The sequence below is a fragment of the Streptomyces sp. NPDC029526 genome, assembly GCF_040637405.1.
Classification (GTDB): domain Bacteria; phylum Actinomycetota; class Actinomycetes; order Streptomycetales; family Streptomycetaceae; genus Streptomyces.
In genome coordinates, this window is sequence record NZ_JBEZWE010000007.1 from 57,672 (window position 1) to 274,929 (window position 217,258).

The 217,258-nt window shown below is 72.5% G+C and carries 176 protein-coding genes, 8 pseudogenes and 1 riboswitch (1 of these 185 running past the window's edge); of the genes and pseudogenes, 118 read left to right on the forward strand and 66 right to left on the reverse strand.

The genetic code is table 11. The annotated features are described in order from the left end of the window. Both AB0F01_RS17955 and hflX read left to right on the forward strand, forming a co-directional pair. A protein-coding gene (locus AB0F01_RS17955) for a M1 family metallopeptidase (protein WP_362096170.1) crosses the window boundary here: on the forward strand, positions 1 to 188 show its 3' portion. Its footprint begins 1,339 nt before the window's first position; 188 of the gene's 1,527 nt are visible here — the last part of the coding sequence; the start codon falls outside the window, past its left edge; the stop codon is at positions 186 to 188. 226 nt (positions 189 to 414) lie between these two features. Continuing rightward, positions 415 to 1,908 (forward strand): GTPase HflX, encoded by a 1,494-nt coding sequence (hflX, locus tag AB0F01_RS17960; protein WP_362096172.1) that lies wholly within the window; start codon positions 415 to 417, stop codon positions 1,906 to 1,908. Positions 1,909 to 2,022: 114 nt separating this feature from the next. Here the strand turns inward: hflX and AB0F01_RS17965 are convergent, their stop codons facing one another. Together AB0F01_RS17965 and AB0F01_RS17970 are read right to left on the reverse strand one after the other, a co-directional pair. Continuing rightward, the gene (locus tag AB0F01_RS17965) at positions 2,023 to 3,369 is read right to left on the reverse strand and encodes a hypothetical protein (protein WP_362096175.1); all 1,347 of its coding nucleotides are present in this window, start codon (positions 3,367 to 3,369) and stop codon (positions 2,023 to 2,025) included. A 312-nt stretch (positions 3,370 to 3,681) separates the two neighbouring features. Beyond that, positions 3,682 to 4,902: a hypothetical protein gene (locus AB0F01_RS17970; protein ID WP_362096178.1), complete on the reverse strand. Its 1,221-nt coding sequence runs from the start codon at positions 4,900 to 4,902 to the stop codon at positions 3,682 to 3,684. Positions 4,903 to 5,330: 428 nt separating this feature from the next. Between AB0F01_RS17970 and AB0F01_RS17975 the strand changes: the two genes are divergently transcribed. Next, a complete protein-coding gene (locus AB0F01_RS17975) occupies positions 5,331 to 7,400 on the forward strand; it encodes an ATP-dependent DNA helicase (RefSeq protein WP_362096181.1) in 2,070 nt (689 codons plus the stop codon). A 400-nt stretch (positions 7,401 to 7,800) separates the two neighbouring features. Here AB0F01_RS17975 and lexA read toward each other — a convergent pair whose 3' ends face one another. After that, on the reverse strand, positions 7,801 to 8,580 hold the full coding sequence (lexA, locus tag AB0F01_RS17980) for a transcriptional repressor LexA (RefSeq protein WP_362096184.1): 780 nt from the start codon (positions 8,578 to 8,580) through the stop codon (positions 7,801 to 7,803). A 679-nt stretch (positions 8,581 to 9,259) separates the two neighbouring features. Here lexA and nrdR point away from each other — a divergent pair. Both nrdR and AB0F01_RS17990 read left to right on the forward strand, forming a co-directional pair. Further along, on the forward strand, positions 9,260 to 9,835 hold the full coding sequence (gene nrdR / locus AB0F01_RS17985) for a transcriptional regulator NrdR (RefSeq protein ID WP_362096186.1): 576 nt from the start codon (positions 9,260 to 9,262) through the stop codon (positions 9,833 to 9,835). Between the two features lie 168 nt (positions 9,836 to 10,003). After that, on the forward strand, positions 10,004 to 12,904 hold the full coding sequence (locus AB0F01_RS17990; protein WP_362096188.1) for a vitamin B12-dependent ribonucleotide reductase: 2,901 nt from the start codon (positions 10,004 to 10,006) through the stop codon (positions 12,902 to 12,904). 199 nt (positions 12,905 to 13,103) lie between these two features. On the opposite strand, the gene AB0F01_RS17995 is transcribed toward AB0F01_RS17990, so the two are convergent. Continuing rightward, complete coding sequence (locus tag AB0F01_RS17995; protein WP_362096191.1) at positions 13,104 to 13,634, reverse strand: TerD family protein; 531 nt, start codon at positions 13,632 to 13,634, stop codon at positions 13,104 to 13,106. Positions 13,635 to 13,800: 166 nt separating this feature from the next. Here AB0F01_RS17995 and AB0F01_RS18000 point away from each other — a divergent pair, with 166 nt between their 5' ends. From AB0F01_RS18000 to AB0F01_RS18015, 4 genes and pseudogenes are all read left to right on the forward strand, one after another. Next, positions 13,801 to 14,406 carry a YdbC family protein gene (locus AB0F01_RS18000; RefSeq protein ID WP_362096194.1) on the forward strand — a complete coding sequence of 202 codons (606 nt, stop codon included), beginning with the start codon at positions 13,801 to 13,803 and terminating at the stop codon, positions 14,404 to 14,406. Between the two features lie 119 nt (positions 14,407 to 14,525). Next, the gene (locus AB0F01_RS18005; protein WP_362096197.1) at positions 14,526 to 15,158 is read left to right on the forward strand and encodes a histidine phosphatase family protein; all 633 of its coding nucleotides are present in this window, start codon (positions 14,526 to 14,528) and stop codon (positions 15,156 to 15,158) included. A gap of 223 nt (positions 15,159 to 15,381) precedes the next feature. Continuing rightward, positions 15,382 to 15,585, forward strand: a pseudogene (locus tag AB0F01_RS18010) (hypothetical protein); the annotation flags it as partial. Positions 15,586 to 15,613: 28 nt separating this feature from the next. After that, a complete protein-coding gene (locus AB0F01_RS18015; RefSeq protein WP_362096200.1) occupies positions 15,614 to 15,910 on the forward strand; it encodes a hypothetical protein in 297 nt (98 codons plus the stop codon). A gap of 67 nt (positions 15,911 to 15,977) precedes the next feature. On the opposite strand, the gene AB0F01_RS18020 is transcribed toward AB0F01_RS18015, so the two are convergent. The 10 genes and pseudogenes from AB0F01_RS18020 to AB0F01_RS18065 form a co-directional block, all read right to left on the reverse strand. Further along, positions 15,978 to 16,160 (reverse strand): hypothetical protein, encoded by a 183-nt coding sequence (locus AB0F01_RS18020; RefSeq protein ID WP_362096203.1) that lies wholly within the window; start codon positions 16,158 to 16,160, stop codon positions 15,978 to 15,980. 239 nt (positions 16,161 to 16,399) lie between these two features. Next, on the reverse strand, positions 16,400 to 16,624 hold the full coding sequence (locus tag AB0F01_RS18025) for a hypothetical protein (RefSeq protein WP_362096205.1): 225 nt from the start codon (positions 16,622 to 16,624) through the stop codon (positions 16,400 to 16,402). A 140-nt stretch (positions 16,625 to 16,764) separates the two neighbouring features. After that, entirely contained in the window at positions 16,765 to 16,968 is a 204-nt protein-coding gene (locus AB0F01_RS18030; protein ID WP_362096208.1) for a hypothetical protein, read from the reverse strand. A 255-nt stretch (positions 16,969 to 17,223) separates the two neighbouring features. Next, positions 17,224 to 17,750: pseudogene (locus tag AB0F01_RS18035) on the reverse strand (transposase). Next, the gene (locus AB0F01_RS18040; RefSeq protein WP_362096210.1) at positions 17,747 to 18,286 is read right to left on the reverse strand and encodes a winged helix-turn-helix domain-containing protein; all 540 of its coding nucleotides are present in this window, start codon (positions 18,284 to 18,286) and stop codon (positions 17,747 to 17,749) included. Before AB0F01_RS18040 ends, AB0F01_RS18035 begins: the two are co-directional and overlap by 4 nt. 61 nt (positions 18,287 to 18,347) lie before the next feature. After that, positions 18,348 to 18,866, reverse strand: a complete 519-nt coding sequence (locus AB0F01_RS18045) for a hypothetical protein (RefSeq protein WP_362096213.1) — start codon at positions 18,864 to 18,866, stop codon at positions 18,348 to 18,350. Positions 18,867 to 18,895: 29 nt separating this feature from the next. Then, positions 18,896 to 19,555 carry a hypothetical protein gene (locus tag AB0F01_RS18050; RefSeq protein ID WP_362096216.1) on the reverse strand — a complete coding sequence of 220 codons (660 nt, stop codon included), beginning with the start codon at positions 19,553 to 19,555 and terminating at the stop codon, positions 18,896 to 18,898. A gap of 65 nt (positions 19,556 to 19,620) precedes the next feature. Continuing rightward, positions 19,621 to 19,776, reverse strand: coding sequence for a hypothetical protein (locus AB0F01_RS18055; protein ID WP_362096219.1), 156 nt, complete (start codon positions 19,774 to 19,776; stop codon positions 19,621 to 19,623). A 399-nt stretch (positions 19,777 to 20,175) separates the two neighbouring features. Then, positions 20,176 to 20,892, reverse strand: coding sequence for a hypothetical protein (locus AB0F01_RS18060; RefSeq protein ID WP_362096221.1), 717 nt, complete (start codon positions 20,890 to 20,892; stop codon positions 20,176 to 20,178). A 95-nt stretch (positions 20,893 to 20,987) separates the two neighbouring features. Continuing rightward, positions 20,988 to 21,125 carry a hypothetical protein gene (locus AB0F01_RS18065; RefSeq protein WP_362096223.1) on the reverse strand — a complete coding sequence of 46 codons (138 nt, stop codon included), beginning with the start codon at positions 21,123 to 21,125 and terminating at the stop codon, positions 20,988 to 20,990. Between the two features lie 107 nt (positions 21,126 to 21,232). Between AB0F01_RS18065 and AB0F01_RS18070 the strand changes: the two genes are divergently transcribed. Continuing rightward, positions 21,233 to 21,505: a hypothetical protein gene (locus AB0F01_RS18070; protein WP_362096225.1), complete on the forward strand. Its 273-nt coding sequence runs from the start codon at positions 21,233 to 21,235 to the stop codon at positions 21,503 to 21,505. Further along, positions 21,502 to 22,437 (forward strand): ADP-ribosylglycohydrolase family protein, encoded by a 936-nt coding sequence (locus AB0F01_RS18075; RefSeq protein ID WP_362096228.1) that lies wholly within the window; start codon positions 21,502 to 21,504, stop codon positions 22,435 to 22,437. The genes AB0F01_RS18070 and AB0F01_RS18075 overlap by 4 nt, the downstream gene beginning before the upstream one ends. 603 nt (positions 22,438 to 23,040) lie before the next feature. Here the strand turns inward: AB0F01_RS18075 and AB0F01_RS18080 are convergent. Then, on the reverse strand, positions 23,041 to 24,588 hold the full coding sequence (locus AB0F01_RS18080; protein WP_362096231.1) for an MFS transporter: 1,548 nt from the start codon (positions 24,586 to 24,588) through the stop codon (positions 23,041 to 23,043). Positions 24,589 to 24,796: 208 nt separating this feature from the next. On the opposite strand from AB0F01_RS18080, the gene AB0F01_RS18085 reads away from it, so the two are divergent. The 3 genes from AB0F01_RS18085 to AB0F01_RS18095 all read left to right on the forward strand — a co-directional run bounded on the left by AB0F01_RS18085 (position 24,797) and on the right by AB0F01_RS18095 (position 26,904). Beyond that, the gene (locus AB0F01_RS18085; protein WP_362096233.1) at positions 24,797 to 25,423 is read left to right on the forward strand and encodes a TetR/AcrR family transcriptional regulator; all 627 of its coding nucleotides are present in this window, start codon (positions 24,797 to 24,799) and stop codon (positions 25,421 to 25,423) included. Positions 25,424 to 25,504: 81 nt separating this feature from the next. Next, the gene (locus tag AB0F01_RS18090; protein ID WP_362096236.1) at positions 25,505 to 26,206 is read left to right on the forward strand and encodes a ribonuclease HII; all 702 of its coding nucleotides are present in this window, start codon (positions 25,505 to 25,507) and stop codon (positions 26,204 to 26,206) included. Between the two features lie 68 nt (positions 26,207 to 26,274). Further along, entirely contained in the window at positions 26,275 to 26,904 is a 630-nt protein-coding gene (locus AB0F01_RS18095; protein ID WP_362096239.1) for a hypothetical protein, read from the forward strand. A gap of 258 nt (positions 26,905 to 27,162) precedes the next feature. On the opposite strand, the gene AB0F01_RS18100 is transcribed toward AB0F01_RS18095, so the two are convergent. Next, positions 27,163 to 27,777, reverse strand: a complete 615-nt coding sequence (locus tag AB0F01_RS18100; RefSeq protein WP_362096241.1) for a hypothetical protein — start codon at positions 27,775 to 27,777, stop codon at positions 27,163 to 27,165. A gap of 475 nt (positions 27,778 to 28,252) precedes the next feature. On the opposite strand from AB0F01_RS18100, the gene AB0F01_RS18105 reads away from it, so the two are divergent. Then, positions 28,253 to 30,412, forward strand: a complete 2,160-nt coding sequence (locus AB0F01_RS18105) for a RecQ family ATP-dependent DNA helicase (protein WP_362096244.1) — start codon at positions 28,253 to 28,255, stop codon at positions 30,410 to 30,412. Positions 30,413 to 30,451: 39 nt separating this feature from the next. On the opposite strand, the gene AB0F01_RS18110 is transcribed toward AB0F01_RS18105, so the two are convergent. Beyond that, entirely contained in the window at positions 30,452 to 30,703 is a 252-nt protein-coding gene (locus AB0F01_RS18110) for a hypothetical protein (RefSeq protein WP_362096247.1), read from the reverse strand. A 1,100-nt stretch (positions 30,704 to 31,803) separates the two neighbouring features. Between AB0F01_RS18110 and AB0F01_RS18115 the strand changes: the two genes are divergently transcribed. The 7 genes from AB0F01_RS18115 (at position 31,804) to AB0F01_RS18145 (ending at position 44,363) form a co-directional block, all read left to right on the forward strand. Further along, positions 31,804 to 33,663 carry a DUF4192 domain-containing protein gene (locus AB0F01_RS18115; RefSeq protein WP_362096249.1) on the forward strand — a complete coding sequence of 620 codons (1,860 nt, stop codon included), beginning with the start codon at positions 31,804 to 31,806 and terminating at the stop codon, positions 33,661 to 33,663. Positions 33,664 to 34,584: 921 nt separating this feature from the next. Then, positions 34,585 to 36,819, forward strand: coding sequence for a glycogen debranching N-terminal domain-containing protein (locus tag AB0F01_RS18120; RefSeq protein ID WP_362096252.1), 2,235 nt, complete (start codon positions 34,585 to 34,587; stop codon positions 36,817 to 36,819). 131 nt (positions 36,820 to 36,950) lie between these two features. Further along, complete coding sequence (locus AB0F01_RS18125; RefSeq protein ID WP_362096255.1) at positions 36,951 to 37,709, forward strand: NUDIX hydrolase; 759 nt, start codon at positions 36,951 to 36,953, stop codon at positions 37,707 to 37,709. A gap of 126 nt (positions 37,710 to 37,835) precedes the next feature. Next, positions 37,836 to 40,223, forward strand: a complete 2,388-nt coding sequence (locus AB0F01_RS18130; RefSeq protein ID WP_362096258.1) for an ATP-binding cassette domain-containing protein — start codon at positions 37,836 to 37,838, stop codon at positions 40,221 to 40,223. 163 nt (positions 40,224 to 40,386) lie between these two features. Then, positions 40,387 to 41,274: a FadR/GntR family transcriptional regulator gene (locus AB0F01_RS18135; protein WP_362096261.1), complete on the forward strand. Its 888-nt coding sequence runs from the start codon at positions 40,387 to 40,389 to the stop codon at positions 41,272 to 41,274. A gap of 581 nt (positions 41,275 to 41,855) precedes the next feature. Further along, positions 41,856 to 43,388 (forward strand): RNA polymerase sigma factor, encoded by a 1,533-nt coding sequence (locus tag AB0F01_RS18140; protein WP_362096264.1) that lies wholly within the window; start codon positions 41,856 to 41,858, stop codon positions 43,386 to 43,388. Positions 43,389 to 43,535: 147 nt separating this feature from the next. After that, positions 43,536 to 44,363 carry a serine protease gene (locus tag AB0F01_RS18145; protein ID WP_362096267.1) on the forward strand — a complete coding sequence of 276 codons (828 nt, stop codon included), beginning with the start codon at positions 43,536 to 43,538 and terminating at the stop codon, positions 44,361 to 44,363. Between the two features lie 701 nt (positions 44,364 to 45,064). Here AB0F01_RS18145 and AB0F01_RS18150 read toward each other — a convergent pair. Beyond that, positions 45,065 to 45,295 carry a hypothetical protein gene (locus AB0F01_RS18150; protein WP_164336075.1) on the reverse strand — a complete coding sequence of 77 codons (231 nt, stop codon included), beginning with the start codon at positions 45,293 to 45,295 and terminating at the stop codon, positions 45,065 to 45,067. A 439-nt stretch (positions 45,296 to 45,734) separates the two neighbouring features. Here AB0F01_RS18150 and AB0F01_RS18155 point away from each other — a divergent pair, with 439 nt between their 5' ends. The 3 genes from AB0F01_RS18155 to AB0F01_RS18165 all read left to right on the forward strand — a co-directional run bounded on the left by AB0F01_RS18155 (position 45,735) and on the right by AB0F01_RS18165 (position 50,706). Further along, complete coding sequence (locus AB0F01_RS18155; RefSeq protein WP_362096270.1) at positions 45,735 to 47,858, forward strand: DNA topoisomerase IV subunit B; 2,124 nt, start codon at positions 45,735 to 45,737, stop codon at positions 47,856 to 47,858. 707 nt (positions 47,859 to 48,565) lie between these two features. Next, positions 48,566 to 49,114 (forward strand): DUF485 domain-containing protein, encoded by a 549-nt coding sequence (locus tag AB0F01_RS18160; RefSeq protein ID WP_362096273.1) that lies wholly within the window; start codon positions 48,566 to 48,568, stop codon positions 49,112 to 49,114. Beyond that, complete coding sequence (locus tag AB0F01_RS18165) at positions 49,111 to 50,706, forward strand: cation acetate symporter (RefSeq protein ID WP_362096276.1); 1,596 nt, start codon at positions 49,111 to 49,113, stop codon at positions 50,704 to 50,706. The genes AB0F01_RS18160 and AB0F01_RS18165 overlap by 4 nt, the downstream gene beginning before the upstream one ends. A gap of 433 nt (positions 50,707 to 51,139) precedes the next feature. Here AB0F01_RS18165 and AB0F01_RS18170 read toward each other — a convergent pair whose 3' ends face one another. From AB0F01_RS18170 to AB0F01_RS18180, 3 genes are all read right to left on the reverse strand, one after another. Continuing rightward, positions 51,140 to 51,820 (reverse strand): response regulator, encoded by a 681-nt coding sequence (locus AB0F01_RS18170; protein ID WP_362096279.1) that lies wholly within the window; start codon positions 51,818 to 51,820, stop codon positions 51,140 to 51,142. Then, on the reverse strand, positions 51,817 to 53,490 hold the full coding sequence (locus AB0F01_RS18175; RefSeq protein ID WP_362096282.1) for a sensor histidine kinase: 1,674 nt from the start codon (positions 53,488 to 53,490) through the stop codon (positions 51,817 to 51,819). Before AB0F01_RS18175 ends, AB0F01_RS18170 begins: the two co-directional genes overlap by 4 nt. Before the next feature lie 615 nt (positions 53,491 to 54,105). Further along, positions 54,106 to 55,044 (reverse strand): sucrase ferredoxin, encoded by a 939-nt coding sequence (locus AB0F01_RS18180; protein WP_362096285.1) that lies wholly within the window; start codon positions 55,042 to 55,044, stop codon positions 54,106 to 54,108. Positions 55,045 to 55,503: 459 nt separating this feature from the next. On the opposite strand from AB0F01_RS18180, the gene AB0F01_RS18185 reads away from it, so the two are divergent. Beyond that, positions 55,504 to 56,697 carry a CobW family GTP-binding protein gene (locus AB0F01_RS18185; RefSeq protein WP_362096288.1) on the forward strand — a complete coding sequence of 398 codons (1,194 nt, stop codon included), beginning with the start codon at positions 55,504 to 55,506 and terminating at the stop codon, positions 56,695 to 56,697. Between the two features lie 388 nt (positions 56,698 to 57,085). Here AB0F01_RS18185 and AB0F01_RS18190 read toward each other — a convergent pair whose 3' ends face one another. After that, a complete protein-coding gene (locus AB0F01_RS18190) occupies positions 57,086 to 59,542 on the reverse strand; it encodes a DNA topoisomerase IV subunit A (protein WP_362096290.1) in 2,457 nt (818 codons plus the stop codon). Positions 59,543 to 60,178: 636 nt separating this feature from the next. Here AB0F01_RS18190 and AB0F01_RS18195 point away from each other — a divergent pair. The 4 genes from AB0F01_RS18195 to AB0F01_RS18210 all read left to right on the forward strand — a co-directional run bounded on the left by AB0F01_RS18195 (position 60,179) and on the right by AB0F01_RS18210 (position 64,989). Further along, on the forward strand, positions 60,179 to 61,552 hold the full coding sequence (locus AB0F01_RS18195) for a pitrilysin family protein (RefSeq protein WP_362096293.1): 1,374 nt from the start codon (positions 60,179 to 60,181) through the stop codon (positions 61,550 to 61,552). Further along, positions 61,549 to 62,937, forward strand: coding sequence for a pitrilysin family protein (locus AB0F01_RS18200; protein ID WP_362096296.1), 1,389 nt, complete (start codon positions 61,549 to 61,551; stop codon positions 62,935 to 62,937). Before AB0F01_RS18195 ends, AB0F01_RS18200 begins: the two co-directional genes overlap by 4 nt. Before the next feature lie 201 nt (positions 62,938 to 63,138). Beyond that, positions 63,139 to 63,301, forward strand: a riboswitch (cyclic di-AMP (ydaO/yuaA leader). A 12-nt stretch (positions 63,302 to 63,313) separates the two neighbouring features. After that, the gene (locus AB0F01_RS18205; protein WP_362096299.1) at positions 63,314 to 64,087 is read left to right on the forward strand and encodes a M23 family metallopeptidase; all 774 of its coding nucleotides are present in this window, start codon (positions 63,314 to 63,316) and stop codon (positions 64,085 to 64,087) included. Between the two features lie 206 nt (positions 64,088 to 64,293). After that, complete coding sequence (locus AB0F01_RS18210) at positions 64,294 to 64,989, forward strand: GntR family transcriptional regulator (protein WP_362096302.1); 696 nt, start codon at positions 64,294 to 64,296, stop codon at positions 64,987 to 64,989. A 405-nt stretch (positions 64,990 to 65,394) separates the two neighbouring features. On the opposite strand, the gene AB0F01_RS18215 is transcribed toward AB0F01_RS18210, so the two are convergent. After that, positions 65,395 to 65,676, reverse strand: a complete 282-nt coding sequence (locus AB0F01_RS18215) for an HPr family phosphocarrier protein (protein WP_362096304.1) — start codon at positions 65,674 to 65,676, stop codon at positions 65,395 to 65,397. Between the two features lie 177 nt (positions 65,677 to 65,853). On the opposite strand from AB0F01_RS18215, the gene AB0F01_RS18220 reads away from it, so the two are divergent. From AB0F01_RS18220 to AB0F01_RS18235, 4 genes are all read left to right on the forward strand, one after another. Continuing rightward, positions 65,854 to 68,715, forward strand: coding sequence for a GNAT family N-acetyltransferase (locus AB0F01_RS18220; RefSeq protein WP_362096307.1), 2,862 nt, complete (start codon positions 65,854 to 65,856; stop codon positions 68,713 to 68,715). A gap of 178 nt (positions 68,716 to 68,893) precedes the next feature. Beyond that, on the forward strand, positions 68,894 to 69,481 hold the full coding sequence (locus AB0F01_RS18225) for a DUF5998 family protein (protein WP_362096310.1): 588 nt from the start codon (positions 68,894 to 68,896) through the stop codon (positions 69,479 to 69,481). After that, complete coding sequence (locus AB0F01_RS18230) at positions 69,481 to 70,704, forward strand: nucleotide pyrophosphatase/phosphodiesterase family protein (RefSeq protein ID WP_362096313.1); 1,224 nt, start codon at positions 69,481 to 69,483, stop codon at positions 70,702 to 70,704. Before AB0F01_RS18225 ends, AB0F01_RS18230 begins: the two co-directional genes overlap by 1 nt. 77 nt (positions 70,705 to 70,781) lie before the next feature. Beyond that, positions 70,782 to 71,432 (forward strand): thymidine kinase, encoded by a 651-nt coding sequence (locus AB0F01_RS18235; RefSeq protein ID WP_362096316.1) that lies wholly within the window; start codon positions 70,782 to 70,784, stop codon positions 71,430 to 71,432. 180 nt (positions 71,433 to 71,612) lie between these two features. Here AB0F01_RS18235 and AB0F01_RS18240 read toward each other — a convergent pair whose 3' ends face one another. From AB0F01_RS18240 to AB0F01_RS18250, 3 genes are all read right to left on the reverse strand, one after another. Next, a complete protein-coding gene (locus AB0F01_RS18240; RefSeq protein ID WP_362096319.1) occupies positions 71,613 to 72,479 on the reverse strand; it encodes a PhzF family phenazine biosynthesis isomerase in 867 nt (288 codons plus the stop codon). A gap of 183 nt (positions 72,480 to 72,662) precedes the next feature. Next, complete coding sequence (locus AB0F01_RS18245) at positions 72,663 to 74,798, reverse strand: SDR family NAD(P)-dependent oxidoreductase (RefSeq protein WP_362096321.1); 2,136 nt, start codon at positions 74,796 to 74,798, stop codon at positions 72,663 to 72,665. A 21-nt stretch (positions 74,799 to 74,819) separates the two neighbouring features. Further along, entirely contained in the window at positions 74,820 to 75,569 is a 750-nt protein-coding gene (locus AB0F01_RS18250) for a TetR/AcrR family transcriptional regulator (RefSeq protein ID WP_362096324.1), read from the reverse strand. Between the two features lie 56 nt (positions 75,570 to 75,625). Here AB0F01_RS18250 and AB0F01_RS18255 point away from each other — a divergent pair, with 56 nt between their 5' ends. Then, positions 75,626 to 77,080, forward strand: coding sequence for an MFS transporter (locus tag AB0F01_RS18255; protein ID WP_362096327.1), 1,455 nt, complete (start codon positions 75,626 to 75,628; stop codon positions 77,078 to 77,080). 63 nt (positions 77,081 to 77,143) lie between these two features. Here the strand turns inward: AB0F01_RS18255 and AB0F01_RS18260 are convergent, their stop codons facing one another. Continuing rightward, on the reverse strand, positions 77,144 to 77,944 hold the full coding sequence (locus AB0F01_RS18260) for a VOC family protein (protein WP_362096330.1): 801 nt from the start codon (positions 77,942 to 77,944) through the stop codon (positions 77,144 to 77,146). A gap of 322 nt (positions 77,945 to 78,266) precedes the next feature. Between AB0F01_RS18260 and AB0F01_RS18265 the strand changes: the two genes are divergently transcribed. Next, on the forward strand, positions 78,267 to 79,118 hold the full coding sequence (locus AB0F01_RS18265) for a sulfurtransferase (RefSeq protein WP_362096332.1): 852 nt from the start codon (positions 78,267 to 78,269) through the stop codon (positions 79,116 to 79,118). A 119-nt stretch (positions 79,119 to 79,237) separates the two neighbouring features. Here AB0F01_RS18265 and sepH read toward each other — a convergent pair whose 3' ends face one another. The 3 genes from sepH to AB0F01_RS18280 form a co-directional block, all read right to left on the reverse strand. Next, on the reverse strand, positions 79,238 to 80,287 hold the full coding sequence (gene sepH, locus AB0F01_RS18270) for a septation protein SepH (RefSeq protein ID WP_362096335.1): 1,050 nt from the start codon (positions 80,285 to 80,287) through the stop codon (positions 79,238 to 79,240). Positions 80,288 to 80,761: 474 nt separating this feature from the next. Further along, positions 80,762 to 82,081: a D-arabinono-1,4-lactone oxidase gene (locus tag AB0F01_RS18275; RefSeq protein ID WP_362096338.1), complete on the reverse strand. Its 1,320-nt coding sequence runs from the start codon at positions 82,079 to 82,081 to the stop codon at positions 80,762 to 80,764. Beyond that, positions 82,041 to 83,279, reverse strand: coding sequence for an MFS transporter (locus AB0F01_RS18280; RefSeq protein ID WP_362096341.1), 1,239 nt, complete (start codon positions 83,277 to 83,279; stop codon positions 82,041 to 82,043). The genes AB0F01_RS18275 and AB0F01_RS18280 overlap by 41 nt, the downstream gene beginning before the upstream one ends. A gap of 149 nt (positions 83,280 to 83,428) precedes the next feature. On the opposite strand from AB0F01_RS18280, the gene AB0F01_RS18285 reads away from it, so the two are divergent. Next, positions 83,429 to 84,556, forward strand: a complete 1,128-nt coding sequence (locus AB0F01_RS18285; protein ID WP_362096344.1) for a ferrochelatase — start codon at positions 83,429 to 83,431, stop codon at positions 84,554 to 84,556. A gap of 8 nt (positions 84,557 to 84,564) precedes the next feature. Continuing rightward, on the forward strand, positions 84,565 to 85,380 hold the full coding sequence (locus tag AB0F01_RS18290) for an inositol monophosphatase family protein (protein ID WP_362096347.1): 816 nt from the start codon (positions 84,565 to 84,567) through the stop codon (positions 85,378 to 85,380). Between the two features lie 117 nt (positions 85,381 to 85,497). Here the strand turns inward: AB0F01_RS18290 and AB0F01_RS18295 are convergent, their stop codons facing one another. Then, entirely contained in the window at positions 85,498 to 85,671 is a 174-nt protein-coding gene (locus tag AB0F01_RS18295) for a hypothetical protein (protein ID WP_362096349.1), read from the reverse strand. A gap of 436 nt (positions 85,672 to 86,107) precedes the next feature. On the opposite strand from AB0F01_RS18295, the gene AB0F01_RS18300 reads away from it, so the two are divergent. From AB0F01_RS18300 to AB0F01_RS18315, 4 genes are all read left to right on the forward strand, one after another. Continuing rightward, positions 86,108 to 86,761 (forward strand): response regulator transcription factor, encoded by a 654-nt coding sequence (locus tag AB0F01_RS18300; RefSeq protein WP_010353034.1) that lies wholly within the window; start codon positions 86,108 to 86,110, stop codon positions 86,759 to 86,761. Positions 86,762 to 86,765: 4 nt separating this feature from the next. Next, positions 86,766 to 88,013, forward strand: a complete 1,248-nt coding sequence (locus tag AB0F01_RS18305; protein ID WP_362096351.1) for a HAMP domain-containing sensor histidine kinase — start codon at positions 86,766 to 86,768, stop codon at positions 88,011 to 88,013. 391 nt (positions 88,014 to 88,404) lie between these two features. Continuing rightward, on the forward strand, positions 88,405 to 88,701 hold the full coding sequence (locus tag AB0F01_RS18310) for a DUF4193 domain-containing protein (RefSeq protein WP_003993510.1): 297 nt from the start codon (positions 88,405 to 88,407) through the stop codon (positions 88,699 to 88,701). A gap of 13 nt (positions 88,702 to 88,714) precedes the next feature. Further along, positions 88,715 to 89,716, forward strand: coding sequence for a hypothetical protein (locus AB0F01_RS18315; RefSeq protein ID WP_362096354.1), 1,002 nt, complete (start codon positions 88,715 to 88,717; stop codon positions 89,714 to 89,716). 287 nt (positions 89,717 to 90,003) lie between these two features. On the opposite strand, the gene AB0F01_RS18320 is transcribed toward AB0F01_RS18315, so the two are convergent. Continuing rightward, positions 90,004 to 90,468 carry a DUF3093 domain-containing protein gene (locus AB0F01_RS18320; protein ID WP_362096357.1) on the reverse strand — a complete coding sequence of 155 codons (465 nt, stop codon included), beginning with the start codon at positions 90,466 to 90,468 and terminating at the stop codon, positions 90,004 to 90,006. 57 nt (positions 90,469 to 90,525) lie between these two features. On the opposite strand from AB0F01_RS18320, the gene AB0F01_RS18325 reads away from it, so the two are divergent. The 8 genes from AB0F01_RS18325 (at position 90,526) to AB0F01_RS18360 (ending at position 98,312) form a co-directional block, all read left to right on the forward strand. Next, the gene (locus tag AB0F01_RS18325; protein WP_362096360.1) at positions 90,526 to 91,110 is read left to right on the forward strand and encodes a PaaI family thioesterase; all 585 of its coding nucleotides are present in this window, start codon (positions 90,526 to 90,528) and stop codon (positions 91,108 to 91,110) included. Then, positions 91,107 to 91,667 (forward strand): dUTP diphosphatase, encoded by a 561-nt coding sequence (gene dut, locus AB0F01_RS18330; RefSeq protein ID WP_362096362.1) that lies wholly within the window; start codon positions 91,107 to 91,109, stop codon positions 91,665 to 91,667. Before AB0F01_RS18325 ends, dut begins: the two co-directional genes overlap by 4 nt. A 1-nt stretch (position 91,668) precedes the next feature. Then, entirely contained in the window at positions 91,669 to 92,427 is a 759-nt protein-coding gene (locus AB0F01_RS18335; RefSeq protein ID WP_362096365.1) for a DUF3710 domain-containing protein, read from the forward strand. A 147-nt stretch (positions 92,428 to 92,574) separates the two neighbouring features. Continuing rightward, complete coding sequence (locus AB0F01_RS18340) at positions 92,575 to 93,297, forward strand: ABC transporter ATP-binding protein (RefSeq protein ID WP_362096368.1); 723 nt, start codon at positions 92,575 to 92,577, stop codon at positions 93,295 to 93,297. Positions 93,298 to 93,634: 337 nt separating this feature from the next. After that, entirely contained in the window at positions 93,635 to 96,199 is a 2,565-nt protein-coding gene (locus AB0F01_RS18345; RefSeq protein WP_362096371.1) for a sensor histidine kinase KdpD, read from the forward strand. After that, positions 96,196 to 96,876 (forward strand): response regulator, encoded by a 681-nt coding sequence (locus tag AB0F01_RS18350; protein WP_362096374.1) that lies wholly within the window; start codon positions 96,196 to 96,198, stop codon positions 96,874 to 96,876. The genes AB0F01_RS18345 and AB0F01_RS18350 overlap by 4 nt, the downstream gene beginning before the upstream one ends. 227 nt (positions 96,877 to 97,103) lie before the next feature. Beyond that, a complete protein-coding gene (locus AB0F01_RS18355) occupies positions 97,104 to 97,502 on the forward strand; it encodes an OB-fold nucleic acid binding domain-containing protein (RefSeq protein WP_362096377.1) in 399 nt (132 codons plus the stop codon). A gap of 3 nt (positions 97,503 to 97,505) precedes the next feature. Beyond that, a complete protein-coding gene (locus tag AB0F01_RS18360) occupies positions 97,506 to 98,312 on the forward strand; it encodes a DUF3159 domain-containing protein (RefSeq protein WP_362096380.1) in 807 nt (268 codons plus the stop codon). A 326-nt stretch (positions 98,313 to 98,638) separates the two neighbouring features. Here the strand turns inward: AB0F01_RS18360 and AB0F01_RS18365 are convergent, their stop codons facing one another. Together AB0F01_RS18365 and AB0F01_RS18370 are read right to left on the reverse strand one after the other, a co-directional pair. After that, positions 98,639 to 99,316 (reverse strand): TrkA family potassium uptake protein, encoded by a 678-nt coding sequence (locus tag AB0F01_RS18365; RefSeq protein WP_362096383.1) that lies wholly within the window; start codon positions 99,314 to 99,316, stop codon positions 98,639 to 98,641. After that, entirely contained in the window at positions 99,316 to 99,987 is a 672-nt protein-coding gene (locus AB0F01_RS18370) for a TrkA family potassium uptake protein (protein WP_362096386.1), read from the reverse strand. The genes AB0F01_RS18365 and AB0F01_RS18370 overlap by 1 nt, the downstream gene beginning before the upstream one ends. 804 nt (positions 99,988 to 100,791) lie before the next feature. On the opposite strand from AB0F01_RS18370, the gene AB0F01_RS18375 reads away from it, so the two are divergent. From AB0F01_RS18375 to AB0F01_RS18410, 8 genes are all read left to right on the forward strand, one after another. Further along, positions 100,792 to 101,703 (forward strand): adenosine kinase, encoded by a 912-nt coding sequence (locus AB0F01_RS18375; protein WP_362096645.1) that lies wholly within the window; start codon positions 100,792 to 100,794, stop codon positions 101,701 to 101,703. A gap of 476 nt (positions 101,704 to 102,179) precedes the next feature. Continuing rightward, positions 102,180 to 104,225 carry an APC family permease gene (locus tag AB0F01_RS18380; RefSeq protein WP_362096389.1) on the forward strand — a complete coding sequence of 682 codons (2,046 nt, stop codon included), beginning with the start codon at positions 102,180 to 102,182 and terminating at the stop codon, positions 104,223 to 104,225. A gap of 68 nt (positions 104,226 to 104,293) precedes the next feature. Then, positions 104,294 to 105,622, forward strand: coding sequence for a class I SAM-dependent RNA methyltransferase (locus tag AB0F01_RS18385; RefSeq protein ID WP_362096391.1), 1,329 nt, complete (start codon positions 104,294 to 104,296; stop codon positions 105,620 to 105,622). Positions 105,623 to 106,308: 686 nt separating this feature from the next. Continuing rightward, positions 106,309 to 106,749 (forward strand): hypothetical protein, encoded by a 441-nt coding sequence (locus tag AB0F01_RS18390; RefSeq protein WP_362096394.1) that lies wholly within the window; start codon positions 106,309 to 106,311, stop codon positions 106,747 to 106,749. Further along, a complete protein-coding gene (locus AB0F01_RS18395; protein ID WP_362096397.1) occupies positions 106,739 to 107,404 on the forward strand; it encodes a hypothetical protein in 666 nt (221 codons plus the stop codon). The genes AB0F01_RS18390 and AB0F01_RS18395 overlap by 11 nt, the downstream gene beginning before the upstream one ends. Before the next feature lie 2 nt (positions 107,405 to 107,406). Then, positions 107,407 to 112,131: a putative T7SS-secreted protein gene (locus AB0F01_RS18400; RefSeq protein WP_362096400.1), complete on the forward strand. Its 4,725-nt coding sequence runs from the start codon at positions 107,407 to 107,409 to the stop codon at positions 112,129 to 112,131. A 50-nt stretch (positions 112,132 to 112,181) separates the two neighbouring features. After that, the gene (locus AB0F01_RS18405; protein ID WP_362096403.1) at positions 112,182 to 112,469 is read left to right on the forward strand and encodes a hypothetical protein; all 288 of its coding nucleotides are present in this window, start codon (positions 112,182 to 112,184) and stop codon (positions 112,467 to 112,469) included. A gap of 111 nt (positions 112,470 to 112,580) precedes the next feature. Then, complete coding sequence (locus tag AB0F01_RS18410) at positions 112,581 to 113,387, forward strand: hypothetical protein (protein WP_362096405.1); 807 nt, start codon at positions 112,581 to 112,583, stop codon at positions 113,385 to 113,387. On the opposite strand, the pseudogene AB0F01_RS18415 reads toward AB0F01_RS18410, so the two are convergent. Then, positions 113,342 to 113,917, reverse strand: a pseudogene (locus tag AB0F01_RS18415) (transposase); the annotation flags it as partial. The gene AB0F01_RS18410 and the pseudogene AB0F01_RS18415 overlap by 46 nt on opposite strands. Positions 113,918 to 113,985: 68 nt before the next feature. On the opposite strand from AB0F01_RS18415, the gene AB0F01_RS18420 reads away from it, so the two are divergent. The 3 genes from AB0F01_RS18420 to AB0F01_RS18430 are packed head-to-tail and all read left to right on the forward strand — an operon-like array spanning position 113,986 to position 115,294. After that, entirely contained in the window at positions 113,986 to 114,207 is a 222-nt protein-coding gene (locus tag AB0F01_RS18420) for a hypothetical protein (protein WP_362096408.1), read from the forward strand. Positions 114,208 to 114,210: 3 nt separating this feature from the next. Further along, the gene (locus AB0F01_RS18425; RefSeq protein ID WP_362096411.1) at positions 114,211 to 114,822 is read left to right on the forward strand and encodes an RHS repeat-associated core domain-containing protein; all 612 of its coding nucleotides are present in this window, start codon (positions 114,211 to 114,213) and stop codon (positions 114,820 to 114,822) included. Further along, positions 114,788 to 115,294: a hypothetical protein gene (locus tag AB0F01_RS18430; RefSeq protein WP_362096414.1), complete on the forward strand. Its 507-nt coding sequence runs from the start codon at positions 114,788 to 114,790 to the stop codon at positions 115,292 to 115,294. Before AB0F01_RS18425 ends, AB0F01_RS18430 begins: the two co-directional genes overlap by 35 nt. A 24-nt stretch (positions 115,295 to 115,318) precedes the next feature. Here the strand turns inward: AB0F01_RS18430 and AB0F01_RS18435 are convergent. Next, positions 115,319 to 115,479 (reverse strand): annotated as a pseudogene (locus AB0F01_RS18435) (IS5/IS1182 family transposase); the annotation flags it as partial. Between the two features lie 47 nt (positions 115,480 to 115,526). On the opposite strand from AB0F01_RS18435, the gene AB0F01_RS18440 reads away from it, so the two are divergent. The 3 genes and pseudogenes from AB0F01_RS18440 to AB0F01_RS18450 all read left to right on the forward strand — a co-directional run. Continuing rightward, a complete protein-coding gene (locus AB0F01_RS18440) occupies positions 115,527 to 116,303 on the forward strand; it encodes a hypothetical protein (protein ID WP_362096416.1) in 777 nt (258 codons plus the stop codon). A 51-nt stretch (positions 116,304 to 116,354) separates the two neighbouring features. Then, positions 116,355 to 116,768, forward strand: a complete 414-nt coding sequence (locus tag AB0F01_RS18445) for a hypothetical protein (RefSeq protein ID WP_362096419.1) — start codon at positions 116,355 to 116,357, stop codon at positions 116,766 to 116,768. Between the two features lie 288 nt (positions 116,769 to 117,056). After that, a pseudogene (locus tag AB0F01_RS18450) lies at positions 117,057 to 117,420 on the forward strand (LuxR C-terminal-related transcriptional regulator); the annotation flags it as partial. Positions 117,421 to 117,597: 177 nt separating this feature from the next. Here the strand turns inward: AB0F01_RS18450 and AB0F01_RS18455 are convergent. The 5 genes and pseudogenes from AB0F01_RS18455 to AB0F01_RS18475 form a co-directional block, all read right to left on the reverse strand. Beyond that, positions 117,598 to 117,723 (reverse strand): annotated as a pseudogene (locus AB0F01_RS18455) (hypothetical protein); the annotation flags it as partial. Next, the gene (locus tag AB0F01_RS18460; RefSeq protein ID WP_362096422.1) at positions 117,720 to 118,433 is read right to left on the reverse strand and encodes a class I SAM-dependent methyltransferase; all 714 of its coding nucleotides are present in this window, start codon (positions 118,431 to 118,433) and stop codon (positions 117,720 to 117,722) included. The pseudogene AB0F01_RS18455 and the gene AB0F01_RS18460, both read right to left, overlap by 4 nt. Before the next feature lie 558 nt (positions 118,434 to 118,991). Then, on the reverse strand, positions 118,992 to 120,464 hold the full coding sequence (locus tag AB0F01_RS18465) for an NUDIX domain-containing protein (RefSeq protein WP_362096425.1): 1,473 nt from the start codon (positions 120,462 to 120,464) through the stop codon (positions 118,992 to 118,994). A gap of 117 nt (positions 120,465 to 120,581) precedes the next feature. Continuing rightward, positions 120,582 to 122,519 (reverse strand): ABC transporter ATP-binding protein, encoded by a 1,938-nt coding sequence (locus AB0F01_RS18470; RefSeq protein WP_362096428.1) that lies wholly within the window; start codon positions 122,517 to 122,519, stop codon positions 120,582 to 120,584. A gap of 102 nt (positions 122,520 to 122,621) precedes the next feature. Then, positions 122,622 to 123,251, reverse strand: a complete 630-nt coding sequence (locus AB0F01_RS18475; protein WP_215212347.1) for a class I SAM-dependent methyltransferase — start codon at positions 123,249 to 123,251, stop codon at positions 122,622 to 122,624. Between the two features lie 36 nt (positions 123,252 to 123,287). Here AB0F01_RS18475 and AB0F01_RS18480 point away from each other — a divergent pair. From AB0F01_RS18480 to AB0F01_RS18520, 9 genes and pseudogenes are all read left to right on the forward strand, one after another. Further along, positions 123,288 to 124,199: pseudogene (locus AB0F01_RS18480) on the forward strand (IS5 family transposase). A gap of 1,111 nt (positions 124,200 to 125,310) precedes the next feature. Beyond that, the gene (locus tag AB0F01_RS18485) at positions 125,311 to 126,336 is read left to right on the forward strand and encodes a TOMM precursor leader peptide-binding protein (RefSeq protein WP_362096431.1); all 1,026 of its coding nucleotides are present in this window, start codon (positions 125,311 to 125,313) and stop codon (positions 126,334 to 126,336) included. A gap of 9 nt (positions 126,337 to 126,345) precedes the next feature. After that, a complete protein-coding gene (locus AB0F01_RS18490) occupies positions 126,346 to 127,173 on the forward strand; it encodes a hypothetical protein (RefSeq protein ID WP_362096433.1) in 828 nt (275 codons plus the stop codon). Further along, entirely contained in the window at positions 127,170 to 128,117 is a 948-nt protein-coding gene (locus AB0F01_RS18495) for a SagB/ThcOx family dehydrogenase (protein WP_362096436.1), read from the forward strand. The genes AB0F01_RS18490 and AB0F01_RS18495 overlap by 4 nt, the downstream gene beginning before the upstream one ends. Before the next feature lie 4 nt (positions 128,118 to 128,121). Then, positions 128,122 to 128,916, forward strand: a complete 795-nt coding sequence (locus tag AB0F01_RS18500) for a CPBP family intramembrane glutamic endopeptidase (protein ID WP_362096439.1) — start codon at positions 128,122 to 128,124, stop codon at positions 128,914 to 128,916. Continuing rightward, the gene (locus AB0F01_RS18505) at positions 128,864 to 130,177 is read left to right on the forward strand and encodes a hypothetical protein (RefSeq protein ID WP_362096442.1); all 1,314 of its coding nucleotides are present in this window, start codon (positions 128,864 to 128,866) and stop codon (positions 130,175 to 130,177) included. The genes AB0F01_RS18500 and AB0F01_RS18505 overlap by 53 nt, the downstream gene beginning before the upstream one ends. Further along, positions 130,174 to 131,247 (forward strand): ABC transporter ATP-binding protein, encoded by a 1,074-nt coding sequence (locus AB0F01_RS18510; protein WP_362096445.1) that lies wholly within the window; start codon positions 130,174 to 130,176, stop codon positions 131,245 to 131,247. The genes AB0F01_RS18505 and AB0F01_RS18510 overlap by 4 nt, the downstream gene beginning before the upstream one ends. After that, on the forward strand, positions 131,240 to 132,025 hold the full coding sequence (locus AB0F01_RS18515) for an ABC transporter permease (RefSeq protein ID WP_362096448.1): 786 nt from the start codon (positions 131,240 to 131,242) through the stop codon (positions 132,023 to 132,025). Before AB0F01_RS18510 ends, AB0F01_RS18515 begins: the two co-directional genes overlap by 8 nt. After that, the gene (locus AB0F01_RS18520) at positions 132,022 to 133,479 is read left to right on the forward strand and encodes a YcaO-like family protein (RefSeq protein WP_362096451.1); all 1,458 of its coding nucleotides are present in this window, start codon (positions 132,022 to 132,024) and stop codon (positions 133,477 to 133,479) included. The genes AB0F01_RS18515 and AB0F01_RS18520 overlap by 4 nt, the downstream gene beginning before the upstream one ends. On the opposite strand, the gene AB0F01_RS18525 is transcribed toward AB0F01_RS18520, so the two are convergent. Both AB0F01_RS18525 and AB0F01_RS18530 read right to left on the reverse strand, forming a co-directional pair. Further along, positions 133,470 to 134,192 (reverse strand): helix-turn-helix transcriptional regulator, encoded by a 723-nt coding sequence (locus AB0F01_RS18525; protein ID WP_362096454.1) that lies wholly within the window; start codon positions 134,190 to 134,192, stop codon positions 133,470 to 133,472. The two genes, AB0F01_RS18520 and AB0F01_RS18525, sit on opposite strands and share 10 nt — an antisense overlap. 630 nt (positions 134,193 to 134,822) lie before the next feature. Then, positions 134,823 to 135,953, reverse strand: a complete 1,131-nt coding sequence (locus tag AB0F01_RS18530) for a hypothetical protein (RefSeq protein WP_362096457.1) — start codon at positions 135,951 to 135,953, stop codon at positions 134,823 to 134,825. Between the two features lie 423 nt (positions 135,954 to 136,376). Here AB0F01_RS18530 and AB0F01_RS18535 point away from each other — a divergent pair, with 423 nt between their 5' ends. The 4 genes from AB0F01_RS18535 to AB0F01_RS18550 all read left to right on the forward strand — a co-directional run bounded on the left by AB0F01_RS18535 (position 136,377) and on the right by AB0F01_RS18550 (position 142,495). Continuing rightward, a complete protein-coding gene (locus AB0F01_RS18535; RefSeq protein ID WP_362096460.1) occupies positions 136,377 to 138,572 on the forward strand; it encodes an MMPL family transporter in 2,196 nt (731 codons plus the stop codon). A 33-nt stretch (positions 138,573 to 138,605) separates the two neighbouring features. Then, on the forward strand, positions 138,606 to 140,114 hold the full coding sequence (locus tag AB0F01_RS18540; RefSeq protein ID WP_362096463.1) for a streptophobe family protein: 1,509 nt from the start codon (positions 138,606 to 138,608) through the stop codon (positions 140,112 to 140,114). An 81-nt stretch (positions 140,115 to 140,195) separates the two neighbouring features. Further along, entirely contained in the window at positions 140,196 to 140,936 is a 741-nt protein-coding gene (locus AB0F01_RS18545) for a response regulator transcription factor (protein ID WP_362096465.1), read from the forward strand. Positions 140,937 to 140,974: 38 nt separating this feature from the next. Beyond that, positions 140,975 to 142,495: a HAMP domain-containing sensor histidine kinase gene (locus tag AB0F01_RS18550; RefSeq protein ID WP_362096467.1), complete on the forward strand. Its 1,521-nt coding sequence runs from the start codon at positions 140,975 to 140,977 to the stop codon at positions 142,493 to 142,495. Between the two features lie 352 nt (positions 142,496 to 142,847). Here the strand turns inward: AB0F01_RS18550 and AB0F01_RS18555 are convergent, their stop codons facing one another. The 4 genes from AB0F01_RS18555 to AB0F01_RS18570 form a co-directional block, all read right to left on the reverse strand. Next, a complete protein-coding gene (locus tag AB0F01_RS18555; RefSeq protein WP_362096470.1) occupies positions 142,848 to 143,909 on the reverse strand; it encodes a porin PorA family protein in 1,062 nt (353 codons plus the stop codon). 23 nt (positions 143,910 to 143,932) lie between these two features. After that, on the reverse strand, positions 143,933 to 144,409 hold the full coding sequence (locus AB0F01_RS18560) for a (2Fe-2S)-binding protein (protein WP_362096473.1): 477 nt from the start codon (positions 144,407 to 144,409) through the stop codon (positions 143,933 to 143,935). Positions 144,410 to 144,426: 17 nt separating this feature from the next. Further along, complete coding sequence (locus AB0F01_RS18565) at positions 144,427 to 146,661, reverse strand: molybdopterin cofactor-binding domain-containing protein (RefSeq protein ID WP_362096475.1); 2,235 nt, start codon at positions 146,659 to 146,661, stop codon at positions 144,427 to 144,429. A gap of 957 nt (positions 146,662 to 147,618) precedes the next feature. Further along, the gene (locus AB0F01_RS18570) at positions 147,619 to 148,842 is read right to left on the reverse strand and encodes an oxygenase MpaB family protein (protein ID WP_362096478.1); all 1,224 of its coding nucleotides are present in this window, start codon (positions 148,840 to 148,842) and stop codon (positions 147,619 to 147,621) included. 693 nt (positions 148,843 to 149,535) lie between these two features. Between AB0F01_RS18570 and AB0F01_RS18575 the strand changes: the two genes are divergently transcribed. After that, the gene (locus tag AB0F01_RS18575; RefSeq protein ID WP_362096480.1) at positions 149,536 to 151,065 is read left to right on the forward strand and encodes an AMP-binding protein; all 1,530 of its coding nucleotides are present in this window, start codon (positions 149,536 to 149,538) and stop codon (positions 151,063 to 151,065) included. 419 nt (positions 151,066 to 151,484) lie between these two features. Further along, positions 151,485 to 153,638 (forward strand): MMPL family transporter, encoded by a 2,154-nt coding sequence (locus AB0F01_RS18580; RefSeq protein ID WP_362096483.1) that lies wholly within the window; start codon positions 151,485 to 151,487, stop codon positions 153,636 to 153,638. A gap of 267 nt (positions 153,639 to 153,905) precedes the next feature. Here the strand turns inward: AB0F01_RS18580 and AB0F01_RS18585 are convergent. Next, positions 153,906 to 155,355, reverse strand: a pseudogene (locus AB0F01_RS18585) (HAMP domain-containing sensor histidine kinase). After that, the gene (locus AB0F01_RS18590; protein ID WP_362096486.1) at positions 155,352 to 156,044 is read right to left on the reverse strand and encodes a response regulator transcription factor; all 693 of its coding nucleotides are present in this window, start codon (positions 156,042 to 156,044) and stop codon (positions 155,352 to 155,354) included. The pseudogene AB0F01_RS18585 and the gene AB0F01_RS18590 overlap by 4 nt, the downstream one beginning before the upstream one ends. Before the next feature lie 400 nt (positions 156,045 to 156,444). Between AB0F01_RS18590 and AB0F01_RS18595 the strand changes: the two genes are divergently transcribed. The 5 genes from AB0F01_RS18595 (at position 156,445) to AB0F01_RS18615 (ending at position 162,362) form a co-directional block, all read left to right on the forward strand. Next, positions 156,445 to 157,173, forward strand: coding sequence for an alpha/beta fold hydrolase (locus AB0F01_RS18595; protein WP_362096489.1), 729 nt, complete (start codon positions 156,445 to 156,447; stop codon positions 157,171 to 157,173). Between the two features lie 500 nt (positions 157,174 to 157,673). Then, entirely contained in the window at positions 157,674 to 158,411 is a 738-nt protein-coding gene (locus tag AB0F01_RS18600; RefSeq protein WP_362096492.1) for a glycoside hydrolase family 11 protein, read from the forward strand. 445 nt (positions 158,412 to 158,856) lie between these two features. Next, on the forward strand, positions 158,857 to 159,270 hold the full coding sequence (locus AB0F01_RS18605) for a hypothetical protein (protein WP_362096495.1): 414 nt from the start codon (positions 158,857 to 158,859) through the stop codon (positions 159,268 to 159,270). 16 nt (positions 159,271 to 159,286) lie between these two features. Further along, positions 159,287 to 161,629 carry a hypothetical protein gene (locus AB0F01_RS18610; RefSeq protein WP_362096498.1) on the forward strand — a complete coding sequence of 781 codons (2,343 nt, stop codon included), beginning with the start codon at positions 159,287 to 159,289 and terminating at the stop codon, positions 161,627 to 161,629. A gap of 13 nt (positions 161,630 to 161,642) precedes the next feature. Further along, the gene (locus AB0F01_RS18615; protein WP_362096501.1) at positions 161,643 to 162,362 is read left to right on the forward strand and encodes a hypothetical protein; all 720 of its coding nucleotides are present in this window, start codon (positions 161,643 to 161,645) and stop codon (positions 162,360 to 162,362) included. A gap of 169 nt (positions 162,363 to 162,531) precedes the next feature. On the opposite strand, the gene AB0F01_RS18620 is transcribed toward AB0F01_RS18615, so the two are convergent. Then, positions 162,532 to 163,221: a DUF4232 domain-containing protein gene (locus AB0F01_RS18620; protein WP_362096504.1), complete on the reverse strand. Its 690-nt coding sequence runs from the start codon at positions 163,219 to 163,221 to the stop codon at positions 162,532 to 162,534. Between the two features lie 269 nt (positions 163,222 to 163,490). Beyond that, positions 163,491 to 163,838, reverse strand: a complete 348-nt coding sequence (locus AB0F01_RS18625; RefSeq protein ID WP_362096506.1) for a DUF3253 domain-containing protein — start codon at positions 163,836 to 163,838, stop codon at positions 163,491 to 163,493. Positions 163,839 to 164,135: 297 nt separating this feature from the next. Between AB0F01_RS18625 and AB0F01_RS18630 the strand changes: the two genes are divergently transcribed. From AB0F01_RS18630 to AB0F01_RS18640, 3 genes are all read left to right on the forward strand, one after another. Then, positions 164,136 to 165,272 (forward strand): spore photoproduct lyase family protein, encoded by a 1,137-nt coding sequence (locus AB0F01_RS18630; RefSeq protein WP_362096648.1) that lies wholly within the window; start codon positions 164,136 to 164,138, stop codon positions 165,270 to 165,272. A 136-nt stretch (positions 165,273 to 165,408) separates the two neighbouring features. Beyond that, positions 165,409 to 165,882: a MarR family transcriptional regulator gene (locus AB0F01_RS18635; protein WP_362096508.1), complete on the forward strand. Its 474-nt coding sequence runs from the start codon at positions 165,409 to 165,411 to the stop codon at positions 165,880 to 165,882. A gap of 464 nt (positions 165,883 to 166,346) precedes the next feature. Next, on the forward strand, positions 166,347 to 167,978 hold the full coding sequence (locus tag AB0F01_RS18640; protein ID WP_362096510.1) for an MFS transporter: 1,632 nt from the start codon (positions 166,347 to 166,349) through the stop codon (positions 167,976 to 167,978). Positions 167,979 to 168,208: 230 nt separating this feature from the next. Here AB0F01_RS18640 and AB0F01_RS18645 read toward each other — a convergent pair whose 3' ends face one another. Beyond that, on the reverse strand, positions 168,209 to 168,850 hold the full coding sequence (locus tag AB0F01_RS18645) for an NAD(P)-binding domain-containing protein (protein ID WP_362096512.1): 642 nt from the start codon (positions 168,848 to 168,850) through the stop codon (positions 168,209 to 168,211). Positions 168,851 to 169,000: 150 nt separating this feature from the next. Between AB0F01_RS18645 and AB0F01_RS18650 the strand changes: the two genes are divergently transcribed. The 3 genes from AB0F01_RS18650 (at position 169,001) to AB0F01_RS18660 (ending at position 170,482) form a co-directional block, all read left to right on the forward strand. Continuing rightward, a complete protein-coding gene (locus AB0F01_RS18650; protein WP_362096515.1) occupies positions 169,001 to 169,567 on the forward strand; it encodes a GNAT family N-acetyltransferase in 567 nt (188 codons plus the stop codon). 191 nt (positions 169,568 to 169,758) lie between these two features. Further along, positions 169,759 to 170,172, forward strand: coding sequence for a hypothetical protein (locus tag AB0F01_RS18655; protein WP_362096518.1), 414 nt, complete (start codon positions 169,759 to 169,761; stop codon positions 170,170 to 170,172). Between the two features lie 37 nt (positions 170,173 to 170,209). Next, positions 170,210 to 170,482: a transcriptional regulator gene (locus AB0F01_RS18660; RefSeq protein WP_362096520.1), complete on the forward strand. Its 273-nt coding sequence runs from the start codon at positions 170,210 to 170,212 to the stop codon at positions 170,480 to 170,482. 152 nt (positions 170,483 to 170,634) lie between these two features. Here the strand turns inward: AB0F01_RS18660 and AB0F01_RS18665 are convergent, their stop codons facing one another. Beyond that, on the reverse strand, positions 170,635 to 170,832 hold the full coding sequence (locus AB0F01_RS18665; RefSeq protein ID WP_362096521.1) for a DUF397 domain-containing protein: 198 nt from the start codon (positions 170,830 to 170,832) through the stop codon (positions 170,635 to 170,637). Continuing rightward, positions 170,829 to 171,662: a helix-turn-helix transcriptional regulator gene (locus AB0F01_RS18670; protein WP_362096651.1), complete on the reverse strand. Its 834-nt coding sequence runs from the start codon at positions 171,660 to 171,662 to the stop codon at positions 170,829 to 170,831. Before AB0F01_RS18670 ends, AB0F01_RS18665 begins: the two co-directional genes overlap by 4 nt. Positions 171,663 to 171,929: 267 nt before the next feature. On the opposite strand from AB0F01_RS18670, the gene AB0F01_RS18675 reads away from it, so the two are divergent. From AB0F01_RS18675 to AB0F01_RS18685, 3 genes are read left to right on the forward strand one after another with little or no spacing between them, the layout of a single operon-like run. Then, the gene (locus AB0F01_RS18675; protein ID WP_362096654.1) at positions 171,930 to 172,364 is read left to right on the forward strand and encodes an ATP-binding protein; all 435 of its coding nucleotides are present in this window, start codon (positions 171,930 to 171,932) and stop codon (positions 172,362 to 172,364) included. 29 nt (positions 172,365 to 172,393) lie between these two features. Further along, complete coding sequence (locus AB0F01_RS18680) at positions 172,394 to 173,182, forward strand: HEAT repeat domain-containing protein (RefSeq protein ID WP_362096524.1); 789 nt, start codon at positions 172,394 to 172,396, stop codon at positions 173,180 to 173,182. Beyond that, on the forward strand, positions 173,169 to 174,197 hold the full coding sequence (locus tag AB0F01_RS18685; protein WP_362096527.1) for a MerR family transcriptional regulator: 1,029 nt from the start codon (positions 173,169 to 173,171) through the stop codon (positions 174,195 to 174,197). The genes AB0F01_RS18680 and AB0F01_RS18685 overlap by 14 nt, the downstream gene beginning before the upstream one ends. A gap of 67 nt (positions 174,198 to 174,264) precedes the next feature. Here AB0F01_RS18685 and AB0F01_RS18690 read toward each other — a convergent pair whose 3' ends face one another. Continuing rightward, entirely contained in the window at positions 174,265 to 175,482 is a 1,218-nt protein-coding gene (locus tag AB0F01_RS18690) for a helix-turn-helix domain-containing protein (protein ID WP_362096530.1), read from the reverse strand. A 187-nt stretch (positions 175,483 to 175,669) separates the two neighbouring features. Between AB0F01_RS18690 and AB0F01_RS18695 the strand changes: the two genes are divergently transcribed. Continuing rightward, on the forward strand, positions 175,670 to 177,157 hold the full coding sequence (locus tag AB0F01_RS18695; RefSeq protein ID WP_362096532.1) for an AMP-binding protein: 1,488 nt from the start codon (positions 175,670 to 175,672) through the stop codon (positions 177,155 to 177,157). A 353-nt stretch (positions 177,158 to 177,510) separates the two neighbouring features. Next, positions 177,511 to 178,023, forward strand: a complete 513-nt coding sequence (locus AB0F01_RS18700; RefSeq protein WP_362096535.1) for an N-acetyltransferase — start codon at positions 177,511 to 177,513, stop codon at positions 178,021 to 178,023. A 180-nt stretch (positions 178,024 to 178,203) separates the two neighbouring features. Here the strand turns inward: AB0F01_RS18700 and AB0F01_RS18705 are convergent, their stop codons facing one another. Then, positions 178,204 to 179,853: an MFS transporter gene (locus AB0F01_RS18705; protein ID WP_362096538.1), complete on the reverse strand. Its 1,650-nt coding sequence runs from the start codon at positions 179,851 to 179,853 to the stop codon at positions 178,204 to 178,206. A gap of 321 nt (positions 179,854 to 180,174) precedes the next feature. On the opposite strand from AB0F01_RS18705, the gene AB0F01_RS18710 reads away from it, so the two are divergent. Next, positions 180,175 to 180,783 carry a helix-turn-helix domain-containing protein gene (locus AB0F01_RS18710; RefSeq protein WP_362096541.1) on the forward strand — a complete coding sequence of 203 codons (609 nt, stop codon included), beginning with the start codon at positions 180,175 to 180,177 and terminating at the stop codon, positions 180,781 to 180,783. 378 nt (positions 180,784 to 181,161) lie between these two features. Here the strand turns inward: AB0F01_RS18710 and AB0F01_RS18715 are convergent, their stop codons facing one another. Genes AB0F01_RS18715 through AB0F01_RS18730 form a run of 4 tightly spaced genes read right to left on the reverse strand, consistent with a single transcriptional unit; the run spans position 181,162 to position 184,848 of the window. Further along, positions 181,162 to 182,331, reverse strand: a complete 1,170-nt coding sequence (locus AB0F01_RS18715) for a LysR substrate-binding domain-containing protein (protein ID WP_362096544.1) — start codon at positions 182,329 to 182,331, stop codon at positions 181,162 to 181,164. A gap of 11 nt (positions 182,332 to 182,342) precedes the next feature. Continuing rightward, positions 182,343 to 183,494: an FAD-dependent oxidoreductase gene (locus tag AB0F01_RS18720; RefSeq protein WP_362096547.1), complete on the reverse strand. Its 1,152-nt coding sequence runs from the start codon at positions 183,492 to 183,494 to the stop codon at positions 182,343 to 182,345. Continuing rightward, positions 183,491 to 183,679 (reverse strand): ferredoxin, encoded by a 189-nt coding sequence (locus AB0F01_RS18725; RefSeq protein ID WP_362096549.1) that lies wholly within the window; start codon positions 183,677 to 183,679, stop codon positions 183,491 to 183,493. Before AB0F01_RS18725 ends, AB0F01_RS18720 begins: the two co-directional genes overlap by 4 nt. Further along, positions 183,676 to 184,848 (reverse strand): cytochrome P450, encoded by a 1,173-nt coding sequence (locus AB0F01_RS18730; protein WP_362096552.1) that lies wholly within the window; start codon positions 184,846 to 184,848, stop codon positions 183,676 to 183,678. The genes AB0F01_RS18725 and AB0F01_RS18730 overlap by 4 nt, the downstream gene beginning before the upstream one ends. A gap of 216 nt (positions 184,849 to 185,064) precedes the next feature. Between AB0F01_RS18730 and AB0F01_RS18735 the strand changes: the two genes are divergently transcribed. The 6 genes from AB0F01_RS18735 to AB0F01_RS18760 are packed head-to-tail and all read left to right on the forward strand — an operon-like array spanning position 185,065 to position 191,842. Further along, positions 185,065 to 186,048: a phosphotriesterase gene (locus AB0F01_RS18735; protein ID WP_362096555.1), complete on the forward strand. Its 984-nt coding sequence runs from the start codon at positions 185,065 to 185,067 to the stop codon at positions 186,046 to 186,048. Positions 186,049 to 186,102: 54 nt separating this feature from the next. Continuing rightward, positions 186,103 to 187,059, forward strand: coding sequence for a phosphotriesterase (locus AB0F01_RS18740; RefSeq protein WP_362096558.1), 957 nt, complete (start codon positions 186,103 to 186,105; stop codon positions 187,057 to 187,059). Positions 187,060 to 187,070: 11 nt separating this feature from the next. Beyond that, positions 187,071 to 188,186 carry an NAD(P)/FAD-dependent oxidoreductase gene (locus AB0F01_RS18745; RefSeq protein ID WP_362096561.1) on the forward strand — a complete coding sequence of 372 codons (1,116 nt, stop codon included), beginning with the start codon at positions 187,071 to 187,073 and terminating at the stop codon, positions 188,184 to 188,186. A 3-nt stretch (positions 188,187 to 188,189) separates the two neighbouring features. Continuing rightward, a complete protein-coding gene (locus tag AB0F01_RS18750; protein ID WP_362096564.1) occupies positions 188,190 to 189,113 on the forward strand; it encodes an alpha/beta hydrolase in 924 nt (307 codons plus the stop codon). Positions 189,114 to 189,146: 33 nt separating this feature from the next. Next, positions 189,147 to 190,088: an MBL fold metallo-hydrolase gene (locus AB0F01_RS18755; protein WP_362096567.1), complete on the forward strand. Its 942-nt coding sequence runs from the start codon at positions 189,147 to 189,149 to the stop codon at positions 190,086 to 190,088. A gap of 17 nt (positions 190,089 to 190,105) precedes the next feature. Next, on the forward strand, positions 190,106 to 191,842 hold the full coding sequence (locus AB0F01_RS18760) for a CocE/NonD family hydrolase (RefSeq protein WP_362096570.1): 1,737 nt from the start codon (positions 190,106 to 190,108) through the stop codon (positions 191,840 to 191,842). A 199-nt stretch (positions 191,843 to 192,041) separates the two neighbouring features. Here AB0F01_RS18760 and AB0F01_RS18765 read toward each other — a convergent pair whose 3' ends face one another. Then, positions 192,042 to 192,818 (reverse strand): IclR family transcriptional regulator, encoded by a 777-nt coding sequence (locus AB0F01_RS18765; RefSeq protein WP_362096573.1) that lies wholly within the window; start codon positions 192,816 to 192,818, stop codon positions 192,042 to 192,044. Between the two features lie 127 nt (positions 192,819 to 192,945). Here AB0F01_RS18765 and AB0F01_RS18770 point away from each other — a divergent pair, with 127 nt between their 5' ends. Genes AB0F01_RS18770 through AB0F01_RS18785 form a run of 4 tightly spaced genes read left to right on the forward strand, consistent with a single transcriptional unit; the run spans position 192,946 to position 197,018 of the window. Next, positions 192,946 to 194,115 carry a cupin domain-containing protein gene (locus tag AB0F01_RS18770; RefSeq protein ID WP_362096576.1) on the forward strand — a complete coding sequence of 390 codons (1,170 nt, stop codon included), beginning with the start codon at positions 192,946 to 192,948 and terminating at the stop codon, positions 194,113 to 194,115. Beyond that, positions 194,112 to 194,960: a fumarylacetoacetate hydrolase family protein gene (locus tag AB0F01_RS18775; RefSeq protein WP_362096579.1), complete on the forward strand. Its 849-nt coding sequence runs from the start codon at positions 194,112 to 194,114 to the stop codon at positions 194,958 to 194,960. Before AB0F01_RS18770 ends, AB0F01_RS18775 begins: the two co-directional genes overlap by 4 nt. Further along, complete coding sequence (locus tag AB0F01_RS18780; RefSeq protein ID WP_362096582.1) at positions 194,960 to 195,670, forward strand: maleylpyruvate isomerase family mycothiol-dependent enzyme; 711 nt, start codon at positions 194,960 to 194,962, stop codon at positions 195,668 to 195,670. The genes AB0F01_RS18775 and AB0F01_RS18780 overlap by 1 nt, the downstream gene beginning before the upstream one ends. Before the next feature lie 31 nt (positions 195,671 to 195,701). Further along, entirely contained in the window at positions 195,702 to 197,018 is a 1,317-nt protein-coding gene (locus AB0F01_RS18785) for an FAD-dependent oxidoreductase (RefSeq protein ID WP_362096585.1), read from the forward strand. A gap of 80 nt (positions 197,019 to 197,098) precedes the next feature. Here the strand turns inward: AB0F01_RS18785 and AB0F01_RS18790 are convergent, their stop codons facing one another. Further along, positions 197,099 to 198,016, reverse strand: a complete 918-nt coding sequence (locus AB0F01_RS18790) for a kinase (RefSeq protein WP_362096588.1) — start codon at positions 198,014 to 198,016, stop codon at positions 197,099 to 197,101. A gap of 200 nt (positions 198,017 to 198,216) precedes the next feature. On the opposite strand from AB0F01_RS18790, the gene AB0F01_RS18795 reads away from it, so the two are divergent. The 9 genes from AB0F01_RS18795 to AB0F01_RS18835 all read left to right on the forward strand — a co-directional run bounded on the left by AB0F01_RS18795 (position 198,217) and on the right by AB0F01_RS18835 (position 207,274). Further along, positions 198,217 to 199,242, forward strand: a complete 1,026-nt coding sequence (locus tag AB0F01_RS18795) for a pyridoxal-phosphate dependent enzyme (protein ID WP_362096591.1) — start codon at positions 198,217 to 198,219, stop codon at positions 199,240 to 199,242. A 1-nt stretch (position 199,243) separates the two neighbouring features. Then, positions 199,244 to 200,095, forward strand: a complete 852-nt coding sequence (locus tag AB0F01_RS18800) for a DUF364 domain-containing protein (RefSeq protein WP_362096594.1) — start codon at positions 199,244 to 199,246, stop codon at positions 200,093 to 200,095. Beyond that, positions 200,092 to 201,390, forward strand: a complete 1,299-nt coding sequence (locus AB0F01_RS18805; protein ID WP_362096597.1) for an MFS transporter — start codon at positions 200,092 to 200,094, stop codon at positions 201,388 to 201,390. The genes AB0F01_RS18800 and AB0F01_RS18805 overlap by 4 nt, the downstream gene beginning before the upstream one ends. Beyond that, positions 201,387 to 202,439 carry an iron ABC transporter permease gene (locus AB0F01_RS18810; RefSeq protein WP_362096600.1) on the forward strand — a complete coding sequence of 351 codons (1,053 nt, stop codon included), beginning with the start codon at positions 201,387 to 201,389 and terminating at the stop codon, positions 202,437 to 202,439. Before AB0F01_RS18805 ends, AB0F01_RS18810 begins: the two co-directional genes overlap by 4 nt. Position 202,440: 1 nt before the next feature. After that, positions 202,441 to 203,301 carry an ABC transporter ATP-binding protein gene (locus AB0F01_RS18815; protein ID WP_362096603.1) on the forward strand — a complete coding sequence of 287 codons (861 nt, stop codon included), beginning with the start codon at positions 202,441 to 202,443 and terminating at the stop codon, positions 203,299 to 203,301. Between the two features lie 15 nt (positions 203,302 to 203,316). Next, a complete protein-coding gene (locus AB0F01_RS18820) occupies positions 203,317 to 204,333 on the forward strand; it encodes an ABC transporter substrate-binding protein (protein WP_362096606.1) in 1,017 nt (338 codons plus the stop codon). A gap of 128 nt (positions 204,334 to 204,461) precedes the next feature. Further along, positions 204,462 to 205,235: a hypothetical protein gene (locus AB0F01_RS18825; protein ID WP_362096609.1), complete on the forward strand. Its 774-nt coding sequence runs from the start codon at positions 204,462 to 204,464 to the stop codon at positions 205,233 to 205,235. 328 nt (positions 205,236 to 205,563) lie between these two features. Then, complete coding sequence (locus tag AB0F01_RS18830; RefSeq protein ID WP_362096612.1) at positions 205,564 to 206,172, forward strand: sigma-70 family RNA polymerase sigma factor; 609 nt, start codon at positions 205,564 to 205,566, stop codon at positions 206,170 to 206,172. Between the two features lie 112 nt (positions 206,173 to 206,284). Next, on the forward strand, positions 206,285 to 207,274 hold the full coding sequence (locus tag AB0F01_RS18835) for an alpha/beta hydrolase fold domain-containing protein (protein WP_362096615.1): 990 nt from the start codon (positions 206,285 to 206,287) through the stop codon (positions 207,272 to 207,274). Positions 207,275 to 207,772: 498 nt separating this feature from the next. Here AB0F01_RS18835 and AB0F01_RS18840 read toward each other — a convergent pair whose 3' ends face one another. From AB0F01_RS18840 to AB0F01_RS18855, 4 genes are all read right to left on the reverse strand, one after another. Next, a complete protein-coding gene (locus tag AB0F01_RS18840; RefSeq protein WP_362096657.1) occupies positions 207,773 to 208,756 on the reverse strand; it encodes an ABC transporter ATP-binding protein in 984 nt (327 codons plus the stop codon). Positions 208,757 to 208,806: 50 nt separating this feature from the next. Continuing rightward, positions 208,807 to 210,783, reverse strand: a complete 1,977-nt coding sequence (locus AB0F01_RS18845; protein ID WP_362096618.1) for a dipeptide/oligopeptide/nickel ABC transporter permease/ATP-binding protein — start codon at positions 210,781 to 210,783, stop codon at positions 208,807 to 208,809. Continuing rightward, positions 210,783 to 211,733 (reverse strand): ABC transporter permease, encoded by a 951-nt coding sequence (locus tag AB0F01_RS18850; protein ID WP_362096621.1) that lies wholly within the window; start codon positions 211,731 to 211,733, stop codon positions 210,783 to 210,785. Before AB0F01_RS18850 ends, AB0F01_RS18845 begins: the two co-directional genes overlap by 1 nt. An 82-nt stretch (positions 211,734 to 211,815) precedes the next feature. Continuing rightward, complete coding sequence (locus AB0F01_RS18855) at positions 211,816 to 213,369, reverse strand: ABC transporter substrate-binding protein (protein WP_362096660.1); 1,554 nt, start codon at positions 213,367 to 213,369, stop codon at positions 211,816 to 211,818. Positions 213,370 to 213,606: 237 nt separating this feature from the next. Here AB0F01_RS18855 and AB0F01_RS18860 point away from each other — a divergent pair, with 237 nt between their 5' ends. The 3 genes from AB0F01_RS18860 (at position 213,607) to AB0F01_RS18870 (ending at position 217,155) form a co-directional block, all read left to right on the forward strand. Further along, the gene (locus AB0F01_RS18860) at positions 213,607 to 214,326 is read left to right on the forward strand and encodes a FadR/GntR family transcriptional regulator (RefSeq protein ID WP_362096663.1); all 720 of its coding nucleotides are present in this window, start codon (positions 213,607 to 213,609) and stop codon (positions 214,324 to 214,326) included. A gap of 311 nt (positions 214,327 to 214,637) precedes the next feature. Then, complete coding sequence (locus tag AB0F01_RS18865; RefSeq protein WP_362096624.1) at positions 214,638 to 215,660, forward strand: alpha/beta fold hydrolase; 1,023 nt, start codon at positions 214,638 to 214,640, stop codon at positions 215,658 to 215,660. A gap of 25 nt (positions 215,661 to 215,685) precedes the next feature. Next, positions 215,686 to 217,155 carry an exo-alpha-sialidase gene (locus AB0F01_RS18870; protein WP_362096627.1) on the forward strand — a complete coding sequence of 490 codons (1,470 nt, stop codon included), beginning with the start codon at positions 215,686 to 215,688 and terminating at the stop codon, positions 217,153 to 217,155. Positions 217,156 to 217,258: the final 103 nt, after the last annotated feature.

The window sequence follows — 217,258 nt, forward strand, 5'->3', positions numbered from 1 at the left end:
GGGTCGCACGCCACCGGGACGGCAACGCCACCACGGCCGACTTCGTCCGGCTCGCCTCCGAGACCGCCGGACGCGACCTCACCGCGTTCCTGCACCCCTGGCTCTACGGCGAGAGGACGCCGCCGATGCCCGGCCACGCCGACTGGAGGTCCGGGACGCGGGCCGCCGCGGGAGCCGGGGCGCACTGACCGTGCCGGAAGCGGGCGATAACACGGTGACGAGACGGGCCGTGCCGTGCGACCATCATCGGGTCGGCACGGCAGGGCACACCGGGAATCCCACGGGGTACTCGTGCGTTGTGGACAGTGACGGAAGTGTTTTCCGTGCACCCGTCTCCGCAACCGGGGGCACCCGCAGGACCGGTCCGGTCACCGGGCGTCGCCGCAGACGGTTTCCCATCTACGTAAGGATCCAATGACCTCCTCTTCTTCCCCTTCCCAGGACACCAAGCGCCGCACGCAGAGCCACCCCGAGGGTCTTCGGGCCGATGCCCTGATGGAAGAGGACGTCGCCTGGAGCTTCGAGATCGACGGAGAGCGGGACGGCGACCAGTTCGACCGCACCGAGCGCGCGGCCCTGCGTCGCGTCGTCGGCCTGTCCACCGAACTCGAGGACGTCACCGAGGTCGAGTACCGGCAGCTCCGCCTGGAGCGGGTGGTCCTCGTCGGCGTCTGGACGACCGGTACCGCGCGGGAGGCGGAGAACTCCCTGGCGGAACTCGCCGCCCTCGCCGAGACGGCCGGGGCCCTCGTGCTCGACGGTGTGATCCAGCGCCGCGACAAGCCCGACGCGTCCACCTACATCGGCTCCGGCAAGGCCGAGCAGCTGCGGGACATCGTGCTGGAGACGGGCGCGGACACCGTCATCTGCGACGGTGAGCTCAGCCCCGGACAGCTCATCCACCTCGAGGACGTCGTCAAGGTCAAGGTCATCGACCGCACGGCGCTGATCCTCGACATCTTCGCCCAGCACGCCAAGTCCCGTGAGGGCAAGGCGCAGGTCTCGCTCGCGCAGATGCAGTACATGCTGCCGCGCCTGCGCGGCTGGGGTCAGTCGCTGTCCCGGCAGATGGGCGGCGGCAAGGGCGGCGGCCTCGCCACCCGCGGTCCCGGTGAGACCAAGATCGAGACCGACCGGCGCCGCATCCGCGAAAAGATGGCGAAGATGCGCCGGGAGATCGCGGAGATGAAGACCGGCCGCGAGATCAAGCGTCAGGAACGCCGGCGCAACAAGGTGCCCTCCGTCGCGATCGCGGGCTACACCAACGCCGGCAAGTCCTCGCTGCTCAACCGCCTCACGGGCGCGGGCGTGCTGGTGGAGAACGCCCTGTTCGCCACCCTCGACCCGACCGTGCGCCGGGCCGAGACCCCCAGCGGGCGGCTGTACACGCTGGCGGACACCGTCGGCTTCGTGCGACACCTGCCGCACCACCTGGTCGAGGCGTTCCGCTCCACCATGGAGGAGGTCGGCGACTCCGACCTGATCCTGCACGTGGTGGACGGCTCGCACCCGGCGCCCGAGGAGCAGCTGGCGGCCGTGCGTGAGGTGATCCGGGACGTCGGAGCCACCGACGTGCCCGAGATCGTCGTGATCAACAAGGCGGACGCCGCCGATCCGCTCACCCTCCAGCGACTGCTGCGCATGGAGAAGCGCTCCATCGCGGTCTCGGCCCGCACCGGCCAGGGCATCGAGCAACTGCTGGCCTACATCGACCAGGAGCTGCCCCGCCCGTCGGTGGAGATCGAGGTGCTCGTCCCGTACACCCACGGCCAGCTGGTGGCCCGCGCCCACGACGAGGGCGAGGTGATCTCCGAGGAGCACACCCCGGAGGGCACCCAGCTCAAGTTGCGGGTGCACGAGGAACTCGCCGCCGAACTGGCGCCGTACGTACCGAGCCCGGCCGGCTGACCGGCCGCCCGCACGAAGAGACCCGCCCCTGCTCCGGCAGGGGCGGGTCTTCGCCGTCGGTACCGTCGAGGCCCTTGCGGCTCAGCTCACCGGCCGTCGTGGGATCGGTTCGGCTCACCGGCCGCCGTGGGTCCGGCTCATGTTCTGGTACAGGGCCTCGGCGTCCCGGCCGAGCTGCGGGCCCGCGAGCCAGGTGTGGTCGGCCGGACCGATCGAGGTGTTGGAGACCAGGACCGTCCGGCCGTCGCGGACCCGGAACCATCCGCCGCCCGAGGAGCCGCCGGTCATCGTGCAGCCGATCCGGTACATCGTCGGCAGGTTCGCGGAGAGGGAGAAGCGGCCGGGCGCGTCCAGGCACTTGAACATCCGCAGCCCGTCGTAGGGCGCCGCCGCCGGGTACCCCCACGCGCCCATCCGGCCCGCCTCGGCGGCGGTCGGGGCGGAGAAGTCCACCTCCAGCGCTCCGCCGACGGTCTCCTCCAGGGACGCGCCGCCCCGCTCCGGCTGCACGTGCAGCACCGCGTAGTCGTGCGGCGCCCCGGCACCCCCCGACTCCGAACCGCCCTGGATCCAGCCGTTGGACGTCGACGCCCAGTCGGCCCACCAGTTGCCGTAGGGGGCGATCTCGGCCGGGTCGGCGTCGGTGAGTTCGCCGCCGGACCGGCCGAGGTCGTTGTACGCCGGGACGAAGACGAGGTTTCGGTACCAGCCGCCGCCCGCACCGGCGTGCACGCAGTGCCCGGCCGTCCACACCAGGTTGGACTTCCCGGGACGGTTCACGTCCTTGACGACCGTGCCGGAACAGACGCTCGGGCCGTCGGGGGAGTCGAAGAAGACCTTGCCGACGGGGGCCGCGTGCTCGTGGTACGGAGTCTGCTCGGCCTGGGCCCGGACCGGTGCCGGCTCGGGGTCACTGACCCCCGCGGCCGCCCGCGCGTCCTTCGTCGAGACGGTCTTCTCCGCCTCCTCGGCGGCGCGCATCCGCTCCGGCTTCCACAGGCCCTCGATCACCGGGTTGACGAAGTCCTTGGCCTCGCTGAGCCAGGTGTCCCGGTCCCAGTCCTTCCAGCCGCCGTCCTTCCACCGCTCGACGTCGATGCCGTGTTCCTTCAGCCGGTCGGTGAGGTCGGACGGGAGGGAGGCCTTGCCGTCGGCGTCGTCCGCCGCCCCGGACGCGCCCGACGCGGGCTTGCCGCCCGCCTCGTTCCCGGACGAGCCGCCGCACGCGGTCGCGGTCAGCGCCAGGGCGGCGAGGAGCCCGGTGGCGGCCAGTAGGGTGCGGCGCCGCCCCGGCCGGCGACTCCCGGAACTACGGGTAGCGGACGCGCGGGTGGCGGACGCGCGGGAGAGGGACGAACCAGCGGCGGACGAACCGGCAGCGGACGAACCGGCAGCGGACGAACCGGCAGCGGACGGACAGGACGTCGATGGACGGGATGCGGATGGACGGAATGACCTCATGATGCGTTGACCCCCCCGTTGGAAAACGATGCATGTGCCCTGCCGGGCGGGAACGCCGCCCGGGCCGGCCTCGGTGGAACGGTGCGCCTACGGGCGCGCGCAGCGCGGTGCGCGCCTGCTGCGCGGCCCGGGCCCCGGCGCCCACTACTCCGGGCCGCACTCCCGGGCGCCGCGGGAGCACCGGCTCGTGCCGGGCTTCCGGCGCCCCGGGGTCCTTGCGCCCCGGGGTCCTTGCGCCCCGGGGTCCTTGCGCCCCGGGGTCCTTGCGCCCCGGGCCCGCGTGCGCGTCGGCGCGCGGGCCCGGGAACCGGGTCACTGCCCGGCGAACTTGTCGCTGACCGCGTCGTACACGCCCTTGGCGTCGGCACCCAGCCGCGGACCGGCCAGCCAGCCCGAGGTGACCGGGCCGATGGAGGTGTTGGACACCAGCGCCGGCTTGCCGTCCGAGCCGGTCGCGACCCAGCCGCCACCGGACGAACCGGCGGTCATGCTGCACCCGATGCGGTACATCGTCGGATCCGAGGCGGCGATGGACAGCCGGCCCGGCCGGTCCTCACAGCGGTACAGCGTCTGTCCGTCGTACGGCGGCGCGGCCGGGTAGCCGATCGCCGTCACGCTCTTCATGTCCGGCACCGCGGGGGCGTCGAAGTCCACCGGCAGTGCAGAACCGACCGTCTCCTCCAGCGACTTGCCGTCGCCACCCTTCTCCGGCGTCACGTGGATCACGGCGAAGTCGTGCGCGGCGCCGTCACCGCCGGTGGAACCGCCCTGCTCGATCCACTGGTCCGAGGTCTGTGCCCAGTCGCCCCACCAGACACCGTAGGGAGCGACCTCCTCCTTGGCCGCGCCCTCCAGCTCCTTGGTGGACATGCCCGAGTCGTTGTACGACGGCACGAAGGCGATGTTGCGGTACCAGCCGCCCTTCTTGCCGGCGTGCACGCAGTGGCCCGCGGTCCACACCATGTTGGACTTCCCCGGGTTGGCCGGGTCCTTCACGACGGTCGCCGAGCACACCATGGTGCCCTCGGGGGAGTCGAAGAACACCTTGCCCGCCGTGGGGGCGTTGGAGTGGTACGACGGCTGCACCGCCTCCGCCTGCACCGGCTGCGGGGTCGGGTCGGTGACGCCCTGGTCCCCGTCGATGTCGCTCTCGTCGACGCCCTGGTCCGGCTCCTCCGCGTCCCGCATGCGGTCCGGGTCCCACAGGTCCTCGATGATCGGGTTGATGAACTCGTTGGCCTCGCGCAGCCAGTCGTCCTTGCTCCAGTCCTTCCAGGCGCCGTCCCGCCACTTGTCGATGTCGATCCCGTGTTCCTTCAGCTTGTCCCGGATGTCGTCCGGGATCCGCAGCTTGCCGTCGTCGGCCGCCGCGGTCGCCGACGGCTCCTCACTCGCGTCGGCACCCCCCGAGTCGCAGGCGGTGGCGGTGAGGGCGAGCGCCGAGGCGAGCGCCACGGCGGTCAGGACGGGGGAGGTTCTGCGGCGCGGCCTCCCCCCTGAGCGGACGGTGAACGACGGCCGTGTGGATCGCATGATCTGACTCCCCCTGGTGTGGACGAACGTGGCGCAGTGGCCGTGCCCCCGGCCCCGGACCCGAACGAGTCCTGGCCGAACTCACGGTCCTGGGAACGGCACCACACACTATGCGGTTGCTGTGGGGGACATCCGACGGAACGGCAACGGTTCCGTCACGGCAGGGATCTTGAGGCAACCCCCGTCCTCGCACCGGTGCGCCGAGTGGTGCAGGGAGGGCCGGCTGCCCGCGTCCCGTCCCGTCAGTCCCGTCCCGTCCGTGCCAGGACGGGACGCGGGCAGCCCTCCAGTGACCGCCCCGGTCGGTGGCGACCCCCGGTCGAGGAGGGGCACGGCGCGGGTCCACAAGGCGGTGACCGACCCGGACGTCCCGCCCGGAACGGCGTGATCGCCCGTTTGTCAGTGCCGGGCCGTAGGGTGGTCGCGCTATGACGAAGCCCTCACTCCCCGAACTCCTGCATGCCGCCGTCACCGCTGTCGGCGGCACGGAGCGCCCCGGTCAGGTGACCATGGCCGAATCCGTCGCCGAGGCGATCGACGACGGTTCCCATCTGCTGGTCCAGGCCGGCACCGGCACCGGAAAGTCCCTGGGGTACCTGGTGCCCGCGCTCGCGCACGGCATGGGCACCCCGTCGGCCGAGGGCTGGGGAAGAGTGGTGGTGGCGACGGCCACCCTGGCCCTCCAGCGGCAGCTGGTGGAGCGGGACCTGCCCCGCACGGTGGAGGCACTGCATCCCCTGCTGCGCCGCCGTCCCGAGTTCGCGATGCTGAAGGGCAGGTCGAACTACCTCTGCCTGCACCGGCTCCACGAGGGCATGCCGCAGGACGAGGAGGAGGGGCTCTTCGACCAGTTCGAGGCGGCCGCCCCGACCAGCAGACTGGGCCAGGACCTGCTGCGGCTGCGCGACTGGTCCGAGGAGACGGAGACCGGGGACCGTGACAACCTCACGCCCGGTGTCTCCGACCGGGCCTGGTCCCAGGTGTCGGTGTCGTCCCGGGAGTGCCTGGGCGCCTCGAAGTGCGCCTACGGGGCCGAGTGCTTCGCCGAGATGGCCCGGGAGCGCGCCAAGCTGGCGGAGGTCGTGGTCACCAACCACGCCCTGCTCGCCATCGACGCGATCGAGGGCGCCCCGGTGCTGCCGAAGCACGAGGTGCTGATCGTCGACGAGGCCCACGAACTGGTGTCCCGGGTGACCGGCGTCGCCACCGGCGAGCTCACCCCCGGCCAGGTGAACCGGGCCGTGCGGCGCGCCGCCAAACTGGTCAACGAGAAGGCCGCCGACCAGCTCCAGACCGCCGCCGAGGGCTTCGAGCGGCTGATGGAACTCGCCCTCCCCGGCCGGCTCGAGGAGATCCCCGAGGACCTCGGCTACGCGCTGATGGCGCTGCGCGACGCCTGCCGCACGGTGATCTCCGCGATCGGCGGCACCCGCGACAAGTCCGTCCAGGACGAGGACGCGGTCCGCAAGCAGGCGCTGGCCTCGGTGGAGAGCGTGCACGACGTGGCGGAGCGGATCACCAACGGCTCCGAGTGGGACGTCGTCTGGTACGAGCGCAACGAGTCCCGCGGCGGGAGCGCCTACCGGCCCGGCGGCGCCTCGCTGCGCGTCGCCCCGATGTCCGTCTCCGGGCTGCTGCGCGAGAAGCTCTTCACCGAGCGCTCGGTGATCCTCACCTCCGCCACCCTCAAGCTGGGCGGCGACTTCAACGGGGTGGCGGCCTCCCTGGGCCTCGGGCCCGAGGGCAGTTCCGGCGACGACCTGCCGGAGTGGAAGGGCGTCGACGTCGGCTCGCCGTTCGACTACCCCCGGCAGGGCATCCTGTACGTCGCCCGTCACCTGGCCCGCCCGGCCCGCGACGGGGACCGCGGCGACATGCTGGACGAACTCACCGAGCTGATCCAGGCGGCGGGCGGCCGCACGCTCGGGCTGTTCTCCTCCATGCGGGCCGCTCAGCTCGCCGCGGAGGAGCTCCGCAGCCGCATCCCGGAGTTCCCGATCCTCCTCCAGGGCGAGGAGACGCTCGGCGAACTGATCAAGAACTTCGCTGCCGACCCCGGGACCTGCCTCTTCGGCACCCTGTCGCTGTGGCAGGGCGTCGACGTGCCGGGCCCGAGCTGCCAGCTCGTGGTCATGGACAAGATCCCGTTCCCGCGTCCGGACGACCCGTTGATGAGCGCCCGGCAGAAGGCCGTGGAGGAGGCGGGCGGCAACGGCTTCATGGCGGTGGCGGCGACCCATGCCGCGCTGCTGATGGCCCAGGGGGCGGGCCGGCTCGTCCGGGCCTCGGGCGACCGCGGTGTCGTGGCGGTGCTGGACCAGCGGCTGGCGACGGCACGTTACGGGAGCTATCTGAAGGCGTCCCTGCCCGACTTCTGGTACACCACGGACCCGAACCAGGTCAGGAAGTCGCTCGCCGCGATCGACGCGGCGGCCCGGCGGGCCGAGGCGGAGTCCGGCCGCGAGGGGGAGCCGGGGGCGGGGACGGAGGCGCAGTGATCGCGGGTTAGCCTGTCGCGGCCGCGACAGGCTAACCCGCGATAGGGGGACGCCCGGACACCGGGTCCGTCCGCCTTCGGCGTCCCGGGACGTTCCCTGACGGAGCGCCGACGGCGCGGCATCCGGGCACGACCCTCGACGAGGACCCCGGGCCGCAGGACCCCGGGCCGCAGGACCCCGGGCCGCAGGACCCCGGGCCGCAGGGCTCCGGACCGCAGGGCCTCCGGCCGCGGGGCTCCGGGCGCCGCGACCGGCTTCCGGCCGCGGACGGAGCAGGCCCTCGGACAGAGCAGGGCCCCGGACAGAGCTGGGCCCCGGACAGAGCAGGACCCCGGAACCGGCGCAGGGGTCCCGGGGCCCGGTCGGGGGCGGGGCGGCGGTGACGCGGCCCCACACCGGCTCAGACGCGCCGCAGTACGGCCACCACCTTGCCGAGGATGGTCGCGTCGTCGCCGGGGATCGGCTCGTAGGCCGCGTTGTGGGGGAGCAGCCAGACGTGGCCGTCCTCGCGCTTGAAACGCTTGACCGTGGCCTCGCCGTCGAGCATCGCGGCGACGATGTCGCCGTTCTCCGCCACGGGCTGGCGCCGGACCGTCACCCAGTCGCCGTCGCAGATCGCAGCCTCGATCATGGAGTCGCCGACGACCTTGAGGACGAACAGCTCACCGTCGCCGACGAGCTGGCGCGGGAGGGGGAACACGTCCTCGACCGACTCCTCGGCGAGGATCGGGCCACCGGCGGCGATGCGGCCGACCAGCGGCACGTACGACGCCGCGGGCTTGCCGGTGGTGTCCGTGGGCTGGACGGAGGCGGCCTGGTCGGAGCCGCGCACCTCGTAGGCGCGCGGCCGGTGCGGGTCGCGGCGCAGGAAGCCCTTGCGCTCCAGCGCCATCAGCTGGTGCGCCACGGAGGAGGTGCTGGAGAGTCCGACCGCCTGGCCGATCTCCCGCATCGACGGCGGATAGCCCCGCCGCTGCACGGAGTCCCGGATGACTTCGATCACCCGGCGCTGGCGGTCGGTGAGCCCGGAGCTGTCCGCCCGGATGCCGGGAGGTCGGCCCGGCAGGGAGCGCTTGTGCGTCTCGGGACTCGCGGCTTCGTTCATCACATGCACCGGCTCGGGCCGGCCCTGGGGGCGGTCCTGGGCAGTGATGGTGGCACTGTCTGCGGTGGTGGTCACGTCGGCCCCTCTCGATGGTCTCCCTGCAGCACAACGGTAGTAGCTTTCGAAAGGTTGCGCCAAACACACGTTCGAGTGAAAAATCGCGAATTGTGGCCCGCGAACCGGGGTCGGGGTGTATTGGCTGCCGCGCTGCCGTCCGATGACCGTCGGGGGCCTGTCGGACAAACGGGATCATTGGTGTAATCTCGCGGCCGGTGCGGCGACCCCGTCCGACGGTCCCGTTCCGATGCGGGCCCAGTCTGCCATCCGCTCCCCGGCCGTCCGGGGAGCGGCCCTCTTTCCCGTGGGTCCTGTGTGTCCCGTCGCGCGCCCGGCCCCTCGCGCACGCACCGCCCGCGGGCTGCCCGCGGACCCCTCCCGGTCGCATCGGGCGGACTCGGCGGCACCCCACCGAGGCGATGCCGCCAGGTCCCCGCAGCGGCGCCGCGTCCCCCGGGTGTACGGCGCGCGACAGCGGGCACACGGGTGCTGCCGTGGGGGCGGTAGGCGACGCGCGTGCACGGCGTGTATGTATGAGCCAAATCCCACATCTAGTGGTTGGATTGCTCAGGCAGCCCAGAAGTTGTGGTCCCCCGGGTCTTCCGGGGCTCGGAGATCGCCTATGCTGGTGCTGCTTCGTGGGGCCCGAGTGGCCCGGCGAGGCCATTGAGTCTGCTGTGAGGAGGGTTGGGATTTCATGCACTGCCCCTTCTGCAGGCACCCCGACAGCCGTGTCGTCGACAGCCGTACGACGGACGACGGCACGTCGATCCGCAGGCGCCGCCAGTGCCCCGACTGCTCCCGTCGTTTCACGACCGTGGAGACGTGCTCGCTCATGGTGGTCAAGCGGTCCGGGGTCACCGAACCCTTCAGCCGCACCAAGGTCATCAACGGCGTGCGCAAGGCGTGCCAGGGACGGCCGGTCACCGAGGACGCGCTGGCCCAGCTCGGCCAGCGGGTCGAGGAGGCGGTGCGGGCCACCGGAAGCGCCGAGCTGACCACCCACGACGTGGGGCTGGCCATACTCGGCCCGTTGCAGGAACTCGACCTCGTCGCCTACCTGCGGTTCGCCTCCGTCTACCGGGCCTTCGACTCGCTCGAGGACTTCGAGGCGGCGATCGCGGAGCTCAGGCGGGCGGGGACCCCGGGTGGAGACGGCGGGGACGGGGAGGACGGCGGTGACCGCGAGGGCGCGGTCGCGGGGAGCCGGGAGAACGACAGCGGGTCCGGCGGGACCGGTGAGGTCCACGAACCCGCCCACGCCGCCGGCTGACAGCAGGGCCGGGCCCGGGATCCAGGTCCGGAACGGGCCGGCCGGTCGGCGGCGGGGAGAAGAAGCGGCTGCGGGCGAGGCGAGTCGTGCCCGCAGCACCAGACAGAACACCGTGCCACGGGAACATCGGGGCACTTCAGGGCGTTTTCGCCCGTACAGGGAGGCGGCATGACAGAGACGGCGAGCGGTCCGGCACGGAGTTCCCGCGCCAAGGGCGGCAAGACCGGCAAGGGGCTGCGGGTCGAGCGCGTTCACACCACCCCCGGCGTCCACCCGTACGACGAGGTGGCCTGGGAGCGCCGTGACGTCGTGATGACCAACTGGCGCGACGGCTCGGTGAACTTCGAGCAGCGCGGCGTGGAGTTCCCCGACTTCTGGTCGGTGAACGCGGTCAACATCGTCACCAGCAAGTACTTCCGCGGTGCCGTGGGCACGCCGCAGCGCGAGACCAGCCTGAGGCAGCTGATCGACCGGATCGTGAAGACGTACCGGAAGGCCGGTGAGGACCACAAGTACTTCGCCTCGCCCGCCGACGCCGAGATCTTCGAGCACGAACTGGCGTACGCCCTCCTGCACCAGATCTTCAGCTTCAACAGCCCCGTCTGGTTCAACGTGGGCACCCCGCAGCCCCAGCAGGTGTCCGCCTGCTTCATCCTGTCCGTCGACGACTCCATGGAGTCGATCCTCGACTGGTACAAGGAAGAGGGCATGATCTTCAAGGGCGGCTCCGGCGCCGGCCTGAACCTCTCCCGGATCCGCTCCTCCAAGGAACTGCTGTCCTCCGGCGGCAACGCCTCCGGCCCGGTCTCCTTCATGCGCGGTGCCGACGCCTCCGCCGGCACCATCAAGTCCGGTGGCGCCACCCGCCGCGCGGCCAAGATGGTCGTCCTCGACGTGGACCACCCGGACATCGAGGACTTCATCGAGACCAAGGTCAAGGAGGAGGAGAAGATCCGCGTCCTGCGCGACGCGGGCTTCGACATGGACCTGGGCGGCGACGACATCGCCTCCGTCCAGTACCAGAACGCCAACAACTCGGTCCGCGTGAACGACGAGTTCATGAAGGCGGTCGAGGAGGGCGGCCGGTTCGGCCTGCGCGCCCGGATGACCGGCGAGGTCATCGAGGACGTCGACGCCAAGCACCTCTTCCGCAAGATCGCCGAGGCCGCCTGGGCCTGCGCCGACCCCGGCATCCAGTACGACGACACGATCAACAACTGGCACACCTGCCCCGAGTCCGGCCGGATCACCGCGTCGAACCCGTGCAGCGAGTACATGCACCTGGACAACACGTCCTGCAACCTGGCCTCGCTGAACCTGATGAAGTTCCTCAAGGACGACGGCAAGGGCAACCAGTCCTTCGAGACCGAGCGCTTCCAGAAGGTCGTCGAGCTGGTCATCACCGCGATGGACATCTCGATCTGCTTCGCCGACTTCCCGACCCAGAAGATCGGCGAGAACACCCGCGCCTTCCGCCAGCTCGGCATCGGCTACGCCAACCTCGGCGCCCTGCTGATGGCCACCGGCCACGCGTACGACTCCGACGGCGGCCGCTCCCTCGCCGGGTCCATCACCTCCCTGATGACCGGCACCGCCTACCGCCGCTCCGCGGAACTCGCCGCGGTCGTCGGCCCGTACGACGGCTACGCCCGCAACGCCGACGCCCACAAGCGCGTCATGAAGCAGCACTCCGACGCCAACGGCGCGGCCCTGCGCATGGACGACCTGGACACCCCGGTGTGGGCCGCCGCCACCGAGGCCTGGCAGGACGTGCTGCGCCTCGGCGAGAAGAACGGCTTCCGCAACTCCCAGGCCTCCGTGCTCGCCCCCACCGGCACCATCGGCCTGGCGATGTCCTGCGACACCACCGGTGTCGAGCCGGACCTCGCGCTGGTCAAGTTCAAGAAGCTGGTCGGCGGCGGCTCGATGCAGATCGTCAACGGCACCGTCCCGCAGGCCCTGCGCCGCCTGGGCTACCAGGAGGAGCAGATCGAGGCGATCGTCGCCCACATCGCCGACCACGGCAACGTGATCGACGCCCCCGGCCTCAAGCAGGAGCACTACGAGGTGTTCGACTGCGCCATGGGCGAGCGTGCCATCTCCCCGATGGGCCACGTGCGCATGATGGCCGCGATCCAGCCGTGGATCTCCGGCGCCATCTCCAAGACGGTCAACATGCCGGAGACGGCGACCGTCGAGGAGGTCGAGGAGATCTACTACGAGGCCTGGAAGCTCGGCGTCAAGGCCCTCGCGATCTACCGCGACAACTGCAAGGTCGGCCAGCCGCTCTCCGCCAAGAAGAAGGAGGAGAAGGCCGAGGTCACCGAAAAGGCCGAGGAGACGATCCGCGCCGCGGTCGAGAAGGTCGTCGAGTACCGCCCGGTCCGCAAGCGCCTCCCGAAGGGCCGCCCCGGCATCACCACCTCGTTCACCGTCGGTGGCGCCGAGGGCTACATGACCGCCAACTCCTACCCGGACGACGGTCTCGGCGAGGTCTTCCTGAAGATGTCCAAGCAGGGCTCGACCCTCGCGGGCATGATGGACGCCTTCTCCATCGCCGTCTCCGTGGGCCTCCAGTACGGCGTGCCGCTGGAGACGTACGTCTCGAAGTTCACCAACATGCGCTTCGAGCCGGCCGGCATGACGGACGACCCGGACGTGCGGATGGCGCAGTCGATCGTCGACTACATCTTCCGCCGCCTGGCGCTGGACTTCCTGCCCTTCGAGACCCGCTCCGCCCTCGGCATCCACTCCGCCGAGGAGCGCCAGCGGCACCTGGAGACGGGGTCCTACGAGCAGTCCCTGGACGACGACGAGGTCGACGTCGAGGGTCTGGCCCAGTCGGCCCCGCGCGCCCAGGAGCTGAAGTCGGTGGCCCTGCCGCAGGCCGAGGCCGAGGAGGCGGCCAAGCCGGCGCCCCAGCAGGCCCACACCAGCGCCGAACTGGTGGAGATGCAGCTGGGCATCCAGGCCGACGCCCCGCTGTGCTTCTCCTGCGGTACCAAGATGCAGCGCGCCGGCTCCTGCTACATCTGCGAGGGCTGCGGTTCGACCAGCGGCTGCAGCTGATACCGGGCGCCTTCAGGGCGTGAGGCAGTAGTTCGAGGCGGTGGAGCCGGTTCCGGCTCCACCGCCTTCGTCGCGCTCGGCGCCCGGCCGTCGCGCGGGACGCGAGGTGCGGCACCAGAGAGCGGCACCGGAAACCTGTCGCGGCGGCTGCTCCCGTGACAGGTCTCCGGTCCATGATCAAGAGGCCCCGTGGCCCGTCTCAGGGCCTGCGGGCCGCTCCCATGACGCGGGTGAAGGTCGCCGGGTCCTCATCGAAGCCCCGGATGGCGAAGTCGGCCTCCCAGGGGCCCGTGCCCTCCCGGCGGAACTCCGCCACCACGGCCGCCGTGGCACCGGGCACGCCGGAGAAGTCGCTCTCCGAGAGCACGTCGTACCCCTCGCGGATGCGCAGGCCGGGCCGGCTCACCCCGGCGAAGGTCAGCGGGCTCTGCTGCTGGATGACGACCCCGACGACCACCCGCGCGTACCGCTCGTGCATCCGGTCCAGTTCCACCGTCATGACCTCGTCGAAGCCGAGGCCCAATCCGTCCGTGCTGTCCCGGTTCAGGGTGATGGTGCCGTCGGGCGAGCGGCTGTCGAAGTGCACCACGTAGGCGGGGTCGCCGTACGGATCGCTCACCGGGTAGGGGGCCGCGACGATGTCCAGATCCGTGGCGGGCCGTCCCGCCGGACTGGGGTCCCACTTCAGCGAGATCTCGATCCTGCCGAAGCCCTTGTTGAGATCGTGCACCGCTCTCCCCTTCCCCGGGACCGTGCCGCCCGCCGACCGCTGTGCGCCCCCAACCGCCGGGCGGGCGCGGTGGGTTGTCCATCCTGCCACGCACGGGGACCGGTGCGCCGCCAGGCAGTGCGTCCGAGGGTGACCGGCGCCACGTGCCGGGCCTTACGATGGCGCGGTGCTGGTCAAGTGGATTCGCTGCACCGTGGTGGACCGCCGCGGGTTCGAACGGGGGCAGCGGAAGTGGGCGGGGCTTCTGGGGGAGCCGGGGTTTCGCGGGCAGGGCGGAGGCTGGAGCCGGGGCCGACCGGACGTGGCGCACGTGTTCTCGTTCTGGGAGAGCCGTGCCTTCTACGACTCCTTCATGGCCCGCTCCCACGACCGGCTCGCGACGGCCCAGTCCGGCACGTTCAAGGACGCCCAGGTCAGGCTCTTCGACCACCGTTTCGACGTGAAGACCGGCTTCGAACCGCGCTTCACGGACGCCGATCTGCTGCGGGTGGCGCTGTGCCGTGTCCACGAGGAGCGCGCGGAGCACTACATGCTGATGCAGGAGAAGGTGTGGAACCCGGCCATGGCCGGATCGCCCGGCATGATCCGGGGGATGCTGGGCCAGGCCCCGGGCAACGAGTTCATGGTGCTGTCGATGTGGCGGTCGGCCGCCGAGTACGGCAAGTACCGCACCGAACGGGTGGAGCGGCTGGCCCTGCGGGCGCAGACGGAGGCCGACGTCGCGGCCCTCACCGGTGCTGTCGTGGACATGGAACCGACCTGGACGGTCTGACGCCGCACGCTCCCGGAGCGCGTCCCGGTGTGGCCTGTCGTGCAGGAAGTGTGTGACCTGCGCGGTATGCGGCCCCTTCGGGTGCTCGTCCGGGCGTCACCCGATCTAGGGTTCTGGACATGGCACGACCACGGCGCATCGTCCTTGTCCGGCACGGTGAATCAACGGGCAATGTTGACGACACCGTCTACGAGCGCGAACCCGATCACGCGCTGGCCCTCACCGAGAGGGGCCGGAGGCAGGCGCGGGAGACGGGCAAGCGCTTGCGCGACGTCTTCGGCGGTGAGCGGGTCAGCGTGTACGTCTCCCCGTACCGGCGCACGCACCAGACGCTGAGCGCCTTCGAACTCGACCCCGCGCTGATACGCGTGCGGGAGGAACCGCGACTGCGCGAACAGGACTGGGGCAACTGGCAGAACCATGCCGACGTGCGCCTGCAGAAGGCGTACCGGGACGCCTACGGCCACTTCTACTACCGCTTCGCCCAGGGCGAGTCCGGTGCCGACGTCTACGACCGGGTCGGCGGCTTCCTGGAGAGCCTGTGGCGCAGCTTCGAGGACCCTCACCACCCCCCGAACGTGCTCATCGTGACGCACGGCCTCGCGATGCGGCTGTTCTGCATGCGTTGGTTCCACTGGACGGTGGCGGAGTTCGAGTCGCTGTCGAACCCCAGGAACGCCGAGATGCGCATGCTCGTCCTGGGGGAGAACGGCAAGTACACCCTCGACCGGCCCTTCGAACGTTGGAAGTAGGGCACCCTGTGAGTTTTCGGTGCTTCTACCCGCCTGACCTGCACAAACGGGCCTGCCTGAAGAGCTAGGTCCCAAAGTCGCGGCTCCTCACCGGGCAGGACTGCCAGTAGGACCACGCGAAGAGCCCCGACCGCACGGACGGCCGGGGCTCTTCTCTGCCCTCACGGGGATTGGTGGAGCCGTCGGTCGCGCTGGGCACCCCGCGCGCCTGTCGCCTCCCGCACCGGAAAGCCTGAACGGCGCCAGCGTGATCACGCTCGTCCGCACGGCGGGCCTGCGCCTGCTGCTGCTCGGGGACCTGGAACCCCTGGCCCAGCGGGCTCTGGCGGACGTGCTCAAGGTCGCCCACCACGGTTTCCGATTTGCACGTTCACTTCAGAGTTTTCGGCGTACAGCCCGCGCCCGCCCAGGCGCCAGTCGATACTGATTGCCCACAACATCACCAGGGGGGACCTGTGGCCAAGGAGCCTACGCCGAGGCACCTGACGATCACGATCGACTTCGACCTTCAGACGGAAGGGTCGAAGGTCCAGTACCAGCGTGCCCGAGCCGCCTACGAGGCAGCCGTGGAAGCAGCCATCCGGGAGGCCCGGAAGGTGCTGCCGCCTGACAGCATCAAGGAGATCACCACCGAGATCGACTGGTCTTACCGCTGGACCCGGGAGCGGGATGTCCAGTTCCGTCGCCCCGACCTCGTGGACGACAAGATCGAAGACATCGAGGACGACGACGAGATCGAGGACGAGGACTGAACAGCGAAGAGCCCCGACCGCACGGACGGCCGGGGCTCTTCCCTGCCCTCACGGGACGGGGGAGCCTCTACGGCATGACCCCGCGAGGGAGTGTGGGGGTGGGGAAGTGCTGATCCACGAGGGTGTCGAGCGCGTGGAGGAAGGCGGTGTGGGTCCCGGCGTCCTGAGCGGCCCGGATCACCTCGTCCAGGAACGCGTAGGCCTCCTCGTCCGTGAGGTCACTCAGCCAGGGGAACGCGCTGCTCTGCACGGCAGCTCCTCAGGGGTCTTGTCGGACGTCGCAGGAGGCCGACTCCTGAGCATCGTGAGGGTGCTCAGGCTCGATGAGCAGGCCACCCCAGTCGAAGTCGGGAGGGTTTCACAACAGGGTCACCCCGTGCTCGGGACAGTAGGCCCCGGTCTCGTCCTCCTCCGGTGCCGTGACGCGTTACCCGGAGGGGGCTGCTGGGGAAAGGAAAAGCACCCCCGGAGGGGCGGCTCTGGGACGGCTCAGGAGGCCGCGGAGGGCCTCTGCCTGAGGACGATGCCCTGGATGAAGTCGGAGTAGGCGACCCTGTTGTGGGCCTGGAGCTGTTCTTTCACCCGCCTGCTCTCGCTGAGCTTGGCCTCGACCTCGGAGTGGTGGGCCTTCGCCTGCTGGAGGGACTTCTCGGCGGCCCTCAGCGCGGTCTCCGACTCGGGAGACGGGTGTGTGTTTCGGGGAAAGGCCCACATGATCAGACGCTCCCGGAGACGTGGGACTGGCGAAGCTCCTGGAGGAGCCTGGTCATCGCCTTCCCCTGTTCGGTCGCGACATCCCCGCGCTCCTCGGCCTTCGCGAGCTGCTCCCGGGTGACCTGGTGGGCCGCCCGCTCCTACTCGAACGCCGTGCGCCAGTTGTCCTTCTCGGTGGTGAGGGCGGTCATGGCCCACTTCGGCACGACGATGCCCAGGACCATCAGGAGCGCGAACACGCCGACCATGCCGTACTGGACGAAGGTGCCCAGCAGTTTGCCGATGTCGGGGCCGCCGCTGGCCTCTTCGGCTGCGGCTATGACCCAGATCAGTTCAGGTATCAAGGGGACCTCCTTGCGTGGGTGTGCGCAGGAAGACCCGGCGCGGGTGGGGGTATGCGAAAGCCCCGGCCGGGTGACCGGGGCTTTCGGGGAGTTTTCAGTTCGTGCCCGAGTCGCTCCCGAAGAAGGAGCTGATGGTTGCCGTCTGGAGCTGTTCGTAGGCCTCGTTCGAAGGGCCGAGGATGTCCCGGAGGGCGGCCATCTCGTCAAACCCGCTCAGAGTTACTGAGGTTGAACTCGTGATGTCGTCTTCGGTGATTAGGGGGTGATGGTCAGTCCCGTCTCGGCGAGGCAGCCGTCTATGAGGTGGCTGCGGTACTGGATGTGGCGAGACCGCGCCGGATGCGCTGGGCGAGGTGTTCGGGGGTGCTGAAGGCGACGTTGGAGAGCCAGCCGCGCCGTAGCAGGGACCAGATGCCTTCGACGGGGTTGAGGTCGGGTGCGTAGGGCGGCAGGTAGTAGATGGTCAGCCAGTCCCGGGCTGCCGCCCATTTGCGCAGGTCGGCGGCCTTGTGGACGTTGAGATTGTCCCGGATGAGGACGATCGGGCCGCCGAGCTGCTGGTGTGCTGTGGTCAGCAGGTCGCGGTAGTCGCGCCAGGAGAAGCTCTTGCGTCCGTCGCGCTTGCCGTCGTCGCGGCGGGGCCGGTAGATCAGCCTCGAGCGGTGGCCGGGTTTGTAGCAGGTCAACGCTGCGATGGAGATGCGTCTGCGGGAGTGGCCGCGGACCCGCAGCACCGGGGTGCGGCCACGGGGCGACCAGGTCTTCGCGTGCGGCGGCGTCATGGAGAAGCCGGCTTCGTCCTCGAAGACGAGCCAGGCTCCACGGGCCGCCGCGAGTCTTCCGCGCAGGGCCAGGTCTCCTTCACCCAGCCGGCCACGGCATCGTCGTCGCGTTCCAGGGCCCGGCGGGCGGGGACCTGGCAGGACCAGCCATTGCGCACCAACAGCTTGCGCACGCCCTGGATGGTGTAGGCCAGGTGGAAGCGCCGACCGATCACGGTCTTGATCCGGCGCAGGGTCCAGCGCTGGTCCTCCCAGCCGTGCGCGGCCGGCCCCTTGGCCAGCTCCACCTCCAGCTGGGCGAACTGCTCGCCGCTCAGCCTCGGCAACGACGCCGGGCCCTGCGACCGCAGAGCACGCGGCCCGCCGTCGTCCCACGCCTGCCGCCATCGCTGCACCGATCGGACACTGACGCGCAGGTCCTTGGCGATCGCCGAACTCGCCTCGCCGCGGGCGAACCGCTCGGCCGCCTGAAGCCGTAACCCCTCGCGGAACTGCTGTCGTTCGGCGGTCAGCCCGCCCCCTTGTGGAAACCGCATGCACCGGTGATACCGCAGGCGACTGCCGCCCGTCAGCCCTTACTACACCACGAGTTCAACCTCAGTAGGAAGGGCTGCGGGGTAGGCGCGACGTCTCCGCGTAGCTCTCCCATTTGTCCTCAGGAAATGGCTGTCGCCGCAGGACGGTCCCCATGACAGTCCTGAGGTCCGCACACAGAGTCCAGTACGGAGCGGTCTGCGGCCCGTTTTCATCCTGGCTGAGCCTCACCGGATCACGGAGCATCTCGGACTGGATCCAGGCCAGGAGGTACTGAACCTTCGGGTCCGCAAACCTGAGGGACTGCTGTTCCAATGATCGACTCAGCTCTTCCACTCGGGAGAGCCAGCCCCAGTGCCCGCTGTTATTGGGGTCCACTACAACCTGGCCAAAGTGGTCCTGAAGCTCGTAGCTCAGCCGGATCACCTCGTTGGCAGCCGCTTCGGCTAGGCCGAGCAGATGTACGCGCTCGGCTTCATGGGCGATCTTTCGCTGCTGCCATATGACCGCCCCTGTGGACACGACAGCGCCCACTAGGGCTCCTCCGAGACCGAACAGCCCGGCTACCATCTCTGGTTGCACAGTTCCCTCCTAAGCCGGACTGACGGGCGTCATGACGGGTCCAGCTCCCTGCTGTGCTGGACGCCCAATTCGGCCTTGATTTGGTTGGCCTCCTCGATGTCTTCCGGATCGTCCAGGCCTCGTTCCGCGCCCTCCCGCTCCAGATCTTTGAGCCTGTCGATCAGCCTTTCCCGGCGCAGTCGCTTCAGCTCCTCCTGCGTCACGGCTTCCATGTTCCGCACCGGGGGCGCCTTCTCGTCCCGCACGAAGGTCCCCAACTGCTTCCGGGCCTCGCTAACGAGTAGGTGGGTGACCGCTGCGTGATCGGACCACAGCATTAGGCCGTCCCAGTCCTTGATCAGGCTCATGGCCTTCCTCGCCTGGGTTCGCCGCTGTTCCTGCGACTTCGGCAGGAGGTTAGCCGCTCCCATGGCCCGTATCACCAGGACCGAGCGCTCCCGGTTCCACTCCGCCCTGGCCTCCGGGGTTCCGGCGCCCTGGAAGGACTTGCCCGCCATCATCTCCTTGATGGTCCCGAGGGCTTCGTACGCCGTAGTGGCGGACGCCTTGGCCAAGGTCTCCCGCGATGCCTTGTTGGAGAACCGGCTTTGCATCCACGCTCCCGCGATGCTGGCGATGCCACCCACGAAGGCACCTGCCAGTGCCGCACCGAACTCCATCGACCAGAGCTTGTCCAAGAAGTCGTTCATGCGGGTCATCATGCCGACGGGACCAACCCCATGGGGCTGATCCCGTCAAGTCCTCAGCGGCCGGCTCACCGCTCGCGGAGGTGGTGCCGGAAGAACCACCACAAGGCGACGAGGAAGCCGACGATGCTCCCCAAGATCAGCCATCCACCGATCTCGCCCATCATTGCCTCCCAGGTGCTTGATTCGGCGAGGACCTCGTAGCAGTACCTGTCCACACGCATGCCGGGCCCGGCGTCCGGATTCCGCTGGCAGTACTCATCGTCGTGCCATATGACAGAAGTGATCAGCCCGACGACCAGGGCGGTCGCGGAGATGCACGCCAGGCATCCATGAGGAGTCTGTTGAGAGCCGGGCGAGACGGGGCTGGACGTCGGCTTGCCGTATTTGTGGGGCACCCAGGGCACGGGCTTGATCTCGTGGGTCACGAGTCGGGCGTGCCGAGATGTGATCGGTTCGGATTCTCCTGGGAGTGCCGCACCACACGCCTGACACATCCACCTGGCCCTAGCCACGCTGCTCCTCCTGTTTCGAGTTGCTGTTTCATGATGTCGGCTCCGTCACGAGACGGATGCCGAATCGGGCAAGTGCGCGACGTATTGAGCTGCCGCTCGTCTGAGCCCTCAGGCGGGAGGCAATACCTTCAGCAGCGGCTCCTTGGCCTCAACACGCAGACGAACAGATCTCGCAGTTCCCTCGGAGTTGGGGAGACCCTCGTCAGCCAGGGCCTGACGGATGTGCCGGGTCCCCGGCCTCTTGCCGCCAAGCTGGTCGTAGAGCGCCCTCACCAACTCGTCCGCTCGGGCCCTCTGAGAGCTCTCAGCGGTCTTCTCCGGCTCGGGGCTCTGGTCCATCACTACCTCCGGGCGGGGCGTCAGAGCAGGGCTGACGGCCTTGACGGTGGGCGGCTGAAGGGCGGGAGGCCACTTCGGGCCGGGCTTCCACGGAGCAGCACCGCTTCCGGCGACGTTCACCGTCGGCTGCTCCGTCATGTTCGGAGTGACGATGGTGGCCCCTGTGCTGACGGGGGCCTTCCCGATCTTGGCGAGGGCGTGCACCCTCCAGATCACGATGGGCGCCACCAAGCTGACGGCGGCGAGCAAGCTGACGGAGGCGCTGATGTGGCCCGTACTCAGCAGATGGGCACCTACCTGGCAACCGCCCGTGACGCCCAGCGATGCCGCGATGTCCCGCCCCTGGCCTGCCCGCACGGAGGCCGCCACGTAGGTGTCGACGGCGACCGGGAACAGCGGGGCCACGGCGGGGTGGATGCCGACCAGGAGGGCGAACTGCCACTCGCTGTAGGCCGTCACGGCGATCCCGGCGACCAGGGCGACCAAGAGGAGGGCCCTGTCGGTCCGGCTGACGGGAGCCGGAGACGGGGAAGGCCCCGCACCCTCCAAGGGTGCGGGGCTCCTGCGGAAGTGCACGGGCGTCAGGCCTCCCCAGTCGCGCTGACGGCCTGGTAGGCCCGCTGGACGAGCTGCCGGTAGTCCTGCTCGTCCAAGCGGACCGACGGGCACAGGATGCACTCGGCGGCCCATCCGGAGTGGTCCTCCTTGACGAGCGTCAACGTCCCTCAGCTCGGGCACGGCACCGGCAGCGGCACCCGTCGGGGCTCGGTGCGGGTGATGGCCTTGACGGCCCGACGGTGTGCCCTGGCGGGCTCTGGAGGCTCCCGTGCCGTACACGACCTTGATGAACCACTGGGTCAAGTGGGGGGCGACTGGTGGTCTGGAGGCCGTAATGGAGCGCTTGGTCGGCTTCCCCGGGACGACGCTGCCGGACCCCGACAAGGTGATGTTGCAGGTGCGGTGCACGGTCATTCCGGAGCTGCTGCTGATGGAGCCCTCGACACCGGATGGCAACGGTGCCCTTACCTCCATCGACGGTTCGAACGCTGGCGGGACCCGGAACCGTACGGGATCACCGGCTAAGGTGGCTGCGCCATGACCACTGACTCCTCTCCCGCCGCGCGCCAGGAGCGCGCCCTGACCGGCCTGCGCGGACTGTCGGTGGGGGACGCGCTGGGCTCCCAGTTCTCCATGCCCGTGCACCATGCCCTGCTCCGCAGCCGGACCCTGCCCCCGGCGCCGTGGCGCTGGACCGACGACACCGAGACGGCCTGTTCCGTCGTGGCCGTGCTCGCCGCGCACCGGCGGATCGACCAGGACGCGCTGGCCCGGTCCCTCGCCGAGCGCCATGACGCCGAGCGGGGGTACGGCCGGACGGTGAGCCGGCTGCTGGGCCGGGTCCGCGAGGGCGGGGACTGGCGGAAGCCGGCCGCGGCGCTCTTCAACGGGCAGGGCTCCTGGGGCAACGGCGCCGCGATGCGGATCGCCCCGCTGGGCGCCTGGTACGCGGACGATCCCGAACAGGCCACCCACCAGGCCGAGATCTCCGCCTACCCCACCCATCAGCACCGGGAGGCCGTGGTCGGCGCGATGGCCGTCGCCGCCGCGGCCGCCCTGGTCGCCGGTGCCGACGCGCCGCCCGGGCCGGAGGCCCTGCTGGACGGTGTGATCGGGCTGGTGCCGGCCCGGAGCGCGGTCGGCGCGGGGCTGCGCCGGGCCCGGGACATGCTCGACTACGGCGACGCGGCGACCGTCGCCGCCGTCCTCGGCTGCGGGCGGCGCACCACGGCCCACGACACGGTGCCCTTCGCGCTCTGGTCGGCCGCCCGCTCCCTGAACGACTACGCGGACGCCTTCTGGACGACCGCACAGGCCGGCGGCGACGTGGACACCACGTGCGCCATCGTGGGCGGGGTGGTGGCCGCAGGGGAGGCGGGGGCACCCCCGGCGGAGTGGCTGGACAGGACCGAGGCGCTGCCGGAGTGGCTGAGCGCGACCCTGTCGCAGGGGCCGGCCACCCAGGGATCCTGACCTCCTTTCCGGGAGTCCGGTCACGACTCTCGCCGGTGCCTCTTCCGGTGCCGCCTCTTCCGGGAATCTGACGCTGCGTGTGCGGCGGGAACTCTGTGTGATCGCCATCCGTTGGGAAGTCGACAGCGGCATGAGGCATGAGTCATGCGGCGTGCGGTCGTGTGGGAGCCCGCGCGCCACGCGCCGGAGTGCGGGATCCGGTACGCCACAGGGCGCCGGGCGAGCGAAACGCCGGGCGGGCGAAACGACGGGTGGGAGAGGCGGGGAGCGGGAGAGACGGCGGGCGTCGAGGAGGCGCAGCCGGTGTGACGACGGTGGCCGACCGGGCATGTGCATCGCGGGGGACAGGGGGTGAGCGGCGTGGGCGTGGACGTGGGCGTGCTGCGCCGTATCGCGTGGACGCCGGTCACCGGGATCGCCGTGGCCCGTGCGACCTGGGCGGAGCGACGCGATGCGCCCGGCGGTGCACGCATCCGTCTCCGCCGCCCGTCGCGCGCCGGCCCCGGTGCCCTCACGGGGTCCGTGACGGATGCCGGGGGCCGGCCGGGGAGGGCGCGCGACGGGCAGGCGGCGCGCGGTGGACGGGTGTCCTTCGGGCGGGTGTCAGCCGAGCCCGGGCCCTGCCGTGCCGGACAGCGCCTCCAGGTCGCTCCTGCGGACGCGGATGACGAACCACGCGGTGGCCAGGGCCAGCGTGGCCATCGCCGCGGCGGGGACGAAGGCCTGCGCGATGCCTTCCGTGAGCACCTCGTGTCCCCAGGGCGCCGGAAGCTGCTGCGTCCGGGCGAACTCCGCCTGCTGCTGCGGCGTCCCCTCGGCGAGGAAGCGCGGGATCTGCTGTTGCGCCTCGTCCCGGCTGGCGGAACCGAACACCGTGGTGAGGAGGGCCAGGCCCACCGAGCCGCCCACCTGCTGGGTGGCGTTGAGCAGCCCGGAGGCCGCACCCGCCTCGTGCTGGGCCACACCGGAGACGGCGGTGAGGGTGAGGGTCACGAAGTTCAGGCCCATGCCGAGGCCGAAGACGAGCATCGGCCCCAGGATGCCGGTGGCGTAGGAGCTGTCCGGGGTGATCAGGGTCTGCCACGCCAGCCCGAGCGCCGCCAGAGCCGAACCGATCAGCATGAACGGTTTGGGCCCGAACACGGGCAGGAAGCGCTGCGACACCCCCGCTCCCAGGGCGATCACCACGGTGACCGGCAGGAAGGCCAGCCCCGCCTGGATCGGGCTGTAGCCGAGCACGTTCTGCACGAAGAGGATGATGTAGAAGAACATGCCGAACATCGCCGCGGACAGGCTGAGCATGATCACGTACGTGCCCGAGCGGTTGCGGTCGGCGAACATCCGCAGCGGGGTGATCGGCTCCCTGGCCCGGGACTCGATGAGCGCGAAGGCGGCCAGGAGGACCCCGGCGGCGACGAACGAGCCGATCGTCAGGCCGTCCCGCCAGCCCTCCTCCGCCGCGCGGATGAAGCCGTAGACGAGGGAGGCCATGCCGGCCGTCGAGGTGACGGCGCCCGCGATGTCGAACCGGCCGGTGTGACGTTCGGACTCGTTGATGTACAGCGGCGCGAGCACGGCGATCAGCAGACCGATGGGCACGTTGACGAACAGCACCCACCGCCAGTCGAGCCACTCGGTCAGCATGCCGCCGGCGAGCAGGCCGATGGCACCACCGCCGGCGGAGACGGCCGCGAAGACGCCGAAGGCCCGGTTTCGTGCCGGGCCCTCGGGAAACGTGGTGGTGATGAGCGCCAGCGCGGTGGGCGAGGCGATGGCGCCGCCCGCACCCTGCAGGACGCGGGCGAGCAGCAGCTGCCAGGGCTCCTGGGCGAGGCCGCCGAGCAGCGAGGCGAAGGTGAAGAGCAGGATGCCGGTCATGAAGACGCGGCGCCGGCCGAGGATGTCCCCCGCCCGGCCGCCGAGCAGCAGCAGGCCGCCGAAGGTGAGGGTGTAGGCGCTGACCACCCAGGTCAGGTCGGTGGTGCTGAAGGCGAGTGCGGTCTGGATGTGCGGAAGCGCGATGTTCACAATCGTGACATCGAGTACCACCATCAGTTGGCACAGCGCGATGACGGTGAGCGCGAGGCCGGGGCGTCCGCCCCGGCGGGCCGCTCCCGGCTTCCGGTCCTGGAGCAATGGAGAGGTTGTCACGATGGATCCCCCACAGGTCGTTCAGTGAACGCTTGCGTTCACTGTTGGGCTCAACGGTAGGAGTTCCCCGACAGTGAACGCAAGCGTTCACTGAAGCCTTCGTCGTCCGGCACGTCCCCCGCTGCGCCCGAACGACGCGCCACCATCCCTACGACGCACGCCCCCATCCCCGAAAAACCCGCTCCTTTTGCTCGTTGGAGAGAGTCAGATGGACACTTCGAGCCGGGCCGACGCCCAGGCCCGGACCCCCGCCGCCTCCCGCCGCCGCGGTGCGGTCCTGGAACGCGCGATCCTCGACGCCGCCCTTGATCAGCTCAGCACGGTCGGATGGAACGGCCTGACCATGGAAGGGGTCGCCGCGGGCGCCCAGACCGGCAAGGCCGCCGTCTACCGGCGCTGGCCCTCCAAGGAGGACCTGGTGGCGGACGCCCTGCGGGCCGGACTGCCGCCGTCGGGGCCGGCACCCGACGTCGGCAACGTGCGCGACGACCTGCTGACCCTCTGCGTCCGGACACGCGACGCGATGTTCTCCCGGTCCGGGCTCGCCCTGCGTTCGGTCATTCACGAATGCGACACCACCCAGGCGGACCGCTTCCACGCGGTCATCTTCGAAGGGGTCGTCGAGCCCACCCTCGCCCTGCTGCGCGAGGTGATCGAGCGTGGTGTCGAACGCGGGGAGGTGCGCAGCGACGCGGCCAACGACTACGTGTGTGACGCCATTCCGGCGATGATGATGTACCGCTCGAAGGTGTGCGGGAGTGAATGGACGGACGAGGATCTGACCGACATGGTCGACCAGTTGATGGTTCCCCTGCTGCGGCCGGAGACCCGCTGACCGGCCGTCCCGGCGGCCTGCGGGCCGATGGGGGAGGCGGGGTGTCGCGGCCCGCGGCGGGCGGCGTACGCTAAGGGCGCCATGCCGTACGAACCACCCACCCACACCGTCGAGCGCTCACTCCGCGCCACGACCGGGGCGAAGATCATTGCAGGTGTCGACGAGGTGGGGCGCGGCGCGTGGGCCGGACCGGTCACCGTCTGCGCGGCCGTCACCGGACTGCGCCGACCCCCCGAGGGCCTCACCGACTCCAAACTGCTGACCGTCAAGCGCCGCACCGAACTCGCCGAGACGCTGCGGGCCTGGGTGACGTCGTACGCCCTCGGGCACGCGTCCCCCGAGGAGATCGACGAGATGGGGATGACGGCCGCCCTGCGGCTGGCGGCGGTCCGCGCCCTGGACTCGCTGCCGGTCCGGCCCGACGCGGTGATCCTCGACGGCAAGCACGACTACCTCGGGTCGCCCTGGAAGGTCCGGACGGTCATCAAGGGCGACCAGTCGTGTGTGGCGGTCGCCGCGGCCTCGGTGATCGCCAAGGTGCAGCGCGACAAAATGATGGCCGAACTGGGCCTCGACCATGCAGACTTCGGTTTCGCGGACAACGCCGGGTATCCGTCACCGGTGCACAGGGCCGCACTGGAGGTCCGGGGACCCACTCCGTACCACCGGATGTCGTGGGCGTATCTTGATGCGCTGCCCCAGTGGCGGCACCTCAAGAAGGTCCGCACCTGGGCCGAGGAAAGCGTTCCGGCGATCGACGGTCAGCTCGGCTTCGAGTTCTGACGGTTCCGTTCGCACTCATGTGCCACCCGGCGGCGCGAGCCGTACCAACCTCTGATAAGAAACAGCCCATGCCTCTCATTCCCGAGGAGCCTCAGATTCACGAGAGTGCCCAGGGTCCCCGCGCCACGCCGGCCAGCGGCCGCACCGCGCCGACCCCCCGCCCCGTACCCGGTCCCCGCCCCGCGGCTCCGCCGCGTCCCGGCCGCCCCGGACCGCACCGGTCCGCACCGCCGGCGCAGCGCACGGCGCGTGACGCGACCCCCACGGCCAAGCCGGGCCGTCCCGCCCCGGCCGCAGCCGACTCGCCCACCGCACAGGTCCAGTTGATCCCGGCGTCCGCCGAGGGGGCGCTCGACGCCGCCGAGGAGGCCGTGGACCTGCTGCTCGACTCGGGCCGCGCCCCGGGTGACGTGCTGGTGATCACCACCGGTGAGCCGCACCCGTGGGCCACCCACGAACTGTCCTTCGGCGAAGCCTCCTACTGGGCCCAGCACGACGCGGGCGACGACGTCTTCTACGCGGACACCGCCGTCGCGCACCGCGCCGCGTCCCGGCCCGTCGTCGTGGTCGCCGTCAACGGCGGTCCCGAAACGGCCGCCGTGACCGCCCTGTCGGTCGCCCACGCCAAGTCCGGTGCCCTGCTGATCGTCTGCGGCGACCCGCAGCGCATCAACGCGGTGATCGGCGCGGGAGTCTGAGCCACCCGCCCCGGCATCCACCGACGCCGGGGCCGGGGGCACCGCACGGGGGCCCGTCGCGGGGCCGAGGGCCGTCCGCGCCTCACGGGACGGCCAGGTGGCCCTGCCACCACCGTCCGTCCTCGCCGTCCGTCCGCGCCGTGCGTCCTCGGGATGGCACCGCGCGGCGTGCACCTGCCGTACGGCCGCCTCAGGCCGCTCTCCGACGGGCCGCCGCGGGGCGCGGAGCGTCAGGCGCCGGTGGGCGGCGCGCGGACGTCAGCGCGCGGCTGCCCGGCGCATGACCTCCGAGGCGACGCCGCCCGTCCGGGGAACGCGCGCAGGCGCCTCCGACAGCGCGACCGGCTCGGGTGCCGAACCCGCGCTGGGGCGGCGGCCGCCCCGGCCCTCGCCCAGGACCTGCCAGCCGTCACGCGTCAGCGTGATGTACGCGCCGCAGCGCAGCCCGTGCAGCGTGCAGGCGTCCCGCAGGCCCCACATCCACGCGCCGTCCTCCTCGGTCCACCGGGCGTCCCCCTCCCGGCAGTAGAGGAGCACGGCGGTGCGCACCGGAGTGCGGCGCCGCAGGTCGTGCGGGATGACCCGGCGCAACTGGGCGAGCAGGGCGTTGCGGAACATCCAGCCGTCCGCGGGCGCCGGCCGGCGGGTGAACGAGGCGCTCGCACACAGCCGTTCGTCCGGGCCGAGCACGGCCACGACCGCGGTCGCCGGACCGGGACGGTGCCGGGCGTGCAGACCGCTGACGACCTCACGCGGGTTGCGCAGCAGCGGGATGCCCGCGGCGGCCCACTCCGCTGGTTCGAGCACACGGTGGGCGGATGCGGCGTGCGCGGACAGCGATGCCGCCGAGGACGGAGCGAATCCGAAGGTCACGGTCCTCCCTTCGGCTACGCCCACACAGCGGGCGGGGTCGGATTCGGGGAGCGCGCACGCAACAGCGCCCTACCTGGGCGGCATACGGGCCGTGCGGGTGCGGACCTCAATTCTTCCTGGCGAACTGAGCCGCGGCAACGAGCAATTGGGGCAGCCGGTCGTTATCGGGTGATGCGCGGCTAATATCCCCGCCCCCGGGTCCCTGGCACCGCACGGTCGACGGCCGGCCCCGCACCGTTCCTACGCCCTCCGAGTGCGGGCCGTCCAGAGCCGTGCACACAGCGTTCCGACACCCGGTGACGGCCGTCGGCGGCAGAGGGCTCGCCGGGGCGCTTCGGGTCGGTGACCGGCTCCACGCCCGGCCGGGCGGCTCCGGCCGTCCTCGATCCGCGCGCGGCGGAGCACCCTGTCGTGAGCCCTTGGCCGTGCCGGGCGGATTCGCCGATTGTCAGTGGGATCGGGTTGCATGGGAGGCATGGACAACCTGGAGCTCCGCGCCGAAGCCGATGCCGTCCTTGCTGAGCTCGTCGGTGCCCCTGGGGGATCGGCGCGGCTGCGGGAGGACCAGTGGCATGCGGTGTCGGCCCTGGTGGAGGAGCGCCGGCGCGCTCTGGTGGTGCAGCGCACCGGCTGGGGCAAGTCGGCGGTGTACTTCGTGGCCACCGCTCTGCTGCGCAGGCGCGGCGCGGGCCCGACCGTGATCATTTCGCCGTTGCTGGCGTTGATGCGGAACCAAGTCGATGCCGCGGAGCGGGCCGGTATCCGGGCCCGCACGATCAACTCGGCCAACCCGGAGGAGTGGGAGACGATCTACGGGGAGGTCGAGCGGGGTGAGACCGACGTTCTCCTCGTCAGCCCGGAACGCCTCAATTCCGTGGACTTCCGCGATCAGGTGCTGCCCAGGCTCGCGGCCACGACCGGTCTGCTAGTGGTCGACGAGGCCCACTGCATCTCGGACTGGGGGCATGATTTCCGGCCCGACTACCGGCGGCTGCGGACGATGCTGGCGGAGTTGCCGGCGGGGGTGCCGGTGCTGGCCACGACGGCGACCGCGAACGCGCGGGTGACCGCGGACGTCGCTGAGCAGCTGGGCACGGGCGGTGGGGACGCCCTGGTGCTGCGAGGGCCGCTGGACCGGGAGAGCCTTCGGCTGGGTGTGCTGGAGTTGCCGGACGCGGCGCACCGACTGGCGTGGCTGGGGGAGCGTCTGGGGGATCTGCCGGGTTCGGGGATCATCTACACGCTGACGGTGGCGGCGGCGGAGGAGGTGACCGCCTTCCTGCGGCAGCGCGGATATCCGGTCGCCTCCTACACGGGGAAGACGGAGAACGCCGACCGGCTGCAGGCGGAGGAGGACCTGCTGGCGAACCGGGTGAAGGCCCTGGTCGCCACCTCGGCGCTGGGCATGGGCTTCGACAAGCCCGATCTCGGCTTCGTCGTCCACCTGGGCTCGCCGTCGTCGCCGATCGCCTACTACCAGCAGGTGGGGCGTGCGGGGCGGGGCGTGGACCACGCGGACGTGCTCCTGTTGCCCGGGCGGGAGGACGAGGCGATCTGGGCGTACTTCGCTTCGGTGGGCTTCCCGCCCGAGGAGCAGGTCCGCCGCACCCTGTCGGTGCTGGAGGAGGCGGGGCGTCCGTTGTCGCTGCCGGCGCTGGAGCCACTGGTGGATCTCCGACGCTCGCGCCTGGAGACGATGCTGAAGGTCCTGGACGTGGACGGCGCGGTGAGGCGCGTGAAGGGAGGATGGGCCGCTACGGGGCAGCCGTGGACGTACGACGCGGAGCGGTATGCGTGGGTCGCGAAGCAGCGGGCGGCGGAGCAGCAGGCCATGCGGGACTACGTGGCGACCACGGGATGCCGGATGGAGTTCCTGCAGCGGCAGCTCGACGACGAGAAGGCGGCCCCGTGCGGTCGTTGTGACAACTGCGCCGGCCCTTGGCTGGAGGCGGCCGTCCCTCCCGGGGCCCTCGCGGCGGCAGCGGGTGAGCTGGATCGGCCCGGTGTCGAGGTCGAGCCCCGCAAGATGTGGCCGACGGGACTGGCCGCGGTCGGCATGGATCTCAAGGGACGCATCCCCGCAGACCGGCAGGCGAGCACCGGGCGGGCGCTGGGCAGGCTGTCGGACATCGGCTGGGGCAACCGGCTGCGGCCGTTCCTGGCGGCGCAGGCGCCGGACGGCCCGGTCCCGGACGACGTGCTGAACGCCGTCGTGACCGTCCTGGCGGACTGGGCCCGCTCACCGGGAGGCTGGGCCGGCGGCTCCCCCGATGCGGTGGCACGGCCGGTGGGCATCGTCGCCATGCCCTCCCGCACCCGCCCCCAGCTGGTCACATCCTTGGCCGAGGGCGTGGCACGGGTCGGCAGGCTCCCGCTGCTCGGCACCCTGGCCTACACCCCCCAGGCCGATCAGCACGCTGCGCACCGCAGCAACTCCGCCCAGCGGCTGCGCGCCCTGGCCGGCTCGTTCACCGTGCCCGGAGAACTCGCCGCCGCCCTGGCCGCCACCCCCGGCCCGGTCCTGCTCGTCGACGACTACACCGACTCCGGCTGGACCCTGGCCGTCGGCGCACGCCTCCTCCGCCAGAACGGGGCGGACCAAGTGCTCCCGCTCGTTCTCGCCCTGGCCGGGTAGGTGCACTCTGCTGGCCTTGGCAGCAGGGCAGCCAGGTGTCTACTGCTCGGAGTCGGGACCGAAGAGTGATTCCTGCCGGTATGCCTGATGCGCGTACGCATTGTCCTTGGAGGTTCGAGTCCGATTGCGTTTTTGTCGGTCTCGGACGGACTCGCTGCTGTTTTCCTCGGCGACGAGGACATTCTGACCTTCGCTGGCGCGACGCTTGACCATCGACCACAACTGCTCTCGGGTGGTGCGGATCGTGCCGACCAGCCCTTCCTTGACCGGTTCGACAAATTGTCCTTCCACAAGGTGACGTTCGACTCGGTCGTAGCCCAGCAGCCGAGCTTGACTGCCTTTCTGGGGCGGCCGGCTCCGGAGCCGTCGTGCGGCGCCGCTGACCGTGGATGACGCCCTCGATGCCGACTCACGCATCAGCCGATCGACGTGCAGCGCGCCACCCGAGGCCCCTGCGCGGACCAGCGCACGAGTGACTCGGCGGGCGCCGTAGGCACGGCCGGACTCCGCCAGCTGTGACCAAGGGAATCAGTCCGTCGTCACGCGGGCGGTGGGACGACTTCGGGCGCGCCGTGCTGGCGAGGTACGTCGATGGCGAGAGGTCCAGCGCCCGGCGGACGAGACCGCCCCCGAGGCTTTCTCGCTCAGGTAATTGATCACCTGCGCGGCCTCGTCCGGGGACGGTCGATCTCCTGGGCAACAACACCGACGCGGCTTTCAGGACCTCGTTAGCCTGTCTCAACTCGGCGTTCTACTTGCAGAGTTCACTCAGATGTCGCGTTCGGCGGTGGTGAGACGGTCGTCACCCTCGCCGGCTTCGGTCTCGGCCTGGCGGCACACGAGCGCAGGGCTCCTTGTAACCGCCGAGGTCGCGAGCGACATGGGCCACAGGCCGTCCGGTCGAGCAGACCTTGCGGGCGGCGCGCTCGTGGAGCGCATCGGGTACTACGGGGTGCCGGCCCTCGGCCTTTTCCGTCCTCACCCTGCATCTGACCAGCCCAGAGTGGGAGTGGAAGGGCTCAGTGACGGGCGGTCGCTGAGCGGGGCGGCGGTCCCGGCGCGGCCCGGCAGCCGTGCTGCTTGTGACGTGACCCTGCTCAGAGTTATCCACAGGGTAAGCGGACGATTGCGATCCGCGAGATCGTCCTCACATGACGCATCACATCGAAACGACCGGATCCCCCGAAAACGGCGACATGGCCGACCGCTGTGCAGGAGACGGCGACCGTCACCCCGCGGCCGAGGCCGAGGACGGTCACGTCGCCGGGAGGGCGCGGCGGCCCGCTGGTGACGACCGGCGGCCCACCGTCGACGAACACCGATCGGCAGTGCACGCCCGGCGGGCCGCTGACGACGACGGTCACCCCGCCGCCGGCGAACACCGACAGGTAGTGGACGACCCGCGGCTCGACGGGAGCGACGGCCCCCTCGATGACGGCGACCGTCCGCGCGAACGGGGAGTGCGGCAGGGGCAGGACGGTGCATCGGGTCCTGCGACTGCGGAAGGCCCCGGAGCTCCCGCGGAGCCGGCTGCCCCCCTCGCCACCGGGGCCGCGCCACCCCATGGCGAGGGCAGCCCGCCCCGGCTCGTCGCGCCCGACCTCGGCTGCACCGCCTACCGAAGCCACGGCGACCCGCAGCAGGTCACGCTCCGCAGCCCCGCCGAACTCGCCGACGCGCTGCCCTACATCCTCGGCTACCGGCCCGAGGACAGCATCGTCCTGGTGGCACTGCACGAGAAGGACGGGCAGGGGCGGTTCGGCGGCCGGGCCCGCCTCGGCATCCCGGCCGACCGGGACGACTGGCCGTCGGCCGCCCGGCAGCTGACCCGCGGGCTGGTCCTCGGCAGTACCCGCCGCGGGACCCCTCCCGAGCAGATGATCCTCTTCCTGTGCAGGGAACCGGAGCGCGGCGTCTCCGGCAGGGAGGTCAAGGAACACCTCGCTCCGCTGGCCCACGCACTGCGCGTGGAGTGCGGCGCCCTCGACGTCCCGGTGGTGGAGGCCCTGTGCGTCTCCGACGGCCGCTACTGGTCGTACTGCTGCGACATCCAGGAGTGCTGCCCGGCCGAGGGCACCCCCATGGGCCTCGCCGGCACCTCCGTGGTGGCCGCCGCGGCCACCTACGCGGGACTCCAGGTCCGTGGCACCCTGCGCGAACTGCGGGCCAGGCTCCAGCCGAGGGAGGGCTTCGCGACCGTGGACCAGGAGGCCGCCCTCGACGCGGCAGGGCTGAAGCTGGTGCCCCGCATCCTCGACGAGGCGGGCCGCGTCGCGGTGGCCGACGAGACCCTGCGCCTCGCCGAGCGGGTCCGGCGCCGCTTCGCCGCCGCCCCGCCTGTCTCCGGCGCCCTCCCGTCGGACCTGCGGGACGACGAGCTGATCCGCCACGACGAGGCCGCGACCCTGATCCTCGGCCTCCAGGACCGGACGACACGCGACCGCGCGGCGGAGTGGATGGAGGGCGAGGAGGCGGTCCCGGCCCTCCGCCTGTGGCGTGCTTTGGCCCGCCGGTGCAGCGGCCCGTACGGCGAACACGCCGCGGCTCCCCTGACGCTCGCCGGGTGGGTCGCCTGGTCCACCGGCGACGAACTGGAGGCCCGCGAGGCCTTCGCCATGGCCCTCGGCGCAGACCCCGACTACCTCTTCGCCCGACTGCTGCACCAGGCCTGCAACGAGGGCCTCGACCCCGAGTCGGTCCGACGGTGCCTGCGTTCGGAACGATCCGTCCGGGCCGGCGACCGCGGCGGTGACGGCGAGGCTGGCGGTGACAGCGAGGGTGGCGGCCACGGCGGGAGCGTCGGCTCGCGGGGTCCCACGCTGCCCGGTGCAACCGGGGCGCCCGACAGGGCAGTTCGGGGAGCCGACGGTGCCACGGCGGCCGAAGCCGCACCCCTCGGTGCCGGGGACGCAGCGTCACGCCGCCGGAGTCATGGGCGGGAGCCGGAACCCGGAGGTTCTCCGGCCCGCCGACGCACGCGCGCCGATGGCCGCAGGCCCAGTGCGCGCATCCCCCGGCAGCGCGCGTGGGCGGGCACCACGCACCCCGGAAGCGGTGCACGGGGAGGACCCCGCCCGGGCTCCGCGTCCGTCGGCGGCACCCGCCCGACCGGCCCGCGCCCCGGGACACCGGGCCGGGGAGCCTCTCGCCACCCCGGAGGTGCTGCCGGGACCGGCACCGGCGAGGCGGGCCCGCAGCACGCCCCGGGCAGGCCGGGGCACGGCGACGACGGTGGCGAAACGGAGCGCTGAGGGAGCGGGGAGGGGGAGCTGAAGGCGGAGAGGGAAGGGGGAGTTGTGATCCCCGTGGCGTCGGATCACCGGTCGTTCCGCATCCCGGAAGCGGGTGGTGTGCCGCAGCGTGGACTCCCCGGCCGGTTGGGAGCCCGTCCGGGGCGGGTTCACGCACCGGAAGGCGTGTCTCCTGGGACCAGGACTTGGTGCGGGCCGCTTACCGGGTTGCCGCCCGACCGACAGGCCGACCGGCCCACTGGTGCGAGCAGCCCAGTGGTGCGAGCGGCCAACTGGTGTGACCCGTGGGACCGGTCATCGGGTCCGGACTGTCGGCCTGCCGGCATGCCGACTTGCCGGCTGGTCCCGCCGGTCCTCGGAGGCGACGGCGACGAGCGACCGGCGGTCGGCGACCGGCGACCCGCGCGGATGCGGAAGCGGCGACGGCCGCCCGTCGAGGGGGCGCCCGGCCGCCGATGTGGCGTGAGGCCGCCTACGGCACCCGCAGGTGTCCGCCTCCCCGCGGGCGTGACCGAGGGAGGGCGGCGCCGTTGATCGGAGGGGCGGAACGCCTTCACTCGGCGGGACGCCGACCCGCCCGCGCCCGGCCGGAGTTCGCCGCAGCGTCGGCGGGGTCCGAGGCCCGTCGAGCGCAGAGGAACCCCAGCCATGCAGCAGCCGTCTTCAGCCGCCCCGGCGGATGATCGCCGTTCCGTTTCCGGGGACGTTTCGGCTCCGGGGCTCGCCGACCGGCACCGGGGTGCGGAACCGACCGGAGGCCCGAGCCACTCCACCGACGCGACGATCCCGTCCATCGGCGAGCAGCACCCCGGTCCGCCCCGGGAACGCGGGCCCGGCCCCGTCGGGACCTCGGCCGCACCGCCCGACCAGGCCCGGGCAGCCCTCCGGCTCGGAGCCGGTGAGCAGGGGAGAAGATCCGGGATGCCCCGGCCGGGCGGCGGGCCCAGTTGGGCCCGGGAGCCCGTCGGCCCGGCCGGTCAGACGCAGCACCCCGCCCCGTACACGTCCGCAGGGCTCGATCGCGCCACCGTCCGGCTCCCGCAGTCCGACGACCGCACCGCCACCCGGCTCCGGCAGCCCGACCGGCCCGGCGATCCGCACCCGTCCGCCCGGGCCGTCCAGGACACGGCCGGAGGCGCGGGAACCGCTGCGGCCACCCCTCCCGCCGCGGGTCACCGGACCACGCCCGGCAGCGCGCCCCGCCTGCTCGCGGAACTGCCGGCGGTACACACCACGCTGATCGGTGTCGCCCTCCCCGGTCTCGTCATCACCACGAAGGAAGGCCGGTTGACCGGGCACGGGCTGGAAGGGTTCTACCAGGCAGGTACCCGTCTGCTGTCCCGCTGCCGGCTGCGGGTGGCGGGGCGCGAACCGCTCGCGGTGCAGGCCCGGACGATCGGCGCCGACCGGGTGCGGTCGGTGGAGACCCTCAGAGCCTCGGGGGAGTCGGGACCGGACCCGGACGTCCTGATCGAACGGATCCACTCCGCGGACGGCACGGAGCGGATCACGCTCCACAGCGCCGCACCGCACTCACTGCGGCTCCCGGTCGAGGTGGCGCTCGGCACCGACCTGGCCGACCTCGCGGCGATCGCCGCCGGGGACGCGGGGCCGGAACTGCCCGCCCACGTCCACACCTGCGGACTGCGCTGGTCCGGTGGTCCCCGGAGCGCGACGGTCACGGCCGAACCGCCGCCCGCCGATGCCCTGGCCTCCGCGGGGGTCCTGCGCTGGGAACTCGAACTGCCGCCGGGCGGCCGGGCGAGCGTGCTCCTGCGTGTTCGTCCCGGCGGGCGGACGCCCCCGCGTGCCGTCGGACACGGGGCCACCGGTCCGCTCGCTCCCGCACGGGCCACGGGTGAGGACGGGCGGATCGCCGGGCTGCTGCGGACCGGCCTCGACGACCTCCGGTCCCTGCTGCTGTGCGACCCCGTCAACCCGTCGGACACCCATCTCGCAGCCGGCGCGCCCTGGCGCTGCGGTCCCGCACCCGCCGACGCGCTCGCCGCCGCCCGCATGGCGCTCCCGCTGGGCACCGGCCTCGCCTCGTGCACCCTGCGCATGCTCGCCCGGGCCCAGATGCCCGGACCGGGCCCGCACGCCGGGATGATCCCCGGGCCGCGCAGGGACGCCGGCCCCCACGTGCCCCCGAGCTGCACCGGAACGGAGGCCACCCTCCTCTTCCCCGTCCTGCTGGCGGAGGCCCGGCGCTGGGGCCTGCCCGACCGGGACACGGAACAGTTGCTGCCGGCCGCCGAACGCTGTCTGGCCTGGTTGCGCAACACCGTGCGCGACGGTCTGTACCTGCCCGATCCGCAGCCCGGCGGGCCGTGCCGCGCCGAGACCCAGGCGCACGCCCACCGTGCGGCCCTGCTCGGCGGTGACCTGCTCGACGCCTTCGGCAGACCGGGCGGTGACGAACTGCGGCAGTGGGCCCGGGCCGTGCGGACCGCCTTCCGGGACGACTTCTGGATCGACGTCCCGGGCGGCGGCCGGCCCGCCGCGATCCGTGCGAGCGACGGACGTCCCGTTCCGCACGCGGGCGCCGCGGCCGTGCACCTGCTCGACACCGGACTCCTCGCCAGGGGCGAGCCCGCCCCAGGGCTGCTCGACCGCGCCGACGCCGGTCTCCTGGCCCGAGTGCTGGGCGGGCCCGGCATGGACTCCGGCTGGGGGCTGCGCGGACTGGCCGTCCGGGACCCGGGATACAACCCGTTCGGTCACCGGTCGGGTGCCGTGCGGGTGCACGAGACCGCCCTCGCCGTGGCGGGTCTCGCCACGGCAGGCCACGAGGCGGAGGCGACGTCGCTGCTCCGGGGCCTGCTCGCGGCGGCCGAGGAGTTCGACCACCGACTGCCGGAGATGTACGCCGGGGAGCAGAGGACGGAGGGGAGCGCACCGCTGCCCCACCCGGCGGCATGCCGCCCCGCCGCCACGGCGGCGGCGTCCGCGGTGCTGCTGCTGACCACGGTCGCGGGGATCCGTCCCGACGCCCCGGCCGGGACCGTGTCCCTGCACCCGATGGCCGACGCCCCGCTCGGCGAAGTGGGCATCACCGGGCTGAACATCGCCGGTGCGCCGTTCTCCGTGCGGGTCGGGCGGCTCGGTGTCGCCGTGGTCGAGGAGGCCGCCGACGGTCTCCAGCTGGGCGTCTGACCTGCCCCGACGGGCCGCGGCAGGGAAGACCGGACCGGAAGACCGGGACCGTTCGGGACCGATGATGATCAATCGTGGGCGGGGCCGGAGAAGGGAGTGCTTATCGTCAGTGAGACGACTATGATCGCCGCATGCCCTACGACCCGTCAGCCTTCCCGCCCTTCGCCGTCACCGTGGACCTGGTCGTGCTGACCGTACGCCGTCACGCACTGTGTGCGCTGGCGGTCCGCAGGGGCGAGCCCCCCTTCCAGGGGCGCTGGGCCCTCCCCGGCGGGTTCGTGCGGGCCGACGAGGACCTGGCACAGGCGGCGGCGCGCGAACTGGCCGAGGAGACCGGCCTCCACGTCCACGACCCGGGCGTCCCGGTCCAGGACAACGGGGCCCACCTCGAGCAACTGGCCACGTACGGCGACCCGAAGCGCGACCCCCGGATGCGGGTCGTCAGTGTCGCGCACCTCGCCCTCGCCCCCGACCTGCCCGCCCCCAGGGCCGGTGGCGACGCGGCCAACGCCCGCTGGGCGCCGGTCGAGGAGTTGCTGCTGCTCGGCGGCCACGGCCGGGACGGCGGCCAGGTCGCACCCCTCGCCTTCGACCACGCGCAGATCCTCGCGGACGGCGTCGAGCGGGCCCGCTCGAAGATCGAATACTCATCCCTGGCCACGGCGTTCTGCCCGCCCGAGTTCACCGTCGGAGAACTGCGGAGGGTGTACGAGGCGGTGTGGGGAGTGGCCCTCGACCCGCGCAACTTCCACCGCAAGGTCACGGGCACCCCCGGCTTCCTCGTCCCCACCGGCGGAACCACCACCCGCCAGGGCGGACGCCCCGCCCAGCTCTTCCGAGCCGGGGGAGCCACTCTGCTCAACCCGCCGATGCTGCGCCCCGAGGTGTGACGCCGGGCCCACACGGCCGGCCTTGACCCCCCGGGCCCCCGGGCCTCGGCCTTCCCTATCGGTGTCGTCGGCCGCCGGGCCCCGCGGTGCCCGAAAAACCCCTTATAGCGCGCTATCTTGCTTCGGGTGATCGAGGCCATCGGACTGACCAGCAACCCCCGCAAAGAGCTTCCGCCCGCCGTCGACAACGTCTCCTTCGAGGCGCACGCCGGCCGCGTCACCGCGCTGCTCGGAGCACCGGGCGCGGGCAAGACCACGGCACTCAGACTCCTGCTCGAACTCCAAAGCGGCCGGGGTGTCGCCCACTTCAGGGGACGCCCGCTGCACCGCATCCCCCGGCCCGCGAGCGAGGTCGGCGTCCTGCTCGGTGACGTACCCGGCCACCCCGCCCGTACGGTCCGAGGGCATCTGCGCATGCTGTGCGCCGCCGTCGGCGCACGCGCGGACCGTGCTGACGAAGTCCTCGACGCGGTCGGCCTGGTGAGCCTGCGCGACGAACGCCTGGGCACGCTCTCCCGGGGCACCGACCGCCGCCTGGGCCTCGCCTGCGCCCTGCTGGCCGATCCGCACACGCTCGTGCTCGACCAGCCCACCCGTGGCCTCCCCCCACGTGAGCACCGGTGGCTGCACGCCCTGCTCCGGGCCCACGCGGAACAGGGCGGCACCGTCCTCTGCACGACGGCCGACCCCAAGGAGGCGGCACGCATCGGCGACCACGTGGTCACCCTCGACGGGGGCAGGGTCGTCGCCGACCAGGACGGAGCGGAGTTCTCCCGCACCCGGCTGCGCCCCCGGGTCGCCGTCCGCAGCCCTCACGCCGCCCGCCTCTCGGTGCTCCTCAGCAGGGAGGCCCGCGCCGCGCGGCGCTCTGTGGAGGTCGTGCCCGAGGGCGGCAACCACCTCCGTGTCTACGGCAGTACATGTGCCGACGTGGGCGAGATCGCCTTCCGCCACGGCATCGTCGTGCACCAACTGGCCGACGAGGTGGGGGACATGGGCCCGGGAGCCGGTGACGAACGCCGGGCCGTCCCCACCGGCGCGACCTCGGACGGCAGGCCGGCGCCCGTGCGGTCGGTGGACCGACCCGGACGCGGCACGGAAGCCCGCCCCGCACCCGGACCGGCGCCGGAGCCGCTCAACGACCCGGAACGGCGGCGGGAACGCCAACAGCAACGGGAACGCCAACAGCAACGGGAGCGGCAACGGGAACGGGAACGGCACGCAGGTGCGGAGCAGGAAACGGAGCCGGATTCGCGAGCGGAGGTCGAGTCCGCCCCATCGCCGGGCCCCAGATCGGAGCCCGCACCAGAATCCGGGCCGCACCACGCACCGGAACTCGGGCCGGACCCCGGACCGGCACCCGCACCGGACCACACACCAGAACCCGCACCGGACCCCGCACCAGAACCCAGGCCGGACCACGCACCCGACCCCGGGCCGGGACCTCGGTCGGGCCCCGAAGCGCCGCAGGCGCCGGAACCCTCGCCTGCCCCTGCTCCCTCCGTCCCTGCCCCTGCTCCCCTTGATCCCCCTGTCCCCGTCTCCGTCCCCCCGGGAGCCGCCGTCGCTGCCACGTCGGCCCCCGGTCCGGGCCCGGGGCAGGAAGGGGGCGGTGGGGCTGCGGCTCCCGTTCCGGTGGGGGGCCCGGAGCCCGCGGTCCCGTCCCGCCACCCCCTCGCGGGGCGCGCCGGCACGACGTCGACGGCCCCCGTCCGGCTGCCGCCCCCGCTCTCCGTCCGTCCCGCCCCCGCGCCGCTGCGCCCCGTGCGCTACGAGTTCCGGCGCGCCGCGGGTACCGGGACCGCGCCGAAGGTCATGGCTGCGGTGATCATCGTGTCCGCACTCACGGCGGTCCTGCTGGCCCGGATCGGGCACACCCCGCAGCCGCGGCTGCTCGCCGCGTGGCCGAGGGAACTCCCCCTGCCTCCGGCCGCGATCGGAGCGGGTCTGCTCGGGGCGCTGGCCTTCGGCGAGGAGTTCCGTCACCCCGTATGGGCGGCGGACCGCGGCACGGTGTCCCGGCGGCTGGGTCTGCTCCTGGCCAAGCTGCTGGTGGCCTCGGTCGCCGCGCTGCCGCTCGCCGCCCTGACCGTCGTCTGCGACGCCCAGGTGCTGGCGCTGGTCCACGGACCGGAGTTCGCCGGGGTGCCCGCCGACTGGCCCGTGCTGAGTGCGGGTTGGCTCGGTCTCGTGACCGGGTGCGCGTGGGCCGGGGTCCTCGGGGCGGGCCTCTTCCGGTCCACCACCGCCGGGCTCGCCGTGGTCGTCGCCGTGCCCCTGCTCGTCGTCCCGGCCCTGGAATGGGTGACCCGGGGCACGCAGGTGCGAAGTGCGGTCGGGTTTCCGCAACGGGTGCGCGAGGCGCTGCCGCTCCGGTGGCCCTTCGGAGGAGAGCAGTATCTGGACGGGGCGTTGCGCATGATCGGTCAACCCGTCGGTGGGGCGCTGGTGTTGTCGGTGGGGGCTCTGGCCTGCGCGTTCCTGCTGAGCACCCGGCGCGGCCGGGTCCGATGACGACTGTCCTTGTCCCCGCTGTTACGGCCGTGTGCGCAACTCCCCGTGGAAAGCCCATTTCTTTCCGATAAGGCGTCAATTGCGACGGGGTGAGCGATCACCCTTTCGTGTGCTTTTCACCAAAGCCCTCAAGGGAGTTGAGGGCCGCGCCGACAAAAGATGCGTGAGTACCCTTGCGCACACCATGATGACCACCGCCCGCACCGCCGACGCCGGCCTCGCGAACCCGGGCGAACTCGACCGCTACCCCTTCGCGGAGGCACCTGTCGCCGACCGTGTCGGGCCCCCCGTCTGGGACGGAGCGGACCCGGAGCTGGCCCGTGTCGGCCGTCGCGCCGCGGGCAGCCGCGGGCGCGGACTGCACGGACAACTCGTCCAGCAGCTGGGACAGATGATCGTCTCGGGTGATCTGGGCGCCGACCGGCCGCTCGTTCCCGAGGAGATCGGCCAGCGTTTCGAGGTGTCCCGTACCGTCGTCCGCGAGTCGCTCCGGGTGCTGGAGGCCAAGGGTCTCGTCAGTGCCCGCCCCAACGTCGGCACGCGGGTGCGTCCGGTCAGCGACTGGAACCTGCTCGACCCGGACATCATCGAGTGGCGCGCCTTCGGGCCCCAGCGGGACGACCAGCGCCGAGAGCTCAGTGAGCTGCGCTGGACGATCGAGCCGCTGGCCGCCCGCCTGGCCGCCGGGCACGGGCGGGACGACGTCCAGCAGCGCCTGACCGACATGGTGGAGATCATGGGGCACGCCATGGGCCAGGGCGACGCCCTCACGTTCGCCCGGGCCGATGCCGAGTTCCATTCTCTGCTCATCCAGGTCGCCGGGAACCGCATGCTGGAGCACCTGTCCGGCATCGTGAGCGCCGCGCTGCACGTCTCGGGAGGTCCGGTCACGGGCTGTGAGCGGCCGACGGAGGCGTCGCTGGGGCACCACGGCCGTATCGTCGACGCCCTCGCCGGCGGCGACGGTCCCGCGGCCGAGGCGGCCATGCGCCAGCTGCTCACGGTCCACCCCGAGGTGGAACGTGTGGTGCCCGCGCCCCGCGAACACTGACCGCAGTGAACGGACGGCGGATCCCGGCGCGTCACCCCCCTCCTGTGGCGGCGCCGGGCCGCCCGTCCTCCGTCGGCGCCCGCGCGACCGTGCTCGGTCCCGCGGGCGCCCGCGGGCTCCCCGGATCACCCTTCGGCCCCGCACGGCCGGCTGAGCCCCGCCCCGGGCGCCGAGCCGTGCCGTCCGCCCGCACCTCCCGAGGGTCCGGAGCCTTCCGGGGCACCCAGGCTGTCCCGGGTGCCGTTCAGGGCGGCCCGGAGGTTCGCAGGAGCCCATGACGGGGCAGTCGATGACCGAGTGGGACAGCGCTGTCTCCGCTTCTGACCGCTCATGTCGCTGTATGGCAGCTTTTGCATGTTTATGGGGTGTGACTCGGGCCACGCGGAATGGGCGTAACGCTCCTGAGCAGAACGCGATGACCTAATTGGTGGCAGCCACGGAGGGAATACGGACGCCGACGACGGCGCTGTGCTCTCCCGGTCCCCACCCGCACCGTCGGCCCAATCCCCAAGTCGGCGGTCGGCTCCTGTTCGACGTGGACGGGGCCGGAAGCCGTTTTCCAACGTTCCGAGAGGTTGTTCGTGTCGGCCAGCACATCCCGTACGCTCCCGCCGGAGATCGCCGAGTCCGTCTCTGTCATGGCGCTCATTGAGCGGGGAAAGGCTGAGGGGCAGATCGCCGGCGACGACGTGCGTCGGGCCTTCGAAGCTGACCAGATTCCGGCCACTCAGTGGAAGAACGTACTGCGCAGCCTCAACCAGATCCTCGAGGAAGAGGGTGTGACGCTGATGGTCAGTGCCGCAGAGCCCAAGCGCACCCGCAAGAGCGTCGCAGCGAAGAGCCCCGCCAAGCGGACCGCCACCAAGACGGTCGCCGCCAAGTCGACGACTCCTCGGAAGGCCACCGCGACCGCCGCCACCCCGGCGGCGCCCGCCGCGGACGAGGCCGGCGAGGAGGAGGTGCCCGCCAAGAAGACCGCGGCGAAGAAGACGACCGCGAAGAAGGCGGCCGCCAAGAAGACCACGGCCAAGAAGACCGCCGCCAAGAAGACGGCGGCCAAGAAGACCGCCGCGGAGCCGGGCGACGAGGAAGCGATCGAGGAGCCCAAGGCCGCGGAGGAGCCCGAGGGCACCGAGAACGCCGGCTTCGTGCTCTCCGACGAGGACGAGGACGACGCGCCCGCCCAGCAGGTCGCCGCCGCCGGCGCCACCGCCGACCCGGTCAAGGACTACCTGAAGCAGATCGGCAAGGTCCCGCTGCTCAACGCCGAGCAGGAAGTCGAACTCGCCAAGCGCATCGAGGCGGGTCTGTTCGCCGAGGACAAGCTGGCCAACTCCGACAAGCTGGCGCCGAAGCTCAAGCGCGAGCTGGAGATCATCGCCGAGGACGGCCGCCGCGCCAAGAACCACCTCCTGGAGGCCAACCTCCGTCTGGTGGTCTCCCTGGCCAAGCGCTACACCGGCCGCGGCATGCTGTTCCTGGACCTGATCCAGGAGGGCAACCTGGGTCTGATCCGCGCGGTGGAGAAGTTCGACTACACCAAGGGCTACAAGTTCTCCACGTACGCCACCTGGTGGATCCGGCAGGCGATCACCCGCGCCATGGCCGACCAGGCCCGCACCATCCGTATCCCGGTGCACATGGTGGAGGTCATCAACAAGCTCGCGCGCGTCCAGCGCCAGATGCTCCAGGACCTGGGCCGCGAGCCCACCCCGGAGGAGCTGGCCAAGGAACTCGACATGACCCCCGAGAAGGTCATCGAGGTCCAGAAGTACGGCCGCGAGCCCATCTCCCTGCACACCCCGCTGGGCGAGGACGGTGACAGCGAGTTCGGTGACCTCATCGAGGACTCCGAGGCCGTCGTCCCGGCCGACGCCGTCAGCTTCACGCTCCTGCAGGAGCAGCTGCACTCCGTGCTCGACACCCTCTCCGAGCGCGAGGCGGGCGTCGTCTCCATGCGCTTCGGTCTCACCGACGGTCAGCCGAAGACCCTCGACGAGATCGGCAAGGTGTACGGGGTCACGCGCGAGCGCATCCGTCAGATCGAGTCCAAGACCATGTCGAAGCTGCGTCACCCGTCGCGCTCCCAGGTGCTGCGCGACTACCTCGACTAGGCCACGGCCGACTCGGACGCACGACCACGCGACGGCCCGGTCCCCCCTGTGCGGGGGGCCGGGCCGCCGCGCTGTCCCGCGGGTGCGGGCCTGCGCACGGTGGATCACCCTGGGTGTCCAACGACCACCCCAGTGTGAGGAGTGCGCATGCGTCGTCGCCTTGCCCGGGCCCTGTCCCGGCCACTGGTCGTCGCGGCCGCGGCAGCCGCGATACCGCTGACCACGGCCGCCCCGGCCGCCGCCGACAGCATCGTCGTCGGCGGTTTCCCCGTCGACGTGTCGGAAGGGCCCTGGACGGTCGCGCTGTCCAGCCGTGACCGGTTCGGGGGTACCCGGGCGGGACAGTTCTGCGGGGGAGTGGCGGTGGGGAGGACCACCGTGCTGACCGCGGCGCACTGCATGGACGAGAACGTGCTCGGGGCGTCACCGGACCGGGTGCGCGACCTCAAGGTCATCACCGGACGCACGGACCTGCTCTCCGAGGAGGGCCACGAGATCGCCGTCCGGTCCACCTGGGTGAACCCGGGCTACGACGCCGGCACCAACTCGGGCGACTTCGCCGTGCTCAACCTGGCCGAGGCGCTTCCCGAGGGCTCCGTGATCGGCATGGCCGCCGCCGGGGACCCCGCCTACCGGGCGGACACGCGCGCCACCGTCTACGGCTGGGGCGACACCACGGGGGGCGGCTCCTACGCCGGGAGCCTGCACGCGGCACGGGTCCGCGTCCTGCCCGACCAGCTGTGCCGTGCCGCATATCCGGGCAGTGCCGACGGCGCCTACCGGGCCGACACCATGCTGTGCGCCGGTGAGGTCGCGGGCGGGCGGGACGCCTGTCAGGGGGACAGCGGGGGGCCGCTGGTGGCCGAGGGACGGCTGATCGGCCTGGTGTCCTGGGGGAGCGGCTGCGGCTGGGCCGGCAGCCCGGGGGTGTACACGCGGGTGTCCGAGGTCCTGCGGACACTCGGCTGGGGCTGAGCCCCGCGCAGTGGACGGGGCCTGAGCCCCGCAGCAGTGGACGGGGCCCCTCACCGCCGCCGTCCTGGAGGGTGCCCGACTCGATCCGCAAGGGCCGGCTCCATTCGGGTGGTGAGTTCCGGGCTCCGTGTAGTTCAGGTGGTTCGGATGCATCCCGGTGAGTTCCGGGCTCCGTGTGGTTCGGGTGCATCTGGGTGGTGGCGAGCTCTCGGCTCGGCGCTGGTCCGGTGCATTCCGGGTGGCGGGCTCCGAGCGACCAGCCCGGACGGAGCGCCGTGGGTCAGCGGCAGCCCTGCGTGGTGTCTGCCGGAGCCGGGTACGGCCTCGGGGGCCCGGTCCGACGTCCAACGGGGGGCCTCCGTCCCGGTCCCGGTCCTGGTCCTGGTCGGGCACGGACGTGCCGGCGCGGGCCACAGGGGTGTGGGCGTTGCGGGTGTGAGGCGGCAGCAGGTGTCAGGGGCGGCCCGCCTCAGGCCCTCGCAGGGCGCACCGGGGGCGAGTGGTGCCCCGGCAGTGGGCACGGGGGCAGGCGGCCCGTTGCGCAGCGCGTGCGGGCCGCTGGGGGGGAGGGGTGCAGGGTGCGGGTGAAGGAATGGGGCTGAGCAGCGCGCTCGCGCCGATGAGCCGGGCGGCCACCTCCGGTGGGGAGGTGGCCGCCCGTGGGCCGGCCTGTGCCGGTCTGGCTCGTCGTTGCGCGAGTGTCAGCGCTCTTCGGCGGAAGCGGTCGCCGAAGGGGACGTCAGACGCTCGGTCTCGTCCTGTATCTCAGCGGCGATCTTCTTGAGTTCCGGCTCGAACTTGCGGCCGTGGTGGGCGCAGAAGAGCAGTTCTCCGCCGCTGAGCAGGACGACGCGCAGGTATGCCTGGGCGCCACAGCGGTCGCAGCGATCGGCGGCCGTCAGCGGGCTCGCGGGGGTCAGAACAGTAGTCACGTCGCCTCTTCTCTAGCTCGACGAGCTGTCGTACCAGGGTCAACATCCAACCAGCCCAAAACGTTCCCGCTCGAGGCTTCTTCTCGAAAAATCTTTCCGAGTGGTCGGTTGTTGCCGGTTGGCGGCGAATGTGCCGTATTGCGTGTCTGATGTGTCGTACGGATTCGCGTCGTCTTCGGGTGGTCGGCCCTCCCGGCTGGGTTGCCGGTCGTTCATGAGGACGTGCCCGGAGCCTAAATGGTTCATGCCTCCAAGGGAACGTGATGTGTGCTTCACCCCATCGAGGGATCGAACAGGCATGCGACCCTGGACTAGGGTGTCCGGGGACGAGGGTGGCGTGACAACGGCTCTATCAGGCCTCGGTACCCTCTCACCGGTGACTGAAGCGCCGCCCTTACCCATCAGGGCCCCATCTGAAATTCAGCGAGGAGCGAACCGCGTGACCGCCGAGACGTCCGTGCCGTCCACAGCTCTGCTGGCAGGAGCAGACCGCGACGGTGGCAATTACACCGCTCGGCATCTGCTCGTCCTCGAGGGGCTCGAGGCCGTGCGCAAACGCCCGGGCATGTACATCGGATCGACCGACAGCCGCGGTCTGATGCACTGCCTGTGGGAGATCATCGACAATTCCGTGGACGAGGCCCTCGGCGGCCACTGCGATCACATCGAGGTGGTCCTCCATGACGACGGATCGGTGGAGGTCCGGGACAACGGCCGCGGCATCCCCGTCGACGTCGAGCCCAAGACCGGTCTGTCCGGCGTGGAGGTCGTGCTGACCAAGCTGCACGCCGGCGGCAAGTTCGGCGGCGGCTCCTACGCCGCCTCCGGCGGTCTGCACGGCGTCGGCGCCTCCGTCGTCAACGCGCTGTCCGCCCGCCTGGACGTGGAGGTCGACCGCGCGGGGCACACGCACGCGATCAGCTTCCGGCGCGGCGTCCCCGGCGCGTTCTCGGGAGCGGGGCCGGAGGCGAAGTTCGAGGCCGGCAGCGGCCTGCGCAAGGCCAAGAAGATCCCCAAGAGCCGCAGCGGCACGCGGGTGCGCTACTGGGCCGACCGGCAGATCTTCCTGAAGGACGCCAAGCTCTCCCTGGAGACGCTGCACCAGCGGGCCCGGCAGACGGCGTTCCTGGTGCCCGGCCTGACCATCGTGGTGCGGGACGAGTACGGCCTCGGAGACGGCGGGAGCAAGGGGGAGGAGTCCTTCCGCTTCGACGGCGGCATCAGCGAGTTCTGCGAGTTCCTGGCCTCCGACCGGCCCGTGTGCGACACGCTCCGCTTCAGTGGCCAGGGCACCTTCAAGGAGACGGTCCCCGTCCTGGACGACCGCGGCCAGATGACGCCCACCGAGGTCACCCGGGAACTGGGCGTCGACGTCGCGCTGCGCTGGGGCACCGGCTACGACACGACGGTGCGCTCCTTCGTCAACATCATCGCCACCCCCAAGGGCGGCACCCACGTCGCGGGCTTCGAGCAGGCCGTGGCCAAGACGATGAACGAGGTCCTGCGCGCCAAGAAGCTGCTGCGCGTCGCCGAGGACGACATCGTCAAGGACGACGCCCTGGAGGGCCTCACCGCGGTGGTCACCGTGCGGCTGGCCGAGCCGCAGTTCGAGGGCCAGACCAAGGAGGTCCTCGGCACCTCGGCCGCCCGCAGGATCGTGAACAACGTGGTCTCCAAGGAGCTCAAGGCGTTCCTGACCTCCACCAAGCGCGACGCGGCCCAGCAGGCCCGTGCGGTCATGGAGAAGGCGGTGGCCGCGGCCCGGACCCGGATCGCCGCCCGCCAGCACAAGGACGCCCAGCGTCGCAAGACGGCTCTGGAGACCTCCACGCTGCCCGCCAAGCTGGCCGACTGCCGCAGCGACGACGTCGAGCGCAGCGAGCTGTTCATCGTGGAGGGGGACTCGGCGCTCGGCACGGCGAAGCTGGCCCGGAACTCCGAGTTCCAGGCACTGCTGCCGATCCGCGGCAAGATCCTCAACGTCCAGAAGTCGTCCGTGACGGACATGCTCAAGAACGCCGAGTGCGGGGCGATCATCCAGGTCATAGGAGCCGGGTCGGGGCGGACCTTCGACATCGACACCGCCCGCTACGGCAAGATCATCATGATGACCGACGCCGATGTGGACGGCTCCCACATCCGCACCCTGCTCCTGACGCTGTTCCACCGCTACATGCGGCCCATGGTCGAGGCGGGCCGGGTGTTCGCCGCGGTACCGCCGCTGCACCGGATCGAACTGGTCCAGCCGAAGAAGGGCCAGGACAAGTACGTCTACACGTACTCCGACCGGGAGCTGCGTGACAAGCTCATGGAGTTCCAGAGCAAGGGCGTCCGGTACAAGGACTCGATCCAGCGTTACAAGGGTCTCGGCGAGATGGACGCCGACCAGCTGGCCGAGACGACCATGGACCCCCGTCACCGCACCCTGCGCCGGATCAACCTCACCGATCTGGAAGCCGCCGAGCAGGTCTTCGACCTGCTCATGGGCAACGACGTCGCCCCGCGCAAGGAGTTCATCTCCAGCTCGGCGGCGACGCTCGACCGCTCCCGCATCGACGCGTAGAGCGCGGGTCCCGGCACCGCCCTGCGCAGGCCCCGGCCGCCTGCCGTCGGATCCCCGCGGGCGGTCCCGCGCGTCGAGCCGACGCGAGCCAGGGCCGTGTGCTGCGGGCTGCCGGAGCTGCCCGCCGCTGTCAGGAGGAGGCCCGGCCCCGGCCGAGCGGACGGCCTCTCGCCGACGGTCCGGCTCCGTGCGCCGGGGACCCTGTCCCGGCTCCGTGCGCCGAGGAGCCCATCCCGGCTCCGTGCGTCGGTAAGCCCGGTGCGGTGCGGTGTGGCACGTGCCGACGCCTGAGACCGACGTCCTGGCGGCCGCCCTCAGGCATCGGCCAGGACCGGTACCACCGTCCCCGCCCTGCCCGGCCCGGGGCCGAGGCGTCCCCGTGCGGCTTGGGGGTGGGGCGTCCCCGTGCGGCTCGGGGGCGGGCCCCCTCGTGCGGCCCGGGGCCGGGAGGCCCCGGACCGGCTCCGGTCGGGCGCTGCCGCCCGCCTCCGGACGGCCGTGGCCACCCCTCGGCCGACGCCCCGCACCGTCCACGCGCCGTCATGCGCCATCACACCGTCGAGCGCCCCCCTGCTGCCGCGTCCGGCCGGGAGTCCGGCACGGCCCGGGGGCGCACCGACGCCGCGACCTGCGTCAGGGTCACCTGATGGGGTGAAGTGATTCGGGAAGAAGAGTCGGGGATCTTCCCGTTCTGTCCATCCTTGGGCATGCAGCAGAACAACGACCGCCCTCGCGCCGCCGGGGGTGGTCAGCAGAGTGCCGCCGATCCCGCGGACGGGCCCCGCCAGGCCCCCGGGGACGCCGGTGACGTGAGGTACGACGACCCCTGGTACGACGCGCTCGCCTCCGGCTGGGGCGAGTCCGCGCACCCCCAAGGTGCCCCGGCGCCGGTCCCGTCGGCCCGCCGGGAGGCTTCCGGGGGCACCAGCGCCGACGTGTACCTCGAGGTGCAGCGCAGCGCGGCCTTCCAGGAGGTGCGAAGCCGGTACCGCCGCTTCGTGATCCCCGGCGCCGCCGCCTTCCTGACCTGGTACGTGGCCTACGTGGTGACCGCGACCGGCGCACCGGAGCTGATGGCGCGCCCCGTGGCCGGGGCCGTGAACGTCGGGATGCTCGCCGGGCTCGGGCAGTTCCTGACCACCTTCCTCCTCACCTGGGCCTACGCCCGGCACGCCCGGCTGCGCCGGGACCGCGCCGCGCTCGACCTCCGCTGGGACACCCAGGAACTGACACGCGGACGGGGCGGAGCGGCATGACGGGGGATCACCAGACGCTCGCACTGCTGCTGTTCAGCGCCTTCGTCGCGGTCACGCTGGCCATCACCACCTGGGTGAGCCGCCACCGGCAGGGCTCCCCGGAGGAGTTCTACGCCGGCGGCCGGCTCTTCTCACCCATGGAGAATGGTTTTGCCATCGCGGGCGACTACATGTCGGCCGCCTCGTTCCTCGGCATCTCCGGCCTCATCGCCCTCTACGGCTACGACGGCATGCTCTACTCCGTGGGCTTCCTGGTGGCCTGGCTGGTGGTCCTCCTCCTGGTCGCGGAACTGGTCCGCAACTGCGGCCGGTTCACGCTCGCCGACGTCGTCGCCGCCCGGATGAGGGAACGCCCGGTGCGCATCGCGGCGGGAACCTCCTCGGTCGCCGTGTCCGTTCTGTACCTGGTGGCGCAGATGGTCGGCGCGGGCACGCTGGTCGCGCTCCTGCTGGGAGGCACCGGCACGGTCGCGCAGTCGTGGACCGTGGTCGGCGTCGGGGCGCTCATGGTGATCTACGTGTCGTTGGGAGGGATGCGGGCCACCACCTGGATCCAGATCGTCAAGGCGGTCCTGCTGCTCGGCGGCACCGTCGCGCTGACCGTGCTCGTGCTGCTGCGCTTCCACGGGGACGTCAACCGCCTGCTCCTCACCGCCGCCGAACGCAGCGGCCACGGCGAGGCGTTCCTGGCGCCCGGCCTGGCGTACGGCAGTGACCTCACCGCCCGCTTCGACTTCATCAGCCTGGGGATCGCCCTGGTGCTGGGCACGGCCGGGCTGCCGCACATCCTGTCCCGGTTCTACACCGTGCCCACGGCCCGGGCGGCCCGCCGCTCGGTGGTGTGGTCCATCGGTCTCATCGGCGGCTTCTACCTGATGACGATCGTGCTCGGGTTCGGCGCCGCCGCCCTGGTCGGCACCGACGCCGTGCGGGCCTCCCACGCCTCGGGCAACACCGCCGTCCCGCTGCTCGCGCTCGACCTGGGAGGCGGCGCCGGGTCCACCGGCGGCACCGTGCTGTTCGCGGTCGTCGCCGCCATCGCCTTCGCCACGATCCTGGCCGTGGTCGCCGGAATCACCCTCGCCTCCTCCGCCTCCGTCGCCCACGACCTCTACGCGTCCCTGCGGCGCCGGCGGGGCGCCCGAGGATACAGCGAGGTGGCCGTGGCCCGCGTCGCCGCCGTCGGCATCGGTGTCGTCGCGATCGGTCTCGGTCTGCTGGCCCGGGACCTCAACGTGGCCTTCCTGGTGGGCCTGGCCTTCGCGGTGGCGGCCTCCGCCAACCTTCCGGTGCTGCTCTACTCGTTGTTCTGGCGCGGCTTCACGACCCGCGGCGCCGTCTGGGCCGTCTACGGCGGTCTGGTCCCGGCCGTGGTGCTGGTGCTGCTGTCCCCGGTGGTGTCCGGCAGCCCGGAATCCCTTTTCCCCGGCGTCGACTTCCAGGTCTTCCCGCTGCAGAACCCCGGCCTGGTCTCCATCCCGGCGGGCTTCCTCGCGGGCTGGCTGGGCACGGTCACGTCCGGCGACACCCCGGACGAGGCCAAGCACGCCGAAACCGAGGTGCGGTCCCTCACCGGAGCGGGCGCCGTGTAGGTCGGGCCTTGACGGGCCACCGGGGTCCACCGGGCCATCGGGGTCCACCAGGCCGCCGGGGTCCACCGGGCGGCCTACCGGGGCGAGCGCCACCGGTCCCTGTCGGCCCTCATCGGGTCACTCGGGCCGCACCTCGCACCTCGTACCTCCCGCGCGTACGCTCCATCTCCCGCTCCGGACGGCCGGGCCGACCGGCGATGTCCAAGGACCGGGACCGGGACCGGGACCGGGACCGCGACGCCGACGCGTGACCCGGCACACGGCCACGCGGGGCCGCTCCGGCACAGGCGTCCGGATCGGGCGGGGGCGACGTCCGGATCGGGAGGTGGCGGCCCGGGGCGGGCGCACCGTGCGGAGACGGACGGCGCCCGGCTGCGTATGCGGTCCAGGAGCGCGGCGTCCTGCCCCACCCCACGGGCCGGGCCGCGTGCCCTCAGGCGCGGGTCGCCCAGGCGTAACGGTGCTCAGGGCGGCCCGCGTCCCCGTACTTCAGGGTCAGCGTGGCGCGTCCGGTGCGCTCCAGCAGCTTCAGGTAGCGCTGGGCGGTCTGGCGGCTCACCCCCGTGCGTTCGGCGATCTCCAGGGCGGACAGCGGCCGGTCGGCGTGCATCAGGCACTGGCGCACCAGTTCCGCCGTGGTGGGGGAGTGCCCCTTGGGCAGGCTGGGTTCGGCGGTCGCGGACAGGGCGCCGAACATACGGTCCACCTCCGCCTGTTCGGCCTCGCCCCCGCCGTCGAGGGTGCGGCGCAGGTCCGCGTACGCCTCCAGTTTCGCCCGCAGCCCGGCGAAGGCGAACGGCTTGACCAGGTACTGGAGCGCGCCGTGCCGCATCGCCGCCTGCACGGTCGACACGTCACGCGCCGCCGTCACCATGATCACGTCGGTCTGACGGCCGCGCCGGCGCATCTCGCGCACCACCCCGAGCCCCGTGCCGTCCGGCAGGTAGTGGTCCATGAGGACCAGATCCGGCGACGGCACCGCCTCCAGGGCCCGCAGCGCCTCCGCCGCGCCGTGGGCCAGACCGGCCACGTGGAAGCCGGGCACCTTCTCCACGTAGGCCGCGTTGACCCGGGCCACCCGGACGTCGTCGTCCACGACCAGGACCTCGATCATCGCGCTTCCTCCTCGCTCGGCCGGGGGACGGACACCCCGATCGGTGCGGCCTCGGCGCCCGGTCCGGTCAGGGCCTCCGGGAGGACGACCGTGAACTCAGCCCCGCCGCCGGACGCGTCGCCCACGGTCGCACGGCCGCCCTGCCGCTCGGCGAGCGTGCGCACCAGGGAGAGCCCGATGCCGCGCTCGCGGTGCGCCGGCGGCTCCTTGGTGGACCAGCCCTCGGCGAAGACCGTTCCGCGCTGCTCCGGCGGGACACCGGGGCCCGTGTCGCGCACCACCAGCACGGCCGTGCGCCCCTCGGTCCGCACCTCGACCTCCACACGCGCCCGCGGTGTCCCCGCGACGGCGTCCAGGGCGTTGTCGACCAGGTTGCCGACCACGGTGACGACGCCGCCCGGGTCGACGAGCCGGTCGGGCAGCCGGGTCCGCTCCGACACGCCCAGCGCGACTCCCCGCTCGGCCGCGACCGCGGCCTTGCCCACCAGCAGCGCGGCCAGCAGCGGGTCCCCGACCCGTTCGGTGACCTGCTCGGCGGTCGCCCGGTGGGCGCCGACGACCTCGGCCACGAACGCGACGGCCTCGTCGTACCACTCCAGTTCCAGCAGCCCCAGCAGGGTGTGCATGCGGTTGGCGTGCTCGTGGTCCTGGGCCCGCAGCGCGTCGGTCAGACCGCGGGTGGAGTCGAGTTCCCGGCCGAGCCGGTCCAGTTCCGTGCGGTCGCGCAGGGTGGCGACGGCGCCCCCGTCGTCGGTCGGCATCCGGTTGGCGACCAGCACCCGCTGCCCGCGGACGGTGAGCAGATCGGTCCCGTCGGCCCGTCCGGACAGCACGTCGGCCGTGCGGCCCGGGCCGAGCGCCTCCTCGGGGGAGCGGCCCACCGCCTCGTCCCCGAGGTCGAGCAGGCGCCGCGCCTCGTCGTTCAGGAGCCGGACGCGTCCGCTGCGGTCCAGGGCCACGACGCCCTCCCGGATGCCGTGCAGCATGGCCTCGCGCTCCGCGAGCAGCGCCGCGATGTCGGAGAAGGCCAGGTCGCGGGTCTGACGGTGCACCCGCCGGGAGATGAGCCAGGCCGCGAGCGCGCCGACGGCCAGCGCGCCGCCCGCGTAGGCGAACAGCCCGGGAATCGCGTGGATCAGCCGGGCCCGGACGCTGTCGTAGCCGATGCCCACCGACACCGCGCCGACGATCCGGCCGTCGGCGTCCCGCAGCGGCACCTTGCCGCGGGCCGAACGGCCCAGGGTGCCGTCGTCGATCTCCATGACCTCGTGCCCGGCCAGGGCCTCGCCGGGATCGGTGGAGACATGACCGCCCACCCGCCGCGGATCGGTGTGCGACCAGCGCACGCCGTCGCGGTCCAGCACGACGACGTACTCGGCGCCGGTGGCCTCGCGGATCCGTTCCGCCTCCCGCTGGACCGGTCCGTCCGGGGCCGGCTCCGTGGAGCGCAGGTCCTCGGCGATCCGCCCCTGCTGAGCGGTGGTCTGGGCGATCGCCAGGGCGCGCCGCATCGCCTGGTCGTCCAGCTGCTCGCCGAGCGGCGCGAGGAACAGGCCCGTCGCCAGCACGGCGACACCCGCGGCGATCGCCAGCTGCATGAGCAGGACCTGCGAGAACATCCGCCGGGGCAGACGAAGTCGCCGACGGCGCGCGGGGACAGCGGAACTCATGCCCCGACCGTACGCGGACCACGGCGCCGCTCCGCAGGGGCGGGGCGTCGTGAAGGGCGGCCCCTGGCAACACCGGCCGCGGCACCGCGCGCAAACCCCCGGCACCCGGATCCCCTCCGACGGCGAGACGGACGCGAAAGCTCCGGGGCCCCGCCTGCCGTGGGTCGTCTGTCTGAAGGCCGTCTGTCCGAAGGCCGCGGGCCCTCCTGCCGGTCGGCTGCCGTCCCGGGAGCGGGCCGCCTCGTGCGGGGGCAGGATCCGGCCGCGGGCCGCGCGGATGTGTGGCGGAGACGGCACCCACGCGCGCCCCTGCCGCTTCGCCGGGCCCCTGTCGGGCCTCCAGGGGACGCCACGGGTACGCGACCGGGGCCGCCCGGCGGCCTCCGCCGCACCACTCCCGTGTCCTGCCCGCCCGACGAACTGCGCGCATCATCCCATCCGCCCCGCCCCGCCCCGCCCCGCTCCGCCCGCACCGCACGCGTTCGGGGAGCCCGCCGAACCCCGCTCGAGCCGACGAACTGCGTCCCCGGCCGGTGGTCGAGCCGACGGACTTGCGCCCTGCACCCAGGGCCCTGCGCCCTGCACCCAGGGCCGACGGTCCGGTCTGCGCGGCGATCAGCTCGCCAGCGCGGTCACCGTCACCTCGCGGACCGCCGTCACGTCCATGCGCGCGGGCGATCCGAGCACGGAGCCACAGCTCTCGGGCCGCGGCGGCGACGCGGCGCCCTGGACCACCTCGACCCACCAGCGACGGCCGTCGGTGTGGGCGACGGTGACCTCCCAGCGCGGGGCCGCACCGTCGATCCGTACGATGCTCAGCGCCTCCGCGGCCTCGACGCCCTCCGCCGTCCGCACCGCCAGTTCGGCCGCCTGTCCGGGGCGCTCCCAGGCAGAACTCCCGCGGCAGCCCTCCACCACGATCCGGCCTTCCTGGACAGCGTGCAGCACCTCCTTGACGGCATGGGCCTCGGCGCGGCCGTAGGCGTAGCCGTACGGGAGGACGAGCACGGTCGGGGAGAAGCGGTGACCGCCCAGGTGCGTCACCTCCCACACGCCGTCGACCCCGGAGGCGGCGAGTTCGGCCGCCAGAGGGCGTCCGAGCAGGGCGCAGCAGCGGTCGCGCTTGCCGTTGGTGCAGACGAGGGCCAGGGGGTCGCCTTCGTGCGGCTGTCCGCCGAGGGCCGTGTCGAAGGTGTCGTGCGCGCCGCGGCCCAGCGCGGCGAAGTCGAGGCCGAGCAGGTCGTGCGGGTCGGCCGTGGTGGCGGAGTGCAACCACACCCGTCCCGGAACGGTGTGGGCGGCGTACACCCGGCGCGCCGCGCCCGCGGGACGGTCGGCGTGGCGCCCGGTGCGCCGGATGAGGGCGATGCGCACCCCGGTGCCCTTCGCGGCGGCCTCGAGGGCCCGGCCGAGCGCGGGGTCGAGGTGACTGGAGGTGAGCGCCTTGGCACCCCAGGGGCCGGGCTGCTCCAGCAGCAGCCACGTCCTCGCGGTGGCCGCGGTCCCGGCGAGAGGTTCGTCGAGCTCGCGGGAAGCGGTTGAGCACGTACTCACAGAGGTGAGCCTAACCTGACTTGCGCCGCGGTGCTTCCCGGCCCGCGGGTGCTGTGCTCCGGTCGGGGGGACCGCACCTCTCGGGAGCCGTGCGTGAACGGGCCCGGTGCGTACCACGGATGAGGAAGCACACGGAAAGGAGCGGGGGAGCGGAGGGATCGAGAGAACGGGCAACAGGCAGCAGGGAACAGGCAGTAGGGAACAGACAGCGGGGAACAGGCAGTAGGGAACAGACAGCGGGGACAGGCAGCGGCAGCAGGCAACAGAGAGCAGGGAAGAGGGCACAGGGAGAGGCGAGGAGGGCGGACATGGTGGCGCCAGGACCGGCAACTGCCCCGTGCGCGCCGCCCGCCGTCGCTCGCCCGGGGGCCGTCGGAGCCGCTCGTATCCTGGGCGCCGGTCGAGTCGTCGGACGTACGCCGGGCCGCATACCGGCGTACAGGAGGGTGGAGAGAGCGCGTGGCGGAGCGGAGCAGCGAGCAGCGGATTCCGGTGGTGATCCTGGCCGGATTCCTGGGTTCCGGTAAGACGACCCTGCTCAACCACCTCCTGCACCACAGCGGCGGCAGCCGGATCGGGGCGATCGTCAACGACTTCGGGGCCATCGAGATCGATGCCATGGCCGTCGCGGGGGCCCTCGGGGACTCGACCGTGTCGCTCGGCAACGGGTGTCTGTGCTGCGCCGTCGACGGCAGCGAACTGGACGAGTACCTGGAACGGCTCGCCCACCCCTCCGCCGGGCTGGACGCCGTGGTCATCGAGGCCAGCGGTCTGGCCGAACCGCAGGAGCTGGTGCGGATGGTGCTGGCCAGCGAACACCCCGGGATCGTGTACGGGGGACTCGTCGAGGTGGTGGACGCCGCCGAGTTCGACGACACCCGGGCCAGGCACCCCGAGATCGACCGGCACCTCGCCCTCGCCGATCTCGTCGTGGTCAACAAGATGGACCGCGCGGTCGATCCCGGGGGGATCCTCACCCGCGTCCGGGGTCTCGTCGACGGGGCGGCCGTCGTGCCCGCCACGCGCGCCCGGATCGACCCGGAGTTCCTCTTCGACTGCCGCCCGAGCGAGGAACGGATCGGCCAGCTCTCCTTCGACGACCTGCGGCTCCACGACGACGGAGCCGGGCAGGCGGGCGCCGGGCCGGCCGGCGACGGGCACGCGCACGGGGGCGAGGCCGCCCGTGGCGCGACGGGCACCGGCCGAGGAGCGGAGGACCACGGGGGACATCTGCACGCCGCCTACGACAGCGTGTCCCACGTGTCCGGGCGGCCCACGGACCCCCGGGCGCTGATGAGGTTCCTCGACAGCAGGCCCGAGGGCCTGTTCCGGATCAAGGGCTACGTCGACTTCGGGCCGTTCGACGTCCACCACCGCTACGCCGTGCACGCCGTCGGGCGGTTCCTGCGGTTCCGGCCGGAGCCCTGGCCGCCGGGGGCGGAGCGGCTCACCCAACTCGTGCTCATCGGGTCCGGCATCGACGCCCCTGAGCTGCGCAAGGAGCTGGAGGCGTGCGCCAACGAGACCCAGGAGGCCGACGAACGCGGCATGTGGGGCGTCCTGCGGTACGTGGACGGTGCCGGGGACGACCCAGAGGAGCGTGATCCCGAGGAGCGCGACCTAGAGGAGCACGACCCGCGCCCGTCGGTGTGAGTGGCGGGGGCGCCGACACGCCGACGTGACCGGCGCACGTGGCCGGCGGGGTGCGGACCCGTCGGCGCAGCGCCGCCGACACCACCGCGTCCCGGACCACACCCTCCGGTACCGCCCGGCCACGGGGACCAGGTACGTGGCCGCCGTGACGTCGGGCCGCGGACCAGATGCCCGGACGCGTGATGCGCGTCGGTCTCCGGCCCCCGGCCCCCGGCCCGGTCTCATCCACGGCGCCGGGGCCGGGGCCGACCCCGTGCAGCAGGCCCAGCCCCTCCAGGACCAGCCCCTCCAGGCCCAGCCCCTCCAGGACCAGCCCCTCCAGGCCCAGCCCGGTACACCCGCTGTCCCGGTACCGCCCGCTGTCCCGGCACCGGACCGGGCGCGGTCCCTACACCGGGCCGGCGACCACCGACACCGTCTTGCCCAGGGACACGCCCGAGCCGTCGCGGCGCGGGTCGGGTTCCGGCAGGGCGACGGCGGCGCCGTTCTTCTGCGCGGCACGGGCGGGCGTGGCGCCGACCCAGGCGAGGGCCAGGCAGTCCTCGCCCTTCAGGAACCGCTGGCAGCGGACTCCGCCGGTGGCCCGGCCCTTGCGGGGGTACTGGTCGAACGGGGTCAGCTTGGCCGTCGTCTGGACGGAGTCGTCCAGCGTGCCGCGCGATCCGGCGACCGTGAGGACCACCGCGTCCGCCGAGGGGTCGACGGCGGTGAAGTGGATGACCTTCGCGTCCGCCGACAGCTTGATGCCCGTCATGCCGCCCGCGGGACGGCCCTGCGGACGGACCTGGGCGGCCGGGTACCGCAGCAACTGGGCGTCGTCGGTGACGAAGACCAGGTCCTCCTCGCCCGTGCGCAGCTCGACACCGCCGACGATCCGGTCGCCGTCCCGGAGCGAGATGACCTCCAGCTCCTCCTTGTTGGACGGGTAGTCGGGCACCACGCGCTTGACGACGCCCTGTTCGGTGCCGAGCGCCAGGCCCGGGGAGGACTCGTCGAGCGAGGTCAGGCAGACCACGTCCTCGTCCGCCTCGAGGGTGACGAACTCGGCGAGGGGCGCCCCGCCCGCCGTGTTGGGCACCTGCATGTCCTCCGGGAGCTGCGGGAGGTCGACGACGTTCAGCCGGAGCAGGCGGCCCGCCGAGGTGACGACGGCCACCTCGCCGCGCGCCGTGGCCTTCACCGCCGAGACGATCACGTCGTGCTTGACCCGCTTGGCGCCCGCCTTCTCGGGGAAGGGCGCGTCGTTCGCGGTCCGGGCCAGCAGGCCCGTCGAGGACAGCAGTACGCGGCACGGGTCGTCCGCGACCTGCAGCGGCACGGTGGCGGCCGGCGTACCGGCCGAGTCCAGCAGCGTCGTGCGCCGGTCGTTGCCGAACTTCTTGGCCACCGCGGCCAGTTCGGCGGAGACCAGCTTCCGCAGCTCCGCGTCGGAGTCGAGGATCCGGGTCAGCTCCTCGATCTCCGCGTTCAACCGGTCCTTCTCCGCCTCGAGTTCGATCCGGTCGTACTTGGTGAGGCGGCGCAGCGGCGTGTCGAGGATGTACTGGGTCTGGACGTCGCTGAGGGAGAAGCGCTCCATCAGGCGCTGCTTGGCCTGGGCGGAGTTCTCGCTGGAGCGGATCAGCCGGATGACCTCGTCGATGTCCACGAGGGCGGTGAGCAGGCCCTCCACCAGGTGCAGCCGGTCCCGCCGCTTGCCGCGACGGAACTCCGAGCGCCGCCGCACCACGGTGAAGCGGTGGTCGAGGTAGACCTCCAGGAGCTCCTTCAGGCCCAGGGTGAGCGGCTGGCCGTCCACCAGCGCCACGTTGTTGATGCCGAAGGACTCCTCCATGGACGTCAGCTTGTACAGCTGCTCCAGGACCGCCTCGGGCACGAAGCCGTTCTTGATCTCGATGACCAGGCGGAGGCCGTGCTCGCGGTCGGTGAGGTCCTTGACGTCGGCGATGCCCTGGAGCTTCTTCGCACCGACCAGGTCCTTGATCTTGGCGATCACCTTCTCCGGGCCGACCGCGAAGGGCAGCTCGGTGACCACCAGGCCCTTGCGCCGCGCGGTCACGTTCTCCACGGTGACCGTCGCGCGGATCTTGAACGTGCCACGGCCCGTCTCGTACGCGTCGCGGATGCCGGACAGGCCCACGATGCGTCCGCCGGTGGGCAGGTCGGGGCCCGGGACGTGCTTCATCAGGGCGTCGAGATCGGCGTTCGGGTACCTGATGAGGTGCCGGGCCGCGGCGACGACCTCGCGCAGGTTGTGCGGCGGCATGTTGGTGGCCATGCCGACGGCGATGCCCGAGGCGCCGTTGACCAGGAGGTTCGGGAAGGCGGCGGGCAGCGCGGCCGGTTCCTGCTCCTGGCCGTCGTAGTTGGGGGCGAAGTCGACCGTGTCCTCGTCGATGGACTCGGTCATCAGCCCGGCCGCCTCGGCCATCCGGCACTCGGTGTACCGCATGGCGGCGGGCGGGTCGTCGTTGCCCAGGGAGCCGAAGTTGCCGTGGCCGTCGACCAGCGGCACCCGCATGGAGAACGGCTGCGCCATGCGCACCAGCGCGTCGTAGATCGACGCGTCGCCGTGCGGGTGCAGCTTTCCCATCACCTCGCCGACGACGCGGGCGCACTTCACGTACCCGCGCTCGGGGCGCAGGCCCATTTCGTTCATCTGGTAGACGATGCGGCGGTGCACCGGCTTCAGCCCGTCGCGCGCGTCCGGCAGGGCGCGGGAGTAGATGACCGAGTAGGCGTACTCGAGGAAGGAGCCCTGCATCTCGTCGACGACGTCGATGTCGAGGATCTTCTCCTCGTACGGCTCGTCGGGCGGCGGGGTCTTCGTGCTGCGGCGGGCCATCGCTGCCGGCTCCTTGCTGAGCGTGGGACGGATCTGACGCGGACCATTGTGGACCGCCGCACCGACAACCGGGACCAGACCCGGTCGCGGGACCTGCGGTGCGGGCGGGGTCGTGGCGGCGCGAGCAGAGTACGCGCCCCCGGGCGCGAACCGTCGGGCGGGCTCCCGGAATCCGCTCCGGCAGCCCCGCCTCGGCAGCCCCGCCCGCCCCGGCAACCCCGTCCGCCCGTCTCCGCCCCTCCGGAACCCAGCCCGTCCCCCGACGCCAGGCCCGGGCCCGTCTCCGCCCCTCCGGAACCCAGCCCGGCTCCCCACGCCAGGCCGGGCCCGTCTCCGCCTCTCCGGAACCCAGCCCCCGGCCCCCGACGGCAGGACCGCACGGGGCGCACCGACTGGCACGCGGCGGCACCCGGCGCCGCACGCGCCCCGTGCGCCCCCGCGCACCCCAGCCGCCCCCGCACCCCCCTGATCCCGTGCGCCGGCCGCGCTCGCGCGGGCCCTCCGGTTCCCGTTCTCGCTGTGGGCGTAGTCGGCGGCCCCCGGGAACTTCGCCGCTGCTCCGCACGCTTGCATACAGTGACAGGACCGGCAGGAACGGCGGGCTCGACGACCGCCACCGCGATCGAAGGGACGTACATGCCCATGGGTCACACGGCCACAGCCCAGGCAGGCTCCGGCGGCCTGACAGCGACCGAGCACCGCCTGGCCAACGGCCTGCGCGTGGTGCTCTCCGAGGACCACCTGACCCCGGTCGCCGCGGTGTGCCTCTGGTACGACGTCGGCTCGCGCCACGAGGTGGAGGGCCGCACCGGCCTGGCCCACCTCTTCGAGCACCTGATGTTCCAGGGCTCCGCCCAGGTCAAGGGCAACGGACACTTCGAACTGGTCCAGGGCGCGGGCGGCTCGCTCAACGGCACCACCAGCTTCGAGCGCACCAACTACTTCGAGACCATGCCCGCCCACCAGCTGGAGCTCGCGCTGTGGCTGGAGGCCGACCGCATGGGCTCGCTGCTGGCCGCCCTGGACGAGGAGTCCATGGAGAACCAGCGCGACGTCGTCAAGAACGAACGCCGCCAGCGCTACGACAACGTCCCCTACGGCACGGCCTTCGAGCGGCTGACCGCCCTCGTGTACCCGGAGGGCCACCCCTACCACCACACGCCCATCGGTTCGATGGCGGACCTGGACGCGGCGACCCTGGAGGACGCCCGCCGCTTCTTCCGCACCTACTACGCGCCGAACAACGCCGTGCTGTCGGTCGTCGGCGACATCGACCCCGAGCAGACGCTCGCCTGGATCGAGAAGTACTTCGGTTCCATCCCGTCCCACGACGGCAAGCCCGAGCCCCGTGACGGCTCCCTGCCGGACGTGATCGGCGGGGAGCTGCGCGAGGTCGTGACGGAGGAGGTGCCCGCGCGTGCCCTGATGGCCGCCTACCGGCTCCCGGAGGACGGCACCCGGGCGTGCGACGCGGCGGACCTGGCGCTCACCGTCCTGGGCGGCGGGGAGTCGTCGCGCATCTACAACCGGCTGGTGCGCCGCGACCGCACCGCCGTCGCCGCCGGGTTCGGCCTGCTGCGGCTCGCCGGGGCGCCGTCCCTGGGCTGGCTGGACGTGAAGACGTCCGGTGACGTCGAGGTGCCGGTGATCGAGGCGGCCGTGGACGAGGAGCTCGCCCGGTTCGCCGAGGAGGGCCCCACGGCCGAGGAGATGGAACGCGCGCAGGCCCAGTTGGAGCGCGAGTGGCTGGACCGGCTCGGCACGGTCGCGGGCCGTGCCGACGAACTGTGCCGGTACGCCGTCCTGTTCGGCGACCCGCAGCTCGCCCTGACCGCGGTGAGCCGGGTCCTGGAGGTGACGGCCGAGGAGGTGCAGGAGGTCGCCAAGGCCCGCCTGCGCCCCGACAACCGCGCGGTGCTCGTCTACGAGCCCCTCGCCGCCGGGGACGAGGACCCCGCACAGGCCGCCGTGGCCGCCGGCACCGACGAGAACGAGGAGACGGCGAAGTGACCGAGCTCGCCCCGATGGACTTCCACCCGCAGCCGCAGGCGGGCGACGCCAAGCCCTGGGCCTTCCCGGCCCCCGAGCGCGGCACGCTCGACAACGGCCTGACCGTGCTGCGCTGCCACCGCCCCGGCCAGCAGGTCGTCGCCGTCGAGGTGGTCCTCGACGCGCCGCTGGAGGCGGAGCCGGCGGGTCTCGACGGCGTCGCCACGATCATGGCGCGGGCCTTCTCCGAGGGCACCGACAAGCACTCCGCCGAGGACTTCGCCGCCGAACTGGAGCGCTGCGGCGCCACCCTGGACGCGCACGCCGACCACCCCGGTGTCCGCCTCAGCCTGGAGGTGCCGGCCTCCCGGCTCACCAAGGGCCTCGGGCTGCTCGCCGACGCCCTGAGGGCGCCGGCCTTCGCCGACAGCGAGGTGGAGCGGCTGGTCCGCAACCGCCTCGACGAGATCCCGCACGAGTTGGCCAACCCCTCGCGCCGGGCGGCCAAGGAGCTCTCCAAGGAGCTGTTCCCCGCCGACGCGCGCATGTCGCGCCCCCGCCAGGGCACCGAGGAGACCGTCGAGGGCATCGACGCGGCGGCCGTGCGCGCCTTCTACGAGCGGCACGTGCGGCCCGCCACGGCCACCGTGGTGGTGGTCGGTGACCTCACGGGCATCGACCTGGACGCGCTGCTCGGGGACACCCTCGGCGCGTGGACCGGTTCGCCGGGGCAGCCCCGGCCCGTTCCGCCGGTGACCGCCGACGACACCGGGCGGGTCGTGATCGTCGACCGTCCGGGAGCCGTCCAGACCCAGCTGCTCATCGGCCGCGTCGGCGCCGACCGGCACGACCGGGTGTGGCCCGCCCAGGTCCTCGGCACGTACTGCCTCGGGGGCACCCTCACCTCCCGCCTGGACCGCGTCCTGCGCGAGGAGAAGGGCTACACCTACGGCGTCCGCTCCTTCGCCCAGGTCCTGCGGTCCGCGCCGGACGGCACGGGCGCGGCCATGCTCGCCATCAGCGGTTCCGTGGACACCCCCAACACCGGGCCCGCACTGCAGGACCTGTGGAACGTGCTGCGCACGCTTGCCGCCGACGGCCTCACCGACGCCGAGCGGGACGTCGCGGTGCAGAACCTGGTGGGCGTGGCGCCCCTGAAGTACGAGACCGCCGCGGCGGTCGCGAGCACTCTGGCGGACCAGGTGGAGCAGCACCTGCCCGACGACTACCAGGCCGAGCTGTACCGGCAACTGGCCGCGACCGGCACCGTGGAGGCCACCGCGGCGGTCGTCAACGCCTTCCCGGTCGACCGGCTGGTGACCGTCCTCGTCGGCGACGCGGCGCAGATCAAGGCGCCCGTGGAGGCCCTCGGGATCGGCGAAGTGACCGTGGTGGCGGCCGAGTAGGACCCCGCGCAGTTTCCGCGCGCACGGCGCCCTGGTGACGGGAACGTCACCAGGGCGCCCGTATGCCCGAATTGGGGCGGAGGATGTCTGTCTGCCCTGTGGTGTGCGCTACAAATACCCCGATCCGTTTGAGGATCGAGCGGCCTCCCGCATAGCTTCGTGCGGGCTGTTCGTCGGGCAGTGCGCCGCACCCGCGGCACCGGACAGCCATCGCCGAATCCCCGTACGGCGCGAGTCAGGGGAGCCGGGGACCCACCGTCCCCAGGGGTGCATCGGACGCCCGCGCGTGTCGCGAGGGGGTCCGTAGGAGACCTTCCTGCTCCGAACCCGTCAGCTAACCCGGTAGGCGAGAGGGAAGGAAAGGACCAGCCTGTACATGGCGTTCACCCACGCCGCCGGCAAGCACCGCCGCCCCAGCCGCGTCCGTCGCGGCACCGCCCGCGCCGCGGGCGTCGCGGCCCTCGCCGGTTCCGGTGTCGCCGGTTCCCTCGCGGCCCCCGCGATGGCCGCCGAGCCCGCCGCGGCCCAGACCGGCATCACCCCCGTCGTCACCCTCGGCGACACGGTCGCCGACCAGATCGACGCCCAGGCCGCCGCGCAGCACGAGGCGGCCCGCGAGGCCGCCGAGGCCGAGGCCCGCAAGGCGGCCGAGAAGGCCGCCCGCAAGAAGGCCGCCGAGGAGGCGGAGCGGGCCCGCGAGGCGCAGGAACGCGCCGCCCGCGAGGCCGAGCGCGAGCGCCTCGACGCGTTCGTCTCGCCGATCCCCGGTTCCTACGTGTCCACCGGCTACAAGACCGGCGGCGCCGTCTGGTCCTCCGGCAGCCACACCGGGGTCGACTTCCACGCCGCGAACGGCACCCCCGTGCAGTCCGTCGGCCGTGGCACGGTCGTCGAGGCCGGCTGGGGCGGGGCCTACGGCAACCAGGTCGTCATCAGGATGCACGACGGCACCTACACCCAGTACGGCCACCTGTCGTCCATCGGCGTCTCGGTCGGCCAGGAGGTCACGCCGGGCCAGCAGATCGGTCTCTCCGGTTCCACCGGCAACGTCACGGGGGCGCACCTGCACTTCGAGGCGCGCACCAGCGCCGAGTACGGTTCGGACCTCGACCCCGTCGCGTACCTGCGCGCGCACGGCGTCTCCCTCTGACACCCCTTCCGGCCGCGGTCCGCGCCCGGAACACCCGAAAAGCCCCGGCTCGCCGAGCCGGGGCTTTTCGCGTCACGCGCACAGGGTGGCCGAAAAACAAGCAGGAATGTTCTCCGTCCCTCAATGAATCCCGCGCATTGCTTTAGAGTCACGGAAAGGACGTCCGCCGACGCGGCGTTTCCCGGGAATCGAACCGGAGGTCGCTCATGCGTGTTCCCGCGCACTCGGTGTGCGCCGCGATCCGCGACGACATCGTCGCCGGCGTCCATGCGCGCGGCAGCCGGCTCACCGAGGAACTCCTGGCCCGCCGCTACGGCGTGTCCCGGGTGCCGGTGCGCGAGGCGCTGCGCACGCTGGAGGCGGAGGGGTTCGTGGTGACCCGGCGGCACGCGGGCGCGTGCGTCGCCGAGCCCACCGAGCGGGAGGCCGCGGACCTGCTGGAGATGAGTCTGCTCCTGGAACCCCTCGGTGCCGCCCGGGCCGCCCGGCGCCGCACCGACGCCCACCTGAAGGTGCTGCGGGGGCTGGTCCGCCTGGGACAGCAGCGGGCCCGCGGGGGCAGCAGCGACGACCTGCGCTCCCTGACCGGCTGGTTCCACGAGACGCTGGCCCAGGCGGCGGGCAGCCCCACGCTGGCCTCGACCCTGACCGGACTGCGGCACAAGATCGCCTGGATGTACGCGGTGGAGGAAGCGCCCGACCCGGTGCAGACGTGGGCCGACCGCGGCCTGGTCGTGGACGCCGTGGCCCGTGGCGACGGCGAGCGCGCCCGGGAGGCCACCGCACGGCTGCTGGAGCGGACCCACCCCGCCCATCGGCTGCGCCCGCTGTCCGGTGCCGACCTCGCGGAGCGCGTGAGGACCTCGAAACGTCCCGTCAACACTCCGAGCATGCCCGCTTAACACGAGCACGGTAGAAAAAGGGCAACGCTTTCGCGGGCTTTTCCCGCCCTGCACGAGCCTGGTGAATACTAGGGTGGATTTCCTGTGCAGATTCCTGTGCAAATTCCCTGTGTGGATTTCCCGTCCGGACTCCCCGTCCGCCCGGCAGGCGTCATTCTGTCCGGGGCGGAAGGCCATGCCCGGGCCGGGCATTCCCTGTCCGGTCAGAGATCCTCCTGCCCGGGAGAAAAGGCGAACGGAAAGGCCCACCCGGGGTCCCCGGGTGGGCCTCTCGTCAGTACGCATCCGCGCCCCGCGCCCCGCGCGCACGGCGGGCAGGGAGACGGGGCGCGGTCCGTGCCGGGCGCGCGGCGGGCGCGGCGGTCGTGCGTCCGCGCGCCCGGGCGCGTCCCGCGGTCCGGCGTGTCAGACCGTTTCGGGCAGTTCCTCCAGGCCCTCGGCGACCAGCTTGGCCAGCCGGTCCAGAGCGGCGTCCGCGCCCTCGGCGTCGGAGGCCAGCACGATCTCCTCGCCGCCCTGGGCGCCCAGCCCCAGGACCGCCAGCATGGAGGCCGCGTTGACGGGGTCGCCCCCGGCCTTGGCGATCGTCACCGGGACGCCTGTGGCCGTGGCGGCTCGGACGAAGATGGAGGCGGGGCGGGCGTGGAGGCCCTCGGCCCAGCCGACGTTGACGCGGCGCTCAGCCATGTGATGTTGCCCTTCGCTGTTCAGGGTTGTCTAGACCAGTTTCCCACATCGTGAAGCGTGTCGGAGCGGCACCCGCTCCCGCTCCGTGCGCACGGCCGGACCGCGGCCTCGGCCCTGCCCCGCGCACCCACAGACTGCCTCGCGCCGTCGCCGTGCGCGAGCCGTACGCTGGGGCCCATGCAGACCTCCTCGGACCGGCACGAGTACCCCGCTCACTGGGAGGCCGACGTGGTGCTGCGCGACGGCGGCACCGCGCGCGTCCGCCCCATCACCGTCGATGACGCCGAGCGCCTGGTCAGCTTCTACGAGCAGGTGTCGGACGAGTCGAAGTACTACCGCTTCTTCGCGCCCTACCCGCGTCTGTCCGCGAAGGACGTGCACCGCTTCACCCACCACGACTTCGTGGACCGGGTGGGACTCGCGGCCACCGTGGGCGGCGAGTTCATCGCCACCGTACGCTACGACCGGATCGGCGCCGACGGAACGCCCGCCTCCGCTCCGGCCGACGAGGCCGAGGTCGCCTTCCTCGTCCAGGACGCCCACCAGGGCCGGGGGGTCGCCTCCGCCCTGCTGGAACACATCGGCGCGGTCGCGCGGGAGCGCGGCATCCGCCGGTTCGCCGCCGAGGTGCTGCCCGCCAACACCAAGATGATCAAGGTGTTCACGGACGCCGGGTACACCCAGAAGCGCAGCTTCGAGGACGGTGTCGTCCGCCTGGAGTTCGACCTCGAACCCACCGACCGCTCCATGGCCGTGCAGCGGGCGCGCGAGCAGCGCGCCGAAGCGCGCTCGGTGCAGCGCCTCCTGGCCCCCGGGTCGGTGGCCGTCATCGGCACCGGCCGCGCCCCCGGCGGAGTCGGGCGCAGCATCCTGGACAACATCCGGGACGCCGGGTTCACCGGGCGGCTCCACGCGGTCAACAAGGCCCTCCCCGAGGGCACGGACGAACTGGACGGAGTGCCCGCGTACCGCTCCGTGCGGGACATCGACGGCCCCGTCGACCTCGCGGTCGTCGCCGTGCCGTCCGCCCACGTCCCCGAGGTCGTCGCCGAGTGCGGCGCGCACGGCGTCCAGGGCCTGGTCGTCGTCTCCGCCGGATACGCCGAGTCGGGGCCCGAGGGCAGGGAACTCCAGCGCGCCCTGGTGCGCCAGGCGCGCACATACGGCATGCGGATCATCGGCCCCAACGCCTTCGGAGTGATCAACAACGCGCCGGACGTCCGGCTCAACGCCTCCCTCGCCCCCGAGCCGCCCCGCCCCGGCCGGATCGGGCTGTTCGCCCAGTCCGGAGCCATCGGCGTGGCCCTGCTGTCGCGGCTGCACCGGCGCGGCGGGGGCGTCACCGGCGTCACCGGCGTGTCCACCTTCGTCTCGTCCGGCAACCGGGCCGACGTCTCCGGCAACGACCTCCTGCAGTACTGGTACGAGGACCCCGACACCGACGTCGTCCTGATGTACCTGGAATCCATCGGCAACCCGCGCAAGTTCACCCGCCTCGCCCGGCGCACGGCGGCCGCCAAGCCCCTGGTCGTCGTCCAGGGCGCCCGGCACGGCGCGGGACCCCGCGGCCACGCCGTCCGCGCGATGCGCCTGCCCCACGCGACGGTCTCCGCGCTGCTGCGCCAGGCCGGCGTCATCCACGTCGACACCATCACCGAACTCGTCGACGCGGGCCTCCTCCTCGCCCGCCAGCCGCTGCCCGCGGGCCCCCGCGTCGCCATCCTCGGCAACTCCGAGTCCCTGGGACTGCTCACCTACGACGCCTGCCTCGCCGAGGGTCTGCGCCCCCAGCCCCCGCAGGACCTCACCACCGCCGCCTCGGCGGCCGACTTCCACGACGCGCTGGCCCGGGCGCTCGCCGACGACACCTGTGACGCCGTCGTCGTCACCGCCATCCCGGCCGTCGGGGAGGGTTCGGTCGGCGACGCCGCCCTGGCCGACGCCCTGCGCTCGGCCGCCTCCGCCACCCCCGACAAGCCGGTCCTGGTGGTCCACGTCGAACTCGGCGGGCTCGCCGAAGCACTCTCGGCCGCGGCGAGCACGGCACCGCAGCCCGCGGCCGGCCCCCCGCCCGCGCCCCGCACCGCCCGGCCCGCCCCGAACACCCCCTCGGGCACCCCCGCGGACGCCCGCCCGGCATCTCCCGCGGACGCCCGCCCCGCGCCGCCCGAGGGCGCCCGCCTCATCCCCGCCTACCCGGCCGCCGAGCGCGCCGTCCGGGCGCTGGCGCACTCCGTCGAGTACGCCCAGTGGCGGCGGGACGTCGCCGACCCCGGCAAGGTGCCGGAGTACGAGGACATCGACGAGAAGGCCGCCGCCGCCCTCATCGAGCGGCAGCTCACCAGCGGTCAGGGCCTCACCCTCGACAGCGACGCGGCCTACGAGCTGCTCGGCACCTACGGCATCCACGTCCACCGCGCCCTGCCCGCCCCCGGCCCCGATGCCGCCGCGGAGGCCGCCCGCACCCTCGGCTACCCCGTGGCCCTCAAGGCCACCGCCCCCCACCTGCGCCACCGGGCCGACCTCGGCGGCGTCCGCCTCGACCTCGCCGACGAGGAACAACTGCGCCGGGCCTACGCCGAGCTGACGGAGCTGTTCGGCACCCCCGAGGAACTGCGGCCCGTCGTGCAGCGCATGGCCCCGCGCGGCGTCGACACCATCGTCCGGGCCGTCATCGATCCCGCCGCCGGGGCCGCGCTCTCCTTCGGCATCGCCGGCCCGCCCTCGCAGCTGCTCGGCGATATGGCGCACCGGCTGATCCCGGTCACCGACCGGGAGGCGGGATCGCTGGTCCGCGCCATCCGGACCGCGCCGCTCCTCTTCGGCTGGCGCGGCTCGGCCCCGGTGGACACCCCGGCGCTGGAGGAACTGCTGCTGAGGGTGTCCCGGCTGGTCGACGACCATCCCGAGGTGGCCGCGGTCACCCTGGAACCCGTCGTCGTCGCCCCGCACGCGCTGAGCGTGCTGAGCGCCTCGGTGCGCCTGGCCCCGCCGCCCGCCCGCGACGACCTCGGACCGCGGACCCTCCCGGCCTATTGACGATCTCGGACCGCGGAACCTCCCGCCCTGCTGACGACTGCGGACCGCGGACTCTCCGGCCCCGCTGACGACTTCGGCCGTCGCCCGGACGTGCCCGGGCCCGGCCCGCCGCCCGGTGCCGCCGAGCGGCACCCCGGAGCGGTGCCACGCAGTCGGCGGGCCCCCGTAGGATGGGCGCATGGCCAAGACCAGTACGACGACCCAGGGGCTGCGGGCGGCGATCGAGCGCAGCGGCTACTACCCGGCCCTCGTGGCCGAGGCGGTGGAGGCCGCCGTGGGCGGCGAGCCCATCCGGTCGTACCTGGTCCATCAGGAGACCACGTTCGACCAGAACGAGGTGCGGCGGCACGTGACCGTGCTCGTCCTGACCGGCAACCGCTTCATCGTCAGCCACACCGACGAGCAGGCCGCCGACAGCACCTCCCCGACGCCCTACGCCACCACGTCCACCGAGTCGGTCAAGCTGAGCCGGATCTCGTCCATCGTGGTCAGCCGGGTGGTCGCCAACCCGGAGTCGTACAAGCCCGGCACCCTGCCGCGCGAGATCGTGCTCACCATCGGCTGGGGCGCCGTCTCCCGCATCGACCTGGAGCCCGCGGCCTGCGGCGACCCCAACTGCGAGGCGGACCACGGCTACACGGGCAGCTCCACGGCGGACGACCTGAGCCTGCGGGTCAGCGAGGCCGGCGACGGACCGGAGACGGTGCGCCAGGCCCTCGCGTTCGCGCAGGCGCTCTCCGAGGCGACCGCGGACCAGACGCGCTGATGGCGTACCCCCCGCACTCCACACCGCCCGCGACGCCCACCGGCTGGGCGGCCCACCACCCCGAGCCCTTGGCCCTGGACACCGCCCCCGTCCCCGAGTACGGCACCGGGTCGCTCGCCGACCTGCTGCCCACCCTCGCCGCGGGCATGGAGGTGCCCGGCACCAGCGCCGCCATCGCGGAGCTCACGCCCGCCGACCGGAACTGCGTGTTCCTGATCGACGGACTCGGGTGGGAGCAGCTGCGGGCGCACCCGGAGGAAGCGCCCTTCATGACGTCCCTGCTGGCCGCCTCGCGCGGCGGCACCGGACGCCCGATCACCGCCGGCTACCCGGCGACGACCGCCACCTCCCTCGCCTCCGTCGGCACCGGTCTGCCGCCCGGCGCGCACGGCCTGCCCGGCTACACCGTCCGCAACCCGGACACCGGCGAGCTGATGAACCAGCTCCGGTGGCAGCCCTGGACGCAGCCCGCGGCCTGGCAGCCGTACCCCACGATCTTCCAGCTCGCCCACCGGGCGGGCGTCCACGCCGCCCAGGTGTCCTCCCCGGCCTTCGTCAACACGCCGCTGACGAAGGTCGCGCTCAGCGGCGGCACCTTCCACGGGCGCCTGTCCGGCGAGGAGCGCATGGACCTCGCGGCCGAACAACTCGCCGCCGGCGACCGCGCCCTGGTCTACACGTACTACTCCGACGTCGACGGCGCCGGCCACCGCTTCGGCGTCGACTCCGACACCTGGCGCGGCCAGCTCATGTACGTCGACCGCCTGGTCCAGCGCCTGGCCGAGCAGCTCCCCGAGCGCAGCGCGCTGTACGTCACCGCCGACCACGGCATGATCGACGTGCCCTTCGACGAGGAGCACCGCATCGACTTCGACACGGACTGGGAGCTCAGCGCCGGCGTCGCGCTGCTCGGCGGCGAGGGCCGTGCCCGGCACGTGTACGCCGTGCCCGGCGCCGCCGGCGACGTGCTGGCCTGCTGGCGCGAGGTGCTGGGGGAGCAGTTCTGGGTCGCCTCCCGCGACGAGGCGATCGCGGTCGGCTGGTTCGGGCCGCGGATCGACGACCGGGTGTACGGGCGCATCGGCGACGTGATCGCCGCCGCGCGGGACGACGTCCTGCTGATCGCCTCCGAGCGGGAGCCGAAGGAGTCGGCGATGGTCGGCAACCACGGTTCGATGACCCCTGCCGAACAACTGGTCCCCCTGCTCGAAGTACGCTCCTGAGGTCCGTCCCGCCCCGGCAGCCCCGCCACGTCCCCTAGCCGGACCCGCCCGATCCCGCCGAAAGGTGCCCGCCCCCCATGCCCGAGCTGGTGTTCTTCTCCGGAACCATGGACTGCGGGAAGTCGACACTGGCTCTCCAGATCGAGCACAACCGGTCGGCACGCGGCCTCGCGGGCGTCATCTTCACCCGCAACGACCGGGCCGGCGAGGGCAAGCTGTCCTCCCGCCTCGGCCTGGTCACGGACGCGGTGGAGGTCGGTGAGGGCGCCGACCTCTACGCCCACCTGGTCGACCACCTGTCGCAGGGCGGCCGAGCGGACTATGTGATCGCCGACGAGGCGCAGTTCCTGTCCCCCGAGCAGATCGACCAACTCGCCCGCGTGGTGGACGACCTGGAGGTCGACGTCTACGCCTTCGGCATCACCACCGACTTCCGCACCCGCCTGTTCCCGGGCTCCCAACGGCTCGTGGAACTGGCCGACCGGGTCGAGGTGCTCCAGGTGGAGGCCCTGTGCTGGTGCGGCGCCCGCGCCACGCACAACGCCCGCACGGTCGGCGGGGTCATGGTCGTCGAGGGCGCCCAGGTGGTCGTCGGCGATGTCACCGGCGCCGCCGACGAGGTCGGCTACGAGGTGCTCTGCCGCCGCCACCACCGCCGCCGCATGACCGCGGCCACGGCCCGCGCCGCCGCCCTGTCCCCGGACGTCCTGCCGGTGCCGACGGTCTGACCGGGCGAGGCCGAGGAACGCGGACTCCCGCGCCGCCGACGGACCTCCGCGTGCCGTCGGCAGGTTGGGGCCCTGGTGTGTCGCCGCCCTACATGTCGCGGTGGTTCGTCCGCGTGCCGTCGGCCGGTCCAGGCCGCAGCGTCACGCCCCGCATGCCGCCGACGGCCCGGCCGTGCGCCGTCAGCCGATCCGGGCCCCCGCACCCCCGACCCGTACACGCCGGTCACCCGCGCGCAGCGTCACCGTGAGTTCGCCGGGGCGGCCCAGGTCCTCGCCCTGGTGCAGGGTGAGCACGGCCTCCTCCGGGACCAGGCCGAGTTCCCGCGCGTACGCCCCGAACGCGGCCGCCGCGGCGCCCGTCGCCGGGTCCTCGACGACGCCGCCCACCGGGAACGGGTTGCGCACGTGGTGGACGGTGGCCGACTCACGCCACACCAGCTGGAGCGTGGTGAGGTCCAGACGGTGCATCAGCGTCTCCAGCCGCCCGAAGTCGTAGTCCAGATCGGCCAGGCGGGCCCGGGTCGCCGCCGCCAGCACCAGATGGCGGGCCCCGGCGAAGGCGATGCGGGGCGGCAGCGCCGGGTCGAGGTCGGCCGCGGGCCAGCGGAGCGCGGCCAGGGCCTCGGCGAGGTCCGCGTCCTCCGCCTCCTCGACGTACGGCTCGACGCTGGTGAGCGTGGCCCGCAGGCCCCCACCCTCCTCGGTCACCTCCACCGGTACGGTGCCGGCGCGGGTCGCGAAGACGAGTTCCCCGGGGCCGGTCCGCTCGGCGAGCGCGATGGCCGTCGCCACGGTCGCGTGCCCGCAGAACGGCACCTCCGCCCGGGGACTGAAGTAGCGGATGCCGTACGCCCGTCCGACGAACCCGTCCGGGGGCGCGGTCAGGAACGCGGACTCCGAGTACCCCAGCTCGGCTGCGACGGCCAGCATCTCCTCGTCGCCCAGCCCCGCGGCGTCCAGCACGACTCCCGCGGGGTTGCCGCCGTCGGGCGTGTGGGAGAAGGCGGTGTAGTGCAGCACCTCTGGCTTCGGTGTGTGCGTCGTCATGACCCGCCCAACGCCGGCCGGGACCCGGCTGTTCCGCACTCCCGCTCGGGCCGCGGGAGTGCCGGGAGTGCCGGGAACCGAGGGCAACCCTGGCGCCGGGCCGGAGGACCTACCGAGAGCCGGTCGAGCCGGGCCGTCCCGGAGCCGAGACCCAGGGGCCCGGCCGCCCGGCGACGGCCGCGCTCAGCCGGTGCGCCCGTGCCGCCGCCGCAGCCCTTCGGCGAGCGGTGCCTGCGCGAACGCGCCGGCCGCCAGCCGCGAGGCGACGGTCCGCCGCACGATCCGGTCGGCCAGCGCCGGCACGTGCCGGGCGAGTGCCATCTCCGTCCGGCCGCGGCGGGTCGTCGCCACGTCGCGCGGGGCGCGCCGGGCCGTGACCGCGGAGACCACCGCGGACACCACCCCGTCGAGGGGCTCCGGCCGGGACACCCCGTCCAGGGAGAGGCCCGCCTCCCGTGTGCTGTCGTGGATCGGGCTGCGCACCATGCTCGGGTACACGGTCGTCACCCCGACGTGCGTGCCGACCTCCAGCCGCAGCGTGTCCGCGTACGCGGCGAGCGCCCGCTTGGAGACGCCGTAGGCGGCGGCCAGCGGCAGCGGCAGCACAGCCATCCGTGAGGCGATGAACACCACGCGGCCCCGGGCGCGTTCGAGGTGCGGCAGCGCGGCGGCCGTCACCTCCCAGGCACCGAGCAGGTTGAGCCGGATCTGCTGGTGCACCTCCTCCGACGGCCGCAGCTCCGCGGGTGCCGGCCCGCCCCGGCCCGCGTTGTTGACCAGTACGTCCACGCCCCCGCCGAGCAGGGCGACGGCCTCCTCGACCGCCTTGGTCACCGACTCCGGGTCGGTCAGGTCGCAGCCCACCACGGGCACCGGCCCCGTCCCGTCCGCCACCAGGTCCAGTCCGACGACCCGCGCGCCGAGGGCGGTGAAGCGCTCGCCGAGCGCCCGGCCGAAGGTCCCCGACGCGCCGGTCACCAGCACCCTGCGGCCGTCGAGCCGGGGGGCCGTACGGCGTCCGGCCGTCAGGTCCCGCTCCACCTGGCGGAGATAGCGGTCCACGTCGAGGCGCATGTGCGGGCGCTTCTCGCCCCACCGCTCCCGTGCCGCCTGCAGCTCCGAGGTGACCTCGGCCAGCATCCGGTCCCGGTGCGGCCTGCGCAGCCGTCCGGACAGGTGGGCCGCGAGCAGCCGGCCCTGCGCCTCGACCACCGGCAGGGCCGATCCCGTGGACTGCATGAGGCCGACGAAGGACAGCGCGGGCTCGTCGAGCGGGAACACGTGCCGGTACAGGGGGAGTCGCGCCGGGTCGGGCACCAGCCCCGGGTCGAGGAAGGGAACGGTCGCCCGGTACCCGGTGCACCACAGGACGTGGTCCACCTCGTCCTCGCGCCCGTCGGTGAAGCGCACCCGGTTCCCCTCGAAGCGCTCGATGCCCGCCCGCACGCCGATCCGCCCGGCCGCGACCAGCGCCGGGACCGTGTCGCTCAGGGTCGGGTGGTCCTGGAGCACGCCCTCCGGGGACGGGGGCAGCGCCGGCCCCTCCTGCCCCCGGGCCGCGAGCCGCAGCATCGCCTGGGAGACCTGCTGGCGCAGCCGCCACGGCAGGACGGCCGCGAGCGCGCCGTTCCACTGGTCGGTGGGGCGGCCCAGCAGCCGCTTCGGCAGCACCCACACACCGCGCCGGGCCGACAGCAGCACCTCGCCGGCGTGCCCGGCCAGTTCGGTGGCGATGTCCATCGCGCTGTTGCCGGTGCCCACCACGAGCACCCGGCGGCCGGCGAACGCGGTGGGCTCGCGGTACGTGTGGGCGTGCGAGGACGTGCCCTCGAAGGTGCCGGGGTACGGCGGTTCGGGCAGGCGCGGGGTGTGGTTGTGCCCGTTCGCGACCACCAGGTGCGCGGCGGTCTCCTCGTACCTGCCGTCGGGGCCCTCCAGTTCGAGCAGCCAGCCCTCCCCGGTGCGCCGCGCGGTGAGCAGTTCGGTGCCGGTGCGGTAGTGCCGCGGGACGTCGAAGCGTTCGGCGTACCCCCGCACGTACGCCAGGAGCTGGGCGCGCGAGGGGTAGTCGGGCCACTCGGCGGGCATCGGGTGGTCGCCGAACTCGGTGCGCGGCTTCGACGTGTTGAGCCGCAGCCCCTCGTAGGCGGCGGTGTCCTCGGAGAGCCGCCACAGGCCGCCCAGTTCTCCGGCGCGCTCCACGCCGAACACCTCGACGCCCGCCTCCAGCAGGGCCTTGACCGCCGCGATGCCCGCGACCCCGCCCCCGACGACGGCCACCCGTCCGGGTACCGCCCCCGTGTCCCGCTCCGCGCCCATCGCCCCGCGCCCTTCGTCGACCTAATCCAACGTGTGAGGGATTATTACCTCCGGATCGGCGCCGGCACCAGACCCCACCCGGCCGCCGGCCGGCGGCGGACCGTACAGGGCGTCGAGGAAACGGCGCACCCAGAGGCGGAACTCGTACCGCTCGCGCTCGCGGTCGGCGGGGGAGGCCGCGGCCAGCGCCGTGACATGGCCGTGCGCCGCCCACACCAGGCTGCGCACCGTGACGTGCGGGGTCGTCTCCCGGATCGTCCCCGCCTGGGCCGCCTCCAGCAGGGCGCGTTCGACCTCCCCGTACAGCGGCAGGGCGTACGCGCGGTCCAGGGCCCCGCCGCGCGTCGGGTCGAGCCAGCGGCGCAGCCACAGGAACGTCGTGTGCGGGTGTTCCTCCAGGAAGTCCACGAAGCCGTCGGCGAGCGCCCGCAGCGCCTCGGCCAGTGGCGGGCCCCCTTCCGCGGCGGCCCGCCCGAGGTCCGCCACCAGCGGGGAGAGTGCCGCCCGCTCCGCCTCGTGCACCCGCTCGAAACAGGCGTCGTACAGGGCGTCCTTCGCCGGGAAGTGGTGGTGCAGGCTCGACACGTCGATGCCCACCCGCGCCGCGATGTCGCGCAGCGAGGTCCCCTCCGCCCCTCGCGCCGCGAACAGCGCGGTGGCCTCCCGGAGGATCAGCTCACGGGTGGAAGGCCCCTCCCGCTCCGCGCGCCGGGGCCTGCCGGGCCCGCGCCGGGCGGGCCGCTCGTCTGGTGTCTGACCGCTCTTCCTCATCCGGCCCAGTCTGGCTAGGATCCGCAGACCTCGCAATCAAGCAGTTGGGGGATTTCATGAGCGCTGCCACCGGATCCGAAGCCGTGTCCCCCGGAGACCGGTCGGCCCCCGCCGCCGGGACGGACCCGGCGAGCGGCGCCGAGGTGCCCCGCTCCGCCCTGATCCGCTACGCCCTCGGCTCGGCCGGCATGGGCGTCTACGTGACCGTCCCCGGGCTGCTGCTCCTGTACTTCCTCACCGACACCCTCGGCGTGGCGCCGTGGCTGGCCGGGCTGGCGCTGCTCGTGCCGAAGGCCGTGGACATCGTCCTGCACCCCTTCGTCGGCTCCCTCTCCGACCGCGAGCGCGCCCGACGGGGCACCAGGCTGCGGCTGCTGACGGCGGGCTGCGCCCTCGCCCCGGCGTTCGTCGCCCTGTTCGCGGTGCCCGGACCCGTGGCCGACCGGCCGTGGGCGGCGGCGGCCTGGGTGGCCGGCTGGTTCGTCGTCGCCAACGCCCTGTTCGCCGCCTACCAGGTGCCGTACCTGTCCACGCCCACCGACATGACGGTCGGCTACCACGGCCGCACCCGGGTGCTCTCCTTCCGGATGGTGGTCCTCACGGTCGGCATCCTGGTCGGCGGGGCGCTGGCCCCGCTGCTGGCCGGAGAGGGCGACTCGGTAGCCCGGTACGCGGTCATGGCGCTGGCCCTCGGTGCCTTCACCGTCGTCTTCCAGGCCGTCGGCGTCGGCGGTGTCCGCGCCCTGGTGCCCGCCGGACCCGGGCGGGAGACCCCGGCTCCGGAGCGGACGGCGTCCGGGCGGCCCCTGGCCCAGGTGCGTGAGGTGCTGCGGGCCAACCCGTCCTTCCGCGTCCTGGTCTTCTGCTACCTCCTCGTCTCCACCACGACCCACCTCGTGCTGGCCGGCCTGCCGTACTACGCGCGCCACGAACTGGGCCGCCCCGGCTTCACCACCGTCCTGATGGCCGCCTTCGTGGCCCCCGCCCTGCTCACCACCCCCCTGTGGTTCCGCCTCTCGCGGAGCTGGGGCAAGCAGCGCTGCCTGCTGGTGTGCCAGGGCTTCTTCGTCGTCGGCGCGCTCGGTCTCGCGGCGGGCGCCGCGGCCGGGATCGCCGTACCGGTGCTGTGCACGCTGCTGCTCGGGACGTGCTTCGCGGGCCTGCAGCTCTTCCCGTTCGCCATGGTCCCCGACACCGTCCGCGCCGGGGGCGATGCCGAGGTCGAGCGCACCGGCGCCTACACCGGGGTCTGGACCGCGACGGAGGCCACGGGCGCCGCCGCCGGCCCCTACCTGTACTCCGCCGCCCTCGGCCTCGGCGGGTACGCCGCGGCCCGGGCCGGGGAGGAGGTCACCCAGACCGGCGGCGCCCACACCGCCATCCTCCTGGGCTTCACGGTCCTGCCCGCCCTGCTGATGGCGGCCGCCCTGGCCGTGCAGTCCCGCTACCGCCTCGACGCGCGCATGGCGCGGGGCGGGGCCGCGGCGGACGGGCCGGCGTCCAAGACCTGACCGGCCCGCCCGGGGTGCTCCGGCGGGCGCGCCCCGGGCCTCCGCACGCCGGACCCCGGCCCGTCACCCCGCCGGCTGCAGCAACGCGAAGCGGGCCCCCTCCGGGTCCGCCACCGTCGCCACCCTGCCGTGGGCGCTGTCCCGGGCGGGCTTGAGCACCTGGCCGCCGAGGTGCGCCACGTGATCCGCGGCGTCGTCGGCGTCGGCCACCGTGAAGTAGGTCATCCAGTGCGGCCCGCGGTCCCGGGGCAGGGCGTTGCCCAGACCGTGCACCCCGGCCACGGGGCGCCCGTCCAGCTGGAGGGTGACGTAGTCGAGGTCGGCGGACACCACCGGCTCCTCGTCGTAACCGAACACCGACTCGTAGAACTTGGCGACGTAGCCCGACTCGTAGGTCGTCAGCTCGTTCCACGCCGGGGTGCCCGGAACGCCGGTGACGGCCGTGCCGAACGGTTCCGCCACCTGCCACACCCCGAACACGGCGCCCGCCGGGTCCGCGCCGATCGCCAGGCGTCCGGCGTCGGCGGCGTCCAGCGGGCCCACGCCGACCGTGCCGCCGCAGGAGCGGATCACCTCGGCGGTGCGGTCCGCGTCGGTCGAGGCGAAGTACGGGGTCCACGCGATGGGCAGCTGCCGGTCGGGCGGCAGCAGGCCGATGCCGGCCACGTCCCGCCCGTCGAGCAGGGCCCGCACGTACGGGCCGAGCTGATCGGGGCCGGGCCGGAACTCCCAGCCGAACAACGCCCCGTAGAACTCCTCGGTCGCTTCCAGCCCGTGCACCATCAGGCTCACCCAGCAGGGTGTGCCGGGGGTGTGCCGGGGTGCCTCGCCGTTCGGGCGGGCGGTCCCCCGTGCGTCGGTCATCGTCACTCTTCTCCCGGCCGCCCGGCGGCGGCCGTGCTCATCTCGACCCCGGCGCGGGGTCCTTCGCATCCGCTCCGCGGACCGTCTCCGTCCCGGTGCCCGTACGGCCGGGCGCCGCGCCTCGCGCACGTACCGCGGGACGCCCTGTCCCGGAGGATGCCCGATGTGCGGGCCGTCATCCTCGGCGGCGCGCTGTCGTGCGGGTGGCGATCGGTTGCACAGCATGTGCCCGATCCCGCACACATGGTGATCGGACCTGTCCGGCCGAGCAGATTAGCCGGACACGGACGTGTCGGCCACCCCGTGCGCGAGGATGGTGACCATGAACGCCATCATCTCCGCATCCGAACTCGTGAGCGAACTCGACGGGCCGAACCCGCCCGTTCTGCTGGACGTCCGCTGGCAGTTGAGCGCCGCCGCGTCCACCGGTGAGCCCCCCTTCGACGGGCGTGCGGCGTACGCGGCCGGGCACCTCCCGGGCGCCGTGTTCGTGGACCTGGACCGGGAGTTGGCCTCCGCTCCGGGCCAGGGCGGGCGCCATCCGCTGCCGGACCTCGGGGAGTTCGGCGCGGCGATGCGCCGGGCGGGCGTGTCGTCCGGCCGGCCGGTGGTGGTCTACGACGGCGGACCGGGCTGGGGAGCCGCCCGCGCGTGGTGGCTGCTGCGCTGGACGGGTCACCCGGACGTGCGGGTCCTGGACGGCGGGTTGCCGTCCTGGGAGGGACCGTTGGAGACGTCGGTACCCACTCCTCCTCCGGGTGACTTCGAGCCGGCCCCGGCGGCGGACGGGCTGCTCGACGCGGACGGCGCGGCGGAACTGGCACGATCCGGTGTGCTGCTGGACGCGCGGGCGGGGGAGCGGTATCGGGGAGAGGTGGAGCCGATCGACCCCGTCGCCGGTCACATCCCCGGGGCGGTCTCGGCCCCCACCACGCAGAACGTCGGCCCGGACGGCCGCTTCCTGCCCGCCGGGGAACTGGGCGCGCGCTTCCGGGAACTGGGCGTCACCGGCGAGGTCCCCGTCGGGGTGTACTGCGGCTCCGGGGTCTCCGGGGCGCACGAGGTGCTGGCCCTGGCCGTGGCGGGCGTCCCGGCGGCGCTGTACGTCGGTTCGTGGTCGGAGTGGTCGTCCGATCCGCGGCGGCCGGTGGCGGTCGGACCGGACCCGCAGTAGACCGATACCGCTGCGCCGGACGGCATGCGGAAGCACACCAGGGGCGCTCGCCGCGTGGCGAGCGCCCCTGAGTGCGTCACTGCTCGTCAACCGGCCGTGGCCCACAGGACCCGAACGGCTTACTCCTGCTTCTTCCGCCGGGTGCCGAACACGATCTCGTCCCAACTCGGCACCGCCGCACGGCGCCCCGGACGGACCCCGTCCGCCTCGGCCTGCCGGTCGGTGGACCCGATCAGGCGGTCCCGGTGACCGCCGACGGAACGCGGCATCAGCACGTCCGCGTACGCGGATCCGGCCGAGGCGGCCGGAGCGGGCGGCTCCTCCACCTCGGACTCCACGTCGGGCTCCTCGGGTTCCGCCTCCGGTGTGCGGTCCGGCACCACCAGGTCGCCCCGGAAACTGGGCACCGCCTCCAGCAGGCTGGTGAGCGAGTCCCGTTCACCGGCCGACGCCGTCGCCGTGGTCTCCTCCGCGGCTTCCGCGGCCGGCGCGGGCAGGCTCGGGCGCTCGCGGTCCCCGGTGCGGTCCAGCGGGCGGTCGCGGGGCAGCCGGGCGATGCGCGGCACGAACGGGAAGCTGGGCTCGGGCGCGGCGAGGTCGTCGGACTCGCCGATCAGCGAGCGCGCCTCCTCGTCGACGGCCTGGACGAGCCGCCGGGGCGGGTCGTACGTCCAGCTCGCCGAGTGCGGCTCACCCGCCACCCGGTAGACCAGCAGGACCTCCCAGGTGCCGTCGTCGCGGCGCCAGGAGTCCCACTGCACGGTGTCCTTCTCGGCGCCGCGCACCAGCAGCCGCTCCTGGACGGCCTCGCCCAGCGGGGGGCCGGAGTTCTCGCCGGGACGCCGGACCGGGGTCTTCCGAGCGCGCTCGGCCATGAAGGCACGCTCGGCCAGCACCGGCCCCTCGAAGCGGCGGACGCGGTCGACGGGGATGCCGGCCATCTGCGCGACCTCTTCCGCGGTCGCGCCGGCTCGTATACGGGCCTGGATGTCACGGGGGCGGAGATGGCTCTCCACCTCGATCTCGATCTGGCCGAGGCGAGGACGGTCGCCGCGCACGGCAGCGCGCAGACGTTCGTCGATCGGAAGCGTGTACTCGGTGCTGTCCGCAGCCTTGAGCACCAGCCGTGTGCCGTCATTCGAGACGGCCACGACACGCAGTTCGGGCATGGGGACCTCCCGGGTGGTGCCTGCCGACGTCACCTGCGTCGCTGCTTCCGCTAGTCGAGTGTGGCCTGCCCGGGTGCAGCCTGCCACAACCTTGCCGAGTTGCCCGGCGTGTCGGGCGAGGGCCCTGGATCGCCGTTATGGCTACGGTTACCTGTTCGCAACGCTAAGTGACCCATCGCGTCACCCTGTGCAACTAGCCCCCTCCCGGCGGTCCGCAAAGGTCCCGAGCACCCTGACGGGGACCGGACCCAGGGCTCGCCACAGTACTCCATTCGGACCATGTGCGTGGATGGGCGCGCCGCCAACTTCTCGCAAGGGGTGGGACTTGGCCGCTCCTTCCCGAGTTCCGCGATCTTGAACGTGGGGAACTTCACGAAACCCCCGAAAGGTTCCGGGTTCCCGTCCGGGCCGGGGGGCGAGGCCGGGGCCGGACGGGTGCCGGGGTGTGCGGGCGTGGTGACCGGACGGGAGGCCCTAGTCCCCCAGAACGCGGCGGAGGTGGTCGTTCCGGAACAGCCGGTCCGGGTCGAGGCGGTCCCGCAGCGCCGTGAACTCGCCGAACCGCGGGTACACGGCGGCCAGGTGGGAGGCGTCGCGGGTGTGGATCTTCCCCCAGTGCGGCCGCCCCTCGTGAGCGGTGAAGATGCGCTCGGCGGCGGTGAAGTACGCCTGGTACGGAGTGCCGCGGAACATGTGCACGGCGATGTAGGCGGTGGCGCGCCCCGAGGCGGTGGAGAGCGTGATGTCGTCGGCCGGAGCGGTCCGCACCTCGACCGGAAAACTCACCCGCAATGGTGAACGGTCCACCATCGCCCTCAGTTCACGCAGGGTGTCCGTCAGCGCCTCGCGCGGCACGGCGTACTCCATCTCCACGAAGCGCACCCGGCGCGGCGACGTGAAGACCTTGTAGGGAATGTCGGTGTAGGTCCGGGCGGACAGTGCCCGGCTGGATATCCGGGCCAGTGAGGGAATGGCCGGGGGCGCCGCGCGGCCGACCCAGTTGGCCACCTGGAAGACCCCGTTGGACAGGAACTCGTCCTCGAACCAGCCCTTGAGCGGCGGCACCGGCCGCTCGGGTCCCGCGCTGCGGTTGTTGCGCTTGGTGTTGGTGTTGCCGGTGTGCGGGAACCAGTAGAACTCGAAGTGCTCGTTCTCGGCGTGGAGTTCGTCGAACTCCGCCAGCACCCGGTCGAACGCCATCGGCTCCTCGCGGGCCGTGAGCAGGAACAGCGGCTCCACGGCGAAGGTGATCGCGGTGACGATCCCGAGGGCGCCCAGTCCGATCCGGGCCGCGGCGAAGACGTCGGGGTTCTCCTTCTGGGAACAGGTGAGCACCGACCCGTCGGCGGTGACCAGTTCGAGCGCCGTGATCTGGGCGGCAAGGGAGGCGGATTCGCGGCCCGTGCCGTGCGTGCCCGTGCTCACGGCACCGGAGACCGTCTGCTCCATGATGTCGCCCATGTTGGTCAGCGACAGCCCCTCCCGGGCGAGCGCCACGTTCAGCCGCTTCAGCGGCGTGCCCGCCTCGACCGTCACCGTCCCGGCCGCGCGGTTGATCCCGCGGATCCCGGTCAGCAGGTCCGGCCGCACCAGCACGCCGTCGGTGGCCGCTATGGAGGTGAACGAGTGGCCCGTGCCGACCGCCTTCACCGGCAGGCCGTCCTCGGCGGCCCGGCGCACGGCCGCGGCCAGTTCGTCGACGGAGGCGGGCGTGACCTCGCGCGCGGGGCGCACGGTGACGTTGCCTCCCCAGTTACGCCATGTGCCGTTCCTCGTGCTCGCTGTGCTGCCCAACGGAGCCTCCCCGACCCGGCGCCGGCCGCTTGAGCCGGCGGTACCCCAGGAAACCGACCACGACCGCGGCGGCCCCGGCGACCGCCGGCACCCCGTACCCGGCACGCGCCCCGGCCGCGTCGATCACCCAGCCGGCCGCGGACGAGCCGAGGGCGACCCCGACCGCGAGCCCGGTGCTCACCCAGGTCATGCCCTCGGTGAGCTGCGCGCGTGGTACGTGCTCTTCGATGAGGGACATCGTCGTGATCATCGTGGGAGCGATGGACAGACCCGCAACGAACAGCGCCACGGCCAGAAACGGCAGGTTCCCGACCAGTAGGAGGGGGATCATACTCACGGCCATCGCGCACACGCCCAGGAGCCAGCGCCGTTCCGCCGGTCCCACGAAGCGCAGCAGCCCGAACACGATGCCGGCGGCGCAGGAGCCGAGCGCGTAGACGGACAGCACCACACTGGCCGCGGCCTTGTGCCCCTGCTCCTCCGCGAACGCCACGGTGACCACGTCCACCGCGCCGAAGATCGCCCCGGTGGCCGCGAACGTGACCACCAGCACCTGCAGGCCCGGCGAGCGCAGCGCGGTGCCGCCGCCGGAGCGCTCGCGGGGGTGCGGCACGGGCTCGGTGGCGCGCTGCGCGGTCAGCCAGAAGACGCCGGTGGCCAGGAAGCAGGCGGCGAGCAGCGGGCCCGCCTCGGGGAACCAGGCGGTGGACAGCCCGATGGAGACGATCGGGCCGAAGATGAAGCACATCTCGTCCACCACCGACTCGAACGAGTAGGCGGTGTGCAGCCGGGGCGTGCCCCGGTACAGGGCCGCCCAGCGGGCCCGGACCATCGCGCCCACGCTCGGCACGCAGCCGATGCCCACACAGGCCACGTACAGCACCCAGTCGGCCCAGCCGTAGTGCGCGGCGAGCAGCAGCAGGGCGGCGGCCGTGAGCGAGATCAGCGTCGCCGGGCGCAGCACTCGCCGCTGCCCGTACCGGTCCACCAGACGGGAGACCTGCGGGCCGGCCACGGCCGCGGACAGCGCGATGGTCGCCGCCAGGGCGCCCGCCAGCCCGTACCGCCCGGTGAGCTGGGAGATCATCGTCACCACGCCGATGCCCATCATCGACAGCGGCATCCGCCCGAGGAACCCGGCGGCGGAGAAACTCTTCGTGCCGGGCGCGGCGAACAGGGCGCGGTAAGGGCTGGGCACGAGGTCTCCGGGGTGATCAGTAAGGCGCCATCCAAGCCAACACAGCTTACCGCCCGGTTCACCCGGTTGCACCAGCCGACGGACGTCCCGCTGCGCGCTCCCGGCCCTTGGTTTCCCGCCCGTCAGTGCCGGGTGGCAGGATCGTAGACATGCCTGACGAGCTCGATCCCCGCCCCTACGACGCCCTGCTCCTGCTCTCCTTCGGCGGCCCCGAAGGCCCGGATGACGTGGTGCCGTTCCTGGAGAACGTCACCCGCGGGCGAGGGATCCCCAAGGAACGCCTGGAAGAGGTCGGCGAGCACTACTTCCTCTTCGGTGGGGTCAGCCCCATCAACGAGCAGAACCGGAACCTGCTCGCCGCCCTGCGCAAGGACTTCGCCGACCACGGCCTGGACCTGCCGGTCTACTGGGGCAACCGCAACTGGGCGCCCTACGTGACCGACACCCTGCGCGACATGGTCCGCGACGGCCACCGCCGCATCCTCGTCGTCGCCACCAGCGCCTACGCCTCCTACTCCGGCTGCCGCCAGTACCGCGAGGACCTCGCCGAGGCACTCGCCACGCTCCAGGCCGAGGGGCTGGAGCTGCCGAAGGTCGACAAGCTGCGGCACTACTTCAACCACCCGGGCTTCGTGGAGCCCATGGTCGACGGCATCGTCGCGTCGCTGGCCGACCTCCCCGAGGAGGTCCGGGACGGGGCGCACATCGCCTTCTGCACCCACTCGATCCCCACCGCCGCCGCGGACACCTCCGGCCCGGTCGGGGACCACGGCGACGGCGGCGCCTACGTGCGCCAGCACCTGGACGTGGCCCGGCTGATCGCCGACGCCGTCCGGGAGCGCACCGGCGCCGACCACCCCTGGCAGCTCGTCTACCAGTCCCGCTCCGGCGCCCCCCACATCCCCTGGCTGGAACCGGACATCTGCGACCACCTGGAGGAGCGGCACGCGGCCGGGGTCCCGGCCGTGGTCATGGCCCCCATCGGCTTCGTCTCCGACCACATGGAGGTCATCTACGACCTCGACACCGAGGCCGTCGCCAAGGCCGGCGAACTGGGCCTGCCGGTCCGGCGCTCCTGCACCGTCGGCGACGACCCGCGGTTCGCGGCGGCGATCCGGGAGCTGGTCGTGGAGCGGGCCGCCACCGAGCGGGGACAGCGGATCACACCGTGCGCCCTGGGCGCGCTCGGCGCCAGCCACGACGTCTGCCCGGTCGGATGCTGCCCGGCCCGCGCCCAGCGCCCCGCCGCCGCGGGCGCCGACAGCCCCTACGCGTGAGGAACCCCGTGACCGACCCCCTGCACGCGGACCTGCTGCAGCTCGCCCGGACCGCGGCCCACCGCGCGGGCGAGCTGCTGCGGGACGGCCGCCCGGCCGACCTCGCCGTGGCCGCGACCAAGTCCAGCCCGATCGACGTCGTCACCGAGATGGACATCGCGGCGGAGAAGCTCATCACCTCGCTGATCGCCGAGCACCGGCCCGAGGACGGCTTCCTCGGCGAGGAGGGCGCCGCCACCGAGGGCACCAGCGGCGTGCGCTGGGTGATCGACCCGCTCGACGGCACGGTCAACTACCTGTACGGGCTGCCCACCTGGGCCGTCTCCATCGCCGCCGAGCAGGACGGCGAGGTGGTGACGGGGGCCGTCGTGGCCCCGATGCGCGGCGAGGCGTACCACGCGGTCCGCGGCGCGGGGGCGTGGGCCACCGGGTCCTGGGAGGGCGAGCGCAGGCTGGCCTGCCGTCCCGCGCCGCCCCTGGACCAGGCGCTGGTGTCGACCGGCTTCAACTACGTCCGCGAGGTCCGCGCCCACCAGGCGGACGTCGCGCAGCGCCTGATCCCGCTGCTGCGGGACATCCGCCGCAGCGGGTCGGCCGCGGTCGACCTGTGCGACGTGGCCGCCGGCCGCCTCGACGGCTACTACGAGCGCGGACTGCACCCCTGGGACCTGGCGGCGGGCGACCTCATCGCCCGGGAGGCGGGCGCCGTGACGGGCGGGCGCCCCGGACAGCGGCCCTCGCACGACCTCACGGTCGCGGCCACCCCGGGCGTCTTCGAGCCCCTCCAGCGGCTCCTGGAGGACTTCGGCGCCTGGCACGACTGAGGCAGCACGTCCGCGCGACTCGCGCGTGCGCGCGACCTCGCACGCCCATGCGAACGGGCCCCGGCGCTGGATTCGCCGGGGCCCGCTGACGTGCTGTTTCTCGGACGCGCGAGTCGATCAGATGCCGGACAGGCCGACTTCCACACCGTGCTCCGCGGCGAGCCGGCGCAGGTCGTCGAGCTCGCCCTGCTCCACCTCGACGAGGAACTCGTCGCCCTCGTCGCGGGCCCGGGACAGATCGGACTCGGTCGTCCTTATGCGCTGCAGAAGTCCTGCGGTGAAAGCGTCCATGCTGCGCCCCCTCGTCCTGGGTCGTGGGTCGACGGCACGGGGGTGTGCCGTTTCGAAAGGGTTCGATCACGCCCGGAGCGGATGCCCAGCGCCGCTCGGCCGGGGGGCTACGGTGCCGGACACCCACGTCCGCTCTGAAGCGGACCACTAGCTACCGCATGGTGGTACGGCACAAGCAGAGCGTGATCGCGGGGTGTAAGACCCGTCCTCCCCAGGCTCCCTTCCGCGGAAACCTCACCGGACGAGAAAATCTCGCATTCCCGCCGCGTTCCCCGGACGTTCCTCCGCCCGGCACCCGCCCGCACCGGCGGCACTCACGGCTTACCGCCGACTTACGGCCGAAAAGGGCAGGATGGAGGCCAACACACCAGCCCGTACCCCTGCCCGCGCGCGCCCGCCCGGCGCCGCCCGGCAGACATCAGGAAGGACAAGCGACGTGCGCGTACTCGTCGTCGAGGACGAGCAGCTGCTCGCCGATGCGGTGGCCACCGGACTGCGCCGGGAGGCCATGGCCGTCGACGTCGTGTACGACGGTGCGGCCGCCCTGGAGCGCATCGGCGTCAACGACTACGACGTGGTCGTCCTCGACCGCGACCTCCCGCTCGTGCACGGCGACGACGTCTGCCGCAAGATCGTCGAGCTCGGCATGCCCACGCGGGTGCTGATGCTGACGGCCTCCGGCGACGTCAGCGACCGGGTCGAGGGGCTGGAGATCGGCGCCGACGACTACCTGCCCAAGCCGTTCGCCTTCAGCGAGCTCATCGCCCGCGTGCGTGCCCTGGGGCGGCGCACCAGCGTGCCGCTGCCGCCCGTCCTGGAGCGCGCCGGCATCAAGCTGGACCCCAACCGCCGCGAGGTCTTCCGCGACGGCAGGGAGGTCCAGCTCGCGCCCAAGGAGTTCGCCGTCCTGGAGGTGCTCATGCGCAGCGAGGGCGCCGTCGTCTCCGCCGAGCAGTTGCTGGAGAAGGCGTGGGACGAGAACACCGACCCGTTCACCAACGTGGTGCGCGTGACCGTGATGACCCTGCGCCGCAAACTGGGGGAGCCGCCGGTCATCGTGACCGTGCCCGGTTCCGGATACCGGATCTGATCCCATGGCCGCCACGCCCACCCCCACGCCGGCGTCCCCCCAGGCCCCGCCCAAGCCCACCTGGGACCCCCGCAGGCCGGTGCCGCCCTTCCCCTGGCTGCGCCCCACCATCCGGATACGTCTCACGCTCCTGTACGGCGGGATGTTCCTGATCGCGGGCATCCTGCTGCTGTCGATCATCTACCTGCTCGCGGCGAACGCGCTCAACGTGGGCAGCGACCTGCCGTTCCGGATCCTCTCCGGCAACGTGGCCAGCGAGACCTGCCACCTGGGCAGCGCCGAGGTGCCCGCGGACGAGCTGAACCGGGCGCTGAACGACTGCGTCAACGAGCAGCGCCAGCACGCCCTGGACAATCTGCTGAGCCGTTCCCTCCTCGCCCTGCTCGGCCTCGCCATCATCGCCTTCGCCTTCGGCTACGCCATGGCGGGCCGGGTGCTCTCGCCGCTCGGCCGGATCACCCGCACCGCCCGCGCGGTCGCGGGCTCGGACCTGTCCCGCCGCATCGAGCTGGACGGCCCGGACGACGAGCTGAAGGAGCTGGCCGACACCTTCGACGACATGCTCGAGCGTCTCCAGCGGGCCTTCACGGCCCAGCAGCGCTTCGTCGGCAACGCCTCCCACGAGCTGCGCACCCCGCTCGCGATCAACCGCACGCTGCTGGAGGTGCACCTCTCGGACCCGGGCGCGCCGGTGGAGCTCCAGCAACTGGGCAAGACGCTGCTGGCCACCAACGAGCGCAGCGAGCAGCTGGTGGAGGGACTGCTGCTGCTGGCCCGCAGCGACAACCAGATCGTCGAGCGCAAGCCCGTGGACCTCGCCGAGGTCGCCGAGCAGGCGATCGACCAGGTGAGCGCGGAGGCCACCGCCAAGGGCGTGGAGATCCGCGGGCGGCACGAGCCCGCCGTCGTCCAGGGCAACGGCGTCCTGCTGGAGCGGATCGCCCTGAACCTGGTGCAGAACGCGGTGCGCTACAACGTGCCCGAGAACGGCTGGGTGGAGGTCACCACCGAGGTCCAGCACGGCCGGGCGGTCCTCGTGGTGGCCAACACGGGTCCGGTCGTGCCGGCGTACGAGATCGACAACCTCTTCGAGCCCTTCCGGCGCCTGCGCACCGAGCGCACGGGCAGCGACAAGGGGGTCGGTCTCGGCCTGTCCATCGTCCGGTCGGTGGCCAGGGCGCACGGCGGGCACATCTACGCCCAGCCGCGGGAAGGGGGCGGACTCGTGATGCGTGTCACGTTGCCGATGTGAGATCTCGGCCCGCCCGGACCGTGTTCGCTTTGCGCGGAATTTTTTGGGCACCCGCCCGATGGTCAGGTGTGTGATCGATCACAGGTCGGATAGGCCGATCATCCACTCTGTGTGATCATGCGACCGGTCGGAAGGTCGGGAAAGTCCCGGTTTTCAGGGCCCCTCATCACGGGAAGTACACGGTGAGGCGCCTTTGGCGCGCAGGATCGGGACCGTGTACGGTCCCCATCGCCATCCCAGCCGATCACTCATGAGGGGTCCGGTTGGGTGTCGATTGAGTAACAGACCTTGATGTGAGGCAAAATCTCCGCCTCAGGTCGGGCACAAGTCCGGCCTCTCACGCGTTACGTGCGCTGGAGACACCGCATACACCCAGAGGGGGAGAGCGAGCATGGCAACCGATTACGACACTCCACGCAAGACCGACGACGACGTCGACTCGGACAGTCTGGAAGAGCTGAAGGCCCGGCGCAACGACAAGTCGGCGTCCGCCGTGGACGTCGACGAGTTCGAGGCCGCCGAGGGCCTGGAACTGCCCGGAGCGGACCTCTCGAACGAGGAGCTGGCCGTCCGGGTGCTGCCCAAGCAGCAGGACGAGTTCACCTGCATGAGCTGCTTCCTGGTGCACCACCGCAGTCAGCTGGCCCGGGAGAAGAACGGCCAGCCGATCTGCCGCGACTGCGACTGAGGGAGGGTCGGCCGTGACTGGCTCGACCCCTTCCCGGAAGCGCCGACTCTTCGCAAGGGGAGCGGACCAGGGGCCGCCGCCCGGCGGCCCGCAGCACGAAACGCGTGATCACGAGCGGGGCCCGACCTCCGGTACCGGGGCGGCCCCGCTCGAACACGCCGGACACCCGGGCGACCTCCCGGCTCCCACGGAGGTCCCCCCACCCGTGGCCCGTCGACGGGCCGCCGCCTTCCGCGACAAGGCCAGGGAAGGAGCCCGCAAGGGCGGCGCACGCGCGCGTGCCGGACTGGGCCACCTCGCGGACCGGATCATCGAGATGGCCCCCCGCGTACCCGTGCGCGACCTCGCGACCCTGCGCGCCCAGTTCCCCGGGCTCGGACCCGAGGAGCTCGCGGACAAACTCGTGGCGGGCGCCGCCGGCGCCACGGCCACGGTCGGCGCCGGAGTCGGCGCGGCGGCCGCCATGCCCGTCCCGCCCGCCATGCCGGCCGAACTGGCCGCCGAGGTCACCGGTGTCGCCGCCATCGAGCTCAAGCTGATCGCCGAACTCCACGAGGTCTACGGCGTGCGCCCGGCCGGCACCCTCGCCCGGCGCAGCACCGTGTACCTCACCACGTGGTCGGAGGAGCGCGGCGTCGAGGCGACCAAGCCGTCCACCGTCAGCGCGGCCCTGAACAGCCGGATGAAGCGCGAACTGCGCCAGCGGATCATGAAGCGCACCGTCCGCAACCTGCCCAACCTGATGCCCTTCCTGGTCGGCGCCGCCGTCGGCGCCTTCATGAACCGCCGGGACACCCGCAAGCTCGCCGCCCGCATCCGGGAGGACCTGCGTCGCATCCAGGTGCCGTGGGAGGAGCTGGCCCCGCTGCCGGCCCTGGAGACCCCGGCGGACGCCCTCGAGATGGACCACCTCACAGACGGCCGCCCGCACGACGGCCGCCCGCACGACGGTCGCCCGCACGACGGTCGCCCGCACGACGGCCGCGGCACGGGGGGCGACGGCCTCGCCACGTGATGACCCGGGTCGGAGGACGGCCCGTACCGGTGTGCTCCGGCCCGTACCGGTGTGCCCCGGCCCCTGACGGTGCTTGCGGAGCCGACGGGGGCGACACGGGCCGGGACGACGGCCGGGCCCCGCGCCTCGGTGAGGGCCCACGACGGCCGGGACACCCAGTGCTCCGGAGGGGCAGTGACGGCCAGGGCACCCGCCGGCACGGCACCCGTACCGCCATGAGATCCGAGACGGCCACGGCACGGCGCCCGTACCGCCGCCGACAGGGCGTACGCGCCCCCGTCACGCCGCTACGCGGCAGCCTTCGCCGCCCGCAGCGCCCCCGCCAGCCGCTCCGGCTCCCGGGTCGACAGGAAGACGTACGGCGTGGGATCCGAGGGGTCGGTGATCTCCACCCGCACCGCCCCGGGAATGTACGCGCGCAGCAGCATGAAGCACCGCGGGTCGGCCTTGTGGGTGCGCCAGGCGCGGGCCTCCTCCGCGTCCAGGATCTCCGCCTCACCCAGCGCCGTCACCGGGATGTTCGCCTCGCCGGCGATCAGACTGCCGCCCACCACCCGGATCCGCGCCGACCCGTAGGAACTGACCACGACGGCCGCCGCCGCCGTGCCCGCGGCCAGACCGCCGAGCGCCGGCAGAGTCCCGAACGGCACCACGATCAGGGCGAGGGAGACGCCCGCCAGGAAGCACATCACCCACCAGGCGCGGGGCGCGGTCAGGCGTTCTTCGTACGGGGCGGTGGAGGGCTGCTGCATGGAACCAGCTTGGCACGGTGTCGGTACCGCGCCGACGCGCGGGTAAGGTCTGCGCCTGTGAGTGGTACTTCCCCAGCTCTTCAGCCCCCGGCCGACGCCGGGACACCCGTGCGGCACCCGGACGCGCCCGCCCCCGGCGAACTCCTCGGCGCGCACTACGACCAGTGCTTCGGCTGCGGCGGCGGCCAGCCCCACGGGCTGCACCTGCAGGCGCGCGCCGGCGAGGGCGTCTCGGTCACCGCCGAGTTCGTCGTGCAGCCCGCCCACCAGGGCGCCCCCGGCCTCGCCCACGGTGGCGTGCTCGCCTCCGCCCTGGACGAGACCCTCGGCTCCCTGAACTGGCTGCTGCGGGTCATCGCCGTGACCGGCAGGCTGGAGACCGACTTCGTCAGCCCCGTGCCCGTGGGCACCACGCTGCACCTCCAGGCCGAGGTGACCGCGGTGGCCGGGCGGAAGATCTACTCGACCGCCACCGGCCGCATCGGCGGCCCGGACGGCCCCGTCGCGGTCCGCGCGGACGCGCTGTTCATCGAGGTCAAGGTCGACCACTTCATCGACAACGGGCGCCCGGAGGAGATCCGGGCCGCGATGGACGACCCCGACCAGGTGCGCCGGGCCCGGGCCTTCGAGGTGAACCCGTGAGCGACGCCGGCCGTGCCCCGCTGGAGGTCCTCCTCCGGCGCGTCGACCCGGACGTACCGCTTCCGTCGTACGAGCACCCCGGCGACGCGGGCGCCGATCTGCGCACCACCGAACCCTGTGAACTCGCCCCCGGCGAGCGGGCCGTCCTGCCCACCGGGGTGTCCGTGGCGCTGCCCGAGGGGTACGCGGCCTTCGTGCACCCGCGATCCGGCCTGGCCGCGCGCTGCGGCGTCGCCCTGGTGAATGCCCCGGGGACGGTTGATGCCGGGTACCGTGGGGAGATCAAGGTGATCGTGGTGAATCTCGACCCGCGCGAGACCGTGCGGTTCGAGCGGTTCGACCGGATCGCCCAGCTGGTCGTCCAGCAGGTCGAGAGGGTCCGCTTCGTGCCGGTCGCGGAGCTTCCCGACTCGGCGCGGGCTGCAGGGGGTTTCGGCTCCACCGGCGGCCATGCCGCGGTGGAAGGTAAGAGCGGTACAAGCGATCAGGCCGCCGTGGGCGGCACAGCGGGTGGGAATCGATACGCTTCGGTCGTATCCGACCGGGAAGGACAATGACGTGTTCGGACGTCGCAAGAAGAGGGATGCCGCCGAGGACGCGGCCGGCGAGGCCGAGCAGGTCGTCGACGGTGTCGACACCGAGGTGGAGCAGGAGCGCGAGCGGCTGAGGCTCGAGCCGGCGCCGCGGCCCGACGGGCCGTGGGACAGCACCGAGGTCCGCGAGCCCGGCGAGGGCCGCGTCGACCTGGGCGGTCTGTTCGTTCCCGGCGTCGACGGCATGGAACTGCGGGTCGAGGTCGCGGGCGACGCGATCGTCGCGGCCACCGTCGTCCTGCGCGACAGCGCCATCCAGCTCCAGGCCTTCGCGGCTCCCAAGCGCGAGGGCATCTGGGGCGAGGTCCGCGACGAGATCGCGACCGGCATCACCCAGCAGGGCGGCATCATCGACGAGGTCGAGGGCCCGCTGGGCTGGGAGCTGCGGGCCCAGGTGCCGGTGCAGCTGCCCGACGGCACCGGCGGCTTCCAGGTCGTGCGGTTCGTCGGCGTCGACGGCCCCCGCTGGTTCCTGCGCGGCGTGATCTCCGGCCAGGGCGCGGTCCAGCCGCAGGCCGCCGGACTGCTGGAGCAGATCTTCCGGGACACCGTCGTGGTGCGCGGCGACGGCCCCATGGCGCCGCGCGACCCGATCGTCCTGAAGCTGCCCAACGACGCCCAGATGGTGCCCGAGGGCGTCCAGCAGGAGGAGGCCGAGGGCTCCCGCTTCGCCGGCGGCATGGGCCAGCTGCAGCGCGGCCCGGAGATCACCGAGGTCCGCTGACCGTCCTCACGCGTCGTCCCCTGTGCAGGGCCGCGCCCCGGCAGTCCGCCGGGGCACGGCCCTTCCCTCTTCTCCGGGCCACTTCCTGTTGATCGCCGGGTGGTGAGCGGCGATACTGGCGCCCGGTTCACGGGGGAGGGCGGTCGGATGAGTCGGGTGGTCACCGAGACCGGAACGGACACCGGGGCGAGGACGGCGGCCATGGTGCGCGTGACGGACGTGCACAAGTCGTACGGCACCGGAGCCGCCGCGGTCCACGCGCTGCGCGGCGTCTCCTTCGACGTCCCCTGCGGGGAACTGGTCGCCCTCAAGGGCCGCTCCGGTTCGGGCAAGACGACCCTGCTCAACATCGTCGGCGGACTCGACACCCCCGACCGGGGGCGGGTCGCCGTCGACGGGCTCGACCTCGCGGACCTGGACGAGAACGGGCTGCTCGCCCTGCGCCGGGACCGCGTCGGGTTCGTCTTCCAGTCCTTCGGGCTCATCCCGATCCTGACCGCCGCCGAGAACGTCGGCGTCCCGCTGCGGCTGCGCCGCGCCGACGCGCGGGAGCGGGAGGAGCGCGTCGAGCTCCTGCTCTCCCTGGTCGGCCTGGCCGATCACGCCGCCCAGCGGCCCGGCGAACTCTCCGGCGGCCAGCAGCAGCGGGTCGCCATCGCGCGCGCCCTCGCCAACAACCCCGCCCTGCTCGTCGCGGACGAGCCGACCGGCCAGCTCGACGCCGAGACCGGGCACGCCGTGATGGAGCTGCTGCGGGCCGTCGTCCGCAGCGAGCGCGTCACCGCCCTCGTCGCCACCCACGACGCCACGCTCCTCGACCTCGCGGACCGGGTCCTGGAGCTCAACGACGGCGAGATCGTGGAGCACTGAGCAGGGCACTGCGCGGAGCACTGAGCGGGGCACTGTCCGGCAGGTGCGGACCGCGGCGTACCGCCCGGATCCGACGCGGCACGGCTTCGGCACGGCTTCGGCACGGCTTCGTTCCGCCGGTACGGCGGCGTGCCGCACCGGCGTACCGCCCGGGCCCGGAGGCGTTCGTTCCGCCGTTCCGCCCCGCCCCCGTTCCGTAGAGTCGCGTTCAGGAGGGCCCGGGGAGGCGCCGTCGGGCGCCGATGGGGTGCCGGTCACCGGGCGCCCGGGCGCTGAGCAGCAGCGTTCGGACGTATGGTCGTGTCCGCCGGTACGGGTGAGCGGAAGACATGAGGTCATGGGACGCGGGACGCTACGGATACATCTCGGTGCGGCACCGGGCGTCGGCAAGACGTACGCGATGCTGTCCGAGGCGCACCGGCGGATCGGGCGGGGCACCGACTGCGTGGTGGCCTTCGTCGAGCACCACGGCCGGCCGCGCACCGCGGAGCTGCTGGACGGACTGGAGCAGATCCCCCGCCGGCACCTGGAGCACGACGGGGCCGTCCGGACCGAGATGGACGTCGACGCCGTCCTCGCCCGCCGCCCCCGCGTGGCCCTGGTGGACGAACTCGCCCACACAAACGTCCCGGGCTCCCGCCACGCCAAGCGCTGGCAGGACGTGGAGGAACTGCTCGCCGCCGGGATCGACGTGCACTCCACGCTGAACATCCAGCACCTGGAGTCACTGGGCGACGTCGTGGAGTCGATCACGGGCGTGCGGCCCGAGGAGACCGTGCCGGACGAGGTGGTGCGGCGGGCCGAACAGATCGAACTGGTCGACATGACGCCCGAGGCGCTGCGCCGCCGCATGGCGCACGGCAACATCTACCAGCCCGACAAGGTCGACGCAGCCCTCTCCCACCACTTCCGCCCCGGCAACCTCACCGCCCTCCGGGAACTCGCGCTCCTGTGGGTCGCCGACCGGGTCGACGAACACCTCCAGCGCTACCGCAACGAACACGACGTGTCCGCCATCTGGGGCTCCCGCGAGCGGATCGTCGTCGGCCTCACCGGGGGCCCCGAGGGCCGCACCCTGATCCGGCGGGCCGCCCGGCTGGCCGAGAAGGGAGCCGGCGGCGAGGTGCTCGCCGTCTACATCGCCCGCGGCGACGGCCTCACCGCCACCTCGCCCAGCGAACTGGCCGAGCAGCGCACCCTGGTGGAGAGCCTGGGCGGCACCTTCCACCACGTCGTCGGCGACGACATCCCGGCCGCCCTGCTCGCCTTCGCCCGCGGCACCAACGCCACCCAGATCGTGCTGGGGTCCTCCCGCCGCAAGGCGTGGCAGTACGTCTTCGGCCCCGGCGTCGGCGCGACCGTGGCCCGGGAGTCCGGGCCCGACCTGGACGTGCACATCGTCACGCACGAGGCGATCGCCCAGGGCCGCGGACTCCCGGTGGCCCGCGGAGCCCGGCTGGGGCGCTCCCGCGTCGCCTGGGGCTGGGCGGTCGGCGTGGCCGGCCCCGCCCTGCTGGCGCTGCTGCTCAGCGCCGTCGACCCGGGCCTGGCCAACGACATGCTGCTGTTCCTGGCCCTCACCGTGGCCGCCGCCCTGCTCGGCGGGCTCTGGCCCGCCCTGGCCTCGGCCGCGTTCGGGTCGCTGCTGCTCAACTACTTCTACACGCCGCCGCTGCACCGCTGGACGGTCGCCGACCCGAAGAACATCGTCGCCATCGTGATCTTCATCGCCGTCGGTGTGTCGGTCGCCTCGGTCGTCGACCTCGCGGCCCGCCGGACCCACCAGGCGGCCCGGCTGCGCGCCGAGGCGGAGATCCTCTCCTACCTCGCCGGCAATGTGCTGCGCGGCGAGACCGGCCTGGAGGACCTGCTGGAACGCGTACGGGAGACCTTCGGCATGGAGTCCGCCGCCCTGCTGGAACGCGCGGGCGACCTGGAGCCCTGGACCTGCGCGGGACAGGCCGGCGCCGGCCCGCCGGTCGCACGGCCGGAGGACGCCGACGTCGACATCCCCGTCGGGGACCACATGGCGCTCGCGCTCACCGGCCGGGTGCTGCCCGCCGAGGACCGCAGGGTGCTCGGCGCGTTCGCCGCCCAGGCCGCCGTCGTCCTGGACCACCGGCGGCTGCGCGAGGAGGCCGACCGGGCCCGCGCCCTCGCCGAGGGCAACCGCATCCGCACCGCGCTCCTGGCGGCGGTCAGCCACGACCTGCGCACGCCCCTCGCCGGCATCAAGGCCTCGGTCTCCTCGCTGCGCTCGCCGGACGTCCAGTGGTCGCCGGAGGACCGGGCCGAACTGCTGGAGAGCATCGAGGACGGCGCCGACCGCCTGGACCACCTGGTGGGCAACCTCCTCGACATGTCCCGCCTGCACACCGGCACCGTCACCCCGCTGATCCGGGAGATCGACCTGGACGAGGTGGTCCCGATGGCGCTCGGCGGCGTACCGGAGGGGGAGGTCGCCCTGGACATCCCCGAAAGCCTGCCCATGGTCGCCGTCGACCCGGGCCTCCTGGAGCGGGCCATGGCCAACCTGGTGGAGAACGCCGTCAAGTACAGTCCCGCCGACTCACTCGTCCTGGTGGCCGCCAGTGCGCTCGGCGACCGGGTCGAGGTCCGCGTGGTGGACCGCGGCCCCGGCGTGCCCGACGAGGCCAAGGACCGCGTCTTCGAGCCCTTCCAGCGCTACGGTGATGCCCCGCGCGGCGCCGGCGTGGGCCTCGGCCTGCCGGTGGCGCGGGGCTTCGTCGAGGCCATGGGCGGCACCCTGGACGCCGAGGACACCCCCGGCGGCGGCCTCACCATGACGGTCACCCTCCGTGCGGCGGGCACCGTGCCCCGGCCCGCCCGTCCCGTCGAACCCGCCGTGGATCCCGCGGTACCCGAAAGGCGAGCCTCATGACCCGTGTGCTGGTGGTCGACGACGAGCCCGCGATCGTGCGCGCCCTCGTGATCAACCTCAAGGCACGCTCCTACGACGTCGACGCGGCCCACGACGGCGCCGAGGCCCTGCAACTGGCCGCAGCCCGCCATCCCGACGTGGTCGTCCTCGACCTGGGGCTGCCCGACATGGACGGCGTCGACGTCATCCGCGGCCTGCGCGGCTGGAGCCGGGTGCCGATCCTGGTGCTGTCCGCCCGCCACGCCTCGGCGGAGAAGGTCCAGGCCCTGGACGCGGGCGCCGACGACTACGTCACCAAGCCCTTCGGCATGGACGAACTGCTGGCCCGGCTGCGGGCGGCCGTGCGCCGCGCGGAGCCCGCCGGGGGCGAGGAGGACGGCGTGGTGGACACCGGGGGGTTCACCGTCGACCTGGCCGCCAAGAAGGTCAACCGGGGCGGCAAGGACGTCCGGCTCACCCCCACGGAGTGGCACCTGCTGGAGGTGCTGGTGCGCAACAGCGGCCGTCTGGTCGCGCAGAAGCAGCTGCTGCGGGAGGTCTGGGGGCCGTCCTACGGGACGGAGACCAACTACCTGCGCGTCTACATGGCGCAGCTGCGCCGCAAGCTGGAGGCGGATCCCTCGCACCCCAAGCACTTCATCACCGAACCCGGCATGGGGTACCGCTTCGAGAAGTGAGCCCGCGGCCGTCGTCGCGCCACGGGACCGGGACGGGGCGAACCGGGCCGGGCGACGCGGGGTGATCGGCCGGTTCCCGGCGGGCCGAGCGGCTGGTCCCCGGCGGGCCGAGCGGCGGGCCCCCGGTGGAGCGGGGCGGCGGCTCCGGGGCGGCGGGGTGTCCGGCCGGTTCGGGGCGCCGGGCCAGGGGGTACGTAACCGTCAGTGCACCCCGGTACGCTTCAGACATGAGTGCTGTTCCTCGTCCCGAGAAGCCTGCGGGTCGGTTCCGGCGCATGCTCGACCGCCTCTCCTCCTCGCAGGAGGAGCTGGAGTCGGAGGAGCTGCGCGAGGACGCCGAGATCGCCGGCTGCACGCGGATAGGAGACTGCCAGGACCGGCAGATCGTCACGGTTACTGGTACCTTGCGCACGGTCACGCTCCGCCCCCGGGCGGGCGTCCCGGCCCTGGAGGCCGAACTGTTCGACGGCTCCGCCGCACTGGCCGTGGTGTGGCTCGGCAGGCGCTCCATCATGGGGATAGAACCGGGACGCAAGCTGATCGCATCGGGCCGGATCTCGATGAGCCGGGGCCGCCGGGTGCTGTTCAACCCGAAATACGAATTGAGACCCCTGGGACGGGAGTAGCCGGTGACGTCGCTCGACAAGCCGACAACCGAAGACACATCCGCGGACGACGCCCGGGCGGTGACCGAGGCCGCCCTGTTCGAGGCGTTCGGCGGGGTGCGGGGCATGGTCGAGACGGTGCTGCCCGGGCTCCTGTTCGTCAGCATCTACACGGTCAACAAGGACCTGCACATGTCGGCGATCGCGGCGCTCGCCGTGTCGCTGGTGCTGGTCGTGGTCCGGCTGGCCATGAAGGACACCGTCAAGCACGCCTTCAGCGGCGTCTTCGGCGTGGGCTTCGGTGTCGTCTTCGCGATGATGACCGGCAACGCCAAGGACTTTTACCTGCCGGGCATGCTCTACACCCTCGGCCTCGCTCTGGCGTACGTCATCACGGCCATGGCGGGCGTGCCGCTGATCGGCCTGATGCTCGGGCCGATCTTCCGGGAGAACCTCTCCTGGCGCACCCGCAACCCCGGCCGCAAGAAGGCGTACACCAAGGCCAGCTACGCCTGGGGGCTGATCCTCCTCGGCAAGAGCGCCATCCTCTTCCCGCTCTACTGGTGGGCCGACACCACCCAGCTCGGCTGGGTGCTGGTGGCGCTGAAGATCCCGCCGTTCCTGCTCGCCGTGTACCTGACGTGGGTGTTCCTGGCCAAGGCACCGCCGCCCATCGACGTGTTCGCGGAGATGGAGGCGGAGGAGCGCGCCGAGAAGGAGCGCGAAGCGGCCCGGGCCGCCGGCACGACGGACGTCGCTGGTCCTGCAGCCGCCGGACCGGAGGACGTCGGCCGCGCCACGACCACGGGACGGCACCGCAGGGGCTCGTAGGCCCCGCCCCGCAGACCGGTGGCGGACCTGTGCGGAGATGCTTCGCGTGAGGGGCGCCGGGGGAAGTGATCTTCCCCCCGGCGCCCCTCACGCGTGTCACGGGACACAGGCACGGGACACAGGTGGGACGACGGCGCGTTCGGACAGGGGCCGTGGGCCGGGGAACGACGGCCGAGGTCCGCTGCCCGGCCGCGGTGCAGCCACCGTCCGGCCGCGGTGCAGCCACCGTCCGTCAGCTGTCAGCTGTCAGCCGTCCGGCTGTCCGACGTCCGTCAGTCGTCCGCCTGTCCGCTGTCCGCTGTCCGTCCGACGTCCGACCGTCCGCCCTACTGCCGCGCGTCGCCCTTGCGGACCGACAGCAGGTCCTCCAGCTGCTCCTCGCGGGCCTGGGCGGCCACGAACAGCAGCTCGTCGCCCACCTCCAGGGAGTCCTCCCGGGTCGGCGTCAGCACCCGCGTGCCGCGGATGATCGTGACCAGTGAGGTGTCCTGCGGCCACTGCACGTCGCCCACCTGCGTGCCGGCCAGCGCCGACTCCTCCGGCAGGGTCAGCTCGACGAGGTTGGCGTCGCCGTGGCTGAACCGCAGCAGTCGGACCAGGTCGCCGACGCTGACCGCCTCCTCCACCAGGGCCGACATCAGGCGCGGAGTGGACACGGCGACATCCACGCCCCACGACTCGTTGAACAGCCATTCGTTCTTCGGGTTGTTCACCCGGGCCACGACCCGCGGCACCCCGTACTCCGTCTTGGCGAGCAGGGACACCACCAGGTTGACCTTGTCGTCACCGGTGGCGGCGATGACCACGTTGCAGCGCTGGAGCGCGGCCTCGTCCAGGGACGTGATCTCGCAGGCGTCGGCCAGCAGCCACTCCGCCTGCGGCACCCGCTCGACCGAGATCGCGGTAGGCGTCTTGTCGATGAGCAGGACCTCGTGGCCGTTCTCCAGCAGCTCGCCCGCGATGGAGCGGCCGACGGCCCCGGCCCCGGCAATGGCGACCCTCATCAGTGACCGCCCTCCTCGTCGGGTCCCTTGGCGAACGCCGCCTCGACCCGGTCGATCTCGTCGGTGCGCATCATCACGTGCACCAGGTCGCCCTCCTGCAGCACCGTCTGCGAGGTGGGCAGTATGGCCTCGCCGAGCCGCGTCAGGAAGGCCACGCGCACCCCGGTCTGGTCCTGCAGCCTGCTGATCCGGTGCCCCACCCACGCCGGGGAGGTGTGCACCTCGGCGAGCTGCACCCCGCCCGTCGGGTCGCGCCACAGTGGCTCGGCGCCGGACGGCAGCAGCCGGCGCAGCATCTGGTCGGCGGTCCAGCGGACCGTCGCCACGGTGGGGATGCCGAGGCGCTGGTAGACCTCCGCGCGGCGGGGGTCGTAGATGCGGGCGGCGACGTTCTCGATGCCGAACATCTCGCGCGCCACCCGCGCCGCGATGATGTTGGAGTTGTCACCGCTGGAGACGGCGGCGAAGGCGCCGGCGTCCTCGATGCCCGCCTCGCGCAGGGTGTCCTGGTCGAAGCCGATCCCGGTGACCCGGCGCCCGCCGAACGCGGAGCCCAGGCGGCGGAAGGCGGTGGGGTCCTGGTCGACCACGGCGACCGTGTGGCCCTGTTCCTCCAGGGTCTGGGCCAGGGCGGAGCCCACCCTTCCACAGCCCATGATGACGATATGCATTACTTCACACCGCGCTTCCCGCAGGCCGTTCGGCCTCCATGACTCTGGTGCTCATGTCCCTCTTTCGGCTCGCCAGGCAACACGTCCCGGCCCGGAATCCGGACCGCAGGGCAACATCATGCCGGGGGATCGGACTCCTGACGCCCTTCGGGGCGCGGCTCGTCGGATCGGGTGCCCGTGACACCGGAGAGCACCCCTCGGGCCCACGTCCAACGTAGCCCTCGGGGCGAGGCCCGCCGAGGCGAAAGGGGGTGCGAACCGGGGGCGGGGAGGTCAGCCCACGGGCGCGAAGGGGCGGCCGGCAGGAGGGTCGACAGGGCGGACGATCCGCGGCGGGCGGCGGGGCGGGGGCAACGGGCGGAGGGCGGCAGGGCAGAGGACCGGGCGGAGGCGGCAAGGCGGTGGATCGGACCTGGCGGCACGGCGGAGGGCCGGACACGGTCGGCAGGAGCGGAGCCGGAGGGGTGCGCGGCGCTTCACGGAGGGGCGTCCGGCAGTCCGGCACCACGTTTTCCACAGGGGTCGACAGCGAACCCTGGGGCCCGACAAGATCGACGAGTCGGCCGCCCGTCGGCTCCACAGGAGCACCGGTCGGCAGCACCGAGCGACCACACCGAGCGAACACACCGAGCGACCACACCGAGCGGCCACACCGAGCGGCCACACCGTACGACCACACCGAGCGGCCACATCGAACGACCACACCGGGGCGTGAGCCGCCGGGCGCAGCAACAGGGGGAGTACATGACCGACCACGTGAGCGACCACGTGACCGACGACGTAACCACCGACGTAACCACCGACCTGACCGTCGGCATCGACGTCCTCGTGCTGGGTGGCGCCGGGGTGGACACCATCGTGCACGTGCCCGAACTGCCGCTGCCGTTCGCCGACAGCCACATGATCCGCCCGGGCATCGTCACCCGGGCGGGACAGAGCGGGGACTTCGTCGCTCTCGGCACCAGCGCCCTGGGCCTGCGCACCCACCACCTCGACCTGGTCGGTGACGACCCGGAGGGTGACCTCGTCCGTGCGCTGCACCGCGACCACGGCATCGCGCTCACGGCCGTTCCGCAGCCCCGCGGCACCAAGCGCGCGGTCAATCTCGTCGACCCGGACGGGCGGCGCCTCTCCCTGTACGACGCGACCCGCTGGGCGGAGACGGACCGCCTGCCCGAGGAGACGGTCCGCGCCCTGGCCGCCGTGAGCCGGCACGTCCACGTCGTCATCACCCAGCCCTGCGCCGAGGCCCTGCCCCTGCTGCGCGACGCGGGCGTGACCCTCTCGACCGACCTGCACGACTGGGACGGCGAGAACCCGTACCACGAGCCGTTCGCCCTCGCCGCGGACGTCGTCTTCCTGTCCGCCGCCGCGTTGCCCGACCCGGAGGCGACCATGCGTGACATCGCCGGGCGCGGGCGGGCCCGCGCGGTGATCGTCACGGCGGGGGCGGAGGGGGCGTACGTCCTGGCCGACGGTGGGGTAACCCACGTCCCCGCCGTGAGACCCGCCGAGCCGGTCGTGGACTCCAACGGTGCCGGAGACGCGTTCGCCGCCGGGTTCCTGTACGGCTGGCTGCGCGGCGAACCGGTGCTCCACTGCGCCCGCTACGGCGCGGTGGCGGGCGCCCATGCCTGCACGGTGCCCGCCACACGGGTCGGCAGCATCGGACGGGAGGAGTTGCTGGAGGCCGTCGCGGGGACGGCCGCCGGGTAGGTCGCCGCTGGGTAGGTCGCCTGCTCCTCCGGCCCCCTCCCGCGCGGCTCTCTCCGCATCCTGGCGGAAGTGCTCAGCGGCGGCTGATGCTGCGCACGCTGGCCAGGGCCAGCAGGCCCACGCCGACGAGGGCGGCGACGGCGCCGATCAGTTCTGCGGTCGCGTGCATGGGACCTACCTCCGTGGAGCGGCGTGGGCCGGAGACGAGGAGAAGGAAGAGATGCTCTGTGGGGTCGGCGGCCCCGCCGGACGTGCCCGGCGGAAAACCTCCGGAACCCTGAGCCCGGCCCCGGGGACGGGCTTAGTCATATAGGCATGGAAGCCCCGGGACCGGCACCATCCATGCCCGCCGCCCCACCGGAGTTCACCCGGAGAGCAGACGGCTTCCGAACGAGAAGCGGACGGCCGGAGGAGGCCGCGCGGAGAAAGGGTGGTCGCTGGGCGCCCCGGGACGCGACGGCCTACGATGCTCTGTTGTGTCCAAACTGACCGACGTGCCCAAACGCATTCTCATCGGGCGCGCACTGCGCAGCGACCGGCTGGGGGAAACGCTTCTGCCGAAGCGTGTGGCACTCCCCGTGTTCGCTTCCGACCCGCTGTCCTCGGTGGCGTACGCGCCCGGCGAGGTCCTGCTGATCCTCTCCATCGCGGGCCTGTCGGCCTACCACTTCAGCCCCTGGATCGCCGTCGCGATCATCGTACTGATGATCACCGTCGTCGCCTCCTACCGGCAGAACGTCCGCGAGTACCCCAGCGGTGGCGGCGACTACGAGGTCGCCACCACCAACCTCGGCCCCCGGGCCGGACTCACCGTGGCGAGCGCCCTGCTCGTCGACTACGTTCTCACCGTCGCCGTGTCGATCTCCGCCGGCATCGAGAACCTGGGTGCCGCGGTCCCCTTCGTGGTGGAGCACAAGGTGGCCTGCGCGGTCGGCGTGATCGTGCTGCTGACGCTGATGAACCTGCGCGGCGTCCGTGAGTCGGGCACCCTCTTCGCGATCCCCACGTACGTCTTCGTCTTCGGCGTCCTCAGCATGATCGCCTGGGGCGCGTTCCGCGGCCTGGTGCTCGACGACGAGATGCGCGCGCCCACCGCGGACTTCGAGATCCGGCCCGAGGAGCCCGGCCTGGCCGGCTTCGCCCTGATCTTCCTCCTGCTGCGCGCCTTCTCCTCCGGCTGCGCGGCGCTCACCGGCGTCGAGGCGATCTCCAACGGCGTGCCCGCCTTCCGCCGGCCGAAGGCGCGGAACGCGGCCACCACGCTCGCCATGATGGGCCTGCTCGCCGTCACCATGTTCTGCGGCATCATCGCGCTCGCCTCGGCCACCGACGTCCGGATGGCCGAGAACCCGGCGAAGGACCTGGTCCACGAGGGTGTCCCGCTCGGCCCCGGCTACGTCCAGGACCCGGTGATCTCCCAGGTCGCCGAAGCCGTCTTCGGACACGGCAGCGTCCTGTTCATGATGCTGGCCGCCGCCACCGCCCTGGTCCTCTTCCTCGCGGCGAACACCGCCTACAACGGCTTCCCACTGCTCGGTTCGATCCTCGCCCAGGACCGCTACCTCCCCCGCCAGCTCCACACCCGCGGCGACCGCCTCGCCTTCTCCAACGGCATCGTGCTGCTCGCCGCCGCCGCCGGACTCCTGGTGTGGATCTACGGGGCCGACTCGACCCGGCTGATCCAGCTCTACATCGTCGGCGTGTTCGTGTCCTTCACCCTGAGCCAGATCGGCATGGTGCGGCACTGGAACCGCCTGCTCACCGCCGAGCGGGACCGCGTCGAACGGCGCCGGATGATCCGCTCGCGGGCCATCAACGCCTTCGGTGCCTTCTTCACCGGCCTGGTCCTGGTCGTCGTGCTCGGCACCAAGTTCACGCACGGCGCCTGGGTCGCGCTGCTCGGCATGTGCATCTTCTACGCGACGATGACCGCGATCCGCCGGCACTACGACCGCGTCGCCGAGGAGATCGCCGCCCCGGACACCCCGGGCGACGACATGGTGCGCCCCTCCCGCGTCCACTCCGTCGTCCTGATCTCCAAGATCCACCGGCCCGCCCTGCGCGCCCTCGCCTACGCCAAGCTGATGCGCTCCGACAGCCTCGAAGCACTGAGCGTCAACGTCGACGCGGCGGAGACCAAGGCGCTGCGCGACGAGTGGGAACGGCGCGGCATCGAGATCCCTCTCAAGGTGCTCGACTCGCCGTACCGGGAGGTCACCCGGCCCGTGATCGAGTACGTCAAGGGACTGCGCAAGGAGGCACCCCGCGACGTCGTCTCCGTGATCATCCCCGAGTACGTCGTCGGCCACTGGTACGAGCACCTGCTGCACAACCAGAGCGCCCTGAGGCTCAAGGGCCGCCTGCTGTTCACCCCGGGCGTCATGGTGACGTCGGTGCCGTACCAGCTCCAGTCGTCCGAGGCCGCTCGGCGGCGCGCGCGCAAGCGGGCGAACTGGAGCGCGCCGGGTGCGGTGCGGCGCGGTCCGGCGGAGCGGGCGAAGGACACCTCCCGGCACCCGTAGACTGGTGGGCTGTTGTCGCGGACCGACCGGCCCGCCACCCGCTCTCGATGTTGTGGAGTCACCCCGCCATGCAGGCAGAACCGAGGAAATCACTGGTGGGGGAGGAGTACGAGGTCGAGATCGGCCCCGTCGCCCACGGCGGCCACTGCATCGCCCGTACGTCCGAGGGCCAGGTGCTGTTCGTCCGGCACGCGCTGCCCGGGGAACGCGTCGTCGCCCGCGTCACCGAGGGCGAGGAGGGCGCCCGCTTCCTGCGCGCCGACGCCGTGACGATCCTGGACGCCTCCAAGGACCGGATCGACGCCCCCTGCCCGTTCGCCGGTCCCGGCCGCTGCGGGGGCTGCGACTGGCAGCACGCCAAGCCCGGGGCGCAGCGCCGCCTCAAGGGCGAGGTCGTCGCCGAGCAGCTGCGACGCCTCGCCGGGCTCACCCCGGAGGAGGCCGGCTGGGACGGCACCGTGATGCCCGCCGAGGGCGACAAGGTCCCCGCCGGCCAGGTCCCGTCGTGGCGCACCCGCGTGCAGTACGCGGTGACCGCCGACGGCCGCGCGGGACTGCGCCGGCACCGCTCGCACGAGGTGGAACCCATCGACCACTGCATGATCGCGGCGGACGGCGTCAGCGAACTGGGCATCGAGAAGCGCGACTGGACGGGCATGGACTCCGTCGAGGCGATCGCGGCCACCGGCTCCCAGGACCGCCAGGTCGTCCTCACCCCCAAGCCCGGCGCCCGCCTGCCGCTCGTCGAACTCGACCGCCCGGTCTCGGTCCTGCGCATCGACGAACGCTCCGGCCAGGTCCACCGCGTCCACGGCCGCCCCTTCGTCCGCGAACGCGCCGACGGCCGCACCCACCGCGTCGGCAACGGCGGCTTCTGGCAGGTCCACCCGCAGGCCGCCGACACCCTGGTCACCGCCGTCATGCAGGGCCTGCTGCCCCGCAAGGGCGACATGGCCCTCGACCTGTACTGCGGCGTCGGCCTCTTCGCCGGCGCCCTCGCCGACCGGGTCGGCGACGCCGGCGCGGTCCTGGGCATCGAAGCCACCAAGCGCGCGGTCGAGGACGCCCGCCACAACCTCGCCGACTTCCCCCGCGTCCGCATCGAACAGGGCAAGGTCGAGTCCGTCCTGCCGCGTACCGGCATCACCGAGGTCGACCTCGTCGTCCTCGACCCGCCCCGCGCGGGCGCGGGCCGCAAGACCGTCGACCACCTCTCCTCCCTGGGCGCCCGCCGGATCGCCTACGTCGCCTGCGACCCGGCGGCCCTGGCCCGCGACCTCGCGTACTTCCGCGAGGGCGGCTACCGGGTGCGGACGCTGCGGGTGTTCGACCTGTTTCCGATGACGCATCATGTGGAGTGCGTGGCGATTCTGGAGCCGGCCGCGAAGGGCAGCTGACCTGGGCTTGTTCTTCGTGTGGCGGGCGATCCACTTCGACGTGTTTGCGGATCGCCGCCACATGGGACCCGGACGCGCCCCGCCGTTCTCCTGAAGGGGCCGGTGACCTGCGGTTCCGCATGTGCCGGAAGTCCGCTGCGTCTCTGGGGGAGGCGATACCCATGGGGGCGGCCGCGGAATCCTGACGTTCGATCGACGCTCTTCCTGATGCGGCTTCAGGAACGTGGTGTGCGCCGTTCAGGCCGCCCGAGAGCGGTTCCAGGATGTCGGGGTCGCTTACCGGGCGGGTCGCGTCGGAGGCGGAGGCTCTGAAAGCCGCTGAGGGGGACGTCGCGGGGCCGACGAGGAGCAGGCGTTGGAGATGGCGTCCACGGGTTGAGCTCCGAGGACCCGCCCCGGGAACCGGTACGCGGCCCGCGCTCGACCCACGTGGCGGCGCGGTCCTCGCCGTTCGTCCAGCGCGCCGTGCCGGACGCACCGGAGCGAGCCCCCTGCGTCCGGCACATCGGCCTCCGTTCGCAGGGGCGCGTCGCCGTCGGTGCGGTTCAGATCCCGTGAACCTCGGCGTCCAGATCAACGGAGCCTGAGGGGGGCCCGGTGGGTTTCACGAGAACCAGCGCCCCCTTCACGCGCGTCTGTTCTACGGTGCCGTCAGTCACCTTTGGCACCGTGACGAGGGAGGGATCGTGGAGCAGCCCAGGACAGCGTTGGCCGAGCGAATAGCCGAGCAGAGGGCAGGACTCGGCGATCCTCGGGCGCTGGTCGGTGAGATGCGGCGGTCGGTGCTGCTGGTGCCGTCGGTGGACGGGCGGCTGTGGAGCGCGCATTCGGGTGGGGTGCGCTGGGTGTGTGCCTTCACGGACGAGACGGCGCTGGCCCGGTTCGCGGAGCAGCGCGGGATGACGGAACGGCCTTTGGATTATGCGGCGTTGCTGGGGGCCCGGATCGTGGACGAGATCGTGCCGGGGTTGGGGGAGCCGGCGGGTCTGGCGGTGGACATCGCGACCGAGGACGGGTCGATGTTCTTCCCGCCGGTCACGGGGATCGTGCCCGACGAAGCTGCCGTGGACGCCGTGGACGCCGTGGACGCCGGCTCGGACGGGGAGGGGCACGGCCGTGGCCGCTGACGATGTGGATCTGAATCTCGACGCCGCCTCGGTGGCGAAGTTCACCAAGGGCGTGGGCGCCACCATCGACGGGCTGGGGGAGTTGGGCGGTGCCACCGGCTCGATCATGGGCAAGGGCTTCTCCGGGCTGTCGATGACGGGGATGGAGGCCGGGCACCACGGCCTGTCGGTGGACTTCGAGGACTTCTGCGAACGCTGGGAGTGGGGCGTGCGCGCCCTGGTCAACGACGCCAGCCAGATCGCGAACCGGCTCGGTCTGGCGGCGGGGACCCTGTGGGAGCACGACCAGTACGTGGCGGGCTCGCTGAAGGTGGGGGTCAACGCCCTGATGGGCGGCAACCCGCACGCCTCCGAGGAGGAGATCACCCAGCAGGGCTGGGGTGAGGTGTTCACGCCGGACGCCTTCGATCCGGACTGGAGCCGGGAGTCGTTCGAGCGGGCCGGTGAGGAGATCGAGCAGACCTGGAAGGACACCGGCCGTTCGCTGCTGACGGAGGGGCGGGGCGGACAGCAGTCGGAGTGGCTCAACGAGCGGCTGGGCATCGACGAGGGCGAGTGGAACCGGGCGTTGGACGAGACGTTCGGTCCGTCGCCCGAGGAACGCGCTCAGCAGGCGCAGCAGCAGGGCGGTCCGGGTGACGGCGGGGGCAACTGAACGTGGGCATCGGCGACTTCATCAAGGACATCACCCCGGACTCGGTCGAGGAGGTGGTCGAGGAGGGTGTCGAGTGGCTCGGTGACAGGGTCGAGGGCGCGGGCAACTGGACCGCGGACCGGCTGGACGACGTCGGCTGGGAGTCCGGCGCGGACTGGGTGCGCGAGCAGTCCCGTTCGGTCGCGAACCGGATGGGCGCCGAGGTCGACGAGATGGACCTCGGGGACACCGAGGACAAGACGAAACTGGTCCACGGAAGCCCGGACAAGATCCGCTCCACCGCGGAGAAACTCCGGGGCTTCCAGAAGGCGTTCGACGACGCGGGCGGCGGACTGAAGGGCCTGGACCCCGCCCGCTTGAAGGGGGAGACGGCCGAGGCGCTGCGCAAGGCGGTGAGCACCCAGCCGCCGAAGTGGTTCGAGGGCGCCGACGCGTGCGAGAAGGCGGCCGCCGCGCTGGAGTCGTTCGCCTCCACCGTGACCTGGGCGCAGGGGCAGGCGCAGACGGCGATCGAGAAGTGGAAGGACGGCGTGAAGGCGTCCGAGGACGCCGCCGACGCCCACCGCAAGAAGGTCGACACGTACAACAAGGCCGTCGACCGCTACAACGCCCTGCCCGCAGACAAGCGCGACCCCTCGACGCTTCCGCCCTGCCCGGCGCCGACGTTCGACGACCCGGGCAAGAAGCTGATGAAGGAGGCGCAGGAGATCCTGGCCGAGGCCCGCAAGCAGCGCAACACCGCGGCCGAGACGGCCCGCACGGCGGTGCGCGCGGCTCGGGACATGGCGCCGGAGAAGCCGTCGTACACGGAGCAACTCGGCGATGGTCTGCAGGAGTTGCAGATCATGGGGGACCATGTCGGCGGCGGCGTCATCAAGGGCACCGCCGGCCTGGTCAACTTCGTGCGCGGCATCAACCCCCTCGACCCGTACAACCTGACCCACCCCGCCGAGTACGCCACCAGCCTCAACAGCCTGGCCTCGGGGCTGGTGCTGGCCGCCAACGACCCGGTGGGCACCGGCAGGCAGATGGTCAGCGACTTCATGAAGGACCCCTACGAGGGTTTCGGCCGGCTGCTGCCGGACGTGGCGCTGACCGTGGCCACGGGCGGGGGCGGCGCCGCCGTCAAGGGTGTGCGCATCGCCGCCGACGCGGCCGACGCGGCCCGGGTGCGCCGGCTGGTCGACGACGCGCCCGACGGCACCCACAACCGGCCCGACGGCGACCGCACCACCGACGGCACCGACCCGGTCGACCTGGCCTCGGGCCGTATGTTCCTGCCGCAGACGGACGTGGAGATTCCCGGCATCCTGCCGCTGGTGTTCACCCGCCGCACCGAGTCGGGCTGCAGGGCCGGCCGTTTCCTGGGGCCGTCCTGGACCTCCACGGTCGACGAACGCCTGGAGATCGACCCGGTCGGCATCGTCCACGTCACCGCCGACGGGCTGCTGATCACCTATCCGCACCCCGCCCCCGGCACCCCCACCCGGCCCGAGTCCGGCCCCGCCCGCACCCTGCTGGCCCGTGACGCGGACGGCGACTACGCGCTCACCGACCCCGACACCGGCCTGGTCCGCCGCTTCACCGCCCCGCCCGACGCCGAACCCGGCGGCGACGGAACCGCCTGGCTGGCCTGCGTCACCGAACGCAACGGCCACACCATCACCGTCGACCGCGCCGCAGACGGCCTGCCCACGGCCCTGGTCCACTCGGCGGGCCGCCGGATCGACCTCGCCTCCGCCGACGGCCTGATCACCGCCCTCACCCTCGCCGACGCGGGCGAGAACGGCGCCGGCCTGCCACTGATGTCCTACGGCTACGACGAGGACGGCAACCTCACCACCGTCACCAAACCCTCCGGCGCCACCACCACGTTCGTCTACGACGACCGCCGCCGCGTCACCGCCTGGATCGACTCCAACGGCAGCCGCTACGACTACGTCTACGACGACCGCGACCGTGTCGTGGCGGAGGGCGGCGAAGCCGGCCACGTCCAGATCACCCTGGCCTACACCGAACCCGACCCGGACACCGGCCACCGCACCACCACCCTCACCACCGCCGCCGGCCACGCCACCCGGCACCTGATCGACCACCGCTGCCGGGTGATCGCCACCACCGACCCGCTCGGCCACACCACCCGCTTCACCTACGACACCCGCGGCAACCTCCTCACCCGCACCGACCCGCTGGGCCATACCACCGCCTACGCCTACGACGACAACAGCCGACTCACCGCGGTCACCCGGCCCGATGGCAGCCAGGCCCGGGTCGAATACGGTCCGTTCGGACTACCGGTGGAGTTCCATGAGCCGGACGGCACCCGCCGCACGCAAGAGGTCGACGAGCGCGGCAACCGGATCGCGGTCACCGACCCGGCCGGGAACACCACCCGCTACACCTACGACGACGCCGGTCTCCTGACCTCGGTCACCGACGCACTCGGTGCCACCACCACCGTCGACAGCGGCCCCGAGGGCCTGCCGGTGACCGTGACCGATCCGGCAGGCGGCACCACCCGCCTGGAACGCGACGCTCTCGGCCGCCTGGTCCGTGTCGTCGACCCCACCGGCGCAGTCACCCGTTTCGTGTGGGACGTCGACGGCAATCTCGCCCAACGTGTCGAGCCGGGCGGGGCCACTACGACGTGGACGTACGACGGCGAGGGCAATTGCCTCACCCACACCGACTCGGCCGGTGGGGTGACCCGCTTCGAGTACACCCACTTCGACCTGCTCGCTGCTCGTACCTACCCGGACGGCGCCCGCTACGAGTTCGAGCACGATGCCGCCTTGCGTCTCACCAAGGTCACCAATCCACACGGACTCCACTGGACCTACGCGTACGACGCGGCTGGGCGACTCACCGCCGAGACCGACTTCGACGACCGCACTCTCATCTACCGCAGGGACCCGACAGGACGGTTGACGGCACGTGTCGACGCTCTCGGCGGAGTCATCTCTCTCGCCCACGACCCTTTGGGCCGGGTGATCCGTAAAGACGTCGGAGGACAAGTCACCGAGTACGCCTACGACTTGGCGGGTCGCCTCGTTCACGCTTCTGGTCCGGACAGCGAACTGATACGCCGCTACGACCGCTGCGGCCGACTCAAGACCGAACTCGTCGACGGCCGCGCCACCACGTACACATACGACGCTCTCGGCCGCCGGTCCCGTCGCGTCACCCCCACCGGTCACGTCACCGCGTACGGTTACGACGAGACTGGCCGCCCCGGCCACCTGACCACCGGTGACCACCGCATCACCTTCGCCTACGACGCCGCAGGCCGTGAACTGTCCCGGGCCTTCGACGACTTCCTCACGGTCCACTCCGCCTGGGACGCGTCGGGACGGCTGGCTGCCCAGCACCTGACCGCACACGAGCGTACCCTCAACAGCCGCGTGTACTCCTACCGCGATGGCCACCTCATCGCGCTCGCCGACCAACTCTCAGGCACACGTGCCTTCGACCTCGACCCGGCCGGCCGGGTCACCTCCGTGACCGCGGACGGCTGGAGCGAGCGGTACACCTACGACGCGAGCGGCAACCAGACCGAGGCGTATTGGCCGGCCTCCCACCCGGGTCACGAGGCCACCGGCCCCCGGACGTACGAAGGCACCGCCCTCACCCGCGCCGGAAGTGTTCGCTATGCACACGACCCTCTTGGTCGCGTGACTCTGCGCCAAAGGACCCGCCTGTCCCGAAAGGCGGACACCTGGCGCTACACATGGAACACCGAGGGCCGCCTGACCTCCGTCGTCACCCCTGACGGGACCCGGTGGCGGTACCGCTACGACCCGCTGGGCCGCCGCACCGCCAAGCAGCGCCTCGCCGCCGACGGCGAGGCGGTCGTTGAGGAGGTTCTCTTCACATGGGACGGCGCGGCAATGTGCGAACAGACCGCGGTGTCCCAGGACATGCCGCATCCGGTGGCCCTCACGTGGGACCACCGCGGCCTGGCGCCGCTGGCCCAGACCGAGCGTATCCTCACTCCGGATGTCCGGCGGGAGGAGATCGACCGCCGCTTCTTCGCCATCGCCACCGACCTCATCGGCACTCCCACTGAACTGGTCGACGAGAACGGCGACATAGCCTGGCGCACCCGGTCCACGCTGTGGGGCACCACCGCGTGGACCAGCGCCGGCACCACCTATACTCCGCTCCGGTTTCCCGGCCAGTACTACGATCCGGAGACCGGCCTCCACTACAACGTCTTCCGCCACTACGATCCCGCGACGGCCCGTTATCTCACCACGGATCCGCTCGGCTTGGAACCCGCTCCCAATCCGACGGCCTATGTGGTCAACCCACATCTGTGGGCCGACCCGCTGGGCCTGTCCCCCTATCCCTCCCGCATTGAGGGGGGTGGCTGGGACGTGCGCGGTCACAACCCGCTCGACATCGTTCCCGACGATGCCGAGATGCGGACACTCAAGCCGGACCCCAATGGCGGTGCACAGAAGGGGGTGGAATACAAATGGGAAGACCCTGAGACGGGTAACAAGGTCCGCCTACGGGTGCACGACAAGGACGGAACTGCTCCCCCCGGCTCCAACGCGGCAAACGGAGATATTTACCGCATATCGATCGGCGGAAAATACCAGGACGAGGCGGGGAACTTGTATCACCGGCAGGTCCACAACCCGAACAGCCCGCACTACAACTCGGATGCGGCCCATGCCACACACATCCCCTGGCCGGCCCAGTTTCCACTTCCGTACGAGTGACGAACGGATGTTTCATTGTGAAGTCTCACGATTTCATCAGCATGGCGCGAATGATCCTGGAAGTCGATGCACAGACGCGAGAACGGGCGGCCGACGAAGTGTCCGACCACGTGGGGTCATATACGTCTGCCCAGGCATCAGCTCTGGCGACACTGCTGGCGGCAACTGCTGCCTCGGAAAAGGAGAACTCCGCCCGGGAAGCCGAGTTGCACGCCCTCATCGAACTCGCATCCACCGGCTATGTCGACCTTGACCACCTTTCCCCTCTGCGTGAGATCGTCCTCGGCGACCTTCCTCCACAGCTCCGCGACTATGTCAGCGATCTGCTGGAAGGATGAAGGCTCAGGACGGCAGCCGGCGCCGTCCGGTCCCGGAACCCCGCTCATCGACAACGGGTTCGTGCGGTGACCGGTCCAGAAGGCGGGAAGTCATCGGGGAGCCAGAGCGGGGTGCTCGGTCCGGACGGCACCTTCACGTCGTCGTGGCTGCGGGAGAAGTTGGTGGCCCCGATGCCCGTGAGAGCGCACATCGACGCAACGCTGGCCCACAGGATCAAGGCCGGCTGTCGTGCCGTGGGAGCCTCGCACCTCCTTGCCACGAGTCTCGCCGACGCGCCCGGGGCGACGTCCCGGGTTCCCGCGGACGCGGACTTGACGGGCTTGCGCCCACCCGTCCTGCTGCGCACGCCCGGCGCGCAGGGAGCCGTCCTCTTCCCCGAGGAAGGCTACGCGCTGATCGCGGGGACCACCGCTTTCATGGCCTCGGCCGTCAGCGAGGGTTCTGACACGGCACGCGCACGCTTCGGCCGTTACGCACGCACGCTCCTGGAACGTCACCCGTTCCTCGCACCCGTGGCTGCCTCCCATCCGCCCGGTGATCGCGCGTGGTCCAGGCTCGGCGATGTCGACCCGGCCAGCGCCACGGCACAACAACTGGCACTACTGGAGGCGTTCACCGAGGCCGGAACGTGCGGTGCACCGGACTTCGCCCACGGCTGGTGGGAGGCCCGGCGGGCCTCCCAGACGTACGGGGAGCGGGTCCGAGGCGCGCTCGGTGATCTCCTGGACGAAGTGTTCATGATCCTCGAGGAGTACTCGGTCGACCCCGACCTCGCGGAACCCGGTGACCTCGACGACGCAGGACTCCGAACCGCCGTGCGCGCGACCTGGGAGGCGTTCCGTGGTCATGTCCCTTGTCGTGGTGTAGGCGATCAGTCGTCTGATGTGGTGGGTAGGACGATCGCGCCATCGGGATAGAGGGCGTCCATGCTCTCGTTGGAGAGGTAGCGGCGGGGGAAGGCGATCCATTCGTCGTGGAGTTCGGCGAGGACCGCGGTGGCGAGGCGGAGGACTGCGGGTGGGTTCGGGAAGACTTGGACGACGTCGGTGCGGCGTTTGATCTCCCGGTTCAGCCGTTCCAGCGGGTTCGTGGACTGGATCTTCTTCCAGTGCTGGTGAGGGAAGTCCGCAAAGGCGGTCAGGTCCTCCTTGGCTTCCAGCAGCATCTCTCTGACCTTCGGAAACTGCCGACCGAGCATGTCGGCGACGGTGTCGAGCTGGGTGCGGACAGCGTCCGCGGTGGGCTGGGCGAAGATTGTGCGGATCGTGGCTGCGACCATCTCCGCAGATCCTTTCGGGATGACGGCGAAGACGTTGCGCACGAAGTGGACCCGGCAGCGCTGCCAGGCGGCGCCGAGCATGACCTTGCGGATCGCTTTGACCAGGCCGCTGTGACTGTCGGAGATGACCAGGCGGACGCCACCCAGTCCGCGTTCTCGCAGGTGACGCGACCGCAAGGTCGTGGCCGGCGCCGCCTACCAGCGCCGTCGATTCATTTTTGACGGTACGCCAGCGTTTGGAGGAGTTCACGCAGCAGGCCGGTCCTTTCACCGACGCCCAGCAGTGGTGGATCGAGAAAATTGCGGACGCCACAGCCGCCACCGAGACCGACTTCGCCCCGAAGCTACTGGAGGGCTTCCCCTTCTCGGCGCGCGGCGGCACATTCGGCTTCCTTCACGACTTCGGGCGCGAGGCTGCGATCAACCTCCTGGACGAACTGCGCAGGGCCTTGGCGTGATGAATGAGGTACCTGTCGGCTGGTTACAACTCAGAAACCGTCCTCCACTACAACCTTTACCGCCACTATGACCCCGAGACCGCCCGGTACCTCAGCCCCGACCCCCTCGGGCTCACTCCCGCGCCGAACCCTGTCACGTACGTCCACAACCCGCACTCCTTGTCCGACCCCCTTGGGCTCAGCCCTTATCCGCGGAGAGAGAAAGGAAATCCGTCCAAAAACCGTGCGGACGCGGAAAAGGCTGCATTCGAACTCGGCGGCGTTCGTTTCGGCGAAGAACCCATCGCCGAGTGGGTGGTTACGGGAGACAAGAGCTTGAGGCATGCACCGGGGTACATCTATTCGAAGGACGAGGCGCACTGGGGGAACTTCCGGCCGTTCGCGACAGATAGCGGCTCGCGTGTGGTCGTCGAGCACACCCATGATCCGGCAGGCCCACATTTCCATGCCAGGAAGCCGAGGATCGATGGCACCCGGAACTTCGCCAACTTCGGCTGGGGCAATGGCAGGGTGCAGCGGCCCGATGGCAGCGTCGGCTATCCGGAGTCCATGGAGAGGGATGCCAAGATAAACAAGCAGGGTGGCGATCATCACCTCTTCTGCGAAGGTCACTGAACGGACTACGGAAACCGATGAAAGGTCAGGAATCATGACGGACCGGCAGGCACCGGATTGGCTGGACGTCCTCGAGCGCTGCGGTCTGCAATTCGCAGGGAAGGCGGAACAGGGCGGCCCGCCTGTGAACTCCGCCATCTACGCGGTCACCGGACTCGAGGTGGAGCCGGCCGTGACGATTCCCGCCTCCAGCCCCCGCGCCGCCGACGAACTGGACGCGGCGTGGCACCACCGTGCCTCACAGGTTCGACTGTATGGGAGGGACGGCGAGTTTCTCATCCTGCCGCCAGTACCGGGGGGAAGTAAGGTCGGATGGGTACGCGTAAAGGATCCGGTCGGCACGAACCTTCCGTCCCGTGTCGGCGGAGTGGCGGGTTCACCCGAGTTCGTAGCCGTTTCGCCGGATGGTCGCCGCCTGTGTGCTGCCTCGGTCGAAGATGACGACTACTGGGTGGTGTCGCACGAATTCTGATCCCAGCTCCTCTCCAGGCAAATGGTTGAAATGCTGGTAGTGCTCGGGCTGTTCGTTGTGGTGGTAGTAGGGGGTGCGGACGGTGGCGCCGGCACCTTGGTAGGCGCGGTCGGCCAAGACAAGGATGTGCCGGGTGAGGCAGGCTGCACGATGCCGTGGGCCCGGGCCGCGGTCAGGTCGTGGGTGCCGCCCGTGGCTCCCGCAGAGCAGATCCGATGAGGCGGCATTCACCATGAGACTCACCCTCGACGGCGACTGGCGTGCGACGGTGACGGACGGTCCGCTGGGCATCGCCCCGCGATTCGACTTCCCGGGCCAATGTGTGCGCATCGCGGAGTACGCGGACGTGGAGGAATGGCAGCAGTTCCTCGTAGACACGTTCGGCAGCCAGGAATGGCTGTGGGACGACCCCGACGAGCTTCGGTTCGCCCCGGACAGCCGGGAACTGGTCGGCGCCGGATTCCGGTTGCCCTCCGAGTCCGCTTCCGCCGAGGACTGTGCCCGCGTTCCCCGCACGCCGACGGTACGCCCGGGTGGGCTCCGGGCGGACGAGGTCCGGGACTTCCGCCTGGAGCCGACCACAGAACTCTGCCGCGCTCCCGGTGATGCGGTGCTGACCTGTCTGCGCGACCTCGACGCCCTGGACGGGCCGCTGGAGGCCCGCATCGGCCTCGCCCCCGACGTGGCGCTCCTCGTCCAGCACGGCACGGTCGTCGGCTGGAGCCTGACCGACCCGGTCCGGTACCTGACCACCGGGTTCGCAGCCCCCGACCCCCAGCCTCCCTCCCCGGCCACCCGTCGGCTGCTCACCGAGTGCCTGGACCTGATCACCACGCCACTGCTCGACGAAGTGCTGGACCGGAACCCGGCCACCCTGGCCCGCCTCCTGGCACTGGACGAAGTACTGCGCGACCAGCGCGAGGACCGCCACCGCGTAGACTCCCTGCTCGCGCTCATCAGCAACCTGGTCGAGGACTACGCCGACCGGCCAACGGGGCGGGAGCCGTGAACCACCAGCAGGATGACGACGGCCGGGTCCCGATTGAGGAATGAGACGTCGATGACGGCGAGACTCGAGTTCGACGGCAGCTGGTCCGCGGCGGTGACAGGCGATCCGCTCGACCTCGTCCCTCGTCTCATCGGCATGTCCCTGATCGTGTCCCCTTATGCGGACCGGGAGGAGCGGGAGAAATTCTTCGCCGACACGTTCGGCAGTCAGGACTGGCTGTGGGACCTCCCCGACGTCTTCCGCTTCGCCCCGGGCGACCGGAAGCTGGTCGGAGCCGAATTCACCGTCCCGCCCTCGTGGTCGAGCGCGATGTGGACCATCCCGAAGAGCCGATCGGCGGCGGGCTTGTACGTGAACTCCTCCATCGGCGCGCTCTCCTCTCTTCGTCGCCGTCAGTCTCCGCCAGGGTGGCGAGGGCGGTTCCCTTTTCGGCCACGGAGTCGGACGAACCGGGGAGAGCGTTGAGCGACCTGGTCTGGGGAACGCCCCTGTCATGCATCCCGAACGGGCAGCGCGCGACTGAGTTGGTACACCGCGCTGCTTCCGAGTCCGCCCCGCTCTCCCCGGTCATCAGGCACATGGTGCCCAGCCGTCACTGCGTCCCACTGCTCGACAAGAGGGCCTCACCCCGAACAGGCCGACGACCGTCACGTGGAGCGCTGCTGGTCGCTCCCCACCAGGGGGCTACGCGCGGGTGCATCGCGTCAGAGGGTTAACGGTCCTGTGTGACGCTCGTCTGACGCTCTGGGTGTCAGCAAGCGGGTTGGTTGGCCGAGAAGATGTTGTCTGGCCTGCCGGGTCGCCCAGGTGAAGAAGTTCCTCGACGCGCTGGAGCGGATCCGGGCGGGCGGCGCCGCCATCGACCCGGAGGTCGTGCGGCAGCTGGTGATCCGTACGACGCACAGCGACCCGCTGGCCCGGCTGACCCCCCCGCGAGCGCAGCGTCCTGGAGACCCTGGCCCAGGGACACACCAACGCGGCCATCTCGGAGAAGTTGCACATCTCCCTGAGCACGGTGGAGAAGAACCTCAACATGATCTTCGACAAGCAGGAACTCGCGCACACCACCGGCTACAACCGCCGCATCCTGGCCGTACTGCGCTATCTGGAGTCCTGACGCACGACGTGGCGGGCAGCGGGGGACCCTCGCCGCCAGCCACGCCGTGCCCACCCGCCGGACCCGCCCGTCATCGGAGTTCCGTCACTGGAACGAGTACGGGTTCAGCGCGTCGTCCGGCAGGTGCTCGAGTTCTCGGACGACCGCCTCCTCGAAGGATTCTCCGGTGGCCTCCACGCTGCCGCCGGGTAGTTCGAGGGTGCCGCGGCGATGTCGGCCCAGCAGGATGCCCTGTCGCTGAGCAGGATCGCTCCGACGCCGACTGCCGCGTGGGCGGCCGGGCCTCGGGTGCTGCGGGGTCAACTGGTGGCGCGCGTCGGCCGGTCGGGGAGGCGCCGGGCGCGGATGAGCTGCTGGATCACCTTGGCGTTCTCGCCGGGGTGCGGGAACAGGTCGATGGCTTCGACGCGGAAGCCGTACTCGGTGAGCAGGTCCTCCCATAGCTGCGGTGCCAGGACCCACATCTGCGTCGGCAACGGCGGGTCGTCGCGCAGCAGGATCGTCTGCTCGCGCGGCGCCACTGCCGTGGACGGACCGTGGCCGTGGAGATCGGTGTGCAGGAGCGAAAGGATCAGCGGGGCATCGGGACGCAGCCCATCGCGCAGCGCGGGCAGTGAGCGGTGCGGGTCGATGAAGGCGAGCGTCCCGATCGCGTACGCGGCGTCGAACGGCTCGGCTCCGTCCAGGTACTCGGCCACGTCTGCCCGGACGAACTCCACGCCGTCCACGTCCACGTGGGTGCTGACGGCCCGTTCGTGCTGGCTCGGGGACAGCTCGATGCCGGTGACCCGCGCTCCGTGTACTCGGGCGAGGTGGACGGCGTGGTGGCCGGCGCCGGAACCGATGTCCAGGACGCGGCGGCCAGTGACGTCGCCGAGAACCTCCGCTCCCGGCCCGATGCCTTCCCAGGGCGTCCAGCCGAGCCGTTCGGGGACGGGCGGGGCGTAGGCGCGAGCGAGTTGGCGCTGGCCGTAGATCAGCCAGGCCCGGGTGTTGGTGTCCTCGGCGGGCACGGTTGCCTCCTGGTGGGCGGGGGTTCTGGGGGTCAGGTGTGTGTGATCAAGTGGGCGGGGCCCTCGCCGCGTCGGGCTCGTTCGATGGCGTCGAGGCGCGCGAAGGCTCGCGGGGCTATCAGCTCCCGCCAGGTCGGTCGCGAGGTCGTGGACGGCCCACACGTCGTGTCCGCCGGGTCGAGGCGGTCCGGTCGAGCTGGTCGGCGGTCAGTTGGCCTCCGTCGAAGACGAGCCCCACCTTGTTCAGCGGCCGGCGCGGTCCCGCGTGGAGGAAGTGCGTCAAGGACGACGTGGAAGCCGGCGTCGAGGGCTGCGCGGGCGATCGTGCTCAGCAGGGCGGTGTTGGCGCCTCGCGCCGTGTCGTGTGCCCTGAGCACGTTCCGGCGGATCACGTCCTGGCCCACGGTCGCGATACCGCACCGTGGCCATCTCGCAGGCCCTGGGCCACGCTCGACCTGCCGGACGCCGAGTTGCCGCGGATCACCACGAGGCGGGTATCCGGACGCCCGGTCGCTGTCACAGGTGGCACGCGACTGGATGCGCTGGTCGATGCGCCGCTCATGCGGGCCAGCCCGTCTCGCTGTACAGCTCGCCGTTCTGGATCTTCGCGACAGCCAGTCGGGTATAGGGGACGAGGTTGTCGGGAAGGGCGGCGGGATCCCAGAACTTCCACTGGGTGCACTTGTCCGGCTCGCGCAGCACCGGCTCGCCCCTCCAGGTACGGGCACGGAAGAACAGGCCCATGCGGGGCGGGTTCCTGGGCTGACCGATGTGGTGGACGACATGGACGAGTTCCACGTCCTGGCGCTCGATGCGCAGCCCGGCTTCCTCCATCGCCTCCCTGATCAGGCAGTCGATGGCGTTCTCCTGCTCGCAGTGGCCGGCCAGGACGTGCCAGGTGGACGGCGCGAACGCGGAGTCGGGGTGGCGCAGCCCGAGCAGCACCGTCCCGTCGGGGCGTTCCAGGTAGAGGTGGACGCCGATGATGTGGGGGACCGTGCCGTGCGGTGACGCGGGACGCGGTTCTTCGAGCTCGGGTGCGCTCTGCATCGGTGGGAGGCCGGCGGCGTGGCGCCGGACGAGGTCGCTGGTGGTGTCGGCGATGCGCAGGCGGTGGAGGTCGTCGGGGGCGAACCAGGCGAGCATCACTTCTTCGGTCAGGTGGAGTTCGCGCGGGTCGCCGTTCCAGCGGCTGGCGTAGATGGCGATGGGTACGGTCGTGCCGTCGTCGCGGGAGGCGTACTCGGTGGCGAACGGGGACAGGTCGGCGAGATCGAGGCCGGCTTCCTCGGCCAGTTCGCGCCGCACGGTGTGTTCCAGGGTGGCGTCCTGGGGCTCCCGGCCGCCGCCGAGCAGGGACCACATGCCCGGCTCCCAGATCTGACCGGGGAAGTAGTCGCGCAGATGGAGCAGGTACTCGCCGCGGTCGTTGTAGACCAGGGCCGAGGCGTTGGCCGTCTCCGGTTCGACCTGGAGCGGCAGTTTGAGCAGCTTTTCGCGCAGTGCCGGCGAGGTCACCCGGTCCACGGGACGCCACTCGATGCCGGCGACCTCCTCTTCCTGCAGCACGACCGACACTTCGGTCGCCCGCAGACGGAAGAGGAACCGGAAGTCGAAGTGCTGGTGTCCGGGCTCGCCCTTGCCCGGACGGGCGTCGATGTCGTGGATGTCGATGTCCAGCGGCACGGTCTCGTAGCCCGGCCACGGCGTGACAGCCCGAGCCGGGATCCCGGTCTCCTCGTGCAGCTCCCGCAGGGCCGCCGCTGCCAGGGAGTCGTCCGTGGGCTCAGTGTGTCCGCCGGGGACGAGGACCTTCCCGCCGGCCAGGTGCAGCACATGCAGGACGCGGCCCAACCGGTCGACAACGATCGCGCCGCAGGTGACGTGCCCGGTGAAGGTCGAGCGGCCGGCGATGTCCTCGCCAGGCCGGTCGAGGGCGCCCAGAAGGACGCTGAGCTGCTCTCGCTCGTGGGGGTGACGGGCGAGGTAGGTATCGACGGTGGTGCGGATGTGGTGGTGCGACAGCGACATGGCGACTACCTCGGAGGGACGTGGGGCGGAGGGCGTAACGGGAGACGGGCCGGCCGGCGCCTCTGTCCGGTGGCCCGGTGGCCCGGTGCGGACCGGTGGCTCGGTGCGGCCCGGTGTTCAGGGGGCGTCGCCGCTCATCCGGCGCTGCAGCTCCCACAGGGACCGGAACAACCCCGGCTGCTGCGTGAGCTGGGCGTAGGTGCCCTCCTGGACGATCCGCCCTTCGTCCAGGACCACGATCCGGTCGGCGACGGCCACGTTGGTGAGGCGGTGCGTGATCAGCAGGACGGCGCGGTCCTTGGCCAGTTCGCGCAGGCCGGCGAAGATTCGGTGCTCGGCGCGGGCGTCGAGGGCGGCCGTGGGTTCGTCCATCACCAGCAGCGCCGCCTCCCGGTGGAAGGCGCGGGTGAGGACCAGGCGCTGCCACTGCCCGCCGGAGAGCTGCTGTCCTCCGAACCACTCGCTGGTCAGCAGGGTGTTCAGGCCGGAGCGGAGCGTGGGAAGCATCCCCGCGGCGCCGGACGCCTCGCACGCGGCGAGCAGGGCGGCGTCGCTGGTGTCGCCCTGCCCGAAGGTGATGTTGTCGCGCATCGTCAGCGGCAGGTAGGTGAACTTCTGCGGCACCAGCGCGACGTGCTCCCACGACCGCCACGGGTCCAGGTCCGCGGTGGAGGCGTGGTCCCAGGCCACGTCGCCCTCGGTGGGCAGCAGCAACCCGCACAGCAGGCGCGAGAGGGTCGTCTTGCCGGAGCCGTTCTCCCCGACGAGCGCCACGATCTCGCCGCGCTTCACGTGCAGGGAGACGTTGCTCAGGCTGTCCTTGGGGGCGCCGTCGTAGCGGTAGGTGACGTCACGGACCTCGAAGCGCTCCGGGGCCGCGGGGAGTGACGCGGTGCCGCGGGAGTCGGTCATGGCCTGGCCGTGGGCGTTGTCGAGGAAGTTCTGCCAGTCCTGTACGTACCAGCCGGTGCGTACCAGGCGGGCCCCGCCGTTGATGATGCCGCGCACCGAGCCGGTGGCGGTCTGCAGGGCGAAGACGGCGCCGCCGCCTGCCGCCAGGCTCATCCGCCCGGAGGCCAGGAGCCACAACAGCGCCGCCCACACCGCGGCCGAGGCGATCCCGCCGGCCACGGCTCCGGCCAGCCCCATCCACGCGCCGGTGTTCGCGGCCTTGCGCTCGGCGGCGTTGACCGAGGCGGCCAGCCGTCGGTACCGCCCGATCAGGAAGGGGCCGGCGAGGCAGGCACGCATCTCTTCGCTGGACTCCTGATAGGCCATGTGCCAGCGGAGCTTGCTCAGCATCCGGCGCCGCCCGGAGGTCTCCAGCCCGGCGAGGTAGAGCACGCGGGCGGAGCGCACGTACGCGGCGGCCTGCGGCAGGCACGCGAGGAAGAGCAGGGGAAGGAGCATCGGGTGCAGGACGGTCAGGACGGCGGCGCCGGCCGCCAGCGTGGCGGTGGCCGCCAGCACGTCCTGCGCTTCTTCGACGAGGTCGGGGGTGACCTGGGCGCCGCGGTCGGCGATGTCGTAGGCGTCGTTGTAGCCGGGCTTGTTGTTGGCGGCCAGTTCCGCGCCGAGCGCGGCCTCGATCATCGTCAGCTCCGCCGCCCGGCCGAGCACCGGACGCAGACGCCCGGTGAGCCAGACGACGGTGATGCCCAGCATCGCGCGCAGTCCGGCGGCGGCGATCACGGCCAGCTGCGGGACGGCGTCCCACAGCCGCTCGGTGATGTCGCCCGAGGAGGCCAGCGCGCTGATCGTGCCCGTGACGGCCAGGAGACCGAGGGCCGCGAGGACACCCGTCCCGATCTGGCACATCAACAGACCGACGGTCGCGCCGCGGTCCACGCGCCAGGCCATTTGCACCGAGCGCCGCACCAGCGAGGGCAGGCGCCGCGCCATGGTGCGGGAGGTCAACAGGGACCCGGCCCGGAGCCTCGACTCGTCACGGTAGAGGTATTCCTCCTCTCGAACACCGGCGTCCTGCTGTTCGCCGTCCGGCGCAGTCCCGTCGGGGGGTTGCGGCGGCTGGTCCTGTGCAATGGCCGAGGTCATCGTTCCCCTAGGGGGTGTCTGACAATTCCGGTCTGATCAGCGAGATTCGGCTGAGCTGGCAATCCGGAGGTGCGCCGATCGGCTGGGGGGACTGGGCAGTGGCTACGAACGGCGGGCCAGTAGATGGGCGTCGAGGAAGCCCCGATCAGAGGCTGGATCGTGGAGCAGCCGGGCGAAGGGATCGAGCCCAGCATCGCCCAGCAGTTCGGAGAGGCGATTCACCGGCCAGCTGTAGGCGGGCGCCACTTTGTGGTCGAACCGGACCGGTTCTTGTCCGTCGGTCCCGAAGAAGGAGACCAGGAGCAGACCGTCCGGTGCCAGGACGCGTACCTGTTCGGCGAGCAGCTCCGGTAGTTCCCCCGGAGGGGTGTGAATCATTGAGTAGTGGGCCAGTACGCCGCCGAGCGCGGCGTCCTCGATCGGCAGGGATTCCATCCGCGCCTCTTGGAAGCGCAGCGCCGGATGGGCCTGCCGGGCGTGGTCGACCATGCCGGGGGCAAGGTCTAGTCCGAAGGCGTCCAGGCCGAGTTCGTGCAGCATGGCTGTCAGATGTCCGGGCCCGCACCCGACGTCCGCTGTCCGCAGGTTGCCCGTCGCGCGCACCAGTTCGGCGAAGGTGCCGATCATGGCCCGGGAGAAAGGCTGTGTTTCCAGCCGGTTTGCGAACAGCGATGCGTACAGCTCGACGACACCGTCGTAGGCCGTCCTGGTCTCGTCCTGATGATTCGCCACGGGCAGGACTCTATAGCCGGTCTGATAATTGATCTTGTGGCAGGTCGAGGTGAGTTGACGGATGCGGCATGGAGGCGGATAGAGCCCCTTTTGCCTCAGGTGGACGGACGGGGCCGTCCGTGGCGTGATCACCGGCAGGTGGTCAACGGGGTGCTGTGGCGGCTGCGGACCGGGGCTCCGTGGCGGGATCTTCCCGACCGGTTCGGGCCGTGGCAGACCGTCTACGAGCGGTTCGCCCGCTGGGAGGCGGACGGCACCTGGGCACGGTTGCTGGAGCACGTTCAGGTCCGCGATGACGCGGTGGGCCGGGTGGAATGGACCGTCTCCGTCGACTCCACCATCAACCGAGCCCACCAGCACGCAGTCGGCGCCCGCAAAAAGGGGATGTGAACGGGGACGAACTGGAAGATCCGGGCCGCTCGCAGGCGCGCCAGGCCCTCGGCCGCTCCCGAGGCGGACTGACCACCAAAGTCCATCTCGCCGTCGATGGCCGGGGCCTGCCCCTGTCGATTGTGCTCACGCCCGGCAACGTCAACGACGCGACGGCGTTCGGCCAGGTGCTCGACGGCATCCGCACCCCGCGCCTCGGCACGGGCCGCCCGCGCACGACACCGGACCGTGTGCTGGGTGACAAGGCGTATTCCAGCAGGGCCATCCGCCATCTGCTGAGGCGCCGGGGCATCGCTGCCACGATCCCCGAGCGCCGCGACCAGGCGGCGAACCGCCACCGACGCGGAGCCCTCGGCGGCCGGCCGCCGGCCTTCGACAAGGTCACCTACCGCGACCGCAACGTCGTCGAACGATGCTTCGCCCGCCTCAAGCAGTTCCGCGCGATCGCGACCCGGTTCGACAAGCTCGGCGACCGCTACCGTGCCGGAGTTGTCCTGGCTTCCTTGATCCTCTGGCTCCGCGAGTCCACGGGGTAATCATTTGTCAGACAGGCCCTAGGACGGTCGCTGCGGATGAGTCGTGAGGTCCAACGACGCGGCTGCGGTATCGAACACACGTCATTCGGTCGTGCTGGAAAGCCCGTGATTCCCTGCATCCGTGGAGCCCGCAGGCGCCACATCCCTGGCCTGGCTTGGAGCGGCTGCGGGCAGGAAATGGCCGAAACGCCGACACCGCCACACCGCGTGGGCAGTACGCCTGGGCACCGCAGGTCGCCCGCCTCCTGACCGGTGCCCAGGGCCGAGGGGCACACGGCCGCCCGCCGGTGTCGTCCTCCTCGTCCTCCTCCTCAAGGGCGGCTCGGAGCCCCGCCGCCGGCATCCGCCGACTGCGGGCGGTCGGCAGCCGCGTACTGATCATCGGCACCGTGGCGGACCGCCCCGTGTCATCGCCGCCGTGGCCGCGGGCGCCGACGGCCACCTCACCGAGGACAACGACCTGGAGACCCTCGTCGAGGCCGTCGAGGCCGTCGAGGCCGACAAGGCCGCCGAGGCCGTCCGGCCGTCGAGGCGGTCGCCGCGGGGGAGACCGCGCACGCTCCGGAACTCGCCTTCGCCTGGGCCCACGACACCGGCCCGGCCCGCCCCGGCCCGCCCCGGCCCGCCCCGAGGGAGCCGGAGGTACTGCGCAGCCACGCCTCGGGATTCACCCTCGCGGCGACGGCCCGGCGGGCCGGCGTCAGACCGCGCACCGCCACGCACTACCCCGACCGCGTCAAGAAGGAGTACCGGCGGGCGGGACGGCCCGCGTACACGAAGACCGACCTCGCGGCGCGCGTACGGGAGGACGGGATCGGCGCAGCCGACGCCTGACGGTCCGCCACAGGTCATAGCCGCTTCAGGACATCCGCGGAGCATTGTCCGGCCTCCGTGCCGCTCCCTACGTTGGGCTCGCTCGTTCCACTGCCCCACGAGCGGGGAGAGGAGGTGTCCCATGCTGCGGATCATCGAGAAGGTCGAGGAGAAGTACTTCTCCGCCGATGCCACGGTCGCGCCGGGCGGTTGGTGCTGCCACTGCCACTGCACGGTCGCACAGAAGCAGTTGTAACCCCCCAGCCGGGCCCGGTGTGTCGCACCGGGCCCGGCGTCCGCGCCGCCCCTGAGGAGAACCCGTGACACAATCCCCCGACGCACCGGCCGGGGCCGCTGCGGCCGACGTGCCCGCCGCGGCCGACGGCTCCGCCACGCGGCTCGTGAGGAACCCGTACCTCACCGTGGTGCAGTGCACCGACGACGAGGTGCTGCTGCGGCACGGCTCACGCTCCCGCTACTCGCGCGTGCTCCGCGACGACGGACGGCACCGGGTCCTCGGCCCCCTCCTGACCGCCTTCACCGAGCCCCGGCTGCGTGACGACATCGTGAGCCGGTTCGCGGACCGCGCGGACAAGGACCAGCTCGGCGCATTGGTGGATGACCTGGTCGATGGCGGAGTCCTCGTGCCCGAGGGCTCGGGGCTGTTGGCGATGCACCGGAGCCTCATGGGCGGCCGCCCCGTCCGCGAACTGGGGGAGACCACCGTGGGCCTCGTGGGAGGCGGCTCGGTCGGTACGCGGCTGAACACCCAGCTCGCCGAACTCGGCGTCGGCCGGGTCCCCGACCTGGCGGCCGGCACCGGCGGCCTCGAGGCCCCCGACGGCGACGAGAGGCTCGCCGCCCTGCTCGACGACACCGACCTGGTCGTCCTCGCCCTCGACGGCTTCCGCCCGTCCCTGCTGCACCGGCTCAACAGGGCCGCCGTCGCCGCCGGACGCCCCTGGCTCCCCGTCTACGCCGACGGCAGCGAACTGATCGTCGGACCGCTCGTCGTACCCGGTGAGTCGGCCTGCTACAACGAGCACGAGATCCAGCACGAGTCGTCCCGTGCGCTGCGCCACGAGTACCAGCTCTACAGCGAGGAGCTCGCCCGCCGCACCGCCGACGACCTGCCGCCGCTGCTCGCCCCGTACGCCGCGATCGCGGCGTCCTGGGCGGCGATCGGCATCGCCCCGTACCTCGTCGACGGCGCGAGCTTCCTCGTCGGCCGGGCGATACGGATCGACCTGGAGCGGCTGGAGATCACCCAGGAGCACGTCCTGCGGCTTCCGCGCTGCCCGGTCTGCACCGAGCAGCGGCCCTCGTTCCGGCACCCCTTCCTGTAGGAGGCCCCCGTGTCCCCGCACACCGAGACCAAGGTGTACACCCCCGGCCTCGACCATCTGCTCCGCCGAACCCTCGAACAGACCCTCATCCCGTCCCCCAACGTGGTGGAGCTCGCCCCCGGGAAGAGCGCCGGCTTCGTCAACCGGGTCGCCCCCGCCCAGGACGACGTCGCCGAGCTGTTCCACCTCAACACCCGGCTGTCCCGGCACCGCCCCGACGACCGGCTCACCTCCGCCGAACGCGAGGGCGTACGCCGCTGGTTCTTCACCACCTGCGGCCGCCACCGCCCCGAGGACTTCACGGCCGAGGCGAACGCCGTACGCCGCCCGCACTCCGGACTCCCGGCCCCGCTGGGCGCCCTGTGCGCCCCCTTCGGCGAGAACGGCCCACTGACCGGCCTGCTCTTCAGCTGCGACCTGATGGTCGTCGACGCGGACGCCCTGTGCCGCCAGCAGCCCGGCGAGAACGCCCTGTGGGTGGAACGCCGACTCGACGCCGGCCCCGCCGCGCTCGCCCCGGTGATGGCCGACGCCGACGCGGCCGACGCGTTGCGCACCGCACAGGCCGCCCTCGTCCTGACCGGCGTGCCCTGGCGCAGCATGCTGGAAGCGGGCCCGCGCGGCTACCGGCACATGCTCATGGACGCGGGCGTGCTCCTCGATCTGGTCTGCCGACTGGCCGGGCAGGCGGGCTACGAAGCCTTCCCCGTACGGGACTTCTACGACGACGAGCTCGACACGCTGCTGCACTGCGACGGCCTGGAGCGGTCCGCGCTGGCGGTGGTCGCCCTGCGTACGCCGGCAGACGCCGCCGACGAGGAAGGGGACACGGCATGACCACGGCCACGGACGACGTCGCTTCGGACCTCACCGGCGTCACGGACGACGTCGCTTCGGACCTCACCGGCGTCACGAACGCCGCCGGCGTCACCGACGAACAGCTGGCGCACGCGCTCGGGCTGCGCGTCCGCGACCTGCCCGCGCTGCGCAGCCTCACGGCCGGAGCGGCGACGGCCCCCGACGAACCGCCCCTGCGCCTGCGTGATCTGCTGCACCGGCGGCTGCGCTCCTCGGTGTGCGACGACATGATCGACCCCCGGGCCCTGATGTCCGCCCGCCCGCGTCCGGCCGAGCCGGCGTGGGACGGACGGCCCTCGGTCCCGCTGCCCGAGCCGCAGCCGCTGCCGGAGATCACGCTGGCGGACGCGATCGAGCAGCGCTCCTCCTCCACCACGTACGCCGCCCGCCCGCTGCCGCTCACCACCCTCGCCGGGCTGCTGGAGGGCGCGGCGGGCATCCGTGACCACCGCCCCGGCTACAACGTGCGTGACTTCCCGGTGCGCCGGGCGCCCTCGGCGGGCGGACTCGCCCCGGTCGACCTGTACGTGGTCGCCAACGACGTGACCGGGCTGGACCAGGGCCTGTACTACTACCGGCCGTCCGTCCCGGAGCTGACGGTCGTCGACTCGGGCAACATGCGCGGCAAGGTCGCCGAGACCGGCATCGCCGCCGACTGGCTCTTCCACGCGCCCGCCGTGCTGTTCCTGACGGTGGACATGGCCCGGGTGGAGTGGAAGTACGGCGTCCGCTCCTACCGGTACGTCCATGTGGACCTGGGCGTGGTGACCCAGAACCTCTACCTGGTGGCCACCGGTCTGGGCCTGGCGGGCTGCGCCGTGGCCGCGTTCGACGACGACACGGCGAACGACCTGGTGCGCCTGGACGGGCGGGACACGTTCGTGTCGCTGATGTTCGCCTGCGGCCTGCCCGGCGGGCGGTGACCGGATGAACCGGCTGCTGCTGGTCCTGGCGGTGGCCCCGGTGTTCGCCCTGTCGCTCGGCACGGTGATCGCGGCGACGCTGCGGTTCCGCCTCGGCGGCGCGGGCGGTCGACGGGCGGTCGAGCGCCTGGCGCCGGTCCTCTACGCGGCCACCGTGACCGCCGCCGCGCTCCTGGCCGCCGCGCTCACCGGCTTCGACCCGGTACGGCTCGGAGTGACCGACGGGTCGGCCCCGGACCCCTGGCTACTGGCCGCCGCCACGTCGGGCGGCGTAGTGGCCGGGGCGGCGGGCTACTTCGGCGAACTGCTCCTCGCCCACCGGGCGTCGACCGGCACGCACCGGGCCTCGCGCGCCTCCGACCGGCCCGTGCGCGCCCCCTCCGCCGGGACGCGCTCCCTCGGGGCCTGGACCGCCGAGCCCCGTGCCCTGCTCGCTCTCGGTCTGCTCACCGGGCTGGCCGAAGAGGTGCTGTTCCGGGGCTACCTGCTGACCGGGCTGCACGGCTCCCTGCCGCTGTGGGCCGCCCTGGCTGTGCAAGCGGCGCTGTTCGCCGTGCACCACGCCTCCTTCGGGCTGCGCGCGGTGCCCGCCAAGGCCGTTCACGGCCTCGTGTGGGGCGTGCTGACGGTCGCGGCCGGGTCGCTGCTGCCGGCGGTGGCCGCCCATCTCGTCTTCCAGTTCCTGGTGTGCCGGCGCCTGACCCGCCCCCGGCCCACCGATCCGACGCAGGAGGGAGGTGCCGCCGATGACCGTACACACGGCACCACTGCTGTGCGACGGCCGCCAGTGGCGGGCTGACGGCTGGGTCCGCGTCACCGACGGGCGCGTGACGGACTGGGGCACCGGCACGGCTCCGCCGGGTGACGAGCCGGTGGAGCGACACGGTGTGCTGCTGCCGGGACTGGTGGACGCCTGCGCCCGGATCACCGGCTACTTCAACCGGACGGTCGAGGGCGACGCGCTCGCCCCGCACCGGGCCTGCCTCGCCCTGTGCACCGAGGCCGGTGTCACCGTCGTCCTCGGCGTGGCCGGACACACGGAGCCGTACCTCGCCCTGGCCGCGGCGCCGGCCTCCGGTGACCCGTCACTGCTGTGGACCGGCCCCGTGCTCGACGGCCCGCCCGCTGCCACCACCGCCACGCGGCTGGTCCACGACGCCCACTCCGCCCGCCGCGCGGTCGCCGCCGTGGCCGCCGACGGCGCCCACCTCGTCCGTACCGGCTCGTCCCTCGCCCCCGGGCCGTTCGCCGACGTCGTGGCGGCGGCCCGCGAGCGCGGGATGCGGGTGCTGCACCAGCCGGGGCGGACCGGCGCCACCGAGGCGGCGAAGGCGGGCGCCCACCTCGTCCAGGACCTGCCCCGCTGCCTGCTGCCCCCGGCGGCCGCCCCGCGCGGAGCCGCCGAGGCCGTACGGGCCTTCGCCGACCCGGCCGTACGACGCGCGGCGACGGAGCGGCTGCGGACACTGGCCGGCGAGGGCACGGCGCTCGTACCGCTGCTGCAGTCCTGGCGGCGATCGGCGCTGCTGGACGAGGCGGTGGCCGAGCCGCGGCTGGACCGCGTGGTGCCGATGGCGCCGTTCCACCAGTACCTGCTGGACATGCGAGGCCCCGGGCTGGTCTTCGGCCGCAAGTACGCCCGCGAACACTTCGGCTTCGAACACCTCAAGGGCCCCGCGCGCCGGGAGTTCGACGACGGCTGGGCCTTCCTGCTGGACGTGCTGGCCACCGCCCACACGAGCGGGGTCCCGCTGGTGGCGGGCAGCGACGCGCTCGGCCTGTCCCTGGTCCCCGGCTACGGCCTGTACGACGAACTCGCCTGGTGGGAGCAGGCCGGCCTGCCCCGTCGCACGGTCCTGGCCGCGGCGACCGGCGGCACGCTGCGGGCACTGACCGGTGCCGCGCCCCCATGGGCGAGCGGCCTCCTGGCCCTCCCCTGCGCCCCGGACACACTCCCCGGCCTCGCGGCCTTGCCCAAGGCCCACCGGCTCCTCGCCCCAGCGATCACGCCCTCGGCCCTGACCACAGCTCCCGCCGGCACCCAGGAGGCCCGCCCATGACCGTGACCATGAAGGGGAACGAGCCGGCCCGCTCGGGTGCCCCCGTCGTGCTGGAGGCCGGTGAGCTGTACAAGAGCTACGGCGACAAGGCCGTGCTCGCCGGGGTGTCCGTCCGGGTCCACGAGGGTGAGATCGTGGGGCTGGTGGGTCCCAACGGCGCCGGGAAGACCACGTTCCTGGAGTGCGTCGAGGGCATTCGGCGGCCCGACCGGGGCACGGTGTCGATCGCGGGGCTGAGCCGGGCCGCCGGGCCGGCCGCGTACCATCTGGCCTTCGGCGCCCAGCTCCAGGAGTCCAGCCTCGCCGAACGCCTGCGGGTCGCCGAGGCGATGGAGCTGTTCGCGGGCTTCTACGACGACCCGTGGGACGTCGACGACCTGCTGGAGCGCATCGGGCTGACCGATCACCGCCGGGTGTTCTACCGGCGGCTGTCCGGCGGTCAGAAACGCCGTCTCACCCTCGGTCTGGCGCTGCTCGGCAGGCCGCCCGTCCTGCTGCTGGACGAGCCGACGACCGGCCTCGACCCGCATGCGCGGTTGGAGCTGTGGGGGGTCCTGGAGCAACTCACAGGCACCCGCACGGCCGTCCTGCTCGCCACCCACGACCTGCACGAGGCACAGAGCCGCTGCCACCGGGTGTACGTCCTCGACGGTGGCCGGATCGCCGCCGAGGGCCCGGTCGCCGAACTGCTCGGCGCGGCCGGCCTCACCACGCGGCTCCGCCTCCCGGACCGGCCGTGGACCCGCGGCCTGCTCAGTGGCGTCCCCGGCTGGACCACCTCCCGTGTCGTGGCCGGTACGCACTACGCGTACGGCGAGGACGGCTTCGCGGAGAAGGCTCTGGCGGCCGTGCGGGCCCGAGCCGGGACCGAGCACCCGGACGGGTCCGACGCGGCGGACCTCCGGCAGGTGCTGGCCGCTGCCTCCACCGGCCCCACGGATCTCGAGGACCTCTATCTGACGAGGACGGGTACGCCCTATGAACCGCCATACGCGCCCCATGAGTCACCCCAGCCCCATGAGTCACCCCAGCCCGCCGAGTCGACCGAGGCGTCCCGTGCGCGTGACTGAGCCGCCCGCCCCCCTCACCCCGCCCAGCCGCCGCACCCCGCGCGGGCTCGCCCGGCTGTGCCGTGTCGAGCTGCTGCTGTTCCTGCGCGAACCGGCCGCCGTGTTCTTCACCCTGGTCTTCCCGATGGCCATGCTGCTGTTCCTCGGCGTTGCGTACGGCACGGAGGACAACGGCGGCGTCCGCTACATCGACGAGTACGTGGCGCACATCGTCGTCACCATCGCCATCAACCTCGGCGTCCTCGGCGTGGCCATCAACATCGCGGAGTGCCGGGCCAGTGGGGTGCTGCGCCGCTACCGGCTGGCGCCGGTTCCCATGTGGTGGTTCTGGTTCTCGCAGGTCGTCGTCGGGCTGCTGATGTTCGCGCTGGCGATCGGCTCCCTGCTGGCCGTGGTGGCGGTGGCGTACGGCGTGGTGCTGGCCTCGCCCGCGCAGTTCGCGCTCGTGGTCCTGGTCGGGCTCGCCTTCACGTTCGCCGCCGGGGTGCTGCTCGGCAGTCTCGACCTGCCGGCCCGCAGCGTCCAGATCACCGGAACGGGCCTGTTCTTCGTGCTGTTCCTGGGCTCGGGGGCGGCGGTCCCGCGCGACTCGTTCCCCGGCTGGCTGGAGACGCTGACCGCGTTCAATCCGATGTCTCCGGTCGTCGACGCGTCCGTCGACGCGTATCTCGGCCGTTCCACGGCCTCCGAACTGCCCGAGCTGGCCCTGGTCCTGGTCGCCGCCGCGGCGCTCGTCCTGATCGCCCGCTCCAAGTCCACCTGGGAGGGAAACCGATGAACACGCTGCGCAGCGAGTGGCTCAATCACCGGGACCGGCTGCTGAAGCCGGTCCTGAACGACACGGAGTTCGGCGCCATCAAGGAGGTGCTGGACCACTACCACCCGCACGGACCGCTGCGTACGTTCACCACGTACTTCCGCTCCGGCCTCGGCAAGCCCATGTACGTGGCCCACGGCCAGTACTTCGACCTCGACCACGCGATGGGCCGGCTGCTGGGCCTGCCGGGCCTCAACACCGGCTTCGGCGGACAGGTGTACGGGGGCGGCAAGGGTCACGACCTGTTCGGCACGACCGCGTCGTCGGTGGGGGAGGCGGTGGAGCGGGTGCTGGGCTCGCTGGCCTACCTCACGCACATGGACCGGATCCTGCACGGCTCGTACCGGACCCTCGCGGGGAAAGGCGTGCCCTGTCTGCACCCGGAGGAGTACCCGGTCTTCGCGCCCGAGCAACTGGCCGAGGACCCGCTGTACGAGCCGTGGACGGAGGACTCCGAGCTCGGCTGGATCGCCGGGCGTCGGCTGCTGTCCGGGGAGGAGGTGTACGTCCCCGGGCAGTTGGTGATGCTGTTCTATCTGCACGGCCCGGACGAGCCGATGATCGGACTGGCCCCCAGCGGCGGCCTCGCCAGCCACATCAGCCGCCGGGACGCCCTGTGGCACGGGGTGCTGGAGCTCTTCGAGCGCGACGCGGTGAACCTGCGCTGGTACGCGGGTGTGCCGCTGGACCGGATCGTCGTCGACCGGCCCGTACGGAACCGGGCCCTGCGGCGGCTGCTCGACACGATCGGCGAGCAGCCCGGCGAGATCACCTTCAACCTCCACAACCTCGACCTCCACGACTACCCGGTGATCACGGCGGTCGAGCGGGACGGCTGGCTGCGCCGGTACAGCTACTTCGCGGGCGGAGGGGTCTCCGACGACACCGAGGAGGCGATGCTGTCGGCGCTGACGGAGTACGCCCAGGCGGAGCGCAGCCTGCGCATCTCGCTGGCGACTCCGGACTGGGAGTTCACGGAGGCGTTCGGCCGGCAGTTCGCCATCGGCAAGGACGCCGAGGCCGCCGACTTCTCCAACTACATCCAGGTCATCCCGTACTACGGCTTCGAGGAGAACCGGGGGCGGGTCTCCTGGTTCTACGACGAGGGAGAGGAGATCCCCCTGTCGGAGCTGCCGCACCGCCCGGCGCAGGACGACCCGGACCGGCGCTGGGACCGGCTGACGGGGCTGCTGGCGGAGCGCGGGTGGGATCCCATCACCTTCGACTTCTCCCTGCCGCAGTTCCGGCACACCAGCCTGATGAAGGTGGTCGTGCCGGAACTTAGCCCGCCCTATCCGCCCCAGGCACCCGGCCTGGGCAACCCGCGCTACCGCAGCGTTCCGTACGAGTCGGGGCGCCGCGAACGGCCGCTGGAGTTCGGCGACCTGAACGTGCACCCGCTGCCCTACCCGTGACCCAGCGCGTCCGGCGCCGCCGTCACGGCACCCCGGGCGCTCCGGCCGATCAGCACGCCCAGTTGCAGGCGGGACGTGGCGCCGAACCGCGCGGACACGGCGGCGACATGGCGCCGCACGGTGCGCGGGGTCACCCCGACGCGGCGGGCGACGGACTCGTCGGTGAGGCCCTGGGCGAGTCCGGCGATCACGGCGGCCTCGGTCGCGGACTCGGTGGCGGTGGCGGCGGGGGCGTAGGGGTGGGCGCGGCGCCACCAGACGTCGAGGAAGCGGGACGCGGTCCGTGCGGCGGCCTCGGAGTGGCGGTCCGTCAGCAGCCAGCCGGTGTCGTTCGTCAGCGCGACGGCGAGGGCCAGCGCCTCCCGGTCGGCGACCACGGCCCGTACGGGCAGCAGCTCCGCTGTCCGTATCTCGGTGTCCCGCCCGGCTGCCGCCCAGACGGCGTCGGCCGCCCGGGAGTCGACGATCAGCCGGTGGCGCACTCCGGGGCGCGGGACGGTGGGCGAACCCGGACGGCGGGGCGCTTCGGGGCGGAGTTCCAGCAGTTCGAGGCGGGCGGCCCCGGCGACGGAGGCGAAGGCGTGGTCGATCCGGTCCGTGGAGACGAGGGGCAGCGGGTCGTGGCCGAGGGGCGCGGCAGTGTCGCCGAGGGCCTGTGTCAGGCCCGACAACCGGTCGACGGCCGACCTGAGCTGCTCGAACAGGGCGTCCATGGAGTGATCCCCCTTGTGTGGTCCGTCCGGCGCGAGGGGCGGGGCACCTTGGGTCACGGGTCCCGGCGGCCGGATCGAGCATCGAGCACGAGTGAATTCCGCACGCATACCGGATTGATCCGGTTTGGGTGAGGTTCATCCTCGTATATGGGTCATGTGAATGTTCGCGGGGTGCCAAGTGCGAGTCAAGAAAGGGGCAGCGGCCCCGGCACCCCCTGTTCAGGGGGGTTGACAGGCCGATCCGCTCGCGGCGGGCCGCTGGGACCGCCACGGGCCAGGGCGTGGGGCGACGGCCGTGTGCGAGCCCCGAGGTGATCTGGTTGCCGCAGTCTGTTCCGCAGGGAGCGGGATGGGCTGTCGGTCAGGACGCTCGTTCGACGCTCGCCCTGATGGGGTGTCAGGTCGTTGTGGGTTGCAGAGTGGGGGGCTGGGGCGAGGGGGAGACGCGCCTGAACGATCTGCTGCGAACCACGCGGCAACTGTCTCGGAAAGAGACAGCGAGGAGTCAGGACGCGGTGACCGTGCCCTCGACCGGCGCTTCATGGGGCCGTGCGCGTTCCGGTGCTCGCGCTGTCTTCCTGAGGTGGGGAGGGGCGGTTCGGCCCGATCGGTGTCAGGGAGGAGGGGGCCCTATCGGAGGCCGTGGCGGTCGAGGCGGTGGATGAGGCCGGGGCGGCGGTGATTGTTCTCGCGCAGGCGGGTCAGCCGCTGGTGGAAGTCCGAGTCGTGCCCGGTGTGGGAGTAGGCGTCGCGCAGTTCCGCGAGGAGGGTGACGGCCTGGTCGTAGGCGCTGGTCTTCTTGGTGGCGATGTGCGCCTCGATCTTCTGCCAGGCTGATTCGGCCTCGCTCGCGAGGGCGGTCAGGTGCTGGACGCGGGCGGTGGTCCGTTCGTGTTCGGCGCGCTGCCGGCGATCGGCGCGTCGTGTGTGGGCGGCGTCCAGGAGTTGGGCGGTGGAGCGGTGCCCGGGGACCGTGGCGGGTGTGCCGGCGCTGTGCAGGCGGTGCAGAAGTTCGGCGCTCAGCCCGGGTTCCGGGCCGAGGGCGAACCGCAGCAGCAGAGCGTCCTTCTCCTCCTGGGGCAGTGCGGCGATCAGTGGGGCGAGTTCCTTCTTCGTGGACGTGGCCGGTTTCTTGGGCGCGGCGGAACTGGCCTGGGCCGCAACGGTCAGCAGGTCGTCGTCCACGCGTAGGAAGTCCGCCAGCGCGCGCTGCGGGGCGGTCAGTTCGCCGAGCCCGGCCGGGACCGGCGGCTCCGGGCAGGTCTGGTACTCCTCTTCGGCGTCGTCCTCGAGTTCCCAGGCGGCGAGTGCGGAGAGCCAGGCGAGGTAGAGGGGGCGCAGGTCGCCGGTGGCGAGTTCGTCGCGGACGCCGATGAGGGCCGCCAGGGAGTCGTCAGCGCCCTCGATCCAGTCGCCGTCCTCGTCGTCGCTGGTGAGGTCGAGCAGGAGGTGGGTGCGGGTGGTCCAGGCGTCGACGTGGTGGCCGAGGCAGTACGGCTTCACCGTGGGCAGAGCCAGGGTCTGCCTGGGCAGACGGAGCATCAGACGGTGGGTGCCCCAGTCGGTCACGTACAGGTGCGCGTCGAAGCAGCGCTCCACCATACGGCGCGGATTCCCCCTCAGGTCACCCCAGTGGTAGGTGTTGGTGAAGCTGGTCGCGGTGATCCGGGCCCGGGTGGAGATGGTCCGCAGTTGTTCCTGTTCCTCGCGGCTGAGCGGCCGGTCGAGGGCCTGGAACTCGTAGTACTGGTACTCGCTCACACGGCGGACCGTATCGCCGCCGCGAGTGGGCGCGGATGGGGAACGAACGGCAGGGGTGCCGCGGCCGGCCGCCGCGGGCAGGCTGCTCCTCGTCTCACCCCGGTCGCGACCTCGCCGTCGTCCCCTTCGGCTGCCTGGCCGTCCCGCCCGCCCTGCCGGCCGCCCCGCTCGTCCAGGTGTTCCCGCGCACCGGGACGCACGTGGGGGGCCTGCGCCGGCCGTGGGTCCGGGAGCTTTCTGTGAATCGGGGCGTGGCGGCACGCGATATGTCCGTCTGCTCCTGCCGGATGTCCGTCTGGTCCCGCCGACGGCGGCCGGAACTCCCAGGAACCTCCCAGGATCTCTCCGGGTCCGGTCAGAGAGGGCTGACAGCGTCGGGGCCCAGATGTTCTGTGAGCCTCGACCTGACTTGGAGCCCTTTCCGTGGCGACATTCCTCTCCCGCCTGGGCCGGTTCTCCTTCCGGAGGCGCCGGCTGGTCGCACTGCTGTGGGTGGTACTGCTCGCGGGAACGGGGGTGCTGGCCGGCCGCGCCCCCGCCGCGCCGCCCAACGACTTCTCCATGCCCGGCACCGAGGCGCAGCAGGCGTACGACCTGCTGGAGAAGAACTTCCCAGAGCTCGACGCCGACGGAGCGAGCGCCCGGGTGGTGTTCCGTGCCGAGGACGGCAAGGTCACCGACCCCGGAACGCGCACGGCGATCGGGGAGACGGTCCGCGCCCTCGGTCAGAATCCTCAGGTCGCACGGGTCACCGACCCGTTCACCACCCGGTCCGTGAGCAAGGACGGCACCACCGGTTACGCCCAGGTCTCCTACGCGGTGCCCTCCTCCGAGCTGGCGGAGGAGTCCCGCACCGCACTGCGCGAGACCGTCGAGCAGGCCGCCTCGCCGGAGCTGGCCGTCGAGGTGGGCGGAAACGCCGTCGACGCCAGGGCCGCCGGTCACTCCTCGGAGGCCGTGGGCCTCGCGGTGGCCGCCGTGGTGCTCGTCCTCACCTTCGGCTCGCTGCTCGCGGCCGGACTTCCGCTGCTGACCGCCGTGCTCGGCGTCGGCATCGGTGCGCTGGCCATCCGGGTGCTGGCCGAGCCACTGGGCCTCGGCTCCACCACGACCAGCCTCGCCGTGATGATCGGGCTGGCGGTCGGCATCGACTACGCCCTGTTCGTGGTCTCCCGCTACCGCGCCGAACTCGCCCGCTGCCCACGCCGTGAGGACGCCGCCGCGCACGCGGTGGGCACCGCAGGATCGGCGGTCGTGTTCGCCGGGCTCACCGTGGTCATCGCCCTCGCGGGCCTGGCCGTGGTGGGCATCCCGATGCTGACGCAGATGGGCCTCGCGGCGGCCGGCACGGTCGTCATCGCGGTGCTGATCGCCGTCACCCTGATCCCCGCCCTGCTCGGACTCTGCGGCCGCCGGACGGACCCGGCCCGGCCGCGGCGCCAGAGCCCACCGCGGCAGGCGATGGGCGTGCGCTGGGCTCGGTTCGTCGTCCGCCGTCCGGTCGCCGTCCTCCTCGCCGGCGCCGCGCTCCTCGGCGTGGTCGCCCTTCCCGCCGCCTCGTTGGAGATGGGACTGCCCGGCGACGACAGCAAGCCCGTCTCGGCCACTCAGCGCCGGGCCTACGACATGATCGCCGAGGGCTTCGGCCCGGGCTTCAACGGCCCGCTCACCGTGGTCGTCCAGGACGACGGCGACAGCGGCGCCGAGCAGGCCGCGCGGCGCGTCGCCCGGCGGATCGACGGAAGCGGGGACGTCGCCGCCGTCGGGCAGCCCCGCCTGAGCGCGTCCGGCGACACCGCCGTACTGAGTGTCGTACCGGCCGCCTCCCCGAGCAGCACGGAGACCGCCGACCTGGTGCACGCCCTGCGCGAACCGGCGCTCGCCGAGGACAGCGACGCCCAGGTGCTCGTCACCGGCACCACCGCGATGAACGTGGACGTCTCGCAGAAGCTGTCCGACGCGCTGATCCCGTACCTGACGCTCGTGGTCGGTCTGGCGTTCGTGCTGCTGATCGCCGTCTTCCGTTCGCTGCTCGTCCCGCTCAAGGCGGCGCTCGGCTTTCTGCTGTCGGTGCTGGCCGGCCTCGGCGCGGTGGTCGCGGTCTTCCAGTGGGGGTGGCTGGCCTCCGTCCTCGGGGTCTCGGAGCCCGGGCCGATCGTGTCGATCATGCCCATCTTCATGGTCGGTGTCGTCTTCGGCCTCGCCATGGACTACGAGGTGTTCCTGGTGACCCGGATGCGCGAGGCGTACGTCCACGGGAAGTCGCCCGAGGACGCCGTGATCAGCGGGTTCGGGGACAGCGGGCGGGTGGTGACCGCCGCCGCCGTGATCATGATCTCGGTGTTCGCCGCGTTCCTCGGATCCGAGGAGCAGATCCTCCAGACCATCGGCTTCGGGCTCGCCGCCGCCGTCCTCCTCGACGCCTTCGTCGTCCGCATGACGCTCGTCCCGGCCGTCCTCGCCCTGCTCGGCCGGCGCGCCTGGACCCTGCCCGGGTGGCTGGACCGGCTCGTGCCCGATCTCGACGTGGAGGGAGAGCGGCTGGAACGCGGCGTCAGGGCCGAGGCGAGCGGCGCCGACCCCGTCGGCGCGGCCGCGGGCCACGTCGCCGGCACCTGAACACCCGTCCCCCGGCTCAGAGGAGTCCGCCCCATGTCCGAACCGATGCACCGCCCTTCCCCACCCGTGTGGCGCCACGCCCTCGAAGGCGCCCTCGCCGTCGTGGCCGCTCTCGTCACCATGGCCGCCACCGCCTGGGTGGCACTGACCCTCCTCGGCGCCGGCACCGTCGCACCGGTCTCCCGCCTGGTGCCGACGCTGGTGAGCCTGGCCGCCGGCGGCGGCGTCACCCTAGAGTCGTCCGCGGAACCCTCCGCCGATTCCGCCGACGCAGGAGGGCTCGGCGGGCTGCTCGGCGGGGGCGGCGGCCTGAACCTCTCGCTCGCCGGTGAGGTGGCGCTGACGCCCCTGACGCTGTCCTTCCTGGGTACGGCCGTCCTGGCGACCGCGTTCTTCCGGCCGCTGCGCCGCAGGGCGCGGCCCACCCCGGCGATGCTGTGGGCGCGGTGCGGTGGCGCACTGGTGACCGCGGCGGTGGCCCTCCCGGTGTGCGCGGTCCTGGCACGGGGCACGGCCCGGTTGCCGGAGAGCGTGCAGGACCGGATCGGCGAACGTGCCGGGTCGGGCCGGGCCGGGGGCTCCGGCGGGTTCGGCGGCTTCGGCGGCGGGGGTGGCGGCGGCCTCACCTCGGCGTTGTCCTCGGTGAGCTTCCGGACCGATGCCGTCGCCACCGCCTTCCTCGGCCTCGTGGGCGTGGCCGCCGTACTCGCCGTCGGCTGCCTCGCCGCCCGCCGGACCACGCTGCCCCGCCCCCTCGCCCTGGGCAGGCCGCGGTCGAAGTGGAACGCCGTCCTGTCGACCCTCGCGGGGACCGCGGCCGTGCTGTGCTCCGCAGCCCTCGCCGTCGCCGTCCTCGCCGGGGCCGCGGCACCGACCGGCCGGGACCAGGCGGCGCAGGCCGCGGGCGTCCTGCTGCTCGCCGGCCCCCATCTCCTCGTCGTGCTGGTCACCGCCGGGACGGGCACCTCCTGGGAGGCGGGGGTACAGCGGGTGCAGCCCGAGGGCGGAGGGATGCTCGGCATGCTCGGCGGGGGCCGGCAGGACGACACGTCAGGCGCGGACCGGTCCGTGGACCTCGCGCACTGGGCGGGCGTCGGCATACCGCTGTGGGTGACCGGACTGCTGCTCGCTCTGCTCGTGCTGCTGCTCGCCGGGTACGTCGCCGCCGCCCGTACCCCGGCCCGCGCGCCGCGGGAGGACGCCGACGCCCTCCTGGACCGCCACACGGACACCGCCCTGCGCATGGGGGTCGCGGTCGCCGTCGCGACGTTCGTGCTCCCCTTCCTGGCGCGCGGCTCGCTGCGGATCGGGGTCAGCCTCATGGGCGGTGAGGTGGGCGGCCTCAGCGCCGGCCTCGACACGAGCCCCGGGCTGTCCGTGCTCACCGCGTTCGTCGTGGCCGCCCCCGCCGCGTACGCCGGAAGCCGCCTGCACGGCCGGCGGGCCCGCCGTCGCGGACACCCGGCGGGAAGCCCGGCACCGCGCCCCGGCACCGCGTCCTCACGTCGGGCTCGGTCCGCAGCGGGCCGTGTGATCTCCTGAGAAGAGGTTCGGGCACTGCCTGTGATTCGAGCACTGCCTGTGACAGGGCACCGTGGCATCCGGAAGGCGGCGACAACGACCATGGCGGCACCCACGCCCCCCTCGCACACCGCGGACCGCTCGGACCGCCTGCTCGTCGTCGACGACGAGCCCACCGTCCGGGAACTGCTGCGCACCGCCCTGCGCTACGCCGGTTTCCACGTCGACGCCGCCGCCACCGGCCAAGAAGCCCTCGACCGGGCCGCACGGCACACTCCCGACCTCGTCCTCCTCGACGTCATGCTCCCGGACATGGACGGCTTCGAGGTGATCCGCCGCCTGCGCGCCCAGCCCCGTTCACCGCTGCCCGGCCGGGGCGGTGACGTGCCGGTCCTCTTCGTCACCGCCCGCGAAGACCGCCAGGACCGGCTGCACGGCCTGACCCTCGGCGGCGACGACTACGTCACCAAGCCCTTCGACCTCGAGGAACTGATCGCCCGCATCCACGCCGTGCTGCGCCGCACCCGCGGCGAGCAGCCGGCCCGCCTCACCGTCGGCGATCTGCACCTCGAACCCGACAGCCACCACGTCACCCGGGCGGGCCGGACCGTGCGGCTGTCGCCGACCGAGTACCGCCTGCTGCACTTCCTGGTCGCCAACGCCGGACGGACCATGACGAAGAACCAGATCCTGGACAACGTGTGGGAGTACGACTTCGGCGGCGACCCCAGCATCGTCGACACCTACATCAGCTACCTGCGCCGCAAGGTTGACACCGACGGGCCCAAACTCATCCACACCGTCCGCGGCGTCGGCTACGTCATCCGCGAGCCCCGGCCGTGAAGGGCCCCCACCGGTCACCCAGGGCATGGCCGGGCCGGTTGTCGCTGCGCACCCGCCTGCTGTGTCTGACCGTCGCCCTGGTCGCCGTCGGCCTCTTCGGCATGGGACTGCTCGTCACCACGACCCTGCACGGCTACCTCCAGGGCCGGGTCGACGAGCGGCTCGCCCTGATCAGCCAGGTCGCCGCCCGGCTGGCTGTTCCCGCCGGCCCCGACACCCCGCCGAGCGTGCGGGCCGTCAACGTGCTCGGCGACACCGCCGTGCGGTACGTGGACGACACCGGTGCCGTTCGCAGAGCGTTCGACTCCGGCACCGCGCCACCGGGCGGCGGCCCCGACCTGCCCCGCCTCGACCGCGCGGCCGTCCACGCCCGCGAGGGCCGGCCGTTCAGCGTGCCCGCGCGCGAGGGCGAGGACACCTGGCGGGTCATCGCCCTGACCCAGCCGGCCCAGGTCTTCCCGGCGGACCGCTCCGAGACCCGCGGGAGTGTCGTCGTGGCCACCTCGCTGGAGGAGGTCGACCGCACCATCACCACGACCCGGAACCTCTTCCTGACGGCGGGCGTCGCCCTGCTCGCGGTCCTGGGCGCCGCCGGCTGGTTCGCCGTCCGCTCCGGGCTGCGCCCACTGACCCGGATCGAGGAGACCGCGACCGCGATCACATCCGGCGACCACTCCCACCGCGTCCCCGAACCGGCCTCCCCGCACACCGAGGTGGGACGCCTGACCACCTGCCTCAACCAGATGCTCGACCGGATCGACGCCGCCTTCCGGGCCCGCACGGAGGCCGAGGCGAGAACCCGTCGCTTCTTCGCCGACGCCAGCCACGAACTGCGCACCCCGCTCGTCGGCATCAAGGGCTACACCGACCTGTACCGCATCGGTGCCATGCCCACCCGCGAGGACGTCGACCGGACGATGACGAGGATCGCGGAGGAGTCCGAACGCCTCACCCGGCTCGTCGAGGAGATGTTCCTCCTCGCACGCCTCGACGAAGACACCGCACGCGCGGGCGCCGGCGGCACCCCCACGGCCCGGGAACCCGCCTTCGCCCTCGATCTCGCCCCCATGGACCTGCGCACCCTGGCCGCCGACGCCCTCCGCGACGTGCGCGCGCTGGACGCCACGCGCCCGGTGACCCTGACCGGGCCCGGCGGCGGGAAGCCCACCACCGCCCCCACGTACGGCGACGAGGCCCGGCTGCGCCAGGTCGTCACCAACCTCATCGGCAACGCCGTCACCCACACCCCTGCCGGAACCCCCCTCCGTATCGGCGTCGGCATCGTCGGACCCCACGCGGTCCTGGAAGTCGCCGACCGGGGCCCCGGCCTCACCGCCACCGAACGCGACCACGTCTTCGACCGCTTCTACCGCGCCGACCACTCGCGCACCCGCGCCACCGGCGGCTCCGGACTCGGCCTCGCCATCGCCCAGGCCCTCGTCACCGCCCACGACGGCCGCATCACCCTCGACACCGCGCCCGGCCAGGGCTGCACGTTCCGCATCCTGCTGCCCCTGCCCGGCCCCCCGGACGACCGGACCGCGGACGCGACGACATGAGGGCTCCGGACTGACGCTCCGAGGGCTCGGCCGTGACGCCCTGGGGCTCGGGCGTGCCTGCCTTCCCGGGGGCGGGGCGGGGCGGGCCGGGCCGGTGGCGAACCCGTGGCCGTGAGTCCGGAGGCCGGGCTCCCGCCCGGGCGGCGGCCGGTGTCGCCGTCCACCCTTCCCCGGAACACCATGGACTTCCCCGGAACACCACGGCTTCCCGGGAGCACCACGGCTTCCCGGGAACACCACGGTCGCGACGGACCGGTTTCCCGAGGGCCGCTGCCACGAGCCCCCGGTTCCGCCGTCCCTCACCGTGGGACCCGCCCGGCAGGCCGGCCCGTCAGCCGCTGCCGTCCCGGTGTCACGACGGCTGTGCCGACGAGGCGCCGGTGACCGTCCCGTCCCGCGCGGGGGTGTCCGGCCTCTTACCGCGCATCCGCAGGAGGGCGACCGCCAGCAGCACGGCGGCGACGACCGACAGGGCGAGCGGCGTGGCGTCGGTCAGGACGGTGAGGAGCAGGCCCGCCGAGGCAGCCGTGTCCCCGAGGTCCTTCGAGCTCTCCGGGGTGACGTCGAGGGTGAGGGTGGACACCGGCACCAGGGGGGTCGGCTCACCGGCCACGGTGGCGGTGGCCACGATCTCCCGGTTCACCTTCTGGTCGATGGCGATGCCGGTCTGCCGGTCGATGTGGGCGACGAGGGTGGAGACGCCCTGGTAGGTGAGCGGCACGGGGTCCGGCAGCGCGGCCAGCGCCTCGGGGGTGAGACGGTCCCGGGCCGTGGCGTCGAGGGCGGGCACCAGGCCCGCGACGAGCTTCTTCGGCAGCGCTTCCGGCAGCGGCTCCAGCACCGCGGGGTCCTTGACCGGCGCGTCGATCCCGATCTCGTACACGTTCACGGTGCGGCCCTCGCGTTCGGCGGACCCCGTGTAGCGGACCGGCACGATCGAACGGGTCGTCGCGTCGTAGTAGGTGTAGGAGTCGTCCCGTGCGGCATCCGGTGGGAAGGCGGAGTTGAGCGCGCCCCGGGAGGGTTCCGCGGACGTCGACGTCGACGCCGGTGGTGCCGTGCCCTCCCGGCTTTCCCTGTCGACGGCGTACGTCTTCGCACTGGGCAGGGACTGTTCGCCGATCCGGACCGTCATCACGTCCTCGAGCACGGCCGTGTCGCCGTGCACGGAGGTGACCCGGACGCGCCGGTCGGCGGTGACCGGGATGCCGGGTCCGAGCGCGTCGGCGGTGTCCCCGGACCGCAGGGCCTCGCTGTCCAGCATGGCGGTCTCACCCGCGTAGTGCACCGTCTGGTCGGTGTCCTCGGGCAGTCTCGTCGCGTTCGGGGCGACGACGAAGCGTACGACCGCCGCGACGGCCACCAGGACCACGGCGACGGTGATGAGCACGAGCGATGAACGACGAGCGGACACGGTGTCCTCCCTTGGCGTGTGGGTCACATGTTCTCGGCGCCGGCCCGGATCGCCGCGCGGATGCGGGGATAGGTGCCGCAGCGGCAGATGTTGCGGATGCCGTCCAGGTCGGCCTCGGTGAGGGTGCGTCCCTCCGCGGCGACCCGGCGCACCAGGGCGACCGCGGTCATGATCTGTCCCGGCTGGCAGTAGCCGCACTGGGAGACGTCCTGGTCGATCCAGGCCCGCTGCATCGGGTGCAGGTCGGCGCCCACCGTGTTGGCGAGCCCGTCGATGGTGGTGACCTCGTCGGTGGGTTCCAGGTCCCCCACGGGGACCGCGCACGGGTTCACGGCCCGGCCGTTGAGGTGGCTGGTGCACGCCTTGCAGACGTTGATGCCGCAGCCGTACTTGGGTCCGGTGACGCCGAGGATGTCGCGCAGCACCCACAGCAGCCGTTCGTCGTCGTCGGCCTCGACGGTGACCTGTTCACCGTTGAGGCGGAAGGTGTGCTTCGGCACGGGCTCTCCCGGGAGGGTCAGCGGACGTGGTCCAGGCCGTCGGTGGGCGACGGCGGAACGGGTGGGACGGTCGGTTTCGGCTCGAAGGAGAGCGTGCCGTGGTTGATCGGGAAGGTGGTGGGCATGGTCCCCGTGGCGCGGCCGTACGCGCAGGCGACCGCGGCCATCGACGCGGCCACACCCAGCTCCCCGGCACCGCCGGGCTCGCCGGTGGTGGGCGGCATGACGATCACCCGCACCTCGGGCGGGGTGTTCCACTGCCGGGTGTAGAAGTAGTTGTCCCAGCTCGCCTCCAGGAAGTGCCCGTCGCGCAGGTGCAGGCCGGACGTCAGGGCCAGCGCGATGCCGTCCATGAGACAGCCCGTCATCTGCGCCTCCACGCCCCGGGGATTGACGGCGAGGCCGAGGTCGGCGGCGACGACGGCTCGGGTGACACGGGGGCCGGCCACCCCGTCGCGGACGCGCCGCCCCACCGTCTCGGGCCGGCAGTCGATCTCCACCAGCACCGCGTGCGCGGAGTGGTACTCGGTGTGCACCGCGATGCCCTGCGCGGTGCCGTCCGGCATGGACCGCCCCCAGTCCCCGGCCTCGGCGGCCTTCTCCAGCACCGCCCGGGCGCGGGCGTCGCGCAGGAAGTCGCGCCGGAAGGCGAAGGCGTCCCTGCCCATTCCGGCGGCGAGCCGGTCGACGATCAGCTCACGGGCGCAGGTCACGTCGGGGGAGTGGACGTTGCGCATGCTGCCCGTGTTGAAGCCCCTTCCGGTCTCGTTCAGCAGGCGGCTGTCGGCGCCGAACCGGTAGGGCATCGACTGGGAGAGATGGAAGAACGTCTGGGAGAAGCCGACGTCGCCGACCGGCAGCCGCGCGGCCATCGCGGTGAAGAGCTCGCCCAGTCCGTGGCCGAGGTCGGTGGCCACGGTGGTGTGCCGCTGCCGGTAGCCCAGGACGGTGCCGCCGGCGTAGGTGACGCGCACGCGGGAGGTGGCCATCGGATGGACGCGGCCCTGGCGTGAGTCGTCCGCGCGGTGCCACATCAGCTTGACGGGTTTGCCGGTCTTCTGGGAGACCTCGGCGGCTTCCAGGGTGGCGTCGAAGAACAGCTTGCGGCCGAACGAGCCGCCGCCCTCGGTGACATGGACGGTGACCGCGCCGACCGGCAGCCGGAGCCTGGCGGCGATGGTCTGCTGGGCGACGATCGGCGATTTCAGGGACGACCAGATCTCGGCGCGGTCGGCCCGCACGTCGGCGATCGCGCAGTTGGGCTCCAGCGCGCTGTTGCTCCGGAAGTGGAACGTGAACTCGCCCTCGACGCTCGGCGCGGGTGTCGGCAGCCCGATTGGGAGTTCGGCGGCGCGCAGCTGCCTGAGCACGGACGCGTCGGACGCGCCCTCCGCGGTTCCGGCGCGCCACGAGACCCGCAGGGCGCGCACGGCGTCGATGCACCGGCCGAAGGTCCGGGCGCGGACCGCCACCCCGGTGGAGATCACCACCACGTCGGTGACGCCCGGCATGGCGCGGACCTCGTCGAGATTGGTGACCGAACCGACCGTGCCGTTGATGGTCGGCGGGCGGCACACCATGGTCGGCTCGGCGTCGGGAACGTCCAGGTCCATGGTGAACGGCTTGCGCCCGGTGACCGCGTCCCGCGCGTCGACGCGGTTGTGGGAGCGGCCGATCACGGCGAACCGCTCGCGGGGCTTGAGGTCCACGGACACCTCCTGGGTCCGTGGCCCCGCGGCCTTCCCGGAGAGCGCGCCGATGCCGAGCGTGCGGCCGGCCGGGCCGACGACGGTTCCGGCCCGCAGGGTCAGCTCGCCGGCCGGTACCCCGAACTCGGCCGCGGCGGCCCGCAACAGCCGGTGCCGGGCGACCGCGGCGGCCACGCGGACCGGCGTGTATGTCGACACGGTGGTGTTCGACCCACCGGTGAGCTGGTTGAACAGCAGCTCCGGCCGTGCGTCGGCCAGCGTGACCCGCACCCGCTCCAGCGGCACGTCCAGTTCCTCGGCGATCAGCATGGCCGTCGAGGTCGTGATGCCCTGACCGACCTCGGCCCGGGGCAGGGCGAACGAGACGGTGCCGTCCCGGAGCACCTCGACCGTGATCAGGCCGGAGGTCGGCAGGGCCGCCGCGGTCATCACGTCGTTGAGGTCGACGAGTCGCGTGACGTCCGGTGAGGGAAGACCGTCGGCCCGGGCTCGCGGAGCGGGGGCGAGTTCGGCGGCGGTCACGAGGGTCGGAGCCGCCAGCACGTACCCGAGGAAGCGGCGCCGGGCGGGGCCGCATGTGTCGGCCTCCGGTGGCGCCGGGGGGTGGGCCCGGGGGGTGGGGCGGCGGCCGGTGTCGCCGGGGGGCGACGGGGCGTCGGGGCCGGGGCGGGGCGGGTGCGCTGATGTCTCGGGGTCGGGGCGGGACGGGTGCGCCGGTGTCTCGGGGCCGGGGCCGGGGCCGGTCATCGGTTCGCTCCAGCGGTCGGGACGGGGGTGCCGTGGCGGCCTGGTTGACCCGGTCGGTCTGGTCGGCTGGGCGGGTGCGGTCGGCTGGGCCGGTGCGGGCCACGTGTGGGTGCTCGGCGGTTCGGTGCGTCTCTCATGGCCGCGAGGGGCCGACCGAGCCGACCGGGCCGACCGGGCCGACCGGTCGGGTGTTGTTCCGCCACGGGGTGTCCGGCCATGGGGTGCCGGGCCCTGTGTTGCCCGGCCATGGGGGCTCCCGTCAGGTGGCGTGCGGCCATGTGCTGTCGCGACGGGTGACGCCCGGTGCTGTGCGCTCGCGTCATGTGCGGTGCGCACGTGTGCCGTGCAGCCGTGTGGCGTCTCGTGGTGTGGCGTCTCGTCATGTCTCTTCTCGGCGGGTCGGGGGAGCGTGCCTGTTCCGGTGCGTGCGCGCCCCGGTGGGCCCGCCCGGGTGGGGCGGAGCCGCACAGGGGCCCCGGGCGCGCGGGGAGGCGAGCCGGGTGCGGTCCCGGGTGCGGTACCGGGGGCGGTGCGCGGCGGGGGAGCCTTCGCCGCGCACCAGTGGCCGGCCAGGGACCAGCGGTCGCGCACTGGCGGTCGGCCCGGAACCGGCGGCTGCGAAAGGGCCGTCGCGAACCAGCCGTTGCGAGTCGGCGGTTCCGAACGGGCGGTTCGGTCACGGAGTGGAGAACCGCCGGTTCGGGCCGTCGGGGTTCGCGGGTCCGTAGGCCGGTTCCGGACCGGGCGTGCCGTTCAGAACGGGCGGTTGGCGTCCGGGATCTCCAGGTGGATGGGCCGCCCCTCGGACATGAAGAGCAGGACGAACCGGCGGAGGGCCTCCTCCAGCGTCCAGGCGATGGACGGGACCAGGGGCAACGGGATCAGGCTCTCGCGGAACGCCACCACCAGGGGCCAGGCGGCGCTGATGACGGGCTTCAGGACGGGTTCCCGGTCCAGCCCGATGAGGTCGCCGACCCGGTCGCCGACGATGTACCGGGAGAACGCGTTGATCAGCGGCTCGGTGAGGCCCGCGTCGACCTCGGCGATGATGCCCAGCAGCGCGTCGGTCAGGGCGGCGCCCTCGGGGGTGTGGTCGATGATCGGGTCGAGGACCTGCTTGGACTGGGCGTTGGCTTCGTCCCAGGTCGCGGGGATGTACTCGTCCAGGATCCCGAGCATGTGCGCGGTCACCTGCCACACGTGCAGGAAGCCCTCCGACTCCGCCGGACTGATCGGAACCTTCCACTGCCTCAGCGTGTTCATGACATACGTGGGCAGGCTGTGCCAGGTCACCATCATGTCGGCCTGGCTGATCGGGATGGTCTGACCGCCGCTGGTGCGCGTCCAGCCCGGGGACTGCGGCAGCAGGTGCCGCACGGCCGCGTGCACCAGGCGGGTCCGCACCGATGTCGCGATCATCGAGCCCTGCGGCTTGTACGCGAACACGTCGCCGACGTCGTACCCGAGTTTCGCCGTCTTGGCGACCCGGTCCTTCATGTCCGCGCCGCCCTTGGAGTAGTACACGGCGCGTGCCTCGCGGGGGATGGCGGTGCTCAGCAGGCCACTTCCCAGTCCGTACAGGGCGCCGGTGTAGAGCCCCTTCTTCCTGGTGAAGTCGACCGCGTCCTGGAGCTTCTTCGGGTCCGCCCAGGAGGGGAGCTTGCGGGCCTTCTCCATCCAGTCCCGCAGGTCGCCCGGCAGACCGGAGGGCAGCGGCTGGTCGTTGCGGACCCAGTCGCGCAGCAGGTCGTTGACCCGGGGCACCTGGCCGCGCTGGATCACGTCGGCGATGATGGCGTCGATCTCGTCGTCCCAGACCCACTCCGGGTCGACGCCTGCCCCGCTGCCGGCCACCGAGCCGGCCGGTGACCAGGTCCACAGGGACCGTGCCCGGGCGGGTGAGGCGATGCTCAGGGCTCCGAACGCGCCGAGCGCGCCGCCAGCGAACAGTAATCTGCGCCTGTCGAGCTCTGCCATGGTGTGAACTCCTCCACGAGTGCTACTGGTTGACGGCTGGTTGTGCCGGCCGGTGGTCCGGCCCGGGGGCCGGCCGGTGACCCGACGGCCCGACCGTCCGGCTGGTGGCGCCGCTGGGGCGGGCGGGGAACCTGTCGGGCGTGTTCGTGTGTGCGGTGCGACGGCGAGGGGGCTTGTCGGTGGGCCCGTCGGCGCGACGGTCGGGGCGCCGGTCGTCCGGGGTCCCCGGACCGCCGGTCCCCGGACCGCCGGTCGTCGGGCCGGTCATCGGACCGGTCGGCGAGTGCGGCCGGAGTGCGGCCGACAGCGGGGCAGGGCAGGGCCGTGGCCGGGCCGGTGAGGCGGCGCTCGGCGCCCCGAACGCCGGCCGGAACGCGGTCCGCGCCGTCCGTGACCGGTGCGTCCCGCCAGTCGCGTGGGTCCATGAGCCCGAACGTCTCCTTGAAATCCGGTGTGGCGCCCGCTTGTTGGTATGGAGAAACAGTGTTTGAATCTCTGTATCTCATAGAGGAGCACAGCAGGACCTTGAACACCAGAGGTGCAGCGGAATCACCGAAGCCCGCTGGAACCGGGGGTCGTCGCACGCGATCGAGCCGTCTGCGCGCGCCCCGTCGGCACCCGGACGGCTGCGGGGTCCACCCGTGAGCCCGTTCGACGAGACCGTCTCACCGTTCGCGACCGAGGGAGCCCACCGTGGCCACAGCGGAACGCCTGCACGAGCACGTCGACGTCGAGGCCGACAGGGCGACGATCCCCGGACTGCTGCGGCGCAACGCCCGGCAGTTCGCCGACCGCCCCGCACTCACCACCGGCATCGGGCCCGACGCCGGGACCTTGACCTGGTTCCAGCTGCGCGCCGAGGTCGCCGCCCTGACCCGCGGTCTCGCGGCGCTCGGGGTCGAACGGGACGAGCGCCTCCTGATCGCCATGTCCGAGCGGGCGGAGCACCGGATCGTCGACCTGGCCGCGGTCCACCTCGGCGCCCTGCCCTGCAGTGTGTCCGGCACGCTCGGGACCGGACAACTCCGCTCCGTCGCCCGGCACAGCGCGGCCGGCGTCCTCGTCGTCGAGGGGGAGGAGCAACTGCGCCACTGGCGGCCGGTCCTGGACGACCTGCCCGCCCTGCGCGCGGTCGTGGTCCTCGACTGGGCGGCTGCTCCCGGGCAGGACCCGCGGTTCGTCAGCTACGCGGCCGTGCGCGGAGCGGTGGCGCCCGACGCAGGCACCTTCGAAACGCTCACCGACGAGACCGCTCCCGACCGCCCGCTGGCCGTGGTGTACCCCCTGGACGCCGCCGGCGCCCCCCAGGGCCTCGTGCACTCCCACCGCAACGTCGTCCACGCGTCCCTGATGCAGGATCCTCCCGACACCGACACCGACACCGACACCGACAACACCGGCAACACGGACACCGACAACACCGACACCGCTGCCGAGCCCTTGAGGACGGTGGCGTACCTCCCGATGCACCACATCACCGGGCGGCTGCTCGGAACCTACGCACCGATCCGCTACGCCGGACACGTCACGCTCTGCCCCGACCCGGCGCAGCTGCTGACCGCGCTGCTCCAGGTCCGCCCGCACCGGTTCTCCGGCACCCCCGAGGTGTGGGAGGAACTCGCCGCAGGCCTGCGGGCGGCACTCGGCACACTGACCGGGGAACGGGCCGCGGAGGTCGAACGGGCGCGCGGGCTCGCCCTGGACGACTTCCGCCTGCGCGGCGAGGGCCGCCACGTCCCGGTGGACCTCGCCGCGGCGCTGCGTGAGGTCGACGAGCGCACCCTGAGACCGGTGCGGGCCGCCGTCGGGCTCGACGCCTGCCGGCTGGCCCTCAGCGACACGGCACGGCTGCCCCTGGACGTCATGGAGTTCCTGGCGAGCGTGGGACTTCCCGTGTACGAGGTGTGGGGGCCGAGCGAGGCCACCGGGGCGGTGACGACCGGCAGCCCGGACGCCTTCACCCCCGGCGGACTCGGACGCCCCGGCCCGGGCATCGAGGTCAGGGCCGCCGACGACGGGATGCTGTGCGTGCGTGGCCCGGTGGTCGTCCCCGGCCGCCTGCGGGCCGACGGGGGCCTTGAGCCCGTGACCGACGCGGACGGCTGGCTGCGCACCGGTGACGCCGGCACGGTCGACGGACGGGGCATCGTCTGCCTCACCGACCGCGAGAGGGGCACCGGACTCCTCGTGGACGGTGGTACCGGCACCCCGCCCGCCCCCTGAGCGCACCGACGAACATGCCGTCCGGCCCAGACGTTCCCGAAGGGCCGTTTTGTCCGGCCGTCTCGTCCATCCGTCTCGCCCGTACGGTCGCTGCACGGACGTCCTCCTCGTGGGTCCCGCCTGAACGCCACCGTGGTGTGCGGCCGTGACTCGAGCGCTGCGCGCGATGGCGAGGGGCCTTGGGGGACGCGACGTGCGGGCTCGCCGGTACCCCGACGCCTGCCCGTGTGCCTCTGACCGGCGCGTACGGCGCGTACGGCGCGGTCGATCCACCGGGGCACACCCGCTCCCCGTCGACGGTCAACATCACCGCCTCCCACGGATGTCGGTCGCTGCACAGCTCTAACGCTCGTCTAAGGCTCGCTCATTAGGAAGGAGCCGTCAGACAAGCGATGCAATCCGTATGGAGGAGGCCAGTGATGGCAGTCGACGCAGCGCCGTCCGGAAGAGCGCCGGCCGGCCGGTTGGCAGGCCGGTGCGTGCCCTGGTTGGTGATCGGCCTGTGGCTGGTGCTGGCGGCGGGCATGGTGCCGCTGAGCGGGAAGTTGAGCTCGGTCACCACCGACAGCGCCGTGGACACCCTGCCGGCCAGTGCCGAGTCCACCAAGGTCGCGGTGCTGGAGGACAGTCTCCCCGACGGTGACGACAACATGTTCGTCTTCGTGTACCACCGCGCCGGCGGCCTGACCGACGCCGACCGCGCGACGGTCGAGCGCCACTACGACGCCCTTGCCCAGCAGTACCCGCCGAAGGCGACCGCGACGGCGGCGGACGACGAGGACGACGACGGCTCACCGACGCGCCTCTCCGCCGACCGCGAGGCGATGATGTTCACCCTCGAGGTGGGCACGGACCACGGCCCACCGGAGGAGATCGTCGGCCCGTTGCGTGACGCCGCGAAAGACCGCCCCTCCGGCCTGGAACTCCACGTGACCGGCCCGGGCGCGATCGACGGCGACATGGACGCCGTCTTCGACGGCATCGACGAGCAGGTGCTCATCACCACCATCGCCGTCGTGACGCTCCTGCTGATCCTCACCTACCGCAGCCCGGTGCTGTGGATCATTCCGCTGGTGGCCGTCGGCGCGGCCGCACTGACCTCGATGGGGACCGTCTACCTGCTCGTCAAGGGCTTCGGCATCGTGGTCAACGACCAGAACTCGGCGTTGCTGACGATCCTGGTGTTCGGCGTCGGCACGGACTACGCGCTGTTGCTCATCGCTCGGTACCGGGAGGCACTGCACCACCACGAGAACGTCCGGGTCGCGATGGTGCACGCGCTGCGCGGCGCGGCGCCGGCCATCGTCGCCTCCGCGGCCACCGTGGTCGCCGGCCTGCTCTGCCTGCTCGTCGCCGACCTGAACAGCACCAGCGGCCTGGGCCCGATCGGCGCGGCCGGCATCCTGTGCGCGCTGGTGGCCATGCTGACGCTGTTCCCGGCGGTGCTCGTGGTGCTCGGCAGGCGGATCTTCTGGCCGGCCATCCCGCGGTTTAGCACGACCGTGGAGGAGAAGCCGGGGCTGTGGGGGCGGCTCGGCAGCGCCATCAGCCGTCGCCGGTGGGTGGCGGCGCTCGGTTCGCTGGGAGTCCTCGGCGTGCTCGCCCTCGGGCTGGTGGGCAACACCGGTGACCTGCGGGAGCAGGACCAGTTCCTGTCCGCGCCGGAGTCGGTCACCGGATTCACCGTCCTCGGCCGGCACTTCCCGGAGCTCGGCGGCCAGCCGATGACGGTCGTCGCGCGGCCGGCGCACCAGGAGCAGGTGCTCGACGCCGTCAAGGACACCCCCGGTGTGGCCACGGCCGTCCCGGAGCAGACCAGCGGTGGCTGGGCCCACATCTCCGTGTTCCCGAAGGACGCGCCGGACACCGTCGCGGAGTACGACACGATCCGGCGGGTGCGCACCGCCGTGCACGCGGTCAGCGGGGCGGAGGCGATGGTCGGCGGGCCGAGTGCGGAGAACCTCGACACCGAGGCGACCACCAGCCGCGACGAGAAGCTGGTGATCCCGCTGATGCTCGTCGTCGTCCTGATCGTCCTCGGGCTGCTGCTCCGGGCGATCGTGGCCCCGGTGGTCCTGATGGCCACCGTGATCGTCTCGTTCGCCGCGGCCTTCGGCGGCAGCGTGTTCGTCTTCGACACGATCCTCGGGTTCGAGGGCATCGACCACTCGGTGCCGCTGCTGGCCTTCCTGTTCCTGGTGGCGCTCGGCATCGACTACAACATCTTCCTGGCCAGCCGGGCCCGTGAGGAGACCGTGGGCCTCGGCACCGGAGGGGGCATGCTCCGGGCCCTTTCGGCCACCGGCGGCGTCATCACCTCGGCCGGTCTGGTGCTGGCGGCCACGTTCGCGGTCCTCGTCACCCTTCCGCTGGTGATGCTGGTCGAGGTCGGGTTCCTGGTCGCCTTCGGCGTGCTGCTCGACGCCCTGCTGGTGCGGTCGGTCCTGGTGCCCGCCCTCACCCTGCTGATCGGCCGGCGGTTCTGGTGGCCGAGCCGACTGTCCCGCCCGGCGGCGGACTCGCCGGACGGTCAGCAGCGGCTCGCCGACGAGGAGGCCGCGCTGCAACGGTGAGTGCGGCGGCACGGACCAGATCCGGGACGGGGATACAGGCCCGTCCCGGATCCCTTTCGTGGGTCCAGCGGTTGCCCCCATGGATCCGGCGGTCGCCCGCCATGGGTGCCCAGCGGTCGCCGCCAGGGATGCCCAGCGGTCGCGCCCAGCGGTCGCCGCCAGGGGCCCGGCGGTCCTGCCGCCGGGGTCTTGCGCCGCACCGCCGGGGCGGGTCACCGCAGACCGGTCGCCGTATCCCCGTCGCCGTACGCCGGTCGCCTATGCCGGTCACCGTATGACGAGGTCCTCCCCGTCGGTGAGCCGCGCGACCGGGGCGGGCGGGGCCGCGGCCGGAAGGTCGACCCGGAGCAGCGCGCCACCGCGTGCGGAGCGGGCGACGGTGACCCGGCCGCCGTGGGCGTCGACGACCCGCTGCACGATGGACAGCCCCAGACCGGAGCCCGGCAACGCCCGGGCGCTGTCGGCACGGTAGAATCGGTCGAACACCCGCGGTACGTCGGCGGCGTCGATGCCCGGCCCGGCGTCGTCGACCTCCAGCACCGCCGACCCGCCCTCGGCGCGGAGCCGGACCTGGACCGGCTGGTCCGCGGGGGGACCACTTGCCCGCGTTGTCGATGAGGTTGAGCACCGCCCGCTGGAGCGCGGCGGGACGCCCGCTCGCCCACACGGAGGTCACGTCGAGTACGACCTCGATGTCGGGCACCCGGGAACGCGCCCGGGTCGCGGCGGCACCCACGACGTCGGCGAGGTCGAGCAGCTCGGTGTTCTCGTCGCTGACGTCTCCGCGCGCCAGGTCGGTCAGTTCGGCGGCCAGGGTGCTCAACTCGGCCACCTGAGCGCCGAGATCGTTGAGCAGCCGGGTCCGGCTCTCCGCCGGCTGTGCGCTGTCCAGGGTGCCGCGCCGATCGAGCCGGATCAACAGCTCGACGTTGAGGCGCAGGCTGGTGAGCGGGGTCTTGAGCTCGTGGGCGGCGTCCTCGGCGAGCAACCGCTGGGCCAGCCGCGAGTCCCGGAGCGCGGCGAGCATGTCGTTGATCGACCCGATCAGCCGCCGGATCTCCCCACCGCCCTCGTCCGGGATGTCGGCGTCGAGATCCCGGGTGCGCGCGACCCGTACCGCGGCGGCGGTCAGCCGGTCGATCGGTGCCAGCCCGGCCCGCGCCACGGTACGCCCGACCACGGCGCCGCCGACCACGCAGAGCAGCCCGATCAGCAGCATGCCGAACCCGAACTGGTTGATCGGGCTGTCGTCGGCGACCCGGGCCACCTGGACCGCGCCGTCGCCCGCCCGCCGGGTGTGGATGAGGTAGCCCTCGTCGCTGTCGTCCGACTCCATCAGGTCGGCCGACGCGCCCCGCGCCACGCGCCCGGCGTCCTCGCTGACCGGGGGCAGCGCGGGTTGGCCGGCCGGCGTGCGGGTCGAGCCGTCGGGCAGGATGACCCGCACCAGCCGGCCGGACCCGGGATACGGCGGCAACTCGACCTGCGCCGGACCGGCCCGCCGCGCCGTTGCCGCCAGGACGCGGGAGTCCGCGCGCAGTTGCTCCTCGACGCTGTCCCGCAGCTCCCGGTCCAGGAGTTCGCTGGCCACCTGGAAGGCCATGAACACGCTGACCGCGATGGCCGTCGCCGCGATCACCGTCAGCCTGGTCCGCAGGGACCGTCGGCGCCACCATCGGGTCAGCCGGCGCGGTTCCCGGCCGGCGGGCCTGCTCACGGAGCGCTCTCCCGCAACGTGTACCCCAGACCGCGCAACGTGTGGACCAAGCGCGGCTCGCCCTCGGCCTCCATCTTGCGACGCAGGTAACTCACGTACACCTGGAGGTTGTTGGCGGTGGCGCTCATGTCGAAGCCCCAGATCGCCTCGAACAGCGCCTCGCGGGTCAGGACCCGGGTCGCGTTGCGCATGAGGACGTGCAGGAGGGAGAACTCCGTCCGCGTCAGGCGCAGTGGCCGCCCGCCCCGCCACGCCTCGAACCGGTCGGGATCGAGGCGGACGTCGGCGAACGACAGGATCTGCGACTCCTCGTCGGCCGGCGTGCGCCGGCGCAGCAGGGCCCGCACCCGGGCCAGCAACTCCTCGGTGGCGAACGGTTTGGGCAGGTAGTCGTCGGCGCCCGCGTCCAGTCCCGTGACCCGGTCGGAGACCTGGTCCCGGGCGGTCAGCATCAGCACCGGCAGATCCAGACCCGCGGCCCGCAACCGCCGGCAGGTCTCCAACCCGCCGAGGCGGGGCATCATCACGTCGAGGATCAGCAGATCCAGCGTGTCACCGCCGGCCACACCGACGCCGTCGAGCACGGCGAAACCGTTGGCGACGGTGCAGGTCTCGTACCCCTCGACCTGGAGCACCCGCTCCAGCGACTCACGGATGGCCGCTTCGTCATCCGCGATCATGATCCGCACGCCGGCCCGCCCCCTTCCAGTCCATGCCTGTGCCGCGCATTGTCTCCGACCGACCTGAGACCAGGATTAACGCGCCGCCGAGGAACCGGACGGGACGAGGCATCACGAGGCGGCGTTCACCAGGAGACTCACCCTCGACGGGCGACTGGCATGCGACGGTGACGGACGGTGGACGCTCCGCTGGGCATCGCCCCGCGATTCGACTTCCCGGGCCGATCCGTGCGCATCGCGGAGTATGCGGCTGTGGAGGAACGGCAGCAGTTCCTCGTGGACACGTTCGGCGGCCGGGAGAGGGGACAGACAGCTGCGTCCGAATGCGGTGAGAATACGGGCATGTGCCCATGCAGAACGGCGCACGTGATGACGCCGCTCGAGGGCGGCGTCAACCGGGGGAGTGGTGATGGCAGCGGACGCAGTGCCCATGGTCTTCGTGCACGGGACGCGCTTCAGCGCGGGACAGTGGAGCAGCCAAGTCGCCGCACTCCGGGACGAATTCCCGGTCGTCGCGGTCGACCTGCCGGGCCACGGGGAGCGCTCGGCCCAGCCCTGGAGCCTGAGCGCGGCGACGGACATCATCGCGTCCGCGGTGGACTCGCTCGGCCGCGGTCCGGCCCTCGTCGTCGGGCACTCACTCGGCGGCTACGCCGCGCTGGAGTTCGCCCGGTGCCGTCCGGAACGCCTGCGCGGGCTGGTCCTGGCGGGTGCCAGTGCCTCCACCCGCGGCCTCTGGGCGGCGCCCTACCGGCTGGTCGCCGGTCTGGTGTCCCGTGTGCCCGCTGATCGTTTGACCAGGTGGAACGACTGGTTGCTACGGCGGCTCTACCCACGAAACGTGGTGGAGGCGACCATCCGGTCGGGCTACGCCTTCCACACCTTGCCGGCAGCCTGGGGCGAGGTACTCGGGCGCTTCGACGCCGATGCGATGCGCCATGTGAAGGCTCCGGTCCTCATCCTGAACGGCGAGAAGGACACCGCCTTCCGGGCCGGAGAGGCGGACTTCGCCCGTGCGCACCCGCAGGCTCGCGTCGAAGTGATCCCGGGCGCCCGGCACTTGGCCAACTTCGACGACCCGGATGCGTTCACCGACGCCGTCCGCCGTTTCGCTCGCCGGCTCCCCGCCGAGAGGTGAGCACGCACCGCGGAAGGAACCGGCGCCGCTGCGGAAGCCGGCGGGCGGCCGAGGCGCGGTCCTCGCTGCGAGAGGGCCGGCGGCAGGCATCGTGAAGGCTGGTCGAAGCCAGCTCCCGATGGAGTGTCAGGTGTGCCGCGCATCAGGTCGAAACTTTCGCTGCTCATGCACGCGATTGCGTCACCTTCCCTTCGATCTACTTCCCGATCTCACATCGATAGTCGTGAGGGGCAGCCTGAACTGGGAAGATGCGTGCATGCTGGCTCCCTTCGGTCCGCCGGAATTTCCGAAAGACCGTCGAAAGTGTTGACAGGCTCATGGCGCTCTGCGACAACTGTGGCCACCGACAGACGGGAGACGTCGCGCTCCTCGGGCCGTGACCCGGACGGCGACCGGTCCCGGCATCGCGGCGCGACGACGGCTGACCCCCGTCGAGTTCCATGCAAGGCCACGGGCAGCAGAAGCCGCCCGCCCCCCACCAGCCTTCATCGGGAGGACGCATGCAGCAGGACGGCAAGCGGCACGACCAGAACCAGCAGGACCAGAACCCGCAGAACCCCGCCCCCTTCAGCGGCTTGAGCCGACGAGGCTTCCTCGGCGGCGCCGGCACCGTCGCGCTCGCGACCGCGTCCGGGCTGCTGCTGCCCGGCACGGCCCACGCCGCCACCACCATCACCACCAACCAGACCGGCTACGACGGCATGTACTACTCGTTCTGGACGGACGGGGGCGGCCGCGTCTCCATGACGCTGAACGGCGGCGGGAGTTACAGCACCCAGTGGACCAACTGCGGCAACTTCGTCGCGGGCAAGGGCTGGGCCAACGGCGGGCGCCGGACGGTCCGGTACAGCGGCTACTTCAACCCGTCGGGCAACGGCTACGGCTGCCTCTACGGCTGGACGTCGAACCCGCTGGTCGAGTACTACATCGTCGACAACTGGGGCAGCTACCGGCCCACCGGTGAGTACCGGGGCACCGTCCACAGCGACGGCGGCACGTACGACATCTACAAGACGACGCGGTACAACGCCCCCTCCGTGGAGGGCACCCGCACCTTCGACCAGTACTGGAGCGTCCGGCAGTCGAAGGTGATCGGCTCCGGCACCATCACCACCGGGAACCACTTCGACGCCTGGGCGCGCGCGGGCATGAACCTGGGCCAGTTCAGGTACTACATGATCATGGCCACCGAGGGCTACCAGAGCAGTGGCAGCTCGAACATCACGGTCAGCGGCTGACCTCCGCCTGGCATCCGGCCGGCCGCGGACTCCGTCCTGTGACGGGGGCCGCGGCCGGCCGTCTTTCCGCCCGCGCACGGTGGTCCGCGCGATCGGCAACGTGAGGCCGTGATCCGAGCCCTACCAGTCGTTCTTCCGTTCGCAGACCGAAACGGTATTCGGCCACCCCGGAGCGATCACCTGCCCACCGGCGGTCTTCCGTGGTCTCATGGCTCACGACCAATGGGCGGCCACTGCGGTCGCGACGGTACGAGGCAAAGGCGACGTGCGGGCGAGTCTCGTCCGAGTGAACTTGCCTCGTCCAGCCGATGACTGAGCGGCTCCACGGGTGCGGCTGCTGGCGACCACGGCCGAACGGCGGGCAGAGCAGCGGTGATCAGGCAGCCGACCGTCTGCGTATCGTGTAGTGATCGGTTGGCCGGGCGATGGACTTCGGGGGCTGTGTATGACTTTCGAGCAGGATTGGGCGGAGCTGCGCGCGGCGGCTGCTCGTCGCACGACGACACAGATCAACAGCAGCGCGGCCGACGGAGAATACGACCTGGTGGTCAACCGGGACGACCTGGGCGCCATCGGCAACGACGCCTACGACCTGCTGGGTCGGCTGACCAAGGAGGGCGACATCGCCCGTCCCGCCACGTTCGACGCGGCCACGGCGCTGACCAACGTCAACTTCGAGAGCGGCTCGGCCGTGCTGAAGGTCCACGACCGCTGGCAGACACACCTGAAGACCCTGTTGGACGCCTGCGCGCGCATCTCCAACCACCTCGACTTCAGCAAGGCGCAGCACGCCAAGGACGAGGCGAAGGTCGAAGGAGAACTGCTGCGCATCTCGGTGCTCAGCGAGTACATGAAGTAAGGCTCGGGGGAGCGACGTGCTGAAGTACGAGGACATCATCGACGCCCCGTTGACCAAGCTGAAGGCGGCGGTCGACGACTGGTCCGAGATGGCGGGGAAGCTGGAGAAGCTCGCCACCGACGCCCGCGACGGGATGAAGAAGAAGGCCGACGGGGCGACCTGGCAGGGCGTCAACGCGGGTGTCACCAAGGAGTTCATCGGCAAGACGGCCAAGGAGTTCACGGACGCCGTGGCCGAGGCCAAGGGCGTGCACCGGATCCTGAACGAGGGCTACGCGGCCATCAAGAAGGCCAGGGCCGACCTGATCGCCATTCGCGACGACGAGGGGCCCGCGGCCGGCGTTCGCGTGGATGGCAAGGGGAAGGTGACGCCACGGCAACCGCTGTCCGAGATCAAGGGAGCGCGGCACGAACCCGACTACGACCAGCTTCTGCGCAAGGAGCGGCAGGCGGTCGTGGAGTGGCAGAAGCGGATCGACCTCATCGTCGACAACTGCAACGACACAGACGTCAGCCTGAAGAACACCCTCGAGGCCAACGTCACCGACCGCAAGGACTTCGGCGCTCCGAGGTACACCACGCTGGACCAAGAGGAAGCCGCCCGCGCGGTCGCCCTGGCCTCCAAGGGCCGGGACCTCACGCACGCGCAGCTTCAGCAGCTCAACGAACTGCTGGCGGACAACAGCAAGTCGGCCGAGTTCGCCCAGCTCTTCTACAACAGGCTGGGGCCGGAGAAGGCGCTGGCGTTCTTCGGCCAGCTCGCGACGGACACACACGACTTCGGCGAGGTCGACCCACAACGCCTCAAGGACGTCCAGGACCTCCAGAAGAACCTCGGCCTCAACCTGGCGACTGCCTCTCATGACAAGGACTTCACCGACAAGTGGGGCCCGGAACTGCGCAGGCTGGGCACGGAGCGCATTTCGTTGGACCAGTACCACCATGGTCGCCCGTTCGGGTACCAGCTGCTGGGCGGCATCATGCGGTACGGGAACTATGACGCGAAGTTCCTCAACCCGATCGCCGAACACGTGGCGCAGCTGCATCAGAAGAATCCGCAGCTCTTCGCCGGCAGCAAAATCCTCAACGGCCCCGACAAGAATCCGTTCAACCCCTCAGGGGTCAACGGGGCCGGGTACGACCCGACCACCGCCATGCTGGAGGCGCTCGGCAACAGTCCGGACGCCGCGAAGAAGTTCTTCACGGACACTCCCACGGCCTACAACGAGGACGGCACGGTCAACCCTGGTGCCACAGCCGACCTGGGCAAGGACAAGGACGGGGAAGAAATCAAGAACTACCTCGACTTCTTCGCGAACGAGGAGTGGGAGTCCTTCGGCGACGTCAACTCGCCGGACCTGAAGGAACGAGAGGCGTCACTCGATCACATGCCGGACGCCCTCGGTCACGCCCTGGAGGCGGCGACCCTCGGCTACCCGGCCGGAGTCCCGGACCCTCACGTGGTGCGGGACGCGGAGAATGCCGCTGTCATGCAACAGGTCATGGAGAAGTACGGCGCCGACCCGGCTCTGCTCCAGCAGCACGAGGTGATGTCCGACAGCCTGGGCATCATGGGCGCCGGGTACATCGACGACATCAACTGGGCCCTGGACAAGAACCATCGGGACAGCGTGTTCGCACCGGGAGGAAACCCGGAGGGGCGCATCGACTTCGCGGACACCGAGGACGGGGACGGGCGGAGTATTGTCCGAGGTTTCCTGACTGCTTTGGGCCAGCATCCCGATGCCTACGCGACGCTTTCGACCGCGGAACAGGCATACACGCGCAGCGCCTTGGAGGGGACCGTGGGCCCGGACGGGATCAAGGAAGGGCCCGCCAGGGCGGCCGTGCGTGTGGGCGCCGAGGTACAGGGGATGCTGGACCAGTCACGGGCCGACCAGGTGGAGGCGACCCACCTCAAGACCCATGAGGACTATGAGAAGGCGGTCGCGCAGCGCGCGGGTTGGGTCGAGTTCGGAGCCACGGCGGCCCTCGCGGCCGGTGTGGCCTTCTTGCCTGCCACAGCGGCCGTCGGTACGGCCGCTGTGCTCATCCCAGTGGCGACCGACACGGCCAGTGGCGCGGTTGAGCAGGCCATCAGCCAGTTGGTCGGTGAAGTCTCGGACAAGTCCGTTGACGAGCACAAGGAAAAGGTGGAGGACCTTGTCGAGCAAGAGAGGAAGAAGATTTATTCTGCCGGGGAGGAGATGACCGAGGCTCCGTTGGAGAGCTTCATGATGCGCCACAACATTTCACACGACAGCACGCTTCGGGAGGATTTGGTAAATTCGAGGCTGCTTGGTTACGGGGCCGGTAATGATCGGGCGCAGCAGGTAGGAAATCAACCGGAGACGGGTTGATTCTAGTGGGAAGATGCGCATGAAGAGGTTTTCGGTATTCAATCTCAGGCCAGTTCGTGGGCGACTTCTCAGAGGTGTTCTGGCTGGCTTGTTGTGCCTTGGATCCGCGGCTTGCAGTGGGGATCAAAAAGAGGGCGGGAATCCGAAAGTCCCGAAGGATTACAAGGTCGTAGCGGGAACAGAGCTTTGCGGTGGAAATGCTATTTCTGTCGAGGCGTCGCGGGCGCTGGAGTTGATCACGGGGGCGTCTCGGTTCGAAGCTTCGACTGAGGAGTACACCGTTGCGCGGGCCGCAGAAAATATTGTCAAGGCGTATCCCGACCTCAACGTCGGGCGGCGCGACATCTGTGGTGTCTACACTCCGATTGGAAAACCCGGTTTTGAAATCAGGATTAGTTGGGGTGCGAGCCCTAATCCCCCGACAGGTTCCCCGGCGTCGAAATTCACCGAGCTGAACATGGGTGAGCGGACGGTGGCGGCGGTCGACAAGGCGATGGTGTTCTTTTCGTGCCGTGGAGCCAGATTGCCCGACTCGCTGGGATTGGCGCACCTCATCATCATGGTGGAGCATTGGGCTGTTGCGAGGGAGCCTGAAGAGAACGTCAAGGCGTTGAAGGACGCATATGCGACGGTGGCTCATTCTGTCGCCCTGGCCATGGCCAAGGAACTGCGCTGTCAGAAGAACGGTGGGCTTCCTGAGCGGCCCGTGCTGGAACCCGTTGACGCTTCTTGAGCGTTTGTCTCGGGGCATGAGCACGAGTTGCTGCTCAACGTCGCCCCTGCTGCTCACCGGGTGCGGGGCGGAGAGGGCACGCCCCGAGGCCGTGGCCCCGAAGCGGCTGCCTGGGCGTTCGTGCCGGTGTCGGCGGTCGTGACCGCCCTCGGCCCGCCCCGCTCCTGTGTCAGGAGTGCGTGATGGGGCGCATGGCGAGGCCCTCGGTGCCGGCCCAGTGGGTGACACGTTGACCGTCGTCGGCGGGGAAGGACGCGACGGGCATCGGGAGGTCGACCGGTTCCTCCGCCTCGGCCTCACCGCCGGGGCTGCCCAGAGTGACCTTCATGGACGTCACGTCGTAGGTGTCCTGTTGCCCGCCGGTGGCGCGCAGTCCGGCGTACGCCTTCTCGCCCGGGGCGAGGGTGATCACCTCGTCGTTGGCGGTGCCCTCCAGGACGGGGGCGGGGCCCTGGCCGTCCCCGAGCGTGACCTCGGGCGCGTTCTGGACGTCGCACTTCGTGTCGCCGGTGTTGGTCGCGACGAGGAGGAGGTGACGGACCGGTTCGTCGTGCGCGCCGTAGTGGGAGGCGGAGATCGACAGGTCGCCGAGGGTGCAGAGGGATACGGTTCCGTCGTCGGTCGCGGGGGCATCCCCGCCGTCGCCGTTGCGGTCGTCGTCCTTGTCAGCGCCGGGCGAGGCCTCGGCCGACGGCCCCTTGGCGCCAGTGCGCTCCGAGGGCCTCGAGGTGTCTGTGCCATCGCCCTGGTCGGGGCCGCAGGCGGTGGTCGTCAGCAGTGCGGCGAGCACCGCGGCCCCCAGGGCATAGGTGCCCCGGAGGCGGAGAAGGCGACGGGTGGGGACGGTGGTAGCGGTCATCGGGTCTCCCGGTGAGTGGGCGTGCACGGACGGTTGCTGTCTGTCCATGTCACGGTCATCGCGCCCTGAAGGGTGCGCGGGACCCGGCCTCGCTACGTCACTGTGACGAGCCCATGACATGTCCGCCGCATCGTCACCGTCGCGCGCGGGGGTGGGCAGTGTTCCGGGCGAGCCGTGCCCGCGGTTCGCCTCGGGAGTCGTACGCGACGCGGGCGGGAGACGAGCCTCGGGGGAGAGCCGCGTCGGCCGCGATGCGGGAGCCGGGAGGGCTAGGGGTGCCTGGCGCGGCGGATGCGGAGGGGGCCCCGGGCGGACTCCTCCGTGACGGGGCGGCCCTTCTGGGTCACCTCCACCTTGCCGGCCGACACCAGACGCCAGGCGGCCCGGCGGGCCGGTTCCATCAGCGCCCGCCAGCCGTCGTCGTCACCCTCGTAGGCCGTGCGCGCGGCGTCGGAAGGGCAGATCGAGGAGGTCGCCGCACGCTGCTCCAGCAGGTCCATGATGACCTGCTCCAACCGCCGGCCCTGCTCCCGGTTCAGGTCTCGGCCATATTCTGGGTTCGGGCCCTGCTCCCGCTCCCGGTTTTGGCCCTGCTCCCGGTGCTCCGGATCTGCCATCCGTCCAGTGTGCACCGCTGGTGCAGCAGGTGCGGCGTGAGGCGAGGAGCAGCCCGCCGCGCCGGGTGTGCCCGGCCGACGTCGGCGGGCGGGGGGTGAGGGGGGCGGAGCGGCGGAGGCCGGGCGAACGCGGTGTACGCCGCGTAACGTCCTTACCGGGTGATACTGGAACACCTCGCCCTTCCCCGTCGGACCCACCCGGAACCCGGAACCCGGAGGGCGCGCAGGCGAGGAGAGGAACGGTACGTGGAGCACCCGAGGCGACGGCCCGCCCCCGGGGAGCCCGAGCAGCAGACCCTGTTCGGGTGGGCCGACGCGGTGCCGGAACCGGCGTCGGCACCCTCGCCCCGGCAGCCGTTCCGGGACAGTGAGCAGGCCCGCCGGATGCTGGACGTCCGGGAGATCTATGCGGAGCCGGCCGCCCTGGATTCCCCGCGTGGTGCCCAGATCGTCGCCGGGTTCCCGGGGGTCCGGGTCACCGAGGTGCCCGGCCACTGGCGCATCCCCTCCCTGCACGGCAACGACGGCAACGTCTCCCGCTGGGTGCGGGTCAAGACCGAGACGCTGGTGCTGGGGGTGAAGCAGTCGCTCACGACCCGGCCCAACGGCCGGTCCGCCGACTGGATCGCCCCCGGCCCCTCCAACGGCTGCGCCATGGCCTGCGCGTACTGCTACGTCCCCCGGCGCAAGGGGTACGCCAACCCCATCACCCTGTTCACCAACATCGAGGCGATCGTGGCGCACATCCGGCGCCACGTACGGGCGCAGGGGCCGAAGCCCGAGCCCAACCAGTGCGACCCCGAGGCGTGGGTCTACGACATCGGCGAGAACGGTGACTGCTCCGTCGACGCCCTGATCTGCGACAACACGGCCGACCTGATCACGGCGTTCCGGGGCCTGCCGACGGCGAAGGCGTCCTTCGCGACCAAGTTCGTCAACCCCGACCTGCTCGCCCTCGACCCGCAGGGGCGTACCCGGGTGCGCTTCTCGCTCATGCCCGCCGACGACTCCCGGCTGCTGGATCTGCGCACCAGTCCGGTCGCCGAGCGCATCGCTGCCGCGGCCGACTTCCTCGACGCGGGCTACGAGGTCCACTTCAACCTCTCGCCCGTCGTCCTGCGCGAGGGCTGGCAGCGGGACTGGGCCGACCTGCTCACCCACCTCGACGACGTGCTGCCCGCCCGTGTGAAGGAGCAGGCGGCCTGCGAGGTCATCATGCTCACCCACAACCGGGCGCTGCACGATGTCAACCTCGGCTGGCATCCGCGGGCGGAGGAGGTGCTGTGGCGGCCCGAGGTGCAGGAGGCGAAGCGCTCGCAGAACGGCGACCTCAACGTCCGCTACGCCCGCGACGTCAAGCGCCGTGCCGTGGCGGAACTGCGGGACCTGATCGCGGCCCGGGCGCCCTGGCTGCGGGTGCGGTACGCGTTCTGAGCGTGCCGCGTCGCGTCGCCTTCCCGGCCGGGAGCGAGGGGCGGGTCGACCGATGCGGACCGTGCGGTGCCGTGCCGTCCGCCTGTGCGCACGGACCGTTTGACTTAGGTATGTCCTCATACCTAATATCCGGGGTGTGTCCGACAGCAGTGCCTCCGAACAGCGCATCGACCGCGTCGCCTCCGAGCTCGCGGCCTGCCTGCCTGCCCTGCACCGGGCCCTGGACCGGCGGATCGCCGCCGGCTACCCCCATCCGAAACCGCCGGAGGGCCCGCTCGCGCTGCTGCGGTACGTCGCCCAGCACGACGGCACCACGGTGCGCGAGGCGGCGGCCGCACTGCTGATGAAGCCGAACAACGTCAGCGCCCTGGTCTCCCAGCTCACGGAGCGGGGAGAACTGGAGCGCCGGCAGGACGGCACCGACCGGCGCATCGCCCGTCTCCACCTCACGGCGACCGCCCGGCAGCGCATCGCCGAGGTGACCGCCCTGGAGCGCGGCTACCTCGGTGAGGCGCTGCGCACCCTGACCGAGGGCGAGATGGACGCGCTCGGCTCCGCCATCGGGGCGCTCAACTCGCTCACGCGCAACCTGCACCCCGCGGCGGGCTGACGGGCCGGACCGCCGAGCACGTGCACGCGGGGTGAGGGGGTGAGGGCGGGCGCGAGGGCCGGGCCCTCGTCCTGGCCCTGCCGTTGCGGCGTCTGCCTGCCGCCCGCCTGCATCTCTGCCTTTCTTCCGGTCCGTCCGTCCGTCCGTTCTTCCTGCTCTTCCTGCCTTCCGTTCCACCCCATCCCTCTCCCGAGGCGTCGGCCTGCTCGGGCGCTGTGTGTCTCCCGCGCGTGCGCCTCAGGGGTGCGTGCCGGTCATCCGGTGCGTCCCGAACGTCGTGGTCCCGCGTGCCCCGTCGTTCTCCGCACCCGGTAGTTCACCTCACCCCGTTGTTCACCTCACCCTCGTAGTTCCCCTCACCCCGTAGTGCCCGCACCCCGTGTGCGCCGGTCGCCGGTCCTGGTCGACCGGCCGCTCGTCGTGCGGTGCGCGCGTCCGTTCCGAGAAAGAAACGTGCTCTCTTCATGACGTCCACTTCCGTGGCCCATCCCGCTCCGGACCCCCTGGCAGACACCGGCAAGCCCGCCGGCCGCCGGGGCAATCCCTGGCTCGCGCTGATCGCCGTGTCGTTCGGCCTGCTCATGGTGCAGCTCGACGGCTCCGTCGTCGCCATCGCCAACCCGGCGATCGGCAAGGACCTCGGGGCGACCACGGCGGAGCTCCAGTGGGTCACCAACTCCTACCTGCTCGCGCTCGCCGCCTCGATGATCCTCGGCGGCAAGCTGGGCGACCGGTTCGGCCGGCGCTTCTACTACCTTGTCGGTGTCGGAGGCTTCGTCGTCACCTCGGTCGCCATCGGCCTTGCGGGCAGCATCGAGGGCGTCATCGCCTTCCGTGCCCTTCAGGGCCTGTGCGGCGGCATCCTCATGCCCAACACCCTGGGCATCCTGCGGGCCGTCTTCCCGCCGCGGCGGTTCCCGCTCGCGGTGGGCATCTGGGGCATGGTCTCGGCCGTCTCCACCTCGCTCGGCCCCATCGTCGGCGGCCTGCTCGTCGAGCACGTCGACTGGACGTGGGTCTTCTACCTCAACGCGCCGATCGGGATCGTCGCGCTGCTGTTCAGCATGGCGGTGCTCAAGGAGTCCAGGAACGCGGACGGCGGCGGGCGCTTCGACATCGCCGGTGTCGTCCTCCTCGCCGCGGGACTGCTCGCGCTCGTCTTCGGCATCGTCAAGGGCGAGACCTGGGGCTGGACGTCCGGCGGGACCCTCGGCTCCATCGCCCTCGGGCTGGTGCTGCTCGTCGTCTTCGGCCGGTACGAGACCCGGCAGGCGCATCCGCTGCTGCCGATGCGGCTGTTCCGCAACCGCTCGCTGACCACCGGCACGGTGATGACGGTGCTGAACTTCTTCGTGATGCTCGGCGGCATCTTCTTCATCATGCTGTACCTGCAGAACGTGCGCGGCTACACGCCGGTCGAGGCCGGCATCAGCACCCTGCCGATGTCGATCGCCTCCCTGTTCGCCTCCCCGATCGGTTCTCAGCTGACCGCGCGGTTCGGGCCGCGGGCCACGATCCCGCTGGGGCTGTGCCTGTCCGCCGCGGCCATGTTCGGCATGCTGACGTGGACCGTCGACTCGTCCTACGCGACGATGTGGCCGTCGTACATCGCGATGGGGCTCGGTGTCGGCATCGTGCTGCCCGCCACCGCCGCCGCGATCATCGGCAACGCGCCGGTCAGGGACGGCGGAGTGGCCTCCGGCCTGCAGTCCACGGCGCTCCAGGTCGGCGGTGCGCTCGGCACGTCCGTGCTGGTGACGGTGATCGCCGGCAAGGCCGGTTCGTCGCTGTTCGGTGAGCTGACCGGAGCCGGGGTTCCCGCGTCCGTGGCGCAGGGTCTGCAGAAGGCGGAGGACGCGGTGGCGATGGGCATCGCGCCGGTCACCTCCGACATGCCCGGACCGCTTCGGGCGGCGGTCGTGGAGGGCAGCGGCCAGGCCTTCGTCAACGGCCTGCACTCGGCCGTCACCGTCACCGGCGTGCTCTGCCTGATCGGTGCGGTGGTCGCGGTCGCCGGGATCAAGGGCCGTGCCGCGGAGGCGCGGACTGCGGCGGAGGACGTCCCGGAGAGCGCGGTGGCGGTCGCCGCTCACTGAGGGACGAGGCGCGACGCGGGCGGCGCACCGCCGGTCTCCTGCGGGAGGCCGGCGGTGCGCACGTGTCGGACCGGCGTGCGTCGCGCGGGGGCCGGCGGTACGTACGTGTCCGACTGGCGCGTGTACGCGGGAGACCGGCGGTGCGAGGTGATCAACGCCTCCGCATCACCGGTCTCACGCCTTCCCGCCCGTCCGGGGCGGACGCGGGCGCCGCGTCACGTCACGTCAGGTCACGTCATGATCGTCAGAGCGCTGGACCAGTTCAGGCCGAGCCGTTCCTGGGACGCCATGTGCAGCAGCTGGAACCCTTCCAGGCTGCGCGCCCAGTGCAGCGGCCCCACGTCCAGCGGGCGGAGCCCGCCCCCGGTCACGAGGTCGGCCACGGTCTGCCGGGCCGCGTCGTCGTCTCCGGCGATGAAGACGTCCAGCGGCCGTCCTGCGACCTTCCCCTCCGCGAGCGGACCGGCGAACGTGGTGTTGAACGCCTTGACGACCCGGCTCTTGGGAGCGGCGGCCGCGATCTGCTCGGCTGCGGAGGTGCCGGAGGGCACGACCAGCCGGTCGAAGGTGCTGAAGTCGACGGGGTTGGAGATGTCGACGACGATCGTGCCGTCCAGGTCCTCGGCCCACGCCGCCGCGATGTCGCGCCCGGCGGGATAGGGCAGGGCCAGGACGACGACGTCTGCGTCGGTCGCGCGGTCGGCGTCGACCGCCGAGACGTCCGCCCCGGCAGTGCCCTCGCCCAGGGCGGAGGCCAGCTCCTCCGCCTTGGCCTTCGTACGGTCGTGCAGGCGCAGGGTGTGTCCCCCCGCCAGAACCCGGGTGCCGATGCCACGCGCCATGTTCCCCGCGCCGACGATGGTGACGTTCATGGGGTGCTCCTCGGAAGACGGTCCCCGTTCCCTCCCACCCTCACACCACGGTCCGTACGGCGCCACTGTCACGGGCAGGCGGCGTCCGTCTGTGAGCCGGCGGCGCCCAGGGCCGTGATCCCGTGGCGCGGGCGGCCGTACCGTCGTGTCGTGATCACCGTCGACGACTACGCCTACCGATACCGCACGGCCCTCCCGGAGGACGCCGAGGCCCTCGGGGCACTGGACGGCTCCTTCACCACCGACACGGTCTTCCGCGTCACCCTCACCGAGGAGGGGTTCGCGCTGCGGGAGGTCCCGGTGGACCCGCCCGTCACCAAGGTGTTCCCGGCCGACGCCCACGACGGCGACGGCGAGGCCGACGCGGACGACGACAACTCCCGTACCTACGTCGCCCTTACGCCCGACGGTGCGCCGGTCGGGTTCGTCGCCGTCTCCTACGTCGGCTGGAACCGCCGCCTGGTCGTCGAGGACATCGAGGTCGCCCCCGAGCACCGGGGGCGCGGGGTGGGCAGGGCCCTGATGGCGCTCGCGGTGGAGTTCGCCCGCGCGCGGGGCGCCGGGCACCTCTGGCTGGAGGTCAGCAACATCAACGCACCCGCCGTCCACGCGTACCGGCGGATGGGCTTCACCTTCTGCGGCCTGGATACGGCCCTGTACGAGGGCACCGCGTCGGAGGGCGAGCAGGCCCTGTACATGAGCATGCCGTGCCGCTGAGGGGGCGGGGGTGTGCAACCACCGGCCCGTTCACTGGCCCCTGCCCAGCCCTGCCCAGCCCCTGCTCCGGTCCCTGGTTCTGGGAGTCGTGACTCCATGACGTCTCGTCACTTCCCTGTAAGGACACTAGTTGCACTTTTGGAAACTAGGTGCGTACTCTGTTGGGAGAAACCAGAGCTTGGAGGTCGCCCATGGGGCAGGATCCGGACCTCGCGGAGCAACTGCGGGTCATCGACGAGGCTCCGACGCTGACGCAGGCGGCTTCAGCGGGAGAACGTGTCCTCACGGTCCTGTCCGTGGCGGTGCTCTTCACCGTGCTCGCGGTGGCCGGAGCGAACCGAGTCCCGCTGCTCGTCGGGTGTCTCGTGCTAGCGGCGTCGCTCGCCCTGGTGTTGCGGTGGCGGTGGTTCCATCTCAGGAGACCTGGCCGGAGGCCGCACACCAAGGTCGAGGAGGTCGTGTTCCTCTTCGTGCCGGTCACCCTGGCGATCCCGGGTCTCAAGGTGGTGTGGAGCAACTCGGCGGACACGGCCGCCGCATGGGTAGCGGCGGCCGTGCCGGCGGCGCTGCTGGCCGCCTACCTCGTCCTGCGGTGGAGGCGCTGACGTGTCACCGCAACCGCGCGCCCGACTGTCGACGGTGATGCACTCACCCAACCGGCTGGCCATCCTGGGCGCGCTACGCCACGTACAGCAGGTCAACTTTTCAGCGCTGCAAGAGGGGTTGGAGTTGTCGACGTCGGAACTCTCGCGTCAGCTGGCGATCCTGGAGAAGGAAGGACTCGTGGAGATCGCCAAGTTCCGCGAGCGACGGCATGCCGTCACCAGAGTCCGCCTCTCCCCCTCGGGGCGGGAGCGGTTCGAGGCATACCTCGAAGAGCTGCGCAAGGTCGTGCAGTCGGACCTCGGCAGCTGAGGACGGTGGATGGCGAGCGCGTTCACCGCCCGTGTTCCGCCTCTCCCGACCCACTAGATCGACCTGGCGGGAGTGCCCCCGGACAGCTGAGAGCCCTGCCGTCCGAAGTGGAGGGCAGGGCTCCCGCTTCGACGGAGCGGGGTGGGGCGGCGTCAGGCGTGGGTGACGAAGTCCGCCCAGGCCTCGGGGGACACGGTGACGACGGGACCGGTCATCGCCTTGGAGTCCCTGATGTGCACCGACCCCGTACCGGCGGCGACCTCGACGCAGTCGCCGCCCTCTGCTCCGCTGTAGCTGCTCTTGCGCCAGGTGAAGTCGAGCGCGATGGGTGAGGACTCGGTGGTGTTCATTGGTCTCCCAGCAGCCTCTCGATGAACTCCAGGGACTCTCTCGGGGTGAGAGCCTGGGATCGGATAATCCCATAGCGGGCGGCGGCTAGCGCCGTCTGCTGCGGGTCGGTCTGGAGAGTGCTGGTTCCCTGGGCCTCCGTGTACGCGAACTTCCTGCCGTCGTCACGCGTGACGACCGTGAACGGACCGTCCACACCCGCGCTCTCCTCGCAGCGGAGCGGAGCGATCTGGATCTCGACGTTGCGTTTCCGGCCGACGACGAGGAAGTGCTCCAACTGCTCCCGCAGCACGCGGGTTCCGCCCAGCGGGCGCCGCAGCACCGACTCGTCCATGACGAAACTCAGCAACGGCGCGGACGGCCGGTCGAAGATGTCCTGGCGGGCGAGGCGTGCCGCGACCCGCTGCTCGATGGTCTCCTGGTCCAGGGGCGGTCGCCGCATAGCCAGCACGGCCCTCATGTAGGCCTCTGTCTGGAGGAGGCCCTTGACCACGAGCGTGTCGTACGACAACAGCTCGATGGCCACTTTTTCCAGGCTCGCCATCCCCTGGAAGAACACCGGGTACTGCGCCCGCTCCACCTGCTCCTTCCACACCGTGAGCAGACCGTCGGCGCCCAGCAGTTCGTCCGCGCGCTCGATGGTCCTCGGTGAGGGGATGCGCCGGCCCTGTTCGTACGACGCGATCGTGGAGGCCGAGTAGCCGATGCGGCGTCCGAACTCCTCGCGTTCCAGGCCCGCTCGCAGGCGCAGTGTCTTCAGTGTCTGCCCGAACGCGGCGACGACCGCCTGCCCCGACGTGTCGGCCGTCGTCCCGTCCGTGTCGTCGGCCATGACGGCCTCGCCCCCCGGCTCCGTAGCTTCGGTCATCCGTGTCCCCTGTCGCCTCCCGTGCACAACGGCGGGCGCCCGTGGTCCCGTCACGCACCGCGCCGCGTACGGGGGGAGGTGGTGCGCGTACAACGGACCGCGTCGTCGGGTCGCCGCTGGTCACGCCGTGCGGCCGACGGGACGGTGGAGGGCGTGACGAATCAACTCCCGGGTGCCGTCGGCACCGTGCGGTCCGCGGCTGAGGCCGATGCGTCGGGCCGCGCCTTCGAGATGCGCTTCACCTCCACCCCGCGCGGGGCGCGCCTGGCCCGCCGGCTGGCCGCGCACCGGCTGGACACCTGGGGTGTCCCGTACGGGACCGATCCGCACGAGGAGGTCGTGGTGGTCGTCGGCGAGCTGGCCGCGAATGCCGTACGGCACGGTCGTGTGGGCGGCCGGGGCTTCCACCTCCGCATGGAGGTGACGGCATGCCCCCGCACGGTGCGCATCGAGGTCACCGACACGCGGGGCGAGCGGACCCCGCCCGAACCGGCCCAGGTGCGGGCGCCGGGGGCGGGGGACCTCGGCGGCCGGGGGTTGCTGCTGGTGGCGGGGCTGGCTGCCCGCTGGGGCTGGTATCCGCGGTGCGACGGCCCGGGCAAGACGGTGTGGGCGGAGGACGCGCTACCAGCCACCGGATGCGGAGAGAGCGCGACCCGGGCTTGACCCTGACATCGTGGCAAGGTGTCCCCTGGGTGCTGGAGGTGGTTTCGATCAACCCGACCAACGGAACCCCGCAGCAGTCCCGCGTGGCCGCCGCCCTGAGTGCCGAGACGTCGTCGGTGCGGCTGCAGGCGGCGATGGCGGCCGGTTCGGCGGCGGACCCCGCCCTGCTGGAGACGCTTGTCGAGCGGTGCGCGGTCGAGCCGGACTTCTTCGTGCGGGACATGCTGACCTGGGCGCTGATCCGCCTCCCGGCGGACCTCACGCTGCCCCGGCTGCGTACGGAGCTGGATTCCGGGCGCGCCCAGGCCCGCAGCCAGGCGCTGCACACGCTGTCCAAGATCGGTGACCGTCGTGCGTACGCCTGGATCGGCCGCTCGCTGCTGCACGACGCCGACGACGAGGTGGCGCGCACCGCGTGGCGGACGGCGGTGGCTCTCGTGCCCGAGGACGAGGAGGAGCGGGCCCGCCTGGGTGACGTGCTCGTGGAGCAGCTCGGGCGGGGCGACCGGGACGTGCGGCTGAGCCTGAGCCGGGCCCTCGTGGACCTGGGGGACGCCGTGTCGCCCGCCCTGGAGAAGGCCGCGGCGGACCCCGACCCCGAGGTGGCCACCCACGCCGCGGCCACCGAACTGCTGCGCCGGGACCCGGAGGCCGGGTTCGACGCAGCCGTCGAGGAGGCGAAACGTGTCGTCGCCCTCGGCCCGGAACGGCTCGCCGCCGCGGAGGTGGCCGCCGCGACCGCGCAGCCCGTCGGGGAGCACGGGGACGGGACAGCCGTGGCAGCTGCTTCCGAGGGGGCGCGGCATGCTGATCGGTGAGGTGGCGCGGCACTCCGGGGTGAGCACCCGGATGCTGCGCCACTACGACGCCCTCGGGCTGGTGCGGCCGACCGGCCGGACCGTCGGCGGGTACCGGGAGTACTCCGCCGAGGACGTGCGCCGGATCTTCCACGTGCAGAGCCTGCGGTCCCTCGGGCTCTCGCTCCAGCAGATCGGGCGGGCGCTCGAGGATCCTGACTTCACCCCGTCCGCGCTGGTCGGTGATCTGATCCGGTGGACGGAGGACCGGCTGGAGCGGGAGCGCGAGCTGCTCGACAGGCTGCGCGCGATCGACGCGTCGGAGCCCGTCGACTGGCAGGACGTCCTGCGTGTCGTCGCCCTGATGCAGGGCCTCGGTTCGTCCAGCGCGGCGCGCAGGCAGCAGGCGGTGCTCGGCCCGGCCGGTGGTGGTGACGGCGCCACCGAACTGCTGGCCGAGGCGGTGCTCGCCGAGTCGGATCCGCACGTGGCGGGCGCCCTGCGCTGGGCGCTCGCCCGGTCGGCCGACGACGGTGGGGCGGTGGCGTCGCTGGCCGCCGGCCTGGACGCGGAGGACGCGGCCGTCCGACGTCGCGCGGTGCGGGCGGTCGTCGAGCTGGGAGCGGACGCGCCGGGGGCCGCCGTGGCGCTGACGGACGCGCTCGGGGACGAGGACGCGACGGTGCGCGGGCACGCGGCGCTGGCGCTGGGGCGGCGCGGCGCCGGGGATGCCGTCCCGGTGCTGGTCGCCATGGTGGTCGCGGGAGACCACGACGTGGAGGCGGCCGAGGTACTGGCATCGCTGTCCCGGCACCACGGCCTCGCGGACCGCGTCACCGCCGCGCTGACCGCCCGACTCGCCGCCCCTGCGGTCGGCTCCGCGACCCGGATCCGCCTGCTCCAGGCACTCGTCGAGCTGCCGGGGGACGGCGTGCGGGAGGTCCTCCGGAGCCTGACCCGCGACGACGATCCCGCCGTCGCCCTGGTCGCCTCGGCCTTCGTGACGGTGCTCGACGAGCGGTCCGCCGGGGAGTGAGCCGCCCGCCCCGCCGGGTGAGGCTCAGTTCGCAGGAGGGAGGCTCGACCTCGGGGGCGTGCGCCGTTCAGTTCGCCGGACGGCGCAGTTCGCGGGCGCGCAGGGCGACCTGCATCTCGAACTGGGCGGCGGGGTCGCGCAGTTCCTCGCCGAACACCTCCTCCAGCTGGCGCAGCCGGTAGCGCACCGTCTGCGCGTGCACGGCGAGGCGCTGGGCGACCTCGCTGGCGTTGCGGGCACAGCTGAGCCAGCACAGCAGCGTCTCGGCGAGCCGTTCACGCTGCGGGGAGCGCACGGCGTCGAGCGGGGCGAGGCGCTGCCGGGCCAGTTCGTCGACCAACTCCTCGTCGCGGAACAGCAGCAGGGTGGTCAGGTGGTCGGCGCAGCGGACGAGGCCGCTGCCGGGCAGGATGCCGCGCTGCGCGAGGTCGAGCGCGTCGCGGGCCCAGCGCAGTGAGCGGGCGCCCGCGTCGAGCGGGACGGTGGGGCCGAGCGCGCCGCGCAGGCCGCGTAAGACCCCGGCGACGGCCCGTTCGCGGCCCGGTCCCTCCGGATCGGGCACCACGAGGACGCCCGGCCGGCCGTCGAGCCGGGCGAGGAACTCCGGCGGCACGATGCGGTTGACCGTGTCGGGCTCCCCGGTGTGCTCCGTGACGACGACGGCGATGTCCCGGGGGAGCGGCCACTGCGCGGTGCGGGCGAGCTCGGCGACCGCCTCGGGGGAGACGGCCGCGTCACCGGTCAGCAGGTCGATCAACCGGCCGCGCCGCTGCTGGAGTTCGCCGGCGGCGTGCAGCCGGGCCTCGGTGTAGCCGCTGGTGGTGGCGGCCGCCATCTCGTCCAGGTGCAGGAACATGGTCTCGCCGAACGCGATGAGTTCCTGCGGCGGCAGCCGGTGGACGTCGACGAGTTCGCTCACCCGGCGCCAGGTCACCCGCGCGCCGAGCCGCAGCGCCGCCTGGAAGGAGTCGAGGCTGCGCCCTTCGTCGGCCTCGCCCTGTCCGATGCGCCGGTACGTGGCCCTGACGTCGTCCCAGTCGGTCCCCGAGCCGGAGAGGCGGGACAGGAAGCCCTCCAGGGCCTGTTCGACGCCCCGGTTGACCACGTGCATGTACGTCTCGTCCGTCGGCCGGGCGTACTCGGGGATCTCGGTGCGGATGGCCCGTACGACGTCCTGGGTGATCTCGCGGAGGAACGGCCGCAGGTGGTCCTGGAGTTCGGCCGGGAGATCCGTGGTGCGGGCGTGGTCCGGTCCGTGCGGGATCCTGGTGCGGGCGTCGTCCATGGGGCTCCCTCGGTGTCAGGGACATCAAAGGCGGGCCCCGTGACCTTACCGGGGAGTAAATTCCCCGGGCACGTCGGTGTCCGACAGATCCGGCAGCGATGCTTGTTATGCAAGTGACAACGATACGGTTCGTCCCTGCGCGTCCGCACACAAGTGGGCACAGCGTGCCATGGGCCACCATCCCGGCATGACGGATCTGTTCGAGCGACGGCCCGCCGAGGAACCCGGCGTGGGCTTCTACCCGCACGGCGTCCCGTGGTCCCTGCCCGTGCCCCGGGAGACGCTGCCCGACCTGCTCGACGGCGCGGCCCGCAGGTACGGGGGACGCACGGCCCTGGCCGCCCGGGGGCACCGCACCGGCTTCCGCGCGCTGCGCCGGACGGCCGCACGACTCGCCCCGGCACTGTCCCGGCTGGGCCTGCGGCGCGGCGACCACCTGGCGCTGCTGCTGCCGGACTGCCCGGAGGCGGTGGTGCTGTGCCACGCCGCGTGGCGGCTCGGCGTGGTCGTCGTACCCGGCGGCATCCGGGATCCCGGGCGGGCCCTGGCGCACGCGGCGGTGGCCGCCGTCCCGGAGGACCGGCTGTCCGAGGTGGCGGCTCGCGCGGACCGCGCGCTCCTGCGCGCCGTGGTGACCGTCCCGGTCGCCGCGGAGGGCAGGAGGGCGGGCGCGTCCTCCCGGACCGGGGGGCGGGAGGACGCGGGGGAGCCGGTCGCGGGGAAGCCGGTCGCGGGGCCGGCCGCGGAACAGGCCGCGGCCGCCCGGCCGGCCGCGACCGTCCCGAACATCCCCGCCCAGCGTACGAGTTCGAGGGCGGTGCACACCGGCGACGGCCCGCGGGCCGTCCCGGCACGGCGCGGGCCGGTGGACATCGTGTCCTACCGGGACCTCGACCGGCGGGCGCGCGGCTCGCGGCCGGACCCGGTACGGGACTGGGACTGGTCCGGCGGGCCCGAACCCGACGATGTCGCCGTCGTCGTGCACCGGCGGGACGGCACCCGCATCTCACTCCCGCACCGCGCGCTCGTGGCGGCGGCCCACCAGATCGTGGCGTGGCACACCGGCCCGTTGCCGCGCCGGCCCCGTCTGCTGTCGCTGGTCCCGCTGTCCGATGCGCGGGGGATCGCACTGGTCACGGCGGGCCTGCTGGCCGGGTTCCGCACGGTGCTGGTGCCCGGCGGCGACCCGTCGGGCGTGCTGCGGGCGGCGCGCCGGCACACGCCCACCGTGCTGGTGGCCCCGCCGTCCGCCCTGCGCGGGCTCCTGGCGCGGTCCGCCCGGGAACGGCAGGCGCTGGCCGCGGTGCGCACCCTCGTCACGGCTCCGCTGGACGTCACCACCGGCGAGCGGTTACGGGCGGCGGTGGGCGCCCGCGTCGTGGAGGCGTACGGGCCCACCGCCGCGGCGGGCGTCGCCCTCGCCAACCCGCTCACCGACGGCGCCCGCCCGGGGACGGCGGGAGTGGTCCTGCCCCGCACCCGTGCCCGGATCACCGTCGAGGGGTTCGCCGACGTCGACGCACTGCCGGGCCACGCCGGTGAACTGCTGCTGCGCGGACCGCAGATCGGCGACGACCAGGGCCGCCGGGCGGGTGGCTGGCTGCGCACGGGGTGCCGCGCGGTGCGCGGTCCGGACGGGTTCGTCACCCTGCTGGGGCGGACGGGTGACCGGTAGTGGCTGCGTCGCGTGCGCAACTCTCCGGGGCCATCGGGCCATCGGGCCACCTGGCCACCGAGGTCACCGGGCCACCGAGGTCACCGGGCCACCGAGGTCACCGGGCCACGGGGCCACTGGGTCACCGGGATCACCGGGCCCTCGGGCCTCAAGCCCTGAGGTCTCGCCGCCCTGCCGAACATGACGGCCGTCGATCGGACGGGAGCCCTGACCGGATGATCACGGGCCCGGCCCGGCATGAAATTGGCCCGGCCCGGCACGAGATCGGGCCGGCCCGGCATGAATGCGGGCCTGGCGGCGGGCGGGAGAAAATCGAGGGAGCGGGCGGCCGTCCGCTGTTACGGTCGGGCGCCATGAGCTGGCTTCCCGAGGACTTCGTCCACCCCGTCCAGGTACCGCTGCCGGGCGGTGGTCATCATCTGCGGCCGATCCGGGAGGCGGACGCCCCGCTCGACTATCCGGCCGTGATGGGTTCGCGTGAGCGGCTGTGGACCCTCTTCGGCCCGGCCTGGGGCTGGCCCGCGGCCACCATGACCTACGAGGCCGACCGCGCCGACCTGCTGCGCCACGAGCAGGAGATCGCCGCGCACCAGTCCTTCAACTACGCGCTGTTCGACGCGGCGGAGACGGCCCTGCTCGGCTGTGTCTACATCGACCCGCCGGAGAGGGCCGGCGCGGACGGCGAGATCTCCTGGTGGGTGGTGGACGACCTCGTGGGAAGCGAGGTGGAGCAGGCCCTCGACGCGCTGGTGCCGCAGTGGATCGCCGCCGACTGGCCGTTCCGGCAGCCGCGCTTCGTCGGCCGCGACATCTCCTGGTCGGACTGGCTCACCCTGCCGGAGCACCCCGGCACGCGGGTGCCGTGAACGGGTGCGGACGGCACCGGGCGACGGGCCCGGTGCCGTCCGCCGGCCCCGGCCCCAGGGGGCGTGCCCCTCGGGGGAGTGGGGCCGGGGTGGCTCGTACGGCGCGGCTCGTACGGTGCGGCTCGTGGCTCGCACGGCGCGGCCCGCGGCCCGGACGGTGCGGCTCGGACGGGGTGTGACTCAGACCGCCGCCGGGGCCGGGGTGCAGTCGCGGCCGGCTGCCGCGGCGGCCTGGGCCGCCTCCTCGGTGGAGCGCTCCGAGCGGATGCCGAGCATGCCGAAGGCGGTCAGGCCCGCGGCGACGAGGGCCGCCACCCCGCACACCAGGTAGGCCGTGTGGAAGCCGCTGCCCAGGGCCTCCAGGGCGACACCGTGGGCGGCGGAGCCGGGGGCGCCCGGCGGCAGGCTGTTCACGGCGATGGGTCCGCCGGCCTCGGCGATCTGACGCGCGGCGGCCACCTGGCCGGCGGGCAGGTCCGCGCCGGCGAGGCCGGACATGAAGGCCGAGCCCGCGTTGCTCAGGGCGACGGCGCTGACGACCACGGGACCGAGGACGAAGCCGAGGTCGCGCAGCATGTTGGTGGTGGCGCTGGCCATGCCCGCCAGGTGCAGCGGGACGCTGTTCAGCGCCACGGCCGTCACCGAGCTGACGGTGCAGGCGAAGCCGACGCCGATGAGCAGGGCCGGGGCGACGAACGCGCCGAGGCTCGTGTCGGTGACGTCGAGCCGGGTGGCCAGCAGGCAGCCCGCCGCCATCACCAGGAACCCGGAGGTGAGCAGCCAGGCCGGGGCGACCCGGTGCAGCAGGCGCGAGACGACGGGGATGAGCAGGAAGGCGGGGCCCTGGAGGAGCAGGAAGGGCACCGCCACGCGGAGCGGGTCCTGGTGCTGGACGGGGCCGAGCCACATGCTCGTCGCGAAGCAGGCGCCGAGGAAGGCCAGCATGCCGATCACCGCGACGACGGACGACACGGTGAAGGCCCGGTTGCGGAACAGCTTCAGGTCGAAGATCGGTGACTCGGCACCCAGCTCCACCAGGACGAACCCGGCCAGGAAGCAGGCACCGAGGCCGAAGGCGAGCATGACGGGCAGGGTGGTCCAGCCCGACTCGGGGCCCTCGACGGCGCCGTACAGGACGAGGATCAGGCCGAGGGCGAAGGTGATCTGGCCGGGGACGTCCAGCTTGCGGCCCTCGGGGGCCTTCGACTCCGTGGCCAGCAGCATGGTGACCACCATGCTGACCAGGGCGAGCCCCACCAGCACCCAGAAGGAGCCGCGCCACGAACCGACCTTGGCGAACATGCCGCCGAGCAGCGGGGAGAGGGCGGCACCGGCGGACAGGAAGCCGCTCCACAGGGCGACCGCGTGCGCGCGTTCCCGCTTGGTGCGGGTGACCGCGGTGATCGCGGTCAGCGAGCCGGGGAACATGGCTCCGGCGCCGAGGCCGTTGAGGGCGGCACCGACCCACAGGACCTGCACGGTGGGCGCGAGCGCGGCCACGGAGCTGCCCGCCACGACCAGGGCGGTACCGGCGACGACCAGACGCCGGCGGCCGAAGAGGTCACCGAGGACACCGAAGGTGAACTCGAAGCAGACCACGGCGATCATGAAGGCCGCGGTGATCCAGGTGAGCTGGGATCCATGGGTGTTGAGGTCCTGCTGGAACAGTCCGTTCAGCGAGGCCGGCAGCGCGTTCGCGACCTGGGCGACGAACACCGCGCCACAGGCGGCGGCCAGCGTGCCCGCGTAGCCCGGCATCCGGACAGCCCCCGCGGTTGGGCCCTGGGACGGCGACGTCCCGTTGTTGACGGTCATTGCTGTGATCTCCATGGCTGGGAAAAGAGGGCGTCCCGGAGACGGGAGCCTGGAGAGCCGTGAGGCGACAGCCCGGCGGTCGCGGTGGGGGAGGGGCACGACAGCGGGTCGGGCGTGATGCCGTGGAGAATGGCATTGGCTTTACGCGGCGTCAATGGTTTGAGCATTGCCTAAAGCGAGCAACTTCTGCGTAAGTTGAGATTTCTGCATGTCGTCTCAGTGGGTGGACCGGTTCCGTGGCCGCCTTGAACGGTCTGTAAGGAATACTTACGCAACGTATGGAGTGGTGTCGGTCCGCCCGTTCGGCGGGCAGGGCCGCGCGTTAGGATCCGGGGCATGGCGAACCTTCGTGAAGCGCACAAGCAGATGACGCGCCGTCTGCTGCTGGAATCGGCGCTCGAACTCTTCGACGCGAAGGGGTACGCCGGCACCACGGTGGACGACATCGCGACCGCCGCGGGCACCACGCGCGTCACCTTCTACGCGTACTTCCCCTCCCGCAGCGAGCTGATGAGGGCGCTCATCGACGAGCGGCTCAACGAGGCGCTGCGCCGGGTCCGTTCCGCCGAACACGGTTCCACGGCCCACGACCTGGTCGCGACCGTCGCCGAGGGCACGCCGGAGGCGATCGCGGCGTGGCTGCGGCAGACCGCCGAGCGGTGGCCGGACATCCGGCCCATCATCCGTGCCGGGCGCGCTGCCGCCGTGGTCGATCCGGAGCTCACCGACCTGGTGGAGAGCTGGCTGGAGGAGGCGATCAGCGACATCGAGGACGGTCTGGACCGCGCGGGCCGCTTCGAACCGCACCAGCGGCGCTTCCGCGGCGTCCTCGCGATGGCCCAGTTGGACTTCGTCGCCCAGAACTGGCACCGCGCCGACTGGAAGCTCAGCCGGGACCAGATGCTGGACGAACTCGGCGAGAGCTGGGTACGGCTCCTGACCTGACCTGACCTGACCTGGCCTGGCCTTGACCTCTTAGCCTGGCCCGGCTGACCGTGCTCGGCCTGGCCGAGCGTGGCCTGGCTTGACCCGTCCTGTCGCGTACGGAGCCGGTCAGGCCGGCGCCACCCGGCCCATGACGCTTCGTCCGCCGCACCGGGCCACAGGCCCCCGCCCCGTCGCACCACGCCCCTCTTCCGCCGCACCACGCGCCTCGGCGAGCCGTCGGCGCCAGGGAGCAGCCGCCGGCGCCCCGGGCGGCGCCGGGCGCCCGGCGCAGTGCCGCGCGCCCCGGGCAGCGGCGCGAGCCCGTCCCGTCCCGCCCCCTGCCCGGTGTTCCCGTCCCGCCCCCGCCCGGTGTTCCAGGGCGTCACCGGCCCCCGGTCAGAGCTGCGCGGCGGCGTCCCGGAGCAGGGTGCGGAACCAGGTGACGAACTCCTGGTCGCCCGAGCGCGGGTTCCACACCATGTCGATCCCGAGACCGGGCAGCGGGAACGGGAACTCCTCGATCCGCAGGTCGGCCAGCGTCCGCATGGCCGCGGCGACCCGGTACCGGAAGAGGGCGACGCCCCCGGCGCGGGCGACCAGGACCGGCACGAGCAGGAAGTCGGAGACCCGCAGGCCGACCCGGTAGGGGACCCCGTGGTCCTCCAGCACCGAGTAAGGGAACACCCGCCGTTCGGTGTCGACGACGATGTGCGGGCGGCCGGTCAGCAGGTCAAGGGTGCTCTCCTCCGGCCGGGCGTCCGCGCCCGCCACGACCACCACGCGGTCGTCGTAGAGACGTTCGCGCGGGTGCGGGGAGAAGTGCGCCTCGGAGATGAGGACGACGTCGACGCCCTGGTCGGTGAAGGTCGCCTCGGTGGGCACCGTGATGGTGCGCAGCCGCAGGGTCACGCCGGGCGCCCGTTCGGCGACGAGCCGGATGAGGTGCGGGCCCATGACGAAGGCGGTGCTGTTCGTCATGGCCACCGTGATGACCCGGTGGTCCGTGGCGGGGTCGAAGGAGGGCAGGTCGACGATGTGTGCCGTCTGCTGCAGCGCGCTGCGCAGCGGGGCCAGGAGCTGGGTGGCCTTCGGGGTCAGGGTGACGCCCGGCCCCTGCCGGACGACGAGGTCGTCGTCCAGCAGCCGCCGCATCCGCGCCAGGGCGTGACTCATCGCGGGCTGGGAGAGGCCGACCCGCGCCGCGGCACGGGTGACCGAGCGTTCCTCCAGGAGCGCGAGGAGGGGCACCAGCAGGTTGAGGTTGACCGAGGCCAGACGGTCCAGCGACGAACCCGCGGCGCCCTCCGCCCCGGTCCCCGTAACCCCCGCGCCGGCCCCCGCAACCTCCGCCCCGGTCCCCGCAACCTCCGCCCCGGTCCCCGCAACCTCCGCCCCGGTCCCCGTACCGTCCGCGCGGTCGCCCGTGCCGTCCGGTGCCCGGCCCCCCGTGCCGTCCGGTGCCCGGCCCTCCGTGCCGTCCGGTGCCCCGGCCCCCGTACCGTCCCGCGCGGCGTCCGCCGCGTCGCCCTCCGCGTCGTCCGCCGCGCGGTTCTCGGCCTCGTCCATGGCCAGGAATGCTACGCGGCGGACTCGCTCAGCCGGCGCAGCCGGGGGATCGGGATCCGGTAGTTGAGCGCCGCGGCGAGGCCGGTGCCGTCGGCGTGCTGCCAGCGCATGAGCGCCCGGCCGGTCCCGGGCTCGCCGTCCACGAGGACGGGGTCCCCGGTGGGCGGCAGCGGGCCGACGGCCTTGAGGTTCAGCCCGAACTGCTCGGTCCAGAAGTACGGCTGGAAGGCCAGCGCAGGCGCGTCCGCGCCCTGCACCAGGGCCCTGGCCGCGCACTTGGCCTGCTCGATCGCGCTGCTCCACAGGGGGAGGCGGCGCGGACCGGACGGGGTGGGGAGGCCGACGAGGTCACCGGCGGCGGCGATCCCGGGCCGGGCCAGCCCGCGCGCGTCCACCGGGACGACGCCCCGGTCGGTCAGCCCGGTGCCGTCCAGCCACTCCGTGTTGGGTACGTCGCCGACGGCGGACACCACGAGGTCCGCCTCCAGCACCGTGCCCTCCGCGAGGACGACCCGCGGACTGTCCTCCTGCCCGTCCCGGCCCTCCAGGGTGGCCGCCCGGGTGTCGACGACGGTCAGGCCCCGCTCCCGTGCCGCCGCGACGAAGACGCCGGCCAGGTACGGGCCGAGCTGCACGGTCAGCGGCAGCCCCTGGGAGACCACGGTGACCTCGCACCCCACGGCGAGGCAGCCCGAGGCGATCTCCATGCCGAGCGGGCCCCCGCCGACCACCACGACAGACGGCCGGCCCGCCAGCCGGGCGCGCAGCGCGAGCGCGTCGTCCAGGCCGCGCAGGGTGGTCTCCCCGCCCAGGGCGGACAGCCGCCGGGCCCGGGAGCCGGTGGCCAGGACGATCCCGTCGTAGGGCAGGTCGGTTCCGTCGTCGAGGCGGACGCGGCGGCGGTCCGGGTCGAGCCCGGTCGCCCGCACGCCGAGGAGTTCGGTGGCTCCGTGGGCGGCCGGCGGCAGCTCGTGCGCGGTCAGGTCGTCACCGTCGAGCAGGAGCGCCTTCGACAGGGCGGGGCGGCTGTACGCCGGGTGCGGCTCGTCGCCGATGATCGTCAGCTCGCCGTCGAAGCCGCTCTCGCGGAGGGTGTCGGCCGCGGTGAGCCCGGCGATGCCGTTGCCGACCACCACGACGCGCCGCAGGGTGGCGGTGCTCATGCCAGCCTCAGCGCGGCGACCGGGCAGACCCGGACGGCGGCGTTCGCCGCGGCGGCGTCCGCGGTGTCCGCCGGCTGGCGGTCCAGGACGAGTTCGCCGTCGTCGTCCAGGTGCATGAGCTGCGGAGCGGCCTCCTCGCACAGGCCGTGCCCCTCACAACGGGCGCGGTCGAGAACGATGTTCATGCCGGGACCACCTCCAGGACGGGGAGTTTCTCGATGCTGCGGGTGATGTTGCTGGGGATGCGGGCCTCCGGGCCCAGGACGAGGCGCTCCACGCGACGCGACAGCGCGTCGATGACGGCGTGCGCCTCCAGGCGGGCGAGGCCCTGGCCGGCGCAGCCGTGCGGCCCGTACCCGAAGGACAGGTGGTCGATGGGGTTGCGCTCGACGAGGAAGGCGTCCGGGTTCTCGTAGTGCCGGGGGTCGCGGTTGCCGGCGCCGAACAGGACGGCCACCTGGGCCCCTTCGGGGATGAGGGTGCCGTCGACGGTGACGTCCCGGGTGACGCGGCGTCCCCAGGCGTGGATCGGGGCCCAGTAGCGCAGCACCTCGCTGAACGCGCTCGGCACCAGCGAGGGGTTCTCGCGGACCAGGGCGAGCTGGTCGGGGTGGCGTCCGAACAGGGCGACGATGTTGCCGATCGACGCCATCGTGGTGTCGACGCCCGCTCCGAGGTACTGGTGGATGATGTGTCCGGCGGTGCCCGCGGGGATGTCGCCCCGGGTCTCGGCGTCGAAGATGCCGCGGCCCACGGAGCCCTCGGCCAGGTCGGCCGCCTTCACCTGGGAGCACCAGGCGTACAGCTCGCCGGCGATCGGGAAGTTCTCGGCGGTGCGCTGGTTCATCGGGCCGATGACCTGCATGGCGGCCTGGCCCCAGCGCAGCATGTTGTCGCGCGCCTCGCCGGTGAAGCCGATCAGGTCCGCGACGACCTCCAGGGGGAACGCCCGGGCGAGGGCGTCGATCGCCTCGAAGGAGCCCTGCTCGACGAGGGCGGCCACCAGGGCGTCCGCCTTGGTCTCGATCTGCCCCTTCAGACCGCGCAGCGCGCGCGGCGACAGGTTCTCGGTGAGGGTGGCGCGCAGCTTGGTGTGGACCGGCGGGTCCGAGGCGAGGGACGTGCCGGCGAGCGCCTCGTTGACCGCCGGATTGAATCCGATCGACGTGGAGGAGAAGGACTCCCAGTCCGCCAGGGCGCCCCGGATCGCGTCGTAGCGCGTCAGCGCGTAGACGTCGTTCTTCGGCAGGTGGACGACGGAGCCCAGGTCCCGCAGCGCGGCGTAGGAGGGATACGGGTCGAGGAGGACCTCATCGGCGAAGAGGTCGAGGTCCGATGTGGGTGGGGTGCTCATGCCCTCAGTGAAGGGAGCCCGCATCCATTCGGCAAGTGAATGTTCTGCATGATCCGACATGCATGCGCCGCATGATCGCTGGTCACGAGCCCGGACCAGTGAAGTGTGCAATATTTTTTCTGTGCGTTCATTTCATTGACGCCGTGTAAACCGAATGGCTACGGTGACCGCACCCACCGGGTGCCGCGCACCCCACCCCGGACACGTGAGGCAGCCATGAGCGTCGAGAGCACCACCGTCAACACCGTCCTGGGCCCGGTGCCGGCCGAGGAACTGGGCGTCGTCGCGATCCACGAGGCGCTGCTCTCCGTGGTGCCCGGCGCGGAGCACGCCTTCGACGTCACCCTCGACCGCGCCGAGATCTACGAGCTCCTCGCCGCGAAGCTCAAGGACTTCCGCGCCCACGGCGGCGGCACCCTCGTCGACAGCACCGGCATGTTCCACGGCCGGGACGTACGGCTGTACGAGACCCTGTCCCGCGCGACCGGCGTGCACATCGTCGCCTCCACGGGCCAGGGCCCCGAGGAGCTGCTCGGCGGCTACTTCCTGACCCCGCAGACCAACCCGCCGACGCCGTGGCCGGCCGAGAAGTTCGCCGACCTGTTCGCCCGGGAGGTCACCGAGGGCATGGTCGTCCCCCGCGTGGAGCGGCGCGGCGCCGCCGGACTGGTGGCCACCGCCGCCACCCGGGAGGGCATGACGGCCACCGACGAGAGCCTGTTCCGCGGCGCCGCCCGCGCCGGACTCGCCACCGGCGTCGCCGTCTCCGTCCGCCCCGGCGCCGACGCCCTGCACGACCTCGACGTCGTCCTCGACGAGAAGCTGCCCGCCGACCGGGTCGTCGTCGGCGGACTCGACCGCCGGGACCTCGCCGCCGCCGGAGCCCCCCTGGAGGTCGCCCGCCGGGGTGCCCGCGTCGCCCTCGACCACGTCGGCACCGAGGACGGGGACCACCTCACCGACGCCGAACGCGCCGACCTGGTCGCCGAACTGGTGGCGGCCGGGTTCGCCGACCGCGTCCTGCTGTCCACCGGCGCCACCGGCGTCGCCAGGGGCCACACCGGCAACGACCTGCCCTACAGCCACGTCCTCACCGCCTTCGTCCCGCTCCTGAAGGCGCGCGGCCTCGGCGACGAGGACACGCGGCGGATCCTCGAGACGAACCCGCGCGCACTGCTGTCGGTGCGACCGGCGCGCTGAGCGCCCGCCCAACGACCGTCAGGCTTCAGGCTTCTTCATTCAAAGGTGAGTGCTGTGTCGAGAGTGAACACCGTCCTGGGGGCGGTCCCGGCCGAGGAACTGGGGCTCGTGGCCGTCCACGAGCACATCGGCTACGGGATGCCCGGCTCCGAACTGGACACGAAGTGGTGGAAGACCCCCGAGCAGCGGTACGAGGAGACCGTCCCCAAGCTGCGCGCCTTCCACGAGTACGGCGGCGGCACCTTCGTCGACGCCACCGGGATCTGCAACGGGCGTGACGTCGACTACTACAAGTCGCTGTCCGCCAAGACCGGCGTCCACATCGTCGCCTGCACCGGCTTCGTCGGCGGCGACACCGCCCTGCCGCACTTCGCCCGCGCCGACGTGGACTACCTGATGCGGCAGTTCGTCCACGAGATCACCGTCGGCATCGGCGACACCGGCAGCCTCGCCGGCGTCATCAAGGTCGGCGTGAGCCGCGGCGGCCGCATGACCGACCTCGACAAGCGCATCTACCGGGCCGCCGCCCGCGCCGCGCTCACCACGGGCGTGCCCGTCCTCACCCACCTGGCGATCGACGCGGAGAACGCGATCTCGATCTTCCAGGAGGAGGGGCTGCCCTTGGACCGCGTCCTGTTCGGACACGTCGACGACGGGGTCAACGCCGACAAGACCCGCGACGTGTGGATCGCCGAGCAGGGCGGACGCATCGGCTTCGACACCTTCGGCTACGAGACCGAACTCCCGGACCCGCCCTTCTGGGCCCGCCCCCGCAAGGAGCGGCTCGACCACTTCCTGCGGTTCATCGACGGGGGCCGCAGGATCGGGCAGGTCCTCGCCTCCGCCGACGCCAACTGCAGCCCGCTGGGCTGGCCCGGCGTCAAGGGCCACACCGTCAACTACATCTTCGAGGACCTCATCCCGGACCTCCGTGCCGCCGGTCTCGACGAGGCCGCCATCGAGACGATCTTCGTCCACAACCCGGCCGCCTTCCTCACCCTCCAGAAGTAGAGAGAACCACCATGCAGCTCTCGGACCTCAAGAACCTGAAGATCGCCGTCGTCGGAGCCGGCTACGGCGGCGCGGCGGCCGCCAAAGCGCTGAGCCTGCTCGGCGCCCGGGTCGACGTCTACGAACAGGCCACCCGAATCCGGGAGGTCGGCGCCGGCATCGGCCTGCGCCCGTCCACCATGAACCGCTTCCGCGAGTGGGGCATCTTCGACGCGATCGCGAAGGTCAGCTCCCCGAGCGAGTACTTCGAGATCCTCACCGCCACCGGTGACCCGATCATGAAGGAGGCGTGGCCCGCCGAGGGCGAGCAGACGCACACCCACCTCATCCACCGCGGCGACTTCATCGAGGCGCTGCTGGGCGTGCTGCCCGAGGGCATGGTGCACCTCGGCCACAAGCTGGAGGCCGTCGAGGACAAGGGCGAGCGCTCGGTCCTGACGTTCGCCGACGGCAGGACCGTCGAGGCCGACCTGGTCGTCGGCGCCGACGGCATCAAGTCGGTCGTGCGGGACCGGCTGTTCAGCGACAAGGGCCCGGTCTTCTCCGGCGAGCGCGCCTACCGCGCGGTCATCTCCGTGGACGACGCCCACGGCATGGTCGTCGACGACAACCTGCGGATGTACATCGGCAAGGGCACGAAGATCTACCTGCTGCCGCTGCGCCACCGGGGCCAGGTCTCCTTCGACATCACCGCCCTGTGCCCGGACCCCACCTGGAACCCGCAGGTGACCCTGGAGGACATGCTCCGGACCGTCGAGGGCTTCGACGAGCGCCTGGTCTCCATCACCCGCGGCCTCGACCTCGACACCGTCAACGTCCGCGGCGTCTACGACATCGACCCCGTCGACACCTGGCACTCCGACTCCGTCGTCCTGCTCGGCGACGCGGCGCACTCGATGCTGCACCACCAGGGCCAGGGCGCCAACTCGGCCATCGAGGACGGCGGCGCGCTCGCCGACGCCCTGCGCGAGGCGGACTCCGTCAAGGAGGCGCTGGCCCTCTACCAGGCCACCCGCAAGCCGGTCACCGACAAGCTCCAGCGCATCTCGCGCCAGGGATGGAGCGAGGACGAGATCGACGAGGTCTTCCCCGGACAGAAGCCCGCGGCCGCCGCGGCCCAGGAGTAACCCATGCCTCTGCACCCCGAGATCGCCAAGGTCCTGGCGAGCCTGCCCGCCCCGCCCGACGGCCCGCTCGACCCCGTGGCCATGCGCGCCGCCGAGGAGGCGCAGGTCGCCCCCCTGGACGAGCGGCTGCCCCTGCACGCCGTCGAGGACGTCACCGCCCGCACCGCCGCCGGGGACGTGCCCGTGCGGATCTACACCCCGGACGCGGCGGACCGCCACGGCGTGATCGTCTACTTCCACGGCGGCGCCTTCTTCCTGGGCAGCCTGGAGACCCACGACCACGTGGCGCGCTCGCTGGCGAAGGAGACCGGCCTGAAGGTCGTCTCCGTCGGCTACCGGCGCGCGCCCGAGGCGGCCTTCCCGGCCGGCCTGGACGACTGCCACGCGGTCGTGCGCTGGGTCGCCGAGCAGGGCGACGGGCTCGGCTGGGACGGCAGCACCCTCGCCGTCGCCGGCGACAGCTCCGGCGGCAATTTCGCCGCCGCCGTCGTGGCCCGCGCCCACGACGAGGGCTTCGACCGGATCACCCACCAGATCCTCTACTACCCCTCCCTGGACCTGGACTTCGACACCGACCGCTACGCCTCGCTGCGGGAGAACGCCGTCGGCTACGGCCTGGAGACGGCGGGCCTGAAGCCCTTCAACGCCTTCTACCTGGACAGCGGCGCCGACCCCGCCGACCCGCTGGTCTCGCCGGTCAAGCGGCAGGACCTCACCGGCCTGCCGAAGGCCCTCGTGGTCACCGCCGAGTTCGACCCGATGCGCGACGAGGGCGAGCTGTACGGGCAGCGGCTGCGCGAGGCGGGGGTGGAGGCCACGGTGAGCCGCTACCCGGGCGCCGGCCACGGGTTCGTCCAGCACTTCTCCTGGATCCCCGAGTACCACCGGGTCTTCGCGGAGACGCGGGACTTCCTCGGCCGGTCCTGACCGGCCACCCGGAACGAGCGGAGCGGAAGCAGCATGACGCGAGCAGTCCCCGTCCACCCCCTGGTCTCCCCGTGGGGCCGGTTCGGGCTCTACAGCTTCTTCATCGACGCGCCCCAGCCCGCGATCGTCGACACCGGCATCGCCTCGTCCCCCGCCGAGGGGATGGCGCCCGCGCTGGAGGCGATCGGGCGGCGCATCGAGGACGTGCGCTGGATCCTGCTGACGCACGGTCACATCGACCACGTCGGCGGGGCGTTCGCCCTGTGGGAGATGACCGGCCGACGCGCCCAGGTGGTGATCCACGAGGCCGACGCGCCCTTCCTCCGCTCGCGCCGGGCCCACGTGGCGGAGTACGCCGCCGGGCGCGGCCGCTACCTGCGCGACCCGGAGGGCGAGGCGAAGGTGGCGGCCGCGGCCGACGCGGTCATCTCCGGCGAGATGGAGCCCACCCTGCTGGTCCGGGGCGGCGAGACCCTGTCCCTCGGCGACGGGGTGACCGTGTCCGTGCACGCGGTCCCCGGGCACACGCCCGGCTCCGTCGCCTACGTCCTCGACGGGCAGCGCGCCGCGTTCACCGGGGACGCCGTCCAGGTGCACGGCGCGGCCAACGGCTTCCCCGGCTACACCGACCCGGTGGCCTACCGCGCCGGCCTGGAGCACCTGCGCGACACCGTCCGCCCGCGGCACCTCTACCTCGGGCACCCCTACCGCCGGGCCGACGGCACGCCCTACGGCGTGGAACTCGACGAGGACCAGGCCCGCCAGGCCCTCACCCAGAGCCTCGACATCGAGGGCCGGGTCGCCCGGGCGGCCTGCGACTGCCTGCGGGACGGCCTCAGGGAGACGGACTCGCCGTACTCGCCGTTCGGGCGGGTCGCCGAGGAACTGGGCTACACCGGTGACCCCACCCTCGAACCGTCGCCGTTCTTCACCACGCTGGCCGGCTACCGCACGCACTTCGACCGCACCCCGTGACACAGGAGCACCACGTCATGACCGACTTCCAGACCATCCGGGCGGGCGAGCAGACCATCGCCGTCCGCAAGGACCTCCGGGTCCCGATGCGCGACGGCGTCGAACTCGCCGCGGACGCCTACCACGGTCAGGACGACACCCCCCGCCCGGCCCTGATCGCGATGAGCGCCTACGGCAAGGAGCTCCAGGCCCTCGCCCTGACCACGCCCCCGCAGCTGCGGCCCAGCCCCATGTGGGACGGCTGCATCGAGGCGGGCGACATCGCCCGCGTCGTGAAGGAGGGCTACGTCCACGTCATCGGCGACATGCGCGGCACCGGCGACTCCGGCGGCGTCATGATCGGCAACTACAACTTCGGCGGGGTCTCCCAGGGGCAGGACCTGTACGACGTCGTCGAGTGGGTCGCCGCGCAGCCCTGGTGCGACGGCAACGTCGGCATGATCGGCATCTCCTACTTCGGCTCCATGCAGGTGCTCGCCGCCGCCGAACGCCCGCCGCACCTCAAGGCGATCTTCGTCAGCGGCGGCCACTACGACTTCTACGAGACGACGTACCACGGCGGCGTCATGTGGTTCATGCCGCGCGCCGCCCGCGAGGGACGCGGCGGCGACTCGGGCATCGCCCACACCGACGTCAAGTCCCGTATGCAGGAGGTGTACTCGCCGGAGGAGCTGAAGAAGCTGGTCGACGAGCGGCTGCGCGACCCGGACGTGGCGGCCTGGCCCAACCTCGTGCACGTGCTCAAGTACCCCAAGAACCGCGAGTTCTGGTTCGACATCGTGATGAACCCGCTCGACGGCGACTGGTACGAGGAACGCAACCCCATCAACCTGGCCCGGAACATCGACATCCCGGTCTACCTCCAGATCGACCAGGGCCGCGGCTGGACCGTCGACGGCCACATCGAGCTGTTCGACGTCCTCAAGGGCCCCAAGAAGCTGGACATCGGCTCCTACCCGCCCATGCAGTCGCGCCCCTGGATCGAGGAGCACGACAAGATGTTCCGCTGGTACGAGTACTGGCTCAAGGGCGTCGACAACGGGATCATGGACGAGCCGGCCGTGCAGGTCTTCGTGGAGGGCTCCCGCGAGGTGGTCACCGCCGAGCAGTGGCCGCCGAAGGAGGTCGAGTACAGGTCCCTGTACCTGCGGCCCCGGCGCAAGCTGTCCTTCGAGCCGGAGGCGATGGGCGCCGAGCACGCCGCCCCCGACGGCTTCTACCAGGCGCCGCTGACCGTCACCGACCGGGTGGAGATCCTCGACTGGCGCACCGAGCCGTTCGAGAAGCCCACCGAGCTGATCGGCACCGGCGCGGCACACCTGTTCGCGGAGATCGACCAGGACGACACCAACTTCATCCTGCGCCTGTGGGACGAGGCCCCCGGCGGCAAGCGGCAGCTCATCACCAGCGGCTACCTGAAGGCCTCCCACCGCGAGCTGGACGAGGAGCGCACCACCGAGGGCAACCCGTACCACCCGCACACCCGCGCGGTGCCGGTGGAACCGGGGACGGTGCAGGAGTACGTGCTGCGGCTGTACCCGTTCGCCGCGACCTTCCTGCCGGGCCACCGGCTGGTGGTGGAGCTGTCCAACAACGAGCCGCTCGCCGACGCGCACAACGCGCTGCTGCCGCCGGACGCGTTCCACCTGCCGGTGGGCCGCCCGGTCACCCACAAGATCTACCGGGACGCGGCCCACCCGTCCCGGCTGGTGCTGCCGTTCACCACGGCGCCCTCCACCGGCGCGGCGGAGTAGCGGCAGGGGACGCCTCAGGGCCGGCCGGGGACACCGTCCCGGGCCGGCCCTTCGCGCGCCTGCCTGAGCCCGCGACAAGGCGCGGCCCCGGACGGAGGGCATCCGGCCTTTCGCGTGCGTGGCTCAGCCACCTCGCCGCGGCAGCCCCGGACTGAGGACCCCGGCCGGCCCTTCGCGCGCGCGGATGGCCGCGGGCGGCTCACACCGCCTCGGCCAGGTCCCGCTCCACGGCACGCGCCGAGGCGTCCAGGACGGCGACCAGGGACCGCAGCCGCTGCGGGTCGTACCGCACGCTCGGCATCGACACCGACAGGCCCGCCCGCGCCCGGCCGTCGGTGTCGCGCACCGGCACGCCGACGGCCACCAGCCCGCGCTCGGACCGCTCCCGGTTGACGGCGGAGCCGTTGCGGCGCAGCCGCTTCAACTCCGTGCGCAGCCGGTCCAGGTCGGGGCGCTCACCCGGCCGGTCGGTGTACCGCTCCGGTGCGTAGACGTCGTCGAGCTCCTCGTCGGACAGGTCGGCGAGCAGCAGCAGTCCGGCCGTCGTGCGGTGGGCCGGGAACACCATGCCCTCCCGGGAGCCCACCCGCAGGGTCTGCCGGCACTCGACGGAGGCGATGAAGCGGGCCGTGTCCCCGGTGCGCACGATCAGGTTCGTCGTCTCGTCCAGCAGGTCGACGACCCGTTGCAGGTGCGGCAGGGCCACCGCGCGCAGCCGGGAGACGAAGGACTGGGAGTGCGCGGCGAGTTCCAGCACCGGCCCGGCCCGGTAGACGCGGTCCTCGCCCTGCACGGCGAAGTCCCGGTACACGAGCATCGCCAGCAGCCGGTGCGCGGTCGAACGCGCCACCCCGAGCCGCTCGGCGATCTGCGACACGGTCGCGCCGCCCTCCATCTGCAGCACGGTCGCCGCCCGCAGCGCGTGGTCCACGCTGGCGATGGGGTAGGGCGGCGGCGTCTTGAGCGGTTTGTCCATCCCGGCGGCCCTTCCCTGGTGTCGCGGACGCCGCACACTGCCGGGCGTCCGCCTTCCGGCCATCCTCTCATGTTCTGCTGTGCAGAATTCTCATGTTCTCCAGAGCGATACACGTCACCCTGAGGTCATGACGCACTCCTCCCTCGCCCACGACACGGTGACGGGTTCCCCGGTCCGGCTCGAAGCCGTGGCCGCGGAGGGGCAACCCGAGGTCACCCCCGCCCTCGAAGAGCTGTACCGGGGCTTCGAGAAGGAACTCCTGGTCCCGCTGTGGACCGAGATCGGCGACCTGATGCCGGCCCACCCGCGGTCCCGCGCCCTGCCGCACCTGTGGCGGTGGGAGCGCCTGCGGGAACTGGCCGCGCAGGCCGGCGAGCTGGTCCCGGTCGGCCGCGGCGGCGAGCGCCGCGCCATCGCACTCGCCAACCCCTCCCTCGGCGGGCGGCCCTTCGCCACCCCGACGCTGTGGGCGGCCATCCAGTACCTGATGCCCGGTGAGGACGCCCCGGAGCACCGCCACACCCAGCACGCCTTCCGCTTCGTCGTCGAGGGCGAGGGCGTGTGGACGGTCGTCGGCCGCGACCCGGTCGCCATGCGGCGCGGCGACTTCCTGCCGCAGGCCGGCTGGAACATGCACGCCCACCACAACGCCACCTCCGAGCCGATGGCCTGGATCGACGGACTGGACATCCCCTTCCAGTACACGAGCGAGGCGCAGTTCTTCGAGTTCGGCCGCGACGAGATCAGCGACGCCGAGCGGATCACCCCCGACCGTTCCCGCTCCGAGCGGCTGTGGGGCCACCCCGGCCTGCGCCCGGTCGGTGCCGCCCCGGCCGGCCCCGGCTCCCCGCTGCTCGCCTACCGCTGGGAGCACACCGACCGCGCCCTCGCCGACCAGCTCGCCCTCGAGGCTGAGGGGTACGAGGGCACCGTCGAGCCCGGCCACGCCGCCGTGCGCTTCTCCGACCCGGCGACCGGCGCCGACGTCCTGCCGACCATCCGCGCCGAGGTGCACCGCGTCGCACGCGGCACCGAGACCGCCCCGGTGCGCGAGACCGGCTCCTCGGTCTACCAGGTCTTCGACGGCTCCGGCACCGTCACCGTCGGCGACACCACCTGGTCGGTCAGCCGCGGCGACCTCTTCGTCGTCCCCTCCTGGCAGCCGTTCTCGGTCCGTTCCGAGGCCGGGTCCACCGACTCCGACTCCGGCGCCCTGGACCTGTTCCGGTTCAGCGACTCGCCGATCTTCGAAGCCCTGCGGCTCGACCGTACCCACGTGGAAGGAACCACCCGATGAAGCTCGCCACCCTCCGCACCGGCGGCACCACCCGCGCCGTCAAGCTGGACGGCGACGTCCTGGTCGACCTCGGCGCCCCCGACCTGGGCGCCCTGCTCGCCGAGGAGGGCTGGGCCGAGCGCGCGGCCGCGGTCACCTCCGACGGCGCCACCACCTACCCGGTGGCGGACGCCGACTTCGCCCCCGTGGTGCCCGCCCCCTCCAAGGTGGTGTGCGTCGGCCTCAACTACCGCAACCACATCCAGGAGATGGGCCGTGACCTGCCCGAACACCCCACGCTGTTCGCCAAGTTCGCCGACTCCCTGATCGGCGCGACCGACGACATCGTCCGGCCCGGCGAGACCGAGCAGTTCGACTGGGAGGTCGAGCTCGCGGTCGTCGTCGGCAAGGGCGTGCGCCGGGCCCGCGGCGAGGAGGCCGAGCAGGCCGTCGCCGGCTTCACCGTGCTCAACGACATCACCTGCCGGGACTGGCAGTTCCGCACCCGCGAGTGGCTCCAGGGCAAGATGTGGGACTCCACCACCCCGGTCGGCCCGTACCTCGTCACCCCCGACGAGCTGCCGGGCGGCGTCCGCCCCGCCCTCGACGTCACGCTCACCGTGGACGGCGAGGTCATGCAGTCCGACACCACCGGCGACCTGCTGTTCGACCCGGTCGACCTGGTCGAGTACGTCTCGACCATCACCCGGCTGAACCCCGGTGACATCATCGCCACCGGCACCCCCGGCGGCGTCGGCCACGCCCGCAAGCCCGCCCGCTACCTCCTCGGCGGCGAGCGGATCGTCACCGAGATCCAGGGCATCGGCCGCCTGGAGAACACGGTCGTCAAGGAGAAGTCCGCCTGATGGCCCGCACCTTCGACCAGGCCCGCGACTGGAGCAGGCACGGCACCGAGCTGCTGCTGAAGGCCGCCGACGGTCTCGACGCCGCCGCCTTCGCCGAGCCCAGCGCCCTGCCGGGCTGGAGCCGGGCCCACCTGGCCGCCCACGTCGCCGCCAACGCGGAGGCGCTGTCCAACCTGGTGCACTGGGCCGCCACCGGCGAGCCCACCCCCATGTACGCCTCCCCCGAGGAGCGCGCCGCCGGCATCGAGCGGGGCCGGGCCCTGCCCCCCGCCGAGCTGACCGCGTGGCTCCGTTCCTCGGCCGAGGCACTGGAGGCCGGCATGTCCGCGCTCGGCGAGGACCAGTGGCGCCGCGAGGTGGTCACCGCGCAGGGCAGGACCGTGCCGGCCACCGAGGTGCCCTGGCTGCGCTCCCGGGAGGTGTGCGTGCACGCCGTCGACCTGGCGGCCGGCGTCACCTTCGCGGACCTGCCGGAGGACTTCCTGGCCGCCCTCTGCGACGACGTGGTGGCCAAGCGCTCCGCCGCCCCCGGCCCGGCCGTGACCCTGCGGGTGCCGGCCGGCGACACCAGCTGGAACCTGCCCGGCGACGGCGAACCCGCCCTGGTCGAGGGCGCGTTGCCGGACCTCGCCGCCTACCTCACCGGCCGTGGCGCCGGGCCGCTCGCCGCCGACGGCAGGCCCGCCCCCACGCTGGGCGCCTGGCTCTGACCAGGGGTCCGCGAACCGTAAGGAACCGATCATGAACCCTGAACCCACCCCCGCCGGGCGGCCCGACGTCCTCGTGGTCGGCGGCGGCATCGGCGGCCTCGGCGCCGCCTTCGCCCTGTCCCGCCAAGGGCTGCGGGTCCGTGTCCTGGAACGGGCACCGGCGTTCGGCGAGGTCGGCGCGGGCCTGCAGATCGCGCCCAACTGCACGCGCATCCTCCACGAGTACGGCCTGCTCGACGAGGCCCGGACGCTCGGTGTGGTGCCGGACGCCATGGTGATGCGCGACGCCGTCGACTCCAGCGAGCTGACCCGGCTGGACCTGCGCGACCTCGAACGCCGCTACGGCTTCCCGTACATGGTCATCCACCGCAGCGACCTGCACGGCATCCTGCTGCGCGCCTGCGAGCGCGCCGGGGTCGAACTGCTCACCGACCAGACGGTCGTGGACTACGAGCACACCGACGACGGCGCCCTGGTCCGCCTGGCCGACGGCGGCACCCACCAGGCCCCCCTGGTGATCGCCGCCGACGGCCTGAACTCCGTGGCCCGCGCCAAGCTGATCGGCGACGACGTGGTCAGCTCCAGCTACGTCGCCTACCGGGCGGCCGTCCCGATCGAGCAGGTCCGGGACAACGGCATCGCGGAGAACGACGTCACCGTGTACGTCGGCCCGCGCTGCCACTTCGTGCAGTACGCCCTGCGCGGCGGTGACATGTTCAACCAGGTCGCCGTGTTCGAGTCGCCCAAGGCCTTGGCCGGCCAGGAGGACTGGGGCACCCCGGACGAGCTGGACGCCGCCTTCGAGGCGACCTGCGACCCGGTGCGCAAGGGCATCCCGCTGATGTGGCGGGACCGCTGGTGGCGGATGTTCGACCGGGACCCGGTCGACACCTGGGTCCACGGCCGCATCGTCCTGCTCGGTGACGCCGCGCACCCGCCGCTGCAGTACATGGCGCAGGGCGCGATCATGGCCATCGAGGACGGCTGGGTGCTCGCCGAGCACTACGCCCGGCTGGCCGGGGCCGCCCCGGAGGGCACCGAGCCCGCGTGGGAGGACGCGCTCGCCGCGTACCAGGCGGTCCGGGTGGAGCACTGCCGCCGCGTCCAGACCACCGCCCGCGCCTGGGGCGACCTGTGGCACCTCGACGGGGAGCCGCGGCTGCGCCGCAACGCGATCATGCGGGCCCGGGACACCTACGACTACCACTTCACCGACTGGGTGTACGGCCCGACCGCCCTGACTCCCGACGAGGAGCCGCCCATGTTCACCCCGATCCCGCTGTCCTCGGCCGCCCCCGAGGAGACCGGGGGAGGTGCCCTGGCGGCGACCGGCAGCGGCGCGGCGTAGACCCTCGACGCCCGCCGCCGGCCCCGCGCCGCCTCCACCGCCGCCCACGACCCCTGCCGGGGACGTGGGCGGCGGCTTTTTCACGCGGGCACCGGCGGGGGAGGGGCGACGGGCCGGACGGGTCCGGAGAAACCGAGCGTCCGGTAGACCGTGACCCCGTGGGCTTCGTGCGAGAGCCCCGCGCACGCCTGCGCCGCCGCGGTCGCGCGGTGCGTGTACGCCGGGTCCCTGGTGTCCAGCAGCACACCCAGGGCCGTCCCGCTGTGGCCGACCGCGACGCCCAGACCGCCGACCTCGCGGCAGATCTCGCACAGCGGGTCCAACAGCCGTTTCGGTCGCAGCGCCTGGTTCATCAGCGCGCTGCGGGTGGCGATCCGGCCCACCGCGGCGAGGTCCTGGGAGCGCACGGCGAGGGTGAGCCGGTCCAGCAGGCGCGCGTACTCGCGCCGGTCGGCCGCCGTGAACGGTTTCGGCAGGCGGTTGAAGGCGACCGTGTCGACCGCGCCGCCCTCGTCCACGCCCACCACGGCCATCGGCGGCAGTGAACCGAGCACCGCCCGCAGCCGCACGCTGCGGTGGTGGAAGGCGACGATGCCGGGATGCAGCACGCCGTCGGTGGGCTCGATGCGGGCCAGGAGCCGCTCGATCCGGGCAGCCGGCATGGCCAGGCCGAGGGCCTGCCCCACGGCCCGCGCGGTGGCGACCAGATCGGCGGACGAACTGGCCAGGCCCTTGCCCTCCGGCAGCAGGCTGCTGACCGTGAGGACCCCGCCGGCCGGCCGCGGCGCCTCGGCGAGCAGGAGCCGGGCCAGCCGCAGCGCCTTGAGCTTCCCGGCCGGCCGCACCACCACATCGGTGGCCGCCGGGTCCGGTCGGAAGACCGCCCGCGACCACCGCGCCACCGGCAGGGTGACCAGGAAGTCCCCGTCCCTCTCCGGCAGTACGCCCTGCAGCAGTTCGCCGAAGGTGCCGTGGGCGGTACCCACTCCGGTGCGCACGCGAGTCCTCCGTGATGGGATGTCAGCGGTCGTAGATGAAAGTGAAAACCATTTGTACGTGAGTCCCGCCCGGTGGAGCAACCCCGCGTTCGGCTGCCCGTCCGACGTCCGCGTCACGCGCCCCTTTCGGTGTTGACAATCATTTTCATTTGATGTGATGCTCACGCCGGTCCCGTCCCCGACCCGACAGGAGGACCGGCATGGACCCGCACATCGCGGAAGCGGTCAAGAGACCGGATCTCGTCTCACTGCGACCGGACTTGGTCTGTCTCCGCTTCGAGAGCATGAAGCTCCACTCGGCCCTCGGGGCGGTGCGCCACCTGCTGGAGACCGGCGTCGTCCGCCCCGGTGACACGCTCGTCGACAGCTCCAGCGGCATCTACGCCCACGCGCTCGCCCTCGCCTGCCACCGGTACGGGATGAAGTGCCACATCGTGGGCTCCACCACCGTCGACCGCACCCTGCGCGTCCAGTTGGAGATCCTCGGCGCCACCGTGGAACAGGTCCGGCCCTCCGAAGACCTGCGCCTGGACCAGGAGTCGAGGGTGCGGCGCATCGCCGAGATCCTCGCCCGCAACCCGACCTACCACTGGATGCGCCAGTACCACGACGACATCCACTACCTCGGCTACCGCGAGGTGGCCGCCCGCCTCGACCGGGAGATACCCGACGGCCCCCTGACGCTGGTCGGCGGAGTCGGCTCCGGAGCCTCCACCGGCGCCCTCGCCACCTGGCTGCGCGAGGCCGGCCGCGACGTGTCGCTGGTCGGCGTCCAGCCCTTCGGGAGCGTCACCTTCGGCGCGCAGCACGTGGCGGACCCGGACATGATCATCGCCGGGATCGGCAGCGCCATCGAGTTCCGCAACGTCCGCCACGCGCTCTACGACCGGATCCACTGGGTCGGCTTCGACTGCGCCCTCTCCGGTGCCGTCCAACTGCTGCGGGACACCGGCATCTTCGCCGGCCTGTCCACCGGCGCCGCCCACCTCGCCGCTCACTGGGAACGCCGCCGGGACGGGGCCCGTACCCACGTCTTCATCGCGCCCGACACCGGCCACCGCTACGTCGACGACGCCTACGCCCGGCACCGGGAGGCGAAGGACCCCGACGCCCTGAAACCGCACGAGATCACCGACCTGCGCGACCTGCGGCGCCCCTGGTCCACCGCGGCCCGCGCCGACCTGCGCCTGCCGAACTCCCCCCGCCCCGCCGACCGGAGAGACTGACATGCCCCACCCCGAGCCGCGCACCGTGGCCGCCCTGACCGACGCCGTCCTGGCCGGCGCCCACGGACCCGACCCCGGCACCCTGCACGTCACCAGCGCCTTCCGGCTCTACCACACCACCCGGCTGGCCGGCGGCGACGTCACCTACCACAACCACTACTTCGTCCTGCGGACCGGACCCGTCTTCGGTGCCTGCGCCTTCGAAGCCGGTGAACTCGCCCCCGAGATCTGCGAGAACGCCTCCGGACACACCCTCGCCGCCCTGTTGCGCCATCCGGCGGCCCCCGTCCGGACCGCCGCGCTCGACGCCTACCTCTCCCACGTCACACCCCACCGGGAGGCGCCCGGCGCCGAACCCGTCACGCTGCCCGCCGGCACCCCGGAAGTCCGGGCCCGCGCCCGGGACGCCGCCGTCGCCTCGCTCCTCGACATCGCGCCGGGCGCCAAGGTCGCCCTCATCGGCGTGGTCAACCCGCTCATCGCCGCCATACACGAGCGGGGCGGCGTCTGCCTGCCCTGCGACCTCAACCTGCGCACCACGCAGTGGGGCGAGCCGGTCACCGACGACATGACCGAGGTGCTCGCCGCGGCCGACGCCGTCGTCGCCACCGGCATGACCCTGAGCAACGGCACCTTCGACCTCGTCCTCGAACACTGCCGGGACCAGGACGTCCCCCTCGTCGTCTACGCCCAGACCGGCAGCGCCGTCGCCCGCGCCTTCCTCTCCCGAGGCGTCACCGCCCTGAACGCCGAGCCCTTCCCGTTCTCCCAGTTCAGCGCCGAGTCCACGACGATGTACCGCTACCGGACCGGCCGCCCGGCCCCCGCACTCCCCGGCGAGGACGGCCCGTGAACACCGACGCCTCCCGCAACCCCGGGGCGGGCGCGGGGACTTCGCCGGGTAAGGACCCCCTGCCGGGCGACCTCGTGATGGCCCGCGCCCTGTGGCCGGTACTGCTGGCCTCCGCCGTCGGACTGCTGCCGTTCACCGTCTTCAGCACCTACCTCGTCCCCATCGCCGACCGCGCCGGCAGCGGCGTCGCCGCCGTCGGCGGCCTGCGCGGACTCGGCGGGCTGGCCGCCCTCCTGGTCGGCACCGCCCTCGCCCCCTTCCTCGACCGGGTGCGCCGCGACCGGGCGGCGGCGGGCGCGCTCGTCGTCCTCGGCGCGTCGGCGGCGCTGGGCGCGAGCGGCGACTTCGTGCTGCTGGCCGCCTTCTGCCTGCTCGTCGGCGCGAGCACCGCCGTACTGAACCCGGCCCTCACCGCCGCGGCCGCCGACCGGTACGGCGACGGGCCGGCGGCCGGGCGGGCGGCGACCCTGGTCACCGCCACCCAGTCGATGACCGCGATGCTCGCCGCACCGGCCGTCGCCCTGCCCGCACTGCTCTGGGGCTGGCAGGGCGACCTCCTCGCCGTGGCCGCCGCCTGCCTCGTGCTCGCCGCGGTCGTCCTGGCCCGCGGCCGGCGCGAGGCGGCCGGGGACCGCCCGGGTGCCGGGGCCGCCCGGCACCCCGGCTACCTGGCCTCGTTCCGCGGACTCGCGGCCGTCCCCGGCGCGGTGCCGCTGCTGCTCGTCTCCCTGCTGCGCACCGCCGTGTTCATGGGCTACCTCGCCTACCTGGCCGCCCACTACGGCGATCGGTTCGGGCTCGACCCCGCCGTCTTCGCCCTCGTGTGGACGCTCAGCGGCACCGCGTACTTCGTCAGCAACCTGCTCACCGGACGGATCACCAACTCCGCCGCACCCCGCCTGAGCACCGAACGGCTCCTCGTCCTGGGCCTGTTGACGTCCCTGGCCTCGGTCGTCGCCTTCTACGCCACCGACCGGCTGCCGCTCGCCCTCGCGCTCACCGCGCTGCACGCCGCGAGCCACGCCGTCGTCGCCGCCTGCGCCGTGAGCCTGCTCGTGCGGCGCTGCGGAGCCCGGCGCGGGGCCGCGCTGAGCCTGAACGCGGCGGGGCAGAGCCTCGGCGTCTTCGCGGGCGCGGCCCTCGGCGGCGCGGGCCTCGCCCTGGCCGGCGACGCGGGCATCGCCACCGTCTTCGGCGCCCTCGTGGCCGTCGCGCTCGGCGCCGCCCTGCTGGTCGTCCGCACCCGCCCGGACGAGCCGGAGGAGCTGGACCAGGACCCGGGGCGGACGCCATGAGGGAACGGCTCGCCACCCGGGGCGGACTCCTCGCGGCCTGCGCCGTACTGCTGGCGGTCCTGCTCGCCTCCGTCGTCGTGGCCGTCGGCCTCGGCGCCGCCGTGATCACCCCCGCCGAGACGGCCCGCCACCTGTGGGCGGCCCTCAGCGGCGGCACCGTCACGACCGAGGAGGTGACCACCCATCAGATCATCTGGCAGATCCGCACCCCGCGGGTCCTGCTGGCCGCGCTCGTCGGTGCCGGACTGAGCGCGGCCGGGGTCGCCATCCAGGCGCTGGTGCGCAACGCGCTCGCCGACCCCTTCGTCCTCGGCGTCTCCTCCGGGGCGTCCGTCGGCGCCGTCGCGGTGACCGTCACCGGCGGACTCGCCGCGCTGGGCGTCCACGCGGTGTCCGCCGGCGCCTTCCTCGGCGCGCTGGCCGCGTCGCTGCTGGTGTACGCCGCCGCCCTGCACCGCGGGACGCTCTCCCCGCTGCGGCTGGTGCTGACCGGTGTGGCGATGGCGCTCGGCTTCCAGGCCGTGATGAGCCTGATCGTCTACACCGTCCCCGACGGCGAGGCCACGAGCACGGTCCTGTACTGGACCATGGGCGGCTTCGGCGCCGCGACCTGGGGCGCGCTGCCCGTCGTGGCCGCCGTCGTGCTGCTCGGCGTGGCCGTGCTGCGCCGGCACGGCAGGGCCCTGGACGTGCTCGCCCTCGGCGACGAGACGGCGTCGAGCCTGGGCGTCGACCCCGACCGGCACCGCAAGGGCCTCCTCGTCCTGGTCTCCCTGATGACCGGCGTGATGGTCGCCGTCAGCGGCGCCATCGCCTTCGTGGGGCTGGTGGTGCCGCACGTGGTGCGGATGGTCGCCGGGGCGGGCCACGCCCGGGTGCTCACCGTCGCGCCGCTCGCCGGAGCGGTGTTCATGGTGTGGGCCGACCTGGTGGCCCGGACCGTGGTCGCCCCGAGGGAACTGCCGCTCGGCGTCATCACCGCCCTGGTCGGCGTGCCGGTCTTCGTGACCCTGATGCGCCGCCGCCGGTACCTGTTCGGGGGGAACTGAGATGGACCTGCGACTCGACGGGCTGTCGGTGGTGACCGACGGCCGCAGCCTGGTGCGCGAGCTGTCCCTGGAGGTGCCCGACGGCAGCGTCGTCGGCCTCGTCGGACCGAACGGCAGCGGCAAGTCGACCGCGCTGCGGTGCGTGTACCGGGCCCTGCGCCCCACGGCCGGCACGGTCCTGGCCGGCGGGGACGACCTCACCCGGCTGCCGGTGCGCCGCGCCGCGCGGATCGTCGCCGCCATGACCCAGGAGGGGGCGGTCGACCTCGACTTCACGGTGGAGGAGGTCGTCGCCCTCGGCCGGGCGCCCCACCTGCCGGGCAACCGGGCCCTCGGGGCACGGGAACGCGACCTGTGCGAGCGGGTCATGGACCGGCTCGGCATCAGCGGCCTCGCCCGGCGCGGTGTCCTCACCCTCTCGGGCGGCGAGCTCCGGCGCGTGCTGCTGGCCCGCGCCCTCGTCCAGGAGCCGGAGATCCTCGTCCTGGACGAGCCCACCAACCACCTCGACCTGCGTCACCAGCTCGACATGCTCTCCCTGCTGCGCGGCTCGGGGCTCACCGTCCTGATCGTGCTGCACGACCTCAACCTCGCCGCGGCGGCCTGCGACCGCCTCGGCGTCCTCTCGGCCGGACGCCTGGTCGCCGCCGGGAGCCCCGCCGACGTCCTGACCCCGCAGCGGATCCACGACGTCTTCGGCGTGCGGGCCGACGTCGTCCCGCACCCCCTCACCGGCCACCCGCAACTGCTGTTCGCACTCGGATCCGGCCCGGACGACGGCCCGGACGACGGCCCGGACGACGGCTCGAACGACGGCCGGGGCGACGGCCCTAACAACGGCCTGAACGACACCTCCACCTGAAAGGGCACTGTCACCATGCACACCCCCCGATCCTCCCGTCCGGCCCGGCGCCGGGCCGCCGTCGGCTGTGCCGTCGCGGCCACCCTGCTGCTCAACGCCTGCGGAGCCGAGGTGAAGTCCGCCGCCGGGTCCACCGCGGAGACCGTCACCGTCGAGCGCTGCGGCGAACCCGTGGAGTACACCGTGCCGCGCCGGGCCGTCGCCTACGAGGGCGGCAGCGCCGACAAGCTGTTCGCCCTCGGTCTGACCGACCACGTGCACGGCTACGTCATGCCGCCCGCCAACCCGCCGGTGAGCGAGTCGCCGTGGGCGTCGCAGTACGCCGAGGTGAAGATGCTCAGCGACGACCTCCTCAACAAGGAGGTGGTCGTCGAGGCGCGCGCCGACCTCGTCGTGGCCGGCTGGAACTCCGGCTTCAAGGACGAGCGGGGCATCACCCCCGAGATCCTCGACCGGCTGGGCATCCAGAGCTTCATGCACACCGAGAGCTGCTTCAACTACCCCGGCCATCCCGAGCGGATGCGCCCCTTCGAAGCGCTCTACACCGACCTCGAACGGCTCGGGCGCATCTTCCGCGTCGAGGACCGCGCCCGGCGGGTGGTGGCCGGGCTGCGGAAGCGGGTGGAGGCCGTCGCCGACCGGGCGCCCGCGGACGGCCGCCGTCTCCCGGTCTTCCTCTACGACTCGGGCACCGACCAGCCCTTCACGGCGGGCAACCAGGTGCCGCCCGACGACATCATGCGCTTCGCGGGCGCCCGCAACGTCTTCGACGGGCTCGACCAGCGCTGGACCCAGGTCACCTGGGAGGCCGTGGCCCGCTCCGAGCCGGAGGTCGTCATGATCCTCGACTACGGGGACAAGCCCGCCGAGAAGAAGATCGAGTTCCTGCGGACCTCACCGCACACCCGGGACCTGCCCGCCGTCCGGAAGAACAACTTCTTCGTCCTCGACTACAACGAGGGCATCAGCGGCCCGCGCACCGTCGACGGTCTGGAGAAGTTCGCGGCCTACCTGCGCACGCTCTCCGGCTGAGCCCGTCGGGGCCGGTCGCCCGCTCCGGGGCCGCCGTGCCGAGCGTCACACCCGCCGGGCCGAGCGGGGGACCGCAACCGTCCGTACTCCCGGTGGGCGCGTGGACCGGATGCGAGGATGTGACCTCGATGAGTGCAGGGTGGGGTGCGCGCACGGTACGGGCCGCGGTGTTCGCGGCCGTCTGTGTGCTGCTCGCCGCGCTCGGCCACGCGATGATGTCCGGCGCGGCGGTGCCCGGGTGGGCCCTGACCGCCGGCGCGGCGGTCAGCGGTGGCGCGGCCTGGTGGCTCGCCGGACGGGAGCGCGGGCCGGTGCTCGTCGGTGCCGTCACCGTCGTCGCGCAGGCGGCCCTGCACGCCGGCTTCTCGCTCGCCCAGGCGTTGACCGGCCCCCCACGGGCGGGCGGTGACACGCTGCTCGGGCGCTGGCTGGACCACCTGCTGTGCGCCGCTGCCGCCGGCCCGGACGGCCACCACCTCCCGGCGCCCGGCCCCGCCGGTCACGCGGCGCACGCGGGTCACGCCGGTCACGCGGCGCACGCCGGCCACCGGGGGCACGATCCGGGTGCCGAGCACCTGGACGCGCTCGCCTCCGTCCCCGGCCCGGTCCTGGACCACGGCGCGGCCGGGCTCTCCCCGTCCGGCATGCTCGCCGCCCACCTGCTGGCCGCGCTGCTGTGCGGCCTGTGGCTGGCGCACGGCGAGCGCGCCGCCTTCCGCCTCCTGCGGGCCGTGGCCGGACTGCTGCTGACGCCCCTGCGCCCGCCGCCCCGGCTCCCCGCGCCGCCGGAGCGTCCGCGCGGGCCCCGGCGCACCACGGGCGCTGACCGCGTCCCGCGCCTGCTGCTCCTCACCCACGCGCTCACCTCCCGGGGGCCGCCGGCCCGGCGCGCTGTCGCCTGACGACAGCCGGATCCCCGGGGCCGCGGCTCGCCGCCGCCGACGCCGGGCGGCACCGTGACCGGCGCCGCCCGAACCGCCGGTTCCCGCCCCGGGCACCGGCCGCGCACCTCCGTGCCCGGCCGCCACTTCCCCCTCCCGCCCTCACCGGCCCCGCCGTGCCCCGGGCCACCGTCCGGTGCCCGCGCGCCGGCGTGCCCCCGGCCCGCGCGCCGCCGTGCCCGTGCGGCGTGCCCCGGCGCGCACCCACCCGTCACGCGACCACCCGTCACGCGACCGCCCGGCGGCCGGCCGAGGGCCCGGAACCCGGACCGCCCGGAAGGACACCCACGTGACCACCCCTGCCCTCGTGCCGCCACCGGCACGGCCCCACGACGAGACCACGACCGCCTGGGCCCTGGCCGCCCGGGGCGGCGACCCCGACGCGGTGGACCACCTCGTACGGGCCCTGCACCGGGACGTCCGGTGCTTCCTGCTGTTCCTCGGCGCCGACCCGCAGAACGTCGACGACCTGGCGCAGGAGACGTTCCTGCGGGCCCTCGGCGGCCTGCACCGGTTCGAGGCCCGTTCCTCCGCCCGTACCTGGCTGCTGGCGATCGCCCGCCGCACGCTGGCCGACAGCATCCGGCACACCGCCCGCCGTCCCCGGCCCGCCGGCACCGAGGACTGGGCCGCCGCCGTCGAGGGCGCCCAGCCGCGCGGCCTGCCCGGCTTCGACGAGGGCGTCGCCCTCGGCGGCCTGCTGGACGCGCTGCCCGCCGACCGGCGCCGGGCGTTCGTGCTGACCCAACTGCTGGGCCTGCCCTACGCGGAGGCCGCCGCCGTCACCGACTGCCCCGTCGGCACGGTGCGTTCCCGGGTCAGCCGCGCCCGCACCTCGCTGGCCCGGTGGCTGGACGAGGCGGAACGGCCGGGCGCCCTGGACGCGGAGGCGCCGTGATGTGACCGTTCTCCGGTGTGGTGGTGACCGCCGTGATCGCGTTGACCGCGGTGACCGCGTTGACCGCGGTCACCGTCGCGATCCGTGCCCCCGAGGAGTGAGAGGCCGCCCCATGACCAGCAGGCGCAGCACGACCGGCGGTCCCGGCCCGGCCGGCGGAACCCCGGTGTCCCGGTGGCGGGAGCCGGTGGTCCCCCGCGCACTCGTCCCGCTGCACCTGCGGCTGACCGGCACCAACCGGCGGTACGTCACCGCCGAGGGTGCGCGGCGGCACCTGCGCGAACGGGCGCTGCGGCCCCGCCCGTACGGGCCGCCCCGGCGGCTGCGCGGGGACGTCACCGTGTCCGTGGAGCGGTGGCGGGGCTGGCCCGTCTACACCCTGCGGCCCACCGCCGGCGATGCCCGGGGCGCCGTCGTGTACGTGCACGGCGGCGCCTGGGTGAACGAGATCGTCGCCCCGCACTGGCGCCTGGCGGCGCGGATCGCGGCCGAGGCCGGCACGCACGTCGTCGTACCGGTCCACCCCCTCCTCCCGTACGCCACCGTCAGCGACGTCGTCCCGGCGATGGCCGACCTGTTCCTCACCGTGCGGGAACGGCACGGCGACACCTCGCTGGCGGGGGACTCGGCGGGCGGACAGATCGCGCTGTCCACCGCGGTGCTGCTGCGCGACACCCACCGGGCGGTCGCGCGCCGCACCGTGCTCGTCTCGCCCGCGCTGGACCTCTCCTTCTCCCACCCGGGCATCGACGCCGTGCAGCCGTACGACCCGTGGTTGGCCCGGCCCGGCCTGCGGGTGTTCGCCGACCACTGGCGGGGCGACCTGCCCACCTCCGACCCGATGGTCAGCCCCCTCGCTGCCGACCCGCGCGGGCTGGGCCCGGTGACGCTGTTCTGCGGCACGCACGACATCCTCCACCCCGACGCCCGGCTGTTCACCGACCGGGCGCGGGCCGCGGGGGTGGACGCCGAACTCCACGAGGCGCGGGGGGCCGTGCACGTCTACCCGCTCACCCCCACCCGGGACGGCGCGCGGGCCCGCTCCGTCATCGCGCACCGTCTGCGCGCCCCCGCCGGCGGCGGCCGGGGAGCGGCGGGCTGACTGCCGGATCCCCGGCCGGTACCGGGCGGCGACGGCCCCGTCGGAGGACGGGGAGCGTGCACACCCGGCCGGCCGGGTCCCGGTGCCGGCGGTGGCCGACGAGGACGGCCTTCCCCTGGGCCGCTCGTCTTCGCGGGGCGCCGCGGCCCCACCAGCCGTCGGCCGTGCGGCGCACCGCGGTTCCACCAGCCGTCGGCCGTGCGGCGCGCCGTGGTGGGCGCTGTCCCCGGTGGATGGCCGGGTGGCGGGCGGGTGGCCGTCGAGGACCGAGGCGAGCGCGGTCGGCGGGGGGCGGGTGCGGCCCGGCGTCCGGGCCGGCCGACGAGCAGGGAACGTGTCCGCCCCCCGGGGGACTCCCCGGGGGGCGGAAGGATGACCGGGCCCCGGCGCCACCGGTGACGGGTGGCCGGGACTGCGGGGGCCCGGTGGCCCGCTGGACGGCGCGCGGGAGAGCGCACGCCGTCCGGCGGGTGGTCAGGCGCCCTTCACCGTGCGGACCTACGGCGCGGGCACCGGCACGGGGCCGTCGCCCGGCTGCGGGTGGACGCAGTGCCAGCGGTGGCCGTCCGGGCCGTCCGTCGCGGCCGGGAACGACTGCGCGCACGCGTCGTCCGCCTTCCAGCAGCGGGTGCGGAACGGGCAGCCCGAGGGCGGGTTGGTGGCCGACGGGACCGGGCCGTGCAGGACGATGCGGTCGGGCCGCTCCAGCAGGCTCGGCGTCGCCGACAGCAGGGCCTCGGTGTACGGGTGGCGGGAGGCGCCGGAGACCTGCCCGGACCTGCCCTCCTCCACCACGCGGCCCAGGTAGAGCACGGCGATGCGGTCGGCCAGGTAGCGCACCGTCTGCACGTCGTGCGAGATGAACACCATCGCCAGGCCGAGGCGGGAGCGCAGGTCCACCAGCAGGTTGAGGATCTGGGCGCGCACCGACACGTCCAGCGCGCTGGTCGGCTCGTCGGCGACGATCAGCTCCGGCTCCAGGGCCAGCGCCCGGGCGATGGCCACCCGCTGGCGCTGACCGCCGGAGAGCTGGCCGGGCAGCGCCTCCAGCGTGTGGCCGGGCAGGCCGACCAGGTCGAGCAGCTCCAGCACGCGTCGCTCCCGCTCCTCACGGGTGCCGCGCCGGTGCACGTCCAGCGGGTCGCGCAGGATCCGCCGGACCGGCAGGCGCGGGTTGAGCGCGGTGGACGGGTCCTGGAAGACCACGCCCACGCTGGAACCGAACCGGTCGCGGCGCTCCGCGGCGGGCATCTGCCACAGATCCTGGCCCTTGAAGTACACCCGGCCCTCGGTGGGCTTCTGAAGCCCCGTGACGACCCGGGCCAGGGTGGACTTGCCGCAGCCCGACTCGCCGACCAGGCCCAGGATCTCGCCGCGCCGCACCTGGAGGGAGGCGTCGGTCAGGGCGTGCACGGCGTCCCGGCGCAGGATGCCGCCGCTGCGCGCCTTGTGCCGGACGTGGATGCCGTCGAGCCGGACGATCGGTTCGGCCGCGGTCTCCAGCGGTTCCATCGGGGTGTCCTCGGTGACGGTCATCGGGCACCTTCCAGCGACTTGGCCGACGGGCGCACCGGCGCCGGGTGGTGACACGCGAACAGGTGGTCGGTCGTGCCGTCCCGGTCGGTGGCCGGCGGCGGGGTGGTGGCGCACAGCTCGGTGGCGGCGGTGCAGCGGGAGGCGAACCGGCAGCCGGCGCCGAACGCCTTGGGCGCCGGTACGACACCGCGGATCTGGTGCAGCCGCTCCGCGCCCGCCTCCAGGGAGACGACGGAGCCGAGCAGCCCCCGGCTGTAGTGGTGCGCCGGGTCGGTGAGCAGGGCACGGGTGTGACCCGCCTCGGCGACCTGGCCGGCGTACATCACGGCCACCCGGTGGGCGAGGTCGCCGACCAGGGCCAGGTCGTGGGAGACCAGCACCATGGCGAAGCCGAGTTCGTCGCGCAGCTTCACCAGCAGCTCCACGACCTGGGCCTGCACCGTCACGTCGAGCGCCGTCGTCGGCTCGTCGGCGATGAGCAGCCGCGGGCTGCGGGAGAGCGCCATGGCGATGAGCACGCGCTGGCGCTGGCCGCCGGACAGCTCGTGCGGGTAGCTGCGCAGGGTGCGCTCGGGCGACAGGCCGACCAGTTCCAGCAGCTCGGAGGGGGTGCGGGTGCCGCCGCGCGAGGTGAGCCGCTTGAGCTGGGTGCCGATGAGCACCGACGGGTTCAGCGAGGACATGGCGTCCTGGTAGACCATCGCGATCTCCGGGCCCATGAGGGCCCGGCGTTCCCTCGGCGACAGCTTCAGCAGGTCCCGTCCCCGGTAGAGGATCTCGCCCTCCGCCTCGGCGTTGCGCGCCAGCAGGCCCATGACGGCGAGGCTGGTGATGGACTTGCCGCAGCCGGACTCGCCCACCAGGCCGAGGGTCTCGCCCTCGCGCACGGTGAAGGAGATGCCGTCGACGACGCGGGTGTCGCCGTAGCGGTCGGGGAAGCGGATCGTCAGGTCGCGCACCACGAGCAGGTCGGCGGCGTCCTCGGCCAGCGGGGGCACCGAGGGTTCCGTGGCCTCCAGGCGAGTGGCGAGGCGCTCCAGGGCGGCGTCCACGTCGGCGCGCTCGGCGGCCGGGGCGGCCTCGGCGGTGGCCTGCTCGGCGGTGTCGCCGCCGTCGGAGCGGGCCTTGTCCGGGGAGGCGGCGGCGTCCGTCATGCCCTCGGAGAGGACGTTGAGCGCGAGCACCGTGATCAGCAGGCACAGGCCCGGGAACAGGGTCGCCCACCAGCCGCCGGACAGCAGGATCTGCCGGCCGTACGCCAGCACGCTGCCCCAGCTGGGGTCGGGGTCCTGCACGCCGGCGCCGATGAAGGACAGGCTCGCCTCGAAGATGATCGAGTCGGCGACCATGACGGTGGCGAACACCAGCACCGGGGCGGCGCAGTTGATGGCGACGTGCCGGGCCACGATGAAGTGGCGGCGGGCGCCGATGACCTGCTCGGCGGCGACGTAGTCCTCGCCGTACTGCTCCAGCACGTTGGCCCGGACGACGCGGGCCAGGGAGGGCGAGTAGACGAACGCGATGGTGAAGATGATCACCGGCACGCTCGGCCCGAACACCGCGACCAGCACGGCGGCCAGGGCGATGGGCGGGAACGACATGATGACGTCGAGCGTGCGCATCACCGACTCGTCGGCGAACTTGCGCGAGGTGGCGGCCAGCGAGCCCAGTACCGAGCCGATGACCAGCGCGAGGAGCGTCGCGCCGAGGCCGATGATGAGGGAGTAGCGCGCACCGTGCACCACCCGGGCGAACACGTCGCGGCCGGCCCGGTCGGTGCCGAACCAGTGGTCGCCGTCCGGGCCCTGCGCGGGGGTTCCGGTGGCGAGCGGGTCCTGGGTGAGCAGCGGCGCGAACACCGCGGCCAGCACCACGACGAGGAGGACCCCGAGGGCGATGCGGGAGGGGACGGGCAGTCGGCGCAGGCGGGTGCCGGGCCTGAGCCGCTCGGCGAGGGAGCGTGGGGCGAACATCACACCGTCCTGATGCGCGGGTTGACGAGCAGGTAGAGCAGATCGACGACGACGTTGACCACCAGGAAGGCCACGGCGATGGTGAGCACGGTGCCCTGCACCAGCCCGACGTCACCGCCGGTGACTCCCTCGAGGATCAGCTTCCCCATGCCGGGCAGGTCGAAGATCGCCTCGATGACGACGGCGCCGCTGAGCATGTAGCCCACCTTGACGCCGAGTACGGTCAGCGGGGTGACCAGGGCGTTGCGCAGCACCGACCGGATGATCAGGAACGGGGGCAGGCCGCTGCCCCGCGCGGTGCGCACGTAGTCGCGGTCGAGTTCGGTGACCATGGCGGTGCGGATCAGCCGGGCCAGCGAGGAGGCGACCGGCAGGGCCAGGGCCACCGCGGGCAGCGTCATGCTCTGCAGCCAGCCGCCGAAGTCGTCGGCCGGGTTGACGTAGCCGCCCGTCGGGAACACCGGCATGTTCAGCGCGAACTGCTGGATCAGCAGCACGCCGAGCCAGAACGAGGGCAGGGCGATGCCGGCCATGGACAGCACGCGGAAGACCTGGTCGGGCCAGCGGTCCCGGTACATGGCGCTGAGGACGCCGAAGACCAGGGCCAGCACGACGGCCAGCGACAGGCCCAGCAGCGTCAGCTGGAGGGTGAGCGGGAAGGCGGTGGCGATCCGGTCGGCGACGGGCTGGCTGGGGGGCACGGTGACCCCCAGGTCGCCCTGCACCAGATCGGTGAGGAAGGCGAAGTAGCGGACCGGCAGCGGGTCGTTCAGACCCTGCTCCTCGGCGAACGCGGCACGAGCCTCGGGGCTCGCGCTGTCCCCGAGCGCGTTGTACGCGGGGTCGACCGGTGAGAACTGCAGCACCACGAAGACCAGCAGCGCGATGCCGAGCACCATCACCGGCATCATCGCGACGCGGCGCAGCGCGAGCCGGAGGAATGCAACCATCGTGAGGTTCCTAGGGGTTGGGGGGCCGGGCCGCCGCCGTCCCGGTGGGGGCGGCGGCCCGGCGGCAGTGCGCGGGTGGGGCTCAGGCGCGGCCGACGTCGACGAAGGACAGACCGGTCGTGGGCAGCGGCTTGAAGCCCGGCAGGGTCCCGTCCTTCCACGCGGTGGGCAGCTTGCGGTGCAGCACCGGGTAGAGGGCGGCCTCCTCGGCGACCAGGTCGGTGACCTCGGCCCACAGCTCCTTGCGCCGGGCCTCCTCGGGCTCGGAGGCGGCCTTGTCCAGCAGCGTCCTGACCTTCTTGTAGGCGGGGTCGCCCTTCCAGCCGTAGCGGTTCTCCGGCCAGAAGCCGTAGTAGAACCAGCGCAGCAGCAGGTCCGCGTCGTTGCCGAAGACGGACGGGTCGCCGGGCGCGGCCAGCGCCTCGAAGTCACCCTTGTCGATCTTGGCGTACTGGGCGGGGGACTGGGCGATGTCCAGCTTGGCGTCGATGCCGACGGCGGCCCAGCTCTCCTTGATCAGGGGAGCGATGTCCTTGACCCAGCCGGTGTCGGTGAGGAGCAGGGTGAAGGAGAGCTTGCCGACGCCCGCCTCCTTCAGCAGCTCCTTGGCCTTGGCGGGGTCGTGGCCGTAGACGGTGGCGGCCTTGTGGTAGTCGGGGTGGGTGGCCGGCACATACCCGGTGGCGGGCTCGGCGTTGCCCAGCAGCGCGGTGGAGATGATCTTCTCGGTGTCCAGGGCGTAGTGCAGGGCCTGGCGCACCCGCTTGTCGGCGAAGCGCTTGTCCTTGGTGTTCAACATCAGGAACAGCAGGCCGAAGGACTGGACGGACTCGACCTTGTCCTTGCCGGTGAAGCCCTTGATGTCGATGTAGGGCACGTCCTCGATGGCCTGCACACGGCCGGACTTCAGGGCGCTGACCCGGGCCGAGGGGTCGGACATCAGGTACCAGACCATCTTCTTGGCCTTGGCCGGATGCGGCCCGTTGTACTTGTCGTACTTCTCCATGACGATCTTGTCCTCGCGGACCGCCGACACGAAGCGGTACGGTCCCGAGCCGACCGGCTTGGCGTCGAACGCCTTGGCGTCGGCGCCGGCGATCTTCTTCGGGACGATCCGCACCACGGCGATGCGCGAGGGGAAGAGGGCGAAGGGGTGCTTGAGCTTGAACTCGACCGTCTGCTCGTCGACGGCCTTCACGCTGTCGATGAAGGGCACGAACTGCGCCATCAGCGACGCGTTCTTCGGGTCGAGGACCCGCTCGAAGCTGAAGACCACGTCCTCGGAGGTGACCGGCGAGCCGTCGTGGAACGTGGCACCCTTGCGGAGGGTGGCCCGGTAGGTGGTCGCGTTGATCTTCTGGGGCATCGCGGTGGCCAGCGTCGGCCGGGCGACGAGCGTCGCCGGGTCGAGGTCGACCAGGCCCTCGAAGATGTGCATGTTGGCGGCGAACGGCGTCGCCCCCGAGGTGATCATGGGGTCGAAGCCGGTGGACAGGGGGTAGGAGAGGCCGGCCTCGATGGTGTCGGTGCTGCTGCCGGAGCCGCCCGAGTCGTCCCCGGTGCTGCCCGGGCCGCCGCAGGCGGACAGGCTCGCGGTGATCGCGGTCGCCACACCGATGGCGCCGGTGTATCTCATGAAGGTGCGGCGGTCGACGCCGGCTGCGCTGCGCGGGGACAAGGAATCCTCCTGGCGGGGAGTCAAGACGGGCGAGGGAGCGGAATGGCTGATTCTGCAAGACGGGGTGGCGTGAAACGTATCCCGTCTCCACGCATCAGACGTCTGATGTCTGATGCTTGATAGCGTGGGAACGTAGCCGGGCAACGGGAGAGGGGTCAAGAGGTGGCGGTGGGACAAAGGGCGATTCGAGGTGCCCTGTCGGAGTCGAGAGCGGTACGACAACCTCTGCGACAGGAGGTCGTGGACGGCATCAAGTCGTACATTCTGCGCAATGAACTGCGTCCGGGGGACCCGCTGCCGACCGAGCCCGCCCTGTGCGAGGCGCTCGGTGCCAGCCGCTCCAGCGTGCGGGAGGCGATCAGGATCCTCACCGCGCTCGACATCGTCGAGGTGCGGCACGGCCACGGCACGTACGTGGGCCGGCTGAGCCTGTCCGCCCTGGTCGAGAGCCTGACCTTCCGCGGTCTGCTCAGCCCGGACGACGACTTCCAGGTGCTGGGCGACCTCATCGAGGTCCGCGAGCTGTTCGAGCGCGGCATGGCCGAGCGGCTCGTGCGGTCCCTCAGCGGCGAGCAGATCGACCGGCTGGAGGTGCTCGTCGACGAGATGCGCAAGGCGGGGGCGGGGGAGGGGCACGGCTTCGTGGAGGCCGACCGCGCCTTCCACACGCTGCTCGTGGCCCCCCTCGGCAACGACCTGATCGGCCAGCTCTCCGCGGCGTTCTGGGACGTGTACGTGATCGTCGCCCCCCACCTCGACGTGTTCACGCCGGAGCACGAGACCGCCACCATCGCCAACCACCAGCGCATCGTGAACGCCGTGCGGGACCGCGACCCCGTGGAGTTCGCGGCGGCCCTGACCGAGCACTACGCACCGGTCCGCAAGCGCATCGCGGAGGCCCGCGCCCGCCGCTGACCTGCGCGTACCACGGCGGAGGCGGCCCCGGACGCGGGCCGCCTCCGCCGTTGTGCGTCCGGTTCGCCGTGGGCGTCCGGGTCCGTGCCGGTCCGGACCCGGACGCCCGGACGCTTCGCGGGCGGAGGAGGGCCGGGGCACTTGACGGCGGTCCTCGGGATCTTTAATGTCCCCAGGACATCAGACGTCTGCTGTCAACCGGCGGGCGGCGTCCCCCACGATCCCCTCGTCCCGACCCCTCACGTCCCCGCCTGTCGTCACCCTCCCTCGCGCTGCGCCGCGCGCACGCCTCACCCACCGGGGCCCTCTCCATGCCACTGACGGACCTCACCCTCGCCGAGTGCCTGGCACTCCGGCCCGACCTCGCCGAACCCGCCGACCTCGACGCGTTCTGGCAGCGGACCCTCGACGCGGCCCGCGCGGCGGGCGGGACCCCCCGCTACACGCCCGTGGACACCGGTCTCACCCAGGTGACCACCTACGACGTGACAGTGCCCGGCTTCGCGGGCGAACCCGTCCGCGGCTGGCTGCACCTGCCCGCCGGCGCCCAGGGACCGCTCGGCTGCGTCGTGGAGTTCCTCGGCTACGGGCGGGGCCGCGGCCTGCCGCACGAGCAGGTGCTCTGGGCCACCGCCGGCTACGCGCACTTCATCATGGACACCCGGGGCCAGGGCTGGTCCACCGCCGGCGGCGAGACCCCCGACACCGTCACCCTCAACGGCGACGTGCCCGGCTTCCTCACCCGGGGCGTCAACAGCCCCGACGACCACTACTACCGGCGCGTCCACACCGACGCCGTCCGCTTCGTCGAGGCCGCCCTCGCCCACCCGGCGGTCGACCCCGGCCGGGTCGTCGTCACCGGGCACAGCCAGGGCGGCGGCATCTCGCTCGCGGTCGCCGGCCTCGTGCCGGGGCTGGCGGGCGTCATGACCGACACCCCGTTCCTGTGCGACATCCGCCGCGGCGCCCTGATCGCCGGCGCACCGCCCTACACCGAGATCGCGGAGTACCTGAGCCTGTACCGCGACCGCGCCGAGACCGTCTTCACCACCCTGTCCTACGTCGACGCCGCCGTGCTGGCCTCCCGCGCCACGGCACCGTCGCTGTTCTCCATCGCCATGATGGACGCCGTCTGCCCGCCCTCCACGTGCTTCGCCGCCTACCACCGCTACGGCGGCGCCAAGGACCTGCGCGTCTACGAGTTCAACGGCCACGAGGGCGGCGGCGGCCACCACAAGCGCGAACAGCTCACCTGGCTCAAGGAGCTGTTCGCCGCCCCCCAGCCGGAGGCCGACCCCGGTCCCTCCCCCCTGCACGACCCGCAGTTCGCCTGATCCCCACCTGAGAAGAGGCCCGATCATGCAGCGCAGAGTCACCCTGGCCGCCGTCACCGCGGGCGCCACACTGGCCCTCCTGGCCGCCGGCACCCCCGCCCACGCCGCCGCCCCCGCCCCCGGCACCCTCACCTCGCAGGACATCGCCACCGCCGGCACCGGCTCCCCCCACTACCGCATCCCCGCCCTGACCCGGACCACCAAGGGCACCCTGATCGCCGCCTACGACGCCCGCCCCACCCTCGCCGACCTGCCCAGCAACATCGGCGTGGTGATCCGGCGCAGCACCGACGGCGGCACCACCTGGCAGACCCAGCAGGTCGTGCGCCAGGAGGCCGCCCCCAAGGGCAACGGCGACCCCAGCCTCCTCGTCGACCGCCAGACCGGGCGGATCTTCGCCTTCTACTCCTCGACCGTGAACCAGGGCTACTTCGGCTCGGCGACCGGCAACGACGAGAACGACCCCGACGTCCAGCAGGTCGACTACAGCTACTCCGACGACGACGGCCTGACCTGGAAGCACGAGCGGATCACCGCCGACGTCAAGGACCCGGCCTGGGGCGGCATGTTCGCGGCCTCCGGCGAGGGCATCCAGCTGCGCCACGGCCGGTACGCGGGCCGCCTCATCCAGCAGTTCGCGGTCCGGTACAACGGCGGCAACTACGCCCTGAGCGTCTACAGCGACGACCACGGCGCCACCTGGCAGGCGGGCGAGCTCGTCGGCCCCGGCGCCGACGAGAACAAGACCGTCGAGCTGTCCGACGGCCGCGTCATGCTCAACAGCCGTGCGGCGCCCTACCGCAAGGTGGCCTACTCCAGCGACGGCGGCGTCACCTACACGCCCTTCCAGCAGGACACCGAACTGCCCGACCCCGCCAACAACGGCTCCATCATGCGCTTCGCACCGGACGTGGCCGCCTCCCACCCGCGCGCGAAGTGGCTGATGTTCAGCAACACGGCGACCACCAACAGCCGCAGCAACCTCACCGTCCGCCTCTCCTGCGACGACGGCCAGACCTGGCCGGTGCGCAAGACCGTCGAGGCCGGCTCGGCCGCGTACTCCACGCTGACCCCGCTCGGCAGCGGCACCGCGGGCAACGACCGGGTGGGCCTGCTCTGGGAGCGCGCCAACTACCGGCACATCACCTACTCCTCCTTCGACCTCCAGTGGCTCGGCGGGGTCTGCGCGCCGGTCACCGTCACCCCGCCCGCCTCCCTGCCGGCCGGGCGGACCACCACGGTCACCGTGCGCGTCGTCAGCCAGAACGACGTCACCCTCCCCGGCGGCAAGGTCTCGCTGACCCTGCCGTCCGGCTGGAGCGCCCCCGAGGTCGACGTGCCCGCCCTCAACCCGGGCCAGGGCGCCAACATGAAGATCCCCGTCACCGTGCCCGCGGGCGCGACGGCGGGCAGTGTGAAGGCGACGGCCCAGTACACGGTCCGCGGCCGCCAGCACTCCTTCGGCGACACGACGTTCACCGTCACCGCGCCGTAGTCCCGACGGGCCCCGGCCGGCAGGGTGCGGAGCTCCATCAGCCTGCTGGTCCACCGACCGCCCGCGCGGGGCAGACTGAAGGAGTCCCGCTCCGGGACCAGTT

Bases quoted from the DNA above. Each gene is read 5' to 3' on its own strand.
- hflX (WP_362096172.1), top strand. From the start codon at position 415: ATGACCTCCTCTTCTTCCCCTTCCCAGGACACCAAGCGCCGCACGCAG.
- AB0F01_RS17965 (WP_362096175.1), bottom strand. From the start codon at position 3,369: ATGAGGTCATTCCGTCCATCCGCATCCCGTCCATCGACGTCCTGTCCG.
- AB0F01_RS17970 (WP_362096178.1), bottom strand. From the start codon at position 4,902: ATGCGATCCACACGGCCGTCGTTCACCGTCCGCTCAGGGGGGAGGCCG.
- AB0F01_RS17975 (WP_362096181.1), top strand. From the start codon at position 5,331: ATGACGAAGCCCTCACTCCCCGAACTCCTGCATGCCGCCGTCACCGCT.
- nrdR (WP_362096186.1), top strand. From the start codon at position 9,260: ATGCACTGCCCCTTCTGCAGGCACCCCGACAGCCGTGTCGTCGACAGC.
- AB0F01_RS17990 (WP_362096188.1), top strand. From the start codon at position 10,004: ATGACAGAGACGGCGAGCGGTCCGGCACGGAGTTCCCGCGCCAAGGGC.
- AB0F01_RS18005 (WP_362096197.1), top strand. From the start codon at position 14,526: ATGGCACGACCACGGCGCATCGTCCTTGTCCGGCACGGTGAATCAACG.
- AB0F01_RS18025 (WP_362096205.1), bottom strand. From the start codon at position 16,624: ATGTGGGCCTTTCCCCGAAACACACACCCGTCTCCCGAGTCGGAGACC.
- AB0F01_RS18040 (WP_362096210.1), bottom strand. From the start codon at position 18,286: ATGCGGTTTCCACAAGGGGGCGGGCTGACCGCCGAACGACAGCAGTTC.
- AB0F01_RS18050 (WP_362096216.1), bottom strand. From the start codon at position 19,555: ATGAACGACTTCTTGGACAAGCTCTGGTCGATGGAGTTCGGTGCGGCA.
- AB0F01_RS18055 (WP_362096219.1), bottom strand. From the start codon at position 19,776: ATGCGTGTGGACAGGTACTGCTACGAGGTCCTCGCCGAATCAAGCACC.
- AB0F01_RS18075 (WP_362096228.1), top strand. From the start codon at position 21,502: ATGACCACTGACTCCTCTCCCGCCGCGCGCCAGGAGCGCGCCCTGACC.
- AB0F01_RS18085 (WP_362096233.1), top strand. From the start codon at position 24,797: ATGGACACTTCGAGCCGGGCCGACGCCCAGGCCCGGACCCCCGCCGCC.
- AB0F01_RS18090 (WP_362096236.1), top strand. From the start codon at position 25,505: ATGCCGTACGAACCACCCACCCACACCGTCGAGCGCTCACTCCGCGCC.
- AB0F01_RS18095 (WP_362096239.1), top strand. From the start codon at position 26,275: ATGCCTCTCATTCCCGAGGAGCCTCAGATTCACGAGAGTGCCCAGGGT.
- AB0F01_RS18105 (WP_362096244.1), top strand. From the start codon at position 28,253: ATGGACAACCTGGAGCTCCGCGCCGAAGCCGATGCCGTCCTTGCTGAG.
- AB0F01_RS18120 (WP_362096252.1), top strand. From the start codon at position 34,585: ATGCCCCGGCCGGGCGGCGGGCCCAGTTGGGCCCGGGAGCCCGTCGGC.
- AB0F01_RS18125 (WP_362096255.1), top strand. From the start codon at position 36,951: ATGCCCTACGACCCGTCAGCCTTCCCGCCCTTCGCCGTCACCGTGGAC.
- AB0F01_RS18145 (WP_362096267.1), top strand. From the start codon at position 43,536: ATGCGTCGTCGCCTTGCCCGGGCCCTGTCCCGGCCACTGGTCGTCGCG.
- AB0F01_RS18160 (WP_362096273.1), top strand. From the start codon at position 48,566: ATGCAGCAGAACAACGACCGCCCTCGCGCCGCCGGGGGTGGTCAGCAG.
- AB0F01_RS18165 (WP_362096276.1), top strand. From the start codon at position 49,111: ATGACGGGGGATCACCAGACGCTCGCACTGCTGCTGTTCAGCGCCTTC.
- AB0F01_RS18170 (WP_362096279.1), bottom strand. From the start codon at position 51,820: ATGATCGAGGTCCTGGTCGTGGACGACGACGTCCGGGTGGCCCGGGTC.
- AB0F01_RS18175 (WP_362096282.1), bottom strand. From the start codon at position 53,490: ATGAGTTCCGCTGTCCCCGCGCGCCGTCGGCGACTTCGTCTGCCCCGG.
- AB0F01_RS18190 (WP_362096290.1), bottom strand. From the start codon at position 59,542: ATGGCCCGCCGCAGCACGAAGACCCCGCCGCCCGACGAGCCGTACGAG.
- AB0F01_RS18195 (WP_362096293.1), top strand. From the start codon at position 60,179: ATGCCCATGGGTCACACGGCCACAGCCCAGGCAGGCTCCGGCGGCCTG.
- AB0F01_RS18205 (WP_362096299.1), top strand. From the start codon at position 63,314: ATGGCGTTCACCCACGCCGCCGGCAAGCACCGCCGCCCCAGCCGCGTC.
- AB0F01_RS18210 (WP_362096302.1), top strand. From the start codon at position 64,294: ATGCGTGTTCCCGCGCACTCGGTGTGCGCCGCGATCCGCGACGACATC.
- AB0F01_RS18215 (WP_362096304.1), bottom strand. From the start codon at position 65,676: ATGGCTGAGCGCCGCGTCAACGTCGGCTGGGCCGAGGGCCTCCACGCC.
- AB0F01_RS18220 (WP_362096307.1), top strand. From the start codon at position 65,854: ATGCAGACCTCCTCGGACCGGCACGAGTACCCCGCTCACTGGGAGGCC.
- AB0F01_RS18225 (WP_362096310.1), top strand. From the start codon at position 68,894: ATGGCCAAGACCAGTACGACGACCCAGGGGCTGCGGGCGGCGATCGAG.
- AB0F01_RS18230 (WP_362096313.1), top strand. From the start codon at position 69,481: ATGGCGTACCCCCCGCACTCCACACCGCCCGCGACGCCCACCGGCTGG.
- AB0F01_RS18235 (WP_362096316.1), top strand. From the start codon at position 70,782: ATGCCCGAGCTGGTGTTCTTCTCCGGAACCATGGACTGCGGGAAGTCG.
- AB0F01_RS18240 (WP_362096319.1), bottom strand. From the start codon at position 72,479: ATGACGACGCACACACCGAAGCCAGAGGTGCTGCACTACACCGCCTTC.
- AB0F01_RS18245 (WP_362096321.1), bottom strand. From the start codon at position 74,798: ATGGGCGCGGAGCGGGACACGGGGGCGGTACCCGGACGGGTGGCCGTC.
- AB0F01_RS18250 (WP_362096324.1), bottom strand. From the start codon at position 75,569: ATGAGGAAGAGCGGTCAGACACCAGACGAGCGGCCCGCCCGGCGCGGG.
- AB0F01_RS18255 (WP_362096327.1), top strand. From the start codon at position 75,626: ATGAGCGCTGCCACCGGATCCGAAGCCGTGTCCCCCGGAGACCGGTCG.
- AB0F01_RS18260 (WP_362096330.1), bottom strand. From the start codon at position 77,944: ATGACCGACGCACGGGGGACCGCCCGCCCGAACGGCGAGGCACCCCGG.
- AB0F01_RS18265 (WP_362096332.1), top strand. From the start codon at position 78,267: ATGAACGCCATCATCTCCGCATCCGAACTCGTGAGCGAACTCGACGGG.
- sepH (WP_362096335.1), bottom strand. From the start codon at position 80,287: ATGCCCGAACTGCGTGTCGTGGCCGTCTCGAATGACGGCACACGGCTG.
- AB0F01_RS18285 (WP_362096344.1), top strand. From the start codon at position 83,429: ATGCCTGACGAGCTCGATCCCCGCCCCTACGACGCCCTGCTCCTGCTC.
- AB0F01_RS18295 (WP_362096349.1), bottom strand. From the start codon at position 85,671: ATGGACGCTTTCACCGCAGGACTTCTGCAGCGCATAAGGACGACCGAG.
- AB0F01_RS18305 (WP_362096351.1), top strand. From the start codon at position 86,766: ATGGCCGCCACGCCCACCCCCACGCCGGCGTCCCCCCAGGCCCCGCCC.
- AB0F01_RS18310 (WP_003993510.1), top strand. From the start codon at position 88,405: ATGGCAACCGATTACGACACTCCACGCAAGACCGACGACGACGTCGAC.
- AB0F01_RS18320 (WP_362096357.1), bottom strand. From the start codon at position 90,468: ATGCAGCAGCCCTCCACCGCCCCGTACGAAGAACGCCTGACCGCGCCC.
- AB0F01_RS18340 (WP_362096368.1), top strand. From the start codon at position 92,575: ATGAGTCGGGTGGTCACCGAGACCGGAACGGACACCGGGGCGAGGACG.
- AB0F01_RS18345 (WP_362096371.1), top strand. From the start codon at position 93,635: ATGGGACGCGGGACGCTACGGATACATCTCGGTGCGGCACCGGGCGTC.
- AB0F01_RS18350 (WP_362096374.1), top strand. From the start codon at position 96,196: ATGACCCGTGTGCTGGTGGTCGACGACGAGCCCGCGATCGTGCGCGCC.
- AB0F01_RS18355 (WP_362096377.1), top strand. From the start codon at position 97,104: ATGAGTGCTGTTCCTCGTCCCGAGAAGCCTGCGGGTCGGTTCCGGCGC.
- AB0F01_RS18365 (WP_362096383.1), bottom strand. From the start codon at position 99,316: ATGAGGGTCGCCATTGCCGGGGCCGGGGCCGTCGGCCGCTCCATCGCG.
- AB0F01_RS18370 (WP_362096386.1), bottom strand. From the start codon at position 99,987: ATGCATATCGTCATCATGGGCTGTGGAAGGGTGGGCTCCGCCCTGGCC.
- AB0F01_RS18385 (WP_362096391.1), top strand. From the start codon at position 104,294: ATGCAGGCAGAACCGAGGAAATCACTGGTGGGGGAGGAGTACGAGGTC.
- AB0F01_RS18405 (WP_362096403.1), top strand. From the start codon at position 112,182: ATGATCCTGGAAGTCGATGCACAGACGCGAGAACGGGCGGCCGACGAA.
- AB0F01_RS18425 (WP_362096411.1), top strand. From the start codon at position 114,211: ATGAGGTACCTGTCGGCTGGTTACAACTCAGAAACCGTCCTCCACTAC.
- AB0F01_RS18440 (WP_362096416.1), top strand. From the start codon at position 115,527: ATGAGACTCACCCTCGACGGCGACTGGCGTGCGACGGTGACGGACGGT.
- AB0F01_RS18445 (WP_362096419.1), top strand. From the start codon at position 116,355: ATGACGGCGAGACTCGAGTTCGACGGCAGCTGGTCCGCGGCGGTGACA.
- AB0F01_RS18465 (WP_362096425.1), bottom strand. From the start codon at position 120,464: ATGTCGCTGTCGCACCACCACATCCGCACCACCGTCGATACCTACCTC.
- AB0F01_RS18470 (WP_362096428.1), bottom strand. From the start codon at position 122,519: ATGACCTCGGCCATTGCACAGGACCAGCCGCCGCAACCCCCCGACGGG.
- AB0F01_RS18495 (WP_362096436.1), top strand. From the start codon at position 127,170: ATGACCACGGCCACGGACGACGTCGCTTCGGACCTCACCGGCGTCACG.
- AB0F01_RS18500 (WP_362096439.1), top strand. From the start codon at position 128,122: ATGAACCGGCTGCTGCTGGTCCTGGCGGTGGCCCCGGTGTTCGCCCTG.
- AB0F01_RS18505 (WP_362096442.1), top strand. From the start codon at position 128,864: ATGACCGTACACACGGCACCACTGCTGTGCGACGGCCGCCAGTGGCGG.
- AB0F01_RS18510 (WP_362096445.1), top strand. From the start codon at position 130,174: ATGACCGTGACCATGAAGGGGAACGAGCCGGCCCGCTCGGGTGCCCCC.
- AB0F01_RS18520 (WP_362096451.1), top strand. From the start codon at position 132,022: ATGAACACGCTGCGCAGCGAGTGGCTCAATCACCGGGACCGGCTGCTG.
- AB0F01_RS18525 (WP_362096454.1), bottom strand. From the start codon at position 134,192: ATGGACGCCCTGTTCGAGCAGCTCAGGTCGGCCGTCGACCGGTTGTCG.
- AB0F01_RS18540 (WP_362096463.1), top strand. From the start codon at position 138,606: ATGTCCGAACCGATGCACCGCCCTTCCCCACCCGTGTGGCGCCACGCC.
- AB0F01_RS18545 (WP_362096465.1), top strand. From the start codon at position 140,196: ATGGCGGCACCCACGCCCCCCTCGCACACCGCGGACCGCTCGGACCGC.
- AB0F01_RS18570 (WP_362096478.1), bottom strand. From the start codon at position 148,842: ATGGCAGAGCTCGACAGGCGCAGATTACTGTTCGCTGGCGGCGCGCTC.
- AB0F01_RS18580 (WP_362096483.1), top strand. From the start codon at position 151,485: ATGGCAGTCGACGCAGCGCCGTCCGGAAGAGCGCCGGCCGGCCGGTTG.
- AB0F01_RS18595 (WP_362096489.1), top strand. From the start codon at position 156,445: ATGGCAGCGGACGCAGTGCCCATGGTCTTCGTGCACGGGACGCGCTTC.
- AB0F01_RS18600 (WP_362096492.1), top strand. From the start codon at position 157,674: ATGCAGCAGGACGGCAAGCGGCACGACCAGAACCAGCAGGACCAGAAC.
- AB0F01_RS18605 (WP_362096495.1), top strand. From the start codon at position 158,857: ATGACTTTCGAGCAGGATTGGGCGGAGCTGCGCGCGGCGGCTGCTCGT.
- AB0F01_RS18615 (WP_362096501.1), top strand. From the start codon at position 161,643: ATGCGCATGAAGAGGTTTTCGGTATTCAATCTCAGGCCAGTTCGTGGG.
- AB0F01_RS18620 (WP_362096504.1), bottom strand. From the start codon at position 163,221: ATGACCGCTACCACCGTCCCCACCCGTCGCCTTCTCCGCCTCCGGGGC.
- AB0F01_RS18625 (WP_362096506.1), bottom strand. From the start codon at position 163,838: ATGGCAGATCCGGAGCACCGGGAGCAGGGCCAAAACCGGGAGCGGGAG.
- AB0F01_RS18640 (WP_362096510.1), top strand. From the start codon at position 166,347: ATGACGTCCACTTCCGTGGCCCATCCCGCTCCGGACCCCCTGGCAGAC.
- AB0F01_RS18645 (WP_362096512.1), bottom strand. From the start codon at position 168,850: ATGAACGTCACCATCGTCGGCGCGGGGAACATGGCGCGTGGCATCGGC.
- AB0F01_RS18655 (WP_362096518.1), top strand. From the start codon at position 169,759: ATGGGGCAGGATCCGGACCTCGCGGAGCAACTGCGGGTCATCGACGAG.
- AB0F01_RS18660 (WP_362096520.1), top strand. From the start codon at position 170,210: ATGCACTCACCCAACCGGCTGGCCATCCTGGGCGCGCTACGCCACGTA.
- AB0F01_RS18665 (WP_362096521.1), bottom strand. From the start codon at position 170,832: ATGAACACCACCGAGTCCTCACCCATCGCGCTCGACTTCACCTGGCGC.
- AB0F01_RS18670 (WP_362096651.1), bottom strand. From the start codon at position 171,662: ATGGCCGACGACACGGACGGGACGACGGCCGACACGTCGGGGCAGGCG.
- AB0F01_RS18675 (WP_362096654.1), top strand. From the start codon at position 171,930: ATGCGCTTCACCTCCACCCCGCGCGGGGCGCGCCTGGCCCGCCGGCTG.
- AB0F01_RS18685 (WP_362096527.1), top strand. From the start codon at position 173,169: ATGCTGATCGGTGAGGTGGCGCGGCACTCCGGGGTGAGCACCCGGATG.
- AB0F01_RS18690 (WP_362096530.1), bottom strand. From the start codon at position 175,482: ATGGACGACGCCCGCACCAGGATCCCGCACGGACCGGACCACGCCCGC.
- AB0F01_RS18695 (WP_362096532.1), top strand. From the start codon at position 175,670: ATGACGGATCTGTTCGAGCGACGGCCCGCCGAGGAACCCGGCGTGGGC.
- AB0F01_RS18700 (WP_362096535.1), top strand. From the start codon at position 177,511: ATGAGCTGGCTTCCCGAGGACTTCGTCCACCCCGTCCAGGTACCGCTG.
- AB0F01_RS18705 (WP_362096538.1), bottom strand. From the start codon at position 179,853: ATGGAGATCACAGCAATGACCGTCAACAACGGGACGTCGCCGTCCCAG.
- AB0F01_RS18710 (WP_362096541.1), top strand. From the start codon at position 180,175: ATGGCGAACCTTCGTGAAGCGCACAAGCAGATGACGCGCCGTCTGCTG.
- AB0F01_RS18715 (WP_362096544.1), bottom strand. From the start codon at position 182,331: ATGGACGAGGCCGAGAACCGCGCGGCGGACGACGCGGAGGGCGACGCG.
- AB0F01_RS18720 (WP_362096547.1), bottom strand. From the start codon at position 183,494: ATGAGCACCGCCACCCTGCGGCGCGTCGTGGTGGTCGGCAACGGCATC.
- AB0F01_RS18725 (WP_362096549.1), bottom strand. From the start codon at position 183,679: ATGAACATCGTTCTCGACCGCGCCCGTTGTGAGGGGCACGGCCTGTGC.
- AB0F01_RS18730 (WP_362096552.1), bottom strand. From the start codon at position 184,848: ATGAGCACCCCACCCACATCGGACCTCGACCTCTTCGCCGATGAGGTC.
- AB0F01_RS18735 (WP_362096555.1), top strand. From the start codon at position 185,065: ATGAGCGTCGAGAGCACCACCGTCAACACCGTCCTGGGCCCGGTGCCG.
- AB0F01_RS18745 (WP_362096561.1), top strand. From the start codon at position 187,071: ATGCAGCTCTCGGACCTCAAGAACCTGAAGATCGCCGTCGTCGGAGCC.
- AB0F01_RS18750 (WP_362096564.1), top strand. From the start codon at position 188,190: ATGCCTCTGCACCCCGAGATCGCCAAGGTCCTGGCGAGCCTGCCCGCC.
- AB0F01_RS18755 (WP_362096567.1), top strand. From the start codon at position 189,147: ATGACGCGAGCAGTCCCCGTCCACCCCCTGGTCTCCCCGTGGGGCCGG.
- AB0F01_RS18760 (WP_362096570.1), top strand. From the start codon at position 190,106: ATGACCGACTTCCAGACCATCCGGGCGGGCGAGCAGACCATCGCCGTC.
- AB0F01_RS18765 (WP_362096573.1), bottom strand. From the start codon at position 192,818: ATGGACAAACCGCTCAAGACGCCGCCGCCCTACCCCATCGCCAGCGTG.
- AB0F01_RS18770 (WP_362096576.1), top strand. From the start codon at position 192,946: ATGACGCACTCCTCCCTCGCCCACGACACGGTGACGGGTTCCCCGGTC.
- AB0F01_RS18775 (WP_362096579.1), top strand. From the start codon at position 194,112: ATGAAGCTCGCCACCCTCCGCACCGGCGGCACCACCCGCGCCGTCAAG.
- AB0F01_RS18780 (WP_362096582.1), top strand. From the start codon at position 194,960: ATGGCCCGCACCTTCGACCAGGCCCGCGACTGGAGCAGGCACGGCACC.
- AB0F01_RS18785 (WP_362096585.1), top strand. From the start codon at position 195,702: ATGAACCCTGAACCCACCCCCGCCGGGCGGCCCGACGTCCTCGTGGTC.
- AB0F01_RS18795 (WP_362096591.1), top strand. From the start codon at position 198,217: ATGGACCCGCACATCGCGGAAGCGGTCAAGAGACCGGATCTCGTCTCA.
- AB0F01_RS18800 (WP_362096594.1), top strand. From the start codon at position 199,244: ATGCCCCACCCCGAGCCGCGCACCGTGGCCGCCCTGACCGACGCCGTC.
- AB0F01_RS18810 (WP_362096600.1), top strand. From the start codon at position 201,387: ATGAGGGAACGGCTCGCCACCCGGGGCGGACTCCTCGCGGCCTGCGCC.
- AB0F01_RS18815 (WP_362096603.1), top strand. From the start codon at position 202,441: ATGGACCTGCGACTCGACGGGCTGTCGGTGGTGACCGACGGCCGCAGC.
- AB0F01_RS18820 (WP_362096606.1), top strand. From the start codon at position 203,317: ATGCACACCCCCCGATCCTCCCGTCCGGCCCGGCGCCGGGCCGCCGTC.
- AB0F01_RS18825 (WP_362096609.1), top strand. From the start codon at position 204,462: ATGAGTGCAGGGTGGGGTGCGCGCACGGTACGGGCCGCGGTGTTCGCG.
- AB0F01_RS18835 (WP_362096615.1), top strand. From the start codon at position 206,285: ATGACCAGCAGGCGCAGCACGACCGGCGGTCCCGGCCCGGCCGGCGGA.
- AB0F01_RS18845 (WP_362096618.1), bottom strand. From the start codon at position 210,783: ATGTTCGCCCCACGCTCCCTCGCCGAGCGGCTCAGGCCCGGCACCCGC.
- AB0F01_RS18850 (WP_362096621.1), bottom strand. From the start codon at position 211,733: ATGGTTGCATTCCTCCGGCTCGCGCTGCGCCGCGTCGCGATGATGCCG.
- AB0F01_RS18855 (WP_362096660.1), bottom strand. From the start codon at position 213,369: ATGAGATACACCGGCGCCATCGGTGTGGCGACCGCGATCACCGCGAGC.
- AB0F01_RS18865 (WP_362096624.1), top strand. From the start codon at position 214,638: ATGCCACTGACGGACCTCACCCTCGCCGAGTGCCTGGCACTCCGGCCC.
- AB0F01_RS18870 (WP_362096627.1), top strand. From the start codon at position 215,686: ATGCAGCGCAGAGTCACCCTGGCCGCCGTCACCGCGGGCGCCACACTG.